A 227,247-nucleotide genomic window follows, 5' to 3' on the forward strand; every position below is an offset into this window, starting at 1 on the left:
AGCGCCCCGACGCCCGCGCGATCGTGCTGACCGGCTATGGCAACATCGCCACCGCCGTCACCGCGGTGAAGATGGGTGCGGTCGATTATCTCTCGAAGCCCGCGGACGCCGACGACGTCGTCGCGGCGCTGCTGTCGACCGGCTCGGACAAGTCCGAATTGCCGGCGAACCCGATGTCGGCCGACCGCGTGCGCTGGGAACACATCCAGCGCATCTACGAGATGTGCAACCGCAACGTCTCGGAGACGGCGCGCAGGCTCAACATGCACCGGCGTACGTTGCAGCGGATTCTGGCCAAGCGCGCGCCGCGGTAATCCTTGGCGTTTTACTCATGGCGCGCAGATGTCGGCCCCGAGGCTAAGACGGTGACGCGGGACAGCCATTTGCCGGAGCAGCCCGCAACGTCGCTTTTGCACGTTGTGACTGGACCGAGACTACGAGCTGAATCTGGCAGCATCGCAGTTCGGCGGAAGCGCGGGCGGTCTATTCATGACCATAGTAGCGCTGGTTGCATTGGTGGCGGCCCCGCTCGTAACTCGCCTCTCGGTCCGCGGGCCCTTTCAGAATGCTACCAACGTCGGCGAGCATTCGGACGTTCTTAAGACACTCTACGTAGGGCTTGTTGGAAAGCCAATCGAGGCCGAGTCCGCCAGCATAGGAAGACTGCGTCGAGGTCACGAACGACGTCAGTCCGGCTAGTGCGGCAAAGGTTAAGAGAGCGGTGCGGAAGGTTTTCATGGCACGTTTCCTTGTGGCTGGTTAGTTGCGGAACAAGCGATACCGTGCCGTACGTCTGAAGTATGTGCGGCCCGTCACGTCCGCTGCCGCTCATGAAAGAACGAAGCATCCACGTCGCTGCTTGATCTTCATGTTGCCGAACAAGAGTTCGGCGCCAACGACCGCTAATGTTTCCAGTCTGAGCGAAATCGTCCCGAAATTTCTCAAATTTTACCGGGTACCTCTTCCAGACATGTGGCCTGGGGAAGACATCCGGACGAAGGCCTACTCCCAAAACTCCGCATGCCCCTGCGGATCGACCAGCCGGTTGATCCGCAATGCCGCCGCCATCGCGAACCGCACCGTCATCTGCTTGCGCGTGGCCGCAGCGAGCTTGTGTTCGGGCGCTTCACACTGCAGGTGCGCGCCATAGGCGTCCGCGATGATCAGGCCGGTATCTTGCGGAAAGATCTCGCAAGGCAGGTCCTGCGTGAAGGCGAAGAACAGCCGGTCGCAATGCGCCCGGTATTCGTGCCATTTCTGATCGGCGCGCAAATCCTCCACCGAGGATTTGATCTCGACGATCCAGATCTCGCCACGCTCGTTCAGCGCGACGAGATCGGCGCGCCGCCCCGAGGGCAGCGGCAATTCGCTGATGCAGGTGAAGCCGAGCGAGCGCAACAACCGCGCCGTGCCGCGCGCGATCGCCAGCGCCGTCTCTGATTGACGGCGGTCCGGTGGCGGCACGATGGCAATGCGGGCGGTGTTGTCCATGGGGGGAGGATAGCCGATTCCGTCATCACTGTCGTCCCGGCGTAGGCCGGGACCCATAGCCACAGGGCGGCGTTAGGCTAAGATTCGTCGTTCGTACTTCTGCCAACCCAATCGATAGATCACGCGGTATGGGTCCCGCCCCCCGTGCGCAATTGCGCACTAGGCCGGGACGACCCTGTGTAGCGCGGAACCTCCCCTCCCCTACGCACTTATCACGCAGCCGCCGCACCTCGGCGGAACCACCGAGGCTGCGCGCGCATGATCGACGATCTCTGGTACAAGAACGCCATCATCTATTGCCTGTCCGTCGGCACCTATATGGACGCCAACGGCGACGGCATCGGCGATTTCAAGGGCCTGTTGCGCCGGCTCGATTATCTGCACGGCCTCGGCATCACCACGATCTGGCTGATGCCGTTCCAGACCTCGCCCGGCCGCGACGACGGCTACGATGTCGCGGATTATTACAGTGTCGATGCCCGCTACGGCACGCTCGGCGATTTCGTCGAGTTCACCCATGGCTGCAAGCAGCGCGGCATTCGCGTCATCATCGATCTCGTCGTGAACCACACCTCCGACCAGCATCCCTGGTTCAAGGCGGCGCGGAGCGACAGGAATTCGCCCTACCGCGACTGGTATGTCTGGTCCGACAAGAAGCCGGCCAACGCCAATCAGGGCATGGTGTTTCCCGGCGTTCAGAAATCGACCTGGACGCGCGACAAGGAAGCCGGCGCCTGGTACTTCCACCGCTTCTACGATTTCCAGCCCGATCTCAACACCTCGAACCCGCACGTGCAGGCCGAGATTTTGAAGATCATGGGCTTCTGGATCCAACTCGGCGTCTCAGGCTTCCGCATGGATGCCGTGCCTTTCGTCATCTCGACCAAAGGCGCCAAGGTGAAAAAGCCGGCCGAGCAGTACGACATGCTGCGGACGTTTCGTGAATTCCTGCAATGGCGGCAGGGCGATGCGATCATCCTCGCCGAGGCCAACGTGCTGCCAAAGACGGACATGGAATATTTCGGCCGCGATGCCGACCGCATGCATATGATGTTCAATTTCCAGGTCAACCAGCATTTGTTCTATGCGCTGGCTTCGTCCGATTCCCGGCCGCTGGGGAAAGCGCTGAAGGCGACCAAGCCGCGGCCGGCCTCGGCGCAATGGGGCCTGTTTCTGCGCAATCACGACGAGCTCGATCTCGGGCGATTGACCAAGGCGCAGCGCGACACCGTGTTCAAAAGCTTCGGTCCTGACAAGGACATGCAGCTCTACGACCGCGGCATTCGCCGTCGGCTGGCACCGATGCTGGGCGGCGACCGCCGGCGGCTCGAGCTCGCCTACAGCCTGATGTGCACACTGCCGGGAACGCCGGTCATCCGCTATGGCGACGAGATCGCGATGGGCGATGATCTTTCGCTGCTGGAACGCAATTGCGCGCGCACGCCGATGCAATGGTCGACGGAGCCGCATGGCGGCTTCACCACCAGCGACAAGCCGGCCTTGCCCGTCATCGACGAAGGACCGTACGGCTATCCGCACGTCAACGTCGCCAAGCAGCGCCGCGATCCCAACTCGATGCTGAACTGGACCGAGCGCATCGTCCGCATGCGCAAGGAGGTGCCGGAGATCGGCTGGGGCGATTTTTCGATCATCGCGACGCGCGATCCCGCCGTGTTCATCATGCGCTACGACTGGCGCAACAATTCCGTGCTGTTCGTGCACAATCTCGACGAGAAGCCGCGCGAGATCGCGTTCTCGGCGGGGCTGCCGGGCGAGGCCGGCGAGCACCTGATCAATCTGCTCGCGGAGGACCACAGCCACGCCGACAAGCGCGGCCAGCACCGCGTCGTGCTGGAGCCTTACGGTTATCGCTGGTACCGCGTCGGCGGATTGGACTATCTGTTGAAGCGGAGCGATATCGACAAGACGGTGCGGGGCAACAAGCATCCGGGGTAGGTGCCACAGCGTCGTCCCGGCGAAGGCTAAGATGGCGGAGTAACCACCACCCCCTCGTTGCCACGCAAATCCAGCACGCCTTCGATCCGCTCCCCCTCGCGATCCAGAAATGTCGACAGCAGAATCTCGCTGCCAAATCTGATCGCGCTGGTAGTGACCACGATCGGCTCAGGGCCGAGATTGAGCACCACGATCACCGCCCTGCCCTCGGCCTCGCGGCGATAGACCAGGAGATCGCCTTGCGCCGCGATCGGATGATAGTCGCCCGCGACCAGCGGCGGACAGCCCTTGCGCAACGCGATCAGGCGCTTGTAGAGCGTCAGGATCGAACGTGAATCGGCTTCGACATCGACGACGTTGTTGAGGATGCGATCCTCCGGCAGCGGCAGCCATGGCCTGACGTCCGAGAAACCGGCGAAGTTGGACGAATCCCACTGCATCGGCGTGCGACAGCCGTCGCGGCCGACACCGATGCCGGGCACGTTCTTCTCGAAGGGGTCCCGCACATCCTCAGGCGCGATCGCGAGCTGATGCATGCCGATCTCGTCGCCGTAATAGAGCGTCGGCGTGCCGCGCAGCGTCAGCAGCAGCATGGCGGCGACGCGGGCCTGCTCCGGCCCGACGCGGCTTGCGACGCGCGGGCGATCGTGATTGCCGAGCACCCAATTCGGCCAGGCGCCCTTCGGCAGCGCCTTCTCGTAATCCTCGACGATCTTCTCGATCGAGCGCGCGCTCCAGAAGGTCTGGAGCAGCGCGAAATTGAACGGCATCTGCGCGCCGGTGAGATCGTTGCCGTAATAGGCCATCAGGCGATGCAGCGGCAGATAGATCTCGCCGATCAGGACGCGGGCATCATAAGCATCCGTGACGCGGCGCATCTCGGCGATAACGTCGTGCACCTCCGGCTGGTCGGTGGAATATTGCGTGAGGATCGTTTCGTTGGGCGGCCGGCCCTCGACATAATGCGGATTTTGCGGGTTGTCGCGGAACTCGGCGTCCTTGATCAGGTGCCAGATCACGTCGACGCGAAAGCCATCGACGCCCTTCTCCAGCCAGAACCGCATCACGTCATAGATCGCCGCGCGGACATCGGGATTGCGCCAGTTGAGGTCCGGCTGCTGGGCGAGGAAGGCGTGATAGTAGTATTGACCGGTCGTCTCGTCGAACTCCCACGCGCTGCCGCCGAACTCGGACAGCCAATTGTTCGGCACGCCGCCACCATCGCCCGGATCGCGCCAGATGTACCAATCGCGTTTCGGATTGTCGCGCGAGGAGCGGCTCTCGACGAACCAGGGGTGCTGGTCCGAGGTGTGGTTCGGCACGAGGTCGAGGATCAGCTTGAGGCCGTTGTCATGCGCGGCGGCAAGAAGCGCATCGAAATCCGCCATCGTGCCGAACAGCGGCTCGATGCCGGTGTAGTCGGAGATGTCGTAGCCGAAATCGGCCATTGGCGAGGGGAAGATTGGCGACAGCCAGATCGCGTCGACGCCGAGCGATTTCACATAAGGCAGCCGCTGCAAAATGCCGGCGAGATCGCCGACCCCGTCGCCGTTTGAATCCTGAAAGGAGCGCGGGTAGACCTGATAGAAGATGCCGTCGCGCCACCAATTGCTGCCGCCCTGAGCCATGCGGGAAATCCATCCAAAACTGCTTCTCGCGCGGGAGAACGCGGAAGGAGCGCCCCGGTTCAAAACAGCAGGCGAATTGGGACGGCCGTGTGACGATGTCCGCCGCTGTTCCCGAGCCCGGGGGCAAATCTTTTGCTTGGCGGCATGGCAAAAATCGGCATTGTGGCGCCATGACAGAGCAAAACGAGACACAAGCCCAGGCAGGCGCGAAGGCGGGCGCGATCATCGTCCCCGTGACGCTGTTCGAGCAGAATTGCACCATCATCTGGGACGAGCCTTCCAAGAAGGCCGTGGTGATCGATCCCGGCGGCGACGTGCCGAAGATCCTGGACGCCATCAAGCAGACCGGCGTCACCGTGGAGAAGATCTGGCTCACTCACGGCCATATCGACCATGTCGGCGGCGCGGCTGAACTGCGCGACGCGCTGAAGGTGCCGATTGAGGGCCCGCACGTCGCGGACAAATTCCTGCTCGACAACGTGGTCGAGAGCGGCGCGCGCTTCGGCATGAGCGGGGTGCGCAATTTCGAGCCGGACCGCTGGCTCGACGAAGGCGACAGCGTGGCGATCGGCGATCTCCAGTTCGAGATCTATCATTGCCCCGGCCACTCGCCCGGCAGCGTGGTGTTCTTCAACAAGGACTTGCGCTTCGCCCATGTCGGCGACGTCCTGTTCGCTGGCTCGGTCGGACGCACCGATCTGCCCGGCGGCAGTCATGCGACCCTGATCGAGTCGATCAAGACCAAGCTGCTTCCGCTCGGCGACGATGTCGGCTTCATCTGCGGCCACGGCGCCGGCTCGAGCATCGGCCAGGAGCGGATGACCAACCCGTTCATCACCGGCGAGATGTGAACGCCTATTCCGCGGCGTCTGCAAACGCTGCGGGCTGGCTCAAGTTGCGGTCGCCCCAGTCGCGGATGGCGGCCACGACGGGCACAAAGCTCTTGCCCTTGCGGGTGAGGCGATACTCGACCTTCGGCGGCACCTCGCCGAAATCCTTGCGATCGATCAGGCCGCTCGCCGTCAGCGCCTTCAACTCGCGGCTCAGCACGCGCGGGGTGATCTCGGCGCTGCCTTCCGTGCCGCGCAACAGGCCGCTGCGGATTTCACCATAGCGGCGCGGGCCGTCCTTGAGGTCCCAGACGATGCGCAGCTTGTACTTGCCGCTGATCATCTTCTGAAAGGCCGCGACCGGACAGTTGCGCGCGGGGACAGTCTTTGTCCTTTCCCTGGCCATGTCGTTTCCTCCATGTGCGAGCTTTTTTGTTTTGACGCGTTTTCTTCACGCGAACCGGTATCCACTTCGCTCGAAAACGCTTTGGCCGAGCATAGGAGCGACGCCGAAAAAGTCCATACTATCAATTTTGTCCATACTTGCAGGATCGCATCCAGCACGCAGATGATGACGCACAACGCCAACAGGGAGCGTCACATGAAGCACTTCATGATCCGATACGAATTCAAGAACGGCACGACGGAGGCCTGGCACCAGGAGGTCGGCCGCTTCATCAAGGCGATCGACGGCGATCCGGAGCTGAAAGGACGGATCGGCTATCGCGTCCTGAAGAACCGCGACAATGGCAGCTATTTCCATCTCGCCAGCGTCAGCGACGAAGCCGCGCAAAAGGCGCTGCAATCGCGCGACTTCTTCAAGGCCTATCAGGAGATGACGCGCAAGGTCGCCGGCGGCGAGGTGACGGCGACTCCGATCGAATGGATCGGCGCGACGGCCTGACTTATTTCATCAATCCCGCGGCGGTGAGCGCGCGCGTGATGATCTGGCCGAGATCGAAGCCGCGGGCCTCCTCGCGCTTCGGCTCGGCCGGCTCTTCGGCGACAGCGGCGCGAATCGAGCGGGCCAGATGCGGCGCGGACGAGCGGGCCGGCGTCGGCTCGGCCTTCTTCGCTGCGTCGGGGATCCAGCCGGTGAGGCCGAAGAATTTGGCGATGTGATAGGACGAGGAGATGCCGGCCTCGATCAGGAACGCGCCTTCCACGCCATAGCGCTGGTCGTTGTCGGCAAGGCCGAGCGGCGTGCCGTGGGCCATATCGGTGATGGCGTAGGACTCGACGAGAGTCTCGCCGTCCTTGTTCCACCAGGCCTGGCGCGGATAGCCGTCGATGTCAGTTTCCGCCATCGGCGCCTCAGGCAGATCGTGCAGGTCGAGCCATTGCTTGACTATCTCGTTGGCATTGCCGGGGTTGACGGTGCGATCGGCGCTGCCGTGCCACACCGAGATCCTGGGCCAGGGCCCGCGATGATCCGAGGCCCGCCGCACCAGATCGCCAAGTTCGCGCGCCGGCCGCTCCGGGGAATGAAACATGCCGTCGAGCGCCTCGCGCAGATTGGTCGCGATGCCGTAGGGAAGTCCCGCGATGACCGCACCGGCCGCGAAGACTTCGGGATAGGTCGCGAGCATCACCGACGTCATGCCGCCGCCGGCCGACAGGCCCGTGATGAAGATGCGGCGGGGATCGATGCGATGCGTCTCGGTCATATGCGCGATCATCTCGCGAATCGAGCACGCCTCGCCGCTGTCCCGCGCCGTGTCTTCCGGATTGAACCAGTTGAAGCAGGTGTTGCTGTTGTTGACGCGCTGCTGCTCGGGCATCAACAGCGCGAAGCCGTAGTGCTCGGCGAGCGTCGACCATCCGGCACCGAGGTCGTAGCTTGCCGCCGTCTGGCCGCAGCCGTGCAGCACGACGACGAGCGCGCGCGGCTTCTGCAGTTGCGGCGGCACGAACGCGAACAGGCGCAGATTGCCGGGATTGTCGCCGAAGCCCGTAACCTCTTGCAATGGACTGGACGCATCGGCGCTCCTGCCAAACTCGGCGAAGCGCAATCCGTCCAGCTTTGGCAGACGTCTCAAGAGATCGACATTTCTGGTTAACGACACGGCAACTCCTGGCAGGCGACGTTCAACGTCCACCCAAACCAAATAGTTGCTGCAGCGCAAAATAAAAAGACCGTGTGCTGTCGATGACGCGCTAAATCGCAGGAAAACCTGCAGAAATCCGCACGTATTAACCGCGATGCCTCAACTTCGTGCAGATGCGCGGCGCATCCACGCCAGGAATGCGGCGCAGATCATGATTAATGTCACGAACAGCGCGAGCGAGACGAGAAATCCTGCGCGCGCTGATTGCACGGCTTCGGCGGCAAAAAACACGGCGCCGATTGCGGCCACTCCGGCCGCATTTCCGATCTGCGCCGTGGTGCCGTAAATGCCGGAGGCAGAACCTGCGGCCACAGGCTTCACCGTCGAGAGCACCGCGCCGGACAGCGGCGCCATCACCAGCCCCTGACCGTAGCCGAAGACGATCATGGTGAGCGCGAGCAGGAGCGCGGACGGCGCATCGACAGAGAACGCGACAAGCGCAAGCGCCGCGAGGCCCGCAATCTGAAGCGCGCAACCTTCGATCAAGACCCTGGTGCCGCGATGGCGCGCCCGTGCACCACTATGGCGCGAGGCCACGACGAAAGCGAGCGCGAGCGGAATGAAGGCCATGCCGGCCGCGAGCGGCGGGATGTTCAGCCCTCGCTGCATGAACAACGTCATGACCAGATAGAACGAGAGATTGGCACAGAAGAAAAAGAATGCCGCGCCAAGGCCGCGCAGGAAAGCGGCGTTTGCCAGCAGCGAGAGATCGATCAGCGGCATGCCGCCGGCGCGTGCGACCGCATGCTCCAGTTTCGGGAATGCCAGGAGAATCACGGCGCCGATCGCCATCACCAGACACAGCCACGGCGCCCAGCCGACATCGTGACCGAGCAGCAGCGGACCGGTCATGCAGAGCAATCCGGCGAACAGGACGACGCTGCCCGCGATATCGAGCCGCGTGCCGGCGCGATGCGGCACCGAGGGCATGATGCGCCAGGCCGCAGCCGCGATGACGAGACCGCACGGCACATTGACGAAGAATACCGAGCGCCAGCCGGTGCCGGCGAGATCGATCGTGACCAGGAGACCGCCGAGCACAAAGCCCGCGGCACCCGCGAGTCCCAGCACGATGCCGTAGATGGCGAAGGCGCGGTTGCGCTGTCCGTCGGTGAACAGGAGATGCAGCGTCGCCAGCACCTGCGGCACCATCAGCGCGGCGGAAGCACCCTGTGTCAGCCGCGCGACGATCAATTCCGCACCGGATTGCGCCAGTCCGCACCACAGCGACGTCAGGGTGAAACCGAGCAGGCCAGCCAGGAACACGTTCCTGGTGCCGTGAATGTCGCCAAGCCGGCCGCCGGTGACGACCAGCGTAGCATAGGCGATCAGGTAGATCGCGATGACGGATTCGATCTGCGCAGGCGATGCCTTCAACTCGACCGCGATGGTCGGAATGGCGACGTTGACCACGAAAGCATCGACGCCGAACATGAACTGGGCGGCCACGACGATCGCCAGCACCCACCAGCGACGCGACGTATCGATCTGCTTTGTGACGGTTTGATGCATCGGCGCGCGACCTTTCGGATGTCGTTGCCGATCATCGCAGGCCTAATGCGGTGCCGCGATTACCTCGAAGGTAGGATGCCCGCGCGTTCCGCCACTGTCTGCGTGCCACGGAGAGGGAGACGACACACGCATGGCTGCATTCCGCCGCGCGGGACATCGCGCGATTGCGTTCGCTGTCTCCAGCACGTAGCTTCGCGCCACAAACAAGCAAAAAATCAAGCCGGAGAGAACGCCATGGCGCGCCTGAAGTTCGGAGCCTTCCTTGCCCCGCATCATCCGATCGGGGAGCATCCGATGCTCCAGTTCCGGCGCGATCTCGACCTGGTCGAGCAGTTGGATAGCCTCGGCTATGACGAGTTCTGGTGCGGCGAGCATCATTCCTCCGGCTGGGAAATGATCGCCTCGCCGGAGATGTTCCTGGCGGCGGCCGGCGAGCGCACCAAGCGGATCAAGCTCGGCACCGGCGTGGTGTCGCTGCCCTATCACCATCCCTACAACGTCGCGCAGCGCATGGTGCAGCTCGACCACATGACCGGCGGCCGCGCCATCTTCGGCTCCGGTCCCGGCGCGCTCGCCTCCGACGCGCATACGCTCGGCATCGATCCGATGACGCAGCGCGACCGCCAGGACGAGGCGATCGGGGTGATCCGCCGCCTCTTCAATGGCGAGCGCGTCACCGCGAAGAGTGACTGGTTCACCATGAACGACGCCGCGCTGCAGCTGCTGCCGTTGCAGGAGGAAATGCCGTTCGTGGTGGCCTCGCAGATCTCGCCCTCCGGCATGACGCTCGCCGGCAAATACGGCATCGGTATCATCTCGCTGGGTTCGATGACGACGCAGGGGCTGATGTCGCTGCAGCAGCAATGGCAGTTCGCCGAGGACGCGGCGAAAAAGCACGGCACCAAAGTCGATCGCGCGAACTGGCGCGTGCTGCTGACCTGGCACATCGCCGAGACCCGCGAGCAGGCGCGCCGCGAGGCCGGCACCGGGCTGATGCGCTGGCACAACGAATATAATGTCGGCACGCTACAGCGGCCGGGCCTGACTGCGTTCGCCTCACCCGACGAGGCCGTGGACAAGACCGCTTTCGTCGACGGCGCGGCCTCCGTCATCGGCACGCCCGACGACCTCGTCAAGATGATCAAGAACGTGATGCAGGTCTCCGGCGGAGTCGGTGCCGTCATCGGCTTCGTGCACGACTGGGCCAACCCGGAGAACACGCGCCGGAGCTGGGACCTTGTCGCGCGCTACGTCGTGCCCGAGATCAACGGCTACATCGACGGCCTGCGCAAGTCGCAAAAATTCGTGATCGAGAACCGCGCGATCTTCGAGCGCGCGGGACAGGCCGTGATGGCCAAGATCATGGAAAACGAGAAGGCCGCCGAGGCGCTGAAGGTGACCGGCGCCGGCCGCGTCGCGATTCCGGCCGTCAATGCGCCGGATTTGCAGAAGGAAGCGGCGAAGCGGTAGCGCAGAGTCCTCGTCACGGATTGTGCTATGTTGGCCGGGTCTCGCCAACCGGAGCAATCGTCATGTCGATGCAGAATGTGGCCGCGCCTGCGCTCGGCTTCACTCCGCCCAAGCGCAACGAGCTGACCCACATCCCCGGCGACGAAGGCTGGCCGATCATCGGCAAGACCTTCCAGGTGCTCGCCGACCCCAAGGGGCATATCGAGGCGAATGGTGCCAAATACGGCCTGGTCTATCGCACGCATTTCTTCGGCGAGACCAATGTCGTGCTGCTTGGCCCCGAGGCCAACGAACTCGTGCTGTTCGACCAGCAAAAGCTGTTCTCCTCGACCCATGGCTGGAACAAGGTGCTCGGCCTGTTGTTTCCGCGCGGATTGATGCTGCTGGATTTCGAGGAGCACCGGCTGCACCGCAAGGCGCTGTCGGTCGCATTCAAGTCCGGACCGATGAAATCGTATCTGAGCGATCTCGACCGCGGCATCGCCGCCCGCGTCGCGCAGTGGAAGGCAAAGCCCGGCGAGATGCAGCTTTATCCGGCGATGAAGCAGCTCACGCTCGATCTCGCCGCCGCGTCTTTTCTCGGCGCCGATATCGGGCCGGAGGTCGACGAGATCAACCGCGCTTTCGTCGACATGGTCGCCGCCGCCGTCGCCCCGATCCGCCGACCGCTGCCCGGCACGCAGATGGCGGCCGGCGTCAGGGGACGCAAGCGCATCGTCGCTTATTTCCGCGAGCAGATTCCGCTGCGACGCGGCAATCACGGCGGTGATGACCTGTTCTCGCAGCTCTGCCGCGCAACCCACGAGGACGGCGCGCTGCTCTCGGAACAGGACATCATCGACCACATGAGCTTTCTGATGATGGCGGCGCACGACACGCTGACCTCGTCACTGACCTCGTTCATCGGCGAGCTCGCGGCAAATCCCGACTGGCAGGACAAGCTTCGCGCGGAGGTCATGGCGCTGGGGCTCGCCCCCGATGCGCCGAGCAGCTTCGACGATCTCGAAAAGATGCCGCTGTCGGAGATGGCGTTCAAGGAAGCGCTGCGGATCAAGCCGCCGGTGCCCTCAATGCCGCGCCGCGCCATGCGCGATTTCACTTTCAAGGGCTTTTCGATTCCGGCCGGCACCGCGATCGGCGTCAATCCGCTCTACACCCACCACATGAAGGACATCTGGCCGGAGCCGGATCGCTTCGATCCGCTGCGCTTCACCGAGGAGGCCCAGCGCAACCGCCACCGCTTCGCCTGGGTCCCGTTCGGCGGCGGCGCGCATATGTGCCTCGGCCTGCACTTCGCCTACATGCAGGCCAAATGCTTCGCGCGGCACTTCTTGCAGAACATCGAGGTATCGCTCGAGCCCGGCTACAAGCCGGACTGGCAGATGTGGCCGATCCCGAAACCGCGCGACGGATTGCGGGTGCGGGTGAAGGCGGTGTGAGCATCGCAGTCGTCATTGCTTCGTCGCTTCGCTCCTCGCAATGACGAAATTATCCGGCCCCCTGATCGAACGCCTTGCGCAGGGCCACGTAGCCCTGCTGCTGCTGGCTCCAGTTGCGGCCGCCGGTCATCGCGCCGTCGATGACGAGGTCATGGCCGTTGATGAAGCTGGATTCGTCGCTGGCCAGGAACACCGCTGCGTGGGCGATGTCATCGGGAAGGCCGGCACGCGGGATCGGCTGCGCGGTCTTGTAGACCTCGCGCATCACCGCCGGCGTCTTCTCCGCCGCGTCGGTCGAAAGCCCGAGCGCCTTGCCGAAAATGCCGGTCGCGATGGCGCCGGGCGAGATCGAGTTGACGCGGACGTTGGATTCGCCGAGCTCCATCGCCACACATTTGGTGAGGTGGATCACCGCCGCCTTGGCCGCACCATAGACCATCGACGACGAGAAGCCGGCGAGACGGCCGGCGATGCTGCCATTGTTGATGATGCTGCCAAAGCCCTGCTTCTTCATGTGGGGCGCGGCGTGCTTCATGCCGAGCATGACGCTGCGCACCAAGGTCGCCATCGCCGCGTCGAAGCGCTCGACCTCGAGGCCTTCGATGCCGCCGGTCTGCGCCGGGCCGCCGGCATTGTTGAACAGGCAGTCGATGCGGCCGAATTTGCCCACCGCGAGCGCGATCAGCGCCTGCATCTGCGCTTCGACCGTCACATCCGTCTGGCGGAAGACGCAATTCGGCCCGAGCTGCTTCGCCAGCGCCTCGCCTTCCGGTATGCGCCGGCCCGCGATCACAATTTTGGCACCTTCGGCAACGAAGACTTCAGCAGTGCGCAACCCGATCCCGCTCGTCGCGCCCGTGATCACCGCGACCTTGCCATCCAACCTGCCCATGGAATGTCCCTGTTTTCTAACCCCTTGACGCCAAATGGCGGACACCGATCTACGACGGCGCCGCGACAGTTGGCGCCGCAGCAGGCACTATTCCTGCCGGCTTCCGACAAGGCAAGCTTTGCTTGGGGCCGGCGACATGCGTAACATTCCTGGCGACCGCTCGATTGTCGAACGCATATCGCCACCGGATCGCGCATGGGGAAGCTGATCGACGAATTCCGCAAGGGCTGGCAGGGCGTGGCACCGCCATCGCTCGGCCTGAGCCTCGCGTTTGCGGTCGCCTGCCTGCTGGTTGCGACGCTGGCGCGCTGGGCTCTCGCCCATGTGCGGCCCGACGTCTATTTCACGCCGTATTTCCCGGCCGTATTCTTTGCGGCCGCGTTCGGCGGCTTCCGCATCGGCATCATCGCGGCGCTGGTCGGCGGCGTGCTCGGCGTCGTCGTGAATTTTGGCGATGCCCTTGCCGATAACGCGCGATTCGCCCTGCTGGCGCTCTATTGGGCGGTCAGCGCCCTCACCATCTGGGGCGTCGAGCATTATCGCTCGCTCCTTGTCGAGCAGCGCCGGATATCCAGACGCCTGATCGAGGAGGAAGACTATCGCAAGCTGCTGGTCGACGAGCTCCAGCACCGGCTGAAGAACAAGCTGTCGACGGTGCATGCGGTGCTGCATCAAGTGTTGCACGATCAGCCGCAAATCTGGGCCCGGATCGATCCGCGACTGCGGTCGCTTGCCGCGACCGACGATTTGATCTCGCGGATCGACAAGGCCGGCTGCGACATTCGCGACCTCCTGATCTCCGAGCTCGGCCCTTATGGCCATGTCCGCTTCACGCTGAACGGCGACCGGCTGTTCCTGCCGCCGAAGCTTGCGGTCACACTGTCCCTGATGTTTCACGAACTCGCCACCAACGCGGGCAAATATGGCGCGTTCTCCGCGCCACGCGGGTTGTTGCAGGTGTCATGGACCGTCAGCGACGACCGTCTGACCGTGACCTGGGATGAAACCGAGGGCCCGAGCGTCGACAAGGTCTCCGAGCCGGGTTTCGGCACCAAGCTGTTGAAGTCCGCGCTGTCGGCCTTCGACGGCAAGACGGAGGTCTCCTATCTCAGGACCGGACTTCATTGCACCATGCAATGCCGCATCCCCAAGGACGGTTAGACACGGCGCAACCGAAAGCCGTTCGCGCGCTTCGTTCGCGGTTTCGCCGGACGCGTTGACGCCCTGTTAATGACGATGGGCTGCGCGCGTCGCATCGCCGCAAAACACCACCGTAATTCTCCGGACCCCTTAACCAAACTTAAGAGAGAACCGCGCAAGATCGCGGCCATTGCAAAGGCGTGCTGAAACAACAAGATTCATGACTTCTATGAACGACAACAAATATTCCGGCGCGGGCGAAGCCGAACTCGGATTTCTCAAGGAAATCGTTAGAATGCTGCCTGCCGGCCTGACCGTGCAGGACGCGCAAGGCGAACTTCTCCTGGTCAACGATGTCGCGGCCGCCCAGCTCGGCATGGACGGCAGCCGCCCCTCGCGCGATCTCGCGCCCCGCCAGGAAGCCTGCCGGCAGGCTCTGAGCTCCGGCCGTGCGGTCGTCGCCGAGGAAGCGCTCCACGACGGAGCCGCACGCCAGGTGCTGCTGACCACCCACCGTCCGGTCCGCTTCGACGGACGCGAGCTGCTGATCTCGGCCTCCTCCGACATCACCGAGCAGAAGAATTTCGAGGACCAGCTGTTCCGCTCGGCCTATTTCGACGAGCTGACCGGCCTGCCCTCGCGGCGCGTGATCGAACATCGCGCCACCAGCCTGCTCGCGCAGGGTCGCGCCGGCGAGCGCTTTGCGCTCGCCTTTCTTGACGTCGACAATTTCAAGCACATCAACGACTATTACGGCCACGCGGTGGGCGATGCCCTGCTGGTCGAGCTGTCGAAGCGCCTTGGACGCGGCTTGCGCGACTCGGACATGCTGTCGCGCATCTCCGGCGACGAGTTCCTGCTGCTGCTGTCACCGATCCAGAGCCAGGAGGAAGTCGCCGAGTTCATGCAGTCGACGCTGGAGCGGCTGACCGCGCCGTTCTTCATCGACAATTCGGAAGTGTTCGCCTCAACCTCCGTCGGCATCAGCCTCTACCCCGATCACGGAAGCAGCTTCGAGACACTGCGTCAGAACGCCGACATCGCGATGTACCGCATCAAGAATGACGGCAAGGGATCGGCGGCCTTCTTCGACTCCAGCATGGAGCGCGAGGCGCTGGCGCGCATGAAGATCGAGCAGTCGCTGCGGCAGGCCATCCTCGAGAAGCGCTTCTGCTGCGCCTTCCAGTCCAAGGTCGACATCCGTACGCAGGAGGTAAAGGGCATCGAGGCCCTGGTGCGGCTGCGTGATGACGAGGGCGTGATCCAGGCGCCGGGCTCGTTCATCAATCTTGCCACCGAACTCGGGCTGATCGACGAGCTGACCCATCTCGTGCTCGCCGAAATCGTCAAGTCGATCGACCTGATCAACGAGACGTTCGGTGCGGAAGCGACCATCAGCATCAACGTCGCGGCCAAGCAGGCCGGCAACCCCGAATTCATGCGCAGCTTTGCCCAGGCGCTCGACGACACCGGCTTTCCGCAGCGCTTCATGATCGAGGTGACGGAAGACGCCTTCGTCGCCAAGAATCATTTCCAGGCCGAGATCCTGCCGATGTTCCGCAAGCTCGGCGTCGCCATCTCGATCGACGATTTCGGCACCGGCTATTCCTCGCTCTCGGCGCTGGCCGACATCACCGCGGACGAGATCAAGATCGACCGCTCCTTCATCACCGATATCCATAAGCGTCCGCGCAACCAAGGCATCCTGCGCGCGATCGAATCCCTGAGCGAAGCGCTCGGCATGACCGTGATCGCCGAAGGCATCGAATCCTACGAGGAGCTCGCCTACCTCCAGGCTGCGACCAAGATCCGTTACGCGCAGGGCTATTATTTTTCCCGGCCGATCTTCCTGGAGGAGCTGAAGCTCGCAACGCCCATCTCCAGCGAAGCACGCGCCAGCGTCACAAACCGCTCGACGCAACAGAACCGGCAGGGCTATTCCCGCGCGAACGGATATCGGCGGTAACCCCGGGCCTGATCGTTACTTTGCAAAGCCTGAGCAACCCGTTCCACGGGTGAGGTCATAATTGCATCTGCCGATTTCCTCGGCAGAAGCGATCCGGCGCGGCCGGGCCGGGACAATGTCACACATGCCCGTCGCGTGGTCTGCCGGAAGGTGGAATTGCAATGTCCGCACGGTTGTGCAAATCGCTATGGCCAAAGAATTCATCAGGAGGGACCACCGTGCGTCGATCGCTCATCTTAGCAACAACCATCCTCGCCCTCGCCGCGGGCACCTCCGCACAGGCCGACGATCTCAAGGTCGCGCTGATCTACGGCAAGACCGGCCCGCTCGAGGCCTATGCCAAGCAGACCGAGACCGGCCTGCAGATGGGTTTTGAATACGCCACGAAGGGCACCATGACGCTCGACGGGCGCAAGATCGTCGTCATCACCAAGGACGACCAGGGCAAGCCGGATCTCTCCAAGGCCGCTCTCGCGGAAGCCTATCAGGACGACAAGGCCGACATCGCGATCGGCACGACCTCGTCGGCCGCGGCACTCGCGATCCTGCCCGTCGCCGAGGAGAACAAGAAGATCCTGATCGTCGAGCCCGCGGTCGCGGACCAGATTACCGGCGAGAAGTGGAATCGCTACATCTTCCGCACCGCGCGCAACTCGTCGCAGGACGCGATTTCGAACGCGGTCGCGATCGGCAAGCAGGGCGTCACCGTCGCGACGCTGGCGCAGGACTACGCCTTCGGCCGCGACGGCGTCGCCGCCTTCAAGGAGGCGCTCGGCAAGACCGGCGCGACGCTCGCCGCCGAAGAATATGCCCCGACCTCCACCACCGACTTCACCGCGGTTGGCCAGCGCCTATTCGACGCGCTGAAGGACAAGCCGGGCCGCAAGGTGATCTGGGTGATCTGGGCCGGCGCCGGCAATCCGTTGGCAAAACTCCAGGACATGGATCCGAAGCGCTACGGCATCGAACTGTCCACCGGCGGCAACATCCTGCCGGCGCTCGCCGCCTACAAGGGCCTGCCCGGCATGGAAGGCGCGACCTATTATTTCTACGCGATCCCGAAGAACCCTGTGAATGATTGGTTCGTCGCCGAGCACCAGAAGCGCTTCAACGCGCCGCCAGACTTCTTCACCGCGGGCGGGTTCGCCGCCGCGATGTCCGTCGTCGCCGCCGTCACCAAGGCGAAGTCGACCGACACCGAGAAGCTGATCACGGCCATGGAAGGCCTGGAGTTCGACACGCCGAAGGGCAAGATGATGTTCCGCAAGGAAGACCATCAGGCGCTCCAGAGCATGTATCACTTCAAGGTCAAGGTCGATCCGAACGTCGCCTGGGCCGTGCTCGAGCCGGTGCGCGAGCTGAAGATCGAGGACATGAACGTTCCGATCAAGAACAAGCGCTAGGTGCTTCTCCACCTCTCCCGCTTGCGGGAGAGGCCGGGAGAGGGCTCTGTCCTTCTGGGGGTTCTCGATTGCGGAGACACCCTCGCAGTAGCCGATGCTCCGCATCGGCGTTCTTTCAAGAACGGCGGCCGTAGGCCGCCTGTGCCTCTCCCGCAAGCGGGGGAGGCAGCGCAGCGTGATCGCGGACAAGTTCTCCTCTCATCATTGCCAGACCCATGACGCTGACTCTCGAAACCCGCGACCTCACCATCCGCTTCGGCGGCCATGTCGCGGTCAACAGCGTCACCTGCAGCTTCCGCCCGGGCGAGCTCACCGCGATCGTCGGCCCGAACGGCGCCGGCAAGACGACTTATTTCAACCTGATCTCCGGCCAGCTCCGCGCATCGAGCGGCAGCATTCTGTTCGATGGCACCGACATCACCCAACATTCCGCGCCGATGCGGACGCGCGCGGGCCTCGGGCGCGCGTTCCAGCTCACAAGCCTCTTTCCGAACCTCTCGGTGGAGGAGAACGTGCGCCTTGCCGTGCAGGCCGCCAACGGCACTCACTACGACATGCTGCGGCCCTGGACGGTCCGCCGCGATCTGATCGCCCGCGCCGATGCTATCCTGGATCAGGTCGCGCTCGGCGGCCGCCGTGGCGTCGCCGCGACCGCACTGTCGCATGGCGATCAGCGCAAGCTCGAGGTCGCGCTGATGATGGCGCTCGAACCGAAGATTTTCATGTTCGACGAGCCGACCGCAGGCATGAGCATCGACGAGGTCCCGGTCGTGCTGAACCTGATCGCGCAGCTCAAGCAGGACAAGAGCAGGATCATTCTCCTGGTCGAGCACAAGATGGACGTCGTCCGATCGCTCGCCGACCGCATCATCGTGCTGCATAACGGGCAGCTCGTGGCCGACGGTCCGCCGGCCGAAGTGATCGCGTCACCGATCGTGCAGGAAGCCTATCTCGGTGTCGCGCCCAAGACATCTGAAGGGAATAAAGTTGCAGGGGGCGCAGCATGACCGATCTGTTGAGGCTCTCCGGCGTGCACACCCATATCGGCCGCTATCACATCCTCCAGGGCATCGACATCGCTGTCGCGCGGGGGCAGACCACGATGCTGCTCGGCCGCAATGGCGCCGGCAAGACCACGACGTTGCGCACCATCATGGGCCTCTGGCAGGCTTCCTCCGGCGAGATCAGCCTCGCCGGCGAGCGCATCGAGAGCCGTGCGACGCCCGACATCGCGCGGCTCGGCGTCGGCTACGTGCCGGAGAGCATGGCAGTGTTTTCCGACCTCACGGTGAAGGAGAACCTGGTGTTGGCGGTGCGCGCCGGGCCGCTCGATGACGCCCAGCTCGACTGGATTTTTGGCTTCTTCCCGGCGCTGCGCCGGTTCTGGCTGTCGCGCGCGGGAAGTCTCTCGGGCGGACAGAAGCAGATGTTGTCGATTGCCCGCGCCATCGTCGAACCGCGCAAGCTCCTGCTGATCGACGAGCCCACCAAGGGACTGGCTCCAGCGATCGTGATGGCGCTGATCGAGTGCCTGAAGGAGATCAAGCGCAAGGGCGCCACGATCCTGATGGTCGAGCAGAATTTCTTTGCCGCCCGCGAGCTCGGCGACAACGTGCTGGTGATGGACAACGGCACCATCGTTCATCGCGGCGAGATGGCGGCCTTGGCCTCCGACGTGCCGCTGCAGGAGCGGCTGCTCGGCCTGAGCCTGGAGACGCATCAATGACCGAGCTCGCCGCAACCGATCCGCTGCCGAAGCCGAAGCGCGACATCGCGCCGATCCTGCTGCCGATCGCCGTCGCCCTCGTGATGATCCCGCTGATCGGCTCCCCCAGCACCTGGCTGACGCTGACGGCCGCGAGCCTCGCGATGGGCATGATGATCTTCATCATGGCCTCCGGGCTCACGCTCGTGTTCGGCTTGATGGACGTGCTCAATTTCGGCCATGGCGCCTTCATCGCGGTCGGGGCCTACGTCGCGACCCTGGTGCTGGCGCCGTTCGCCGCTTCCCTCCAGGCGGATTCGCTGTGGATCAACCTCGCGGTGCTGGCGCCGGCGGCATTGCTGTCGATGGCGGTCTCCGGCGCGCTCGGCCTGATTGTCGAGCGGGTGCTGATCCTGCCCGTCTACGGCCAGCATCTAAAGCAGATCCTGATGACGACGGGCGGCCTGATCGTCGCCGAACAGACGCTGTATGCGGTGTGGGGGCCGCAGATCATCCCGACGCCACTGCCGACGTCGTTGCGCGGCTCCTTCATCCTCGGCGACGTCGCGATCGCGAAATACCGCGTGCTGGCGACGCTGATCGGCCTTGCCGTCTTCATCGCGATCCAGCTCGTGCTCAACCGCACCAAGCTCGGGCTTCTGATCCGCGCCGGCGTCGAGAACCGCGAGATGGTCGAGGCGCTCGGCTATCGCATCCGCCGTCTGTTCCTCGGCGTGTTCATGACGGGGTCGGCGCTGGCCGGCCTCGGCGGCGTGATGTGGGCGCTATATCGCGAGCAGGTCCACGCCTCCATGAGCGACGACCTCACGGTCTTGATCTTCATCGTCGTCATCATCGGCGGCCTCGGCTCGATCGGCGGCTGCTTCATCGGCGCGATCCTGGTCGCGATGATTGCCAATTACGGCGGCTTCCTGGTGCCGAAGCTCGCCCTCGTCTCCAACATCCTGCTGATGGTCGCCATTCTGATGTGGCGGCCGCGCGGCCTCTATGCGGTGACCAGCCGATGATGATCCTGTCAGGCGATCCGCCGAAGAGCCGCGTACTCACGCTCGTTCTCGTCCTCATCATCCTGGCGCTAGTGGCGACGCCGTTCCTGTTCCCCGGGGCGAAAGCGCTGAACGTCGCGGCCAAGATCTGCGTCTTCGCCGCGCTGGTCGCCTCCTACGATTTGCTGCTCGGCTATACCGGCTCGGTGTCGTTCGCACACACCATGTTCTACGGGATCGGCAGCTACGCGATCGCGATCGCGCTGTACGGGATGGGCCCGAACTGGGGTGCGGTTGCAACCGGCATCGTGATCGGCCTGCCGCTTGCCGCACTGCTTGCACTTGCGATCGGACTGTTCTCGCTGCGGGTCGCCGCGATCTTTTTCGCCATGATCACGCTCGCGGTTGCATCCGCCTTCCAGGTGCTGGCCTCGCAGCTGTCCTGGCTGACCGGCGGCGAAGATGGCCGCAGCTTTCAGCTGCCCGAGCTGCTCAGGCCCGGCACGGTGCTGATCTCCAGGAACGTGCTGGGATTCGAAGTCAACGGCCGCATCCTGACCTACTATCTGGTGTTCGCCGTCTCGGCCCTGATGATCCTCGCATTGCTGCGGGTGGTGAATTCGCCGTTCGGGCGCGTGCTGCAGGCTATCCGCGAGAACCGCTTCCGCGCCGAGGCGCTCGGCTTCCGCACCGTCTTCCACCTGAGCTACGCCAACTGCATCGCCGCACTGGTCGCCGCCGGCGCCGGCATTCTCAATGCATTGTGGCTGCGTTATGCCGGCCCCGATACCTCGCTCAGCTTCTCGATCATGCTGGACATTCTCCTGATGGTCGTGATCGGCGGCATGGGCACGATCTACGGCGCGATCATCGGCGCCACCATCTTCATTCTCGCCCAGAACTATCTGCAGGCGCTGATGGGCGTCGCCTCTAAGGCGGCGTCGGAAGCCGGTCTGCCGCTGCTGCCGGGGCTGTTGCATCCGGACCGCTGGCTGCTGTGGCTCGGGCTGCTCTTCATCGCCAGCGTCTACTTCTTTCCGACCGGCGTGGTCGGACGGCTGCGCAATCTCGGCGGCGACAAGAGCGCGGGCAGCTCGCATTAACGCACGATTCATGATGCAGCGCGGCAACTCGCTGGACGCGACTGCGATCACGCAACGAGATTAACGCTCAGGTAACTGGCTTTCCTAAGCTTTACGCCATTTGTGTGGTGTATCCCTGTCCCTTCAGGGAGGGGGAATGCGCCAGGTCTTTGCAAGGATTGCAGCCGGAATGTTCCTAGCCGCGAAGCACGGCTGGGAGGCAGCGATTCGGCGCGGACCGGTGCTGTGGCTCACTTTGTGCGGCGTGTTGCTGGTCGCGGGGATCTTCGCGGTGACCGCCATGGCCGTCGGCGAATTTCGCGAACGTACCCTTGCCAACCGCGAGCGCGAGCTGGAAAATACGGTGCAGCTGATCGCGCGGCACTTCGATCAGCAATTTGAAGATTCCGACGTCGTCGCCGCCGACGTGATCGGGCAGATGAATCTGCCGGAGATCAGTTCGGCCGCGATGTTCCGCGAGCGCATGTCCGGACCTGCGACGAACCAGATGCTGCGGAGCAAGATCAGCTCCGTGTCTTACCTCGGCGACATCGCGATCTACGATGCCGACGGCGAACTGATCAACTGGTCGCGGGCCCAGCCGCTGCCCAAGATCAACGTCTCCTCGCGCGCCTATTTTCAGACCTTCAAATCGAATCCGATGGCCGAACCAGTGATTCTGGAGTCGGTTCGCAGCTTCATCATCGGCAAATGGACCACGGTCGTCGCGCGCCGGCTGAACGGCGTGGACGGCAGCTTCTTCGGCACGATGGTCCGCCGGATCGATCCGGACAGCTATCAGAACTATTTCGCATCCGTTGCGCTTGCGGAGGGCACGGCGATTTCGCTGTTCGACCGCAATGGCAAGATGCTGTCGCGCTATCCGCATGTCGAAGAGCTGATCGGCAGGGACTTCAAGGAGGCGCCGCTGATGCGCAAGATGCTGGCCGAAGGTGGCCGGCACACCCTGCGCGTCAAGGGTCCGATCGACGGCGACGAGCGCCTCGGCTCCGGGGCCTCGCTTTCGCATTTCCCGCTGGTCATCGTCGCGACCAACACCACGAAAGCCGCGCTGGCGGACTGGCGGCAGCAGACCGGTTTCATGGTCACCACCGCCGCGCTTTCGGCCACCGTGATTGCGCTGATCCTGTTCCTGATCGTTCGCCAGATCAACCGGCAGAACCGCGAGGCGCAGCAGCGGCTGGAAGCGGAGCGGGGCCGGCTCGACACCGCCCTGAACAACATGTCGCAGGGGCTGATCCTGTACGACGCCGCCGGCTACATCGTCACCTGCAACCGCCGCTACGCCGACATGTTCGGCCTCTCTCACGATGTCATCAAGCCCGGCTGTCACATCCGCGAGGCGATGTATCATCGCAAGGAGCGCGGCGCGTTCGACGGCGATGTCGAGGCATTTTGCGCCGAAGTCATGAGGATCGTCGCGGAAGGCACGGTCTCCACCAGAAGCCATCACTTGCCGAGTGGCCGCGCCTTTCAGGTCATCAACACTCCGCTCGCGCAGGGCGGATGGGTGGCCACGATCGAAGACATCACCGAGCGCCGCAAGCTGGAGCAGGAACGCGACCGCAACTACATGTTCCTGCGCGAGATCATCGATCACATCCCGTCGCAGATCACGGTGAAGGATGCTCAAACGCGGCGATATCTGCTGGTCAACCGGACCGCCGAAGAGCAATTCGGCCAATCAGGTGATCACATCGTCGGCAAGACTCCGTTCGACATGTACCCGGAAGCTACCGCCAGGGTCGTCACCGACGACGACAGCAAGGCGCTGAAGGCGGCCGAGGGATTGTTCAAGGACGAACATGCCTGGCAGAGCCAGGCCAAGGGGCTACGCTACATCACCTCGACCCGGATCCGAATCCGCGACGAATCCGGCGAGCCGCGTTACCTCATCAACGTCGTCGAGGATGTCACCGAACGGCGGCGCGCCGACGAGAAGATCGCGCATATGGCGCATTACGATGCGCTCACCGACCTGCCGAACCGGACGCTATTCCGCGAGCAGATCGAGCGCGAACTTGAGAAGGTCGGCGGCGGCAGCCAGTTCGCGCTACTCTATATCGACGTCGACGAATTCAAAGGCATCAACGATTCGCTCGGTCATCACGTCGGCGACGAACTGTTGAAGGGAATCGCGGCCCGCATCCGCGGCTGCCTCGGACAGGGCGACCTGATCGCGCGGCTCGGCGGCGACGAATTCGCGGTGATCCAGACCGGGATCGAGTCGTCTGCCGACGTGGTGTCATTCGTGACGCGAATCTTCGAGGCGATCCGCCGACCCTATCATTGCTTCGGTCATCAGCTCTCGACCGACGCCAGCATCGGCATCGCGATGGCGCCGCAGGACGGCACCGATCTCGACCAGCTCATCAAGAATGCCGACCTCGCGATGTACGGCGCCAAGGCCGAGGGACGCCGCACCCACCGCTTCTTCGAGCCGGAGATGGATGCGAGCGCCAAGGCGCGCCTGAGCCTGGAGCAGGATCTGCGCCAGGCCCTGGTGAACGGCGGCTTCGAGATCCACTATCAGCCGTTGGTCGACCTGCGCACCAACGAGGTCACGGGCTGCGAGGCGCTGCTGCGCTGGCGGCATCCGCAGCGCGGCATGGTGTCGCCGGCCGAATTCATCCCGATCGCCGAGGACACCGGCCTGATCAACGAGCTCGGCGACTGGGTGCTGCGCATGGCCTGCAACGAAGCCGCGACCTGGCCGGCGCATGTGCGCGTCGCGGTCAACGTCTCGCCGGTGCAGCTCAAATGCGAGACGCTGGCGCTGCGGATCGCCGGCGCGCTCGCGGATTCCGGACTTGCCCCGTGCCGGCTCGAGCTCGAGATCACCGAGGCCGTGCTGATCCGCGACGACGAGGCGGCGCTCTCGATCCTCCACCAGCTCCGCGCCATCGGCGTGCGCATCGCGCTCGACGATTTCGGCACCGGCTACTCCTCGCTCAGCTATCTGAAGCGCTTTCCGTTCGACAAGATCAAGATCGACCGCTGCTTCGTCGCCGATATCGCCGAGACGAGCGGCGCGCCCGTGATCGTGCAGGCGGTGGTGAACATCGCCGCCGCCAGCAACATGACCACGGTCGCGGAGGGCGTCGAGACCGAGGCGCAGCGCGAGATGCTGCGCGCGCTCGGCTGCACGGAGATGCAGGGTTATCTTTTCAGCAGACCGAAGCCGGCCAGCGAAGTGCGGAAGCTGTTCGGCCCGAGCCATACCTTGCCGGTGGCGGCGGTGGCCTGACATGGCGAAGCCGGGGAAAACGTCAGCCAAGACAGTCGACGTTGCGGATTCCTATGCCGTGCGGCTGATGCAGCATCTGGTGGTGCCGACCTTCGTGATCGACCCCAGGCGCCGCGTCGTGATCTGGAACAGAGCCTGCGAGCGGCTGACCGGCGTCGCCGCCTCCGAGGTGATCGGCACCAATAAGCACTGGCAGGCTTTCTACGAGACCAGGCGCCCTTGCCTCGCCGACCTTGTCGCGCTCGACCGCCCTGAACAGCTTCCGGAGTTCTATTCGGAGTATGGCGCGCGCGGCCATAACGGGCTCGGCTTCAGCGCCGAAAACTGGTGCGTGATGCCGAAGCTCGGCAGCCAGCTCTATCTCGCCATCGACGCCGGCCCGATCCACGACGAAGCCGGCCATCTGATTGCGGTGGTGGAGACGCTGCGCGACCTCACCGACCAGAAGCGCGCCGAGATGGCCCTGAAGGAGCTTGCCACCAAGGACGGGCTGACCGGCCTGTCGAACCGTCGCGCGTTCGACCAGATGCTGATGAGCGAATGGGCCCGCGCCCAGCGGACGCAGAAGCCGATGGCGCTGCTGTTCGTCGACGTCGATCATTTCAAGCTGTTCAACGACCGCCACGGCCATCAGAGCGGCGACGAATGCCTGCGCGCGGTCGCGTCCGTCGTCAGCCGGCATGCCGTGCGCCCGCTCGATCTCGCCAGCCGCTATGGCGGCGAGGAATTCGCGTTGATCCTGCCGGACATGGATTGCGATGCCGCCTGCGTCATCGCCGACGAGATCCGCTGCGCCGTGATGGCTTTGCGGGTCACCCATGGCGCCGTCGGGGCCGGCGACCATGTCACCCTGAGTGTCGGCGTCGCCAGCCACATTCCGGACGAAACCGACGACAGCCCCGACCGGCTGCTGGGTGCGGCGGACGAGGCGCTCTATGCGGCCAAACGGCTCGGCCGCAACCGCGTCATGTGCTCCGAACGGCTGCTCGCCGAGTTCGCCAAGCTCGGGCGGGACGGCGTCCCGGTTCCTGGCAGCGCGGGCCGTAAATCAGCCTAGCCCAAATCAGCCTGGCAGGAGACGGCGGAAGCGGTTGCCCGCCCCCCGCCAATCGGCTAAATGAACCTCGACTAGCACCCGTAGCTCAGCTGGATAGAGCGTTGCCCTCCGAAGGCAAAGGTCACACGTTCGAATCGTGTCGGGTGCGCCAGTCTCTTCTAGTCCACGCTGGAAGCACCCTCACCCGAGTTGCCTTGTTACCGCCCGCGCTGGAGTCAAGGCCTGCTCAGCGCAAGCCCATGCTTATGTCAGCATCGAGATGATGGCCTGAACCTGGTCTGACGCCGACGTCACCAGTCCGTCGTAGGACGTCTGACCGTGTGCGGCCGCCTTCAGGATGCATTCGGCGACGGCCGCCTTCAGGCCGAAGACCGACTGATCGGGCGGCAGGCTGGCCATCACGGCCTCCAGCGCCTGACGCATCGTTCGAATGAGTTCGGAGCTGTATTGCATGGGCTGTCCTCCGCGACCTCATATTAGATCGCATGCCCATGCTTGCCACTCACAAGCCTGAGATTGCTCGGTGAATCACACATCACCTCGCGCTTCTAATCCCTCAATTGTATCATCTTTCCATGAGCGAATCCGACACGGTGGCCGGCGAGGCCTCGCCCGTCCGCAAGATCATCCATATCGACATGGATGCCTTCTACGCGTCCGTGGAACAGCGCGACAATCCGGACCTGCGCGGCAAGCCCGTCGCGGTCGGAGGCTCCGCGGAACGTGGCGTCGTCGCGGCCGCCAGCTATGAGGCCCGCGAGTTCGGCGTTCGCTCCGCCATGCCATCGGTGACGGCGAAGCGGCAATGTCCCGATCTGGTCTTCGTCGAACCGCGCTTCGAGGTCTACAAGGCAATCTCTAGGCAGATCCGCGACATCTTCGCGGAGCATACGCCCACCATCGAGCCGTTGTCGCTCGACGAGGCCTATCTCGACGTGACCGAAAACCTGCAAGGCATCCCGCTGGCGCGCGACATTGCACTCAAGATCCGCGAGAAGATCAAGGCCGAGACGGGCCTCAACGCTTCGGCCGGCATCTCCTACAACAAGTTTCTGGCCAAGCTCGCCTCCGATCATCGCAAGCCCAACGGTCAGTTCGTGATCTCACCGGAGACGGGACCGGCCTTCGTCGAGACGCTGCCCGTTGGAAAATTCCATGGGATAGGCCCGGCCACGGGCGCGAAGATGAACGCGCTCGGCATGTTCACCGGTCTCGATATTCGTCGTCAGACGCTGGAGTTCATGAATGCCAATTTCGGCAAGTCGGGCGCCTATTACTACTGGATCTCGCGCGGTGTCGACGAACGGCCGGTCCGGGCCAACCGGGTCCGCAAGTCCATCGGCGCGGAGACGACGTTCTCAAGCGACCTCACCGAATTCGACGCGCTGGTCCTCGAGCTCAAGCCGCTGGTCGACAAGGTGTGGCGCCATTGCGAGGCGACGGGCAGCCGTGGCCGCACCGTCACCTTGAAGATCAAGTTTGCCGACTTCGAGATCATCACGCGCAGCAGGTCCGCTCTTTCGCCGATTGCAGGCCGGGACGATCTTGAGCGGCTGGCTTGCGGCCTGCTCGAAGTCGAGATGCCGCTGCCTAAGAGCGTCAGGCTGCTGGGGGTCTCGCTGTCGTCCCTCCAGGCCGGGAACGATGCGGAGCCGCCGCAGCTGACTCTCGGCATCTGAACCAAACTGACGGGCTTTCGGCGGACGCAGACAGCCACGTAGAGCGCGCTCGCCACGCGAATCTACGGTGGCGGGTTTTCAGACTCGCCGCCGAAGGTCGATCCGCTGGGCCCGATCAATGCCTCACGTGTTCGAACACCACGATCACGCCGGTCGGCTCGGGCTCGTGCGCCATCAGGCGTGTCAGCTCCGAATCGCCCCAATCGGCGAGGCTGACGACTTCGCCGCTCTGGCGCTCGGTGCCGGGGGGCGCCGTAGGCTCGACGACCTTCAGCCCGGTCTCATCGACGAAGAAAGTGTGCTCGCCGAACATGCTGTTGAGCTGCGGCATGGCGGGATGCTCGTCGGGCAGCACCTGAGCGCCGAGCTGGTTGACGGTCTGCTTCACCTGTTCGGATGTGAGCTTCATGAGCTGCTCCGTTTTTTGTCACGTCGGTTTCATTGAGCTGAGCCAAAGCGAACGTTCCCTGCGCCGATGTTCGCCTGGCCCAATCTCCCGAACAGGTGCTGCGCACAAATGTTCCGGAGAAATGCATTTCGTGATCGCGCGTCGCGTCTGCCGCGCTTGCGGCACCAGATCGCCACAGGATGCACATGATTCGACATCCCGAGAGCCGAATTCCAAGCTGAATTCCAAGAGCTGAATTCCAAGAGCCGAATTCGCTACTCGCTCCTGTTCTCGCCAACCGACAGCGCGCAGATGCGTGACAGATATGTGTAGGACAGTCCGGTCTCCTCGGCCCAGGCGTTGAACTGCGCCTGCACTTTTGCCAGATCTCCCTTCGACTTGACCTCTTCGGCGATGTCGAGACCGGCATCGCGCAGGCACGCCACGACGTCCCTGGACGTCACAAAGCCGTCCCAGCCGACGAACCGCAGCAGCATCTGGCCGGTATTGCCACCCAACCGGCTGCCGCGCTTGCTCAGGAGATCGAGCAGGCCGATCTGGTCCGACGGCGGCCACTTCGTCAGAAACCGGCCGAAGCTGCCGTGCTCTTTTGCGATCTCCTGGACGAAGGCCGCGTTGTCGCGCACCGACATGATCTTGGCACCGTTGCGCACGATGCGCGCGTCGCGCATCAGGCCCTCCCAATAATCCTCGGGCTGGAAGGTGAGCTTGGCCGGCTGGAAACGCAGGAAGGCGTCTTCGAACCCTTCCCATTTCGTCTCGATCACGCTCCAGGCAAAGCCGGCACAAAACACACGCTTCGTCATCTCCGCGAGGATACGGTCGTCGCCGCGTTTGGCGAGGCCCTTCAGGTCGGGCTTTCCGGGCATCAGCTTTTCGAGCGCCTTGGGCCCGCCTTTGCGTTTTTCGGCGCGCGCACGAATGGTCTTGAAGGAGGTCATGGGAAGACGAGCTGTTGGGGACAGGAGTTGTTGAGGATACGCCACGACATCAGAATTCGATGATCCGGTCCAGCCCGGCGACGCTTCGATACTTGCACCCGCGGATGCGCCGCAGCATACTGCCCGCATTGAATTGGCGAGAGATGCGGCTGGTCTGCTTCTTGCGTTCAGATATTTTGCAATCCCTGAGCATTTTGACGTCTCACCCCTGGATTTCCGATGCGCTGCCTGGTCGTGGCCGACCTGCACTATTCGCTGCCTCAGCTCGACTGGCTCGTCAGCGCCGCTCCGCAATTCGACCTCGTGATCTTCGCCGGCGATGCGCTCGACATCGGCTCGATGGTGGATTTTCGCGCGCAGATCGTGGTGGTGAAGAAGTACCTCGCCCTGCTCGCCGCGAAGACCCGCGTGATCCTCTGCTCCGGCAATCACGACCTCGACGAGCGCAATGCGGAAGGCGAAAAGATCTCGCGCTGGATCTCGGAGGTGCGCGAGTTGGGGATTGCCTGCGACGGTGACAGCCTCGTCGTCGGCGAGGCGCTGTTCACGGTGTGCCCATGGTGGGATGGGCCGCTGGTCAAGCAACGCCTCGTCGCGCAGCTCGCCGCCGCCGCGGCCGGCCGGCGGCAGCGCTGGATCTGGATCCATCACGCGCCGCCGGCGAATTCACCGACGAGCTGGGGCGGCAAGCGTTTCTTCGGCGACGTCGAGCTGGTGCAATGGATCATGCAGTACCAGCCCTCGATGGTGATCTCGGGCCATGTGCATCAATCGCCGTTCATTACCGATGGCTCGTGGTTCGACCGGCTCGGCCAGACCTGGGTCTTCAACACCGGTTTGCAACCCGGCCGCCCGCCGACATACATCGTGCTGGACCTCGATGCCGACAGGGCGTTCTGGCTTGCGGCCGGCGAGGCGCAATGGATCGATCTTGGCGCGCCGCTTCAGCGGCCCGCCGCTCCGATCGAGGCGCCGCCCGACTGGCTCACATTCTTGGATCGGATTGCCGATCCGAACCTGGCGAGACCTCGAGCGGCGGCAGGTTGATCATGCTCTGGAGCACCTCGCCGACCATGGCCAGATGCGTGCCATGGCCGGCATATTGCTGCTTGAGATCGGCGAGATAGGTGTTGGCAACATTGAGCCGCTGCGCCAGCATCTTGGCGATCAGAATTGCCACGCCCGCCTCCTGCCTGAGGAACGAGGCGGCGTCCTCGAATTCGTAGACGACGGAATCGGAGCAGGCCCGTACGGTCGCAGTGTGCGGCTGCCCCAGCAGCACAGACATTTCACCCAGCACCGCACCGGGCTCGGTTACCGTGGCGACCACCATCTCGCCCTTGAGCACTTCGAGCTTGCCCTGCATCAGCACATAGAGATGACCGGTGGTGCCGCCTTCGGCGACGATCAGCGTGCCGGCCGCAACCTGCCGCTCCGTCCCACCGGTGCAATAATCCAGAACTGCGCGCATCCGACCAAAGCTCCGTCGCAGGGAGATACTAGGGCACGATCGGCGTCGCGCGCTTGCTCAAATTTGTGGCAAGCCGCGCACCCGCGATAGACGCTTGGCGAGATGGACCGACTGCCAGTCTCCGAGACCGGTGTCCTCGAACCCCGCTTTCTTCGCAAGGCCGCGCATCTCGGCGTTCGCGCGCGCGGTTTCGGCTGCAATCATCTCGTGACCGAGATCGCTCGCGCGCCTCTCCATCGCCGTCATCATCTGGAGGCCGACGCCCTGGCGCTGAAAGCCATCGGCAACAGAGATGGCGAAATCACCATGCCGCGCAGCCGCATCGTAGGCGTATCTGGTTTCGCCGATGATCGTGCCTTGCCCCTCCTGCCTGATCTCGGCGAGCAGGGTGAAATGACCGGGATGGCTGGTCCTGGCGACGCACTCGGCCGCGACCACGGCAATGTCCGCCCGCGCGCCCATGAAGCGCTTGTTGCGCGATGTCGCGGAGAGGCTCGTGAAATAGATCGAGAGGCTCTCGACATCGGACGCGCTGGCGGGCCTGATACGGACCGTGGCGTGGGCTTCGGCTGACTCGACAACGGCATCCAGCAATGACTGTGACATCCGCGAGGCTTTCGGCAGGTTGCATCGAATGCAGACCTAGCCGAGACCGCGCGCTTAACGCTTGGACGGTGCTGCCAATCTTGCGGCCGAAAACGAACAGTTTCGTTGCTCGGTGCCGTGCGTCACACGCGAGAGAGTGAAGGCACCTCCTCGGGCACGATCGCCTGGAGGCCGCCAAAGCGGCGCTCGCGGCCGTGGAAGGAGACCAGAGCCGCGGCGAGATCGCCCGCGTCGAATTCGGGCCACATCCGCTCGGTGAAGTGCAGCTCGGCATAGGCGCCTTCCCAGAGCAGGAAGTCCGACAGCCGCTTCTCACCCGAGGTGCGGATGATGAGATCGACGTCGCGCAAACCAGCTTCTCCGGTGACGAGCTGCGAGAACGCCTCGCGGGTGAGACTCGTCAGCGCCGCTGCCTTTGCCGCCGCGTTGAGAATGGCGTCGCGCGCGGAATAGTCGACGGCAATGCGCAGATGAAGCGTGCTGCCGTGCGCGGTGGCGTCTTCCGCACGCGCAATCGCATTGGCAATGCCGTCGGGCAGACGGTCGCGGCGGCCGATCACGGTGAGGCGCACGCCGTTCTTGACCAGGCTCTGCACCTCGTTGGCGAGGTAAAACCGCAGAAGCGTCATCAGTGCGGCCACCTCGGCCTTCGGCCTCCGCCAATTGTCGGTCGAGAAGGCGTAGAGCGTCAGCGTGCCGATGCCCTGCTTGGACGCGGCTTCGACGATGCGGCGGATCGTCTCGACGCCGGCTTCATGGCCGCGCATGCGCGACAGGCCGCGCCGCGTTGCCCATCTGCCGTTGCCGTCCATGATGATGCCGACGTGAAGCTTCTCGTTGCGGGACACAAGTTCACTTTGCATTGCAAAGTCTCCGGTCAAAAAAGGGGAGGATCAGGTCGAGACGATACCGAGGCGGCCGAGCGGCGCCGCCTCGCGGCCGGCGGCCTTGGCGGCGTCGCGCACCAGGCGTTCGAGCACGGCGAGATAGTCGAGGAAGCGGCGGCGGCCGGCCTTGGTCAGGCGGCAGGTCGTGTGCGGGCGATTGCCCTCGTAGCCCTTGGTCACCTCGACGAGGCCGGCTTCCTGGAGCACGGCGAGATGCCGGCTGAGATTGCCGTCGGTGAGGCCGCAGAGCTGCTTGAGATCGGCGAACGCCAGACCCTTCGGATGCGCCATCAGCGAGGTCAGAAGTCCGAGCCTCGCCTTCTCGTGGATCACGCGGTCCAGTCCTTCATAAGAAAAGGGTGCGCTGTCAATCTTCGACATCATGATCTCCGGATGCGAAATACAGAATGCCCGCCATCACCGACTGCCCGATCACGAAGGGCAGGCCCATGGTCCAGGGCGACAGCGTGTGGGTTTGGCTCGCGAGCACCACCACCGCAAAGCCGGACATGAAATACCAGGCGCCGGCGAGCGCCACGGTGCGCGGCAGCGAGCGGACGGAGGCGAAAATGCCGAGCGACACCAGGATCTGCCACAGACCGGGCAGCAACCACAGCGTTTCGCCCGCGAACTTCCACATCACTACCGCAAGCAGAACACCGGCAACGCCTGCGGGCAGGAACTGCTCGACGGCTTGGTGGATCATCGCATCGGCGAGGCCCGAATGATGGCGGCGCGAACGTGCGCGCATCTCGATACCGATCGTCAGGCCGGAGAGCGCGGCGGCAATGAACCAGCCGAAGAAGAAACCGAGCGGCTCGCCGGTGGGATCATCGAGCAACCAGAATTGCAGGATTGCGGTGAGAAGCGCGACCGCACCGGTCGCCGCCATCGTCGCCGGGCCGTAGCCGCGGAACGCCGTGCCGGCCGCAATCTGGCTGCGGATCGCCACGATGTCAGCCAGCGCCTTGTCGAGATCGCGCATTGGCAACGCCAAAACCTCGTTCCGCCCATGCTTGCCGGGACTATCGATCCCGCTACTTTGTATCGCAAAGTATATCGGATTGCAAAGTAAAGGCAAGTCCCGAACGTCGCCTCTTGACACCGGACCTCGCCGGACAACTGCCGGTTGCGCGACACCTGCTCCCACAGATAAGATGCGCGCGAATGCGCTCCGGGGGGAAAGTATGTGGCTTAAGTCATTCATCGTTGCGTCATTATTGCAGCTGAGCGTTGGCAGCGTTGCGCAAGCGGCCGGGCCATTCGGCAGCGTCAAAATCGGCAACTGGGTTGGCGGCGCGTTCAGCAATGACGAAACGGGAGCCTTTTCGCATTGTGCCGCGACGGCGCCTTATGCCAACGGCGTCATTCTCGTCGTCGGCCAGAATACTGGGGGCTCGTGGATATTGAGCTTTGCGAGTCCCAGCTACCACTTCAAGCAGGGCGAGAACGCCGCGATCGACGTCATCTTTGACGGACAGGAGCAGGCCAGACTGTTCGCCACGGCCAACCAGACGAACATGCTCAGCTCCGTCATGCCTGCCAACGTGGTACGAGCGTTTCAGAAGGCAAGCCTGATGGTCGCGACGAGCGGCCGCACCGTGCTGAATTTCGACCTGACCTCGGCCGGGCCCGTGATTGCGGCATTGGCCAATTGCGTCACCAAGGTGAAGGCCGACGGCCTGAACAAGGCCGGAGACTTTACGAAGGTCGCGGCAAAGCCGCAGGCCGCGCCGGACAAGCAGGCATCACCGCCGGCCAGCAAGTCCGCCAAAGCCAAAAGCGGTACGGGCTTTGTCGTGAGTGCCAGCGGACATGTCGTCACCAATAATCATGTGATCAATGGCTGCGTCGGCGACATCAGGGGCAATCTCACGGGTGAAGCCGGGATGGTTTTGCGCGTGGTGTCGAGCGACGCCAACAACGATCTCGCGTTGCTGCAGGCGCCGTCGACGACCACGTTCAAGGAGTTCGCCCGGATCCGCGACCGCTCGATTCGCTCCGGCGATTCCGTCGTCGCGATCGGCTTTCCTTTCCATGGATTGCTGACTTCGGATTTCACCGTGACGACTGGCATCGTCAGCTCGCTCAGCGGCATGCGCAACGATTCGCGTTTCCTGCAAATCAGTGCGCCGGTGCAGCCCGGCAATAGCGGCGGCCCGCTGTTCGACACCACCGGGCAGATCGTCGGCGTCGTTACGGGAAAGCTGGACGGATTACGGGTCGCCGCTGCGACCGGCAACATCCCCGAGAACATCAACTTCGCGATCAAGACCGGCGCGCTGCGCGACTTCCTCGACAACTCCGTGGTGCCCTACCAGACTGCCGAACCGAAGGGCGAGATCAAGACCACCGACATCGCCGGCAATGCGCGGCCGTATACGATGCTGATCTCGTGCAATGGCACGGAGCAGGCTGAGGCGAAGCGGTAGCGGCAACGCGCACGGCGTCTGCGCGGCCGCGGATGGCGCGAACGCGATCCGGGCTGCCAGTCAAACCGCGAGTTCCTCAATACGGCGCGACGGGACGCGTGCGCCGCGGCTGCCGCGGTTGCGGCACGGACGATTGGCCGTAGGCGACGAGCGGATTGGGCCCGCAGGCCATGAGCCGGCCGGACACACTGGCCTGACATTGTCCATAGGTGCTGTAGGTACAATCGCCGGGATACTCGTAGCCGCCGCCCTGGGCACACCAGGGATAGTCGTGCGCCGCGGCGGGAGTGACGGCGGAGAAGCCGGCAAGGAGTGTCGCGCCGAGGCCCAGCAGAGCCAATTGCGTCTTGCGCATGATCCCAACTCCTATCCTCATAGCGCGAGATACGCGCCATATAACATCAGGTTTCGCCACGCCGTTTTATTCCAGATCGACGGGCGCTGACACGCAAGAAACCTTGATGCGCAAGAAAAAAGCCCTGCCGAACGGGCAGGGCTCCATCACGGACATCACGAGATCGCTACTCGACCTTCAGGCCGGCGAACTCGACGACCTTCTTCCATTTCTCGGTCTCGGCCTTGATCTCCTCGCCGAACGCCTCGGGCGTCTGCGCCCGCGGCTCGCCGCCGAGCTCGACCAGGCGCTTGGCCATGTCCGGCTCCTTTATCAGCGTGTTGATCTCGCTGTTGAGCTTGGCGATGATCTCCTTGGGCGTGTTCTTCGGCGCACCCATGCCGAACAGCGCGCTCGCCTCGTAGCCCTTCACCGTCTCGCCGATCGCCGGCACGTCGGGCAGCTGCGGCGAGCGCTCCGCCGTGGTGACGCCGATGGCGCGGAGCGAGCCGGACCGGATGTGCTGGATGATCGAGGGCATGTTGTCGAAGATCACCTGCACCTGGCCGCCGAGCATGTCGGTGATCGCGGGCGCGGCGCCGCGATAGGGCACGTGCTGCATCTTGCAGCCCGTCAGCGCCATGAACATCTCGCCGGACAGATGCACCGAGGTGCCGTTGCCCGAGGAGGCCATGTTGACCTTGCCGGGATTGGCCTTCACGTATTCGATGAACTCGGCGACGGTCTTGGCCGGCACGTCCTTGTTGACGGTCATCACGTTCGGTACACGCTGGAACGAGGCGACCGGCGCGATGTCGCGCACGAAGTTGAACTTCAGGTTGGTGTAGAGCGAGGCGTTGATGTAGTTGGCCGGATTGACCAGTTGCAGCGTGTAGCCGTCGGGTTCGGCGTTGACGACCGATTCGGTGGCGATATTGTTGCCGGCACCCGGCTTGTTCTCGATCACGAATTGCTGGCCGAACTTCTCCGACAGTCGCTGACCGATCAGCCGCGCAAGGATGTCGGTGGCTCCGCCCGGCGGATAACCGACCACCCATTTCACCGGATGGGTCGGGTAATCGGCGGCAAGGGCCTTCGACAGCGGGCTGGCTGCAAGCGGACTGGCGGCGAGCAGGCTCAGCGCGGTACGGCGAGTGATCATCTCAAGGGTTCTCCCAACGTGTTGTTCTTGAGCCAGATAGCTTGAAAATGGCGTCGGCGCGGTTGTAACAAAGCTTGCCGCAGGCGGAAAGTGCACGGGGCGCATCACGACGAAAGGATAAGGCATGGCGGTCAAGGTCGAAGCCCTCGATCATCTCGTGATCAACGTCGCGGACGTCGCAGTGACCGCCGCGTGGTACGGCAAGATTCTCGGCATGGAAGTCAAGGTGTTCGACCCCGGCGGCGGCAAAGCGCCGCGGACTTCGTTGCAATTCGGTAACCAGAAGATCAACGTCCGGCCGCGCGATGCCAACAAGGTGGAGTGGTTCACCGCGGACCACCAGACCGCCGGCAGCGAGGATCTGTGCTTCCTCACCTCCGCGAGTCCCGACGAGGTGGTGGCGCATTTGAAGGCACATGGCGTCGCGATCGAAGAGGGCCCGGTTCCCAAGCAGGGCGCCCGCGGCACCCTGCGCTCGGTCTATTGCAGGGATCCGGATGGCAGCCTGATCGAGATTTCGTCGTATGAGGACGGAGGCCGGTAAGGCCAAGCCGCCTGCCCCACGCATCGTCATTGCGAGGAGCCCTTGCGACGAAGCAATCCAGACTGCCTCCGGGGAGGGATTCTGGATTGCTTCGCTCCACTCGCAATGACGGCGGAGAGAGCAGGAAGACGCAATAATCAAAACGCAGCCGCCAGCAAGATGCAGGCTGCACGGGAGGACATATGCCGAATTCGCAAGCCGCCGCCGGAATCGTGGGCCCGTTCGACGGGCTCGACGTGCCCTGGCTGCTAAAGATGCGGGCTGAGGTGCGCAGCTCACATCCGTTCCTGATCTGGGCGCCGTTCGACGCGCCTGCGCGGCGCTGGAGCTATGGCGAGTTTCACGAGCGGGTCGGCGCGCTCGCGGCGGGACTGGCCAAGCGCGGCGTCAAGCCGGGCGAATATGTGCTCATTCATCTCGACAATTGCATCGAGGCGCTGCTGGCCTGGTTTGCCTGTGTCGAACTCGGCGCCATCGCGGTGACCACCAACACGCGCTCGGCACCGGCCGAGCTCGACTATTTTGCCGATCATTGCGGCGCGGTTGCCGCGATCACGCAGCCGGCCTATGCCGAGATCGTCGCGCAGAATTGCCGCAACATTCGATGGATGGCGGTGACCTCGCACGATTCGGGCGCGGCGCCCGCGAACCCGGTCTCACGCGGCGACAGCTTTGAGGAGCTGTTCGCCGACAGCGCCGACCGTCCCAGGCGCGCGATCGATCCGCGCGCGCCGTGCAGCGTGCAATACACCTCGGGCACGACATCGCGCCCCAAGGCGGTGCTGTGGACCCACGCCAACGCGCTGTGGGGCGCCAAGATCAACGCCGCGCACGAAGACCTGCACGCAAGCGACGTGCATCAGGCCTATCTGCCGCTGTTCCACACCAACGCGCTGGCCTATTCGATGCTGGCGACGCTATGGGTCGGTGCCACCTGCGTGATCCAGCCGCGCTTTTCCGCCAGCCGGTTCTGGCGCGCCGCGCGCGAGCACGGCTCGACCTGGACCTCGACGATCCCGTTCTGCATGAAGGCGCTGCTCGAGCAGGACATCCCGCGCGATCACAAATTCCGTCTGTGGGGCACCGCGATCAACGAGCCGCCGGCCTTCGCCGCCTTCGGCGTCAAGATCATCGGCTGGTGGGGCATGACCGAGACCATCACCCACGGCATCGTCGGCGACATCGACCAGCCCAACATCCCGATGTCGATCGGCCGCGCCGCGCCGGAATATGAAATCCGCATCACCGACGACGACGGGCGGCCGACCGAAATCGGCGGCACCGGAAATCTCTCGATCAAGGGCATTGTCGGCCTGTCGCTGTTCGCCGAATATCTGCACAACGAGAAGGCGACGCGCGAGAGCTTCGACGAGCACGGCTTCTTTCTCACCGGTGACCGCGTGGTGCGGCTGGAGAACGGCTACATCCGCTTCGCAGACCGCAGCAAGGACATGCTCAAGGTCGGCGGCGAGAACGTCGCCGCGTCCGAGATCGAGCAGGTGGTCGCACTGGTCCCCGGCGTGCGCGAGGCCGCCGTGGTGGCGAAGACGCATCCGATGCTGGACGAGGTGCCGGTCGTCTTCATCATCCCGCAGGGTGGCGTCGCCGGTGCGCGGCCTGATCTGCACGAGGCCGTGATGGCCGCCTGCCGCGCCGGCCTCGCCGACTTCAAGGTGCCGCGTGAGATCCGCTTCGTCGACGACATGCCGCGCTCGACGCTGGAGAAGGTCGCGAAGGCGGAGCTGAGAAAGATGGTGGGGTGAGGGCACATCGTCGTCCCGGCGAAGGCCGGGACCCATACCGCGTGATCTAACAAGGACGGGCAGTGCCTGTACCAAACGACGAGTCGTCGCCAAACCACTCCCTGTGGTTACGGGTCCCGGCCTTCGCCGGGACGACACCGAGCGTGTTGTGCTAGCGCCGCAAGATTCGCGACACCGACTTCAGAACGATCCCAGCGCCACCGGGCGGAAGGCCTGCAACAGCTGCTGGTCAAGCTTGCCGCCCATGCCTTCCATCATCGTAAACGCGCGCGAGTGGGTGAAGGGCATGCGATAGGCGCGCTTCTCCACGAGTGCCGCGTAGATGTCGACGATCGTCGTGACCCGCACGATATCACTGATCTGGTTCGACGAGAGATTGTTGGGATAGCCGGAGCCGTCGAGGAATTCGTGGTGATGCAGCACGACGTCCAGCATCTCCGGCGGGAAGCCGCCTTGGGCTGCGAGCGCGTCATAGCCGCGGCGCGGGTGCTGGCGGACTTCGGCCATTTCCTCATCGGTGAGCTTGCCGGGCTTGTCGAGCAGCGCGGAGGGAACGAAGGCCTTGCCGACGTCGTGCAGCAGCGCGGCACGGGTCAGCCGGCGCTGGTCGTCCTCGCGCATGCCGAGATGCTGGGCGAAGGAGACCGCAAATCCGGTCACGAACAGGCAGTGGCGGTAGCTGCCGACATGGTGGCAGCCCACCGTGGTGAGCCACTCGCGCAGCGAGGAGTGCTTGATCGCCTTCAGGATCTTGCTCTCGGCGGCGATGACGTCGTCGAAGGTCAGGGGCACGCCAAGCGGCAGCTTCTCGAACATCTTCTTCAGCACCGCGTGCGCGGCCTCGACGCCGCGATTGAGCGTCTTGCCGCGATCGGTCGCGTCGTAGACGGCGGTGTCGGGGAACGCCGCACGGATGCGCTGCAGGATGTCCTCGGGCTGAAGCGGCCGCGAGATGGTGTCGGTGGCGCCCAAGGCCCAGGCCTGCATGGTGCCGTGATGCAGGGCGTCGGCAAGCACGAACAGACGAGGCATCGCGCGATAGGCATCGCCGCGCAGCTTGTTGCGCACCCGCTGCACGCTCTCGGGCGAGCGCAGATTGATGTCGACCACGAGGCCGGAGAGATCGCGCGAGGGCTGCTCGGGTATCTCCTGCGTCGTCACTGTCGCGACGTCGCCAACCGCCTTGAGGATGCTGGCGAGCTCGGTGCTCTCGTCGCTCCGGTCGGAGGCGAGTAGAAGCCGGCGTTTGGCGGCGGGTTTGGCTGAGGCGTTCATGGCTTCCCCAAGAGCACGGGCGTGTTTCGGGCCAAAGCCTAAGCCGGATCAGGTTCTCCGGCCCTTAAGAGGCGTGCTCAATGGAACCCTGCGAAATCAGGGACAATTTTACGGAGTTCGCCTCTCCGAGCGGTTCCAATCAAAACCTCGAAAACAACCCCATGCACAGTAGGGATGTGCTTGCAAACGCAGAGCTTTTTTAACGACAAATCCGCCGGGGGCTGCCCCCCGGCGGATCATGTCGGGTCACAATCGCAACCAGCCTTACGCCTTCATCGCGCTCTTCACGGCTTCGGCGGTGATCGGCAGGGCCCGGACGCGAGCGCCCGAGGCGTTGAAGATGGCGTTGCCGATCGCGGGTGCGATCACTGTCACCGCGGGTTCGCCGACACCGGTGGCCTTTTCGCCATTGGCGATCACGGCGATCGCGACCTCGGGCACCTGGCTCATGCGCAAGGGCGTGTAGCTGTCGAAATTGGTCTGTTCGATGCCACCGTCCTTCAGTGTCGCCTTCTCGTACATCGCCAGCGACAGGCCCCACAGCGCCGCGCCCTCGACCTGGGCACGGATGTTGTCGGGATGCACCTGCGTGCCGACGTCGGTGGCGACCGTGAGCTTCTTCACGGTGACCTCGCCCGACGGCGCGACGGCGACATGGGCAACGCAGGCCGTCCAGCTTGCGGTCGCGCGTTCCTGCGACGAGACGCAGGCTACGCCCATGCCCTCACCCTTCGGCAGCTTCCTGCTGCCGTAGCCGGCAAGGCCCATCGCGGCGAGCAACGTGTTGCGCAGCCGCTGCGCGCCGCCGTCGTTCTTGCCGGCGCCGTCGAGCAGCGAGATGCGGAACTGTGCGGGGTCCTTGCCCGCCGCCGCCGCGATCTCGTCGATCATGCTCTCGACCGCCCAGAAGGTCCAACCCGGCGCGACCGAGCGGAGCTGGCCGGACGGCGTCGCGTTGTGCGCCATCTCGTTCTTGATCGCGCGCACATGATGGTTGGGCACGGTGTAGAAGAAGTCGGCCCCGTTCACCGTGAAGGAGTCGAGCGGACCCTTCTTGTCCACCGACGGCGTCAGGAAATCAGGGATTCCCCAGCGCGCCGTTGGCCACGCCGAAACCACGTCGTGGCTGAGCGCGACGAGCTTGCCGTCGCCGTCCACGCCCGCCTTTACTTTTTGATAGGTGAGCGGACGCGAGAAATCCATCGTCATGTCGTTCTCGCGCGTGTAGATCACCTTCACCGGCTTGCCGATGGCCTTCGCCGCCTGCACCGCCGGAATCATCATGTCGGCATCGAGCCTGCGGCCAAAGCCGCCGCCGAGCCACATCTGATGCATGACGACGAATTTTGGATCGATCCCGGCCGCACCCGCCGCGATCGCACCGGAGCGCGTCGCGAACTGGTTGCCGGAATAGATGTGCAGGATTTCGCCCTTGAACTCCGCCGTGGCGTTCATTGGCTCCATCGGCGCATGGATATTGATGCTGGTGGTGTACTCCGCCTCCAGCACCTTGGCCGCCGTGCCGAACGCCGCCGCGGGATCGCCGTCCTTGACGAAGAACTGGCCGGAATCCTCCTGCTTCTGAAGCCGCATGGCCTCGTCGAGCAGCGACTGGCTCGACACTTTCGCGTTCGGACCGCCGTCATAGGCGATCTTGAGCGCCTGCGCCGCCTTCTTGGCATTGGCATAGGTGCTGGCGACCGCGACGACCCAGCCCGAGGTCGTTCCGGTCTTGTCGTCGAGGGTGACGGCCTTGATGAAGCCCGGCACTTTCTTGGCGGCGCTGTCGTCGACCGACTTGACCGTGGCGCCGAAGCGCACCGGCGGCGTCACCACCACGCCATAGGCCATGCCCGGAATCATCACGTCGATGCCGTATTTGGCCGTGCCATTGGTCTTGGCGGGGATGTCGAGTTGCGGCACCGACACGCCGATCATGGTGTATTGATCCGGCGTCTTCAGCTTGATCGCCTTGAGCTCGTCCGGCGTGAAGGACTTGGTCGCCTTGCCGCTCTTGACGACATCGGCGAACGACATCGCCTTCTTCGACTTCGGATGCGAGATCATGGAATCGCGCACCACCAGTTCCGACGCAGGCACGCCCATCGCGGCGGCCGCGCCTTCCGTCAACGCCATCCGTCCGGCGGCGCCGGCGCGGCTCATGGCCTCGAAGTTCATCATGGTCGACCAGCTGCCGCCGGTGATCTGCGCGCCGAGCACGGGATCGTTGAACTTCGGATCATTGGAGGCGAGCTGAACCCGCATGTCGCTCCATTTGGCGCCCAGCTCTTCGGCCACGATCTGCGCCATGGTGGAGGCGATGTGCTGGCCCATGTCGGCCTTGCCGCAGGTGACGGTGACGAGACCATCGGGCGCGATCGCGTACCAGACACTAGGCTCGAAGTTCTGGGGCGCCGCGAGCGCCTCACCGATGCCGGGCACGCCGGCATAACCGAGCACGAGGCCGGTTGCCGCGGTGCCGACAAGGAAGGAGCGGCGGCTGAGATCTGTCGTTTCGGCTGTGACGCTCTTGATGTGCTTATTCATGTGGGCCTCCGCTCGTTGCCGGAGGCGGATGCGGTGCGCATCTCGGTTGCGGCGCGCATGATTGCCTTCTGGATCCGCGAATAGGTCATGCAACGGCAGAGATTGCCGTCCATATGTGCCACGACCTCTTCCTTGGTCGGGTTGGGATTTTTCGCCAGCAGCGACGCCGCCTGCATGATCTGCCCGGACTGGCAGTAGCCGCATTGCGGCACCTGCTCGGCGATCCACGCCTTCTGCAAGGGATGGTCGCCCTTGGCGGCGAGGCCTTCGATGGTGGTGATCTTCTTGCCGGCGACATCGCCGACCATGGTCTGGCACGACCGCACGGCTTCGCCGTTGACGTGCACGGTGCAGGCGCCGCAAAGCCCGGCACCGCAGCCGAACTTGGTGCCGGTCATCTGCAATTGCTCGCGGATCGCCCAGAGGAGCGGCGTGTCGTTCGCCGCATCCACGGACAGACTCCGCCCGTTGATGGTGAGAGTTGGCATAGGCGTCTTCCCCTGCCGGTGCATGAAGCCGCTTACGGCGGCAACTTGTCTTGGCGGACGCCCACCGGGCCGGCGCCAGCCTTGACCGCAAGAATGATCGCGTTCAGGCGCGGAGGCAAATGCAATTTGGAATCGATCGAACAAACGCGGCGCGCGCATCTTGTGCGTTGCGAGAACAGCGATGATGCAGCGACTGGACGCAACAGAGTGCACGCCAAACATGCAGGCCATCGCGTTCAGGCGGTTTCCCCTGAGTAACCTGGCGCGTTAGGATGGGTGAAGAAACGAGATAACAAGAGGCATGCAATGGCTGGGATCGATCGGGACGGCGTCAAAATCTACTACGAGGTTCATGGCGAAGGCCCGCCGCTGCTGCTGACCCACGGCTACTCATCGACCTCGGCGATGTGGCATGGGCAGGTCGATGCGCTCGCGAAGGACCACAAGCTGATCCTGTGGGACATGCGCGGTCACGGCCAGTCCGACTATCCCGACGATCCCGCCGCCTACAGCGAAGCGCTCACGGTCGGCGACATCGCGGCGATTCTCGATGTGGTCGGCACTGAGCGCGCCATCATCGGCGGGCTGTCGCTCGGCGGCTACATGTCGCTTGCCTTCGCTCGCGCGCATCCAAAGCGCGTCCGCGCGCTGCTGATCATCGACACCGGCCCGGGCTTCAAGAAGGACGACGCACGCGAGGCCTGGAATGCGCGGGCGCTCGCCACTGCCGACAAGTTCGACCGCGAAGGGCTCGACGTGCTGAAGGCGGCGACGCGCGAGCGCGCCACCGCGCGCCATCGCAATGCCACGGGATTGGCGCTCGCCGCACGCGGCATGCTGACCCAGCGCGATGCGAAGGTGATCGAGCTGCTGCCGGAGATCAAGGTGCCCAGCCTGATCGTGGTCGGTGCCGACGACACGCCGTTCCTCGCCGCGTCGGACTACATGGCCGCGAAAATTCCCGGCGCGCAAAAGGTCGTGATTCCCGCCGCCGGACATGCCGTCAACATCGACCAGCCGCAGGCTTTTGTTGACGCGGTGCTGCCTTTCCTGAAGAACTTGCCGGAATAGACGATCGGACGGGAACACAGGCAATGAAGCGAGCGATGTTGGCTGCGGGCGCGGTGTTGCTGTCGGTATCCGCGCAAGCCGAGCAGTTCGGCGGGACACCACCCCGCCTGCCCTTCGTCGCGGCCTTGTCGAACAACACGCCGCTCGCCTTCGGCATGGATGCCGGGCAGACCGCGCGGGCGCTGGGGCAACCGCTGCAATATGTGCGCGGGCGTCCCGGCAACGAGATCTATCTCGCGCTTCGCAACATCGGCGGCAGCGGACTGATCCCCTACCGTCACCGCCTGTTCCTGCAGTTCCGTCATGGCCGGTTGGCGGGATGGAAGGAGGACTATGGCGAGAACTGGATGTGGGAATAGGTGGTTCTCCTCATGGTCAGGAGGCGCGAAGCGCCGTCTCGATCCATGCAGGCCCGCCTCTCGCAGCTCGATCTTTCATCCTTCGAGACGCGCGCAAGAGCGCGCTCCTCAGGATGAGGAGAAAGAGTGAATTCGTGACAACCAACAAGGACAACCCGCGTGGGACAAGACATCAAGCTGACGGCCTCCGACAATTTCCAGCTCAGTGCCTATCGCGCTGACCCCGCGGGCACGGCGAAGGGCGCGGTGGTGGTGATCCAGGAAATTTTCGGGGTCAACCATCACATCCGCTCGGTCTGCGATCGCCTCGCCGGGGAAGGCTATGTCGCGATCGCCCCGTCGATCTTCGACCGGACCTCGCCGGGCTTCCAGTCCGGCTACACGCCCGATGAGATCGCGGAGGCGCGCAAGTTCGTCGCCAGTCCGGATTGGGACGCGATGCTGCGCGACACCCAGGCGGCGATCGATGCGGTGAAGAGCGTCGGCCCGGTCGGCATCATCGGCTTTTGCCTGGGCGGCAGCGTCGCCTTCGTCGCGGCGACACGGCTGTCGGGCCTGAAGGCCGCGATCGGCTATTACGGCGGCGCCGTCGTGCGCTTTGCCGACGAGACACCCAAAGTGCCGACGCAGCTGCATTTTGGCGAGAAGGATGCCGGCATTCCCCTGACCGACGTCGAGACCATCAAGGCGAAGCGGCCGGACGTCGAGGTCTTCGTCTATCCGGGCGCGCAGCACGGCTTTCACTGCGACGAGCGGGCGAGTTACGACAAGGCCAGCGCCGACATCGCCTGGCCGCGCAGCATGGAATTTTTCGCAAGGCATTTGAAATCGTAGCGCGCGCGGCTGCTTCGCTGTCATTCCGGGCTCGCGCTTCGCGCGCCCGGGAATGACGAGCAGGAATCGGGTGGCTGCATCCTGCCGCACGGCGATAGAGCTGGCTGATCAAGCCAACCCACGCCGGGAGATCGTGATGCAGCAAGCCAATACGAACATCGTCATCCGCAATCCGTTCGGCACCATGGACGTGCCCGCGCCTGATGATCGCGACGTCATGGATTATGCCGCAATCGCCACGCTTAGCGGCGACGCCGCCGACGTCAACGCGGCGGCGTGGGCAAAAATCGCGGCACAGTCAGACCCGCTCGACGGCATCTGGTTCAGCCGCTGGAATGGCGGCGCAGATCCGACCATTGCCGGCGATACGCCGCAAGCCTGGAAAGAAGGACGCGCTGAGGTGCGGGTCACAGGCGAGCGCATCTTCCTGCGCTTCGACTGGGACCATGGCCGCCGGCACGGGCTGATCGATGCGGCGCGCGACGGCGGGGATCGCCTGGTCGGGAAATATATCAACCTAACCAATCCGGTGATTACACGGCCATGGGTTGGGCTGGCGGTCGACGCCACCAGGATCGACGGATGTTTTCCGAACGGGCGGCTGGATTTCAGGCGGTGAGCTTCGCTCGAAAGCGCTCTAGAACCAGCGCTCGCCGACGAACACGGTGTCGCCGGGGCTCAAGGGGGTGCCAAGCGGCACCACGGCGCGCATGGCGCCGCCGGCTTCAGTGTGTGTGACGGTGACCACGTCGCGCTTGGCGCGGGGCGAGAAGCCGCCGGCAATCGCGACGGCGCTTTCGACCGTCATGTTCGGCACATACGGATACTGGCCGGGCGCGGAGACTTCGCCGAGAATGAAGAACGGGCGATAGGCCTCGATCTCGACGGCAACCGAAGGTTCGCGGATGTAGCCGTTGCGCAGCCGCGCGGCGATCTCGCCGGCAAGGCCCGCCGGGGTACGGCCGCGTGCCGGCACGCCGCCGATCAGCGGCATCGTGATGGAGCCGCCGGCGTCGATCGCGTAGCTGTTGGTGAGACCTTCCTGGCCATAGACCACGACGCGCAGCCTGTCGCCAGCGTCGAGATGGTAGGAGGAATCGTAGCGGACCGGCGCCGCCATCGGTGCGGCATAACCAACCGGCATGGGCGCAGGCGAGGCAAAGGAATTGCTGAGTGCTGCGATGGCACCGCCGCCACTGCCGACGACGACCGGCTGCGGCGCGTTGTACGGCTGGCCATAGGCCATCGAATCGAGATCGGCGCGCGGCTGCACATAGGCGACGGGACCAGCGGTTTGCATGCAGCCGCCAAGGGTCAGCGCGGCGGACGCTGCCAGGGACGCTGCCGAGATCGACAATCGAAACGCGCGTGCAACCGGCACCGGACTTATCCCTCGAAACGAGACAGATCCAGTGATGCACCGGTTATGGTTAATAAAGCGTTGAGGGCCGCGTGGCGCGACAGCAGCGTGAGCAACGGGGCATGTGCGCTCCCTCTCCCGCTTGCGGGAGAGGGTTGGGGAGAGGGTGTCTCCACGATGGGACTGTCCCCCAGAGGATAGAACCCTCACCCGGCGCGCGGGACGATGCTTCGCATCGCCCGGGGACGCGCCGACCTCTCCCGCAAGCGGGAGAGGTGCACCACCTTCGCGGCTGGCTTACGCGCTCACACCGACACCGATCGGGCAGGACACGCCGGTGCCGCCCAGTCCGCAATAACCGGCGGGATTCTTGGCCAGATATTGCTGATGATAGTCCTCGGCAAAGTAGAATTCACCGGCGGGTGCGATCTCGGTGGTGATGGTGCCGAGACCTTTTGCAGCAAGCGCCTTCTGATAGAGCGCCTTCGATTGATCGGCCGCTTTCTTCTGCACGTCTGAATAGGTGTAGATCGCGCTTCGATATTGCGTGCCGACGTCGTTGCCCTGACGCATGCCCTGCGTCGGGTTGTGGCTCTCCCAGAACGTCTTCAACAGCTTCTCGTAGGACACCTTGTTCGGATCGAACACGACCAGCACCACTTCGGTGTGACCGGTGCGGCCCGAGCAGGTCTCTTCATAAGTCGGGTTCGGCGTGTGGCCGCCGGCATAGCCGACGGCAGTTGTGTAAACGCCCTCGCCTAGCTCCCAGAACTTGCGCTCGGCGCCCCAGAAGCAGCCGAGCCCGAACACCGCCTGCTCGAGGCCGGCGGGATAAGGCGGCTGCAACTTCGTGCCGTTGACGAAATGGGTGTTCGCGGTCGGAATGGCTTGCGCACGGCCGGACAGCGCTTCCGTGGCGCTCGGCAATGCGGTGGTCTTGCGCATGAACAGCATGGACGGATCTCCGGGAACGAGCTGTGCCTCGCCTGAGCCAAGGCGATGAGCCAAGCGCTCAGGCGGCGTGCTCGCGATCAGTTGGGAATATAGGTCTTTACGCGCAAAGGGGCAGCCCCGTTACGCCGTCCGCACGCCGGTTCGAGGCGCGCGAATTGAAAGCTCAATCCCGGGAATAGCCGATCAGCGGCTTGCGCGGGCGGAACAGGATCATCAGGAGGATGCCGAGAATGCCGAGGACGGCGAAAACCGGCTGATCCAGCACCAGGCGGATCACCGAGGTCCAGAGCCAGGGCGCCTTGGCCTCGACCCAGGTCCGGAATGCCGTCTGGCTGGCCTGATTGATGTCGTTCCAGAACTGGCCGAAGCGGGTGAACCGAAGGGTCTGGTCGGCGACCCAGCGGGCGCCGTCGTAGACCATGAAGATGAACCCGCCGGCGAGCAGCAGCAGCCCAATCAGTCGGAAAAAGCCGCGGATCATGCCTCACCCTTTATAGTCGTCCGATCGGACGACCCTCGGAACGCCGCCAGCCAATACAAGGGAGACGGTAGAAATTCAACCTCTTCAGGGCGTTACGGCATTCATCCCCACCCCAAGAGGCTGGTTGTCCAGCCCGGGAAAGCGTTGACGGTGCCAAAGACCCTCTCTATAAGGGCGCCAACTGGCGGCGGGCGCAATCCTGCCGCCGCTGTTCTTTGAGCAGTTGCAGGCTCTTTTGGGCTTACAGGCTCTTTGGGGCTTAGAGGCTCCTTGAGCTGAGAGGCTCTTTGGGCCTCAGAGACAGCCGCAAGGCCGTCGCTCTTGTTCCAGGAACAGCCTAGCAACCGAACACCCTAATTCCGAGCGTCGATTACGCGGTCAAGCAAGCCGGCGCTACCCGACCAAGACGCGACCGGTACCCGCAAAGGACATTGAGACCATGGCCAATACCACTTCCGCCAAGAAAGCGACGCGCAAGATCGCCCGCCGCACCGCCGTCAACAAGTCGCGCCGCACCCAGATGCGCGGTGCCGTGCGTAATGTCGAAGAAGCAATCAAGACCGGCGACCGCGCCGCAGCCGTGACGGCGCTGGCGAACGCCGAGCCCGCCTTGATGCGCGCCGCGCAGCGAAACATCATTCATAAGAACAATGCCAGCCGCAAAGTCTCGCGGCTCACCGCGCAGATCGCCAAGCTCGCCAAGTAAGCTCGCTCAGTAAGCTCGCGAGTGATCTAGCAGCATTCGTTCGATCGGACGATCCGGTCGCACATCGCATACGTCAAACAGCCCGGCATCACGCCGGGCTTTTTTGTTGCCTGCCATATCCACGCAAGCAGTCACGCGCCGAGCGACCTTTGATCGGAGGATTGCGGCGTTTGCACCATGATGTCCCGTAGTTCTACCTGCGAATGATTTTGCAACAGCGGAAACTTCCACCGCGGTGCAAAAGACCCTTGCGAGGCGGGCGCAAGTTGAATTCGCGCGTCTGCGAGTTCTGCACACCGTAGTTTCCCCGGATCGCGTCACGCGATGGAGTTACCCTGTGAAACGAGACTCAAAAAACGATGGCTAGCTAACCACTTATCGACATAGTGAGGCCAAGCATTTGGAAAAATCGTCCGCGCGTCGCGCGCGTGACGCTTTTGTAAAAAATTTTTGGCGGTGGCGGAGAATTGTCACATGAAACGTGGCGTCTTCGATTCTGTGCACGAATCCAAAAACTTGCTCTGAAGCCTGTGCACAAGTCCGCGTGGCGTTAACGCAGATCAAGATTTTTGATGCCTCAAGTGTGAATCAATTCCGTTGCGAGTCTTTCCGCATAGTGTATTCCTTAAGACGTCAGCGGCGCCCACGATCTTGAGACCAGCGCGGTATCGGAAACGGGGCGAGCGTGCAAATCGGCGGCGATGTGCACGTAGGCGGCGCTTCAACAAGCGATTGTCGGATCAAAACCCACAGCAATGCGGGAACGGTAGCTCTTTGTCTGAATGTCTCCAAGCGGGATCTTTCTCTCGCGCTTAAGAGACATCTTGAAAGCTGCCCCGACAGGCATGATGGCGAGGCCGAGCGGACTAGTACACGGGCAGGCATCCGATGACGACGCGGGTGTCGTTTGGACACGCAGGACCTTGTCGCGAGCAATCACGGCAGGACGGGGAGGTATCATGTCTTACGAACTCAACGCGGTATTGAAACACATTTCGACTTCCAGCATTTCGACTTCCAGCGATGCCGTTTTAGATTCGTCGGACACCAAGCCTCCCGCGTGTCACGGAGCGCCGAGTACGCGCTGACCTCGCGACCCCTCCATCTCTAGACATTGCTGATCGGACGCGGCGTTTCCGCCGAGCGGTTGAGCCATGCCTGCAGGTGAAATCGCTTGAGGTCCCGCCATTGCAAATAATCCTGGGCAGGTATTGCTGGCAGGAACTCTGCATGGCGCTCACCACGCAACCTTATCTCTCAAGAAAAGTTCTCAAATGATGACAACCCCGGAACAGGATCGCTGGTCACGCGTGAAGAGTCGGCTGCGCTCGAACGTTGGCGAAGACGTCTATACGAGCTGGTTTGCGCGCATGGATCTGGAAGGCGTCCAGGACGAGAGCGTGCGTCTGTCGGTGCCGACCCGCTTCCTGAAGAGCTGGATCCAGGCCCATTATGCCGAGCGCGTGCTGTCGTGCTGGCAGGCCGAGATGCCGGAAGTGCATCGCATCGATCTCACCGTGCGCTCGGCCGTGCGCCCCGTGGTTCAGCAGAAGGAAGCGCCCGCGCCGGTCGAAACGCGCCGCTCGCCTGCGCCGGAGCTGCGCTCGACCGCGACCGCGCCGGTCTCGGCCAATCATGATGCGCTCGGCGGTTCGCCGCTCGATCCGCGCCTGACCTTCGCAAGCTTCGTCGTCGGCCGTTCCAACACGCTGGCGCATGCGGCTGCGCGTCAGGTCGCCGAGGGTCGTCGCGGCGATCCCGTCATGTTCAATCCGCTCTACATCCATGCGGGGGTCGGCCTCGGCAAGACCCATCTCTTGCAGGCGGTGACCTGGGCCGGCAATTCCGGCAACGAGCGCAAGGTGCTTTATCTCACCGCCGAGAAATTCATGTACGGCTTCGTCGCCGCGCTGAAGACGCAGACGGCGCTCGCCTTCAAGGAAGCGTTGCGCGGCATCGACGTGCTCGTGATCGACGATCTCCAGTTCCTGCAGGGCAAGTCGACCCAGGCCGAGTTCTGTCACACGCTGAACGCGCTGATCGATGCCGGCCGCCAAGTCGTGATCGCGGCCGACCGTCCGCCGTCCGATCTCGAAAGCCTCGACGACCGCGTGCGCTCGCGGCTGGCCGGCGGCCTCGTGGTCGAGATGGCCTCGCTCGGCGAGGAGCTGCGACACGGCATTCTCAAGTCGCGCGTCGCCGCGGCCCGCGCCCATCATGCGACCTTCGAGGTGCCGGAGGAGGTGCTGACCTATCTGGCCCGCGCCATCACCCATAACGGCCGGGATCTCGAAGGCGCGATCAACCGCCTGCTCGCGCATTCGAAGCTCAACAACCGGCCGGTGACGCTGGAGATGGCGGAGCACGAGGTGCGCGACCTGATCCGGCCGCAGGAACCGAAGCGGATCAAGATCGAGGACATCCAGCGCGTGGTGGCGCGGCAATATAATGTCAGCCGCTCCGACCTCCTGTCCTCGCGCCGGACCGCCAACGTGGTCCGTCCGCGCCAGGTGGCGATGTATCTCGCCAAGACGCTGACCCTGCGATCGCTGCCGGAGATCGGCCGCCGCTTCGGCGGGCGCGATCACACCACGGTGCTGCACGCCGTTCGCAAGATCGAGGCCCTGGTTTCCAAGGACACGGCGCTGTCGGACGAGGTCGAATCGCTCAAGCGCCAGCTTCAGGAATAAACGCCTAGGTCTTTCCCCTTCCCTCGCGCCGCCCCGGCCATGCCTGGGGCGGCGGTCTTGGTCCAGCTGGGCGCCAGCCCCGTCTTTGCCGGTAAATCGTGGGGAACTGTCGCGCAATCCCTTGAAACGGATGACTTTACGCGCCACCTTGCGCGACCCTGACGGCTTTGGTCATATCGGCTGGATGACCCGGCCTTCCGGGGATTTCGGTGCCGTGGCGCGCGTCCCGCCGCCCGGCTTTTCCAGATTTGTGTTTCCTTGGGGATCGGGCGAGTAGTGCAATGAAGGTTACGGTCGAACGCGCGCAACTCCTGAAGTCGCTGGGCCACGTCCATCGCGTGGTCGAGCGCCGCAACACGATTCCGATCCTCGGCAACGTGCTTGTTAGGGCCGAGAACGCGAAATTGTCGCTGAAGGCGACCGACCTCGACCTCGAGGTCACGGAAACGCTCGCGGCGGAAACCGCGACCGCGGGCTCCACCACCGTGCCGGCGCACATGTTCTACGACATCGTCCGCAAGCTGCCGGACGGTTCGCAGATCGTGCTCGAAGCCGACGGCGACCGCGCCGTGCTGGCGATCCGCGCCGGCCGCTCCCGCTTCACGCTGCAGACCTTGCCGGAGAATGATTTTCCGGATCTCGCGGCCGGCGACATGTCGCATTCGTTCAGCCTCGCCGCCAAGGACGTCAAGCGGCTGATCGACCGCACCCAGTTCGCGATCTCCACCGAGGAGACCCGCTATTATCTCAACGGCATCTATCTGCATGCCGCGGGCTCGGCCAAAGCCGCCACCCTGCGCGGCGTCGCCACCGACGGCCACCGCCTCGCCCAGCTCGACCTGGTCCAGCCCAAGGGCGCCGAGGGCATGCCCGGCGTGATCGTGCCGCGCAAGACGGTCGGCGAGGTGCAGCGCCTGATCGAGGACAACGAGGCCGAGGTCACGATCGAGCTGTCGCAGGCCAAGATCCGTTTCACCATCGGCAATGTGGTGCTGACCTCGAAGCTGATCGACGGCACCTTCCCCGACTACGGCCGCGTGATCCCGCAGGGCAACGACAAGGAGCTCGTCGTCGACAAGAAGGATTTCGAGAACGCGGTCGACCGCGTCTCGACGATTTCCAGCGAGCGCGGCCGAGCCGTGAAACTCTCGCTGTCGCCGGGCAAGCTGGTGCTGTCGGTGACCAATCCGGATTCCGGCAGCGCGACCGAAGAGCTCGAAGTCGAATACGCCTCCGACGCCCTCGATATCGGCTTCAACTCCCGTTATCTGCTCGACATCGCCGCCCAGATCGAAGGCGACGTCGCAACGCTCCGGCTCGCCGACCCGGGCTCACCGACCCTGGTGCAAGACCGCGACGACAAGAGCGCACTCTACGTGCTGATGCCGATGCGGGTGTGAGGGCTACCGGCGCCCCTTCGCATCGACTACATCCGTCATGGCCGGGCTTGTCCCGGCCATCCACGTCTTTGGAGACAAAACGTGGATGCCCGGCAATGACAAAGACAACATGACCCCCTCCCGCATTCATCGCCTGACGCTGACGCATTTTCGTAATTACCGGGCGGCGGGGCTCGAGGCGAAGGCTGACATGGTGGCGCTGGTCGGGCCGAACGGAGCGGGCAAGACCAATTGCATCGAGGCAATCTCGTTCCTGTCGCCGGGACGCGGCTTGCGGCGCGCGACGCTGGACGACGTCGCCGACAACCAGGGCGACGGCTCCTGGGCGGTGTCGGCACAGGTCGAAGGCGCACTGGGCCTTGCCACGCTCGGCACCGGCATCGATCCGCCGCGCGCAGATAGCCCGGTCAGCCGGCGCTGCCGCATCGACCGCGAACCGGTCAGTTCGGCGGCGTCGTTCGGCGACCACATCCGCATGGTGTGGCTGACGCCGGCGATGGACGGGCTGTTCATGGGAGCGGCGTCCGAGCGCCGGCGCTTCTTCGACCGCCTGGTGCTTGCCATCGACAGCGACCATTCCAGCCGCATCTCCGCGCTCGAACGTTCCCTGCGTTCGCGCAACCGCCTGCTCGAGACCCGCAATTACGACGACCATTGGTGTGACGCGATCGAGCGCGAGACCGCCGAGCTTGCGGTCGCCGTCGCCGCAACCCGCGGCCAGACCGCGGCCCGGCTGACCGGCATGCTCAACGCGCGCGCGCAAGCCTCCGCCTTCCCCTCGGCGCAGATCGCGCTCGACGGCTGGATGGAGAACGCGCTGCTGACGGAGACCGCGACGTCGGTCGAGGATCGCTACCGCCAGATCCTGCGCGACAACCGTCCGCGTGACGCCATCGCGGGTCGCACCACGGATGGTCCGCATCTCACCGATCTGCAGGTGATCTACGCGCCGAAAAGCATGCCGGCGCGCGATGCCTCGACCGGCGAGCAGAAGGCGTTGCTGATCGGGCTGGTGCTGGCGCATGCGAGCCTGGTCGCCGAGATGACGGGCATCGTGCCGCTGCTACTGCTCGACGAGGTCGTCGCGCACCTCGATCCTGGCAGGCGCGCCGCGCTGTTCGACGAGCTGCGCAAGCTCGGCGCGCAGGTGTGGCTGACCGGCGCAGACCCCGCCGCCTTCGCCGAGATCGGCGCCGGGGGCGAGATCTTTGACGTCGAAAGCGGACAGGTATCGGCCCGGCGGTAGTCGCAGCCGTTGAACCGGCCCCATTTCCGCCGCGACTAGTTGCCGGAGGCGGCGCCGACGGCGTCGCAGCCGTTTTTGCAATCGCGCAATGACATCACGCGCGAACCCTGGAGAGTGAGATGCGGGCGGCAAGGTCCGGGGCGCGAGCCCCGGCACGATGGCGGGCGTTTGCGTGCGGCCTCGTCTTGCTCGCGACGTGCACGCTCGCGGCAAGCGCCGGCGCCTGGATGCCGCAGCCGCTGTTTTCGGCCGATCTCATGCCCGATCCCGATGCCAGGCTACCCGCACCGACCCGCTACAGCTTTCGAGGAATCCACACCACTCTGATGCGGGGCGTCGAAGCGCCGCTTCGCGTCAAGCTCGAAGCCACCGTGCCCGCCGAGCTCAGCGACGTTCTCGCTTTCTATCGCAGGGAGTTCGGAAAACTCGGCTGGCAGGAGCAGCATGATGGCGCCGTCGTTTCCGCCGATCACGTCCGGCTCGCGTTCGTCTCTCCGCTCGGGCCGGCCATGCTGGAACTCGGCCGCAAGGACAGCAGCACCTTGGTTCATCTCGTGCAGAAGAACTCGGATACTGCAACCCGGGCGAACGTCATGCCCGAACCGGGCCAGGCGAAGCTGGTGTTCAGCAATATCGGCGAGACGGAAGCCGTGCTCGGGATCGACGCGCGGATCATCAAGCGCGCCGGCGGCGCCAACGCCGTATCGCTGGATCTGGCGCCCGGCAAATATTCCTACGAACTGAGCGTACCCGGCCGTCTAGCCTACACCCACATCCTCACTGTCGCAGCCGGCGACGCCTGGGAGCTCACCGTCGGGCGCGACGGCGAGGCATGGTCGCCGCTCCAGCTGTATTGACCAGTTCGGGATCTTTGAACCTGCCCGGTTCCTGCCGCGACTTCTGGTCTGAGGCCCGCCGACGGCGTTGCGGCCGTTGCAATCGCGCGCGCCAAAGCGCCGCGCGGCATCCTGGAGACGTAACGATGGCGATGATCCCGCGCGGGATGCAAGTCCCGGCACGATGGCGGCTGCTTGCATGCGGTCTCTTCCTGATGGCGAGCTGCTCGATCGCGGCCGGCGCAGACGAGGGTGTCGTCGACGTCCACGCGCTGCCGCAGCTCGAAGGTGCGGTGGAAGACATTTCGCGCCCCGATCCCTATCGCGTCGAATATCGCGTGCCGACGCGGCAGGCCGTGACACTGCCCGCCGTCCAAAAGCTCCTGAGCGACAACGGCTGGGTGCCCTATGTGATGCCGCTTGAGGAAAAAAGTAGCCTGCTGAAGTTCAGGAAGGGGCGACAGGGCCTTTCCGTTCATTTCACGCAGGCGCCCGGCCGGCCCGACCAGTCCGTGGTTTACTACACGACCGACCGGATCTACGGCAACGTGCCGTTTCCGGAAGGTGCAAGCGACATCGTGTTCGACGGGACGAGGCCCTATCTCGGCTGCGTCGCACCGACGACGCTCGATGCGACGTCGGATTTCTATGCCAGCCAGATGGCTGCGATCGGCTGGCAGAAGCTCACGCCGGAAACCGCCGCGCGCTGGGCGACCAGCCTGGATGAAACCGTTCCCAACGGCCTGCGCGCGTTCTACGCGCACGCCGATAGCAAGGAGACCGGCTTCTATCAGCAGAAGCCCGTGATGCTGACGCTGACGCGCCGCGACGACGGCCGCACCAATATCGATATCCGGGTCGCGCCCTTCGCGCTGCCCAGCGAGCTCAGGGCCGATAGCGATCTGGCCGGCCTGCCGCGGCCGAGCCCGACCAAGACGGCCAGGGGCCTCGGAGGCGCGAGCGACAACAAGCGCGAAATGTCGGCCGCCGCGATGGCCGAGCTGCCGGCCGTGCTCGCCTTCTATCACCGCGAGCTCGCCGCGCGCGGCTGGCAGGAGGACGGCAGCGCGCCGCTCGCACCCGGTGACGAGGTCGCGATCAAGATCTCTTCGGCGGAGGAAACCGGCGTGCTGCGACTTGGCCGCAAATATGATTTCACCATGGTCAGCCTGACCGCGCAGGTGAAGGACTCCGCGCTTGCCGCCCGTGCCAAGGCGAAGAAAGAGGCGGACGAAAAGTTCCTTGGGGATGCGTTAGGTGCGGCCAAGCAGCTCATCACTGCCGACGAAGCAAGGCGCAAGGTGCAGGCGGCCGCGTTGTCCGACGCGCCGCTGAATGCGCTGGCCGACAGCAAGACGCCGGTGCCGCTGCCCGAAAACGCCGAAGGCGTGAAGTTCGAGGGCGACGACGGCCAGCTCGAATTCTCCTCGACGTCGAGCGTGAAGGCGCTCACCGCGTTCTATCGCGCATCGCTCAAGCCAGCGGGCTGGAAGGAGCAACCTTCCGTCATCAACCAGCCCAACATGGCGGTGATGGAATTCTCCAAGAGCGGCAAGTCGATCTCGATGACCGTGATGCAGATGGGGCCGAAGGTGAACGTTAGCGCCAACGGCTCCGGTCTGGTTATCGCCGCGGCGAAGCCTGTCGAGGCCAAATCGACCCAAGCCAAGGCGGCCCAGGCCAAATCGAAGGAGCCGCTCACGCTCGATCCCGATTCCGCCCTGCCCGTGCCGACGCAGCACAGCTCGACCGGATTAAGCTCCACCAAATTCCCCGGCAGCGACCAGTCGTTCCGGACCGAGCTCGAAGCCAGCATCCCCGCCGAGCTTGGCGAGGTCCTCGCGTTCTATCGCGCGGAGCTGACCAAGCGCGGCTGGCAGGAGAAGACCGACGGCGCAACGGTGACCGCCGAGCGGGCGGAGCTCGCGTTCACCTCGCCGGAGGGACCGGCCGTGCTGAAGCTCGGCCGCGCCAGGGACGAGACCACGGTCAGCCTGATGCAGCGGAATCCGCAGGCCGCGGCCAAGGCCGACATCATGCCGAAGGCGGGACAGGCGAGGCTGATGCTCGGCAATATGGGACCGAAGGAAGCATCGCTGACGATCAACAATCAAACCGTGAAGATCGCGGCCGGCGCCGGCGGTCCGCAATCGCCGAAAGGCCCGATGCTCGATCTGCCGCCGGGCAAGTACCAGTACGCGCTGCGTCTGCCGGGACGCCCTGCTCGCACCGAGACCCTCACCGTTGCCGCCGGCGATGCCTGGGGCCTCCTGGTGGGGCCAAGCGGAGACGTGCTGCCGCTTCAGATGTATTGAGCTGCAAGGCCGTTCCGGGGCGTTCCAAGGCGCCTCGGAGCACCCCTCGTCCCCGCAAAATCCACGCCTTCCACGGCCCTAAACGGCTTCCCGAATCGCGCTTTTTCCAAGCCGCCGAATCGGCCCTCGTAAGCCTTGAAAATCGGCCGAAAAATCCCATTTAATCAAAGACTTGCCAGGAGATACTTTGCGCTAGGCGCAATCCGTCTTTCGTGGCACAAATAGCCCACATATCAGCGCCTTTTGCGCCGCTGATTCGGGCGACATCTCGAAGGCCTCTCATGACAGAACCTGCTCGGCAGACGCCTGCCGAAAACGAACCCTCAAATCCGAGCGATTACGGGGCGGAATCGATCCGCGTGCTCAAGGGTCTCGACGCCGTACGCAAGCGCCCGGGCATGTATATCGGCGACACCGATGACGGCTCAGGCCTGCATCATATGGTCTACGAGGTCGTCGACAACGCGATCGACGAAGCGCTCGCGGGCCATGCCACTCGCGTCGACGTGATCCTCAATTCCGACAATTCCGTCACCGTGCGCGACGACGGCCGCGGCATTCCCGTCGACATCCATAAGGGCGAAGGTATTTCGGCGGCCGAGGTCATCATGACCCAGCTCCATGCCGGCGGTAAGTTCGACCAGAATTCCTACAAGGTTTCCGGCGGCCTGCACGGCGTCGGCGTCTCCGTCGTCAACGCGCTGTCGAGCAAGCTCGGCTTGCGCATCTGGCGCGACAACAAGGAACACTACATCGAATTCGCCCATGGCGATGCGGTCGCGCCGCTCAAGGTGGTCGGCGATGCGCCCGGCAGGCGTGGCACCGAGGTGACGTTCCAGGCCTCGACGGAAACCTTCAAGAACATCGAGTATGATTTCGCCACGCTGGAGCACCGGCTGCGCGAGCTCGCCTTCCTCAACTCCGGCGTCAACATCGCTCTCTCCGACATGCGTCACGCCGTCGAGAAGCGCGAGGAGATGCACTATTCCGGCGGCGTCGAGGAATTCGTCAAATATCTCGACCGCAACAAGAAGGCGATCGTGCCGGCGCCGATCATGGTGCGCGCGGAAGCCAACGGCATCGGCGTCGAGGCCGCGCTGTGGTGGAACGACAGCTACCACGAGAACGTGCTGTGCTTCACCAACAACATCCCGCAGCGCGACGGCGGCACCCATCTCGCCGGTTTCCGCGGCGCGCTGACGCGCCAGGTCAACGGCTATGCCGAGGCCAACGCGAAAAAAGAGAAAATCGCGCTCACCGGCGATGATTGCCGCGAAGGCCTCACCGCTGTGCTGTCGGTGAAGGTGCCGGATCCAAAATTTTCGTCGCAGACCAAGGACAAGCTGGTGTCCTCGGAAGTGCGCCCCGTGGTCGAGAACGTGCTCAACGAGGCGCTGCAAGCCTGGTTCGAGGAGCATCCTTCCGAAGCCAAGATGATCGTCGGCAAGGTGATCCAGGCGGCAGCTGCCCGCGAAGCCGCGCGAAAGGCGCGCGAGCTGACGCGCAAGAGCCCGCTCTCGGTCTCCTCGCTGCCCGGCAAGCTCGCCGACTGCCAGGAAAAGGATCCGGCGAAATCCGAGCTCTTCATCGTCGAGGGTGACTCGGCAGGCGGCAGCGCCAAGCAGGGCCGCAACCGCGAATTCCAGGCCGTGCTGCCGCTGCGCGGCAAGATCCTCAATGTCGAACGCGTGCGTCCCGACAAGATGCTGCACAGCGAGCAGATCGGCACGCTGATCACCGCGCTCGGCACCGGCATCAGCGACGAATTCTCGATCGAGAAGCTGCGCTATCACAAGATCATCGTGATGACGGACGCCGACGTCGACGGCGCCCACATCCGCACGCTGCTGCTGACTTTCTTCTACCGGCAGATGCGCGAGATCATCGACGGCGGCTATCTCTACATCGCCCAGCCGCCGCTCTATAAGGTCAACCGCGGCAAGTCCGAGCAATATCTGAAGGACGAGCGGGCGCTGGAAGATTATCTGATCGATACCGGACTCGACGACTGCGTCTACATTCCCGGCACCGGCGGCGATCGCACCGGCCGCGACCTGCGCTCGCTGGTCGACGACGCCCGTGCCGTTCGCGGCGTCCTGCGCAGCCTGCACACCCGCTACAATCGCAAGGTGATCGAGCAGGCTGCCATCACCGGCGTGCTCAACAAGGCGATCTACGGCGATCGGGAGAAAGCCGCCGCGGCCGCGCAATACATCGCCGCCCGCCTCGACACGCTCGCCGACGAGGTCGAGCGCGGCTGGATCGGTCAATACGTCGAAGGCCATGGTTTCCAGTTCGAGCGCACGGTGCGCGGCGTCAAGGACGTCGCCCTCATCGACGACGCGTTCCTGGGCTCGGTCGAAGCCCGCAAGCTCGACGAGTACACGGTCAAGCTCCAGGACGTTTATGCCCGCCCCGGCAAGCTGCGGCGCAAGGATACCGAGCACATGGTCTACGGCCCGGTCGATCTGTTCGAAGCCGTCACAGATGCCGGCCGCAAGGGCGTCTCGCTGCAGCGCTACAAAGGGCTGGGCGAGATGAATCCGGAGCAGCTCTGGCAGACGACGCTGGACGTCAATGCGCGATCACTGCTCCAGGTGAAGGTCAAGGAGGTCGACGAGGCCGACGACATCTTCACCAAGCTGATGGGCGACGTGGTCGAGCCGCGCCGCGACTTCATCCAGGAACATTCGCTGAGCGCGACGATCGATATCTGAGATCGGATGGCTTTGGACGGTCGTCATGCCCGGGCTTGTCCCGCCTGCGCGGCCGAAGCCGCTTCGGCGAGGCGAAGGCCCGGGCATCTACGTTCTCCGTGCATCTGGCAAAGGCGTGGATGGCCAGGACAAGCCCGGCCATGACGTAGAGACACCTCGGCTGAGCCTCCCCCCGCCCTCGCAACAAGTGCAGAATTGCTCCCGCGCTCAATTCTCGGTAGCTTCCGCCTCGAAAACCCGCCCCCCACTCAATACGACAGCGAGAGAGCCCGTGGCGCCCATCCAGTACATTGTCGAGGGCGGTCACCGGCTCTCGGGCTCGATCGAGCCTTCCGGCAACAAGAATGCGGCCCTGCCGATCATCGCGGCAGCCCTGCTCACCGAGCATCCGGTGACGCTGGAAAACGTGCCGCGGATCCGCGACACCGAGACGCTGGTCGAGCTGATCCGCTCGGTCGGCGCGGCGGCGGAATGGACCGCCCGCAACACGCTTCACATTCACGCCAAGAGCATCCGCGCCGCCGATCTCGATCCGGACTTGTGCGTCCGCATCCGCGCCTCGATCCTGCTCGCGGGCCCCCTGCTCGCCCGCTGCGGCGAAGTGATGCTGCCGCCGCCCGGCGGCGACGTCATCGGCCGCCGCAGGCTCGACACGCATGTGCTCGCGCTCGAGCAATTAGGAGCCAAGGTCACCGCGACCGACCGGCTCGAATTCCGCGCTTCGAAGCTGACCGGCGCCGACGTGTTCCTGGACGAGCCCAGCGTGACCGCGACCGAGAACGCGCTGGTCGCAGCCGTCGCCGCCGAAGGCACCACCTATTTGCGCAACGCCGCGTCCGAGCCGCATGTGCAGGACCTCGCCAACTTCCTGGTCGCACTCGGCGCGGGGATCGAGGGCATCGGCACCAACACTATGATCGTGCATGGTCCGGCGACGTTGGGTGGTGCGACCTACCGGATCCAGCCCGACCATATCGAGGTCGGCTCGCTGATCGGGCTCGCGGCCGTCACGCGGTCGCCGCTTCGCATCGTTCGCGCGGGCGTCGAGCATCTGCGCTCGATCCGCATGGGATTCGAGCGGCTCGGCATCGTCTGCCGCATCGAGGGCGACGATCTCATCGTGCCCTCGAACCAGACGCTGAAGATCCAGGACGATTTTGGCGGCCACGTGCCGAAGCTGGAGGACCAGCCCTGGCCGGCCTTTCCCGCCGATCTGATGTCGATCGCGATCGTCACGGCCACGCAATGCGAGGGCGTGATCCTAATGTTCGAGAAGATGTTCGAATCGCGGATGTTCTTCGTCGACAAGCTGATCGCGATGGGTGCGCGCATCGTGCTGTGCGACCCGCATCGCGCCATCATCGCCGGTCCAAGCCGGCTGCACGGCGCGACGATGACCTCACCCGACATTCGCGCCGGAATGGCCATGCTGCTCGCGGCCGTCTGCGCCGAGGGCACCTCCACGATCAACAACGCCGACCAGATCGAGCGCGGCTACGAGCGCATCGACGAACGGCTGAATGCGCTCGGCGCGAAGATCAGGCGCGTGCCGGAACGGAAGGGCTGAGAGTTTCTTCCCTTCTCCCCTTGTGGGAGAAGGTGGCATAAGCGGCCTTCGGCCGCCGTTTTTAAGAACGCCGAAGCTTCGCATCGGCTATGGCGCCGGATGAGGGGTTGCTTCAGCGAGTCCTGCTGCTTGAGGGCCGTACGCGGAGAGATAACCCTCACCCGTCTCGCCGCTACGCGGCGAGCCTCCCTCTCCCGCAAGGGGAGAGGGAGAAGACCAAGCCATGTTTTCGTCGCCCGGCCGTGCTATTGACCCGCCATGCTCGACACCGTCCAGCCTCGTTCGCAGCCGCAAGCCGGCGCGCCGCTAAATCCTCTCGCCGACGAATTCGTCGAGACGCTGCGGCTGGCCGTGCCGATGACGCTGACGCAACTCGGGCAGATCGCGATGATCACGACCGATCTTGCGCTGATCGGCCGGCTCGGCGAGAGCGCGGTGGCAGCAGCGGCACTGGCGCATACGGTCTATTTCGTCAGCTTCACGTTCGGGCTCGGATTGATGGCGGCGGTATCACCGCTGGTCGCGCAGGCGTTCGGCGCCGGCGATGTCAGGCGTATCCGCCGCTCCTTACGCGTCGGCCTGTGGGTCGCGCTGCTGATCTCGCTGCCGATGATGGCCTCGCCGCTCTATGGCGAGCACATCCTGGTTGCACTCGGTCAGGCGCCGCACTCGGCCGCGCTCGCCCAGCGCTATCTGAATGGGCTGGCCTGGGGCATCGCGCCGGCGCTCGGCTTCATCGCGCTGCGCAGCATGATGAGCGCGGTGAACCGGCCGCAGGCGCCGCTGTGGATCACGCTCGCGGCGATCCCCGTCAATGCCGCGCTGGTCTATGTCCTGATCCACGGCCTGTTCGGCCTGCCGGAGCTCGGCCTGTTCGGCGCGGGGCTTGCGACCACGCTGGTCAATCTCGGCTCGTTCGCCGCCACGCTCGCCATTGCGGGGCTGCGCAAGCCGTTCGCGGACTATCGTCCGCTTGCCCATCTCTGGCGGATCGACTGGCCCCTGATGCGCAAGCTCATCGCGATCGGCGCGCCGATCTCGTTCTCGCTGCTGCTGGAATATGGCCTGTTCTCTTCGGCGGCGCTGCTGATGGGATTGATCTCGACCACGGCGCTCGCGGCGCATCAGATCGCGCTCCAGGTCACCGCCGTGCTGTTCATGGTCCCGCTCGGCATCGGCATGGCGGCCACCGTGCGGGTCGGCCACGCCTTCGGCCGGGGCGACCCGGCTGCGGTGAAGCGCGCAGGTCTCGTCGCAGCCGTGATCGGGATCGCGTTCGTCTCGGCCCTGACCGTCGCGATCATCTTCGGCCGCTATCAGCTCGGCCGACTGTTCTTCGGCAGCGGCGAAGCGAGCATGGCGACCGTCGAGCTGACCGCAACGCTGCTGCTGGTCGGCGCGACCTTCTTCATCGCCGATGCCATCCAGACCATCATGGGCGGCGCGCTGCGCGGCATCAATGACACCAGGATGACGTTGGTATTCGCCGCGATCGGCTATTGGTGCGTGGGCTTTCCCATCGCCTGGTGGCTGGCTTTTCACGCCGATCTCGGCGCGGTCGGTGTCTGGATCGGATTGTCGATCGGATCGTTCGTCTATGCCGGACTTCTGATCTTGCGCTTCCGGATGCTGACGCGCAGACTGACGGAATGAACGGGACCGTCCGCGAAGTCACCCCCGCTGTCGACACCGGCGCGCTGCTGGCCGGTGCGCAATTCATCGACGCCTTTCGCGTGGAGATCGGCACGGCACCGGTGAATGCCCGCGAGGCCTGCACCAGGATGGTGTTGCACGGGCCGCGCTGGGTCGGTGCACTGACACGCCTGCGCAACGTGTTGGTGACGCCGTTCGGCCTGAAGACATCGGGCGAGGGTACGCCGGCGCCGGGCGGTTTGATCGGCCTGTTTCCGGTGCTGAGTGAAACGCCCGAGCAGCTGGTCGCCGGCTTCAATGATTATCATCTCGATTTCCGCATCGTGGTCGATGTGGTCGGCGAAGCGGTGCCGCGCCACGTCACCTTGACCACGCTGGTGCGGACCAACAATCGGCTGGGCCGCGCCTACCTCGCGCTCATCACGCCCTTCCACAAGCTTGTGGCCCGCAGCATGATGGGGCGGCTCGCGGAGCCGGCCCGATGACGCTCTCCGTCGACCTCTTCTACTCCTTTCGCAGTCCGTTCAGCTATCTGGCGCTGCCCAAGACGCTCAAGCTCGTCGAAACCTACGATCTGGCGGTCAATGTGCGGCCGGTCTATCCGCTCGCAGTCCGTGTGCCCGGGTTTTTCAAGAAGGCGAGCCCGAACTTCATTCGCTATGTGGTGCTCGACAGCACGCGCGTGGCGCAGCACGAGGGCATTCCGTTCCGCTTTCCGAGGCCAGATCCGATCGTGCAGGACAAGACGACGTTCGACGTCGCGGCGGAGCAGCCCTACATCCACCGTCTGACCCGGCTTGGTGCCATGGCGCAGCTTGAGGGACGCTCGCTCGCATTCACCGATGCGATCGCCCGCGTGCTGTGGGACGGCTCGGTGGCGGGCTGGAACGAGAGCGATCATCTCGCGCGGGCAGCCGACAAGGCCGGCTTCGATCTCGTCGCGATGGATGCCGCGATCACCGCGGACCCGGATCGCTACGAGCAGGTGATCACGGAGAACGAGAAGGACCACGCCGCCTCCGGCCATTGGGGCGTGCCGACCTTCGTGTTCGACAACGAGCCGTTCTTCGGCCAGGACCGTATCGATTTGCTGGTCTGGCGCATGCAAGGGAAGGGCCTGATGCGGCGCTAGCTCACTCCGCCACGCGCGCGGGCTTGTCGGTCGCGGCCTCGGACCATTCGCCGACGACGCGATCGAGATCGCAGAGATTCTGGTGCATCTGCTCCAGCGAGAAGCCGAGCGCGAAGAAGCGCTCCGCGGTGTCGCTGGGCTGGCCCCGGATCAGGCCGTCCTGGCGCACGGCGGCGACCGCCTCAGCATAATGCTGGAGCGCGACATGCACGGGGTGGATCGGCGGGGCGCCGGTGCCTTCGCGCAAGGCGGCGGCGGCCGAACGCAGGAAGCGTGCGATCACCGTCGAGACTTCCGTCAGCGGCGCGGCAAGCCGTGTCTGCACCTCGGCCGGCAACGGCACCACCGTGGAGCGGCCGATCATCACGACGTCATGGCGCAAGCGCAAGATCGTGCGCAACAACGGGCCGGTGTCCGGCCCGCTCGACAATCGCGCAGAGCGCTCGCGCTCGGCTTCGGCGCCAATGGTATTCATGCCGACCATTGCGGTGCCGATACCGTCCTGAATCCGGTGCAGCGCGTCGTTGTCCCGGCCGCGCGTCAGGCCCGCGAGCAATTCGGTGAAGGCCTCTGCGATCAATTCAAGCAGTTTTGCCGCGCTGGCGCGGATTTGCCGGACCGCGCGCGAGGGCAGCACCAGGAACGAGACCAGCAGCCCCGTCACCGCGCCGACCGCGACTTCGCTGACGCGATCGATCGCCGAGGCCATGGGATCGGCATGATGCATCGAGGGAAGCACGAGCACGATCACGGCCGTCACCGTTGCAGAGCTCAGATTCGGATAGATCGATGCGACAAAGGCAAGCGGCGCCACGGCCAGCACCAGCAGGCCCAGCAGGCCCAGTTCACCGGAATAGGGGATCAGGATCGCGATGGCGCCGCCATAGATCGCGCCGCCGATGGTGCCGAGCATGTAGTCGCGTGTCGCCTTCAGCGAGCGCCCGACGCTCATCTGGGTCACGATGATGGACGTGAGGACGGCCCAGAGCGGCAACAACAGATGCAACGCGGTGGCGAGCGCGTAGGCGCCAGTGGCCGCCACCGTGACCCGGATCGCCAACCCCAATTGGGTCTTTCGCGACCAGACCCGGTCGAACAGCTCTCCTGCGAATGCCATGGTCGCGTATCCCGGTCCAACTCTCGTAAAGCCAGCCAAAAGCATAGCTGATGCCCGCGGCCCCCAGGCCGCTTGAAAGGCCAAATCAGCCCGCCTAACTTGCGCGCCAAAACGAGGAAACACGATGGCTCACGAAACCGCAACGCTCGCCGCCTATGTCGCCAACCTGAAATTCCAGGATATTCCGGCGGAAGTGCTGGATCGGGCGAAAGTGCTGACGCTGGATTTCCTCGGCAGCGCCATCCGGGCCCGCAGCGAAGCGGAATCGACCCCCTCGATCCTGAAGATGCTGGAGGCGCTCGCGCTCGACACCAAGGGCGAATCCACCGTGTTCGGCGATAGCAAGACCTGGACGCCGGCGGTCGCGGCGCTGCTCAACGGCGCGCTCGGCCATTCCCTCGACTTCGACGACACCCATGCGGACTCCTCGCTGCATCCAAGCGCGCCGGTGGTTCCGGCCGCCTTCGCCATCGGCGAGATGGTCGGCGCCTCCGGGCGCGACGTGCTGACCGCGATCGTTGCGGGCTATGAGGTCTGCTGCCGGCTCGGCAACGCACTCGACCCGACCTCGCATTACGCCCGCGGCTTTCATCCAACCGCCACCGCCGGCACCTATGGCGCAGCCGCGGCCGCCGGCAAATTGTTCGGCCTCTCCGAGCAGCAGCTCGTCGCCGCCTTCGGCGTCGCCGGCAGCCAGGCCGCGGGCTCGCTGCAATTCCTCGTCAATGGCGCCTGGAACAAGCGCTACCAGGTCGGCGCCGCCGCGATGAACGGCGTGATCGCCGCGACGCTGGCGCGCAACGATTTCGTCGGTGCGACGGAATCGGTCGAGGGCAAGCACGGCCTGCTCGCCGGCTACACCGACGATGCCCATCCCGACAAGGCAGTCGCCGAGCTCGGCAAGACCTACGAGACCATGAAGATCGGCGTCAAACCGTATCCGAGCTGCCGCTACACCCATGCCGCGATCGACGCGCTGATCGCGATGCGGCGTGAGCACAATCTCACGCCCGATCAGGTCAAGCGCGTCGAGATCGGCCTGCATCGCAACGGCATCACGCTCACCGGCGACGCCGCGACCAAGCGGCACCCGACCTCGATCGTCGGCGGCCAGTTCTCGATGTTCTTCACCGGCGCGCTCGCGCTCGACCAGGGCTCATTTGGCTGGGACGACTACAGCCGCCTGGGCGACGCCGCCATCGACGCGCTCGCCGACAAGTTCGACGTGGTGCAGGACGATCGGCTCGAAGTCGGCCGCACCCACCCCTTTGGCGCCCGCGTGAGTATCACGACGGACGACGGCGTGCATGAGCGGCTCTTTGCCGATCCCTCGGGAGAGCCGACCTCCTTCCCCGACGCGCAGGCGATGCAGCAGAAGTTCTTGACGCTGGCCCGCCCGGTGCTGAATGCGCGCGCGGAGAAATTCGCGGACGCGATCATGACGCTGGAGCGGTTCGACCGCGTGGCGAAGGCGACGGAGCTGGGAAGGTAACTCCTAATCCACCCTCGCGACTTTCCCTTTGTCGCGCGTTGCTGCCACGACATCCCGCACCAGATCAAACACACCATCCGCTTGCGGTGGTGCGTTCGGCGAACGGCCTAACCGCACGATCACCAGACGCTCCGACGGAATCACAATCGTGTATTGCCCGATCGTGCCCTTGGCGAAAAAGGCGTCGCGCGGCCAGCCGTGCTCGACGCGGAATTTCGCGCCAAAGCTGTCGCCCTGGTTGGTCCAGAAGCCGGCGCCGATGCCGACCCAGGCATTGGGCGTCGCCGACGCCGAGTAATTCACCCAGCCCTCGGGCAGGATGCGCCTGCCGCCGGCGACGCCGTCGTTGAGATAGAGCTGGCCGAAGCGTGCCCAGTCGCGCGCGGATGCGAGCATCTCGCTCGACCCCTTGATCGTGCCGGCGCCGTCGAGCTGGAGCGTGACATGGCGCATGCCGAGCGGCGCGAACAATTCGCGGCGCGCGAAGGCAAGCACATCGGCTGGATTGCCGCCGGCAGCGTTGCGGATCAGATGCGCGAGCATGATGGTGTTGCCATCGTGATAGTTCCACACGGTGCCCGGCGCGGTCGCAAGCGGCATGCTCGCGGCATAGGCGGCCATGTCGTCTTCGGTGAATTTCATGCGATTGACCGGCTCGAACGCGGAGCCGAGCGAGGCCTGAAGCGAGCTGCCGAGCGCCAGGCCCGCGGTGTGGCGCAGCAATTGATCGACGGTGATGGCGTGACGCGGATCGTCCGGATTTGCCCAGGCGTCGACCGGTGCGGTCCCGTCGAGTTTCAGTCTGCCCTGACGCACGAGGATCCCGGTGAGAGCCGAGATCACGGACTTCGTCATGGAGAAGCCGAGCAGCGGCGTCTCCGGTCCGATGCCGTCCGCATAGCGCTCCGCGATGATACGGCCCGACTTCATGACGACGATTGCGCGGGTGCGGCGGAATGGCGGCGATGGCGGCTCGGCAAAGGCGCGGTCGAGCGCGGCTGACAGCTCCGGGCTCTGTGGCGACACGACCGCGGGGCCGGCGATCTCGGGCAGCAACGCCGGCTGCCTGTCGTCCGGCGGCAACGTGACGTCGGTGATCCCTCCGCCGTGCTCAAGCGTGCAGCCGAGTCCCTCGCGATAGACGGCGTGGCTGCGGCCGATGCCGAACAGCGTCACCGTGACGTCCTTGCGCATGCGATCTACCTGATAGTCCATCGCCCAGGTGAGCAGACCGGCACCCGGCATCGCATCGGCGGTCTCGGTCAAATTACGCCTGACATCGAGGCCCGAGACAAACGTCTCCGAGCAGAGCACGTCGGCGATGAAGCCGGTGGCGACCTTGGGCACGTCATGGGCGCGAACCGCGCCGAGCGCGAAGCCGACAAGGGCGATGGTGGTGGTGAGAAGGACGATCTTGCGGCAGCGGGTCACGGGCTTGCTCCGGCTTGAGGCGTGTGCCGGAGACGAAGCGGCATTCACGCGATGCCTGCTCGCCGGATTTGGAAAGCGGCCTAGCCGAAACCGCGAGACGCTCGCCGATTCCAAAATAACCTAAATATTTCAGTACACTAAAGCTTAGACGGCATTGACCTTGAGCCGCCGGTACTCCGTCGGCGTCACGCCGGTCACGGCCTTGAAGGCGCGGTTGAACGGGCCGAGCGACTGGAAGCCGGAATCCATCGCGATGGTGATGACGGGGACCTCGGCCTGGGCGGGATCGGCCAGCGCGGCCTTGGCCTCCTCGATCCGGTGGTTGTTCAGGAACACATTGAAATTGCGGTAGCCGAGTCGCTGGTTAATCAGCCGGCGCAGCCGGTATTCGGGAATCTTCAGCCGGCCCGCCAGCACGCCGATGCTGATGTTCTCCTGGCGATAGATCCGTTCGTCCGCCATCAGCCGCATCATGGCGTCGATCAGCTTTTGGTCGGCGGCATCCTCGCCGACAGGCTGGCTCGCCGCGATCGCGGGCGCAGCCTCCGCGGCGGCTGGAAACAGGTCGGCGCCATCGACCCGCATCATCGCATAGGCGATGGCCGCGACGATGCCGGCGAGCACGCCTGTATTGACGGTGTTGGCGACATCGCCGACGTCACTGCCGCCGACAAGGATCTGGAGCAGCGCGTTCAATCCGCCATAGAGCGCGGCGGCACAGACGATGAAGACGCGAACACGGCGGCGGCGCTCGACCAGATCGGCTGACCATGAGCCGATTGTCTGCACGATCGCGAGCGCAATGAAGCCGAGCACAATCAGGTTCACCGCGGTGACGGCGACCCGGACATGTCCGCCAGGTGCGAGCCAGAGACAGCTGACGAAGCTGAAGGCTGCCACCAACGCCCAGGTCAATCCGTGCCACCGGCGCAGGCGAAACTCGTCGTCGAACAGCGCGCGCGTGAACAGCCAGAACACCACGATATTGCCGGTCGACACCGCGATCAGCGGCGCATGCCATGCCGGGACCAGCGATGATGTTCCGACAGAATAGCTCACAGCATGCGCGGCCGAGCCGAGCGCAAAGGCCGCGCCGAGCCGGGCTGCCAGCACCGTGCGGAAATCCGAGAGCAATGACGCTGCCAACACCAGCAGCAGCGCCACAGAAGCGGCGCGGAATGCGAGTTCAAGGGCGGCTGACGTCATCAGATGCTGTGGCCATCGGTATGGGCGAGCCGAACATCGTCCGTCGGATTGATTTTTTCAAGCACCATTCGCACCACAGCTGTCATCGTCCGGCTTGACCGGACGATCCAGGACGCCGAGACGGCAGTGATCGAACCGAGTGGCCGCGGCGTACTGGATCGCCCGCTTTCGCGGGCGATGACGGCGGAGTATGTGGTCCAGGCTTAGCCGCGACGGCCGCACAAAATCCTGCTACGATTTAGCTCGAAAAAACCAAAAGGAGTCCACCATGAGCTGGCAACCCTCGAACGATCCCGTGCTCGGCGATCCCATGTCCTGCGATGCGCTCGATCTCGTCATCGTGCCGCGCACGCGCGATCTCGGCGACGGCTTCGCGGTACGCCGCGCGTTGCCGCACGGCAAGCGGCAGATGGTCGGACCCCTCATCTTCTTCGACCATTTCGGGCCGGTGCAATTCGTCTCAGGCAAGGGCATGGACGTGCGGCCGCACCCGCATATCGGGCTTGCTACCGTCACCTATCTGTTCGACGGCGCGATCATGCATCGCGACAGCGAGGGCAACATCCAGGAGATCCAGCCCGGCGCGATGAATTTGATGACGGCCGGCCGCGGCATCGCGCATTCCGAGCGCACGCCGGATGTCCAACGCGCCTCGGGGCAGAAGATGCTGGGCCTGCAAAGCTGGATCGCGCTGCCGGCAGGATCGGAAGAAATCGCCCCTTCGTTTCAGCACTACGGGGCGGGTGACCTGCCGATGGTCTCCGAGCGCGACTTCACCGCGAAGGTGATCGCGGGCTCGGCCTTCGGCGTCACTTCCCCTGTTTCGATGGTGTCGCCCTGGTTCTACACTGAGGTCATGGCGGCCGCGGGCGCGACCGTGCCGCTCGACCCCGATCACGAGGAGCGCGCCATCTACGTGGTCGACGGCGAGGTCGAGATCGCGAACGAGCGCTACGAGGGGCCGCGGCTCCTGATCTTCCGTCCGGGCGACCGCATCACGGTGAAGGCGCTCAAAGCCACGCGGATGATGTTTCTGGGCGGCGACGCGCTGGAGGGCCCGCGCCACATCTGGTGGAATTTCGTCTCCTCCAGCAAGGAGAGGATCGAGCAGGCCAAGCAGGACTGGAAAACCGGCCGCTTCGCTGCGGTTCCGCAGGAACATGAGTTCATTCCGCTGCCGGAATAGGCTATCCCGGTTTCCGGTCGCGCGATCAGGCGCGGCCGGATGTCCTGTCGCAAGGCCTTGCTCCGAAAGTTCTGCCGATGACCACCATGCTCTCCAGCGACCTGCCGCTGCCCAAGATCGGGCGCGGCAAGGTGCGCGATATCTACGCCGTCGACGACGACCGCCTGCTGCTCGTCACCACCGACCGCATCAGCGCCTTCGACGTCGTGATGGGCGAGACCATTCCGATGAAGGGCGCGGTGCTGACGCAAATCAGCGCGTTCTGGTTCAACGAGCTTGAAGGCGTGGTGCCGCATCACATGATCAGCGCCGACACCGACGAGATCATCGCCGCCGTGCCGGCCTTGAAGCCGCATCGCGCCGAAATTCTCGGCCGCGCCATGCTCTGCCGCCGCACCACGGTATTTCCCATCGAATGCGTGATCCGCGGCTACCTCTCGGGCTCGGCCTGGAAGGAATATACAGCCAGCGGCACACTGGCCGGCGAGAAGCTGAAAGCAGGTCTGGTCGAGAGCGAGAAGCTGGAGCCTTCGATCTTCAGCCCCGCGACCAAGGCCGAGACCGGCCATGATGAGAACATCACCATCGCGAAGATGCGCGAGGTCGTCGGCGACGAGACGGCTTACACGCTCGAGAGCATGACCCGCGCGATCTACACGCTCGGCGAGGAGCTCGCCCGCGAGCAGGGCATCATCATCGCCGACACCAAGTTCGAATTCGGCCGCGACAAGAACGGCCGCATCATCCTGATCGACGAAGTCATGACGCCGGACTCCTCGCGTTTCTGGGCCGTCGACGCCTACAAGCCGGGCCAGCCGCAGGCGAGCTTCGACAAGCAGCCCTTGCGCGACTATCTCGACGTCGAGCGCCGCGCCGGCCGCTGGAATGGCGACGCCCCGCCGCCGCCTTTACCCGCAAGCGTAGTGGACGCGACCAGCAAGCGGTATCTGGAAGCATATCGCCGCGTGACGGGGCAGGATTTGAAGATCTAGCCCCACTCGGCACCTCTCGCTCCGTCATTGCCGGCCGGCTCGATGCCTCCCCTGCGTCGTCCTGGCGAAAGCCAGGGCCCATACCGCGAGGTTTATCGCGTGCGTTCGGTGCAAATCCCGAATGCGCAGACTTCGCCAAACTGCTCCCTGGGGTAATGGGTCCTGGCTTTCGCCAGGACGACGACCAATGGCGGGCGCTTCGGTTTCTTCCATCCGGCTTGCAAGAATCCTGTTGCGCTAGCCTCGCAGTCGTCTACCTCTCGGAGGGAAATATTCACGAGCGAGTGTTACGGCGCGACAGATCCAGCAATTGGCTTCACTCCGTCGGCCGGGCTCACTCCGGCCCTCAAGCGTGCGCTGACTGATATATTGGGCGGGAGCGCCGCCAGCGTCCTGACCGTCACATTCGGACTGTCCTACTCGCTGCTGATCTTCGCGGGGCCGTTGTCGCCCTATCTGTCCTACGGCATCACGGCCACTTTCGTCAGCTCTGCGGTGCTTGCGGCCGTCGTCGGGCTCGGCAGCTCCCTGCCCTTCGCGATTGCAGCCCCTGACAGCTCGACCGCCGCGGTGACGGGTATCCTGGCAGCCTCGGTGGTCGAACGCATCGAGACGGCGCACCTGTCGGCGCCGTTGCTGTCACCAATCCTGATCACGCTCGGCCTGTCGACGATGCTGACGGGATTGGTGCTGTGTGGGCTGGGCCTGACGCGGCTTGGCCGCGCCATCCGCTACGTGCCTTATCCGGTGGTCGGCGGCTTCCTGGGCGCAACCGGACTTCTCATCGTCATGGGTGCGGTCCGGGTGATCACCGACCACCCGCTGCAACTGGCGACACTGTCGCACTTCGCCAACCGCACCATCCTGCTGGAGCTGGGTGCCGCCTGCGCGATGGCGCTGGTGCTGTATCTCACCTGGCACCGCTCGCGCAGCCCGTTCGGACTGCCGATCATCCTGGTCGGCGGCGTGCTCACCGCGCATCTGGCGTTCTGGATCACCGGCGTCTCCTCCGATGAGGCGCACACATTGGGCTGGACCTTTCAGTCCCCACCGCAAGCGGTCTTCGTGCTGCCCTGGCACACCGACGATCTCGCCCGCTATCCCTGGTTTGCCATACCGGACCTGCTCGGCAACCTCGTCGCGGTCATCTTCGTCACCGCCTCCAGCACGCTGTTCAACACCACCGGCATCGAGGTGGCCACGCATCGCGAAGCCAACCTGGAGTGTGAGCTGAACGTCACCGGCGCCGCCAATATCCTGACCGGCATGCTGGGCGGCTACCCCGGCTGCAGCTCGACCAGCCGTTCGATGCTTAATTTCTCCAGCGGCGGCCGCGGGCGCCTGTCCGGCCTCACGGCCGCAGCGCTGTCGCTGCTGGTGCTCGCCGTCGCACCCGAGCTGCTCGGCTTCATCCCCAAATTCGTGCTCGGCGGCCTGTTGCTCTATCTCGGCGCCGACCAGTTGCACAAATGGATCATCGAGTCGCGCAAGCGGCTGTCGAAGCTGGAATATCTCTCGCTGATCGCCATCATCGCGATCATCGTCGCCTGGGGTTTCGTGCCGGGCATCCTGATCGGCGTCATCATCGGCTGCACGACCTTTGCGTTCAGCGCCGCGCGGGTCGAGTCGATCAAATACAGTTTCGACGGCTCGGAGTACCGCTCCTCGCTCGATCGCTCGCGCGACGACCAGGAGGTGCTGCTGGCCCATGGCGGCAAGATCCGCGGCCTCAATCTCCAGAGCTATCTGTTCTTCGGCTCCGCCAACCGGCTCTATCAGCACGTCAAGCAGCTGCTGCAGGAACGCCCCGAATGCCGCTATCTGCTGTTCGACTTCAAGCTCGTCACTGGCGTCGATTCATCGGCCGCCTATAGCTTTGCCCAGATCAAGCGCAGCGCCGGCGAACTCGGCGTCGAGCTGATCCTGGTGCATCTGTCGGCCACAGCCGAGAAGGTGCTGCGCTCCAGCGACTTCGTCGGCGAGGGCGTCACCATCATCCCCGAGCTCGATCGCGCGCTGGAATGGTGCGAGAACGAGCTCATCTCGCAGCATCAGGAGCTGGCGCAGGAAGAAGCCAGCCTGCGCGACTGGTTCACGCGCATGCTCGGCAGCGAGGACGGCGCCGACGAGCTGATCCGCCGCTGCCAGCGCATCGAGGTCGAAGCCGGCGAGGTCATCGTGCAAGCCGGCGACCCCGCCGATTCCATGCATTTCATCCTCGACGGCCGCGTCGGCATCATGATCCCGGCCGACGACGACCGCAGCACGCGCGTGCGCAGCCTCGGCCGTTACACCACGATCGGCGAGATGGGGCTGGTATCACAGACACCGCGCAGCGCCACCATCCAGGCCGAGGTCGACAGCGTGCTCTACGTGCTGAACACGCACCAATTCGACGCCATCAAGACCGAGGATCCCGCACTCAGCCACAAGCTGCTGACCTATTTCGTGTCTGTGATGGCGGAGCGGCTGACCTTTGCGAACCGCACGATCGCGGTGTTGCGACGTTGATTGGCGCGTAGCTTCGTCATTGCGAGGAGCTATTGCGACGAAGCAATCCAGACTGTCTCGGTGGAAAGATTCTGGATTGCTTCGCTTCGCTCGCAATGACGTGGAGGAATGACGGCGACCTAAACCCCCGCCATCATCACGTATTTGATCTCGACATATTCTTCCATGCCGTGATGCGAGCCTTCGCGGCCGAGGCCGCTCTCCTTGACGCCGCCGAAGGGTGCGACTTCGGTGGTGATCAGGCCGGTGTTGACGCCGACCATGCCCGACTCCAGCGCCTCGGCGACACGCCAGACGCGGCCGAGATCGCGGGAGTAGAAGTACGACGCCAAACCGAACGGCGAAGCGTTGCACATCGCGATGACGTCGGCCTCGTCCTTGAAGCGGATCACCGGTGCGAGCGGGCCGAAGGTTTCCTCCTGCGCCACCAGTGAGTCCGGCTTGACGTCGGCAAGCACCGTCGGCTCGAAGAACGAGCGCCCGAGCTCGCTGCGCTTGCCGCCGGTGACGACCTTGGCACCCCGCTTGACGGCGTCCGCAATGTGGCGCTCGACCTTGTCGACCGCTTTCAAATTGATCAACGGGCCCTGCGTGACGCCGGTTTCCGTGCCGTCGCCGATCTTCATCGCCGCGACCTTCTTCGACAGCTTCTGCACGAACTCGTCGTAGATCTTGTCCTGGGCATAGATGCGGTTGGCGCAGACGCAGGTCTGGCCCATGTTGCGGTATTTCGAGACGATCGCGCCTTCGACCGCCGCATCGATATCGGCGTCGTCGAACACCACGAACGGCGCGTTGCCGCCGAGCTCGAGCCCGAGCCGCTTCACTCCGACGGAGGCCTGTCGGTAGAGAATCTTGCCGACCGCGGTCGAGCCGGTGAAGCCGACGAAACGCACGGCCGGATGCTCGCACAGCACCTTGCCGATCGGCGCTGCATCGCCGGTGATGATGTTGAACACGCCCTTGGGCACGCCGGCCTTCTCCGCGAGCGCGGCCAGCGCCAGCGCCGACAGCGGCGTTTCATTGGCGGGCTTCAGCACCACGGTGCACCCGGCCGCAAGCGCCGGCGAAACCTTTCGCGTGATCATCGAGTTCGGGAAATTCCACGGCGTGATCGCGCCGCAGACCCCGATCGGCTGCTTGATCGCGAGCAAGCGCGCATCCGGCCGCTGCGTCGGAATCGTCTCGCCATAGACGCGGCGGGCCTCCTCGGCGAAAAATTCGACATAGGCGCCGCCGATGTCGACTTCGCCGAGGGCTTCGGCGAGCGGCTTGCCTTGCTCGGAGGTGAGGATCAGCGCGAGGTCCTCGCGGTTGGCGATGATCAGCTCGAACCATTTGCGCAAGATATTGGAGCGCTGCTTGGCGGTGTGCTTGGCCCAGCCCGGAAAGGCGCGCTCGGCGGCCTCGACCGCCCTGGTGGCGTCATCGGCCGAAAGCTGCGGAACCTTTGCGAGCTCGACGCCGGTCGCGGGATTGTTGACGGCGAAGACCGGCGCGCCGACCCAGGCGCCATCGATGTAGCAAGCCTCCTTCAGAAGCGACGGGTCCTTCAACCGGTCGCGCAGATTGGACGTGGCGTGCTGAGCACGTGCGGCGGCGGTCGGGGTCATGGCGTTGCTCCTGCGGGGCTTTTGCGGGCTGTTCCGGTTCGGCCGGAATATAGGGAGAAGCGGCGCGCAATGCACCGTCCCGCAACGCACATCTGCTGGGAGCCAGGCTCGGAGCGGCGGACTTACGCCGCGCCGCTCAGATAGGTCTCGCGCCGCCCGATCATGCGCTCGGCGGCGGCCTTGGCGTCGGCCTTCGAGGAGGTCGCGCAGGTCCGATATTCGAGATCAGGGACGTCGGACGCGTTGCGGCGGCCGAACCAGGACTTTGAACCGACCGGCAGTAGCGCCAGCGCCTGCGCCAGATTGTCGACCGCGCCAAATGAATAGAGCGCGCCGGTGCCGGCGATGCGAACCTCATAGATGCCGGGCGAGATCGGCGCCTCGAGATTCTCGCCCCGTCCGGGACGGGGATAGCGCTTCCATTCGCTCCAGGTCGAAATCATCTGAGGTCCCCCTCGCGGCCGGTGGGCGGCCGCTAAATTTGCATCAAGTCTTAACGTTGGCCGTCGCTCGGCCGAGAGCTGAACGCCGCAGCTCACAAAATGTTTCAAGTGCGTCAAAACAGTCGAAACATAGCGCCAGCAGCCATCCACGGTCACAGCTGGTTGCGGCCATCCACCGCAGATTGTGACGGGGTATTGCAGTTCAGCGCCTTGTCGTCGTGCGCGGGGAGCCGACCGTCAAGTCACGACATCGCGACCGCGGCAGGTACGCGGATGCGCTTGCCGCGCGGCGCACGCGGGAGGACAATCGATCGCTTCCAACAATAATCAAACCGGAGGAAACGCGGATGCAAGGCAAAGCTGAGATCGACCAGATTCTGCGCCAGAAGAGCGAGGCCGGGGAAATTCCCGGCGTCGTCGCCATCGCCGCCAGCGGTACCGACGTGCTGTATCAGGGCGCGTTCGGCAAACGCGACCTGTCCAAGCCGGATGCGATGACCGCCGACAGCGTGTTCTGGATCGCATCGATGACGAAGGCGGTGACATCAGCGGGCGCGATGCAGCTCGTCGAGCAGGGCAAGCTGTCGCTGGATGCACCGATCGGCGAGGTGTTGCCCGATCTCGCCAAGCCGCAGGTGCTCGAAGGCTTTGACGCCAAGGGCGAAGCCAAGCTGCGGCCGGCCAAGGGGCCGATCACGCTGCGCCAGCTCATGACCCACACGGCAGGCTTCTGCTACAACATGTGGAACGGCGATCTCGCGGTCTATCTGGACAAGAACGGCATCCCCGCCATCACCACCTGCCAGAACGCGGCATTGAAGACGCCTATCATGACCGACCCCGGCACGCGCTGGGAATACGGCACCAATATCGATTTCGTCGGCAAGGCCGTGGAAGCCGCCAGCGGCAAGCGCCTCGATGCCTATCTGCGCGACAATCTGTTCGCACCGCTTGGCATGAGCGACACTGCCTTCAAGATCACCGACGACATGCGCAAGCGCCTGGTCGGCATGCATGCGCGCGGCGAGGACGGCAAGCTCGCCGCGATCCCGTTCGAGCTCGAGCAGGAGCCGGAATTCCACATGGGTGGGGGCGGCCTTTATTCGACCGCGGCCGACTATATCAGGTTTACCCAGATGATCCTGAACAAGGGCCGCGGCAACGGCAATCAGGTGCTGAAGGCCGAGACCATCGCGACGATGGGGCAGAACCACATCGGCGACCTCGCCATGGGCAAGATGACCACGGCGGCGCCGATGTACACCAATGACGTCGATCTCTATCCGGAGCAGGTGAAGAAGTGGGGCCTCAGCTTCATGATCAACACCGCGAAGACCGCCGAGGGCCGCAGCGCGGGCAGCCTCGCCTGGGCGGGCCTCGCCAACACCTACTACTGGATCGACCCGGCGCGCGACGTCACCGGCGTGATCCTGATGCAGCTGCTGCCGTTCGCCGACGCAAAGTGTCTCGAGGCTTTTGCCGGCTTCGAGCGCGGCGTCTATGCCGGGCTCGATGCCGGCAGTGGGCAGAAGGCGGCGTGAGGCACGCCTGACTCTCACAACGCGTCACGGCCGGGGTTATTGTTCCGGCCGTCCACGCACCTGGCTGGAGGACACGATCTTGGCAGACAAAGCCGACAGTTACGTTTGCGGCGTCTCCGACACGCCGCTGCTCGGCGACACCATCGGGCGCAGCCTCGATCAGGCCGCGCGACGCTGGGGCGATCGCGAGGCGCTGGTCTCGCCCAGCCACGGCGTGAGATGGACATGGAAGGAGTTTGCCGAGCGGGTCGACGCGCTCGCCGCCGGCTTTGTCGCGCTCGGCCTCGAACGCGGCGAACGGATCGGCATCTGGTCGCTGAACCGGCCGGAATGGACGCTGACCCAATTCGCCGCCGCCAAGGCCGGCCTCATCCTGGTGACGATCAATCCCGCCTACCGGCTGAGCGAGCTGGAATTCGCGCTTCACAAGGTCGGATGCAGCGCCATCGTCACCGCGACGGCGTTCAAGAGCAGCAACTACATGGACATGCTCAACACGCTGTTGCCGGAGCTTGCGATCGCCAAGCCCGGGCAATTGCGCGCCGCGCGGCTGCCGGCCTTGCGCATCGTAATCCAGATCGGCGGCCCCGCCTGCCCGGGCACGATCCCGTTCGACGAGGTCGCCGGCATGGGCGGACCCCTGCATCGCGAGCAGCTCGCCGCGCTCGGCGCCTCGCTGCAATTCGACGATGCCGTCAACATCCAGTTCACCAGCGGAACGACGGGATCGCCCAAGGGCGTGACGCTGACCCATCACAACATTCTCAACAACGGCTATTTCGTCGGCCGCGCCATGCGCCTGACCGAACAGGACCGCATCTGCATTCCGGTGCCGCTCTATCATTGCTTCGGCATGGTCATGGGCAACCTCGCCTCCGTCACGCTCGGCGCAACGATGGTCTATCCCGGCGAGGGGTTTGATCCGCTGGCGACGCTACGGACGATCGAGCAGGAAAAATGCACCGCGCTGTACGGTGTGCCGACGATGTTCATCGCCGAACTCGACCACGGCGAATTCTCAAAGTTCGATCTGACATCGCTGCGCACCGGCATCATGGCCGGCGCACCCTGCCCGATCGAGGTGATGAAGCGCGTCAATAGCGAGATGAACATGGGCGAGGTCACGATCGCCTATGGCATGACCGAGACGAGCCCGGTCAGCTTCCAGAGCGCCGTCGACGATCCGCTCGATCGCCGCGTCTCGACGGTCGGACGAATCCATCCGCATGTCGAGGTCAAGGTCGTCGATCTCGACGGCAAGATCGTCAAGCGCGGCGAACGGGGCGAGCTCTGCACCCGCGGCTACAGCGTGATGCTGGGCTATTGGGAGGAAACGGAGAAGACCGCCGATGTGCTCGACGCCAACGGCTGGATGCATACCGGCGACATCGCCGTCATCGACGACCAGGGTTATTGCAACATCGTCGGCCGCATCAAGGACATGGTGATCCGCGGCGGCGAGAACCTCTATCCCCGCGAGATCGAGGAATTTCTGTACCGCCATCCCAAGATCCAGGACGTGCAGATCTTTGGCGTTGCCGATACCCGCTACGGCGAGGAACTCTGCGCCTGGATCCGCGTCAGGTCCGGCGAGACGCTGACGATGGAAGAGGTGCGCGCGTTCTGCGACGGCCAGATCGCCCACAACAAGATCCCGCGTTATGTGGAATTCGTCGACGAGTTTCCGATGACCGTGACCGGAAAGATCCAGAAATTCCTGATGCGCGACCAGGTGGAGCAACGGCTTGGGCTGAAGGCCGCGAAGACTGCGTAGGTTGCCTGTCATTCCCCGCGAAGGCGGGGAATCCAGTACGCCGCGGCTTCTCCGTAGCCCACTGACGGCTCTGGAATACTGGGTCACCCGGTCAAGCCGGGTGACGACAGCGGAGAGTGCCGCTCGCAATGACGGGGAGAGAGACGAGCGTTACAGTGTCAGGCCGCGCTGCCCTGCGAGTTCCTTCAGCGACACCTGCGGACGCGCGCCGATGTGCTGGATCACTTCGGCGGCTGCGAGCGCGCCGAGCTCGCCGCACTGCTTGTGGGGCAGGTTACGCGCCAGGCCGAACAGGAAACCGGCGGCGAAGAGGTCGCCGGCGCCGGTGGTGTCCACGAGTTTCGCGATCGGAGACGCCGGCGCTGCGACTGCATCAGTTGGCGTCACCACCACGCAGCCCTTTTCGCTGCGGGTGACCACGCCGAGATTGACGTCGTTGCGCAACTGCTTGAGCGCGGTGTCGAAATCGGAGGTCTGGTAGAGCGAATGCAGCTCGGACTCGTTGGCGAACACGATATCGACGGTGCCGTTGCGCATCAGCCCCAGGAACTCGTCGCGATAACGATCGACGCAGAAGGAATCCGACAATGTCAGCGCCACCTTGCGCTTGGCATCATGGGCGATCTTGGCCGCCTTGACGAAGGCGTCCTTGGCGTTCTTGGGATCCCAGAGATAGCCCTCGAGGTAGACGATGCCGGCCGCGGCGATCTCGGCCGGGTCGATGTCGGCGGGCGACAGGTCCTGCGCGGCGCCGAGATAGGTGTTCATGGTGCGCTCGCCGTCATCGGTCACCAGGATGTAGGAGCAGCCGGTCGCAGGGCCGTCCTTCGCCGCAGGCGTGTTGAAAGCGACGCCGGCCGCGCGGATGTCGTGGACGTAGAGCTTTCCGATCTGGTCGTCCTTGACCTTGCCAACATAGGCGGCGCGCGCCCCGAGACTGCCGATGCCGACGATGGTGTTGGCAGCCGAACCGCCGGAAACTTCCGTCGCCGGACCCATGTCCTTGTAGATGGCGGCGGCCCGTGCCTCGTCGATCAGGGACATGCTGCCCTTGGTCATGCCGTGCTTGCCCAGAAAGGCTTCGTCGGTCTTGACCAACACGTCGAACAGCGCGTTGCCGATGCCGAGAACGTCATATTTCACGTCAGCCATTCACCTTGATCCTGTTTGGCGGATTGCGATACCCGCGGAAATCCGCTTCCTGTCGGTCTGAAATCTGGTTCGCGGCCTATCACGACCGGCCCTTCGCGGGCAAGCAACGGTATTATGCAGTTCCGATGATCCGCTCCTTCCTGACCGTCTCGACGGGGACACTGGCTTCACGGCTGCTGGGCTTTGCACGCGATTCCCTGATCGCGGCGCTGCTCGGCACCGGCGTCGTGGCGGACGCGTTTCTGGCGGCATTTCAGCTCGTCAATGTGGTGCGGCGCCTGCTCAGCGAGGGCGCCCTGAATGCAGCGTTGATCCCAGCCTGGCTGCGCGTTCGTGACAGCAAAGGCGAGGCGGCTGCGGCGGCGTTCGCGGGACGCGTGCTGGGTACGGTCAGCGCGGGCCTGATCGCAATCTCGATCGCGATTGCACTTTTGATGCCGCTGACCATCATGATCATCGCGCCGGGCTTCGTCGGCGGCGCATCGCTCGATCTCGCTGTCCAGAATGCGCGGCTGATGCTGCCTTATCTCGCCTTCGCGGGACCCGTCACGGTGCTGATGGGCCTGCTCAACGCGCAGGGGCGCTTTGCACTCACCGCCTTCTCGCCGCTGCTGTTCAACATCGCCCTGATCGCCGCGATCGCGGCACTCCTGCTGGGGCATGCCGATGCAACCTTCGCCGCGTGGATGCTGGCGGCCACCGTCGGCATCGCCGGCCTGTTGCAGCTCCTGATGCTGCTGTCGCAGCGAAGCGCGCGTCTGGCGACCCCGCTGCGCGTGAGCTTCGACAAGGACATGCGCGGCTTCTTCGCCAAGGCGATCCCGGGCATGATCGCGAGCTCCGGCCCGCAATGGCTGATGGTTGCCGGCGCGATCATCGCCTCCGCCACGCCTGCCGCGGTCTCCTGGCTCTATTTCGCCAACCGCCTGATCGAGCTGCCGCTTGGTATTGTCGGCGTCGCCATTGGTACGGTGCTGGTGCCGGAGCTGACGCGCGCGGTGAGGAGCGGTGACCGCGACGCGGTTGCCTATGCGGAATCGCGCGCGCTGGAACTCGCCACCGGGCTGGCGCTGCCGGCGACGCTCGGCCTGATCGTGCTGGCCGAGCCGATCGTGCGGCTGCTGTTTGAACACGGCGCCTTTGGCGCGGAGGACAGCGCGGCCACGGCGCATGCACTGGTGTGGCTGGTGCTGGGACTGCCGGCGCATGTGCTGATCAAGGCGCTGTCCCCGGCCTATTTTGCCCGCAGCGACACGATGACGCCGCTGCTGGCGACCGCGAAAGGGTTCGTGGTCGCGGTCGCGCTCGCGATCCTGCTCGGTCACTTCTTCGGCGCGAGCGGGATCGCCGCCAGCATTGCCGCCGGCGCCTGGAGCAGTGCGATTTCGTTGCTCCGGAAAGGCACGCGTGAATTCGGCTTCTCGGTCGATGCCAGCGCCCGCAACCGGCTGCCGCGCATCGTGCTCGCCGCGCTCGCCATGGGCGGCCTGCTGTGGCTGACCGCGGGTCTCTTGCCTGCACAGGCCCATGGGTTCATCCGCTTCATTGCGCTGGGCTCACAGATCGCCGCCGGAATCATCGTCTATGGCTTGCTCCTGCAAATCCTCGGCGTCGCGTCCTGGCGCGAGGCCGCCGGTGCCTTGAAGCGCCCCGCCCAGCCCGATCCTGACGCCTGAGGTCAGCGAAATTCCCTTGACGGGGCAGCGCCGCTGTTGGAAACGACGCCCCGTATCTTGCAGGGAAGCTGCCATGCCATTCGTTGAACGGGTTTTTTCGGGCGTCCAGCCGACGGGCAATCTGCACCTCGGCAATTATCTCGGCGCGATCGTCAACTTCGTGAAGATGCAGGAAACCCACAACTGCATCTATTGCGTCGTCGACATGCACGCGATTACGCAGGGCGTGGACGTCTGGGGTGGACCGGTCGAGCTCGCGCGCAATACCCGCGAGGTGACCGCGGCGTTCATCGCCAGCGGCATCGATCCGAGCAAGCACATCGTGTTCAACCAGAGCCAGGTCTCGGGCCACGCCGAGCTCGCCTGGATCTTCAACTGCGTCGCGCGCATGGGCTGGCTTGGTCGCATGACCCAGTTCAAGGAGAAGGCCGGCAAGGACCGCGAGAACGCGTCCGTCGGTCTGTTCGACTATCCCGTGCTGATGGCGGCCGACATTCTGCTCTACCGCGCCACCCACGTGCCGGTCGGCGAGGACCAGAAGCAGCATCTCGAGCTGTCGCGCGACATTGCGCAGAAGTTCAACAATGACTTCGGCGACTCGATCCGCAACCTCGGCGCCAATGACGGCCTGTTCTTCCCGCTCCCGGAACCCTTGATCACGGGCCCGGCGACGCGCGTGATGAGCTTGCGCGACGGCACCAAGAAGATGTCGAAGTCGGACGCGTCGGATAATTCGCGCATCAATCTGACCGACGACGCCGACACCATCGCGCAGAAGGTGCGCAAGGCCAAGACCGACCCGGAGCCGCTGCCGACCGAAGAGAAGGGTCTGGAAGCGCGCCCCGAGGCCGACAATCTCGTCGGCATCTTCGCCGCGCTCTCCGGCCGCTCCAAGGCTGACGTGCTCAGGGATTTCGGCGGCGGCCAGTTCTCCAGCTTCAAGAACGCGCTGGTGGATTTGTGCGTCACCAAACTCGCGCCGATCGCCGGCGAGATGAAGCGCCTCGTCGCCGACCCCGGCCATATCGACACGATCCTGAACGACGGCGCCGACCGCGCGCGTGCGATCGCCGACGAGACCATGAAGCTCTCGAAGGACATCGTCGGCTTCATTCGCCGGCGCTGAGGCGCGTTCGCGAAACCGCGGCCGACGCCACGGCGCCGGCCGCTTCTGCTCTCCCCAAGCGAGACGGAGTGTGGCAGCATGTCAGCCGTGCACATTCCGGGACATGCATGACCAGCAAGCGACTTTGCTTCGAGCCGGGTCACAAGCCCAAATGCCTCGTCATCGTCGACGACACCGCCGAATGGGATCGCGCGGTCTATTACGCCAGCCGCTGGGCGATCCGGGCCGGCGGCGGCGTGGTGATGCTCCGCATCATCGAGCCCGAACAGCAGAGCCAGGAATGGCTGGGGGTCGCCGACATCATGCGCGCCGAGGCGCAGGAGGCGGCAGAAGCCGCGCTCGACCGTGCCGCCGGCCGCGCCAACGGCATCGCCGCGATCACGCCGGAACGGGTGATCCGCGAGGGCACCGCAATGGAACAGCTGCTGGCGGTGATCGACGAGGACCCCGACATCGCCATGCTGGTGCTCGCCGCGAATCCTGGCGCGGAAGGCCCGGGGCCATTGGTCAACCTGCTCGCGCACGCGCTGGGCACGTTCCCGGTGCCGGTGACGGTCATTTCCGGCGCGCTGAGCGACCAGAGCGTGGATTCGCTGTCCTAGACTGCTGCTCTTTCGCCTCGCCTCGTTGGCCGGGAGAGGGAGAAGCGGGCGCCCTAACCCGCTGATATAACAGATGAACGGCCAGCTTACCCCTTGACCGTGCGTTCGCCGTCGCCATCTGCTAGTGGATAGAGCACGCGCCGGCCTTGAACCGGCGACGTCTGGAGAAAACCATGTTCATTCAAACCGAAGCCACCCCCAATCCCGCCACGCTGAAGTTCATTCCCGGCCGCGTCGTGGTCGACGGCGGACCGATGGAATTTGCGAGCCGCGAATCGGCCGCACGCTCGCCGCTTGCCGAAAAGCTGTTCGAGGTCCCCGGCGTCACCGGCGTGTTCTACGGATCGGACTTCATCACCGTGACCAAGGCGAACGGTGAGTGGCAGCAGCTCAAGCCCGCGATCCTCGGCGCCATCATGGAGCACTACATGTCCGGCGCGCCGCTGCTCGCCGACGGTGCCGCCGCGAGCGATTCCGATCTCGACGACGAGGACGAATTCTTCGACGAGGCCGATGCCGAGACGGTCGACATGATCAAGGATCTGATCGAGACCCGCGTGCGCCCGGCGGTCGCCAATGACGGCGGCGACATCACCTTCCGCGGCTTCAAGGACGGTATCGTCTATCTCAACATGAAGGGCTCCTGCGCCGGCTGCCCGTCGTCGACCGCGACGCTCCAGCACGGCATCCAGAACCTGCTCAAGCACTTCGTCCCCGACGTGGTCGAAGTCCGGCCGATGTGACGCTGTCGCAAGGTGGGCAAAGGCGCATTTGCGCCGTGCCCACCACCGCGAACCGCAGCATAAGTGGTGAGCACGCTACGCTTCGCCCGCCTTACGAAATTTCTCTACGCAGCCTGAGCGATGCTCGCGGCCTCTTCCGCCGCCTTGCGCATGCTTGCCGACATTTCTTCGGTGACCGTGCTCTGCTCCTCGACCGCCGCAGCCGTTGACGACACATACTCGCTGACGCCCTGGATCGCACTCTTGATCGAGTCCAACGCGGCGACGACATCGACCGAGATGCCGTTGAGATTGCCGATCTCCTGTTCGATCCGATCCGCCGCCTGCTTGGCCTGATTGGCGAGATTTTTCACCTCGGATGCAACCACCGCAAAGCCGCGACCGGCTTCGCCGGCGCGCGCGGATTCGATGGTGGCGTTGAGCGCAAGCAGATTGATCTGGCCGGTGATGTTGCCGATGAGTTGTACGATCGTGCTCATCGATTCCGCCGCCCGGGTCAGCCGTTGCGCCTGTTGGTCCGCGGCCTCGACCCGGTCGACCGCGGTCGATGCGGTCTCGCGGGAGCGGGTCATGGCTTCCGCGATCTCGCGCACCGATGCATTCAGTTCCTCGGCTCCGGCGGCGACCGATTCCATCATGCTGCGCACCTTTTCGCTGCGCTTGCGCGCGTTCACCTGCGCGGTGGTATCGGAGGCGTATTTCACGACCTTGAACGGGTTGCCATTGAGATCGCGGATCGGATTGTAGGAGGCCTGGATCCAGACCTGCCGCCCGGCCTTGCCGACACGCTGGTATTCACCCGTCTGGAATTCGCCGGCGTTCAACCTGGTCCAGAAGGCGCGATAGGCTTCGCTGTCATGTTCATCCTGCGGCATGAACAGGCTGTGGTGCCGGCCGACGATCTCAGGGAGCGTATAGCCGAGCGCACCGAGGAAATTCTCGTTGGCGGTCAGCACCTTTCCGTCCATGTCGAACTCGATCACCGCCTGCGACTTGCCGATCGCCTCGATCTGTCCGGCGAAGTTCGCGTTCGTGAGCTTCTGCGCACTGATGTCGCTGGCGAACTTCACCACCTTGAACGGCTTGCCGGCCTCATCGAGGATCGGATTGTAGGAGGCGAGAATCCAGACTTCCTTAGCTCCCTTGCCGAACCGCTTGTATTCGGCGGATTGATACTCGCCGCGCGCCAGCTTCGCCCAGAACTCGCGATAGGCTGGGCTGTCGCTCTCGCCGGCGCCCACGAACATGCTGTGATGGCGGCCCTGGATCTCATCGAGCCGATAGCCCACGACGCTCAGGAAGTTCTCATTGGCGGTGATGATCGTGCCGTCGAGATTGAATTCGATTACGGCTTGCGCACGGCCGATCGCGGAAATCTTGCCGGCATCCTCGAGGCTGCGAATCTTGCGCGCGGTGATGTCGGTGGCGAACTTGACGACCTTCACGGGCTTGCCGGCCTCGTCGACGATCGGATTGTAGGATGCCTGAATCCAGATCTCCCGGCCGCCCTTGCCGAGCCGCTTGTATTCGGCGGATTGGTACTCGCCGCGGCCAAGACGCGCCCAGAATTCGCGATAGGCAACGCTGCCTCGCTCTTCCGGCGTGACGAACAGGCTGTGGTGCTTGCCCTGGATCTCGTCGAGCCGATAGCCCATAGCATCCAGAAAATTTTCGTTCGCTGTAAGGATTGTGCCGTCGAGCTTGAACTCGATCACCGCCTGTGACTTGCCGAGCGCGATGACCTGAGCCAAAGCCTCCCTTGCCGAAGAACCGCTTCGCCAAAAAGACATTAATAGACCTTTCCAAATGACCGGAGCGAGCGTGGCTTGATCTGCCAAAAATGCATCGTCCGAGTCGTCGTTGACTCGCTTTTCCGTCCTGGGAAAATGTCAGCCGATCGCTAACGCTTCCTTAAAGTCAAAATATTTCAATGGCTTAGATAGCCTAGAGGTTGCAAATAGATGCATTCGCTTCCAAAATCGGGCACGAAAGATCGACTGCATTCGCGCTTACGTAGAATTACGGGCGGATGGTGCGCTGATCGAGACATGAAACTTGCTCTGGTTCGATCGGGGTCCAACCGACTAAGCTGATTCGATGCTGATCCTTGCCATCGATACCGCGCTGGAAGCGTGCGCGGTCGCCGTTCTCGACACCGATTCCGGCCAGCTCCTCGCACAGGAGCAGCTTCTGATGAAGCGCGGCCACGCCGAAGCGCTGATGCCGATGATCGCGCGCGTGATGCAGTCAGCCAATCTCGCCTTCACCGCGCTGGACCGCGTCGCGGTCACCATGGGCCCCGGAAGTTTCACCGGCCTGCGTGTCGGCATTTCGGCGGCTCGCGGCCTTGCGCTTGCTGCGAAGCGGCCCGCCGTCGGCCTGACCACCTTGTCGGCCTATGCCGCCGCCGTCGTCGGCCAGAGCGGAGCGGCGCCGGTGATCTCGGCGATCGACGCGCGGCATGATCACGTCTACTTCCAGATCGTGGCTGGTGACGGCAGCCAGCTGGTACGGCCAGCCGTCGCTCCCATCGACGAAGCGATCGCGGCGTCGCAATTCGGCGCGCCGCATCTGGTCGGCAATGCCGCGAAGATCCTCGCCGAGCGCTGGCCGAAAGATGTGCCGCAGCCGGTCGCGGTCGACGCGCAGCCCGCGCCTGACATCGGCTGGGTCGCATGGCTTGGCGCCGCGGCCGATCCCGCGACAAATCCGGCGCGGCCGTTCTACCTGCGAGCGCCCGACGCAAAGCCGTCCACACAACTGCCGCTTGCAGCACAAGCCGCAAGCTCATGATGAGATGGTTCTCGGAATGGTGGCGCGGCGATACGGCCGTCGTCGAGCCGGCTGTCGCGCGCGACGTCGCACGGCTCGCGCAACTCCACGGCGCCTCGTTCGCACGCGGTTGGGGCGAAGGCGAGTTCGAGAGCATGCTCAGCGAGCGCAACACGCTGGTGCATCGGTTGCGCCTCGGCCGCAAGACCGTGGGCTTCGCGGTGTCGCGGATCGGCGCGGACGAAGCGGAGATCCTCTCGATCGCGGTCGACCAGGCCCATCGCGGACGCGGCCTCTCTCGCACGTTGCTGATGACCCATCTCGGCCATCTGGCAGGCCGCGGCGTGCGCACAATATTTCTCGAAGTCGAGGAAAATAACCAGCCGGCGCGGCGGCTCTACGACCGAACCGGATTCATGGTGGTCGGACGCCGCGAACGCTACTATAAGCAGCCGAACGGGGAACAATTGAACGCACTTCTGATGCGACGTGACTTGTCGTAACATTGATGGCAGAAAGCGCCCCGTCAGGCGGACATCACATGACTGGTCTTAAACCTTCCCCCGCTTCCAAGGCATCCGGCATCGAGGCGCGCTGTGCCGCCACCGGCATGCGCATGACCGAGCAGCGCCGTGTCATCGCCCGCGTGCTCGCGGAGGCGGTCGATCATCCCGATGTCGAGGAACTGTATCGCCGTTGCGTCGCCGTCGACGACAAGATCTCGATCTCGACCGTGTATCGCACCGTCAAACTGTTCGAGGATGCGGGCATCATCGAGCGCCATGACTTCCGCGAAGGCCGCGCGCGCTACGAGCAGATGCGCGACAGCCATCACGACCACCTCATCAACCTGCGCGACGGCAAGGTGATAGAGTTCACCTCCGAGGAGATCGAGAAGCTCCAGGCGGAGATCGCCCGCAAGCTCGGTTACAAGCTGGTCGATCATCGGCTCGAACTCTATTGCGTCCCGCTCGACGACGACAAACCCACAAGTTAGTGGCCATCGATCTCGTCATCTTCGATTGCGATGGCGTGCTCGTGGACAGCGAGGTGATCTCCTGTCGCGCGCATGCGGATGTGCTGTCGAGGCACGGCTATCCGATCACATCGGAGCAGGTGCTGGTCCGCTTTCTCGGCGTATCCGAGAAAGACGCACGGCGAATGGTCGAACAGGAGATCGGCCGCAACCTTCCCGACGATCTCGAGAGCCAAGTGAATGCGGCGACGCTGCAATTCTATGCCAGCGATTTGCAGCCGATCACCCATGTGGCCGCAGCGATTGGCGCAATCGATTTGCCCAAATGCGTCGCGTCGAGCGGCACGCCGGAGAAGATCCATCATGGCCTGACCTGCGCCGGTCTCTACGATCTGCTTGCTCCGAACATCTTTTCCGCAAGCCAGGTCGCGCGCGGCAAGCCCGCGCCCGATCTTTTTCTGTTCGCCGCCGCGCAGATGAAAGTCGCGCCGGAGCGGTGCCTCGTGATCGAGGACAGCGTCCCCGGGGTGACCGGCGCGCATGCCGCCGGGATGACCGTGCTCGGCTTTCACGGTGGCAGCCATTGCCCGCCGGGCCATGCTGAAAGGCTCCGGGCCGCCGGGGCCGGATTGACGTTCGACGATATGCGGCAATTACCGGAGCTGGTCCGGCGGGTCGCGGCGGACACCATGGCGGGCTGATTCAGGGCACTTTCTCAGGGCACTTGGCGACCGGGGCGCACGTGCGCCCCGAATCCATAGATTTTGGCGGGATTCCAGGCTCCCGCCGGCGGTCGCCCCGGATTGACAGCCCAAAGACCCCCAATCGCTGGATTTCCGCGGCGCCAGCCTATATCTGAGGGCGGTCCTCCCACCTCAATTCCGGGTTCCATGACGCCGCCGCGCAAGCTGCACATCAAATCATATGGCTGCCAGATGAACGTCTACGATGCCCAGCGCATGGTGGACACGCTGGCCCCGGAAGGATTCGTGGAGACGGCCAGCGCTGATGACGCCGATCTCGTCATCCTCAACACCTGTCATATCCGCGAGAAGGCCTCGGAAAAGGTCTATTCGGAGCTCGGCCGCCTGCGCGTCGCCAAGGACGCCGCCGCGCGCGATGGGCGCACCATGCAGATCGCGGTCGCGGGCTGCGTGGCACAGGCCGAGGGCGAGGAGATCGTGCGCCGTGCACCCGCAGTCGATGTCGTCGTCGGTCCGCAGAGCTATCATCATTTGCCGCAGCTGTTGAAGCGCGCCGGCAATGAGGGCCGCGCCCTCGAGACCGAATTCCCGGCTCAGGACAAGTTCGGCTTCCTCGCCCAGCCCAAGCCCGGCACGATCCGCGCCCGCGGCATTTCCGCTTTCGTCACGGTGCAGGAAGGCTGCGACAAGTTCTGCACCTTCTGCGTCGTGCCTTACACGCGTGGCTCGGAAGTCTCGCGGCCGGTGACAAAGATCGTCGACGACGTGAAGCGGCTCACCGAGAACGGCGTGCGCGAGCTCACGCTGATCGGACAGAACGTCAACGCCTATCACGGCGAGGGACCGGACGGAAAAAGCTGGCCGCTCGGCAGGCTGCTGGAGCACCTCGCGGCGCTCCCGGGCGTCGCGCGGCTGCGTTATTCGACCAGCCATCCGCGCGATGTCGATGACAGCTTGATTGCAGCCCATCGCGATCTCGGCGCGCTGATGCCCTTCGTGCACCTGCCGGTGCAGTCGGGCTCGGACCGGATTCTGGCCGCCATGAACCGGAAACATACCGCCGATGATTATCGGCGTGTCGTCGACCGTTTCCGGTCCGCACGCCAAGACATTGCTTTTTCATCAGATTTTATCGTCGGCTTCCCGGGCGAGAGCGAGCAAGATTTTCTCGCCACCCTCGCGCTCGTCACGCAAATCGGCTACGCTGCGGCATATTCGTTCAAATACTCCGCCCGGCCGGGAACGCCGGCCGCGGACATGCAGGAGACGGTGTCCCCTTCCGAGATGGACCAGCGATTGGAGCGGCTCCAGGAACTGATCGACAGCCAGCAATCGGCCTTCAACAAGGCTGCGATTGGCTCAACGGTCGATGTGCTGTTCGAGCGTCCGGCCCGCAAGGACGGCCAGATCGTCGGCCGCACCGCATTCCTCCAGCCCGCGCATGTGATGGCCTCGCCCGACATCATCGGACAAATCCTGCCGGTCCGGATCGACAGCCTTGAACGCTACAGCTTCCTCGGTGAGCTCGCCATGGCGCACGAGCCCGCTTTATCACCCATCGCCACTGGAGCCTGAACCCTTGCCCAAAAGCGCATCGGATTCGTCTTCTTCCATCGCTCCTAGCCGCAAATTTGACCGCGAGATGCAGGTTCCGCCCGAGACCCAGGTCGTCATCGATTTCGATGACAACCGCGCCGCGTCCGCGCTAGTTGGCCCTTATGGCCAGCATTTGGCACAGATCGAACGGCGGCTCGGCGTCGTCGTCGATTCCAAGGGCAACCACATCACCATCGGCGGCTCGCGCGACGGCTGCGATGCCGCGCGCCGGGTGCTGGAGACGCTCTACGCCCAGGCCGTGAAGGGACAGGATCTCGACCAGGGCGAGGTCGAGGGCGCGATCCGTGCCGTGATCGCGCAGGGCTCGCTGTTCGAGTTCGATGCCAAGTCGGCCAAATCCACCTTCGACAGCATCAATCTGCGCAAGCGCCCGGTGCGTGCGCGCACGGCGGCGCAGGATTCCTACATCCGCGCGCTGAAGCGCCACGAGCTGGTGTTCGGCATCGGCCCCGCCGGCACCGGCAAGACCTGGCTCGCGGTCGCGCATGCCGCGCAGCTGTTCGAGCGCAAGGAAGTCGACAAGATCATCCTGTCGCGCCCAGCGGTGGAAGCCGGCGAGCGGCTCGGCTTTTTGCCCGGCGATCTCCGCGAGAAGGTCGATCCTTATCTTCGCCCGATCTACGACGCGCTCTATGACCTGATGGACCCGCGCATTGTCGAGCGCGCGCTGCAGACCGGCGAGATCGAGATCGCGCCACTCGCCTTCATGCGCGGTCGCACGCTCACCAACGCGGCCATCATCCTGGACGAGGCGCAGAACACCACGTCGATGCAGATGAAGATGTTTTTGACCCGCCTTGGCGAAAACAGTCGCATGATCATCACCGGCGATCCCTCGCAGATCGACTTGCCGAACGGCCAGACCTCGGGCCTCGCCGAGGCGACGCGCCTGCTGAGCGGCGTCGAAGGCATTGCGCAAGTTCATTTCAAGGCCGAAGACGTGATCCGCCACGAGCTCGTGGCGCGGATCGTCTCCGCCTACGAAGGGTCGCCGCAGCGGCCGGCCGCCGGTAAATCCTGACGAGGCAGCAACCGGACCATATGGGCGCGGACACGGCGCCCCTTCGTTCGGAACAAGGACAATGTCACACCCCAACCTTCCCATCACCGAGGTCCTCGTCGTCGCCGATTGCTGGCAGCGGGAGCCCGAATCCGAAGCCGTGATCCAGCGCGCCGTGGCGGCCGCCGCCGAGAATGTCGACGAAGACGTTGCGGAGGCGGAAGTGGCGGTAATGCTGACCGATGATGCCGGCATCCGCACCCTGAACAGCAACTGGCGCGGCATCGACAAGCCGACCAACGTGCTGTCGTTTCCCGCGCTGCAGCCGGAAGGCGACTGGAAGCCAGGCGATGCGCCGCGCATGCTCGGCGACATTGCGATCGCCTACGAGACCATGCGGCGTGAGGCGGACGAGGAACAAAAACCGTTCGATCATCATTTGAGCCATCTCGCCGTGCACGGTTTCCTGCATCTGGTCGGCTACGACCACGAAAACGAAGACGACGCCGAGGAAATGGAAGCGCTCGAACGAGAGATCCTGGCTCATCTCGGCATTCCCGACCCCTATGCCGACCGCCCAGGGACGCATTGAGATGCCGGATTCCGACCCGATTCAGGACAATCCGCGCAACACGGCCAATTTACCGGTCGTGGTGACCTCAGGCGAGGTGATGCGCCCGACCGCCGATGGCTGGCTGCTGCGCGCCATCCGGACGTTGTTCGGCTGGAAGGCGGGTTCGGTGCGCGACGACCTCCAGGTCGTGCTCGACGCCACGACGCCCGACGACACCGGCTTCTCGACGGTGGAGCGCACCATGCTGCGCAACATCCTCGGCCTGCACGAGCGTCGCATCGCCGACGTCATGGTGCATCGCGCCGACATTGTCGCGGTGAAGCGCGACATCCCGCTCGGCGAGTTGATGGACCGTTTCGAGAGCGCCGGCCATTCGCGCCTTGTGGTCTACAACGAGACGCTCGACGATCCCGTCGGCATCGTCCATATCCGCGATCTGCTCGCCTTCATGACCGCGCGTGCGCGCGTGTCGGGGGTCACGAAAACCAAGCGCAAGAAACCGCTGCCGGCCGGGCTCGATCTGCGTACGGTCGATCTCGCGCTGCCGCTCGAAGAAGCGCGCATCATCCGCAAGCTGCTCTACGTGCCGCCGTCGATGCGGGCGATCGACCTGCTGGCGCAGATGCAGGCCACTCGCATCCATCTGGCGCTGGTGGTCGACGAATATGGCGGCAGCGACGGGCTGGTCTCGCTCGAGGACATCGTCGAGCAGATCGTCGGCGAGATCGACGACGAGCATGACAGCGACGAGCCGCCCTCGATCGTGCGGCTGCCCGACAACGCCTTCATCGCGGACGCCCGCGCCAGCCTCGACGACGTCCGCACCGTGATCGGCGAGGACTTCGTCACCGGGGAGGCCGGCGAGGAAGTGGAGACGCTGGGCGGCTATCTCGTCAGCTTCGTCGGGCGCCTGCCGGTGCGCGGCGAGGTGATCTCGGGCCCCGGCCATTACGAGATCGAGGTGCTCGATGCCGATCCGCGCCGGGTCAAGCGGCTGCGGATCTCGACGCGAAAGGAGCGCCCCGCGCCGCGCACCCAGCGCGAGAGCCGGCGCCGCGAGGCTGCGCCGGATGGCAGCCAGCCGACGGCCAGCGACACGCCCACCCCGCCGCCCAGCGACGGGACCGGTCCGCAGTGAGCCCTTTCCAGCGATTTCGCCAGATCGCGCTTGCCATCATCCTGACCTGGGGATGGAAGCGCGCGCTCGTCGCGATGGCTGCTGGTGCGCTCTCGGTGCTGGCGCTGGCGCCGTTCAACGCCTCCCCGGTGCTGTTCATCACTTTCCCGGTGCTGGTCTGGCTGATCGACGGCGCCGGCGCCGGACGATATCGCGGCGTCCCCGCCGCGGCGCTGACCGGTTACTGGTTTGGGCTCGGCTATTTCGTGCCCGGCCTCTACTGGATCGGCTACGCCTTCTTCGTCGATGCCGATGTGTTCGCCTGGCTGACGCCGTTCGCCGTGCTGGGCCTGCCGGCCTATCTGTCCATCTTCACGGCAATGGGCTTTGCGCTCGCCCGCCTGCTCTGGACCAAGAACGCCACGCGCGTGCTTGCGCTCGCGGCAAGTCTCACCATCACCGAATGGCTGCGCGGCCATGCGCTGACCGGCTTCCCCTGGAACGCGTTCGGCTATGCGCTGTCCGAGCCGCTGCCGCTGGCACAAACGGCGTCGCTGATCGGCCTGTGGGGCATGACGTTCCTGACGGTTGCGATCTTCGCGAGCCCCGCGGCGCTGATCGACCGCACGCCCGATCGCCGCCTGGCGTGGCGCGCACCGGCCGCAGCCCTGGCGCTCCTGCTTGTCATGGGTATCTTCGGCGCGATCCGCCTGTCGCTCCATCCGACCACGATAGTCGCCGGCACCAAATTGCGCCTGATGCAGCCGAATCTCCAGCAGGACGCGAAATTCAACTACGCCGCCAAGGCGGAGGTGATGAAGAGATATCTGGCCTTGTCGGACCGCGCCTCCGGGCCACAATCGACCGGCGTGCGCGATGCCACCATCCTGATCTGGCCGGAATCCGCCTTTCCGTTCTTCCTCACTCGCGAAGCCGACGCTATGGCGCAAATCGCGGAGCTTCTGCCCAAGGGCACGGTGCTGATCACGGGCTCGGTCCGCGCGCCCGACCTGCCGCGGGGCACGCCGATCACCCGCGCCTATAATTCGATCTACGTGATCGACCATGACGGCAGCGTGCTCTCTGTGTACGACAAGCTGCATTTGGTGCCGTTCGGCGAATTTCTTCCCTACCAGGGCCTGATGGAGAAGCTCGGTTTCGAGCAACTCACGCGTGTGCGCGGTGGCTTCATTCCCGGCACCGTGCGGCATGCGCTGGCGGTCCCCGGCGCGCCCTCTGCGCTGCCGCTGATCTGCTACGAGGCAATCTTTCCCGGCGAGGTGGCTGGACGCAATGAACGTCCAGGCTGGATCGTGAATCTCACCAATGACGGCTGGTTCGGAATCTCGACCGGCCCCTACCAACACCTCGAACAGGCGCGGATGCGCGCGATCGAGCTCGGATTGCCGCTGGTTCGCTCCGCCAATACCGGCGTTTCCGCAGTGATCGATCCGGTGGGACGCATCGTCGCCAGCCTCGGTCTCGGGATCGAAGGCATTTTGGATGCAAATCTGCCCGCCGCGATCCCGCCGACCATCTATGCGCGCGTGGGCGATGTACCCGCGGCCATGCTTGTCGCGCTCGCCGTGTTTTGGGCGGTCCGCCGACGTGTTGCCAAACGGCATCCCTGATTACGCAGCCGCGGCCGATAACTTTTGACAACCGTAGTCCCACGGTTGACAGACTGCACGCGGCCTCCTCATTCTGCACCGGCTGCAAAAGACAGTGGGCATTGCTAAATTTCTCCGCAATGTTTTCCAATAACAGGGTCTGATTTTGACGTTGCTTACACCTGAGGCATTCCTGATTGCGCCGAAGGTGATGTTTGGAGGGCTGAGGAAATGTCGAAAGCGCCCAACCCTGTTGACAAATATGTCGGCAGTCGCGTGCGGATGCGCCGCATCATGTTGGGCATGAGCCAGGAAAAGCTCGGTGAAGCTTTGGGCCTGACCTTCCAACAAGTTCAGAAATACGAGAAGGGCACAAATCGGGTCGGCGCGAGCCGCATCCAGCAAATTGCCGAAATTCTCCAGGTGCCTGTGTCGTTCCTGTTCGAGGGCGGTCCGAGCGGCGTGGCGGGGCCGGACGGCTTCGCAGAAGGCGCATCGCCATCTTACGTCTCGGATTTCCTCGCGACTTCCGAAGGACTCGCCTTGACCAAGGCGTTCACCCGAATCACCGATTCGAAGATGCGCCGCTCGATCGTCGATCTCGTCGAGCAGATCGCGGCCCGCGAAGGCCCCGACAAGCGCTGACGCGCCATCTCAACCCGATTTGAGGCTGCGTCAAATCTGGCCTATGTCGTCATTTGCGGCCGCGCTTTGATGCGCGTCTTCCTCGATGATGCGATTCAAAGGCACAGATGCGCTCATGACCGGCTCCAATTGGTTCGATTCTCAAACTATTCTCGATGGCATCCGCCGCTGGGTGGAGGTCGAGACGCCAACGGACGCGCCTGAACAGGTCAACAAGCTGGTCTCGATGGTCGCGGAGCAATACCGCGATCTCCCTGTCACGCTTGAGCGCATCGCCGGCGTCGATGGTTGCGGCGATCATCTCGTGGCGCGCTCGACGTGGGGCCAGGACCGGCCGGGCATCCTGGTGCTGAGCCACCTCGATACCGTTCACCCCATGGGATTTATCGAGCGCCTGCCGTTCAAGGTCGAAGGCGACAGCGCGTTCGGTCCCGGCATCTACGACATGAAGGGCGGCGCCTACATCGCCCACCACGCCTTTCGCGCGCTTTGTGCCACGGCCGATCGCTCGCCGCTCGGCATCACCCACCTATTCACCTCCGACGAGGAGATCGGCAGCCCCACCTCTCGCGCACTCATCGAGACCGAAGGGCGCAAGGCGAAGTACGTCCTGGTGACGGAGCCGGCCCGCGATGGCGGCAAGATCGTCACCGGCCGCAAGGGCGTCGGGCGATTCGAAGTGTTCATCAAGGGCGTGCCCGCGCATGCGGGCACGCGGCCCCAGGATGGCCGCAGCGCGATCCGCGAGCTCGCCAATGTCATCCTGGCGCTGGAAGCGATGAACGATCTCGCGCGCGGCGTCACCGTCAATGTGGGCGTGGTGCGCGGCGGCACGCGGCCCAACGTGACGCCGGAAGAAGCCCACGCCGAAGTCGATCTGCGCGTGCTGAGCTTCAAGGACGCGGATGAATTCGTCGGCAAGATCCTCGCCCTGACATCGAGGACGGATGGCGTCACCGTCAAGGTCACGGGCGGACTCAATCGTCCGCCTTACGAGAAGAGCAATGCCGGCGCCTCGCTGTACGAACATGCAAAGACCGTTGCCACGGAGATCGGCTTCGAGCTGCTCGACGTTCACACCGGCGGCGGCTCGGACGGTAATTTCACCGCCGCCCACACCGCGACGCTCGACGGGCTCGGCGTCGACGGCAAGGGCGCGCACACGCATTATGAGCAGCTCTATGTCTCGTCGCTCGAACCGCGCGCGCGGCTGCTCCATCGCCTGTATCAGACGCTACGATGAGTGAGCGCAAATCAGATCCCGATCGCGAGGACAGCGAGCGCGCCTTCTTCGGACGCCGCAAGGGCCACAAGCTCAGGCAGCACCAGGCCGAGTTGATCGATCATCTGCTGCCGCGCCTTGCGCTCGCCATCGACCGCGAAGCACCGGCGGATGCCCGCGAGATCTTCGCCCCCGCAGTCGACGATTTGCGGCTCGAGATCGGCTTCGGCGGCGGCGAGCATCTTGCGGCGGAAGCGCAAAGCTTCGCCACAACCGGCTTCATCGGCTGTGAGCCTTACGTCAACGGCATGGCGAAGATCCTCGCGCAGATCGAGGCCGCCGACATCGGCAACGTCCGCCTGTTCGCAGGTGATGCCGCCGAGCTCCTGGCCTGGCTGCCGAAGGCTTCGCTGTCGCGGATCGACCTGATCCATCCCGATCCCTGGCCGAAACGGCGGCACTGGAAGCGGCGCTTCCTCCAGGACCGGACCATCGCCGCGATGGCGCGCGTGTTGAAAGCCGGCGGCGAATTTCGCTTCGTCTGCGACATCGACGATTACTGCGCCTGGACGCTGTCGCATCTGTCGCGCTCGCAGGACTTTGTCTGGCTCGCGGAGCGCGCCGATGATTTTCGCCTGCCGTGGGACGGATACACGATGACGCGCTACGGCCGAAAGGCCACGCGCGAAGGCCGCAAGGCGGCGTATCTGCGGTTTCGACGGGTTTAGATCGTCTGCCGATTGCGCCAGAAATTCACGACGCGCTCAGCGGTCGTCGGCATCAAGCGCGTGAAGTTCGCGCGCGCCTGCTCGAGATCGGCATCGGCTGGCGTGCGATTCGGGCCGTACCACATCAAGATCAGTGCACGCACTGTCGGCCAGCCGAGATTCAGCACCCGTCCCAGAACCAGAATTGGATCGTAGCGGTCACCTGTGATCAGGCGATCGAGGACCGAGAGGCGGACGCCGGACATCGCCGAGAGCGAAGCGATCGCCTCCTCGTATTTGTGGGCCTTGGCAAAGCCAAGCAGCGCGCTCTCGCCAAGATGGCCTCCGCGATGCAAGGCCAGAACCGTACGTTGCGCTCCCGAGAAATCGCGACGCGGGCCCGGCGGCAGCGTGGCTTCCTCGATGGCCGCCATGGCGCGCTTGATCTCGACCTGGCGCACGGGATTGACCACGCTCGAGAGGCGACGGCGGATGACGTCGAGCGTGCCGTCGAGAAGCTGTTTCAGGTTCTCACCCGAAAGATCGCTACGCTGGCCGATCCTGAGCGTCAGCACGCCATCCTGCGCGGCACGCTTGATCAGCTCCGAATAGCTGCCAGGCGAGAACACCGCGCCAGAATTGCCCGCGGCGCGGCGCACCACGTCACGATCGCCGCGCTCGACCAGCACGTCGGTGACGACAGCCGACAGCGTGGGGCGCTCGCTCATCGCCAGCAGATGGCCCTGGCCCTTCAGTCGCGCGATCTCGACGAGGGCGGCGTCGTCGAGCACGGGCGAATGGCGCAGCACGGGGCCCGCCACCGCGATTTCGTTTTCGCGCGCGAGCTGACTCACGAGATGCCGGGGCGCGTTGTTCAGGCGCGAGAAGCGTTCGGCGAGATCGACGCGCGAGGCGAGCTCGGCATGCGGGACGAGATCGATCAGCAAATTATCGAAGAGATCGATGACATCGGGACGGAGATTCTCGGCGTCCTGAAAAAACAATTGGGAGATGGCGTGCGCGATCTCGCCGCGACGCCGCGGGTCGCCGCGTTTGACGATATCGTCCAGTCCAGGAATGAGCGACGTGGCAACGGTCATGAAAACGCAAACTCGTACGGGGCACGCCGCGGGTGCGCCCTTGGTCCAAGCCGCCCCACAAGCAGGGAATTTAGGCCTCGGAGGTGAAGGAAGCGTTGCGTGGGGCCGCAGGCCGGGCGCAAAAAGCCCGGCCTGCCCTGCATGGGCCTTGTCCGGGAAGACGGAAAGGGCTATATCAGCGCCAATTCATCTTCTCATACGATCCGCGTAGTGAGAGTGGGCCCGAAAGGACCCGCTCTTTTTTATTACCTGAACGCGGCTTGGTGGAAGATGTGCGGCCCGGCGATCTGTCGGGAGAGTTCCGAAGCGAGCTTTGAAATCTTAAACCAAGCCTTAACCATATCGAGCGCCTTGACCTCTGACATGACCGAACCGAACCCTGGTTCCACGGATGCCGAACTGCTGGCCGAGCCGAGGCTCGTAGTCGAGCCGGGCGTGGCGGCACGGGTGTCCGCGGTCGCCGGGCCGGTGCTCGAAGGCATGGGCTACCGCTTGGTGCGGATCCGCATTTCCGGCGAATCCGGCTGCACCGTGCAGGTTATGGCCGAGCGGCCGGACGGCTCGATGCAGATCGAGGATTGCGAGGCGATCTCGCGGGCGCTGTCGCCCGTGCTCGACGTCGCCGATCCGGTCGATCGCGCCTATCGCCTGGAAATCTCCTCACCGGGGATCGACCGCCCGCTGGTGCGCCGCTCCGATTTCGAGCGTTATGCCGGGCATCTGGTGAAGATCGAGATGGCGGTCGCCCATGAAGGGCGGAAGCGGTTCCGCGGCACGATCGGCCCCGTCGAAGGCGACCGCGTGCATCTGCACCGCGACGACATCAAGGCGGGCGACACTGCCGACGTTCTCCTGACGATGGAAGATATCGCCGAGGCACGGCTGGTGCTGACCGACGAGCTGATCGCGGAATCCATGCGCCGCGGCAAGGCCCAGGCACGCGAGATGCGCCGCAATCTCGGCCTGGAGCCGCCGGCGGCACCGCACGCCAGCATCAGTGAAAAAACGACCAAGAACACCAAGCCGGCTAAGAAGCCGGCGCCGGCCCCTACGAAGAAGCCGGCTCCGACCAACACCAAGAAACATCGCCTGGCCGCCGAACGCGCGCGACGGGGCGAGATCGATCCTGACGAAGGAGACTAGCCATGGCAGTCAGCGCCAATCGACTTGAATTGCTTCAGATCGCCGACGCCGTTGCGCGCGAGAAATCGATCGACCGCGGCATCGTCATCGCGGCGATGGAGGATGCCATCGCCAAGGCGGCGCGGGCCCGTTACGGCAGCGAGACCGACGTTCACGCCGAGATCGACCCGAAGAAGGGCGAGCTCCGGTTGTCGCGCCACATGCTGGTGGTCGAGACGGTCGAAAATCATTCCAACCAGATCTCGCTGGTGGATGCGCAGCGCGCCAATCCCGGTGCCCAGGTCGGCGACACCATCGCCGACACCCTGCCGCCGCTGGAATATGGCCGCATCGCCGCGCAATCCGCCAAGCAGGTGATCGTGCAGAAGGTGCGCGAGGCCGAGCGCGACCGGCAATATATGGAATTCAAGGACCGTATCGGTGACATCGTCAACGGCGTCGTCAAGCGCGTCGAATATGGCAGTGTGATCGTCGATCTCGGCCGCGGCGAGGCCATCATCCGTCGCGACGAGATGCTGCCGCGCGAAGTGTTCCGCAACGGCGACCGCGTCCGGGCCTACATCTTCGACGTCCGCCGCGAGACCCGCGGCCCGCAGATCTTCCTCTCCCGCACCCATCCGCAGTTCATGGCAAAGCTGTTCGCGCAGGAAGTGCCCGAGATCTATGACGGCATCGTCGAGATCAAGGCGGTCGCCCGCGATCCCGGCTCGCGCGCAAAAATCGGCGTGATTTCCCGTGATTCCTCGGTCGATCCGGTCGGCGCCTGCGTCGGTATGCGCGGTTCGCGCGTGCAGGCGGTGGTGAACGAATTGCAGGGCGAGAAGATCGACATCATCCCCTGGTCGCCCGACATCGCGACCTTCGTGGTCAACGCGCTGGCGCCGGCCGAAGTCTCCAAGGTCGTCATCGACGAAGACCGCGAACGCATCGAGGTCGTCGTGCCCGACACCAACAACCAGCTCTCGCTGGCGATCGGCCGCCGCGGCCAGAATGTGCGTCTGGCCTCGCAGCTCACCGGCTGGGACATCGACATCCTGACCGAGCAGGAGGAATCGGAGCGCCGCCAGGCCGATTTCGAGAACTCCACCCGCGTCTTCATGGAATCGCTCAATGTCGACGAAGTGGTCGGCCAATTGCTGGCGTCCGAAGGCTTCACCTCGGTCGAGGAACTCGCGATGGTGGACGTCAAGGAACTCGCCGGCATCGAAGGTTTCGACGAGGAGACCGCGCAGGAACTCCAGAACCGCGCCCGTGAATATCTCGAACAGCTGGAAGCCGAACTCGAGGCCAGGCGCAAGGAGCTCGGCGTCGAGGACGCCGTGAAGGACGTGCCCGGCGTCACCTCGAAGATGCTGGTGAAGTTCGGCGAGAACGACATCAAGACGGTCGACGACCTCGCCGGTTGCGCCACGGACGATCTGGTCGGCTGGACCGAGCGCAAGGAGGGCGGCGAGCAGACCAAATATCCGGGCGCGCTCGATGGCCTCGAAATTTCCCGTGACGATGCTGAAGCGATGATCATGCAGGCCCGTGTCAAGGCCGGCTGGATCACCGAGGCCGATCTCGCCAAGCCCGCCGAAGAGGCCGAGGCGACCGAAGATCAGCCGGCTTAAGGCGAAGGAGGATGTCACCCGGATGCTCGCCGATACTGACCCCGAACTTGACCATGGACCGCGGACCGAAAGGTCCGCGACCATGCGGATGTGTGCGGTCAGCCGCGAGGTCCGGCCGATCGACGAGCTGATCCGCTTCGTCGTCTCGCCGCAAGGGCACATAGTTCCCGATCTCAAGCGCAAGCTGCCCGGACGCGGCATGTGGGTCACCGCCTCGCGCGAGGTGGTTGCGGAAGCCGTCCGGCGTCACCATTTTACCAAAGCCTTCAAGCGCGAGCTGCGCATCCCTCCGACGCTTCCCGCCGACATCGAGGCGCTCCTGGTCCGGAGCGTGGTCGAAGCCCTTGGGATTGCCGCCAAGGCGCGCCAGATCGTCGCCGGTTTCGGCAAGGTCGAAAGCGCGCTTCGGGAAGGTACGGTCGAGGTCCTGATCCATGCCAGCGACGGGGCCGCGGACGGAATCCGCAAATTGGACATGCTGGCGCGTCAAAATGAGGGAAATCGCGGCGCCAAGCCGCAGATTCCCGTCGTCACCGCACTAAAATCATCAGAATTGGATTTGGCACTTACCCGGTCAAATGTGATACATGCTGCCCTGCTCGCGGGCCCGGCGAGCAAGTCATTCCTGTCACGTAGCCAGATGCTGGTCCGATACCGGATGGCGGACGCTGACAGGACTGCCGAAAAGCCCGGCCAGGATTTCTGAGAGACAACGACCACCCGATAGCACGGTGCGGCAACGCACAAGACAACAAGATCAGGATTAGGACTGCTTAATGGTTGATACCAAGACCCCTGGCGACAAGAAGCTGAGCGTTCCGAGCAAGACGCTATCGCTCAAGCCGCGCGTCGAAACGGGCACCGTGCGCCAGAGCTTCAGTCATGGCCGTAGCAAGCAGGTCGTGGTCGAGAAGCGTGGCAAGCGCCGTGTCGACGGCAGCCCCGAGCCGCAGGTCGCCGAGGTGGCGAAACCCGCGCCGGCCGCCGCGCCCAAGCCTGCTCCGGCCCGCCCCGCGCCGCCGCGCAACGCCGGCTCCGGCGTGGTGCTGCGTACGCTGACCGAGGACGAACGTTCCGCCCGCGCCAGCGCGCTGGCCGATGCCAAGGTGCGCGAAGTCGAAGAGCGCCGCCATGCCGAGGAAGAGGCCCAGCGCCGCGCGGTCCGCGAAAGCGCCGAGCGTGCCGATCGCGAGGCCGCCGAAGCCCGCCGCAAGGCCGAGGAGGAGCGTCACCGACACGAAGAGGAAGCCAAGCGGAAGGCCGAAACCGAGGCCAAGAAGCGTTTTGGCGAAGGCGAGCAACCGCAATCCGCCGCGCGCCCCGCAACGGCGACCTCGGCCGCTCCTGCAGCGCGCCCCGGAGCGCCTATGGCGCGCCCCGGCACAACCACCACGGCACGCCCGGGAACAACGACCGCGCGGCCCGGAACGACCACGCAGCGGCCGGGAGGCCCGGTGGGCCGCGCCCCCGCTGTCGCAGCCGGACCCGACGAGGACGAGGGTCCGCGCCAGATCCGTCGCGGCCCCGGCGGCGCTGCACGGCCTGTGGTCGCTCCCAAGCCCACACACAAGCCCGGCCCGCAGAAGGAGCGCGGCCGCCTGACGGTCGTCACTGCCTTCAATGCCGACGACGTCCGCGAGCGCTCGATCGCCTCGTTCCGCCGCCGCACCCAGCGTCTGAAGGGCCATGCCGCGAACGAGCCGAAGGAAAAGCTCATTCGCGAGGTGGTCATCCCGGAGGCGATCACCATCCAGGAGCTCGCCAACCGCATGTCGGAGCGCGCGGTGGAAATCATCCGCATGCTGATGAAGCAGGGCGCGATCCACAAGATCACCGACGTGATCGATGCCGACACCGCGCAGCTGATCGCCGAGGAGCTTGGTCATACCGTCAAGCGCGTTGCCGCGTCCGACGTTGAAGAAGGCCTGTTCGACGCCATCGACGATTCCACCGACACCGAGCCGCGCTCGCCGGTGGTGACCGTGATGGGTCACGTCGACCACGGCAAGACCTCGCTGCTCGACGCGCTCCGTCATGCCAACGTGGTCTCCGGCGAAGCCGGCGGCATCACCCAGCATATCGGCGCCTATCAGGTGCTGTCGCCCGAAAGCGGCAAGAAGATCACCTTCATCGACACGCCCGGCCACGCCGCGTTCACCGCGATGCGCGCCCGCGGCGCCAAGGTGACCGACATCGTCGTGCTGGTGGTTGCGGCCGACGACGGCGTGATGCCGCAGACGATCGAAGCCATCAACCACGCCAAGGCGGCGCGGGTGCCGATCATCGTTGCCATCAACAAGATCGACAAGCCCGACGCCAAGCCCGAGCGCGTGCGCACCGAGCTGCTCCAGCACGAGGTGCAGGTCGAATCCTTCGGCGGCGAAGTCGTCGATGTCGAAGTGTCGGCGAAGAACAAGACCAATCTCGACAAGCTGCTCGAGATGATCGCGCTTCAGGCCGACATCCTCGACCTCAAGACCAATTCGGACCGTCCGGCCGAAGGCACCGTGATCGAAGCCAAGCTCGATCGTGGCCGCGGTCCGGTCGCGACCGTTCTGGTCCAGCGCGGCACGCTCCGTGTCGGTGACATCATCGTCGCCGGCGCCGAAATGGGCCGCGTCCGCGCGCTGATCTCGGATCAGGGCGAGACGGTGCAGGAGGCCGGTCCGTCAGTGCCGGTCGAGGTGCTCGGCTTCAACGGTCCGCCGGAAGCCGGCGATCGTCTCGCCGTGGTCGAGAACGAAGCCCGCGCCCGCCAGGTCACCAGCTACCGCGCGCACCAGAAGCGCGAGAACGCGGCGGCCTCGATCTCCGGCATGCGCGGCTCGCTCGAGCAGATGATGTCGCAGTTGAAGACGGCGGGCCGCAAGGAATTCCCGTTGATCATCAAGGCCGACGTGCAGGGCTCGCTGGAAGCGATCCTCGGCTCGCTGGAGAAGCTCGGCACCGACGAAGTCGCCGCGCGCATCCTGCATGCGGGTGTCGGCGGCATCTCGGAATCGGACGTGACGCTCGCGGAAGGCTTCAACGCCGCGATCATCGGCTTCTCGGTTCGTGCGAACAAGGAGGCCGCTGCGGCCGCCAAGCGCAACGGCATCGAGATCCGTTACTACAACATCATCTACGACCTCGTGGACGACGTGAAGAAGGCCATGAGCGGCCTGCTCGCGCCGACCCTGCGGGAAACCATGCTCGGCAATGCCGCGATCCTGGAAATCTTCAACATCTCCAAGGTCGGCAAGGTCGCCGGCTGCCGCGTCACCGACGGCACCGTGGAACGCGGCGCCAACGTGCGTCTGATCCGCGACAACGTCGTCGTGCACGAAGGCAAGCTGTCGACGCTGAAGCGCTTCAAGGACGAAGTGAAGGAAGTCCAGTCCGGTCAGGAATGCGGCATGGCCTTCGAGAACTATCACGACATGCGCGCCGGTGACGTCATCGAGTGTTACCGCGTGGAGACGATCCAGCGCTCCCTGTAAGTCCAAATCTTACCGAAGCGCCTGGATCTTTTTTGAACTGAATTGCGGGAGTGCGATGGCCGGATTTTTTTCCGGCCATCCACCCCTCTTCGTTTCAACAAGACAAATGACAGTGCCAGTGCCCCAAACGCGGGCATGACGAGGTGATTTTCAGACCATGCCCCGCCATCATCAGAAAAAGAGTTCCGCGTCCGGCGGCTCGCAACGTCAGTTGCGGGTCGGCGAGCAGGTTCGCCATGCGATAGCCGAGATTCTGGCGCAAGGCAGCGTGCATGATGCAGACCTCGAAGGTCACATCATCACCGTGCCGGAGGTGCGGATGTCGCCCGACCTGAAGCTCGCGACAGTCTATGTGATGCCGCTCGGTGGCCGCGACACCGAGGTCGTCCTCGCTGCGCTCGAGCGCAACAAGAAATTCCTGCGCGGCGAGGTCGCGCGGCGCGTTAACCTGAAATTTGCACCTGACCTTCGCTTCCGCGTCGACGAACGATTCGACGAAGCGGAACGGATCGAGAAGCTTTTGCGAACACCCGCGGTGCAGAAGGACCTGGAACAGGATCCGGATTCGGATCGGGAAGAAGAACGATGACGATGGACCCGGCTCACGGCACGATCGGCGGCGAAGAGGCCGATCAGCTCGACGTGCAGAAAAATAATTTTGCGGACATGAGTGGCAATTCTCAGCCGCCTCAGGAGCCGCGCCGCGTCAACAACGATCCGCGCGCCAACAAGCAGAAGGGCAACCAGCCGCGCCGCGACCGTCGCGACGTTCACGGCTGGGTCGTGCTCGACAAGCCGATCGGCATGACCTCGACGCAGGCCGTTGCCGTGCTCAAGCGCCTGTTCAACGCCAAGCGCGCCGGCCATGCCGGCACGCTGGATCCGCTGGCCTCCGGCGGCCTGCCGATCGCGCTCGGCGAGGCCACCAAGACCGTTCCCTTCGTCATGGATGGCCGCAAGCGCTACCGATTCACGGTATGCTGGGGCGAGGAGCGCGACACCGACGACATCGAGGGCCGGGCGACCGCAACCTCGGACCAGCGCCCGACCCGGGAGGACATCGAGGCCCTGCTGCCCCGTTTCACGGGGGTGATCCAGCAGATCCCGCCGCGCTATTCCGCGATCAAGGTCCAGGGCGAGCGCGCCTACGACCTCGCCCGCGACGGCGAGATCGTGGAACTGGCCCCCCGCCCGGTCGAGATTCACCGTTTAAGCCTTGTAGATCAACCGGATAGCGACCGGGCCGTGTTCGAGGCCGAGTGCGGCAAGGGCACCTATGTCCGCGCGCTGGCCCGCGATATGGGTAGGATTCTCGGCACTTACGGCCATATCTGCGCGCTGCGGCGGACCCTGGTCGGCCCATTTGGCGAGAACGACATGATTCCGCTGGATCAGTTGGAGGCTTTGTGCGATAGAGCCGCGTCCGGCGAGGGTAGCCTCGCCGACGCGCTTATGCCCGTTGAGACCGCGCTGGACGACATCCCGGCACTGGCCGTCACTCGGGCTGATGCGGCAAGGCTCCATCGGGGCCAAGCCGTTTTGTTGCGCGGACGGGATGCGCCCACTTGTAGCGGCACAGTCTATGTCACGGTGGCAGGCCGGCTTCTCGCGCTTGCCGAAGTCGGCAATGGCGAAATCATCCCCAAGCGTGTGTTCAACCTGACCGGCCTGACTGCCAGCGCCGATCGCAACGAGAGAAATTGACCGATGTCGATTGCCGCAGAACGCAAAGCGGAAGTCATCAAGACGAATGCCAACAAGGCCGGCGATACCGGTTCGCCAGAGGTTCAGGTCGCGATCCTTTCGGAACGCATCGCCAACCTCACGAACCATTTCAAGACCCACGTGAAGGACAACCATTCGCGTCGCGGTCTCTTGAAGCTGGTCTCGACCCGCCGCTCGCTCCTCGACTATGTGAAGAAGAAGGACGAGGCGCGCTACAAGGCGCTGCTCGAGAAGCACAACATTCGTCGTTAAGAGTTCTTGCGCGCGCCAAACGGCGCGCGTTTTCGCGCGTGATTTCGAACGAAAGCGTTTGTTTTTCGTCGAGGCTGCGTGCGCGTCGGATGCGAGCCGTTGACGGCGAGCATCCGGGGCATGATGGGCGAACACCGCGCTTCGGTGTTCGCGTTCGTGCCGACTGACAGTCCAGCAGCAATCCGGCGGCTGGGCACAACGGGCAAGGCGCCCGTATGACCCGAAGGGATGGACGCCATCCGAAATCCAAAAACCATGGCAGGATCGCAGGACGCTGATCGCCCGCTTCGATCAACGTCCCGCAATCTTGCGCATGGTTTTTGTTTTTCGACCCGTCCTTCTTTCGAGAACCCATGAAAGAAGACCTCTATGTTCAATAAGCATTCAGTCGAGATCGACTGGGGTGGACGCCCTCTCAAGCTCGAAACCGGCAAGATCGCCCGCCAGGCCGACGGCGCAGTCGTCGCGACCTACGGCGAGACCGTGGTGCTCGCCACCGTCGTTGCCGCGAAGTCGCCGCGCGAAGGCGTCGACTTCCTGCCGCTGACCGTCGACTACCAGGAGAAGACCTACGCAGCCGGCCGCATTCCTGGCGGCTATTTCAAGCGCGAAGGTCGTCCGACCGAGAAGGAAACGCTGGTTTCCCGCCTGATCGACCGTCCGATTCGTCCGCTGTTCGTCAACGGCTGGCGCAACGAGACCCAGGTGATCGTCACCGTTCTCTCGCACGACATGGAGAACGATCCCGATATCGTCGCGCTGGTGGCCTCGTCGGCTGCGCTGACCCTGTCGGGCGCTCCCTTCAAGGGCCCGATCGGCGCCGCGCGCGTCGGCTTCGCCAATGACGAGTTCATCCTCAACCCGACTCTCGACGAGATGGTCGACACCCAGCTCGACCTCGTCGTCGCCGGCACCGCAGACGCGGTGCTGATGGTGGAATCGGAAGCCAAGGAGCTGAACGAAGAGATCATGCTCGGCGCCGTGATGTTCGGTCACCGCCACTTCCAGCCCGTGATCAACGCGATCATCGAGCTCGCCGAAAAGGCTGCGAAGGAGCCCCGCGAGGTCACCACGATCGACAATTCGGCGCTCGAAAAGGAAATGCTCGGCATGGTCGAGCAGGAACTGCGCGCCGCCTACGCCATTCCGGTCAAGCAGGATCGCTACGCCGCGGTCGGCAAGGTCAAGGAAAAGGTGATCGCTCACTACTTCCCGGAAGGCCAGGAGCCCAAATACGACAAGCTGCGCATCGGCGGCGTGTTCAAGGAGCTCGAAGCCAAGATCGTTCGCTGGAACATTCTCGACACCGGCAAGCGCATCGACGGCCGCGATTCCAAGACCGTGCGCAACATCGTCGCCGAAGTCGGCGTGCTGCCCCGCGCCCACGGCTCGGCGCTGTTCACCCGCGGCGAGACCCAGGCGCTGGTCGTGACCACGCTCGGCACCGGCGAGGACGAGCAGTACATCGACGCGCTGTCGGGAACGTACAAAGAGACGTTCCTGCTGCACTACAACTTCCCTCCCTACTCGGTCGGTGAGACCGGCCGCCTCGGCGGCACCAAGCGCCGCGAGATCGGCCACGGCAAGCTCGCCTGGCGCGCGATCCACCCGGTGCTGCCGCCGCACCACGAATTCCCCTACACCACGCGCGTGGTGTCGGAGATCACCGAATCCAACGGCTCCTCGTCGATGGCATCGGTCTGCGGCGCCTCGCTCGCGCTGATGGACGCCGGCGTGCCGTTGAAGCGGCCGACCGCGGGCATCGCGATGGGCCTGATCCTCGAAGACAAGCGCTTCGCGGTTCTCTCGGACATCCTCGGTGACGAGGACCATCTCGGCGACATGGACTTCAAGGTCGCCGGTACCGAGCAGGGCATCACCTCGCTCCAGATGGACATCAAGATCGAGGGCATCACCGAGGAGATCATGAAGGTCGCGCTCGGCCAGGCCAAGGATGGACGTATCTACATCCTCGGCGAGATGTCGAAGGCGCTCACCAACGCCCGTGCCGAGCTCGGCGAATACGCGCCGCGCATCGAGACCTTCAAGATCGCCACCGACAAGATCCGCGAAGTGATCGGCACCGGCGGCAAGGTGATCCGTGAGATCGTCGAGAAGACCGGCGCCAAGGTCAATATCGAGGACGACGGTACCGTGAAGGTCGCCTCCAACGACGGCGAGGCCATGAAGGCCGCGATCAAGTGGATCAAGTCGATCGCCTCCGATCCGGAAGTCGGCCAGATCTATGACGGCACCGTCGTCAAGGTGATGGAGTTCGGCGCTTTCGTGAACTTCTTCGGCTCCAAGGACGGTCTCGTCCACATCAGCCAGCTCGCCTCGGCGCGCGTGCAGAAGACCTCCGACGTCGTCAAGGAAGGCGACAAGGTCAAGGTCAAGCTGCTCGGCTTCGACGACCGCGGCAAGACCCGCCTGTCGATGAAGGTCGTCGACCAGGAGACCGGCGAAGACCTCGAGGGCAAGGGCGAGAGCCAGCAGCCCGCGCGCGAAGCGGCCGGCGAGTAAATCTCGCTACCTGCCAGAAACACGAAGGGCGGCCTCGCGGCCGCCCTTTTTGTTTGTCGCTTGCCGAGCTTTGGGATCAGGCCGCGATGTCGAACCGGTCAAGGTTCATCACCTTGGTCCAGGCCCTGGCGAAGCCCTTGACGAACTGCTCCTTGGAATCCGACGTGGCATATACCTCGGCGTAGGCGCGAAGCTGCGAGTGCGCGCCGAAGATCAGGTCGACGCGCGTGCCGGTCCACTTCACCGCGTTGGTCTTGCGGTCGCGGGCCTCATAGGTGCCGTCGGTGCCGGCCGGCGTCCACTGCGTGCTCATGTCGAGCAGGTTGACGAAGAAGTCGTTGCTCAGCGTTCCCACCTTCGAGGTGAGGACGCCGTTCTTCGAACCATTCGCATTGGCACCGAGCACGCGCAGACCGCCGAGGAGCACCGTCATCTCCGGGCCGGTAAGCCGGAGCAGCTGCGCACGATCGACCAGAGCCTCCTCGGGCATCATGAACTGCTGCCGCTTGCCGATGAAGTTGCGGAAGCCATCGGCCCGCGGCTCCAGCGGAGCAAACGAAGCGGCGTCGGTCTGCTCCTGCGAGGCATCCATGCGGCCCGGCGTGAAGCCGACCTTGACGTCGACGCCGGCATCCTTCGCCGCCTTCTCGACCGCGGCGGTGCCGCCGAGCACGATGAGGTCCGCCAGCGAGACCTTCTTCGCACCGGATGACGCGTTGAAGTCCTTCTGGATCGCTTCGAGCTTGCCCAAAACCTTCGAGAGCTGAGCCGGCTCGTTCACCTCCCAGTCCTTCTGCGGGGCGAGGCGAATGCGTGCGCCGTTGGCGCCGCCGCGCTTGTCCGAGCCGCGGAACGTCGAGGCCGACGCCCATGCGGTCGAGACCAGCTCCGAGACCGACAGACCCGAGGCCAGGATCTTGGTCTTCAGCGAGGCGATATCCTGCTCGCTGGCCAGCTCGTGATTCACGGCGGGGATCGGGTCCTGCCAGATCAGCGTTTCCTTCGGCACCAGCGGGCCGAGATAGCGCACGACCGGACCCATGTCGCGATGGGTGAGCTTGAACCAGGCACGGGCGAAGGCGTCCGCGAACTGATCGGGATTCTCCAGGAAGCGGCGCGATATCTTCTCATAGGCCGGATCCATACGCAGCGAGAGATCGGTCGTCAGCATCGTCGGCCGGTGCTTCTTCGACTTGTCGAAGGCGTCGGGAATGATGGCATCGGCGTTCTTGGCCGTCCACTGCTGCGCACCGGCCGGGCTCTTCGTCAGCTCCCATTCGAAATTGAACAGGTTCTCGAAAAAGTTGTTGCTCCACTTGGTCGGTGTCGTCGTCCATGTCACCTCGAGTCCGCTGGTGATGGAATCGCCCGAGTGACCCGACGCGTGCTTGCTCTTCCAGCCGAGGCCCTGATCCTCGAGCACGCCCGCTTCCGGCTCCGGTCCGACCAGCGACGGATCGCCCGCACCATGGGTCTTGCCGAAGCTGTGGCCGCCGGCGATCAGCGCGACGGTCTCTTCGTCGTTCATCGCCATGCGGGCGAAGGTCTCGCGAATGTCCTTGGCCGCGGCGACCGGATCCGGCTTGCCGTTCGGGCCTTCCGGATTGACGTAGATCAGGCCCATCTGCACCGCGCCCAGCGGCTCGGCGAGTTGGCGTTCGCCGCTGTAGCGCTCATCGCCCAGCCACGTCCCTTCCGGACCCCAATACAGCTCTTCCGGCTCCCAGACGTCGACGCGGCCGCCGGCAAAGCCGAAGGTCTTGAAGCCCATCGACTCCAGCGCGACGTTGCCGGCCAGCACCATCAGATCGGCCCAGGAGATCTTGCGGCCGTATTTCTGCTTGATCGGCCAGAGCAGACGGCGTGCCTTGTCCAGGTTGGCGTTGTCGGGCCAGCTGTTGAGCGGCGCGAAACGCTGCTGCCCGGCGCCGGCGCCACCGCGACCGTCGGTGGTGCGATAGGTGCCCGCGCTATGCCAGGCCATGCGGATCATGAGGCCGCCGTAGTGACCGAAGTCGGCGGGCCACCATTCCTGCGAGTCTGTCATCAAAGCCGTCAGGTCCTTGATGACCGCATTCAGGTCGAGCGACTTGAATTCCTTGGCGTAGTCGAAGTCCTTGTCCATCGGGTCGGACTTGGGGGAATTCTTGTGCAGCATCTCGATGCTGAGCTGGGTCGGCCACCAATCGCGGTTCGCCGGCACACGTTTTCCACCCGAAAACGGGCACTTTGAAGTGTCGTCCATGAATACCTCCTCTGGTGGCGTCGAACTCGCGCCTTTGACCAGGTAGAAGCACTCTAAGCTTCACGTTCGATCAGGGGAAGTTGACTTTAATGATCGCAGCGATAAGATTTTCTGATGCTAAACCTCACGCTGCGCCAGCTCCGGTATTTCGACGCCCTGGCGCGTCACAGTCATTTCGGCCGCGCGGCTGAGTCCTGTTCAATCTCGCAGCCCGCCCTGTCGATGCAAATCAAGGAGCTGGAGGAGGCGCTCGGCGGCCTGTTGCTGGAGCGCAGCGCCCGGCAGGTGGCGTTGACCCGGTTTGGCGAGGAGCTCGCGCAGCGCGTCCGCGACATCTTGCGCTCGGTCGACGAACTCGGCGATTTCGCCCGCGCCTCGCAGGACCGGTTCTCTGGACGGCTGCGCATCGGCATGATCCCGACGATCGCGCCCTATCTGCTGCCGACGATCACCAAGAATCTGACGCGCATGCATCCAGAACTCGACATCCGCGTGCGCGAGACGATGACGCCGCGGCTGATCCAGGAACTGGTGGAAGGCCGGCTCGATACCGCCATCGTGGCGTTGCCGGTGTCCGAGCCCTCGCTCACCGAGGTCGCCCTGTTCGAGGAAAAATTCCTGCTGGTGCGCCCGAGCGCGGATGAGGGAACGCCGGCACCATCGCGGGAGATGATGCGCGAGATGCGGCTGCTGCTGCTCGAAGAGGGGCACTGCTTCCGCGATCAGGCGCTGTCATTCTGCAACATGCAATCGGCACCGCCGCGCGAGATGCTGGATGCCAATTCGCTGTCGACACTGGTCCAGATGGTCAGCGCCGGCATCGGCGTCACGTTGATCCCGGAGATGGCCGTGTCGGTGGAGACACGATCGGCCTCGGTCTCGCTGGCACGCTTCCGCGACCCGCAGCCGTCGCGCACCATCGGCATGGTCTGGCGCAAGACCAGCCCGCTGGCGCGGCAACTGCTGCAGATCTCCGAGGTGGTGTGCCTGTCGGCGGGCAAGGTTCGCGCGCGTCCATCCGTGCGCAGCAAGCCGACCTGAGGCCTCGATGTCGCATCTCCTCATCCGCTCGGCCCGCGCGGACGAATACGACGAGATCGGCCGTGTCTGGATGGAGAGCTGGGTCTCGACCGGGCTCGGCGAGGCGAGCGAATTCCTGCTCGCAAACCTGCGCGCACGCATCCGGCGCGAGATCGACGACGGCTGGAGCCTGTTCGTCGCCGACGACAACGGCACGATCGCCGCAATGCTGGCGCTGCATTTGCCAAAACTCTATCTCGACATGCTGTTCGTCGCGCCCGCCTATCAGGGCCAATCGCTCGGCCGCAAATTGCTCGGCTTCACGCGCACACAAATGCCCGACGAGATGTATCTGCGCTGCGTCCGCGAGAACGAAAAAGCCTGGCGCTGGTACGAGCGCGAGGGCTTTGTGTTCGAGAAGGAAGAGGTCGAGCCCTCGAACGGGTTCATGATGAAGTATTACCGGTGGCGGCGGCAGGGGCCCGCCGGATAGGCAGTGGTCGCCTGGTGCAGCTTGCGGTTGTCACGGTTCCAATTTAGTGTGGCGTATCCGCCGTCCTCTTGCCCCTAATTTCCCGGAATCGATGTTTCGAATTGCTGTCTCGCTGATCGCGTTGCTGTCCCTGCTCACTGCGGCAGCCGCGCAAACCCCTCCCGCAACCAGCGCGCCTCCCGCTCAGACGGCGGCGCCAGCCAAGAAGGCAGTCAAGAAGGCGGCGCCGAAAGCCAAACCGGCTGCACAACAGCCAGCCGCGGCGGAGAGTGGCCCCTGTCAGATCGGCGTCATTTCCGCCATCGGAGACCAGTTCTCGGTGCAACATGTCGGCCTCACGATGCTCGGCAACGAGTATATGGAGGCGCCGATCGAGACGTGGGGTATCGATGATCTGTTCGTCGCGAGGGTTCGCGCCGCGGCGCCCGGCACGGCTGTCCGAAAGATCGCTTACGCAAGCGGAGCCTTCAAGCCGTACTATCATCCGGAAGCGAAACTGTTCCGCAATGACCGCGACGACCTGACGGCGCTGGTGCGGCAGATCGCCGGAACGTCAAATTGCGAACGTTACGTCGTAGCCACGAAAGCCCGCGTTTCGGTTGATGGCACCAATCAATCAATCGAGGGCCTCGGGGTCTACAAGAATTGGGCGAGCCCTTCCGGGCGCGGCGTCGTGGTTTCCTATTTCCGCATCAACGTTTTTGACGGACGGACTTTCGACATCCATCGGGCGCCTACCCGCGGCTTCGGCGATGTGATTGCTTCGAGTTTCTCCAACAAGAACGACAATATGCAAATCCTCAACAATCTCGAATTTCCCAAGACTCCGGAACAGGTGACCAGCAGTGCATTGTTGCGTGACAGCACACGCAGCCTGCTCACGGCCCAGCTGGACAAGTATCTACCTGCGTATATCAAGGGCGAGTAAGCGCCTTTGCCGAGGGGACGCGACAAAGGCTATCGCTCGTCCGCTTCCTGCGGCTGGGCTGCATTTGACGTTATGGCCCGGCTCGTCGTCCTTGCGGCTGTCGTGTGGTGCTTTTCGACATCTGCTTGGGCGCAGACTAAATCGGGACCACCAGAGACGGAGACGGCAAGACCAGCCGTCAAGCAAGCCAACGGCAAGACAACCACGCGGACGGCCAAGCCTGCTTCCGTGGTCGGCGGCCCCTGCGACTTCGGGGTCGTCGTCACCACCGGCGACGAGTTCACCGTGTTGACGACCGGCCTGACCGTATTTCAGAACAAGAAGACGGTCGTCCCGATCCCGGGCTGGGGACTCAATGATCTGATCTTCGCGCGGACTCGCGCCGCGATCCCTGCCGGCGTATCCGTTCTGAGAATCCCCTACAACCCGGCGAAATTTCCTCGCCGCGATGAGTCCAAGGACACATTGAAGGACAGGTTGTTCCGCGATCTCAATGCGGAGCTGGCCCAATACATGCGCGAGGTCGTGAAAGGAACGAATTGCCGGCACTACATCCAGATCCTCAATTCAATCAGCCCTTTCGGGTCATCCAACTATACGGTCCGCGGCTTCGGCATCCTCAACCATGATGTGGTGCTCGGGCGACGCATCTATCTCTACGCCCTGGCGTTTGTCCGCACCTTCGATGGGCGCGACTTTTCTGTTGTCAGACAGAGTTCTGCGCTGATCAACACGCATCATTCCCTTACGGTGCAGAGGCTTCTGGGCGTGCAAATCGGCGGCCCCTATCGCGAACTACCCGCAGAATCGTTTCCGACCCGCCCTGAAGATGCCGCCGACAATGCCGCACTGCGCGACGGCGTGCGCGCCATGCTGGCGGAAAGCCTCGACAAGACGCTGCCGCTCTTGCTCGGCTTTCAACGAGCGACACGCAACAGCGACGCGCGCTGATCGACACGTCGCTCGCGGCAAAAGTTCGTGGCCCAATTTTAAGAAATCGTGGGCACGTCGCTTGCGCGCCTTTGCCCACTCTACGAGAGCTAATCCTGCGCCTTCAAATCGTCCGGCCGCGGCATCAGGACGGTGTTGTAGCCGGAATCGACATAGTGGATCTCGCCGGTCACGCCGCCGGAGAGATCCGACAGCAGATACAGCGCCGAGCCGCCGAGCTCGTCGAGCGTGACGCCGCGGCGAAGCGGGGAATGCTTCTGCATGTAGGCGAACATCGCGCGCGCCTCGCCGATGCCGGAGCCGGCGAGCGTGCGGATGGGGCCGGCGGAGATCGCGTTGACGCGGATGCCGCGCGGTCCGAAGTCCGAGGCGAGATAGCGCACCGAGGCTTCCAGTGCCGCCTTGGCCACGCCCATCACGTTGTAGTTCGGCATGGCGCGTTCCGAGGCGCCGAAGGTCAGCGTGATCATGCTGCCGCCCTGCGTCATCAGCTCGGCGGCGCGTTTTGCCACTTCCGTGAAGGAGAAGCAGGAGATCACCATGGTGCGCGAAAAATTCTCGCGGCTGGTGTCGGCGTAACGGCCCTTGAGCTCGTTCTTGTCGGCGAAGCCGATCGCGTGGATCACGAAATCCAGCCGGCCCCACTTTTCGCGCAAGGCCGTGAATGTAGCGTCGACGCTCGCGATGTCCTCGACGTCGCAGGGCAGCACCATGTCGACGCCAAGCTGCTCCGCCAGCGGCTTGACGCGCTTGCCCAGGGCCTCGCCCTGGAAGGTGAAGGCAAGCTCGGCGCCATGGGCATGCAGCGTCTTCGCCATGCCCCAGGCGATCGAATGATCATTGGCGATGCCCATGATCAGACCGCGCTTGCCCTTCATCAATTCCGGCATCGTTTCGATCGCTTTCCGCTTTCGTCATGCCCGGGCTTGTCCCGGGCATCCACGCCCTTCGAAGCCGGTGGCCAAGACGTGAGCCAAGACGTGGATGGCCGGGACAAGCCCGGCCATGACGAGAAAATTACCAGCGCGCCCGCAAGGACCTCACGCATCCAGCCGGCTGAACACCAGCGTGGCGTTGGTGCCGCCGAAGCCGAAGGAGTTCGACAGCACGGTGCCGATCTTGACGTTGTCGATGCGCTTGCGCACGATCGGCATGTCGGCGAACACGGGGTCAAGCTCCTGGATGTGGGCGCTCTCGCAGATGAAGCCATTGTTCATCATCAGCAGCGAATAGATCGCTTCCTGCACGCCGGTTGCGCCCAGGGAGTGCCCGGTCAGCGCCTTGGTCGCCGAGATCGGCGGGCACTTCTCGCCACTTCCGAACACCCTGCGGAGCGCGTCGATCTCCGGCGGATCGCCGGCCGGCGTCGATGTCGCGTGCGGATTGATGTAGTCGACCTTGGTCTTCACGGTCGACATCGCCATGCGCATGCAGCGCTCGGCGCCCTCGCCTGATGGTGCGACCATGTCGTAGCCGTCGGACGTCGCGCCATAGCCGACGATCTCGCCGTAAATGCGCGCGCCACGTGCCTTGGCATGCTCGAGCTCTTCAAGCACCAGCACGCCGGCGCCGCCGGCAATCACGAACCCGTCGCGGTTGACGTCGTAGGGACGCGAGGCCGTGGCGGGCGTGTCGTTGTACTTCGAAGACATCGCGCCCATGGCGTCGAACAGCACCGACAGCGACCAGTCCAGCTCCTCGCAGCCGCCGGCGAAGATGACGTCCTGCTTGCCGATCTGGATCGTCTCATAGGCGTTGCCGACGCAATGGTTCGACGTGGCGCAGGCCGACGAGATCGAATAGTTCACGCCCTTGATCTTGAACCAGGTCGCAAGCGTCGCGGAGGCCGTGGAGGACATCGCCTTCGGCACTGCAAACGGCCCGACGCGCTTCGGTCCCTTGGTGCGGGTGATGTCGGCGGCCTCGACGATGGTGCGCGCCGACGGGCCGCCGGAGCCCATGATGATGCCGGTGCGAATGTTGGAGATGTCGTCAGGCGATAGCCCGGAATCCTGGATCGCCTGTTCCATCGCGACGTGATTCCACGCCGCACCCTGACCGAGGAAACGCATGGCACGGCGGTCGACCACCGTCGAAGGATCGAGCGTCGGCGCACCCTGCACCTGCGAACGGAAGCCGAGCTCGGCATATTTCTCAGCCCGCGAAATGCCCGACTTCGCCTCGTGAAGGCTCGCAAGCACTTCCTGGGTGTTGTTTCCGATGGAGGAGACAATGCCCATCCCGGTGACCACAACCCGCCTCATGACAGCCTCGCCTCAATCGTTGTCTTCGTGGTGATGCGCTCAGCCCAAGCTCGTGCCCTGCTTGAACAGGCCGACCTTCAAATCCTTCGCGCGATAGATAATCTGGTCATCGACCGAAAGCCATCCGTCGGCGATACCGAGCACCAGCTTTGAACGCATCACGCGCTTGATATCGATGTTGTACACAACCTTGCGGGCCTCCGGCAGCACCTGGCCGCTGAACTTCAGCTCGTTCAGGCCAAGCGCGCGACCGCGACCTTCACCGCCGCTCCAGCCCAGATAAAAGCCGACCATTTGCCACAGCGCATCGAGCCCGAGGCAGCCGGGCATCACCGGATCGTTCTTGAAGTGGCAGCCGAAGAACCAGAGGTCGGGCTTCACATCGAGCTCGGCGCGCACCACCCCCTTGCCGAATTCACCGCCGGTCTCGCTGATGTCCGTAATGCGGTCGAACATGAGCATCGGCGGCAATGGCAATTGCGCATTGCCAGGGCCGAACATCTCGCCGCGAGCACACGCCAGCAGATCTTCATATTCGTAACCGTTGCGCCTGTTCAGCATGCGGAAGCCTTTGTGTTCTAACCCCGACTGAGCGGCGTTTCCGGCGAAAATGGGCCCCATCCTATTCGAAAAGCAACATCTGTTGCCATTGTCAGACGAGAATACCGAAGGACCCCGGATGGATAGCGAGCGGCTTCAATGCCGGGTCGCGCCAAAATCGGTTAAGCGGAACCGCGGGCTCTCTAACACAGGCCATTTCGGGTAGCAAAGCGCTCTCATGAAGGTAAAATGACGGGCCGCCACGCCGGTTCCTTGCCTGATTAGAACCACTCTAGTTGCGAGAAACTTGCATCTGCATCTATCTCTCCATATATGTTGGAGAACGACAGTGTTCACGCGTGCCCGAAGCTGGAAATGAACGAAAATAACGCGCCCCATCGCGACGACGAGGCCCATGCGGCGGCTCTTATGTCCGGCCGCCAGCCGGCTTTGACCGGTTGCCCGTGGCACGACGTCAACGAAATGCTCCAGTCCGCGGGGCTTCGCCCGACGCGCCAGCGCATGGCGCTCGGCTGGCTCCTGTTCGGCAAGGGTGCACGTCACCTCACGGCTGAAATGCTCTACGAAGAAGCGACGCTGGCCAAGGTGCCGGTCTCGCTGGCGACCGTCTACAACACGCTGAACCAGCTCACCGACGCCGGTCTGCTGCGTCAGGTCAGCGTCGACGGCACCAAGACCTATTTCGACACCAACGTCACGACCCACCATCACTACTATCTCGAGAACAGCCACGAGCTGGTCGACATCGAGGATCCGCATCTGGCGCTGTCCAAGATGCCGGAGGTGCCCGCGGGTTACGAGATCGCCCGGATCGACATGGTCGTACGGTTGCGCAAGAAGCGCTGAGATCTATCCTGAATTGCTGATTTGATCGTCATGGCCGGGCCTGTCCCGGCCATCCACGTTACTCGGTCAGGCGTCAAAATACGCGGATGCCCGGGACGAGCCCGGGCATGACGGTGGAGCAACAGCTCCGCTCCCGCCCAACGTCAGTTCACCTGCTCGTCCGAATAGACGCCCCAGAGACGTTCCTGCTGGATCCAGCCGTCAAAGCCGTTACCGCTGACGCGGCACCAGTTTGCGCTGCACTTTTTCACCTGAGTGACGACACCGGCCTGGAGCCTGGCCGCAACCGCGCTGTCGGGATCGGCGCGATCGTAGATCGGCGCGAGCTCGTCCTTGTGCTTCATCGTGACGACCGCGGTGCGGCGGCCCGACAGCAGCGAGTGATAGACCCAGCCCTCGGCGCCCTCGGAATCGCGGACCCGGCGCCAGTTCTCGAACTCGGCGGTGATTTCGACCGGCAGGCCGGAGCGGGTGTAGACCCAGGCGACGTCATTGTCCTTGGTCGGGCCGGCGCGGACGTTGACGTGATCCGATTTCAGGCTGACGTAGCGCGGCACCGGGAGGCCCGAGGCCGTCTGGGGTGTGCTGTCCTTTGCCGAATGCCCGGGACTGACCGAAGCGCTCAACCAAGTGCAAACGAGCGCCATCACCGAACAAAAACGCCCCAACGCCATCAACCCGTCTCCTGTCGAAGGTCCGGCCGAGCCGGGCCCTCACCCCAAAATTCCAAAACCAGGCCGCTGTCGCCCCTGACCCGCCCCACGCGGGTGTTCCCGAGCCCTTTGCCCGTGGTTCTTGTCTTGGCCCGGCCTTCTGCTAGAGAGGACGGACGTCTGAACAACCGGTTTGTCCCGATTTTCCGGCCGGAAATGTCGGGAGAGCTTGAAGGAAACGCCGGGGACGACACGGCAAAGGCAGTGTCGAACAACCGGGTTAATGAGGCCTCAACGGCCGGCCTTTGGCGACAGAGGCGGCTCGCAACGCCTCATGAGGGCAGGACATGTCGGTGAAGAAAAAGCCCCTCGTCGTCGTGACGCGCAAACTTCCGGACTCGATCGAGACCCGGATGCGCGAGCTGTTCGACGCGCGGATCAACCTCGACGACGCGCCGATGTCGGCCGAGCAGATCGCGGAAGCCGCCCGTACCGCCGACGTACTGGTCCCGACCGTGACCGATCACATCTCCGCCGATATCGTCAACCAGCCCGACTGCAGGTTGAAACTGATCGCGAATTTCGGCAACGGCGTCGACAACATCGATGTCGAGGCCGCGCATGCCCGCGGCATCACCGTCACCAACACGCCCAAAGTTTTGACCGAAGACACCGCCGACATGACCATGGCTCTGATCCTCGCCGTGCCCAGGCGGATGATCGAAGGCGCCTCGATCCTGACGGAGGGAAAACCCTGGCCGGGCTGGTCGCCGACCTGGATGCTTGGCCATCGCATCGGCGGAAAGCGCCTCGGCATCATCGGCATGGGCCGCATCGGCCAGGCGGTCGCACGCCGCGCCCGCGCCTTCGGCTTGCAGATCCACTACCACAACCGCCGGCCGGTGGCGCCGAAGATCGCCGAAGAGCTGGGCGCGACCTATTGGGAAAGCCTCGACCAGATGCTGGCGCGGATGGACATCATCTCGGTGAACTGTCCGCACACGCCGGCGACCTACCATCTGCTGTCGGCGCGCCGGCTGAAGCTCATTCGCAAGGATGCCTACATCGTCAACACCGCGCGCGGCGGGGTCACCGACGAGGACACGCTGATCAAGCTGATCGAAGGCGGCGAGATCGGCGGCGCCGGCCTCGACGTGTACGAGCACGAGCCCGCGGTGAACCCGAAGCTGGTGCGGCTCGCCAAGGCCGGCAAGGTGACGTTGCTGCCACATATGGGCTCGGCCACGATCGAGGGCCGCGTCGAGATGGGCGAGAAGGTGATCATCAACATCCGCACCTTCCTCGACGCGCACAAGCCGCCGGATCGCGTGCTGCCGAGCATGCTGTGAGTTCAACTTACTGCGCGATAAGCTCTCCTGCCTCCTCCTGAGGAGACCGCGTAGCGATCGTCTCGAAGGATGGCCGCAGGCGAGATCCGGGCCTTCATGGTTCGAGACGCGCGTTCCGCGCTCCTCACCATGAGGGTCTGCTACCCCCGGGCGTTGCGCTTGCGCCAGTCGGCAACGAAATCGATGAAGGCCCGCAGTGCCGGCGGCGTCTGGCGCCGGCTTGGATAATACAGGAACGGGCCCGGAAACGGCTCGCACCAGTCTTCAAGCAGCCTGACCAGCGCGCCCGACTTCAGGGCTTCGCCGACATATCCATCGAGCGTCGCCCAGACACCGGCGCCGTCGAGCGCAGCGCGCATGGAAAGGCCCATGTTGGTCGAGATCAGCTTTGCCGGCGGATCGACCTTCACCAGCTGACCGGCCTTCTCGAACTCCAGATCATGCATGACACCGCTGGAGTAGCGGGCGCGGATGCAATCGTGGTCGAGCAGATCCTTCGGATGCTCAGGCTTGCCGCGGCGCGCGAGGTAATCGGGCGAAGCGACCACGACATAGCTCTGCGGGCCGCTGAGCGAGATCGCCACCATGTCCTGCGCCAGATGCTCGCCATAGCGCACGCCGGCATCGAAGCCCGCGCTGACGATGTCGACGAACCCGCTCTCGGAGACGACGTCGAGGTCGACCTGGGGATAGGCCTTGAGGAACGGCCCGATCATCGGCGCCAGCACGAGATCGACCGCGGGCGGCGGTGCGTTGATGCGTAGCCGGCCCGAGGCCACCTCGCGCAGGCCGCGGACTTGATCGAGGGCGTCGCCGACATCGCGCAGCGCCGGCGCCACGCGCGACAGTAGCAGCTCGCCCGCCTCGGTCAGGGCGACGCTGCGGGTGGTGCGGTTCATCAGGCGGACGCCGAGGCGCTCTTCGAGGTCCCGCAATCGTTGGCTAAGGCTCGACACCGACACGCGAATTTCGACCGCCGCGCGCCGGAAATTGCGGGTGCGGGCGACCGCCACGAAGACGTCGAGATCACGCAGGTCGGGCTCAGCCATTGTTCGCTAATGTGAACAAGCCATTCTCGATTGTCCAGCTTATCGGCGCAATCGATCAGGCGCATATCAGGCCTCGTCACGCGGCGCAGTCAGCGCCTTTTCGAGGAGAGCCATCATGGAACAGCGCAAACTCGGTTCAACCGGCCCCACCGTCTCCGCTCTCGGTCTCGGCTGCATGGGCATGTCCGAAGTCTACGGCCCCGCCGATCGGGGCGAGAGCATCGCCACGATCCACGCCGCGTTGGATGCCGGCATCACCCTGGTCGACACCGGCGATTTCTACGCCATGGGCCACAATGAAATGCTGCTGCGCGAAGCGCTCAAGGACGTGCCGCGCGAGAAGGTGCAGATCAGCGTCAAATTCGGTGCGCTGCGCGGTCCGGCCGGCGAATTCACCGGCATGGACACGAGGCCGGCTGCAGCGAGGAACTTCCTGGCCTATTCGCTGCAGCGGCTCGGCACCGACTACATCGACGTCTACCGCCCGGCGCGGCTCGATCCCAACATTCCGATCGAGGAGACTATCGGCGGCATCGCCGATCTCGTGAAGGCCGGCTACATCAAACATATCGGCCTGTCCGAGGTCGGCTCCGACACCATCCGCCGCGCGCATGCCGTGCACCCGATCGCCGATCTCCAGATCGAATATTCGCTGATCGAGCGCGGCATCGAGCGCGACATCCTGACGACCTGCCGCGAGCTCGGCATCGGCATCACGGCTTACGGCGTGTTGGCACGCGGCCTGATCAGCGGCCATTGGTCGAAGGACTCCGGCAAGACAGGCAAGGACTACCGGCTGATGACGCCGCGCTTCCAGGGATCGAATCTCGATGCCAATCTCGCACTGGTGGAGCAGCTGCGCGCCGTCGCCACCGAGATTGGCGCGACGCCGGCACAGGTCGCGATCGCCTGGGTGGCGGCGCAAGGCCAAGAGCACGGTCAAGAGATCGTGCCGCTGGTCGGCGCCCGCACCCGCAACCGCCTCAGCGAGGCACTTGGTGCGGCCAAGGTCACGCTGACGCCAGCTCATCTCGCGCTGTTGGCAAAGGCCTTCCCGCCCGATGTCGCCGCCGGTACGCGCTACGCGGCCGAGCAGATGGCGCATCTCGACAGCGAGAAGCCGGCCACGGCGTAGCGGCTGCGATCAGGTGCGATGGGCGCTGAGGTCAGTAATCACAGGCCCATCGCCATTGAGCGGATTGGCTGGATCGCGCGCGTAACGCAGCGTCTCGAAGCGCATCGCGCGCGCATCGATCATCAGCAGGCGGCCGACCAGGCCGTCGCCAAAGCCGACGATCTCGCGGATCGCCTCCAGCGCCATCATCGAGCCCATCACGCCCGCGAGCGCGCCCATGACGCCGGCTTCCGCGCAGGCCGGCACGGTCCCGGGCGGCGGCGCCTCCGGGAACAGGCAGCGATAGGTCGGATTGAATTCGCCCTGCTCGTTCTTCTCATGCGCGCGGATGGTGGTGAGCGAGCCATCGAAGGTGCCGAGCGCCGCCGTGATCAGCGGCCTCTTGGCGAAGAAGCAGGCGTCCGAGGCCAGATAGCGGGTCGAGAAATTGTCGGAGCCGTCGAGCACCAGGTCATAGTCGCCGATCAGCGCCAGCGCATTGTCGGCATTGAGCCAGGTGGCGTGACCGACGAAGCGGACATGCGGATTAAGCGCAGAAATCCGTTCGGCCGCGCTCTCGACCTTGTGCCGGCCGATATCGGGCGTGGTGTGAATGACCTGGCGCTGGAGGTTCGACAGCGATACCACATCGTCATCGACCACGCCGAGCGTACCGACGCCGGCGGCCGCAAGGTACATCAAGGCGGGCGCACCGAGCCCGCCAGCGCCGATCACCAGCACGGAGGCCCGCTTCAGCGCTGCCTGGCCGGGACCACCGACATCGCGCAGCACGATATGGCGGGCATAGCGTTCGAGTTCGTCCGAGCTCAGCATCGTTGTCCTTCGTTCTCTCAACACTCATGGTGAGGAGCGCGGAACGCGCGTCTCGAACCATGCAGGCCCCATATCGCCCGGAGCCATCCTTCGAGATGCGGCCTTGAGGCCGCTCCTCAGGATGAGGGCCTGAGTCCGTGGCCTCTATCGCCCGGCTGAACCACCCCGAGATTGTTCGCGACCAACGAGATGTGCTTCAATGGCATTGCGTTCAATGGGCTGGCTGGATTTGTCATGAGATCGATGCTTGCGGCAACACTGATGTTTGCGGCTGCGACAGGCGCACACGCCCAGATGACGACACCGCAGATCCCCGGCACCAAGCCGAAGCCGGTCCAGACCGTTCCGATCCGGCCTCCTGCTTTGCAGACGCCGGCTGCGACGGCCGATGCCATGGCGCAGGCGGAGCGGCTATCGCTGCAGTCCGACCTTGCCTGGGTCGGCCAATATAACGGCGCCATCACCGGCGACGTCAGCGCGCGCCTGGTCGAGGCGATCAAGGAGTATCAGAAGGCCAAAGGCGGCAAGCCGACCGGCGTGCTCAATCCGCAGGAACGCGCCGCGCTCACCGAGACCGCGCGCCGCAAACAGGAGAGCGTCGGCTGGAAGATTGTAACGGAGATGACCAGCGGCGCGCGGCTTGGCATTCCCTCAAAACTGGTGCCGCAGCAGGCGACCGATGCCAACGGCTCGAAATGGACCTCTCCCACCGGAACGGTGCAGGTGCTGCTCAGCCGCCGCAAGGAGGCGAACCCGACCACAGCCAAGCTTGCCGAAGCGGAGAAGAAAGAGCCGGGTCGCAAGGTCGACTACACCGTGGTGAAGCCCGACTTCTTCGTGCTGTCGGGTCTGCAGGGTCTGAAGAAATTTTACATGCGCGGCACCTCCAGGGGTGATGAAGTTCGCATCATGACGATCCTCTACGACCAGGCGACCGAGAACACCGTCGAGCCGGTCGTGATCGCGATGTCGAGCGCGTTCACTGCATTCCCGTCGGGGCCACAGGCCGGGCCGCCGCCACGCAAGACGGTCGAATATGGCACCGGCCTCGTCGTCAGCGACGATGGCGCGATCGTCACCGACCGCCTCGTCACCGATTCCTGTCTCGCGATCACGGTCGCCGGCTATGGCAGCGCCGACCGTCTCGCCGAAGACCGGGAACACGACCTCGCGCTGCTCCACATCTACGGCGCCCGCGGCCTGAAGCCGTTCAGCCTCGGCAGTGGCGCGGCGAAGACGAGCGTTGATGTCGTCGGCATCGCTGACCCGCAGAGCCAGGGCGGCGCGGTCGGTGTGTCGAGCCTCAAGGCCGCGCTGGCATCCGTCGGTGGCAGTGATTCAGCGCTGTCACCACCGCCCGCGGTCGGATTTTCCGGCAGCGCCGCCATCGACGGCGACGGCAAGTTCGCCGGCATCGCACTGTTGAAGCCGGCGATGGTTGCGGGCGCCGCGACGTCGGTACCGGCGTCGCAGGCGGTGATGGTCTCCGCGGAGACGGTGCGCGATTTCCTGAAGACAAACGGTGTCACCGCGAACGGCACCTCGACGGATGCGAAAGCCGCCGTCGTGCGCGTGATCTGCGTGCGGAAGTAAGCTCGCCGAAGGCGCGCAACCTCTCCACGAGCGGAAGAGCTGACCGAGCTCGCGACCCAGCACGCCATTAGCTCAGCCTGAATCTGATCCCGGCCTTCGCGAGGCCACCCGAGATCCCGACCGGCGTGCCGTCCGCACGCCAGCAAGCGGCGCCACTCATGGTGCCGTCGTCGTGGAAGGCGATACCGTTCATGCCGCCGGCGACTGTCGCGACAGGCTGCACCTTGTGACCGAGGCTCTCGAGCTTCGCGCGCACGCTCTCCGGTACGTTCTGTTCGACTTCGAGCGCATTGCCCTCCGTCCAGACCCGCGGCGCCTCGACCGCTTCCTGCAAGCTCATGCTGTGGTCGATCAGATTGACCAGCGCCTGCATTGCGCTCGGGAAGATACGCTTGCCGCCGGGTAGGCCCAGCGCATAGCGCAGCTTTCCGTCACGGAGCGCCATCATCGGCGACATCGAGGTCGTCACCCGCTTGCCCGGCGCCAGCGACAGGGCGTGGCCTGGACGCGGATCAAACAGGTTCATGTAGTTGTTGGCGATGGCGCCGAGGCCCGGGATCATGATCTTGGCGCCGAACAGATTGTTGATGGTCTGCGTGGTCGCAACCACGTTGCCGAACGCATCAGCCGCCGTCATGTGCGTGGTGTGAGCGCCTTCAAGCTGCGACACGCCGGCGCCCCAGCTCTGCGCCCGTGCCGGATCGATCGCAGCGCGGCGCTCCTCGGCATAGGCCTTCGAAGTCAGCCGCTCCACGGGGACGCCGACATAATCAGGATCGCCGCTGGCAGCGGCGCGATCGGCGAATGCGATCTTCAGGACCTCCGCGAGATAGTGGATCGTTTCCGGTGTGCCGAAGCCGAGGCTGCCGATGTCGTAACCCTCCAGGATGTTCAGCATCTGCGCGATATGCACGCCCGAGGCCGCGGGCGGCGGCGGGCCAAAGATGGTCCAGCCTCGGTAATCGGCGCGGATCGGCTGCCGTTCGACGGTCTTGTAGCTGGTGAGGTCGTTGCGCCGGATGAAGCCGCCGGCGTTTTCCATGTAATCGACCAGGATGTCGCCAAGCGGCCCCTCATAGAGCGCCTTTTCACCGTGGTCGGCGATATGCCGCAACGTCTCGGCATATTCGGCCTGTACCACGCGCTCGCCGACCTTCAACGGCTCTCCATCAGGCAAGTAAATCGCCGCGATCGGCTTGTCCTTGCGCATTTCGGCGGCGCTCTCGCTGATGCATTCGTGCAGATAGGGTGTCGCCGCGTAGCCGCGCGCGGCGTGCTTGATCGCGGGCTGCATGACATCGGCGAGGCTCATGGTGCCGAAGCGGCGCAGCGTCTCGCACCAGGCTTTCAGCGAACCCGGTGTGGCGACCGCCTTTGGGCCGTTGAGATTCTCATTGCCGACGGTGTCGAACACGTCATGCGCGGAGCCCGGCGTCGGGGTGTAGCTGGTGTCAAGCACCGCCGCGGGCACGGTGCTCTGCCCGTCGATGAAACGGTGGCTGCCGTCGGCGAGCCGGATGTGCGCCATGCCACCGCCGATGATGCCCACCATCATCGGCTCGACCACGGTCAGCGTGAACAGGGTCGCTATCGCGGCGTCGACGGCGTTGCCGCCGGCGGCCAGCATCTCCGCGCCGGCGCTCGAGGCCAGTGGATGGTTGCTGACCACCATGCCGCGGCTCGATACCGCAGGCATCTTATGGCATTCGAAGTTCGTCGCCGTCCGGTCGCGCCAGTTTCCGCCCATGCCTCTTGTCCTTCTTACTCACGGTATCAAGCACAGCACACGTACGAGTACGGGTCCAGTAATGGTACGGATTCGCTGGCATTCCCGCTTCCGCCATCATCGTCCCTGCTGATTCGGACCTCCGCGATCCCCTTTGGATCGGGCCGGCACGTCCTGAGCGAGAAGAGCTCAGCATCGAGATCGATGCACGTTCGCGTGGCGTTTCCCTGGCCCAAGCACTCCAAAGGATTGATCTTCAATGCACACGATCGCACTGGCCACCCAAAAGGGTGGCAGCGGCAAGAGCACGCTCGCCATCGGCCTCGCGCTGGCAGCCAAGCAGGCCGGCTTCACCGTTCGCCTGATCGAAACCGACCCGCAGGGCACACTGTCCAATTGGCAGCGCCGCCGCACCACCGATGATCTCGTCGTCGAGCCGATCTATCACGCCGCCGACATCGAGCCGCGCCTGAAGATGCTGGCCGACAGCGGCCTCCAGATCGCGATCGTCGATACCGCCGCCGGCCTCAGCGCCGCGACCACCGCCGCGATCCGCCATTCCGACCTCTGCCTGATCCCGGCCCGCCCGAGCGTCGCCGACATCGAAGCCACCGTCTCCACGCTCAGCGTCGCGCGCGCCTGGAAGCGCCCCTACAGCTTCGTGCTGAACCAAACGCCGATCCGCGGCCAGCGTATCGATAATGCCGCCAACACCCTCGCCGAGGAAGCCGCGCTCGATCTGGCCGAGGTGCTCGCGCGTCCCCTGATCGTGATGCGCAACGACCACCAGGACTCGCTCGCAAGCGGCCTCGCGGTGAACGAATTCGCCCCGAACGGCAAGTCGACCGAGGAGATCCGCGGCCTCTGGCATTGGATCGAGACCCGGCTCGAGCTCGCCGCCACCACCAATGTCTTGATCGACCAGGTCATCGCGGCCGCGGACGGAATGTTGCACGTCGCCGCCGAGCTTGCAGCCGACGAGACCACGATACTGGCGTCCTGAGCGGGGCAATCGCTCAGACGGCAGCCGGCCCTTCACCATCCGGAAGGGGCCTTAGCGACGAAGCAATCCGGCCACCAGCCCGGCCGGATTGCTTCGCTTCGCGTTTTTGGGAAACTCTATCGCCGCCATCATTGCGAGGAGCCCTTGCGACGAAGCAATCCAGGCTGTTTCGTCGGCAAGATTCTGGATTGCTTCGCTGCGCTCGCAATGACGGTCGTGGTGGGCTCGTCACTCTCGCAGAAGCTTACGGCCTCTCGGTTACGAGCCTGATTTTCACTTCTGACATTTCGGACACCAGAACGTCGACCGGCCGTTCTGCGTAAAACGCTTCACGGTGCCGCCGCATCGCGGCGTCGTGCATTTCTCGCCCTCGCGGTCATAGACCTTGAACGAGTGCTGGAAATAGCCGAGCTCGCCCGAGGTCTGGCGATGATCGCGCAAGCTGGAGCCGCCGGCCTTGATGGCGTCGTTCAGCACGGTATGGATCGCGCCGACCAGTCGCTTCGCATGGTCGGTGGTCTCGCCCTTCTTGGTCGACAGCGTCGCGGCGATCCGGCGCGGCGACAGATGCGAGCGATGCAGGGCTTCGCAGACATAGATATTGCCGAGCCCGGCGACCACGCGCTGATCGAGCAGCGCGGCTTTCAGGCTCGTGGTCTTGCCAGCGCAGGACCGCGCCAGCATCGCTGCGTCGAATTCGTTGCCGAGCGGCTCGGGGCCGAGCCCGCGCAACAGCGGCTCGTCGTCGAGGGCACTGCGCGCGATCACTTTCATGTAACCGAAGCGGCGCGGATCGTTGAAGATGATGTCGGCCCCGGAGGACATCCGAAACAGCACGTGATCGTGCGTGGAGTCCTTCGCTCGCGGATAGTGAAACTCGCCGGGCGCTACCTCGTTGTCCGGCTTGATGACGCGAAACGAGCCCGACATGCCCAGATGCATCAACAGCACGTCGCCGGAGGCGAGATCGGCCAGGAGATATTTTGCACGGCGGCCGAGCCCCGTGACGACCTGCCCCTTCAGTCGGGCCACGAAGTCGGGCTGGAAGGGAAAGCGCAAATCGGGCCTGCGGGCCTCCGCGACCAGGATTTTCGCACCCTCCATGACAGGCTGAAGGCCGCGGCGGACGGTCTCGACTTCGGGCAATTCGGGCATGGTCAGGCATTCACCTTATGAGGGCGGTGTGATAGCGCCATTGCGGCGGGCGCGCTATGGTCCGCCTCGTGGAGTAGAGTAATGGATCGGCCGGGCGAAACCACGCATTTTGGCTTCAGGGACGTTCCCCTGGGCGACAAGCAGACGCTGGTGAACGATGTGTTTCACAGCGTGGCGTCGCGCTATGATTTGATGAACGATTTGATGTCCGGTGGCCTGCACCGGGTCTGGAAGGACATCATGATCACCGCGCTCGACCCACCCAGAGGCGACCGGCCGTTCGCGCTGCTCGACGTTGCCGGCGGCACCGGCGACATCTCGTTCCGCGCCGCCAAGGCCGCAGGCGCGGGCTTCCATGCCACCGTCTGCGACATCAATTCCGGGATGCTGGAGGTCGGCCGCGAGCGCGCCGCAAAGCGGCATCTCGAGACCCAGGTCGATTTTGTCGAGGGCAATGCCGAAGCGCTCGCTTTCGCCGACCGCAGCTTCGACGCATATACGATCGCTTTCGGCATTCGCAACGTGCCGCGGATCGACCTTGCGCTGGCCGAAGCCTATCGCGTGCTCAAGCCAGGCAGCCGCTTCCTCTGTCTGGAATTCTCCACCGTCGAGATGCCCGGGCTCGATCGCCTTTATGACCTGTTCTCGTTCAAGGTGATCCCGCCGCTCGGCCGCATGATCACGGGTGACGCCGAGTCCTACCAATATCTGGTCGAGTCGATCCGCAAGTTTCCAAGACCCAACGCCTTCGCCGACATGATCCGCAACGCCGGCTTCGCCCGCGTGAACTGGCAGATGTTGTCCGGCGGCATCGTCGCACTGCATTCGGGCTGGCGTTTGTGATCTCTGCCATAACCCATAGTGCGCGCCTGATGCGCGCCGCGTTCGTATTCGCGCGCGAGGGCGTGTTCGGCGCCGTCGATCCGAGTCTGGTACCGCCGCACGGACAGCTCGCGCTGAAACTTGCGCGTATCATCGAGCGGCGCGGTCCGAAGCAGGGCCCGCGGCTGTCGCGCGCGCTGACCCGGATGGGCCCGGCCTATCTCAAGCTCGGACAATTTCTGGCGACCCGTCCCGACGTCGTCGGCGTCATCATGGCGCGCGACCTCGAAAGCCTGCAGGACCGCTTGCCGCCGTTCTCGCAAGCCGAAGCGGAGGCTGCGATCGCGACTTCGCTGGAACGGCCGCTGACCGATGTGTTCGTGAGCCTCAGTGCGCCGGTCGCAGCGGCCTCGATCGCGCAGGTGCATCGCGGCGAAGTCCTGCGCGACGGCATCCGCAAGGCGGTCGCCGTGAAAGTGCTGCGCCCCAACGTGGCCGCTCGCTTCCGCCGCGACCTCTCCGACTTCTTCTTCGTCGCATACAAGGCCGAATCCTATTCGTCCGAGGCGCGGCGCCTGCGCCTGATCGAAGTCATCAACACCATGTCGCGCTCGGTCGCGATGGAGATGGACCTGCGCCTCGAGGCCGCGGCGCTGTCGGAGATGGCGGAGAACACGCGCGACGATCCTGATTTCCGGGTGCCGACCGTGGACTGGGACCGTACCACGCACAACGTGCTGACGATGGAGTGGATCGACGGCATCGCGCTGAACGATCACAGGCGCCTGGCCGAGTCGCAGGTCGACCTGCCCGATCTCGGCCGCAAGGTGATTCAGAGCTTCCTGCGCCACGCGTTGCGCGACGGCTTCTTCCACGCCGACATGCACCCAGGCAATCTGTTCCTGGATGACGCGGGCCGCCTCGTCGCGGTTGATTTCGGCATCATGGGCCGGCTCGGCATGAAGGAGCGGCGCTTCCTCGCCGAAATCCTGCTCGGCTTCATCACCCGCGACTATCGTCGTGTCGCGGAAGTGCATTTCGAGGCAGGCTATGTGCCTGCGCATCACTCGGTCGAGAACTTCGCGCAAGCGATCCGTGCCATCGGCGAGCCCATTCACAACCGCACGGCGGAAGAGATCTCGATGGCGCGGCTGCTGACGCTGCTGCTCGAGGTCACCGGCCTGTTCGACATGACCACGCGGCCCGAGCTGATCCTGCTCCAGAAGACCATGGTGGTGGTCGAGGGCGTGGCACGCGGCTTCGATCCCAAGCTCGACATCTGGAAGGTCGCCGACCCCGTGGTGCGGGAATGGATCGAGCGCAATCTCGGTCCGATCGGCCGGGTCCAGGGCGCGATCTCCGGCGCCGGCGACCTCGCGCGCATCCTGATGCGTCTGCCTGATATCGCCGCGCGCTCGGTTGCGGTGCTCGAACAGCTGGAGACCATGACACGGGAGGGCATCCGGCTGTCGCCGGAGAGCATCGCGGCGATGGGCCGCAGCGAGGGCCGCAAGAACCGTTGGCGCACCGTGGCGCTCTGGATCATCGCCGCGACCTTCATCGGCATCCTGATCGCCGTCCGGAATCTTTGATTGCAGTGCAATCATGCGAATGATAGCATCGCTATCATTTCGCGCCGGAGAGTGCCATGGCAAGTCTGACCATCCGCAAGCTCGACGAGAACGTCAAAACCTTCCTCCGCCTGCGCTCGGCCAAGAACCGCAGGTCGGTCGAGGAAGAGGTCCGGGTCATCCTCGGGGAGCTGATCGAGGGCCGCGAGGAGCCCCTGACGCCATTCACGGCGCCGCCCGCAGCCTCGGCCACGCCGCTGCCCCAACGCACCGGCGCCGCTCCAGAAGCCAGCGTCACCCTGATCATCGGCGGCGGGATCGCGGCCTACAAATCGCTCGACCTGATCCGAAGGCTCAAGGAGCGGCGGATCGAGGTGCGTTGCGTGCTGACCAAGGCGGCGCAGCAATTCATCACGCCGCTGGCCGTGAGCGCGCTCTCGCATGAGCGCGTCTACACCGACCTGTTCGATCCCCAGAGCGAGTTCGACGCCGGCCATATCCGCCTCGCGCGCGAGTGCGACCTGATCGTGGTGGCGCCCGCGACCGCGGATTTGATGGCCAAGATCGCCAACGGTCATGCCGACGATCTCGCCAGCGCCATCCTGCTCGCGACCAACCGCAAGGTCCTGCTCGCGCCGGCGATGAACCCGCTGATGTGGAACAACGCGGCGACGCGGCGCAACGTCGCGCAGCTTCAACGCGACGGCGTGATGCTGATCGGGCCGAATTCCGGCGAGATGGCGGAAGCAGGTGAAGCCGGTATCGGCCGCATGTCCGAGGCGATCGAAATTGCGGCCGCCGCCGAGCGCCTGCTGCGGCCGCCAGTGCCGCGCCCCCTCGCCGGCAAGCGCGTGCTGATCACGGCTGGTCCGACCCACGAGCCGATCGATCCGGTGCGCTACATCGCCAACCGGTCCTCCGGCAAACAGGGCTTTGCGATCGCTGCCGCCGCACAAGCCGCAGGCGCCGAAGTGATCCTGGTCAGCGGCCCGGTCGATCTCAACGATCCCCAGGGCGTGACGGTCAAGCATGTGGAATCGGCACGGCAGATGCTGGAGCAGGTGCAGGCCGCGCTGCCCGCTGACATCGCGATCTTCGCCGCCGCCGTAGCCGACTGGCGGGTCGTCAATGAAGGCGAGCAGAAGCTGAAGAAGACTTCGGCCGGCATGCCGCCGCTCCAGCTGGTCGAGAACCCCGATATCCTGGCGACGATCTCGAAACTGACCGACAAGCGGCCGCCGCTGGTGATCGGCTTTGCCGCCGAGACCGAGCACCTCATCGACAACGCCAAGTCGAAGCTTGCTCGCAAGGGCTGCGACTGGATTGTCGCCAACGACGTCTCCCCCGCAACCGGGGTGATGGGCGGGGACCGCAACACCGTGCACCTCATCAGTCGCAGGAACAGTGAAAAGAACGATGAGAAGGATGGCGAGATTGCAGTTGATTCCTGGCCGGTGATGACCAAGGAACAGGTCGCCATTGAACTGGTCGCGCATATCGCAAAAAGCGTGACCGGCAAATTCCGGGAGCCCGCATCTTGAGCACCAAAGTCACCGTCGAACTGCAACGCCTGCCCCATGCGGAGGGGCTGCCGCTGCCGGCCTATCAGACCAATGATGCCGCCGGTCTCGACCTGATGGCGGCGGTAGCCGAGAACGAGCCCCTGACGCTCGCGCCCGGCCAATACACGCTGGTGCCGACGGGACTCGCGATCGCGTTGCCGCCCGGGTACGAGGCGCAGGTGCGGCCGCGTTCGGGCCTTGCCGCCAAGCACGGCGTCACCGTGCTGAACTCGCCGGGAACGATCGACGCGGACTATCGCGGCGAGATCAAGGTGATCCTGATCAATCACTGCCAGACCGCCTTCGTGGTCAAGCGCGGCGAGCGCATCGCGCAGATGGTGATCGCGCCAATGGTGCAGGCTACGCTCATTCCCGTGGCGACATTGTCGGCGACCGACCGCGGCGCCGGCGGATTCGGCTCGACCGGCCGCTAGGCGCGGCACATCCGGCCGAATCACCCGAGGAACTACGTGAATTGGAACACCGCGCCCCGCATTTTTTTGGGACCGCCTTTGCGTTCACGATCTGGACTCTTACCGGTGGAGTCACGGTGAGGGTATTGTCGTTTGATTCGCGCGCGACGGGGGTCGCCGCGCGCAAATTCGTGCGATCTTGGGGCAACTATGTCAGGCGTGATCGTGTCGATGCGTCGGACGCTGCTGTCGTGCACATCGCTCGTGCGCAACGGCTTGTTGGGAAGCGCTCTCGCAGCGCTGCTGCCGGCTGCGCCGGCTGAGGCCGCCGACCTCGTCGACACACTCTCAACGTTGCTGGATTTCAACCGGCAGGAGCTCGCGGTGCTGGCCACCGCGCTGGCCTTGCTCGGCTTCTCGGTGGTGGCCGCGATCCTCCTGATGCGCACGCGCGTTCGCACGGCGAAGAACGAGGCGCGGCTGCGCGCACGGATCGGGGAACTCCAGCTCCAGGCCGACCGATTCGGCGCATTGCTGTTTGCCGAGCCGCAGATCCTGATCTCCTGGCCGGCCGGCGACAATCGCGCGCAGATCTCCGGTGACACCTCCATGGTGCTGCCGCGCGACTCCTCTCCACAGCGCGTGCTGGCGTTTGGAACCTGGTTGCCGCCGGAACCGGCGCTCCGGATGGACCACGCCGTCGACGCGCTGCGCGACCGCGGCGACGGGTTCCAGCTGACGCTCACCACCGCGCATGGCCACACGCTGGAGGCCATCGGCCGCGCCATCGGCGGCCAGGCCATCGTCAGGATTCGCGAACTCTCAGGGCTCCGCCGCGATCTGGCCGAGACCAATCTGCGTTACAAAGCCCTCTCCGACGAGACGGAGATGCTGCGCGGCTTCGCGACCGCCGCACCCTGGCCGATCTGGGCCAAGGGCGAGAACGGCGCGCTGGCTTACGCCAACCCCGCCTATGTCCGTGCGACCGAGGCGGCCAGCATCACCGACGCCCAGGAGCGCAAGCTCGAGCTGCTCGACAGCGCCGACCGGAGCGCGATGGAGCGGGGGCTGAAGGAAGCGGCCAATTTCACCTCGCGCCTGCCGATCGTGATCGGCGGCGAGCGGCGCATCTATGACGTGCGCGCCGTCAATGTCGGCGGCGGCAATGTCGGCGTTGCCATCGATGCCAGCGAGGCGGATGGGTTGAGCTCAGCGCTGGTGCGGATGGCGGAAGCGCATCGCCGCACGCTCGACCAGCTCTCCTCCGGCGTCGCCGTGTTCGACGGCCAGCGCCGGCTCGCCTTCTACAATGATTCCTACCGCCAGCTGTGGGACCTCGACCGTACCTTTCTCGACGCCAACCCCGATGATTCCAGCGTGCTCGACAAGCTCCGCGCCGCGCGCAAATTGCCGGAACAGCCGGACTTCCGCGCCTGGAAGGCCAAGCTGCACGAGGCCTATCGCGCGGTCGAGGCTGCCAAGGACACCTGGTACCTGCCCGACGGCCGCGCGCTCTCCGTCGTTACCACGCCGAACCCCGAAGGCGGCGTCACCTATCTGTTCGACGACGTCACCGAGAGCCTCGAGCTCGCCCGCCGCTTCGACGGCATGATCCGGGTCCAGCGCGAAACGCTGGACAGCCTGGCCGAGGGCGTCGCGGTGTTCGGCAGCAACGGCAAGGCGCAGCTGTTCAACCCGGCCTTCGTCCGGATGTGGAAGCTGTCCGTTGACGCCATGCGCGACGAGCCGCACATCCAGACGGTCGAGGGCTGGTGCCATCAGCTATTCGACGACGCGGTCGTCTGGCGACAGATCCGCGAGGCCGTCACCTCGATCGAGAGCCGCGCCGACATTCCGCTGAAGCTGGAGCGCAAGGACGGCAGCGTGCTCGACGGCATGATCCGGCCCCTGCACGACGGCGCCACGATGCTGACCTTCCAGGACATCACCGACACCGAGAACGTCGAGCGCGCGCTGCGTGAGCGCAACGAGGCGCTGGAGGCGGCCGACCAGATGAAGGTGGATTTCGTCCACCACGTCTCCTACGAGCTGCGCTCGCCGCTCACCACCATCATCGGCTTCGCGCATTTCCTCAGCGATCCCTCGACCGGGCCGCTGACGCCGAAACAGGCCGAATATCTCGACTACGTCACCAAATCGACCAATGCGCTGCTGGCGCTGACCAACAACATTCTGGATCTCGCCACCATCGACGCCGGTGCCATGAAGCTGGAACTCGGCCCGGTCGACGTCAGCAAGACCATCGAGCTCGCCGCCGAAGGTCTCCAGGACCGGCTCGCCACCGACCGCATCCGCCTCAAGGTCGAGATCGCGCCCGATGTCGGCAACTTCACCGGCGACGAGAAGCGCGTGGTGCAGGTGCTCTATAACCTCCTCGCCAACGCCGTCGGGTTTTCTCCACCGGATTCCACCGTCGGCATCAGCGCCCGCCGCACCGAACGCAGTGTGGTCTTCACCGTGACAGATTCCGGGCCTGGAATACCTGCCGACATGAAGGACAAGGTGTTCAACTGGTTCGAAAGCCGCTCACAAGGCTCGCGTCACCGCGGCGCCGGGCTCGGCCTGTCGCTGGTGCGCTCCTTCGTCGAGCTGCATGGCGGCAATATCCGGGTCGATTCGATCGTGGGCAGGGGCACGGTCGTGATCTGTGACTTCCCGACCGACCAGGCGGCGCATCGCGACGCCGCCGAATGACTGCGCCAACCACATTCTCCGTCGCGCTCCACAACGAGACGGCCACCGCGCAACTGATGGCCGACCTCGCGCTGCTGGTCGGCCCCGGCGATGTCATCACGCTCACCGGCGATCTCGGGGCCGGCAAGACCGCGGCGGCGCGTGCCATGATCCGCTACCTCGCCGGCGACGATGCACTGGAAGTGCCGAGCCCGACCTTCACGCTGGTGCAGGGCTACGAGCTGCCGCCATTCCCGGTGATGCATGCCGACCTCTACCGCGTCGAGGACGAGAGCGAGCTCGAAGAGATAGGGCTGGCGCCGCTGCCGGAAGCAACCCTCGTCCTGATCGAATGGCCGGAGCGCGCACCGTCGGCGATGCCTCAAGACCGCATCGACATCGCGCTGACGCACCGGCCGGCATTGGGCTCGAATGCACGCGCCGCCGACATCACCGGCCATGGCAATGCTGCCGCCACCGTCGCGCGGCTGCAGGCGCTGCGCGAATTCCTCGATGCATCCGGCTACATGGAGACAACGCGCAAGCGCATGGCGGGCGACGCCTCGACCCGCTCCTATGCGCGGCTGCTCCGCGACGACGAAATCGTCATCCTCATGAATTCTCCGCAGCGCCCGGATGGTGCTGCCATGTACAACGGAAAATCCTACAGCGCCGCGGTGCATCTCGCCGAAAACATCAAACCCTTCGTCGCCATCGACGAGGGCCTGCGCGCGCAACGAATCTCCGCGCCCGCAATCCATCATTCCGACCTCGACCATGGATTCCTGATCAGCGAAGACTTCGGCAGCGAAGGCGTGATCGAGGGCGATCCGCCGCGCCCGATCGTCGAACGCTACGAAGCCGCGGCCGATTTACTGGCCGCGCTGCACGGCAAGACGCTGCCGGAAACGCTGCCGCTCGGCGGGCAGACCTACGCCATTCCCGTCTTCGATACCGAAGCGCTGCTGATCGAAATCGGCTTGATGCCGGAATGGTACCTGCCCGATCGCAATGCGCCGCTCGACGACGAGAAGCGCGCCGCATTTTTCGCGATGTGGCGCGAGCTGCTGAAGAAACCGCAGGCCTCGCCGAAGACCTGGATCATCCGCGACTATCACTCGCCGAACCTGATCTGGCTCGGGAATCGCACCGGCATCGAACGCGTCGGCGTGATCGATTTCCAGGACACCGTGCTGGGGCCGCAATCGTACGACGTGGTGTCGCTGCTCCAGGATGCCCGCATCGACGTGCCCGAGGCGATCGAACTGACGCTGCTGTCGCGCTACATCAAGGCTCGCCGCGCGAGCGACGCGAGCTTCGACGCGGCCGGCTTCGCCGAGCTCTACGCCATCATGTCGGCGCAGCGGAACACGCGTCTGCTCGGCACCTTCGCCCGCCTCAACCGCCGCGACGGCAAACCGCATTATCTGCGTCACCAGCCGCGGATCTGGACCTATCTCCAGCGCTCCCTGGCGCATCCCGCGCTCGCCCCTCTGCGCGACTGGTATGTCGCCAACGTCCCGCCGCCCCAAGGCCCGGCCCAAGACTGAAAGGCCAGTAGGGGCTGAAACGACTGATTCGGGGCCCGATTTACCGGCTGTTAGCCAAGATGCCGGTAATCTCGCGGCGGAGCAGCCGGATGATTACGGGCTGGAGCAGGGCAGATGGCGGTGAAGACGGACGAGCGCGGCAACAGCCGGGTTGTTTTCGAGCGCGGGATCGCGGCCCAGATGATGGGTATCGACGGCACCTGGCGGCGCGACTGCACCATGGAGGACGTCTCCGACAGCGGCGCCAAATTGACCATCGACGGCTCGGTCGAAGGCTTGCATCTGAAGGAGTTTTTTCTGCTGCTGTCGTCCACCGGACTTGCGTACCGACGCTGCGAGCTCGCCTGGGTCAATGGCGACCAGATCGGCGTCAACTTTCTCAAGCTCGGCGACAAGAAGAAAAAGGCGCGTTCCACATCCATCGGGGCGTAACGGCAACACCCGTCGTACAAGCGTCATGGCAGGTGGTTAAGGCGGTTAAGACGCGGTGCGGTCAGTCGAACCTCGTGTTAGGATTGCTGCGAACGCGAAATCAGTAGGTCTGAGAAAGCGAAGGATGTCCGTCAAACCGACCAAAGCCATGGTGCTCGCCGCAGGGTTCGGCCTGCGCATGCGTCCGTTGACGGACAAGATGCCGAAACCGATGGTTCCGGTGGCCGGCCAGCCGCTGCTCGACCATGTGCTCGACAAGCTCGGCCAGGCCGGCGTGAGCGAGGCGGTGGTCAACGTGCACTACCTGCCGGACCAGATCATCGATCACACCGCATCCCGTCAGCATCCGCGCGTGACCATCTCGGACGAGCGCGACCAGGTGCTCGGCACCGGCGGCGGCGTGGTCAAGGCACTGCCGCTGCTCGGGGACGCACCGTTCTTTCACGTCAATTCCGACACGCTATGGATCGACGGCGTGCGCTCCAACCTGACGCGGCTCGCCGAAAACTTCGATCCCGCGCGGATGGACATTTTGCTGCTGATGGCGCCGACGGCGACCAGCATCGGCTATAGCGGCCGCGGCGATTACGGCATGCTGGCCGACGGCGCCCTGCGCAAGCGCAAGGAAAAAGAGGTCGTTCCGTTCGTCTATGCCGGCGCAGCGATCCTGTCGCCGTCGATCTTCGCCGATGCCCCCACGGGCGAGTTCTCGCTGACCAAGATGTTCGACCGTGCCAACGAGCAGGAGCGGCTGTTCGGCCTTCGCCTCGACGGCGTCTGGATGCATGTCGGCACGCCCGATGCCGTGCACGCGGCGGAAGAGGCGTTTCTGGAGAGCGTGGCGTAGGGCTGCGCTATTGTCCCGGACGCGGTGCCAGGGCGGGCAAAGCGAAGCGTGCCCACCATCTAAGCTGAAACTCGCGGAAACATGGTGGGCGCGGCGCGTCGCGCCTTTGCCCACCCTACCGCACCTGTATTGGTCCGGCGAACAGCGGGGACTATCTCCCTTCCGCCCATATCCATTTGAGTCCGCCTCCCTATATTGGCGCCTGATTCCCGAATCAGGCAGCTCATGCGCGTTTTCAGCGTTCCAGTCTCAGTTCCGTTTCTGCGCACCGTCGTCGCAAGCCTGCTTGACGGTCGGCTGGTCGACGGCTTTGAGGCGCGCAAGGAGCCGGCACGGCTGGCGGATGCCACGCTGTACCTGCCGACACGACGCGCCATGCGCGTCGTCCGCGAGATTTTCCTCGACGAGATGAAGGCGGACGCCGTCGTGCTGCCGCGCATCGTCGCGCTCGGCGACATCGACGAGGATGAACTCGCTTTCGCCGATGAGGGCGAACAGTTTTCCGACGCAACGCCGCTCGATATTCCGCCGCGGCTCGGCGAGCTCGAACGGCGGCTGACACTGGCGCACCTCGTCGCGGCCTGGGCCAAGGGCCCGGTGCTGTCTCCGCTCGTCGTCGGCGGCCCCGCCTCGACGCTGGCACTGGCGTCCGATCTCGCGCGGCTGATCGACGACATGGTCACGCGCGGCGTCGACTGGAGCGCGCTCGACGGCCTCGTGCCCGATATGCTCGATCGGTATTGGCAGCACTCGCTTGAATTTTTGCGCATCGCGCGCATCGCCTGGCCCGGTCATCTCGCCGAGATCAACCGGATCGAGCCCGCTGCCCGCCGCGACCTTCTGATCGATGCCGAAGCCAAGCGGCTGACCGCGCATCCCCATGGCCCCGTGATCGCGGCCGGCTCGACCGGCTCGATGCCGGCCACGGCAAGATTTCTCCACGCAGTCGCCTCGCTGCCGCATGGCGCCGTGGTGCTGCCCGGCCTCGACACCGATCTCGACGACGATGCCTGGCGCAGCATCGGCGGCGTCCGCGACTCGCTCGGCAAGTTCGCGGAGCATCCGGTCTCGAACCATCCGCAATACGCCATGCACGCGCTGCTGGATCGCTTTGGCATCAAGCGCAGCGACGTCGATATCCTCAAGCCTCCGGCGGAAGGCGGCCGCGATCTGCTGGCGTCGGAATCGATGCGGCCGTCGGCCAAGACCGAGATCTGGCACGACCGGCTGAAGCAGCCGGATGTGGCCTTAAAGATCACCGGGGGCATGAAGAACCTCGCGGTTGTCGAAGCTCCCAATCCTGAAATGGAAGCGCTCGCGATCGCCATTGCGATGCGCGAGGCGAGGCATCTCGACAAGTCCGCAGCGTTGGTTACGCCCGATCGCGCGCTGGCGCGGCGCGTGATGGCCGCGCTGAGCCGATGGGATCTCGCATTCGATGATTCCGGCGGCGACGTCCTGATGGAAACCTCCGCCGGCGTCTTTGCGCGACTGACAGCGGAGGCGGCGACCAAGGGATTGGAGCCGCCGACGCTGCTGGCGATGCTGAAGCATCCGCTGTGCCGGCTCGGCCGGGCGCCCGGCGCATGGAAGGCGGCGATCGAAGGCCTGGAGCTCGCTTTGTTGCGCGGAACGCGGCCGCCTGCGGGCACCGCCGGCCTACTGCGCGAGTTCAATCGATTCCGCGAGGAGCTGGCAAAGCTGTGGCGCAGCGAGGTCTCCGCACTGCACAAGGCCGAGCCGCGTGCACGTCTCAAGGCGGAAGACCTCGATCGTATTCAGGCGCTGATCGATAGCTTGCGACAAGCCTTGGCGCCGATCGAGAGTCTTGCTTCATCAAAGCCGTACGACTTCGCCGAACTCGCGCATCGGCATCGCGAGATCATGATCGAGCTATCGCGCGACGAGCAGGGCATCCCGCTGGCGTTCGAGGAGCGCGAAGGCCTGGCGCTCGCGAGCGCCTTCGACGATCTCCTGCGCAGCGGCACCACCAGCGGATTGATGGTCACGCTGCCCGACTACGCAGACGTGTTCCAGACCGCATTCAGCGATCGCGCGGTGCGGCGGCGGGACAGGCCGGGCGCGCGGCTTCAGATCTACGGCCCGCTGGAATCGCGCCTGATGCAGGCCGACCGCATCATCGTCGGCGGGCTGATCGAGGGGGTCTGGCCACCGGCGCCGCGCATCGATCCGTGGCTGAGCCGGCCGATGCGGCACGAGCTGGGCCTCGATCTGCCGGAACGCCGGATCGGCCTCTCTGCGCATGATTTTGCGCAGTTGCTCGGCGGCGACGAGGTCATCCTCACCCACTCCGCCAAGGCTGGCGGCGCGCCGGCGGTCGCCTCGCGCTTCCTGCATCGGCTAGAGGCCGTCGCGGGCGATGCGCACTGGAAGGCCGCGATTCGCGCGGGCGAGAAATACGTGCAGTTCGCAGCCGCGCTGGACCAGCCCGACGAGGTGAGGCCGATCAAGCAGCCCGAGCCGCGACCGCCGCGCGCGACCCGCCCGCTCAGGATGTCTGTGACCGGGATCGAGGACTGGCTGCGCGATCCCTATACGATCTACGCAAAACACATTTTGCGGCTCGACGCGCTCGATCCCGTCGACATGCCGCTGTCGGCCGCCGACCGCGGCTCGGCGATCCACGATGCGCTCGGGGAGTTCACGGAACGCTACGCCACGAATCTGCCCGACGATCCCGCGCGGGTGCTGCGCGCGATCGGCGAAAAATACTTCGCGCCGCTGATGGAGCGACCCGAGGCGCGGGCGCTGTGGTGGCCGCGCTTCCAGCGCATCGCGCGCTGGTTCGGCGAATGGGAAACGGCGCGGCGCGACGCGATCGAGGCGATCGCCGCGGAAACTCGCGGCGAGATTTCGATCCCGCTCGACCATGGGCGCAGCTTCCGTCTCTCCGCCCGCGCCGACCGCATCGAGCGGCGCCGGGGCGGTGGCTACGCCATCCTCGACTACAAGACCGGCCAGCCACCGACCGGCAAGCAGGTCCGCATGGGCCTGTCGCCGCAGCTCACGCTGGAAGCCGCAATCCTGCGTGAGGGCGGTTTTCCCGACATCGACGCCGGCGCGTCCGTGAGCCAGCTCGTCTATGTTCGCCTGAGCGGCAATAATCCGCCGGGCGAAGAACGCATTCTCGAACTCAAGTTCAAGCAGGGCGACGAGCCGCAGCCGCCTGATACGGCCGCCGCCGAAGCACGGGCCAAGCTCGAGGCGCTGATCCGCGCCTTCGAGGACGAGAACCAGCCCTACACCTCGTTGAACCTGCCGATGTGGACGAATCGCTACGGCGCCTATGACGATCTCGCCCGGATCAAGGAATGGTCCGCGGCCGGCGGATTGGGGATCGAGGAATGGTGAAGGCACCGCGCCCCATCCCGGATGAAGTGCGCGCCAGGCAAGCGCGCGCATCGGATCCGACCGCCTCGGCTTTCGTGTCGGCCAATGCCGGCTCGGGCAAGACCCATGTACTGGTGCAGCGGGTGATCCGCCTGCTGCTCGCGGGCGTGCCGCCGGAAAAAATTCTCTGCATCACCTTCACCAAGGCGGCCGCCGCCAACATGGCCGAGCGCGTGTTCACCACGCTCGGGCATTGGGTGACACTCGACGACACCGCACTCGATGCAGCGATTCGCGCGGTCGGCATCCCGCACCCCACTGCAAAATTGCGGCGCGACGCACGAAAGCTGTTCGCCTGTGCGTTGGAGACGCCGGGCGGGCTGAAGGTGCAGACCATCCACGCGCTGTGCACCCGCCTGCTCCAGCAGTTTCCGTTCGAGGCCAACGTGCCGGCGCGCTTCGCCGTGATCGACGAGCGCGACCAGACCGACATGATGGAACGCGCCAATCTGAAGGTGCTGCTGGAGGCCGCGCGCGACCCTGACAGCGTCACCGGCCGCGCGCTGCTGACCGCGATGGCGAGCGCCGCCGATGTCACCTTCAAGGAAGTGGTGCGCGAGGCTTGCCTGAGCCGCGATCACTTCATGGCCTGGACCGATGAAGCCGGCAGCGCGGAGCTGGCTGCTGCGCAGATGTCGGCCGCGCTGGGCGTGGACGCGAGCGATCGGATCGAGGACGTCGAGACCGAGATTGTCGACGGTCCATTCCTGCCGCGATCGCGCTGGGATGACATCGCTTTTGCACTGGAGGACGGCAGCAAGTCCGACAACGACCAGGCCTGCCGGCTTCGCGAGGCAAAGGTGTTTTCCGGCGGCGCGCAGGTCGATGCCTATCTCAGCGTTTTCCTGACCGACGAAAAGCTGCCGCGCAAGGCGGTGCTGACCAAGAAGTTCTGCGATCACAACCCGTCCGTCGCCCGCCTGTTCGAGAACGAGGCGCAGCGCGTCAGTGGGTTGGTCGAGAAGCGCCGTGCGGTGACCATGCGGGACCGCACCGCCGCCCTGCTGCATATCGCGACGGCGGCTGCCGCAAACTACCGCCGCGAGAAGCAGGAGCGCGGTCTGCTTGACTATGACGATCTCATCGACAAGACGCTGGCGATGCTCGACCGCGTTTCCTCCGGCTGGGTGCATTACAAGCTCGACCGCGGCGTCGATCACGTGCTGATCGACGAAGCCCAGGACACCAGTCCGCGGCAATGGGACATCGTCGCGCACATCATCTCGGAGTTCACCGCCGGCGAGGGCGCGCGCGAGGGCCTGAACCGCACCGTCTTCGCTGTCGGCGACGAGAAGCAGTCGATTTTCTCGTTTCAGGGGGCTCAGCCCCGAGAATTCGACGCGCGCCGGCGCGAGCTGCACCGCAAGTTCACGGCCGCCGGACTGAAATTCGATCCGGTCGCCTTCACCTATTCCTTCCGCTCCGGCGCCGCGATCCTGCATTCGGTCGACCACGTCTTCCGCGAGCCCGCGATCTACAAGAGCATCCATTCGGTCGAGACCGGTCATCCCCTGCACAATGCACTCGGCGATGCCGGTCCCAGCGTGATCGAGCTGTGGGACCTTGCGGAGGCCGACGACAGGCAGGAGATCGAGGGCTGGCGCGCGCCGTTCGACGGCGTCGCCGCCACCAGCCCCGAGGTGAAGCTCGCGCGCCGCATCCAGACCGAGATCAAGCGGCTGGTCGAGAGCGGCACGCTGACCGGGCACGAAGGCGAGCGGCGTCCGCTCCGCTATGGCGACATGCTGATCCTGGTGCGGCGGCGCGGCAATGCCTTCGACGCGGTGATCCAGGCGCTGAAGCACGCCAATGTTCCGGTCGCCGGCGCCGACCGGCTCAAGCTCACCGAGCACATCGGAATCATCGACCTGATGAATCTCGCGGACGCGCTGTTGCTGCCGCAGGACGATCTCGCGCTCGCGGTGGCGCTGAAGAGCCCGCTGTTCGGGCTCGGTGACGACGATCTGTTCCAGCTGGCCTGGGATCGCAAGGGATCGCTGCGCCGCGCGCTTGGCGAGCATGCCGCGACAAGCGAAAAATTTACCGCGGCGTTGCGACGCCTCGAAGCCTGCGAAACCCGAGCCCGCGAGGAGACGCCGTTCGCCTTTTACGCCTGGCTGCTCGGGGGCGACGGCGGACGCGCGCGCATGCTGCGCCGGCTCGGCCATGAGGCCAATGACGCGCTCGACGAATTCCTGGAACTGGCGCTGAATTACGAGCGCAAGGCGCCGGCCTCGCTGCAGGGTTTCATGGCCTGGCTGCGCTCGGCCGATACCGAGGTGAAGCGCGACATGGAGATCTCGCGCGACGAGGTGCGGGTGATGACCGTGCACGGCGCCAAGGGCCTGGAGGCCTCGGTCGTGTTCATGGTCGACACCACATCGTCGCCTGCGGATTCGCAGCGGCTGCGGCTGATCCAGGTCCCGCGCGGCAATGGCGGCGAGGTGGTGGTCTGGGCCGGACGCAAGGCGGACGATCCCAAGCCCGTCGCCGACGCCCGCAAGGCGATGCTCGAGGAGACCGAGGACGAATATCGCCGCCTGCTCTACGTTGCGATGACGCGCGCCGCCGACCGGCTCATCGTCGGCGGCTGCATGCCCGGCAACATGAAGACGGTCCGCAAGCTGAGCTGGTACGATCTGGTCGACACCGGGCTCGCCGGCTCGGGCCTGGCGAAAGAGACGATCGAGACGCCGCTGGGAAAGGTGACGCGCTTCTCCCGACCGGAGGATGTCGTGGCGCTGGGCATGCCCGCGGTCTCGTTGGACCAGGCGACCGCGCTCCCGGGCTGGCTGCGGACACGGGCACCACGCGAGACCATCGACGACGATCCGGTGCGCCCCTCCGGCCAGCCGTCCGGGGACGGCCGCGCGGTGCTGTCGGGCGAATCACTGCAGTCCCGCGCGCTCGCGCTGCAACGCGGCACGCTGGTGCATCGGCTGCTGCAATCGCTCCCCCACATCGCCACTGAGCGCCGGCGCGAGGCCGCGCTCGGCTTCCTGGCGCGCAATGCCGCAGACTGGGCGGAGGCCGACCGGACCGCGCTGGCCGACAAGGTGCTCGCCTTGATCGCCGAGCCGCGGTTTGCGCCGGTGTTTGCCGCCGGCAGCCGGGCGGAGGTCGCGATCGTCGGCAGACTGGAGCGGCAGGGCCGCTCCCCAGCGCTGGTGTCCGGCCAGATCGACCGGCTGGTCGTTCGGCCGGATGAGGTCCTGATCGTCGATTTCAAGACCAATCAGGCGGCTCCCAAGAGCGCCGCCGCGGCGCCCGCCGCCTATGTCCGGCAGCTTGCGCTGTACCGGGCGGTGCTTTCGAAGCTTTATCCCCAAAAGCCGGTCCGCGCCGTCCTGCTCTGGACCGAGTCCCTTGAATATATGGAGATTTCGGCTCCCGCGCTGGACGCGGCGCTGGCATCTCTTCATCTCGGTGTGAGCGTCCTTGACCCGGCAAGGAGCCATTCATAGGTTGACGCCATGATCTCGGGCGCGATTCCCGTCGCGCCCTTCTCTCAGGTACGAGGTACTCCCATGGCCGTTGGTAAGGTTTCTGACACCGATTTCGAAGCCGAAGTGCTCAAGGCAAACGGCCCCGTTGTCGTCGATTTCTGGGCCGAATGGTGCGGCCCCTGCCGCATGATCGCACCCGCGCTCGACGAGATCGCCGGCGCGATGGGCGACAAGGTCAAGATCGTGAAGCTCAACGTCGACGAGAGCCCGAAGACGGCGTCGAAATACGGCGTGATGTCGATTCCGACCCTGATGATCTTCAAGGGCGGCGAGATGGCCTCCCGCCAGGTCGGCGCGGCGCCGAAGGCAAAGCTGCAGCAGTGGATCACCTCCGCGGTCTGATCCGCGCCTGCACGAAATTATTTTTGGAAACGGCCGGCGAAAGCCGGCCGTTTTGCGTTGATGGGACAGTTCCAGCGTAAGACGAGTCCTGCCTGTGCCTTCCCCTGCAAGACGCGCGCGAAAATCGACATCTCTCGTGGCGATGGAGGCGCGCTCGGTCGATGCGATCCCGCGCGGCAAGGAGTGGCAATACGAGCCGAAATGGGATGGCTTCCGCTGCCTGCTGTCGCGCAACGGCGGCAGCATTGACCTGCGCTCGAAATCCGGCGAAGACCTCGCGCGCTATTTCCCCGAGATCGTCGCCGCAGCGCTGAAGCTGAAGGCGGATCGCTTCACGCTCGACGGCGAGATCGTCGTGCCGCATGGCAAGGGGTTTTCCTTCGACGCGCTGCTGCAACGCATTCACCCTGCGGCGAGCCGTGTGAAGAAGCTCTCGGAGGAAACGCCAGCGCTGTATCTCGGCTTCGATCTGCTTGCGACGACCAGGGAGAAACAGCTTGCCGAGCAGCCGCTGAGCGAACGACGGCCGGCGCTGGAAGCGTTTGCCAAAGCCAATCTGAAAGGCAGCATCTTCCGCCTCTCACCGGCGACGACGAGCTACGCCATTGCGAAAAAGTGGCTGGCGCAATCCGGTGGCGGCTCGGACGGCGTCATCGCCAAGCGCGTCGACCTGCCCTACCAGGCGGGAAATCGCGACGGCATGCAGAAGATCAAGAAATTCCGCAGCGCCGATTGCGTGGTCGGCGGCTTCCGCTATGCCACCAACAAGATCGCCGGCCGCAAGGTGGTCGGGTCGCTGCTGCTCGGACTCTATGACGACGGAGGTCTCCTGCACCATGTCGGTTTCACCTCGGCAATCAAGGCGACGGAAAAGCCTGACCTGACCGATCGGTTAGAGGCGCTGATCGGCGAGCCGGGCTTCACCGGCAACGCGCCGGGCGGGCCGAGCCGCTGGTCCACCGAGCGGTCTGCGAAGTGGTGTCCGCTCAAGCCGAAGCTCGTGATCGAGGTCTGCTATGATCATTTCAGCGGCGACCGCTTTCGCCACGGTACCTCGATCCTGCGCTGGCGCCCCGACAAGGCCCCGCGGCAATGCAGCTTCGAGCAGCTGAAGCAGAAGGTGGTGGACCCGATAAAGCTGTTGAAACAGCTGTAGCCGGTAGCCCAGATGGAGCGACAACTATCCGAGCCATCCCGTCGCCAACGCGTTCGCCAACTCCGGCTGGCCGTTGCGGCGAGCGAGCGCGGCCATCATCTCGTGATCGTAGACGACATGGCGGAACGTGACCTGCCAGGCGCCATCGGTTAGCTCGAGAATCGCATAGCGCGCGTGTGGTGTGCCGGCCTCGACGACATGCGGGAAAGGATGCTTGTCACGAAAACCTGGGCCGCCGACGCTGCCAGGATTGACGATCAGCCTTCCGTCCCGAAGTCGTACGGCACGGGCGAGATGGGTGTGGGCGCACAGGATCAGCGATTGCGCGATACCTTGCGCAAACTCTTCGATGCGATCGAGCGGCGACAGCGCCACCGCGCCGTCGGGATGCACGGTATCGAGCCAATAGACTTCGTCATTGTCGGGCGTCGCGTGGCAGAGGAACACCTGCTCGCGAAACACGCGCGTCATCGGCTGCGCGCGCAGCCAGTCGAGTTGCGCGGCATTGACCGCTACATGGGCCGGGCGATCCCACGAGCCCATCTTCTCCGGAGGACGGTCGAGCAGATAGCGGTCGTGATTGCCGAGCACGTGCACGGCGTCGAGCTTCATCAGGATCTCGATGGTGCGGCGCGCATCGAGCGGGCCGCTCAGCATATCGCCGAGATTGACGATGTCGGAGACGCCCTGCGCGCGGATGTCGGCGAGCACAGCTTCCAGCGCGAGGTAGTTTCCGTGGACGTCGGCAATCGCGGCAAAACGCATGGGTCTTCCTGTAGCCCGGATGGAACGAAGACTATACAGGAGGCGTGCCGTTGATGGCGAGCACGTGGCCGGCGAGATAGAGCGAGCCGGTGATCAGGATGCGCGGCGGCACTTCGTAGGCGAGCTTCGCCAGGGCGCGCAGTGCGGCCTCGACGCCGGGCGCGGGCTCGACGCGCATGCCGAGGCTGCGGGCGGCATCCGTGAGGCGGTCGACCGGCATGGCGTTGTCGGTGTCGGGAATCCGCACCGCGATGATGTGGCGGGTCAGACCGGCGAAATTGGCGAGAAAACTCTGCGCGTCCTTGTTGGCCATCATGCCGGCGATCACGACCAGCGGCCGCGACACCCGCTCTTCGAGATCGCCGAGTGCGGCCGCCGCGACGCGGCCGCCTTCCGCATTGTGGCCGCCGTCGAGCCAGATCTCCGATCCCTGCGGCCCCCAAGCGAGCAGCTCTCCAGACGCAATGCGCTGCATCCGCGCCGGCCATTCCGCACCGACGATCCCGGCCTCGAACGCCGCCTGGTTGACCTTGAAGGCGTTGGTGGCCCGCAACGTCGCGATGGCGAGGCCGGCATTGTCGAACTGGTGGCGCCCGAACAGGCGCGGCGCGGTGAGATCCATCAAGCCGCGCTCATCGGAATAAACCAGCCGCCCGTTTTCGACGTTGACGTGCCAGCTCTCGCCCGCGGCAAACAATGGGGCGCGCATGCGCTTGGCCTGCGCCTCGATCACGGCCATCGCCTCAGCCGACTGCTCCGCGCAAACCACAGGCACGCCGCGCTTGATGATCGCGGCCTTTTCGCCCGCGATCGACGTCAAGGTGTCGCCCAGAAAATCCATGTGGTCCATGCTGACAGGCGTGATCACGCAGGCCGCCGGCGCGTCAACCACGTTGGTGGAATCGAGCCGGCCGCCAAGGCCGACCTCCAGCAGAACCACATCGGCGGGGTTCTGCGCGAACAGGTGAAATGCAGCCGCCGTCTTGAGCTCGAACACGGTGGCCGGCTCACCGGCATTGACACGCTCGACCTGTTCCAGCGCCGCGCGCAATTCGTCGTCGCTGACCAGCACACCGCCACCGACGCGGCCGAGCCGGAAACATTCGTTGATGCGAACGAGATAGGGCGACGTGTAGGCGTGGACGCGCAGGCCGGCGGCCTCCAGCGTCGCGCGCAGATAAGCGAGCGTCGAGCCCTTGCCGTTGGTACCGGCGATGTGGATCACCGGCGGCAGCTTGCGCTCGGGATGACCGAGCCGGTCGAGCAGGCGGTGCATCCGCTCCAGCCCGAGATCGATGCGTTTCTGGTGCAGGGCCGACAGCCGCCCGATCAATTCGTCGAGCGGCGGCTTTGCGCGGTCGGAGGAAGCGTTCACGCGTGCGGCGCGGCCGGCGCCGTTTCGGGAGCCGATACGATCTGCGCCGGACTGACGACCGGCTGCACCGGCTTTGACGCGGTCTCAAGCGCCGGCGCCCTGGTCAACAGTCGGCAGAGCCGCGCCAGGGTCGGACGCAATTCGTGGCGGTGCACGACCATGTCGATCATGCCGTGCTCCTTGAGGTATTCGGCGCGCTGAAAACCCTCGGGGAGCTTTTCGCGAATGGTCTGCTCGATCACGCGCGCGCCGGCAAAACCGATCAGCGCGCCCGGTTCGGCGATCTGCACGTCGCCGAGCATCGCATAGGATGCGGTGACCCCGCCGGTGGTCGGATTGGTCAGCACGACGATGTAAGGCTGTTTTGCTTCACGCAGCATCTGCACCGCGACCGTGGTGCGCGGCATCTGCATCAGCGACAGGATGCCTTCCTGCATGCGCGCGCCACCACTGGCGGCGAACACGATGAAGGGCGACTTCTTCTCGACCGCGAGCTCGAGCCCGCGCACGATGGCTTCGCCCGCGGCCATGCCGAGCGAGCCGCCCATGAAGTCGAAATCCTGCACGGCGACGACGACGGCGGCACCTTCGAGCTTGCCGTAGCCGACCTTGATCGCGTCGTTCAGATTGGTCCGCGCGCGGGCATCCTTGATGCGATCGACGTACTTCTTCTCGTCACGGAACTTGAGCGGATCGGGCGTGACGTCAGGCAGCGCGACGTCGTACCAGGTCTCATTGTCGAAAACCGACTTCAGACGCGCCACCGCGTTCATGCGCATATGGTAGTTCGAGCCGGGAATGACGAACTGGTTGGCTTCGACGTCCTTGTAGAACACGAGCTGTCCGGAATCCGGGCACTTGATCCACAGATTCTCCGGCGTCTCCCGCCGCAGCATGTTGCGGATCTTCGGCCGGACCACGTTGGTAAGCCAGTTCATGGTTTGCTCCGATGTGCGATCCCGCCTGGGGACCACCTGAAGGGATATATGGCGGCCGGGACCCGGCCCGGCAAGCCGCCGTATCGTCCGCCTTGCTCGTCGGACTTGCTCGTCGGATTTGGCAGCGGAATTATGGCCTATTCCGCCGCCTGTTGCGCGCCTTTGACGCCCTGGGCCAGTGCCGCCGTCAGCTCGGCGACGGCGTTGACGGTTTTGCCGGTGGCGCGCCCGTCCGCATCGAGGCTGTTCTTGAGGGCGTCGACCAGTGCGGTGCCGACCACGGCGCCATTGGCATGCGAGGCAATCGCGCGGGCGGTCTCCGGTGTACGGATGCCAAAGCCGACGCAAACCGGCAGTTTTGTGTGCCGCTTGATACGGGCAACTGCCTCGCCGACGGCCGTGGAGTCCGCGGCCGCAGCGCCGGTGATGCCGGTGATAGAGACATAGTAGACGAAGCCTGACGTGTTGGCGAGCACCGCCGGCAGACGCTTGTCGTCGGTCGTTGGCGTTGCAAGCCGAATGAAGTTGAGGCCGGCCTTCATCGCGGGCAGGCAGAGCTCGTCGTCCTCTTCCGGCGGCAGGTCAACGATGATGAGGCCGTCGATGCCGGCACTCTTCGCATCGGCCAGGAATTTGTCGACGCCATAGATGTAGATCGGGTTGTAGTAGCCCATCAGCACGATGGGTGTGGTGTTGTCGTCCTTGCGGAAGCCGCGCACGAGATCGAGCGTCTTCTTCAGCGTCATGCCGGCCTTGAGCGCGCGCAGGCCTGCCGCCTGGATCGACGGACCGTCGGCCATCGGATCGGTGAAAGGCATGCCGAGCTCGATCACATCGGCGCCCGCTTTCGGTAGCGCCTTGATGATCTCGAGCGAGGTCGCCGGATCGGGATCGCCGGCCATCACGAAAGTGACAAAGGCCGCGCGGCCGCCTTTCTTCAGCTCGGCGAAACGGGTGTCGATACGCGTGGTCACTTGCTCTTGCCCCTCAGGATCTCGCCGACCTGCGGGACGTCCTTGTCGCCGCGGCCGGAGAGGTTGACGACCATCAGGTGATCTTTTGTCCGCTTCGGCGCGAGCTCCATCACCTTGGCGATGGCATGTGCCGGCTCGAGCGCGGGGATGATGCCTTCAAGCTTTGACAGCAACTGGAACGCTGCGAGCGCCTCGTCGTCGGTCGCGGACAGATAGTTCACGCGGCCGATCTCGTGCAGCCAGGAGTGCTCGGGGCCGATGCCGGGATAGTCGAGGCCGGCGGAGATCGAATGCGCGTCCTGGATCTGGCCGTCCGCATCCATCAGCAGATAAGTGCGGTTGCCGTGCAGCACGCCGGGACGGCCGCCCGCGATCGATGCCGCATGCAGTTGCGTCAGCCCGTGGCCCGCAGCTTCGACGCCGAAGATCTCGACGGTGGAATCGTCGAGGAACGGATGGAACAGGCCCATGGCGTTGGAGCCGCCGCCGATGCAGGCGACCAGCGAATCCGGCAGCCGGCCTTCAATCTCCTGCATCTGCAGTTTGGTCTCGTTGCCGATGATCGACTGGAAGTCGCGCACCAGCGTCGGATAGGGATGCGGACCCGCGACCGTCCCGATGCAGTAGAAGGTGTTGTGCACATTGGTGACCCAGTCGCGCAGCGCCTCGTTCATGGCGTCCTTCAGCGTGCGCGTGCCCGACTGCACTGGAATGACCGTTGCGCCCAGCATCTCCATGCGGATGACGTTGGGCTGCTGCCGCTCGACGTCGACGGCGCCCATATAGACGATGCATTCGAGGCCGAAGCGCGCGCACAGCGTCGCGGTGGCGACACCGTGCTGGCCGGCGCCGGTCTCGGCGATGATGCGCTTCTTGCCCATGCGCCGCGCCAGCATGATCTGGCCGAGCACGTTGTTCACCTTGTGCGAGCCGGTGTGGTTGAGCTCTTCGCGCTTGAGGTAGATTTTCGCGCCGCCGAGATGCTCGGTCAGACGCTCGGCGAAATAGAGCGGCGAGGGCCGGCCGACATAATTCTTGAGATAGCCGTTCATCTCGGTCTGGAAGGCCGGGTCGGCCTTGGCCTCGGTGTAGGCTTTCTCCAGATCGAGGATCAGCGGCATCAGGGTTTCGGCAACGAAGCGTCCGCCGAAAATGCCGAAATGGCCGCGCTCGTCGGGGCCGCTGCGATAGGAATTGGGTTTTACAACATTCATCGGACGCTCAACTCTTGACTTGCATCTTGGCTTGCGCGCGCGGCGCGAATGAAGGCCTTGATCATCTCGGGGTCTTTCACGCCTGGGGCGCTCTCGACACCGGAGGAGACGTCGACGCCACCGGCCCGGGTGACGCGAACGGCTTCGGCGACGTTGTCGGCGCTGAGGCCGCCCGAGACCATATACGGCACCGCGAGCTCCAGGTTTCCGAGCAGATGCCAATCAAACGGTGCACCGAGGCCGCCCGGCCGCGTTGCGTCCTTCGGTGCGCGCGCATCGAACAGGATGCGTTCGGCAACCTCTGCGTAACCGGGCAGCACGGCGAGATCGGCTGATGTTGCGACCGGCACGACCTTCATCACCGGACGACCGAACCGTTGCCTGATGTCGCGCAGCCGGGCCACGCTCTCCGTGCCATGAAGCTGGAACATGTCCGGCGACAGCGCGTCCATGATGTTGTCGAGCGTGGCATCGTCGGCATCGACGGTGAGCGCGACCTTGAGCGCGCGCCGCTTCACCTGCCGGCCGAGCTCCCGGCCGGCTTCCAGCGACAAATGTCGCGGCGACGGCGGGAAGAACACAAAACCCACCATGTCGGCACCCGCCTCGAGCGCCGTTTCGAGCGTCTCGGGCGTGGACAGGCCGCAGATTTTGACGAGCAAGGACATGTTCTCGACGGATATGGGCTCAAAGCGAAGGGAGGCCACGGGTCCGCGGCCGGGAAACGGGCTTTCGGTTGCGGCCGCTTCTACAACGTCGCGCGCTGCTTGTCTCGCCCGGCGGGCCCGTAAAGCCCCAGCCCGGAGGGAACGGGGAGGCGCTGGGACTCAGGCCTTGCTGCGGCAGACTGGGCCCGCAGATCGGCCAGCTCGCCTCGCGCGGCCCGGGCATCCGCGTCATGCCGGCGCGCAGCACGCCGCCAGTGCCGCTGGCCTAACCAGACGGCACAACCACCCGCGACCACCCCGAGCGCAGCCACCACGATCAGGAGCAGGAACAGCGGCAGCGTGACCGAGAATGACGGGTCGTTGGCAACGAAGGGATCGAACGAGACCGTGACGAAATGCCGGTTGGCCACGGCAAAGACCATCAGGATCAGGCCCAGCGGAATCACGACCAGCGCGGTTAGGAATTTTCGCATCTCGGCTCGCTCGCCTTGAATCAAGCTTGCGGCCGCATCGCTGGCGACCGCGGGAAACCCTGAGGTGGACCTCAGTCTGGCGCGCCTGGATCCGGATGGTCGCGATTCAGCCGTTCGCGCATTTCCTTGCCGGTCTTGAAGAACGGAACGCTCTTCTGATCGACAGGCACATGGGCGCCGGTGCGCGGATTGCGCCCTGCGCGTGCAGGGCGATGCTTGACCGAGAAGGCACCGAAGCCGCGCAACTCGACGCGATCACCGCGCGCGAGAGCCGCTACGATCTCTTCGAGAATCGCATTCACAATGTTCTCGACATCCCGCTGGTACAGATGCGGGTTGTGCTCGGCGATACGCTGAACAAGTTCGGATTTGATCATCGAGAGATAGGACCCGGGAGCGTGCGGACGACCATTTCCGTGAAAATACCGTGATCTGTCAAGACGCTAAATGAAGGTTGAGCGTCGTGAAAATACGTGACAAATGCCGAAAAAGCAGGCTGGCCCTGCACGCGCCGAACGGGAAAAACCTCTGGGGCTCGCCCGGTTCCGGTCAGTTCGACGCCGCCGGTTGCCACAAAGCCAGCATCCCATCCATTCCGAGCCGATCGACCGCCTGCACGACGCCGGTTTGCGCGATTTGATGCGCAATCGAGCTTAAACCCAGTGCTTCCAGCGTCACCGCGGCCGCCGTCTTGAGGAACGGCAGATCGCTGAAGCGCGGCTGCAGCTTGTAATCGCGCACGGAGAGCCCCTTCTTGACGCCTTTCTGCTCGACCAGCCAGGTCACCGCGGTCTTCTCGTCGCCGATCTGATCGATCAGCTTGAGATCGATGGCCTGGCGTCCGGTGAAGACACGGCCATCAACCACTTTCTCGAGCTGCGTGTCATCCATGCCACGCCGTTCCTTCACCAATCCCTTGAACCAGGCATAGGAATCCTTCACCAGCGCATCGAGCGCCGCCCGTGCCTCGGGGCTGGTCGGCTCGAAACCGTTGGGCGCGGCCTTCAGCGGCGTGGATTTTACCTCCTCCACCTTGACGCCGACGGTCTTCAACAGCTCCGAGACGTTCGGGAATTGGAACAGCACGCCGATCGAGCCGACCAGCGAGCTCTGCTGGGCGATGATGTGATCGCTCGCGATCGCGGTGATGTAGCCGCCGGAGGCGGCGAGGCCTTCGACGACCACGACGAGCGGCTTCTTTGCCTTCAACCGTACCAGCGAATCATAGAGCTGCTCGGAGCCGGCGGTGGTGCCGCCCGGCGAATTGACGTGAACGATGACGGCGGCAGCCTGCGAATTCTCCAGCCGTTCCAGCGCCTGCGTGCGATCGGAATCGCTGCGGATCAGGCCGTCGATCTGGACCCGCGCGATCGAGCCGGCGGACGCGAACGTGCCGCGCGCACCCGGCGTCGCGACCAGCGCGAAACCTGCGATCGCCGCGACCGCGATCAGCGCGGCCAATACGCGCCAGAACGTCAGCTTGCGGCGGATCCTGCGGCGATCGACGATGATGTCCGAATCGAGCGACATCTGAATATCTCCAAATGAAAGGCCAAGCGCGTTGTGCCGTCGCAGCGTCAGCATTGGCTTATCTGGATACATCAATTGCGGCGCAATTAGAAGAAAACAAGGCCGGCTGCCGCGTAGGCCGATTGGAGGCGGTAGCCCGGAGGAGCGAATCGCAATCTAGGAGAATCCCGCTGGCCGCACGAATCCCGGATTTCGCGTCGCTCCATCCAGGCTACGGCCTCAACAACAAAAAAAGCCCCGGCTTGCGCCGGGGCTTTGATGCAGCGAAACCTGCGTTTCGCTTACTTGGTGTCGCGGTTCTTGAGCGCGGTGCCGAGGATGTCGCCGAGCGTCGCCCCCGAATCGGAGGAGCCGTACTGCGCGATGGCTTCCTTCTCTTCGGCGACTTCGAGCGCCTTGATCGACACCTGGACCTTGCGGGCCTTCTTGTCGAACTGGATCACGCGGGCATCGACCTTCTCGCCGACGGCGAAGCGTTCGGCGCGCTGATCGTTGCGGTCACGGGCGAGCTCCGAGCGCTTCACGAAAGTGGTGAAGTCGGTACCGGTGATCTTCACCTCGATGCCGCTCTCCTTCACTTCGATCACTTCGCAGGTCACGACCGCGCCCTTCTTGACATCGCCCGGCTCGGCGAAGGGGTCGCCTTCGAGCTGCTTGATGCCGAGCGAAATACGCTCCTTCTCGACGTCCACATCGAGCACCACGGCCTTCACCATGTCGCCCTTCTTGTAGTTGTCGATCACCTGCTCGCCCGGCTGCTTCCAGTCGAGGTCGGAGAGATGGACCATGCCGTCGACGTCGCCCTCGAGGCCCAGGAACAGACCGAACTCGGTCTTGTTCTTGACTTCGCCCTCGACCGTCGAACCGGTCGGGTGACCTTCGACGAAGACCTCCCACGGGTTGCGCATGGTCTGCTTGAGGCCGAGCGAGATGCGGCGCTTGACGGAATCCACTTCCAGCACCTGCACTTCGACTTCCTGCGAGGTCGAAACGATCTTGCCGGGGTGCATGTTCTTCTTGGTCCACGACATCTCGGAGACGTGGATCAGGCCTTCGATGCCCGGCTCGAGCTCGACGAACGCGCCGTAGTCGGTGATGTTGGTGACGCGACCGGTGAAGCGGGCACCCAGCGGGTACTTGGCTTCGATGCCCTGCCACGGATCGTCCAACAGCTGCTTCATGCCCAGCGAGATGCGGTGCGTCTCGTGGTTGATCTTGATGATCTTGACCTTCACGGTCTGGCCGATCGAGAGCACTTCGGTCGGATGGTTGACGCGGCGCCACGCGATATCGGTGACGTGCAGCAGACCGTCGATGCCGCCGAGATCAACGAACGCACCGTAATCGGTGATGTTCTTGACCACGCCGTCGATGACCTGACCCTCTTCGAGGTTCTGCACCAGCTCCTGGCGCTGCTCGGCGCGAGTCTCTTCGAGAACCGTGCGGCGCGACACGACGATGTTGCCGCGGCGACGGTCCATCTTGAGGATCTGGAACGGCTGCGAGTTGTTCATCAGCGGCGCAACGTCGCGGATCGGACGGATGTCGACCTGCGAACGCGGCAGGAAGGCCACGGCACCGTCGAGGTCGACAGTGAAGCCGCCCTTGACCTGGTTGAAGATGACGCCGTTGACCTTCTCGTTGTTCTGGAAGGCCTTCTCGAGCTTGCCCCAGCTCTCTTCGCGGCGCGCCTTGTCGCGCGACAGCACGGCTTCGCCGAGGGCGTTCTCGATCCGGTCGAGGAACACTTCCACCTCGTCGCCGACCTTGAGCTCGCTGTCGCGGCCGGGGCCGGAAAATTCGCGCAGGGCAACGCGGCCCTCGGTCTTCAGGCCGACGTCGATGACGGCCATGTCCTTTTCGATTGCAACAACCTTGCCCTTGATGACTGAGCTTTCCTGCAGGTTGCCGCCTGCGAAGGACTCGTCGAGCATCGCGGCGAAATCGTCGCGCGACGGGCTATAGGTATCAGCAGAAGTCGAAGCCATTTGTTCTCCAGTTGCGGATGTCATGCCGGCCGTTGGGTTCTTGGGCGCACCGTACGCGCAGTGTCGGAAGGTCCGCAGAACCTTCGAGCGACCGCTCGCTGCTCCGACCTGGAGGGCGGAACAGCGGAAGCGGGCCGGCTGAGGCCCGCGCATTCGATACGTGGAAATCTTTTGTCCGGAACCTGGATCGCGTCGGCCCCAAGCAGGGACCGAGAGTATCGACCTCAAAGAGCGGGAGCGGGCGCTTCCTCCAATGACGGCAGCGGCTTAACCCCGCGACCGGCCCGCTCGGACGGCCTCGATAATGTCGATGGCGGCCCGGACGCCGCCTTCTATATCCAGTTGGGAGTTATCTAGCAAGTAAGCATCCGCGGCCGGCTTCAGGGGCGCGATCGCCCGGTTCTTGTCGCGTTCGTCACGCTGGATGATGTCGGCGAGCACGGCCGCCTCGTCAGCCTCCTCGCCCCGCGCCTTGGCCTCCATGGTCCGGCGGCGGGCGCGGACCTTGGGGTCGGCCACGACGAAGATCTTCACGTCGGCATGGGGGCAGATCACCGTTCCAATATCCCGACCGTCGAGCACGGCGCCGGGCGGATCGGCGGCGAATTGCCGCTGAAAGCTGACCAGGGCCTCGCGCACCCTTGGGATCGCCGAGACGATGGAGGCGCCCTCGCCGGCCTTCTGGGTCTTCAGGGCGGGATTGCCGAACCTTTCGGGATCGAGTTCCAGCGCCGCAGCGACCGCCGCCGCCTCGTCCCGGAGATCATGCCCGGACTGCATCAGGGAATAGGCCACCGCGCGATAGATCACGCCGGTATCAAGATGACGGTAGCCGTAATGGTGGGCGAGGCGCTTGCCGAGCGTGCCCTTGCCCGACGCCGCGGGCCCGTCGATGGCGATGATCATGAAAACTCGGCCCCAAGCGAACGCATCATCGGGATGAAATCCGGGAAACTGGTGGCGATGAAGGCGGTGTCATCGACGGTCACCGGCTGGTCCGACGCGCAGCCCATCACCAGCGCGGACATCGCGATGCGATGGTCCATGTGGGTGGCCACAACGCCGCCGCCGGGAACGTGGCCGCGGCCTTCGACGATCAAATCGTCGCCGGAGACCTCGACCTTGACGCCGTTGACGCGGAGCATGGCGGCGGTGGCTTCGAGACGGTCGGATTCCTTGACGCGGAGCTCCTGGAGGCCGCGCATGATGGTCGTGCCCTCGGCGAAGGCGGCCGCCACCGCCAGCACCAGATATTCGTCGATCATCGACGGTGCGCGCTCCGGCGGCACTTCGACACCGCGCAATTTCGAGGCGCGTACGCGCAGCTTTGCCATCGGCTCGCCGGCGTCGCCGCGAACTTCACTTTCCTCGATCGAGGCACCCATTTCGCGCAGCGTGGTGAAAAGACCGGTGCGCAGCGGATTGGTCATGACATCGGACAGGACGAGGTCGGAACCTTCGACGATCAGCGCAGCAACGATGGGGAACGCCGCCGATGAGGGATCGGCGGGCACGACGACATTGGCGCCATGCAGCTCAGGCTGCCCCACGAGCGTGATACGGCGGCCGTGCTGACCTTCCTGCACCGAGGTGATCTCGGCGCCGAAATGCTTGAGCATCAGCTCGGTGTGGTCGCGACTCGCCTCGGTCTCGATGACGGTCGTGGTGCCCGGCGCGGCCAGACCCGCGAGCAGCACGGCGGATTTGATCTGGGCCGAGGCGACCGGGGTCTTGTAGGTGATCGGCAGCGGATCGCGCGCACCCTGGACGGTCAGCGGCAGGCGGCCGCCCTCGCCGCCGGAGACGACCTTCGCACCCATCTTTTCCAGCGGGTCCAGAATCCGGCGCATGGGCCGGGTGCGCAGCGAGGCATCGCCGTCGAAAATCGCAGAGATCGGGCAGCCGGCGACGGCGCCCATAACGAGCCGGCAGCCGGTGCCGGAGTTGCCGAAATCCAGCGGCACTTTGGGCTCCGCGAAGCCCGCGACACCCACACCGTTCACCTTCCAGGCGAAATCGGCTGTGCGCTCGACCCTGGCGCCAAGCGCCTGCATGGATTTGGCGGTGTTGAGGACGTCCTCGCCCTCCAGGAGGCCCGAAATCCGCGTCTCTCCGACCGCGAGCGCGCCGAGGATGAGGGCACGGTGGGAGATCGACTTGTCTCCGGGCACCCGTACTTTCCCGGTCAGGGGACCGCTGGCGCGCGACTGGAGCGGCGTCGGCTTGTCGGAATCGGTCAAGTTAGTGTCCTTGGATAGGCCCGGAACGTCCCTGCGGGACTCGCGGGGCAGGTATCACATGGTCTCCCCGCCGTCACGGGCATGTCGTTCTCCCGCAATGCGCTATTGACAGCGGGCCGCCAACTAGCCAAGTGAAGCACCGCTTTTCAGACATTTCCAGGATTCCTCTGCCGTGGCCAAGTCCGAACTCGGAACTAAACGTATTTGCCCGACCACGGGCAAAAAGTTCTATGACCTCAACAAGAATCCGGTGATCTCGCCCTATACCGGGGAAGTCGTGCCGATCGCGCCCATCGCGCCGGCGCGCGCGCCCCGCGGCGCCGAAGCCCGCCACGCAGCCGCTGCCGCAGACGCCACGCCGGAGCCGGCGGAGGTCGAGGAGGTCTCGCTCGAGGAGGCCGATGCGGAGGAGAACACCGGCAAGGTCAAGGCCGTCGTGCCCGAATCCGAGGACGACATCGAAGTCGATGAGACCATCGAGGACGATGACGACGACGATTCGACCTTTATCGCCGACGACGAAGAAGGCGATGAGGACGTGACCGACATCATTGGTGATGTCGGCGGTGACGAAGAGACTTGAGATAATTCCAGAACTGTGGTTCTGGGTCTTTCCCGACGCGTCGCCCAAGGCGCGTCGGACGGTTAAGGGGCCATAGCTCAGCTGGGAGAGCGCTTGCATGGCATGCAAGAGGTCGGCGGTTCGATCCCGCCTGGCTCCACCACGCTTCGCCCTTCAGGCTACGCGTGGCGCAGCCGCGCACAGCCCGAAGGGCGAAGCGTGGTGTCCGGCGAAGCCCCAAGGGCGAAGACGGACTGGTGAGATTCCGACACAGCGGCTGCCCAGGCGATAATCGTCAATGTGGTACGTCTACATCCTCCGCAGCATCGAATTTCCTGAGCAGGAATACGTTGGGGCTACGGAAGATCTGAAGCGCCGGATTCCAGAGCGCGATGCTGGCAAATCCACCCACACCGCCAAGTTCAAGCCTTGGAAGCTGATCTGGTACTGCGCTTTCCCTGACAAGTACAAAGCGCTCGCTTTTGAAGCGTACCTGAAGTCTCACTCCGGCCGGGCCTTCACAAAGAAGCGGCTGTCCTAAGCACGCACTTCTAACCCCTACTCCCCAATCACCGCATTCAACCGATCGCGCAGCGCCACGATCTCGTCCTTCATCGCGACCAGTTCCGAGACCGAGCAGTCCGTCGCCGCCAGGATCGATTGCGGCACGGCGCGCGCCTTGTCCTTCAGCGCTTGGCCCTGCGGCGTCAATGCGATCAGCACCTGACGTTCGTCCTCGCTCGAGCGCGTGCGCTTGACGAGATGGGCCGCCTCGAGCCGCTTGAGCAGCGGCGTCAGCGTGCCCGAATCCAGGTGCAGCTTTTCGCCGATGCTCTTCACCGGCACGTCGTCGCGCTCCCACAGCACCAGCATCACCAGATATTGCGGATAGGTCAGGCCGAGCCGGTCCAGCAGCGGCTTGTAGACGCGGTTGAAGGCATGCGCGGCCGAATAGACCGCGAAGCAGATCTGGTTATCGAGGCGAAGCGGCGCGTCCGCTGCCGAATGTTTCCGGGGCATCGAGAATCTCACGAGACTTGCTCCATTCTGGGGCCGGCCGGCGGCATATTCAATTGCGAACAATTAAATGTGAGGCGCCGTAATTTAAATTGCGCACAATCTAATTGTTTGCGATAAGGATCGCACCCCACCCGAGAAACACAGGGAGACGAAAATGTCAGTGAACGTCCTCTACAAGACCAGCGCAAAGGCCACCGGCGGCCGCGACGGCCATGCCGCGACCCTCGACGGCGCGCTCGACGTCAAGCTCACCACGCCGAAGGAACTCGGCGGCGGCGGCGGCGCCGGCAACAATCCCGAGCAGCTGTTTGCGGCGGGCTATGCCGCCTGCTTCATCGGCGCGATGAAGTTCGTGTCCTCGCAGGGCGGCCCCAAGGTTCCGGCCGACGCCTCCGTGACCTCGACGGTCGGCATCGGCCCGCGCGCGGCCGGCGGCTTCGGTCTCGACATCGACCTCGCGGTCTCGCTGCCGGGCCTCGCCCGCGCGGAAGCCGAGGCGCTGGTCGAGAAGGCGCACCAGGTGTGCCCGTATTCCAACGCGACGCGCGGCAATGTCGACGTTCGCCTGACGGTCGTCTGATCGGGTAGCTGAAGCGGCTGGCCCGGGATCCCCCTCGGGCCGGCCGCTTCCCATGATTTGCCATCCCACGGGATTGCGGCGAGCGGCCTGCATGACGCCCTACGCGGGAAGCCATTGCCGGCCCGGACGAACCTCGTTAGGCCTGTGATCAATATCGACACGGGGACGCGAAGGCATGACTGAAGCCGCCAGTTCTGGAGCTGCCACGGGCGCAATGAGCGGCCTGCGCGTCATCGATCTCACGCGCGTGCTCGGCGGTCCCTATTGCACCCAGATCCTCGCCGACCATGGCGCCGACGTGATCAAGGTCGAGCCGCCCGCCGGCGACGAGGTGCGCGACTGGGGCCCTCCCTTCCACGAAGAAGACGCGGCCTATTTCATCGGCATCAACCGCAACAAGCGCTCGATCGGCCTCGACCTCGCCTCCGAGGGCGGCCGGGCCGTGCTGCTCAAGATGCTGGAGAGCGCCGACGTCCTGATCGAGAACTTCAAGCCGGGCACGCTGGAGAAATGGGGCATCGGCAACGAGGTGTTGCGGGAAAAATTTCCGCGGCTCGTGCATTGCCGGATCTGCGGCTTCGGCGCCGACGGCCCGCGCGGCGGCAATCCCGGCTATGACGCCATCATCCAGGCCATGACCGGCATGATCGCGGCGACCGGCTCGCCCGAGAGCGGACCGATGCGCATCGGCGTGCCGCTGGTCGACATCGGCACCGGCCTCTACGCGGCGATCGGCATCCTGATGGCGCTGTCGGAGCGGCAGCGCTCGGGCCAGGGCCAGTTCCTGGAGACCACGCTGTACGAGACCGGTCTTGCCATCATGCATCCGCACACCGCGAATTATTTCATGCATGGCAAGCCGCCGGCGCTCACCGGCAACGAGCATCCCAACCTCGTGCCCTATGCGATCTTCCCGACCAAGACCGACAACATCTTCATCGGCGTCGGCAATGACGGCACCTTCCGCAAGCTCGCCAAGGAGATCGGCAAGCCCGAGCTCGGCACCGATCCGCGCTTTGCGCGCAACAAGGACCGCATCGCCAATCGCGAGGCACTGCGGGCCGAGCTCGCCGCGGTGTTCTGCCAGCACGAGGCCGAGCCGCTGTGCAATCGCCTGCTCGCCGCGGGCCTGCCCGCAGGCCCCGTGCAGAAGATCGACCAGGCGTTGACCAACCCGCACACGATCGCGCGCGGCGATATCATCGAGAAGGATTGGTACAAGGGCGTGGCATCCCCGATCCGGCTCGATCGCAGCAAGCCGAGCCTGCGGCGCCTGCCGCCGAAATTCAGCCAGCACGCGGCCGAGGTGCTGGGCGAATTCGGCTACTCCAGGTCCGAGATCGACGCGATGGTCGAGCAGGGCACGGTCTGCGGACCCGAGCGCAAGCGCTAGCGCCTCGCCTTCCACATCGGACGGCAATGCCGCACTGCGGTGCGGGCGCTCTGTGCATCGCGAACGGAGGACGCTGCGCGCGCGGCATTCGCCTATTTGACAGCTTCCCTTTTCCAGCGCTTGCCGCTTTCGTTTCGGCCGCTTACACAGTCATGTGAACGTCATATGGCGCTGCTAGCGCAAGCGATCATTTTTGACGGCCCAAGGGAGGTTTACTTGATGGCTCTTCGACACTTTGGAGCGGCTGCCGCTATTGCATTCACGGTTGGACTATCGGCCTCACCGGCCTTGGCCGTGACCGAAATCCAGTGGTGGCACGCGATGACCGGCGCCAACAACGACGTCATCGTCAAGCTCGCCACCGACTTCAACGCGTCGCAGAGCGACTACAAGGTGATCCCGACCTACAAGGGCAACTATCCCGATACGATGAACGCCGGCATCGCGGCGTTCCGCGCCGGCAACGCCCCGCACATCATGCAGGTGTTCGAAGTCGGCACCGCGACCATGATGGCCGCGACCGGCGCCGTGAAGCCCGTCTACAAGCTGATGGCCGACGCCGGCGAGAAATTCGACCCCAAGATCTACCTGCCCGCCATCACCGGCTATTATTCGACGTCGAAGGGCGAGATGCTGTCCTTCCCCTTCAACTCGTCCTCGACCGTGATGTGGGTCAACCTCGACGAGCTGAAGAAGGCGAATGTCGAGATCCCGAAGACCTGGCCCGAAACGTTCGAGGCCGCCAAGAAGCTGAAGGCTGCCGGTCACGACACCTGCGGCTTCTCCGGCTCCTGGATCACCTGGGTCAATCTCGAGCAGCTCTCCGCTTGGCACAACGTGCCGCTCGCCAGCAAGGCCAACGGCCTCGACGGCTTCGACACCGTGCTCGAGTTCAACGGACCGCTTCAGGTCAAGCATCTCGAAACCCTGGTCGAGCTGCAGAAGACCAAGACCTATGACTACGCCGGCCGCACCAACACCGGTGAAGGTCGCTTCACCTCCGGCGAGTGCCCGATCTACCTGACATCGTCGGCGTTCTTCGGCAACGTCAAGGCGCAGGCCAAGTTCGCCTTCACCGCCGTGCCGATGCCGTATTATCCCGACGTCAAGGGCGCGCCGCAGAACTCGATCATCGGCGGCGCTTCGCTGTGGGTGATGGGCGGCAAGTCGGCCGAGGAATACAAGGGCGTCGCAAAGTTCCTGACCTTCCTCTCGGACACCGATCGCCAGGTCTATATCCACAAGGCCTCGGGCTACCTGCCGATCACCAAGGCGGCCTATGCCAAGGCGAAGGAAGAGGGCTTCTACAAGGATCAGCCCTATCTCGAGACCCCGCTGCTCGAGCTGACCAACAAGGAGCCGACCGAGAACTCCCGCGGCCTGCGCCTCGGCAACATGGTGCAGCTGCGTGACGTCTGGTCGGAAGAGATCGAGCAGGCGCTGGCCGGCAAGAAGACCGCCAAGCAGGCGCTCGATGCCGCCGTCGAGCGCGGCAACACGATGCTGCGGCAGTTCGAAAAGACCGCCGTCAAGTGAGGCAATGAGCGGCAGGCCGCGACCCGGCCTGCCGCTCTGCTGGCATCATGCAAAAGCAAGCCATTTTCCAGTCAAGGCTGTTACCGTACGCGCTGGTTGCGCCGCAGCTCGCGATCGTCCTGATTTTCTTCTATTGGCCGGCCCTGCAGGCGGTGATCCAGTCCTTCCTGCTCCAGGATGCGTTCGGGCTGTCGACCACCTTTGTCTGGTTCGAGAATTACGTCGAGCTGTTCAAGGACGCTGCCTATTTCGAGGCGATCGTCCGAACCTTCTTGTTCTCGTTCGCCATCGCCGTCTCGTCGCTGTCCTTCGCGCTGCTGCTCGCCGTGATGGCGGACAAGCCGCTGCGAGGTTCGATGCTCTACCGCACGCTCCTGATCTGGCCCTATGCGGTGGCGCCGCCCGTGGTCGGCGTGCTCTGGATCTTCATGCTGCATCCCTCGCTCGGCGTGCTCTCGCGCTATCTTCGCAACATGGGCATCGACTGGAATCCGCTGCTCGACGGCGACCAGGCCGCGGCGTTGATCATCCTCGCCGCCGCGTGGAAGCAGATCTCCTATAATTTCCTGTTCTTCCTCGCCGGCCTGCAGGCGATCCCGAAGAGCGTGTTCGAGGCCGCCGCGATCGACGGCGCCCGTCCGATGCGGCGGTTCTGGACCGTGACCTTCCCGCTGCTGTCGCCGACCATCTTCTTCCTGCTGGTGGTCAACATCGTCTACGCCTTCTTCGACACGTTCGGCATCATCGACACCATGACCCGCGGCGGTCCCGGAACGTCGACGGTCACGCTGGTCTACAAGGTCTATTCCGACGGCTTGCTCGGCGGCAATCTCGGCAGCTCGGCGGCGCAGTCGGTGATCCTGATGGTCATGGTCATCGTGCTGACCGGAATCCAGTTCCGCTTCGTCGAACGCAAGGTGACCTACTGATGGTCGAGGAAGAGGGCTTCCGGCGCTACGTCGCCCACATCATCCTCTGGATCGGGATCGCGGTCGTCGCCTTCCCGGTCTACATCGCGTTCGTCGCCTCGACCCAGGACAACGCGCTGATCGCCAACGGGCAGATGTCGCTGCTGCCGGGCGGTCATTTCTTCGAGGTCTACTACCAGACCATTTTCGTCGGCACGAGCGGATCGACCCGCGAGCCCGTCGGCAACATGATGCTGAACTCGCTGGTGATGGCGCTGCTGATCGCGGTCGGCAAGATCGCGATCTCGATCATCTCGGCCTACGCGATCGTCTATTTCCGCTTTCCGTTCCGGATGCCGATCTTCTGGATCATCTTCATCACCCTGATGCTGCCGGTCGAGGTCCGCATCTATCCGACCTACAAGATCGTCGCAGATCTGCACATGCTCGACAGCTATGCGGGCCTCTCACTGCCGCTGATCGCCTCGGCCACCGCGACGCTGCTGTTCCGTCAGTTCTTCATGACCGTGCCGGACGAGCTGCTGGAGGCCTCCCGCATCGACGGCGCCGGCCCCTTGCGCTTCTTCTGGGACACGTTGCTGCCGCTGTCGCGCACCAACATGGCGGCGCTGTTCGTGATCCTCTTCATCCTCGGCTGGAATCAATATCTCTGGCCGCTGCTGATCACCACCCGCGACGACATGCAGACCATCCAGGTCGGCATCCGCAAGATGATCACCACCACCGACGCGCTAACCGAATGGCCGATCGTGATGGCGACCGCCGTGCTCGCGATGCTGCCGCCGGTGTTCGTCGTCGTCGTGATGCAGAAATTGTTCGTGCGCGGACTCGTGGAGACGGAAAAGTAGATCCCATGGCTAACGTCACCCTGCGCAACGTCCGCAAAACCTATCCCGGCGGCTTCGAGGCCATCAAGGGCGTCAACGTCGACGTCGGCGACGGCCAGTTCTGCGTGCTGGTCGGTCCCTCCGGCTGCGGCAAGTCGACATTGCTGCGCATGGTCGCAGGGCTCGAAACCGTCACCGGCGGCGAGATCGACATCGGCGGCCGCATCGTCAACCAGATCGAGCCTGCCGATCGCGACATCGCGATGGTGTTCCAGAACTACGCTCTCTATCCGCATATGAGCGTCTTCAACAACATGGCTTACGGCCTGCGCAACCGCGGCATGAAGGAGGCCGAGGTCAAGACCCGCGTCGATGAAGCCGCGCGCGTGCTCGAGCTCACCTCGATGCTGGAGCGCAAGCCGCGCCAGCTCTCCGGCGGCCAGCGCCAGCGCGTCGCCATGGGCCGCGCCATCGTGCGCCAGCCGAAAGTGTTTCTGTTCGACGAGCCGCTGTCCAACCTCGACGCAAAACTCCGCATCGCGATGCGGGTCGAGATCCGCAAATTGCAGCGCCGGCTCAACACCACGTCGATCTACGTCACCCACGACCAGCTCGAGGCGATGACGCTCGCCGACATTCTTGTGGTGATGAATGGCGGCCAGGTCGAGCAGGTCGGCAATCCCTTGGCGATCTACGAGAAGCCGGCGACGACTTTCGTCGCCTCCTTCATCGGGGCACCGCCGATGAATCTGATGTCGATCCGCGCCGACGAGATCAAGTCGCAGCTCGGCAGCACCGACGCCGGCATCCTCGGCATTCGCCCGGAAGATTTCGTGATCACCGACCAGACCCCGGCCGGCGGCGTCGCGCTCCCGCTCACCGTTGAAGCGATCGAGCGCGTCGGCGCCGAAACCTTCGTCTACGGCACGCGGGCTCAGGACGAGCAGCGCATCGCCGCCAACCCCGGCGAGCTGCCGCCGGGCGAGGTCATCGTCCGCATTCCCGGCTCCGAGGCGCCCCCGATCGGCGCGAAGATCCGCGTCGCGGCGATGCGCCAAAAGCTGCATCTGTTCAGCGGCGACGGCCGGACGCGGATCGAGGCCTGACCGGGTTCCGCGGAGCCGTCGATTAAGAAAACGCGAAAACAACCCCATGCACAGTAGAAGGGGTTTGTTTTCGTTGAGAAAAATCGCGCCGCGATTTCATCGCGCCGGGCTTGTCGCAGGCGTTTCGCGCCATGACGACAAGTCGGCCTTTGTGCATGGCAGAGCGGGTCAGCTGCCCATCCACAGCCCCCGCTACGTCCTTGAACCTACACGCGGATATGCCCATATTGCTGATCAAGGGGTGCCTTGACGGGCCCTGATGCACCAAAGTCGCTTCGAGAGGACTTTGTAAACTATGTCTCGTGTTCCCACGCTTTCCAGTCCGTTCCTTCTGGGCTTCGACGAGATCGAGCGCGTGCTCGATCGAGTCGTCAAAGGTGCCGACGGTTACCCTCCCTACAATATCGAGAGGTGCGACCGGTCGGAGGGCCAGCCCGAGCGGTTGCGAATCACGCTGGCGGTCGCCGGATTCACCCGTGACCAACTCGATGTAACCATTGAGGAAAACCAGCTCGTCATTCGCGGACGGCAGCAGGACGACAAGTCCCGGCAATACATCCATCGCGGCATCGCCGCGCGCCACTTCCAGCGCACTTTCGTGCTGGCGGAGGGGATGCTGGTGCTGGGTGCGGATCTGAAGAACGGATTGCTGGCGATCGATCTTGCCCGGCCGGAACCGGAGAGGATCGTTAAGACAATCGCTATCAATGAGCACGAATAATGGAACGAGTAGCGGACTCGACCGCTTAGTTTCTGTGAAGGAGTCGAGACCATGAGTGAAGGTCACGTTGCGTTCGAATACGAAGCCAAGAACGTCTCGCCAGAGACGCTGGCAACCCTCGGCGAAGGCCATATCGCCTATGTGAAGCAGATCCGCTCCGAGGATGTGCCGGGCCTGTTTCCCGAAGCGCCGAAGATCGCGCCGGGCCTCAAACTCTTCGCGCTCCACGCCGCCGACGGCACGCCGATCATGCTGACCGACAGCCGCGAAGCCGCGATCGCAAATGCCTGGAGCAACGAGCTGCAAGCGGTGAGCGTGCACTGAGCACGCGCACGTCGCACGAACAGAGTTTCAAGCGGGCATGCCTTCGCAGGAAGGTGTGCCCGTTTTTATTTCGGCTGATGAAGTTTCCACGTCGTCATTGCGAGCGCAGCGAAGCAATCCAGAATCTTTCCGCGAAGGCAGCCTGGATTGCTTCGTCGCAAGAGCTCCTCGCAATGACGGAGTCGAGAGCGCGCGGCCCCGCCGTCACTTCACAAAGCCAAGTCCTTCGCGCGCCGTATCCACGGCCCATTTGTCGCTCAGTGGCAGCGCGAGCACGCTGTTGAAATCCGCGCGCGCATGTTTGGCGTCGGACATCATCATGTAGAGGAGAGCGCGGTTGACCAGGACGAGCTGACTTTTCGGATCGAGCCTGATCGCCTCGTTGTAGTCGGCGAGCGCGCGATCGTGCTGTCCCATGTCCCGAAACAGACCGGCGCGACTGCTGTAGGCTTCCGAATTCCCCGGTCGCAATCGGATCACTTCGTCGAAATCGGCAAGGGCGCGTTTGTCGTCGCCCTTCCCGTGCAGGACGACGCCGCGAACGAGATAGGCCTTTTCGAAAGACGGCCTAATCCTCGTAACGTCATCCAGCTCCCGGATGGTACTGTCGGCATCGCCCTTCTTCAGGAACACCATGGCCCGGCAATAGTGGCCGCCGGCACTTCCGGGCTCGAGGCGGACGGCGCCGTCGCAGTCGTCCAGAGCTGCATCGATCTCGCCCTTGTTGAGGCGGACGGTGCTTCGCAACTCGTAGGGCCAGGCGGCGGCCGGATTGCGCTGCATCGCCTCGCTGTAATCGGCGACGGCGTGATCGGTGTCGCCCTTCGCTGCATACACCTCCCCTCGCATGACGAGCGCACGGTAAGCCTGCTTGGGGCTGCGTTCGATGGCCTCGGTGAAGCCTGCGATCGCGCGATCGAAATCGCCCCTGTTGAAATACGCCTCGGCGCGCGAGGTGTAGGACGCCCCATAATTTGGGTCGAGGCGAATGGCCTCGTTGTAGTCGATCATGGCGTGCTCGCGATCGCCTTTGGCAGAATAGGCGCGACCGCGGCAGTGATAGGCCCGCCCGAAATTCGGATCGATCCGGATCGCGGCGCTGCAATCCTCGAAGGCGCGATTCCAGTCGTGCTTGATGTAGTAGGCTTCGCCGCGCAGCTCGTAAGCGACCGCATTGGTTGCGTCGGCTGCGATGATCTCGGTCTTCTCCGCGATGACGCGGTCGTTGGACGCCTCGTCGGCGCGGGCCACGGCGGTGGCGACAATGGTGATGGAGCAAAGCAGACCAAAAACTCGGCCGATCGAACCGCAAATCATCTCGCAAAATCCCCGCGCCGATGCCATGCCGGTCGCGGGTGGACATGATGACGAAACATCAGCGCCCGGCTACGAAATAAGTCGCAGACGGCACGGCGCGGGTTCGAACGAGCGAGAGGGTTACGCCGCAGTCGCCGGCAGCAGGGCCAGCACCGAATAGATCGCTGGGGCATCGCGCGAGCCGCGCATTCTTTTTGGCGATGACATGACCGCTGGGAGAATCGCCTCGGACACGACCGGATTAGCTTCTTTCCACATACTGCGGGTTACCAGTCGGAAGGCGATGGCGGGATGCTCAAATCCGGAGCGTGCTCAATTTCAGATTTGCCTGATAATCGATATCACCATGCAAAATAGCATCACGGCTCCCCACCCAAGCGCGACCCAGTAGAAACACACGCAGGCGCCGAAAACTGTCTCGTTGCTTGTGCGGGTTACATAGCCGTTGCGGCTCCAAACTTTTCCCTTAGTACTCGCGAGCCGCAATTGCCAAATCACGCTGGCCAACCATCCAAACATGCCGACGAGTACGAGGAATGTAATCACGGGCCAGCCCGCTTGCGAAATTTACCGAGGCACGCCCGCCGCAGCATGTGCAAAAGGAGTGAGCAGGGTCTCGAATTGGCTCTAACCTATTAGGCCGCGGTCGCCGGCGGCAGCGCCAGCACTGAATAGATCGCCTGGGCATCGCGCGAGGCGCGGAGCTTTTTGGCGATGTCCTGGTCGCGGAGGAGACGGGCGATGCGGGCCAGTGCCTTGAGGTGATCGGCGCCGGCGCCTTCGGGGGCGAGCAGCAGGAAGACGAGATCGACCGGCTGGCCGTCCATCGATTCGAAATCGATTGGACGATCGAGACGCGCGAACAGGCCGAAGATCTTTTCCAGCTTGGGCAGCTTGCCGTGGGGAATGGCGACGCCGTAGCCGACCGCGGTGGTGCCGAGCTTTTCGCGCTGCAGGAGCACCTCGAAAACGGAACGCTCGTTCTGCCCGGTCAGCTCGGCGGCCCTGGCCGCGAGTTCCTGAAGCGCCTGCTTCTTGCTGTTGACCTTCAATGCCGGGAGAATCGCCTCGGGCGCGACCAGATCGGTAATCGGCATGGAAGTCTTCCGAGGTGAATGAAAATGTCGGGTTCCGAATTGGCCAGCCTGGACAAAGAACCTGGGCGGGCCGACGTCGAGAAGTTGAAGCAGGAAGCGGACTTAGCTCGCCCCTGATGTGGGGGGCTTCTACTCCAACGCAATCCCGGTGCCAACTCCCGCGTGCAGCTTTGCCCCGGTCATTGTTAAGGCGGAAAGGGGCACCCGGCGCGGGGGCCCCAGGGCGTCGCCCGCGGCCTCAGGCCTTGCCGTCCGCCTTGGCCCCCGGGGGATCGATCCAGCCGACATTGCCGTCGGCCCGGCGGTAAATGATGTTCACTCGGCCCGAGGAGCCGTGCTGAAACACTAGGCAGGGCGCCCCGCTGAGGTCGAGTTCCATGACCGCTTCGCTCACGGACAGCGGCTTCAGCGAGGTGGTGGCCTCGGCAATGATGACGGGGCTGTAGCCGGTGATCTCGTCCTCGTCCTCGCCTTCGCCCGGGGCCTCCAGCACGTAGCTGGTGGCATCCATGGCGGCCAGCGCCGCGGAGGCGACATGGGCCTTGCGGGCGGAGCGGTCCTTGAGCCGGCTCTTGTAGCGCTTGAGCCGCTTCTCGATCATCACCAGCGCCTGGTCGGCACTGGCATAGGCGTCCGGTGCGTTCGAATCGGCCTCGAGCGTGATTCCCGAATCGAGATGCAGCGCACAGTCGGTGCGGAAGCCGAAGCCGTCCTTGCTCAGCGTGATGTGGCCGGAATAATTGCCGTCGAAATATTTGCGCAGGACCTCTTCAGTCCGGTCGGTGACGCGGCCGCGCAAGGCCTCGCCGACGTTGACGCTCTTTCCCGAGATGCGGAGAGTCATGTGAACCTCGCTTGGTTCGTGCCTGGCCTGGATTTGGGCCCGATAGCAGATCGAGAGTAGCGCGATTTGGCGCCGGCGCAATCAGGCCGGTTCGGGATTGCGGGAGCGATCGGCCATGGCAGTGGAGAGGACGTTACCAAGAGCGCTCTGCTTGTCGCGACGGCGTTGCACCGAGGAAGGAATGCGCATGGCTTCGCGGTACTTCGCGACCGTGCGGCGGGCGATATCAATGCCCGAGCCGCGCAAGCGTTCCACGATGGTGTCGTCGGACAGGATCGCGGACGGCGCCTCCGCATCGATCAGCAGCTTGATGTGGTGACGCACGGCTTCGGCCGAATGCGCCTCGCCGCCATCGGCCGAGGCGATCGAGGCCGTGAAGAAATATTTCAGCTCGAACGTGCCGCGATTGGTCGCCATGTATTTGTTGGCGGTGACGCGCGACACCGTGGATTCATGCATCTGGATGGCGTCGGCGACGGCCTTCAGATTCAGTGGTCGCAGATGCGCCACGCCATGGGTGAAGAAGCCGTCCTGCTGGCGCACGATCTCGGTTGCGACTTTCAGGATGGTGCGGGCGCGCTGGTCGAGCGCGCGCACCAGCCACGTCGCGTTCTGAAGCGCGTCGGTGAAATACGATTTGTCGCCGTCCTTGCCGATCTTCTTCGAGAGCTGCGAATAGTAGGTCTGGTTGACCAGCACGCGCGGCAAGGTGTCGCTGTTGAGCTCGACATGCCAGCCGCCGTCGGGACCCGGGCGGACATAGACATCGGGCACCATGGTCTGGAGCCGGGCGGTACCGAACTTCATGCCGGGCTTGGGATTGAGCCGGCGGATCTCGCCGATCATGTCGGCGATGTCCTCATCGTCGACGCCGCAGAGCTTGCGCAAGGCCGCGACGTCGCGCTTGGCGAGGAGATCGAGGTGCTCGACCAGGGCCTGCATCGCGGGATCGTACCGGTCGAGCTCGCGGAGCTGGATCGCCAGGCATTCGCTCAAACTGCGCGCGCAGACGCCGGGCGGATCGAATTTTTGCAGGACGGCAAGAACGTTCTCGACGTCCTGTTGCGATGCGCCGAGCCGTTCGGCGGCCTGGCCGAGATCCGGGGGCAGATAGCCGGCCTCGTCGACGAGGTCGATCAGATACTGGCCGATCATGCGCTGCGCGGCCCCGGTGAAGGCAACCGAGAGCTGCTCGGCGAGATGGTCGCCGAGCGTCATCTCCGCGGCGACGAAGGCTTCGAGGTTGTAGTCCTCGTCACCGGAGGCGCCGCCGCCCCATTCGGTATAGGTGGTCGGCGCCGCATCCTGGGCGGTGCGGGCGGCCGCCTCGGCCGGTTCCTCGGAGAAGACGTTGTCCAGCCCGGTGTCCATGGTCTGCTCGATCTCGGCGCGGGTGCCGAGATCCTTGCTCATCCACTCTTCCTGGCCGGGCTCGAACGCTTCGCCCGGGCCGCCGCCGGGCTCGTCGTTATGGCCGCCGTCGCTGTCATTGAACTGGCCGGTCTCGGCCGGGCCCTCGCCCGCGGGCGGCTCGTCATTGGCCCGCTCCAGCAGCGGGTTACGCTCGAGTTCCTCTTCGACGAAGGTCGTGAGATCGAGGTTGGACAATTGCAGCAGCTTGATCGCCTGCATCAACTGCGGCGTCATGACCAGCGACTGCGATTGCCGGAACTCTAATCTCTGCGAAAGCGCCATGAAGCAAGAACCGATCCCAAAAAGTTGGTCCGATTTTTGCTTATCCTAGTCCAAGCCCGATGTACACGTCTTGACGAATTGGAAAAACGGGCTAGAGGCGGAATTCCTCGCCAAGGTAAAGGCGGCGCACGTCCGGATCGGCCACGATCTCATCCGGGCTCCCCTCGGTCAGGATCTCACCGGCATAGACGATGTAGGCGCGATCGGTGAGGCCGAGCGTCTCACGCACATTGTGGTCGGTGATCAGCACGCCGATGCCGCGGTTGGTGAGATGGCGGACGAGGTCCTGGATGTCGCCGACCGCGATCGGATCGATGCCGGCAAAGGGCTCGTCGAGCAGCATGTAGTTCGGACGCGTCGCCAGCGCCCGTGCGATCTCGACGCGGCGCCGCTCACCGCCGGACAGCGCGATCGACGGCGATTTCCGCAGGCGCGTGATGTTGAATTCGTCGAGCAGCGAGTCGAGCTGCTGCTCGCGCTTCTTGCGCGAGGGCTCGACCACTTCGAGCACGGCGCGGATGTTCTGCTCGACGGTGAGACCGCGGAAGATCGAGGCTTCCTGCGGCAGATAGCCGATGCCGAGCCGCGCACGCTGATACATCGGCAGCTTGGTGACGTCGTGGCCGTCGAGCTCGATCGCACCGCGATCGGCCTTGATCAGGCCGGTGATCATGTAGAACACGGTGGTCTTGCCGGCGCCGTTGGGGCCGAGCAGGCCGACCGCTTCGCCGCGGCGCACATAGATGCTGACGCCGCGCACGACCTGGCGGCTGCCAAAACTCTTTTCCACGCTATGCACAGCCAGGAAGCCCGGCCTCTTCAAGAGCTGCGGCCCGCCGGAACCATTGGGCCTGCCGGCAGCCCTCACGGGGTGAACCGCCTGGGCCCGGGGCTGATCGGCTTGGAACTGATCGGGCGCATGCATCGGTTGGTTACGGACGATCGGCGGCGCGTCCCTGACCGGGCTGGCCACGAGACCGCCGACGCTGTCACCGAGCGCGGTGATGTCCTGGCGCGCAAATCCTGGCCGGCCGCGTTTGGCGGGGCGCCGACGGAACATGCTGAAGAGATCGACCATCCCCGCCTTCTAGCCTTTCGCGACGATTCTGCGCGACGATCCTGCGCGGTCTTCGCGCGATCTGCCGCGCCGGCCTCAGGATTCGCCGACGCAGCATGAATGAAGGGATGTCTCATGCCCAGTGAAACACGCCCGAAAAGCGGCGAACCCCGCTTCGAAAGCCCTTTGCGCTAGATACAGTCTCGACGGGCAAGCTTCAACCTCGGATCGGCAGTGCTCGACCCAAGCATCTGAAATCACTCTTCAAATTTCCTTTGCCTGATTTGGACTTAACTGGGCTTATTTGGGCTTATTTGCACCAGGCAATTGCAGAGGTCCCGCGCCGGGCTTGCCCGCGCCTCCGGATCCGCAATCATTGCCGCCGCCCTGCGGCAGCAGCGCCTGCACCCGGCCGCTGTCGGATTCCACACGCGACACGCCCGTGGTCATGTCGACCGCCAGCCGGTCGCCGCGCAGCACGTTCTTGCACTGCGTCAAGACGACGCCGCCAAGCATGGTGATGAGGTTGGTGCGGGTGTCGAACACGGCGGTCTCGCCCGTCACCACTTGGTCCTTCTGGGTGACGACGACATTGCCGCGCGCCTCCAGCCGCTTGATCGAGGAGTTCCCGCCCGGCCCCGGCGTCGCCGACTGCATCGGCGCCCCCTTTGCCGCCTTTGCCGCAGGCTGTGGCGTGGCGGGCTTGTCGCCGCCCGAATCGTAAAACACCACCAGCGTCTTCGAGGTCATGGTGGTGTCGCCCTGGATGACCTTCACATTGCCGGAGAAGGTCGCTTCCTTTTTCTTGTCGCGCATCTCGAGCGAGGCGGCTTCGATCTGGATCGGCTGATCGCGGTTCTGCGAGAAGCCCTGCATCGCGTTGGGCACGCCTTGCATCGTGCTCTGCGCGCTTGCCACACCCGTTGCAATCAGTGCGATGCCGACGGCGAGCGCGGCCGCACCGGGGATGACGCGCCGCTTGTCGTCGTTGCGCGGGAAAAACCTGATCATGAAAATCACTTTGAATTGGCGGACTTGTTCTGGGGCGTACGTGACTTCGCCGCCGGCGCGGGTTCGGCCGGCGCAGGCTGAGCGGCGGCGGGATCGTCCAGCTTGTCGAGGTGCATCACCACATTGCCTTCGAAGCGGATGACGTCGCCGCCCTCCGTGATCCGCAGCCGATCGGCGGTCAGCGTTCCATTGGTCAGCTTGACGTCGACATGCTCATCCGAGGAAACCGTACCCTTGCCCATGTCGACGAAGGCCGAGTTCAGCCGCGCCTCGTAGCCGGTCGAGGTGCGCAGGAAGATGTCCTTGTGCAGGTCGAGCTGTTGCTGCTTGTTGTCGAACCGTCCGGTGCGGGCATCGAGGAACAGGGTCGATTGGTCTTCCATCAGCACCTTCGCGCGCAGATCATGGAGATCGACATGATCGGGATCGGTGATGTCCTGGGTCGCGGTCTTGGCCCAGAGCTCATAGGGCCGCTGGTCCGGGGTGAAGCCGGACATATGCGGCGATTCCATCGTGATCTTGGTGCCTGTCACCACGAGATTTCCGGAGTCGAGCTTCACGGGGATCTGGAACGGGTTGAAGATGGTCGAGATGAGGACGAGCAGACCCATCGTCGCAGCCACCGTCGCCGGCACCGCGACGCGCAGAATCCGCACCAGGCGGCTGTGGCGCGCCGCGCTGGCGAACTTCGCCGCAAGCGCGGCATCGTAGGTGACATTATGGGCCGAATTCACCTGGGCTCCTGAGGTGTCGCCCGCCTTGTCCGGCTGGCGGGCGCCCCATTGTAGCCGGCAACGCCAAAATATGCAGCCAGCGACAGGCTGTTACGAAAGTGTCTGAAACGGGGCGACCGCCCCACCCGGCCGCTACGCGAAACGCTAGGAATGCGCGAAAATGTCCTCTTCGGCCCAGCCCTGGAGATCGAGCAAGGCGCGGGTCGGCAGGAAGTCGAAACAGGCTTTGGCCAGCGCCGTGCGGCCTTCCCGCGCCAGCATGGCATCGAGCCGCTCGCGCAAGCCGTGCAGATGCAGCACGTCGGAGGCGGCGTAGGCGAGCTGCGGCTCGGTCAGGCTGTCGGAACCCCAATCGCTCGATTGCTGCTGCTTGGAGAGATCGACATTGAGCACCTCGCGCACGAGGTCCTTGAGGCCATGGCGGTCGGTATAGGTGCGGATCAGGCGGGAGGCGATCTTGGTGCAGTAGATCGGCCCGGTCATGACACCAAACGTCTGATACAGCACCGCGACGTCGAACCGCGCAAAGTGGAAGATTTTCGTGTTCGCGGGATTGGCCAGCAGCGCCTTCAGGTTCGGCGCGTCGGTATGACCTTTGGGGATCTGCACCACGTCCGCGCTGCCGTCGCCGGGCGAGAGCTGCACCACGCAGAGCCGGTCGCGATGCGGATTCAGGCCCATCGTTTCGGTATCGATCGCCACCGCTCCGGTGTAGCGGGACAGATCGGGCAGGTCGCCGCGGTGCAGGCGTACGGTCATGGCGTTTCAAACCTCAATCGAATCGGTGCGTTTTTGCAGGCTAATCCCCGGGACAGATGCTGGCGAGGGCCGGCCGCGATGTATCCGCTGCCAGCCGCCGGCGCAAGCATCTGGCGCGGCTAGTAGTTCAGGCGCACGAGCACGTCGTTGACGCCGAACGGGCTGGCGGGCGCATCGCAAGCCCCTTGTCGCGCGAAGACGCAGGCCGGCTTGTCATCGCTCATCATTGCGCAACTTCGTGGCGAGAAATCCGCCGGCAATTCGCTGGCCAGGCTCGTCGGGCCGATGATGCGGTTGAACCCGGCCTGGTGCGTCTTCACCACAGCCGGAAGTCGCCCCTTGGCCAAGGGGTCGTCCCGATAAAAGGAATAGATCGGCCGGCGGGCCGCGAGCTGCCCGCGTCCGGGCACAAAGGGATAGTTGATCGCGTACAGGGCCAGACCGCAAAATTCAGGATCGGCCTCGAGCTCCGCCATCAGCTGGGCCACGCCGATGCCGCGCATCCAGTTGTCACGCATGATCAGCGTTGCGCCCGACAGACCGAGCGAGAGCAGCAGCCAGCCGCCACATACGACGGCAAGTGAGCGCCACGGGTTTTGCCGGCGCATCATCTGGACCCAATCGGCGGAGCCAAGCCCCGCCGCGATGATCAGCAGGGCGATCGACAGGAAAATGAAGCGGTATTCCTTGTGCACGATCATGCTGTGAAACGCGACGTTGACGACGGCCGCGACGATCAAAAGGGGGGCATGTCGCCAGCCGCGCCAGAGCGCCAGCAGCATCAGCAGTGTCGCTCCCGACCACAGAATTGAAGCCTGCAGAACGTAGGCGGCCGCGGGCGCGTCACCGAATTCCGAAGCGCGGTCATGCAGGAGGTTTTGCTGAATATTCCGGACGAGCCACGCAAACGGCGCTGAGCCGTGGGCCAGGTCGAGGACGCCGGACAGCACCAGGACCACGCATCCGCCCGCGACCAGGGCGATCGCGTTTCGCAGGTCGCGCCAGCACGCCGCCAACGCAAGCACCGCGCAAGCCGGCACATATTGAAAGCGCCAGACACAGGCGAGAGCAAGCAATGCGCCCGCGGTGAAGAGCCGGTTGCGCGCGAGCTCGCCCGTCAGCAGATAGGCCGCCGGCAGGATCACGGCCGTCGCCAGCGGTTCGCTCAGCGTGTGGGGCGCGTAGTAGACCAGCTCGAACCAGACCGCGGCGGCAAACGCCGCAACGATGGCATGCGACCTGGAGATGCGTTCGCCGAAATGCCAGGCCGTGACGACGATCGACAGCGAGGCAAGCCCGACCACCAGGCGAGGGACGACGAAGGCACCCCACCCGCCCGGCGCAAGCCAGTCGCCGAGAGCGACCGGCCCTGCGAACAAGGTCGGCAGAAACCAGCTCCGGATGCCGTCGCGCCATTCCCAGGTGACGACACCCTGGTGGCCAAGCAGGCGCCAGGCCGGCTCCAGATATTGATACAGCTCGTCGACGTGAACGATGTTCGGCCAAAAGGCGAGCGGCAGCCGGACTGCCGCAGCCAGTAACAGCAATGCGCACAAGGCGCCGTACCGCGTCGCGAAGCTTTCGGCTTTGGCGGCGGGCGCGATCGCGGGCAGAGCTGCGGCGCTGGTCGTCATTGTGTTTTGGCTTCGCCAGCCAAACTGGATTGGGGCCTGACGTAAACGGTCACGTAAGCGCCGGTGTATTGCTCGCGCCAGCCTCGCCGCTCCACCAGGAACTGCCGCAGCTGTTCGTGCGCCTTGACCCACAGCACGGCCTCGATCCGATATTTATCGAGCACCATGTCCCACGCGGTCTCGTCGATTTCCCAGCTCACCAGCTTGAAATAGTCGTGCAGCAAATCGTCCGGATAGGCGGTCGCGGCGCGGCCATCGACGAACGGGCGAACGGTGCCGTGCGTCGTGAAAATCAGGTAACCGCCGATATTCCAATGGTTCAGGACCCGCGCATCGGCGAAATTGTTTTGCAGATAGCCGGCATCTTCGCTCGACAGCATCGTCGGAAGTGCGAGCGCCGGCGCGACGCGCAAGTAAGCCAGCGGCAGGGTGCCGAGACCGACGATGCCGGCAGCCAGCAACGCTCCACGCACGTCAACGGCGGTGAGACGCCGAGGCAGCAAGCGGCTGAGGTGAAGCGCCATCGGCACAGTCGAGAAGATGAAGAAGAACGCGATGTACCTGAACTGACACAGTCCCAGAATCAGGAACAGCCAGGACATCAATCTCGGTTCGAGCGGGACTGGCCTGGAGTTTCTGTAGCGAAGCTCGAGCGCGACGAAGGCCAGCATGTACAGGATGCCCGGAATGCTGCCGGGTATTTCAATGTTGTCGTAGTAGGACCGCCATTCGGTAATATTACCCTGGACGAAGTGCCCCATCGTCGCGGCGGCACCGGCATAGATATTCCAGCCGAGCGGATTGACGAATGTCGCAGCGAGGCACCCGATCCCGGCGAGAGCAAGGACCCTGAGATCGGCCCAGGACGCTCTGAGCAAGGCGGCGCCGCAGAAGACGCCAATCACGAAAAACCCGAGCAGAAAACCGCCGTGCAGATTGGCCCAAAACGCCATCAACACGGGAAGCACGAACCATCGCGTACGTCGCAGGCATTCGCGATAGAAGACGACGCAGAACAGCATCGTGCATGTATTCGGCGCGACCGCGAGATACATGTTCGGCGCAACTTCGTAGGCGGGATAAAGCAGGCAGGCCAGGAAGACCGCCACGCAAACCGCAATCGCCGACGCACCGTAGCCGAGAGAGATCGCAGTCAGGATGCCGGCAATCGCTGCACCACAGGCGACCGTCGACAGGACGAGGCCGCCGAAGCCCGCGTATTGAAGCGTCGCACTGGCAAGCGCGTCCCAGAGCCAGGACAGATTGAGCCATGGCTTGTCGCCGTGGGTGAACGACCAGGGGTCGTGGAGCGGGATGGCGTTGCGTTCCCGGATGAGATTTCCGGCCGCGAGATGCCAGCCCAGATCGTAGTGACCGAGCAGAAGCGGCGCGTTCAAGACGTAGAACAGGCAAATGAACGAGATCAGGAACAGATAAATTCCCGATCTCAGGAAGAACGGGCTGATCGCGTTCGCAACCTTGTCGAATGTCGGCTCGTGCCAGACCTGGTGCTGATCCACCGTTTCCCTCACGACAAAGCGAGCCCGATGGCTCCGTGCTCGCCGACGGCCGGATGCGAGCCTGCCTGCTGACTTAGGGCCAGTTTGTCTAAAGTCGGGTAAATTCGGACGGTGCAATCGATGGGGTTTTGCGGAATGAAAATCGGCCCGACCGCCGGCTTCGAAAGCCTCCAAGCGGCTGTTCCGACTTGAAAATTTTAACGCCCAAGAGGCAGAGCCCGTGCGTGCCTTAACCGGTCCCGCCGTCATTATTCGTCAGCGTAGCTCCTGTTCCACATTCAGGTGAACCAACGCTGGGCCTTCGATGACCAAAGTTGCATGTATCACCTATTGGTCGAAAATCTCGTAAGTCAGGTCAAGGCGCATTCAAAGGCATTGATTGGAGAGGGCATAGCCGAAGCCGCATACCCCCTCGTTTTCCCTTCGCCCTCGCCGTCCGGCCCTTCCACCACAGCCGCCGGTCTACCGTCTCGCTGAGCTTCATGTGCTCGCAGTGGTATTGTGTTCCATATTTTCGATGCGCCGAACGGAGATCTTCAATGAAGCTCAAACTTGCCGCCGCGATGCTCGCCGCAAGCCTCCCGCTCGCATCGATGGCTTTCGCCCAAGGCATCGCGCCAGCCGAACTTGCGGTGATCGATGGCTGCCTGAAGACCGCGGAGAAAACCGGCGGTTTCGGCGGCGCGTGCGTCGGGCTCGTCGCCGACCCCTGCATCAAAGCGGCAGAGGGCGCGAATGACGATGTCGCCAAATGGAAAGCCTGCGCGGCGCGCGAACTCGCCATTTGGACGCAGAAAACAAGTGAGGCGCTAAAGAAGGTTCAGGCCGGCGGGTTCGCCGACGTAATCAAGGCGGTCAATGAGTCGCAGAAAACTTTCGCCGCGTCGCGTGATGGCTTCTGCGCGGTCTTCGACAAGGTCGATCCCGGCATGTACCGGGGCAGCGCGAGCTACTGCCGCCTGCGCGAGACCGCGAACCGCTCGCTGAGCCTGATCAAGCTCGGCGCTGCGGTCAACGAGCACTGAGACCTCTTAGGCGCTTGGGGTCATCAGCTTTGCCGACCTTTTCCCACATAGCGACGACGGCTTCGGCCGCGAGCGCGGTGGACGTCGTTCATAGCTCGGTGCGTAGCACTTACCTGAGCGACTGAGGCCAGCCTCCTCCAGATCGCCTGCGATCCGAGCCGACCCGACGAGCGATGTAGGCCATTCGGTACGCGATGAGCGCCGTGCCTCGGTTTTGTGTACCGGTCAGCAGCTCAATTCCCTGCAAAAGCGATTTCGATCGCTTGAGTAGGAGATGGTGCCCAGGAAAGGACTCGAACCTTCACGGCCGTTAAGCCACTGGCACCTGAAGCCAGCGCGTCTACCAATTCCACCACCTGGGCATGCCGGTTAGGCACGGAGGCGGTTACTACGGTTCGGTGACGCGGTTGTCAATTCATGCTTGAACCCCGCTTCGGGATGCGGATTGCGCATCGCAAACCGGCCCGATACAAGCCGGACGAGACGCACTCTTCCCGCAGGAATGACCCAGGAATGGATCCCATGGCATCGAATCTGGACACGCTCGTCACGGTTTTCGGCGGATCGGGGTTTTTGGGCCGGAATGTGGTCCGTGCACTGTGCCGGCGCGACTACCGGGTCCGGGTCGCGGTGCGGCGGCCGGAGCTGGCCGGGTACCTCCAGCCCTCCGGCAAGGTCGGGCAGGTCCACACCGTGCAGGCGAACGTGCGCTATCCGGCCTCGATCGAGGCGGCACTGCGTGATTCGCATGTCGTGATCAATCTGGTCGGCATCCTCGCCGAGGGCGGCGCGCAGAGTTTTGACGCCGTCCAGGCCAAGGGCGCCGAGACCATTGCCAAGGCGGCGGCCGCCGCCGGGGCACAATTGATCCATGTCTCGGCGATCGGCGCCGACGCGGAATCGCCCTCGCGTTATGCCAGAGCCAAGGCGGCCGGCGAAGCCGCGGTCCTGGCCGCGGTGCCGTCGGCGACGATCTTCCGCCCCTCCGTGATGTTCGGCCCCGAGGACCAGTTCACCAATCGCTTCGCCGCACTGGCGCGGATGTCGCCGGTGCTGCCGCTGATCGGCGCCGACACCAAGATGCAGCCGGTCTATGTCGGCGACGTCGCCACCGCGGTCGCGGATGCCGTCGACGGCAAGGCCAAGGCGGGCGCAACCTACGAGCTCGGCGGCCCGGAAGTGCTGACCATGCGCGAGATCATCGAGGCCATTCTCGAGATTGCCGATCGCAAGCCGATGCTGATGCCGCTGCCGTTTGGCCTCGCCCGCTTCAAGGCCAACTTCCTGCAATTCGCGCCGGGCGCGCTGAAGCTGACGCCGGACCAGGTCACGCTGCTCGCGCGCGACAATGTCGTGTCTGACGCGGCGAAGGCCGCCGGGCTAACGCTGGAAGGCCTCGGCATCACGCCCGACTCGCTTGAAGCGATCGCCCCGCAATATCTCTGGCGCTTCCGCGCCGCCGGGCAATTCCAGCGCAAGAGCGCGTAGCCATCCCCCCGTCATGGCCGGGCATGACGAACTTCAGCGTCCGCACTGCAATTGTTCGACGTTCGGGTCTACCGCCCCAGCGCCAGCGCGATCAGGCCGAGCGTACCGACGATCACGCGCCACCAGGCGAACACCACGAAGCCGTGGCGGGTGACGTATTCCAGGAACGTCTTCACCACGATGATCGCGGTGACGAACGACACCACGAAGCCGATGGCGACGATGCCCATGTGGTCCATCGTCATCTCGGAGCGGTTCTTGTAGAAATCGTAGGCGAACGCGCCGATCATGGTGGGAATGGCGAGGAAGAACGAGAACTCCGCCGCCGCGCGCTTGTCGGCCCCGAGGAACATCGCCGCGACGATGCTGGCACCGGAGCGCGACACGCCCGGGATCATCGCGATGCACTGCGCGATGCCGATGTAGAGATACATCAGCAGCGGAAACCGGGTGGCGTCGTGCTCGCGCGCCTTGAGATCGAGCTTGTCGACCCAGAGCAGGATGGCGCCGCCGACGATCAGCGAAAAGCACACCACCCACGGATTGAACAGCATGCTCTTGATGTACTTGCCGGCGACGAGACCGACGACGACAGCGGGCAGGAACGCGACCAGCACGCCGATCACGAAGCGGCGTGCATAGGCGTCGCCCGTGAACATGCCGATCGCGACGTCCCACAATTTCTTGAAGTACAACACGACGATCGCGAGGATCGCGCCGAGCTGGATCAGGACCGTAAACGAGTCCCAGAACGCGCCCTCGCCGAGATGGAAGAAGCGCTCCGCGAGCAGCAAATGGCCGGTCGAGGACACGGGAAGGAACTCGGTCACACCCTCGATGATGCCGAGGATCACTGCCCGTATTGCATCTGACATATTTACGGTCCATTTCGGCTGGAAAAGCGGGGCTCTTCTCGCCCATCCGCTCCCTTGCTGCAATCGCAAAATGCGGCGGCGCGCCCTTGCTTCGCGGTTTTGAATGACTAGTGTGGCGCCGCACAAACATTGATGGATTCTTAAGCACCATCACATAGTCAAAGGCTTCATGTTTACGCTGTTTCATCATCCGTTCTGCCCGCATTCGCGGTTCATCCGCCTGATCGCGGGAGAATACGGGCTTGAGCTGAAGCTGATCGAAGAGCGCAGCTGGGAGCGGCGCGAAGCGTTTCTGCTGCTCAATGCGGCGGGCACGACGCCCGTTCTGGTGGACGACGAGCAGCCGCCGATCCCGGGCGCGGCGATCGTCGCCGAATATGTCGACGAGGCCTATGGCTCCGAGATGGGACTGAAGCGCCTGATGCCGGACACGATCGGCGAGCGCGTCGAGGTCCGCCGGCTGATGGCCTGGTTCAACGAAAAGTTCTTCGAGGAAGTCTCCCACCCGCTCGTCACGGAGCGCATCTACAAGCGCTTCATGAGCGAGGACAACGGTGGCGGCCCGCCCTCGGCCGACGTGATGCGCGCCGCCAAGGCCAACGTGCGCTATCATCTGGCCTATATCGGCTGGCTGGCGCAGACGCGTAATTTCCTCGCCGGCGACCGGCTCAGCTACGCGGATCTCGCCGCCGCGGCGCACCTCTCGGCGATCGACTATCTGGGCGACGTGCCATGGAGCGAGGACGACGCGGCAAAGGCGTGGTACGCACGGGTGAAATCCCGCCCGTCGTTCCGTCCGCTCTTGAGCGAATGGCTGGCCGGAGTGCCGGCGTCGCGGACCTACGTGGACCTCGACTTCTGAACTCCGATCCGACCGAACTGAAGACGGCGCTGGCAAACGAGGCCCGCGCGCTCGGCTTCGACTGCATCGGCATCACAGAGCCCGGCACGATCGAGAGCGCCGGACAACATTTTCTCGAATTCATCGCATCCGGCGGCCATGGCGACATGGACTGGCTCGCCGCGCAGCCGGAGCGCCGGGTCGATCCGCGCGGGCTGTGGCAGGACGTGCGTAGCGTCATCATGCTCGGCGTCAATTACGGCCCCGATCAGGATCCGCTCGCGATCCTGCAACAGCGCACGCGCGCGGCGATCTCGGTCTATGCGCAAGGCGACGACTATCACGACCTCATCAAGAAGCGCCTGAAGGCACTGGCGCGATGGCTGGTCGCGACCGCAACTCGTGAGGTGACGCCTTGCGAAGTGAAAGTGTTCGTCGACACCGCGGCCGTGATGGAGAAACCCTTGGCGCAAGCCGCGCGTCTGGGCTGGCAGGGCAAGCATACCAATCTGGTCTCGCGCGAATTCGGCTCATGGCTGTTTCTCGGCGCGATCTACACCACGCTGGAACTGCCGCGCGACGACGCCGAGATCGATCATTGCGGCTCGTGCCGGGCGTGCCTCGACATCTGCCCGACCGCGGCCTTCCCTGCGCCCTACAAGCTCGATGCGCGGCGATGCATCTCCTATCTCACCATCGAGAACAAGGGACCGATCCCGCGCGAATTTCGTAAAAGCATCGGCAACCGCATCTATGGCTGCGACGATTGCCTCGCCGCCTGTCCCTGGAACAAGTTCGCGCAGGAGGGCCGTGAGGCCAAGCTCGCCGCACGTGACGCTTTGCGCGCGCCAGGTCTCGCCGAGCTCGCGCGGCTCGACGACGCGTCGTTCCGTGCGCTGTTCACGAAGTCTCCGGTGAAGCGCATCGGCCGCGACCGCTTTTTGCGCAACGTGCTGATCGCGATCGGCAACTCCGGCGATGCGGCACTGGCGGACGAGGCGCGGCGATTGCTGGGCGATGAGAGCACGCTGGTGCGCGGGGCTGCGGTGTGGGCGCTGGGGCAGTTGATGCCACGGGATGAGTTCGAGGCGATCAGGACGAATGCGATTGCTGGCGAGAGCGACGAAAGCGTGCGTGAGGAGTGGCGCACCGCCCCCTAATCCTCCGCTGTCATGCTCCGCGAAAGCGGGGCATCCAGTACGCCGCAGCCCATCGATTCAATCACTGCCAGCTCGGAGTACTGGATCGCCCGGTCAAGCCGGGCGATGACACCTGTTGTTGTGGCGAGCAGGCACGCTCTCGCCACCCTTGATTTCCCCACACGTTCCTTCAAGCTCGCGCATCATGACAAACATGCCTTTCTTCACCCGCGACGGCGACACATTCCACCCGACGGAAGTCGCCAACGGCCCGTGGGATCCGAAATCGCTGCACGGACGCGTCATCGTCGGCCTTCTCGGCTTCGCCATCGAGGAGCGCCATTCCGGCCCCGAATTCGTGCCGGCGCGGCTGACCGTGGATATGTTTCGGCTGCCGACCATCGACAAGCCGATCGAGGTGACGACACGGCTGGTGCGCGACGGGATGCGCATCCGCGTCGTGGAAGCGGAGTTCTTTTCCGGCGGCGTCGGCATGGCGCGCGCCTCGTGCCAGCTGTTGCGTCGAACGCAGAATCCGGACGGCAATGTCTGGTCGCCGCCGAACTGGGACGCGCCGAAGCCGGCCGACATTCCCAAGCCGACCGATCCCAGGCTCGGCATGAACGGCAAATGGACCACGCGACCGATCGTCGGCCAGATGGGCTCGCTCGGGCCACGAAAGCTCTGGATGAGCGAGGTGCGCGAGCTGGTCGCGGGCGTGCCGATGACGCCGTTCGTCCATGTCGCCACCGGCGCCGACTTCGCCAGTCCGTTCGCGAACGCCGGTGACAAGGGGCTCGGCTACATCAACAGCGACGTCACAATCTATCTGCACCGCCCGCCGGTGACGAGCTGGATCGGCTTCGAGGTGGTGAACCACCAGGCCACCGACGGTGTCGCGATCGGCGAATGCTGGCTCTATGACGAGCAGGGCCCGATCGGCACCGCCACGGTCGCCGCGCTGGCGCAGCGCAAGCCGATGGTAAATCCGTCGAAGCGGTAGGTGCGCAAGAACGACGGCTAGGCGAGATGCCGCTTCATCTCAGGCCGCGCCTTGAGCTCCGCGCCTTGCCTAGCGACGATCTTCGCAATCCGTTCCGGCGCAAACTTCAGATCGACAAACGCCGGCGCCGTGTTGGCGACCTCGTGATAGCTGACGATCCTACCGTCGCGAAGCGTCATGATCGCCACGCCCTCGAACATCGCCCGCGCGCCATTCGTCTCCGGCAAGGTGGAGCGGTAGCTGAACGTGTAGCGCGTATAGAGCGTGGTGCCGTTCGACACCGGGTCGTGCATGTCCCAGCGGAAGTCGGTCGCCGTGCGATAGAACCAGTCGTCGATCATCGCGGCGATCTTCTCGCGGCCGGCGAAGGCGCCGTAGAACACGTCGTGATAGACGCCGTCCTCGGTGAAGAGATCAGCGAACGCTTTTCCGTTGCGTTGTTCGACGGCGTCGCAGAACGCGCGCAGCATGGCGGTGGTGGTCATCGGCGATTCTCCCCTCCCATTCTCAGTCATGTCCCGGCTTGACCGGGGCATCCAGTACGCCGCGGCTTCTCGGCTTGAGCACGAGCGCCTCTGGAATACTGGATCGCCCGATCAAGTCGGGCGATGACACCGAGTGCTAGGTGGCGATTTCACCCGATCTCGGCCACGGCGGCAAGAATGCGGGCGATGTCCTGCGGGCGCGAGAGGCGGTGATCGCCGTCCTGGATCATGGTCAGCACGACGTCGTCGGCCGGCAGGCGATGGGTCAGCGCGAACGCGTGCTGCCAGGGCACGTCAGGATCCTGCGCACCTTGCAGGATGCGGACGGGACAGCCGAGATCGATGGCGCTGCCGAGCACGAGGTGGTTGCGCCCCTCCTCGATCAGATTTCGCGTGATCGGATGGGGCGAGCCGTCGCCATAATCCGATGGTCTCAGCCAGACGCCTTTGGTCTCGATTTCTTTCTTCACCGCGGCCGGAAAATTCTTCCACATCAGCTCCTCGGTGAAGTCCGGCGCCGGCGCGATCAGCACCAGGCCCGCCAGCGAGGCCTTGCCAGAACGCTTTTTGATCTCGCGCGCGAGCAGCAGCGCCATCCAGCCGCCCATCGACGAGCCGATCAGGACTTGCGGGCCGTCGCAGAATCGCTCGAACACCGCGACGCTTTCCTCGAGCCAGCGCCCGATGGTTCCGTCGGCGAAATCGCCGCCGGATTCGCCGTGGCCGGAATAATCGAAACGGACCACGGCGCGGCCGTGGTCCCGGGCCCATTCGTCCAGCGCCACGGCCTTGCTGCCCCGCATGTCCGATTTGAACCCGCCGAGCCAGACCAGTCCCGGTCCTTGACCAGGTTCTGGACCAGATTCTTGACCAGATTTTTGGGCCGCGCGGCGGCGCACCGCGATCCGGCGTGCGGAGGGGCCTTCGCCCACATCGATGAAGTCGAGCACGGCATCGGGAATTGGGTGATTCATGGAACGTTTACTCTGGCTGTGCGGTTTGAGCTGTCCGGACGTGCTCCGCAGCGCAGCTGGACGTCGTCATTGGCCCTTTGGGACGCTTGCGGAACAGAAGCAAGGTGTCTATGTCCCTCTGCGTGCCCCGCCGTGGCCAAAATGCCTCGCATTTGAGGCTTTTTCGACCGCCGCACGAGCGATTGCTTGCCGGCAACCGTATCTTCCTGCAAAATAGCCGCCTCTTTTCATAACTTTGGAGAACCACCCATTCGCCGTCCAAATAAAGCCCCGCCCACTGCCGCCAAAGACGGGCCGCGCATCAATGACGATATTCGCAATGCGCAGATCCAGCTGATCGATCAGACCGGTGACAACAAGGGCACCATCGAGACCGTTGCGGCTATCCGCTTGGCCCAGGAAGCCGGCATGGATCTGGTCGAGATCTCGCCGAACGTCAGCCCTCCCGTCTGCAAGATCATGGACTACGGGAAGTACAAGTACGCCGCGCAGAAAAAAGCCACTGAAGCCCGCAAGCGGCAGAAGATCGTCGAGATCAAGGAGATCAAGCTCCGCCCGATGATCGACGACCACGATTACGAAGTGAAGATGCGCGCCATGCAGCGGTTCTTCGAAGAAGGCGACAAGGTCAAGATCACCCTGCGCTATCGCGGCCGCGAAATGGCGCACCAGGAGATCGGCACCAAGCTGCTCGACAAGATCAAGACCGACGTCGCCGAGCTCGCCAAGGTGGAGCAGGACGCGCGGTTCGAGGGCCGTCAGGTCGTCATGGTTCTGGCGCCGCGCTGACGCCGGTTCTTTAGGCTGAAGAATTCAACGGTCCGTCCGGATCTCCGGCGGGCCGTTTTGTTTTTTGTCGGATATTCGAGCCGCGAGCACCGCTGCGACCTCTCCGGCTTGCGGGAGAGGGAGCGCACCTCCATCGCGGAGATGGCTCGCTCGAATTACGTCCTTGTCGCCTGCCAGATGCCGCTGCAGCGGTCGCCGGAGATGATGCCGTGCCAGGAGCCGGTCCCGGCCGCGCCGGCGAGCCGGCCGCCGCCGCTGGCATGGGACGCCCCGACCGAAACCTCGACCGCGACGCCACCGCTGCGATTGACCTTGCCGGAGACCCGGCCACCGCCGGCGGACGACACCCGACTGCCGGCGACGGTGAAGGGAACGCTGTAGCCGGAGCTGCAATTGCCGCGGGTGGTGGCGAAGGTGACGTTCCAGACGCCGTCATAGCCGCGGATGCGAGCATCGGCAGTCGACGGAAACGCAGCCATGGCGAGCACAGCCAACAGCGCCAGGCGGCGCGGACGAGCGACATCCGTCAAAGACGGAAGCGATTGGGAAAAATAGGGCATTTTAATCCTGCTCCGGGCGACACGGCTCGGACATGAGGTTAGCAATTCCGGATAGTCGGCGGCTAGGTTCCACCGGTTCATCGTTGCCAATTCGCCCGTCCTCTGTCATAAGCCCAGCCTTCATTGCCCGGCTGATTAAGGGCTGCCGTGGCGGTGTCCGTGCGGGTTTCGCGCTTGTTCGTAAAACCTGAGCACAATCAACGCTCTAACGAGCATTTTGACGGCCAGCCGCCTTCGCGGGCGGATTTCTATGGCCATTAGGAGAGCCAAATGCCCAAGCTGAAGACCAAATCGGGCGCTAAAAAGCGCTTCAAGGTGACTGCCACCGGCAAAGTGATGTTCGCTCATCGCAGCAAGCGTCACGGCATGATCAAGCGGACGAAGAAGCAGATCCGGCAGCTGCGCGGCACCGCCGTGCTGTTCAAGACCGACGGCGACAACGTCAAGAAGTACTTCTTGCCGAACGCCTGATCGCGTCCACGATCATTGCCACCCGCGCCGCAGCTTTCGCGGCGATCCGAACATCAAGTCATCTTTCGAAGGATATTTGTCATGGCTCGCGTCAAACGCGGTGTGACCGCCCACGCCAAGCACAAGAAAGTCTACAAGGCCGCCAAGGGTTTCCGCGGCCGCCGCAAGAACACGATCCGCACCGCCAAGCCGGCGGTCGAGAAGGCTCTCGTGTATGCCTTCCGTGATCGCAAGCGCAAGAAGCGGACGTTCCGCGCGCTCTGGATCCAGCGCATCAACGCTGCCGTGCGTCCGTTCGGCCTGACCTACAGCCGCTTTATCGACGGCATGGCCAAGTCCGGGATCACCGTGGACCGCAAGGTGCTGTCGGATCTCGCGATCAACGAGCCCGCGTCGTTCCAGGCGATCGCCGAGAAGGCCAAAGCCGCTCTGGCGGCCTGAGCACGCCCGCGCTAACGGCCGGCTCCGCCGGCTTTCAGCGCGCGTTGCGAGTAGCGCTGGGCGATCTCCGCCCGGCAGAATGCTGTGAACGACAGATACATGGTGCCGGATTTATTCCGGTACTTCCGGTCGCACACGCGCATCTCGCGTTGGTAAGCCCGTTTCCGCGCAATGTTGAGGCCGGGCATGAAGTCCGCCTCGCATTTCTTCTCGACGGCGGCGCCGAGCTGGACATCGCCGCTCGCGGTCAATTGGCAATCCTGAAACACCTTCATCGCACTTTCGCAGCCCTTCTGGGCACCGATGGTGTCGACGACCTCGTCCAGCGTCATGGATTTCTCCATGCAGACCATGGCGCGCGCCGGGGTGCTCGCGACCAAGAGAACGACGGCGAGAGCAGCCAGACCGGATCTTGAGAGCATCGCGAAAGCCTCCTCGTATCCCCCTTGGTGCCAGCCTCCCGCGCGAGGTTCAACCCAGCCGCTCGTCAGCCCGAATGACCGGCTTTTCGCTTGACGTTACGGCCTTCGGGCGGCGACAACCCAGCCGAATTTGGCAGCAGGGATTTGACCGTGTCCGACCTCGCAACGCTCGAAACATCCATCCTCGACCAGATCGCCGCCGCCGGCGACGAGGCCGCCCTCGAAGCGGTGCGTGTCGCGGCCCTCGGCAAGAAGGGCTCGATCTCGGCGCTGCTTGCCACGCTCGGAAAAATGTCGCCGGACGAGCGCAAGACCCAGGGCGCTGCGATCAACCAGGCCAAGGACAAGGTCACCGAAGCGCTCGCCGCGCGGCGCGACGTCTTGAAATCGGCGGCGCTCGACGCGCGGCTTGCGTCGGAAACCATCGACGTCACCCTGCCGTTGCGCGATGCGCCGGCCGAGGCCGGCCGCATCCATCCGCTGAGCCAAGTCTGGGACGAGCTGACCACGATCTTTGCCGACATGGGATTCTCGGTCGCCGAAGGCCCGGATATCGAGACCGACGATTACAACTTCACCAAGCTGAATTTTCCGGAAGGCCATCCCGCGCGCGAGATGCACGACACCTTCTTCTTCCATCCGAAGGAGGACGGCTCCCGCATGCTGTTGCGCACCCACACCTCGCCGGTGCAGGTGCGCACCATGCTGAGCCAGAAGCCGCCGATCCGCGTGATCTGCCCGGGCCGCACCTATCGCATCGATTCCGATGCGACCCACACGCCGCAATTCCACCAGGTCGAAGGCCTCGTCATCGACAAGCACTCCCATCTCGGCCACCTCAAATGGATCCTGCACGAGTTCTGCAAGGCGTTCTTCGAGGTCGATCACATCAACATGCGCTTCCGGCCCTCGTTCTTCCCGTTCACCGAACCGTCGCTGGAAGTCGACATCCAGTGCCGCCGCGACAAGGGCGAGATCCGCTTCGGCGAGGGCGAGGACTGGCTCGAGATTCTCGGCTGCGGCATGGTGCATCCGAACGTGCTGCGCGCCTGCGGCATCGATCCCGACGAGTACCAGGGCTTCGCCTGGGGTATGGGCATCGACCGCATCGCCATGCTGAAATACGGCATCGCCGATTTGCGCCAGCTGTTCGACAGCGACGTCCGCTGGCTGTCCCATTACGGCTTCAAGCCGCTCGAAGTACCGACGCTCGCGGGAGGGCTGAGCTCGTGAAATTCACCCTCTCCTGGCTGAAGGAACATCTCGACACCGACGAGCCCTTGGACAAGCTCGCCGAGAAGCTCACCATGATCGGGCTCGAGGTCGAGAACATCGAGGACAAGGCGAAGGCGCTGAAGCCCTTCACCATCGCGAAGGTGATATCCGCCGAGCAGCATCCGAATGCGGATCGGCTGCGCGTGTGCATGGTCGACACCGGCGACGGTGGAGCGCCCGTGCAGGTGGTGTGCGGCGCGCCGAATGCGCGGACGGGTCTCGTCAGCGTGTTTTCGCCGCCCGGCACCTACATTCCCGGCAAGGACATCACGCTCGGGGTCGGCACCATCCGCGGCGTTGAGAGCCGCGGCATGCTGTGCTCGGCGGCTGAATTGCAGATTTCCAACGACCATGACGGCATCATGGAATTGCCCGCGGATGCGCCGATCGGCGCTGCTTACGCCGCATGGGCCGGCCTCGGCGATCCCGTGGTCGAGATCAATCTGACGCCGAACCGGCAGGACTGCACCGGCGTGCATGGTATCGCGCGCGATCTTGCCGCCGCCGACATGGGCAAATTCAAAGATCCCACCATCAAGCCGATCAAGGGCGAATTCCCGTGCCCGGTGAAGGTCACGGTCGAGGACGCGACGCTGTGCCCGGGTTTTGCGCTTCGTCTCGTGCGTGGCGTGAAGAACGGACCGTCGCCGGAATGGCTGCAGAAGCGGCTGACCGCGATCGGCCTGCGTCCGATCAACGCGCTGGTCGACATCACCAACTTCTTGACTTACGACCGCGCACGACCGCTGCACGTGTTCGACGCGAAGAAAGTGAAGGGCAATCTCGTGGTGCGCCGCGCCCGTGACGGCGAGACGCTGCTCGCGCTCGACGGCCGCAGCTACAATCTCGATCCCGCGATTTGCGTGATCGCGGACGAGCACGGCGTCGAATCGCTCGCCGGCATCATGGGCGGCGAGGCCTCGGGCTGCGACGAGACCACCACCGACGTGCTGATCGAATCGGCGCTGTGGAACGAGATCAACATCGCCCAGACCGGCCGCAAGCTCGGCATCAATTCGGACGCGCGTTATCGTTTCGAGCGCGGTGTAGATCCGGCCTTCATGGTGCCGGGGCTGGAGCTCGCGACGAAACTGGTGATGGAGATGTGCGGCGGCACGCCGTCCGAGAACGTCGTTGTCGGCAAGACCTTCGGCGACGACCGCGTGATCGATTTCCCGGTCACCGAGGTCAAGCGGCTCTCGGGCATCGAAGTGCCGATGCCGGAGATGAAGCGCATCCTGACCCATCTCGGCTTCATGATGGCGGGCCCGGGCCCGGTCGTGAAGGTCGCGGTGCCGTCGTGGCGCACCGACGTGCACGGCAAGGCCGACATCGTCGAGGAAGTCGTCCGCATCCACGGCGTCGACAAGGTGCCGATGACGCCGTTCGAGCGCGGCGAGGACGCACGCAAACCCGTGCTGACCCCGCTCCAGCTCCGCACCCGCCGCGCCAGGCGCGCGCTGGCGAGCCGCGGCATCATCGAAGCGGTGACCTGGTCCTTCATCACCAAGTCCGCCGCAAAGCTGTTCGGCGGCGGCCAGCGCGAACTCGAGGTCGCCAACCCGATCGCATCGGATTTGTCCGACATGCGCCCGACCCTTTTGGCGGGCCTGATCGCGGCGGCGCAGGCCAATGCCGATCGCGGCTTTGGCGATGTCGCGCTGTTCGAGGTCGGGCAGGTGTTCAAGGGCGATCGCCCGCAGGATCAGTTCATGGCGGCAAGCGGCGTCCGCCGCGGCTTTGCGTCGTCGCAAGGTCTGGGACGACACTGGTCGGGTTCGGCGCAGGCTGACTTGTTCGACGCCAAGGCCGATGCGCTCGCGGTGCTCGCCGCCGCAGGGGCACCGATGCAGGCCCTTCAGATCGTCGCGGGCGGCCCGTCCTGGCTGCATCCCGGGCGATCCGGTACGATCCAGATCGGGCCGCAGAACGTGCTGGGTTATTTCGGGGAGATGCATCCGCGCGCACTCGAGGCGCTCGGTGCCGGCGGCCCGCTGATGGTATTCGAGGTGATCCTCGACCGCATCCCCGAGGCGAAGAAGAAGCCGACCCGTGCCAAGCCCGTGATCGAGCTGTCGGCATTCCAGCCGGTCTCACGCGATTTCGCCTTCATCGTCGATCGCACCGTGAAGAGCGGCGATATCGTGCGCGCGGCTCAGGGCGTCGACAAGAAGCTGATCACCGCCGTGAACGTGTTCGACGTCTACGAAGGCAAGGGCATCGACGATGGCAAAAAGTCGATCGCCATCGCGGTAACGATCCAGCCGCGCGAAAAGACCCTGACCGACCAGGAGATCGAGGCCGTCGCCGCGAAGATCGTGGCGGAGGTGACGAAGAAGACCGGCGGCACTTTGAGAGCATGATCATGCTCGAGAAATCTAGAGCATGAGTCTCACTGACTTTCTTCCAAAGGACGTCAGCCTCACCGTTGCGATGGCGCTCTGCGCCGTCGCTTTCGTTTCAGGCACCGCGCGCGGCTTCTCGGGCTTCGGCTCGGCCCTGATCTTCATGCCGCTGGCGAGCAGCATCGCGGCGCCGCGTCTGGTTGCCGCACTGCTCCTCGTGATCGACTTCGTCGCGGCCGCGCCGCTGCTGCCCGACGCCTGGCGCAAGGCCGACCGCAAGGCCACCGCCGTGATCGTGCTGGGCGCGCTGGTCGGCGTCCCCGTCGGCACCTATTTCCTCAGCGTGCTCGAACCCGTCACGACGAGATGGATCATCTCCTGCTTCGTCGCCGCGCTGCTGCTTCTGTTGCTGTCGGGCTGGCGCTATCGCGGCAAGGACCACGCTTGGCTTTCGGTCGGCATCGGCAGCCTCTCCGGCTTCTGCAGCGGCCTCGCCCAGACCGGAGGCCCGCCGATCGTCGGCTACTGGCTCGGCCGTCCCATCGCCCCGATCGTCGCGCGCGCCAACATCCTGCTGTTTTTCGGCGCGTCGGACTTCTTCTCGATGATCAGTTACGCGACCACCGGCCTGATCAGCCGCGAATCGCTCGTGCTCTCGCTCATCGTCGGGCCGGTCTATGCGATCGGCGTCGCCTTTGGCGCGTCGCTGTTCGGCCGCGCCAGCGAGAAAGTGTTTCGCGCGATTTGCTACGCGCTGATCGCGGTGGCCGTGATTGCGGGACTGCCGGCGCTCGATGGAATTTTGCGGTAAGCAATCCATTGTCGTCCTGGCGAAAGCCAGGACCCATTACTCCGGTCAGCGTTTGTAGCGCGAGCAGGTGACCAAGAATCTCCGCCAAACCAATCCCTAGGGTAATGGGTCCTGGATCTACGCTTCGCTTCGCTGCGCTTGTCCAGGACGACGACTAATCAATTCCTCTGCGACTGCGGCGCCCGCCGCTTCTTCGTCGACTGCGTCGGGACATCGACCGGCTCGTCCTTGAGCGCGCCGATCTTGCGCAAGGCCGCGTCCGCGGCCCGCTCGCCGCTTTCCCAGGCGCCGTCGACGGTGCCCCACAGCGTCTCGTGCGTGGCTTCGCCGGCGAGGAACATGTTGCCGATCGGCTCGGCAAGGATTCTTCGCGAGAGCTGACCGCCGGGCGAGGCCGCCGACATCGCACCCATCACGAACGGCGAGGCGTTCCAGCGCGTCACGCTGGCTTTCTGCACGGCGGCGGCGACCTCGCTGCCGAACAGCTTCGTGATCCATTCCCTGGCGAAGGCCGTCATCGCCTTCTCGCCTTGCTGGGTGAGATCGCGGCCGAACGAGCCACCGACGTCGATCGAACATAGCGAGGAACCGCCGATATTGGCGAACATCAGCGCCGTGCGCGTCGAATTGCTCTGCTCGATCAGGATGTCGTCGCGCGACAGGCCGAGCGGATTGCCCGGTAGCTGCAGCACGATGTGATCGTAGCTGCCGAGCGTGAGCTTCGAGGCGGCATCGAGCGTGCGCTTTGGAATGTCAGGCCCAAACTTGATCGCGCCCGAAATCAGCACATTGGTCGAGACCGTGATGATGGCGGCGCGTGCGGCGATCCTGCCGGCCTGTGTCTCCACGCTGACGTCGCGATTGCTCCAGACGATCCGACTCGCCGGCGTCGACAGCGCGACCGGCGCCTGCTCACCGAGTTTGGTGATCAGGGTCCCAAGGCCCTGGCGGCAGGCGATCGCGGCGTTGCGATCCTGTGCCCGCGCCTTGTCGATCGCAGACAACTCCTTCAGGTCCTTGCCGGCGAAGCTCGCGCCCAGCATGAACTCGGCCGCGCCGGCCCAATCGCCGAGGTCCTTCGGCAGCACCGAGGCGCAGGCGGTATCAAGCTTGCCGCGCGCGGCCTCGTCGATGGCGCGGTTGGCGCGCACCAGCGCCGCCAGGAATTCCTCGGTCTCGCCGGCGCGTGCGTTGCGGCGACCGATGCGCATCTTCTGGCCTGACGGCGCCGGCAGAACGTCGAGCCCGGCGCTGCGCGCCAGCCGGATCATCGGATTGGTGTCGGGATTGTGCATCCAGCGCGCGCCGCGATCGAACGGCGTGTCGAAGGTGGTCGTATCCGTGATGCAGCGGCCGCCGATCTGCGATGCAGCTTCCACCACCACGACCTTGCGATTGGCCGCCATGATGCGCCGCGCCGCGGCAATTCCGGCCGCACCCGCACCGATCACGACGATGTCAGCCTCGCGCGGCAGGGTCGCGGCGGTTGCGCGCAGGACCGGCATCGCGGCAAGGCCCGCCGATGCCGATAGGAACCTGCGGCGCGTGATTGTCATGGCATGGTTTCCGGAGACTTGCAGCAAACGGGAACAGCTAGCGAACCTTGCCGTATCTGATGTTGCGCGGCAACCATCATGGTGAATCAATCGTGCTTGATGTCACAGAGCGATGAACCGAATTGCAACACGTTCAGACCATGGTAGAGAAGAGAAAAAGACGGCCGGAAAAGGCCGTGGGGGAGTTTTGAAATGGGGACGGTCCTTGATTCAGTCGGCAAGCTGATTGCCGCGTACCTCTCGAAGGAGGTGCCGGGCTATGAGCCGTTCACGCCGAGCGACCCCGAGCATCTGCGCGGCGTCATCGAGCCGGGTGACGTGCTGCTGGTCGAGGGCAACAACCGCATCTCGGGCATCATCAAATATCTGACGCAGTCGACCTGGTCCCACGGCGCCCTCTATGTCGGCCCGATCGAGGGCGCGGAAGAGCCCGACGGCGAGCCGCACGTGCTGATCGAGGCCAATATCGGCGAAGGCGTCACCTCCGCGCCGCTATCGAAATATTTCCCCTATCACACCCGCGTCTGCCGCCCGGTCGGGCTGTCCTATGAGGACCGCACCACGGTCTGCCGCTATGCGATCAACCGCATCGGCTTCGGCTACGACACCAAGAACATCGTCGACCTGATGCGCTTTCTGTTTCCGCTGCCGATCCCGCAGCGCTGGCGGCGCCGCATGATCTCGATCGGCTCGGGCGATCCCACCAAGATCATCTGCTCGGCGCTAATCGCGCAGGCGTTCGACGCCGTGCGCTATCCGATCCTGCCGAAGATCACCAAGGCCGGCAGCCGTGCTGCTCGCCGCGAGATCCTGCACATCCGCGATTCCTCGCTCTACATGCCCCGCGACTTCGACATCTCGCCCTATTTCGAAGTCGTCAAACCCACCATCGTGCACGGCTTCGACTACACCGCCTTGCACTGGGCCGACAAGCAGAAGCCGCTCGAGGAGGTAGCCGGCACCTTCGGTGTGTTTCCAGAAACGTTCAGTGCGCCGCCGCTCGTTCCTGAAGCGTTTGACGAAGAGGCGCCGGTTTCGGCTGAAGAAGTGATGCGTGAGGCGGCTGCGGAGATGAGCGTTGCCTTCTCCGAGCATTTTGTGCTGCTGAACGATCTCGCAAAGTACCGCGCGCAGGGACACGCGTTGGAGATGGCGGCTTAGCCGTCCCTCCAACATCGTCATTGCGAGCGCAGCGAAGCGCTCCTCGCAATGACGGCGACCTACCGCTCCGCCCGCCCAATCACCGCCATCAGCTCTGCGATCTTCTCGCGCTGATCGGCCTTGTCGCCGCTCGCGATCGCATGCTCGACGCAATGGGCGACGTGATCTTTCAAAACCTCTTCCTCTACCCGGCGCAGCGCGGCGCGCACCGCCGAGATCTGCGTGACGATGTCGATGCAATAGCGGTCTTCCTCGACCATTTTCGAGAGGCCGCGAACCTGCCCCTCGATCCGGCCGAGACGTTTTCCGACGGATGCCTTGATGTCCTTGCGCATGCGGACTATATACCCCCCCAGGGTATAACTTGCAAGGCCGGAGCGTGGCAATGAACGACGCCGAACACGAGCACCATCACAAGCCGGAAACACATTCCGGATGCGGCTGTTCCAGTAAAGTTGCCTCGGTCGACAAGCCCGCCGCTGCCTCCTGCTGCGGCGCGCGCGGCGATCACGCGCATGACCACGGCGCCGCGGCAAAAGTCCGCGATCCCGTCTGCGGCATGACCGTCGATCCCGCGACGTCCAAGCACCGGTTCGACCATCAGGGCGCGACCTTCCATTTCTGCTCGGCCGGCTGCCGCACCAAATTCGCCGAGGATCCCGCAAAGTACCTCGCCAAGGACAAGACGCCCGAGCCCGAGATGCCGGCGGGCACGATCTACACCTGCCCGATGCATCCGCAGATCCGCCAGGCCGGGCCCGGAAGCTGTCCGATCTGCGGCATGGCGCTGGAGCCGGAAGTGGCGAGCCTGGAGACCGGCCCCAATCCCGAGCTTGCCGACATGACGCGGCGGTTCTGGATCGGCGGCGCGCTGGCTTTGCCGGCAGTGGTGCTGGAGATGGGCGGCCATCTCGCGGGCCCGCACAACTGGATCGATGCGACGCTGTCGAACTGGATCCAGCTCGTCTTCGCCACGCCTGTGGTGCTGTGGGCCGGCTGGCCGTTCTTCCTCCGCGGCTGGCAGTCGCTGCTGACGCGCAACCTCAACATGTTCACGCTGATCGCGATGGGCACGGGCGTTGCCTATGTCTACAGCCTGATCGGCACCATCGCGCCGCAGATTTTTCCGGCCACCTTCCGCGGCCATGAAGGCGCGGTCGCGGTTTATTTTGAGGCCGCGGCGGTCATCACCGTGCTGGTGCTGCTAGGGCAGGTGCTGGAGCTGCGCGCACGCGACGCGACCTCGGGTGCGATCAAGGCGCTGCTGCAGCTCGCCCCGAAGACCGCGCGCCGCGTCGATGCTGACGGCAGCGAGCACGAGGTCGAGATCGACGCACTTCATGCCGGTGACCGCCTGCGCGTGCGTCCGGGCGAGAAAGTGCCGGTCGACGGCGTCATTCTGGAAGGCCGTTCCTCGCTCGACGAGTCGCTCGTCACAGGCGAATCCATGCCGGTCACCAAGGAGACCGGCGCGAAGGTGATCGCCGGCACGCTCAACCAGTCCGGCAGCTTCATCATGCGCGCCGACAAGGTAGGCCGTGAGACGCTGCTGTCGCAGATCGTGCAGATGGTCGCGGACGCGCAGCGCTCGCGCGCGCCGATCCAGCGTCTCGCCGACCAGGTCGCGGGCTGGTTCGTGCCGATGGTGATTGCGGTCGCGGTCGCTGCCTTCGCGGCCTGGGCCTGGTTCGGGCCGGAGCCGCGGCTGGCCTTCGGCCTCGTCGCCGCCGTCAGCGTGCTGATCATCGCCTGCCCCTGCGCGCTTGGCCTGGCGACCCCGATGTCGATCATGGTCGGCGTCGGCCGCGGCGCGCAAGCAGGCGTCCTGATCAAGAACGCCGAGGCGCTGGAGCGGATGGAGAAGATCGACACGCTGGTGGTCGACAAGACCGGCACGCTGACCGAGGGCAAGCCGAAGGTGGTCGCGATCGTGCCGGCGGCCGGCTTTGCGGAAGACGACGTCCTCCGCATGGCCGCCAGCGTCGAGCGCGCCAGCGAGCATCCTCTGGCCGACGCGATCATGCGCGCGGCGAAGGAGAAGCAGCTCGCGCTGGGCCAGGTCGAGCAATTCGATTCGCCGACCGGCAAAGGCGCGACCGGCAAGGTCGATGGCAAAACCATCGTGCTCGGCAATGCCCGATATCTGACGTCGATCGGCGTCGACACCAAAACCCTCGATGGCGAGGCCGAACGGCTGCGCGGCGATGGCGCGACCGTGATCAACATGGCCGTCGACGGCCGGCTTGCCGGCCTGTTCGCGATCGCCGATCCGGTCAAGGCTTCGACCCCGGAGGCGCTGAAGGCACTGGCGGCCGAGGGCATCAAGGTCATCATGCTGACCGGCGACAACCGCACCACGGCGGAAGCCGTGGCGCGCAGGCTCGGCATCGCCGATGTCGAGGCCGAGGTGCTGCCGGACCAGAAGAGCGCGGTGGTGACGAAGCTGCAGAAGGCCGGCCGCAGCGTCGCGATGGCCGGTGACGGCGTCAACGACGCGCCGGCGCTGGCCGCTGCCGAAGTCGGCATCGCCATGGGCACCGGCACTGATGTGGCGATGGAGAGCGCTGGCGTCACGCTGCTGAAGGGCGATCTCACCGGCATCGTGCGGGCGCGAAAACTGTCGCAGGCGACGATGAGCAACATCCGGCAAAACCTGTTCTTCGCCTTCATCTACAACGCCGCAGGCATTCCGATCGCGGCCGGCATCCTCTATCCAACTTTCGGCGTGCTGCTGTCGCCGATCATCGCCGCGGCCGCGATGGCGCTGTCCTCGGTCAGCGTGGTCGGGAACGCGCTGCGACTGCGGGCAACGCGGCTGTGAGCGTCGCGGAATCCGTGTAAAATGGCATCGAGCTTGGGAGGGAGCATCTTGATGCAGCGAATTACGATCACGATCGAAGACGATCTGCTGGCAGAGATCGACGCTGCGGCGGAAGCGCGCGGCTACCAGAACCGCTCCGAGATCATCCGCGATCTCGCGCGCGCCGGCTTGCAACAGAGCAGCGAGGACACCGCACAGGCCGGGCCCTGCGTCGCCGGTCTCGTCTATGTCTACGACCACGCCGCCCGCGATCTCTCAAAACGCCTGGTGCAGGAATTCCATGGTCACCACGACCTCGCGCTGGCGACGCTGCACGTCCATCTCGACGACAACAATTGCATGGAGATGACGGCACTGCGCGGCGACGCCTCCGAGGTCAGACATTTCGCCGACCACATCATCGCCGAACGCGGCGTGCGTTATGGCCGTGTGGTGATGATTCCGACGGGGGACGGTAAGCAGGCGAAGGCGCGGAAGCAGGCGCACCGGCATGAGTAGATTTGCCGAATAGACGGTGCGTTCCCCTCTCCCCTTGTGGGAGAGAAGGGAAGAGCATTCCGCTTGCGGATTTAAGCTGCCTTCGCATTCCCACCCGGCAACCCGGCCCGCGCGATGCCGCCATACAGCGTTTCGTTCGGCATCTCCTCGCGCAGGATCCTGCGCACCGTGATCAGTTTCTCCAAATCGATGCCGGTCGGAAAACCCTTGCTCTCGCACAGGAACACGAGATCCTCGAACACGACATTGCCGGTCGCACCGGGCGCGAAGGGGCAGCCGCCGAGGCCGCCGAGCGAGCCGTCGAGGATTCGCGCGCCTTCGTCGAGCGCGGCGGCCGCGTTCGCGATGCCCATGCCGCGGGTGTCGTGGAGATGGATGCAGATCGGCTTTGACCCTGCAAGCTTCACGGCGGCGCGCGTCAGCTCCGCCACCTGCTTCGGCCCGGCATAACCGACGGTGTCGGCGATGCCGACGAAATCGACACCAGCCTCCAGGCATTTGTCGACCAGCCGCAGCACCTCCGCAGGGTCAACCGCCCCGGTGATCGAGCAGCCCAGCGCCATCGAGATCGCCGCGTTGACGAGCGGCTTGTGGCTGGTGGCATCGCGCATCTCGCACAGGCGTTTCAGATTGGCGATCGCGGACTCGCGCGAGCGGTGCGCATTGGCCTGGCTGTGCTCTTCCGTTGCCGAGACCACCGAGGCGATCTCGCCGACGCCGGATTCCAGCGCCTCGTTGACGCCGCGCTCGTTGAGCGCAAGCGCGATGCCATGCGCGCCGGGCAATGAAGCGACGGTCGCGACGACATTACGAACATCGACGAATTGCGGAAACGTCTTTGCCGGCAGGAACGAGCCGACCTCGAAATGCCGCACGCCGGCGGCATATTCCTCGCGCACCCAGCGCTGCTTGGCGTCGGTCGACGGAATTTTCTTCACGAGCTGGAGCCCGTCGCGCAGGCCGACTTCGCGCAGGCTGACGCGCTCTGCGGGGTAAATCCCCTGAATCCGGCTCATCCGCGCCTCCCTGTTGTTTTTGACGTGACGTCTTCGCTTTCGGTGTCGATCTCGGCGCGAACGGCCGCAGTGTCGGCGCCGAGCGGCGCGACCTTCAGGCCTTCGCCGATATGGCTGCCGTTCCATTCGATCGGCAGCGCCGGCACCCGGAACGGCTTGCCGTCGGCGGTGACATTGTTGACGAGCCCACCCGGCCGCAGCACATGTGGGTCGGTGAAGAGATCCTCGGGACGGTTGATCGGCGAGAAGCAGATGTTGAGCGCATCGAGCCTCTGCGACAGTTTTGTCACGTCCCATTGCCTGATGATCCCGGCGGCGCGCGGAATGATCCGCCCGCGCGCCAGGATGCGATCGGTCGTGGTGCGCAAGGCGGGATCATCGAGGAATTCAGTCAGGCCGAACTCGCGGCAAAAGCTCTGCCAATGGCCTTCAGTGACGACGCCGATGAAGATGCGCTCGCCGCCGGCGGTCTCGAAGATGTCGTAGATCGGCCAGGCATGCTCGCGCTCCGGCATCGAGCGCGGCTTGTTGCCGGTCATCTCGTATTCGACCATGTGCTGGGCAACCAGGAACAGGCAGTTCTCGAACAGGCCGATGCGAATGTCGGCGCCATCGCGTTTTCCACCGCGCTTCTGATAGAGCGCCGCGAGGATCGCGATCACGCCGAACATGCCGCCCATGATGTCGTTGGCGGACGAGCCGACGCGCTGCGGCTTTTCGCTGGTGCCGGTCATGGCGGCAAGGCCCGCCATCATCTGCACGACCTCGTCGAGCGCGGGGCGGTGCTCGTAGGGACCCGAGAGAAAACCCTTGTGGCCGGCGATGATCAGCTCTGGATGCCGGCGGCGCAGTTCGTCGGCGCCAAGCCCCTGCTTCTCAAGCTGGCCGTCGCGAAAATTCTCAAGGAACACGTCGGCCGTCGCCAGCAGCCGGTGCATGGTGTCGCGATCCTCAGGCTTCTCGAAATCCAGCACCACGCTGCGCTTGCCGCGGTTGAACAACGGGAAGAAGGCGGTGCCCATGCCCCCCAGGCTTCGGGTCTTGTCGCCCGCGGGCGGCTCGACCTTGATCACGTCGGCTCCGAGTTGTGCCAGGATCATGCCGCAGGTCGGGCCCATGACCATGTGGGTCATCTCGACGACGCGGACGCCTGCAAGCGGCAATCCGGCCGCCGATTCTTCCATCGCCATATAAGCCTGTTCCTTTGCGCGGCTGGTTCCGCGTGCTGTCTGAAGCAACCGTCTTGCCGAATTCATCGTGGCTTCGTTGATGCGAGCGGTCAATCCGGCCATAAGCGGCGCCGCCGATCTCCCTTGCCGAAGTGGCCCGGGGTGTCTACCTCTCGCGGGTGATGTCGTGAGAGGAACTCCCATGCTGGATGCCGCCGTCAAGGCGCTGTCGCAAATGATTTCGCCGCCGATGCGCTCGATCCTGTGGCGGTCGATCGGCGTCGCACTGGTGCTGATCATCGTGCTGGCGATCGGCTTGCAGCGGCTCCTGAGCTGGTTTGCGACCTATGGCGAGGCCTGGCTGGAAGGCCTGCTCGGTCCGGGCTGGCACTCATCGCTCGAGGTGTTGTCCTGGATCATTTCGATCGCCGCGGGCCTCGGCGTCGTGTTCGGGGCTGTGTTCCTGATGCCCGCGATTACCTCGGTGGTGGCGAGCCTGTTCGTGGACGACGTCGCCGACATCGTCGAGCGCGAGCACTATCCGGCCGAGCGGCCGGGCGTCGCGCTGCCGTTCAGCCAGGCGATCTACGAGGGCGTCAAGACCGCGCTGCTGACGATCCTGGTCTACCTGATCGCCTTGCCGCTGGTGCTTTTCGCGGGCGCCGGTTTCCTGGTCTTCTTCCTCGCCACCGCCTGGCTGCTCGGCCGCGAATATTTCGAGCTCGCGGCGATGCGGTTTCGCTCGCCGGAAGAAGCCAAGGCGATGCGGCGCGACAATGCCGCAACCATCTTCACCGCGGGCCTGTTCATCGCAGCCTTCGTCTCAATCCCGATCGTGAACCTGGCGACGCCGATCTTCGCCATGGCCTTCATGGTCCACATGCACAAGCGGCTCTCAGGCCCGCGGCCAGAGCTGATCGAGCCGGCGCGACAGATGCGGTAGAGCACAGGTCGGACGAGCAAACCTGGCGGCGCGATCATACGACGCGCCCTGGTCGGAACGTTCCGGTCCGCCGCATCTTGATTTTGCCCTTTGCCTCCGTATAGGTTCGCGGCATGATTTTCACGTCCACATTCCTCCCGCTGATCTGAGCGACCAAGTCGTTTCGGCGCACCGCGCCAATCAGATCACAACGGCTGCGCTGACGCGATGGCCGAACGGAGAATGTGCAATGCCCAAAACCGAGCGCATCGGCGTGACCTCTTGTCAGGTCCGGGACTTCATCGACGACGGTTTCATCAAGATCGAGAACGCCTTCAGCACGCAGCTTGCGGAGCAATGCAGGGAGGAATTGTGGGCGGATATTGGTCTGTCGCCACATGAGCCCGAAAGCTGGACCCGGCCGGTCATTCGCGTGGGATCGAAGTCTTCGCCACCATTCATTGAAGCCGCCAACACGCCGATCCTGCACGAAGCCTATGACCAACTCGCGGGTGACCGTCGCTGGATCGTGCCCAAAGCGCTCGGGACTTTTCCGATCCGCTTTCCCTCACCGGAATCCCCGGGTGATGATGGCTGGCATGTAGACATGAGTTTTGGCTTCAGCAATCCGGACTTCATGCAGTGGCGCGTTAATGTGAGGAGCAGCGGACGCGCATTGCTGATGCTCTTCCTGTTCTCGGACGTAGGTCCTGATGATGCGCCAACGAAGATACGGAAAGGTTCGCACACCACCATCGCCCGGGAGCTGCTGCCCCATGGCGATGCAGGGGCGACGCTGGGGCAGATCTCTGCCAACGGTTACGCTTCTACGGAAGATTTCGAGGTTGAACTGGCACTTGGTGCGGCAGGTACCGTTTATCTGTGCCATCCATTCCTGGTTCACGCCGCGCAACCTCACCGGGGGAAGCGCCCGCGTTTCATGGCACAGCCACCGCTGCTGCCAACAGGCGAGTTCGACGCGGCGTTGCCACCCTCGCCGGTTCAGATCGCCATCCGTCAGGCTTGTGGGCTAACGACGCCATGATCAGACAGCATCGAGGACCACCGACCTTGGTTACGTCTGGATCCCGAACCTATGTCAGCGACAGCCCGCATTTGCGCAACAGCATCCTGGCGAAGCCGAACGGCGCCGGCGTGAACGGGCCGGGCGGCGCACGGGTGACCAGCGCGACGACGCCGAGCGCGGCCATCGCCACCCAGAAGCACAGCCAGAAGCCGTCGATATAGGCGAGCACATTGGCCTCGCGCTGAACCAAGCCCGCGAGCGTACCGACCGCGCGTGCCTGGGCCGAGCCCGCACCATGGGCCGCAAAATGGTCGGCGAGCTGTTTCAGCATGCGGACCACGTCGACGTCACCGACGCCGAGATTCTGGCCGAGATAGAAGGAATGGATCTGCTCGCGGACGCGCAGCCACGTCCCCATCAACGCCACGCCGATCTCGGTGCCACCGAGCCGCATGATCTGGATATAGGCGGCAAACGAGGTGGCACGGCTCGGATCGGAATTGGACAGCAGTGTGATGATCAGCGGCAGCAAGGTCAGCGACTGCCCGATGGCCTGGAGCAGCACGATGCCGGCGAAATCCTCGCGCGCCCATTCATGGCTGAGCTGCGTGCCCCAGAGATTGGCGGCGGCGAAGCAGGCAAATCCCACGACCACCACCGTCCGCGTATCGAAATGCCGCAGCAGCCAGATCGAAAGCGGCACCAGCACGAACATCGGCAACGCGCCGTAGGTAAGCAGCAGCAAGCCACTCTGCTCCGGCCTGAGCAGGGCGATGGTGGCGAGGAAATTCGGCACCAGCGACGCGTTGGAGAGGCTGGTCAGCGTGTAGAGCAGAATCAGGACCAGCCCCAGGCCGATATTGCGCGAGAACAGCACGTTGATATGCGCCCATGGCTGTCGCACCAGGGCCTCGTTGACGAGGAAGCCCGCGACCAGCACCGCGCCGGCAATGATCAACGCCATCACCGTTCCCGACCGCAACCAGTCCAGCCGGTTGCCCTGGTCGAGCCCGGCGTAGATCATCGAGACGCCGGCGCCGAGCAGCAGCATGCCGCCCCAATCGGCCTCGCGCAGCAAAGCGCGATTCACCGGCTCGTTCGGCGTGCCCCAATAAACCATCAGGCCCATCAGGGGCGCGATCACGACGCTCTGCCAGTACAGCCATTGCCAGCCGAGATGGTCGACATAGAAGCCGACCAGCGAGCTCGAGGTGTCCAGCGCGAAGCCGACGCGGATCGAATAGATCGAGATCGCCGGGAGCCACCAGCGGATCGGCAAATTGCGGAACACGATCATCAGCGTCGCAGGCACGAAGGTGCCCAGCAAGAGGCCATGCACGACGCTGAGCGCGAGCAATGTCGGATAATCGTGCACGAACGGGATGATCAGCGAGACCGCGGCATAGACGAGGCTGGGGATGCCCAGCACGCGGCGCAGACCGAATACTGTGGCAAGCCAGGCCACCGCGGGCGCGATGAAGATCTGCGAGCCGATGCCCGCCGTGGAGAGCCATGCGCCTTCGTCGAACGAAAGCGAGAACGCGCCGCGCAGGTCCGGCAAGCCAATCGTGGTCAGGCGGCTGTCGAAATTGGCGAGGAACGAGCCGAGCAGCACTGCCGCCACCGCAAACAGCGGCTGCGGGGCGACGCCGCCGCGCGAGAGCGGTCCGCGGCTGGAATCGTCATTTTCCGCCATTACCGGCCTTGGTGTCGATGCTGGTGACGACCGACATGCCTGGCACCAGCCGCGCCAGCAGCGGCTGGTTGTCGTCGAACTGGATGCGCACGGGAATGCGCTGCACGACCTTGGTGAAGTTGCCTGTTGCGTTGTCCGGCGGCAGCAGCGCGACCTGCGCGCCGGTTGCGGGCGCAATGCGCTCCACCCGGCCGCGCAGCTTCTCACGCGGGAAACTGTCGACGGTGATCTCGACCGGCTGGCCCGGTGCGACGTGGGTAAGCTGGGTCTCCTTGTAGTTCGCGATCACGTAGACCTTCGGCAACGGCACGACGTTGATAAGGTTGGTGCCGATGTTGACGTAGTCGCCGGGTTGGACCTGCCGCTCGCCGACGACGCCGTCGAACGGCGCCGATATCTTGGTGTAGCCGAGCTTGAGCTTCGCACTTGCCAGTGTTGCCTTGGTCGCTTCGAGATCGGCGGCACGCTGTTTCCTGGTGCCTTGCAGGACTTCGAGCTGGTGCTGCTGGGCCGCGATCACCGCGCGGCTCGCGCGCACGTCGGCCTGCGCCTTGGCGTAGCCTGCGACCGCCTGCTCGAACCGCTGCCGCGTACCGGATTCGGTCTGCGACAGGGACTGCTGACGCTCCTGCTCCTGCCGCGCCTCGACCTCCACGGCTTCGGCCGAGAGCCGCGCGGCTTGCGCCTGCGCGATCGTCGCATATTGCAGCTCGATCTGGTTGGCCAGATTGTCGAGCACGGCTTGCGCGGCGGCGACCGCCGCTTCGGATTGCGCGACTTGCGCCTGATAGTCGGCAGGATCGATCTGGATCAGGAGATCGCCGGCCTTGACGCGCTGGAAGTCGGTGACCCCGACGCTCAGCACTTCGCCGGAGACGCGACTGGCGAGCCGCGTCAGCTCGGCGCGCACATAGGCGTCGTTGGTGGTCTGGACCACCGAATTGCCGACCCATTCGTCGAAGCGCTGCGTTGCCAGCGCGACGAAGCCGAGCGCGACGATCACCGCGAACAGCGGAATCGCGAGCCGGCTCCACAGCGAACTCGCCGGCCGCTGCGTTGGCTTCGGTGGCGGCGCCGGTGTGGCAGCAGGTGGCGACGACGGGATTTGTTCCTGCTGACTCACGATAGACTCCAAACCACTTTTCCGAACGCCAGTCAGACCGTCTTTTCCGGCCACCTACAGAGATCGTTGATCAGGCATACCTCGCAGCGCGGCTTGCGCGCGAGGCAAGTATAGCGGCCATGCAGGATCAGCCAATGATGGGCATGCAGCATGAACTCGGCGGGGATTACCTTTTCGAGACCGAGCTCGACCTCCAGTGGCGTCTTGCCAGGCGCGAGGCCGGTCCGGTTGCCGACGCGGAAGACATGCGTGTCGACCGCCATGGTGTGCTCGCCGAAGGCCATGTTGAGCACGACATTGGCGGTCTTGCGCCCGGCACCCGGCAACGACTCGATGCCGGCGCGCGTACGCGGCACCTCGCCGCCGAACTCGCTGAGCAGCTTCGCCGACAGCCCGATCACGTTCTTCGCCTTGGTGCGGTAGAGGCCGATGGTCTTGATGTACTCGCGCAGGCGTTCCTCGCCGAGGTCGAGCATCTTCTGCGGCGTGTCGGCGATCGCAAACAACGCACGCGTCGCCTTGTTGACCCCAGCATCGGTCGCCTGCGCCGACAGCACCACGGCGACCAGCAGCGTGAACGGATTGACGTGCTCGAGCTCGCCTTTCGGCTCCGGGTTGGCCTTGCGGAAACGGCTGAAGGCCTCGTGGACCTCGGGCGGCGTCCAGGGCTTCAGGGCCTTAAGCGATTTCTTCGCGGGTCCGTTCGGTTTGGCCGCGACCGGCTTTGCCTTTTTCTTCGGCACGGACGTTTTACGCGGGACCGGCTTGCGGGTGATTTTCGCCATGATCGGGATATACTGAGGGACGATGACCACAGGCAACGAAATTGAGCGCGAACGATCCGGAAGCGAGGCCGAACCTCAGATCTTTTCCGCGCGCCTGACGCCGCACCGCTCGCTGAACCGCACCGGCTTCCTCGCCGTGATGCTGTTCCTGAGCGCCGTCAGCTTCGTCACCGGCCTCGTCTTCCTGATGATGGGCGCTTGGCCGGTGTTCGGCTTCTTCGGCCTCGATGTGCTGGTGATCTGGTGGGCCTTCAAAGCCAATTTCCGCGCGGCGCGGGCCAGCGAGGAGATCGTGGTCACACCATCTGAATTGCGCGTGCGGCGCGTCAGCCAGCACGGCCAGGTGGTCGAGTGGACCTTCAACCCGCTCTGGGTCCGTCTCGACATGGAAATCGACGAGGATTTTGGCATCGAGCACCTCTATCTGATCTCGCGAGGTCACCAGATCCAGATCGCCCGCTTCCTGGGACCGGACGAAAAGGCAAGTTTTTACAAAGGCTTGGTTGAGGCGTTAAATGCCGCCCGGCGGGGTCCGACCTACAATCCGATCGCCTGATTTGCGGATCGGAAATCGGGTGGTTTCGCACCCCGCCCTCTCCTACATTTCCAATCATGATGACACTCGCGATACATGACCAGCGCCTGGCCGGGCCGGGCACCCAGAACGCCGCGATGCGCGACTATGATTCCGTGCGCCGGGCGATCGCCTTCATCTCCGAAAACTGGCGCGCACAGCCGACCATCGAGGCGATGGCGGATGCGGCCGGCGTCACGCCGGACGAGCTGCACCATCTGTTCCGCCGCTGGGCCTCGATCACGCCGAAGGCTTTTATGCAGGCGCTCACGCTCGATCACGCCAAGGGCTTGCTCAGGGACTCCGCGAGCATCCTCGACGCCGCGCTTGATTCCGGTCTGTCGGGTCCGGGCCGGCTGCACGATCTCTTCGTCACCCATGAGGCGATGTCGCCGGGCGAATGGAAGAACGGCGGCGCGGGGCTCATCCTGCGCTACGGCTTCCATCACTCGCCGTTCGGCACCGCGATCGTGATCGCGACCGATCGCGGATTGTCGGGACTCGCCTTCGCCGATCCCGGTGAGGAACAGGTGGCGCTCGCCGACATGACGCGGCGATGGCGCAATGCAACCTATGTCGAGGATCACGAAGGCACCGCGCCCTTGGCGCAGCGCATCTTCGACACAAAACTGTGGCGGCCGGACCAGCCGCTGCGCGTGGTGATGATCGGCACCGATTTCGAGGTCCGGGTGTGGGAGACGTTGCTGAAGATCCCGATGGGCCGCGCGGTGTCCTATTCGGACATCGCCTGCAACATCAACAGCCCGAAAGCCTCACGCGCCGTCGGCGCTGCCGTCGGCAAGAACCCGGTGTCGTTCGTCGTGCCCTGTCATCGCGCGCTCGGCAAGAGCGGCACGCTCACCGGCTATCACTGGGGCATCACCCGTAAGCAGGCGATGCTGGGCTGGGAGGCCGGGCAGCTGGGGATGCAGTAGATTCACATTGTCGCCCCGGCGAAGGCCGGGACCCATACCGCGTAGTCTATCGTTGGAGGGTGGTGCTAGTCCCACGCGAAGACACGATAACAGCAAGTCTTCGCAAAACCTCTCGCTGTGGTTATGGGTCCCGGCCTTCGCCGGGACGACACTGAGTCTTGACGTTACGATGCCAGATCCAACTTCGAGGCCACCGTCGAATCCGCATTGAGGCGGTAGATGATCGGCACGCCGGTGGCGAGCTCGCGCTTCAAAATCCCTTCGGGCGAGAGCTTTTCCAGCACCATGATCAGCGCGCGCAGGGAGTTGCCGTGAGCCGCAACCAAAGTGCGCTTGCCGTTGAGCACGCCGGGCAGGATCTCCTGCACGTAATACGGCAGCGCGCGCGCGAGCGTGTCCTTCAGGCTTTCGCCGCCGGGCGGCGGCACGTCGTAGGAGCGGCGCCAGATCAACACCTGGTCCTCGCCCCATTTCTTGCGGGCGTCGTCCTTGTTGAGGCCCGAGAGATCGCCATAGTCGCGCTCGTTCAGCGCGAGGTTCTTCGTCGTCGGCAGGCCCTTCTGATCGAGCTCGCCGAGAATGAGATCGAGCGTGTGCTGTGCGCGCGTCAACACCGAGGTGTAGGCAAGGTCGAACACGAGGCCCTGCGCCTTCAGCTTGCGGCCGGCTTCCGAGGCTTCCTTCACGCCGAGTTCGGTGAGGTCAGGATCCTTCCAGCCCGTGAACAGGTTCTTCAGATTCCATTCGCTCTGGCCGTGCCGCACCAGCACGAGAAGACGTTCGCTCATTGACTGCTTTCCGTTTCGTTCGTTGTTCAAGCATGATCTTGTCGGAAAATCGCTTCACACTTTTCCGGATCATGCTTCACATGTCAGACAGGCCGAGCACGTCGGCCATGGAGTAGTGCCCCGGCTTCTTGCCATGCGCCCAGAGCGCGGCCTTCAGCGCGCCGTGGGCGAACAGCATGCGATCCTCCGCGTGATGCGACAGCGTCAGGCGCTCGAACGGGCCGAGGAAGCTCACGCTGTGATCGCCGGCCGCGGTGCCGCCGCGCAACGACGCAAAGCCGATATCGCCGGGCTTGCGCGCGCCGGTGATGCCGTCGCGGCCGCGATCTGCATGCTCGTCGAGCGCGATGCCGCGGCCGCTAGCTGCCGCCTGGCCCAACATCAGTGCCGTGCCCGAGGGCGCGTCGATCTTCATGCGGTGATGGGTTTCGACGATTTCGATATCGAAGCTCTCGTCGAGCGCCTTGGCGACGCGCTTGACCACGGCGGCGAGCAGATTGACACCCAGGCTCATATTGCCGGACTGCACCACGACGGCGCGGTTGGTGACGCTCTTGATCACGGCGTTGTCGGAGCCCGACAGGCCCGTCGTTCCGACCACGTGCACGAGGCCTCGCTCGGCGGCGATCGCGACATTGGCCAAGGTCGCCGCGGGCACGGTGAAATCCAGAATGCCGTCGGCGTCCTTTGACAACGCCCAGAGATCGCCGGAGAGTTTGATGCCGTTGGCCGGCAGGCCTGCGAGCACGCCGGCATCCTTGCCGAGCAGCTCCGAGCCCGGTGCCTCCAGCGCGCCGGCCAGCACCGCGCCTTTGCTTTCGGCAATCGCCCGCGTCAGCGCCCGGCCCATCCGGCCGCCGGCTCCAGCAACAATCAAGCGCATGTCGGACATGGTGCGATCCTCTCACGGTCGTTGTAGCGGGGGGAGGCAGTTCCGGCAACCGAGGGGCAAACGCCACCGTCATGCCCGGGATTGTCCCGGGCATCCACGAACGGCCACGCATATGAGACCGAAGACGTGAATGGCCGGGTCAGGCCCGGCCATGACGGAGCTGAGCGCGCCTCAGCCGTCTGACGGCTGCGGGCCGTCATAGCCCTCGATGATGATGAGGTCGGCGACGGAGTGCGGCTGGCGCACCTTGATGTTGGCTTGGTATTCCGGCGAGTTGTAGCAGGCGATCGCGGTCTCGTAATCCGGGAATTCGATCACGACGTTGCGGGTGCGGCTGGCGCCTTCGACGGTGGTGAACTTGCCGGCGCGGACGACGAAGCGGCCACCCCATTTCTTGAAGATCGGACCATTGGCGACGGCATAGGGCTTGTAGCCCTCGTCGCTGCTCACATCGACGCGCCCGATCCAGTAGCCTTTTGCCATTGTTCTTCTCCCTGTGTTGTTGATTAGCCGAGCGCTTGCGCGATCTCGGCCTGGATGGCCTCGGCAATCGCCTTGGGGTCCGTGGCTTCCACCACCGGCCGACCGACGACGAGGTGGTCCGCGCCGGCCGCAATCGCGCGGCCCGGCGTCATGATGCGTTTCTGGTCGCCGCTCGCCGCGCCGGCCGGCCGGATGCCGGGGGTGACGAGGCTCATCTGGTGGCCGACGATCTTGCGCAAGGCTCCGACTTCTTCGGGCGACGATACCAGCCCGTCGATGCCGAGCACCTGCGCCTGCTGCGCGCGCGCTTCGACGAGCTCGGAGACGCCGAGCCGGAAGCCTGCCGCGTGCAGATCGTCCTCGTTGTAGGACGTCAGAACAGTGACGGCGAGGATCTTCAGGTTCGAGCTGCCGCGACCTTCGACGGCACCCTTCATGGTCTGCGGATAAGCGTGCACGGTGAGGAAGGTCGCGCCGAGTTTGGTGATGCTGTCGACGCCTTGCGCCACGGTGTTGCCGATGTCGTGCAGCTTGAGATCGAGAAAGACCTTCTTGCCCTTGTCGACGAGCTTGCCGACCAGCGGCAAGCCGCCGGCATAAGCCAGCCGATAGCCGATCTTGTAGAAGGTGACGCTGTCGCCGAGCCGGTTGACCATCGCTTCCGCGGCATCAACGCTGGGAAGATCGAGCGCGACGATCAGGCGGTCTTTCGGGGCAATCTCGGCTGGCGTCATGTCACCTCACATCATGCGTTGGGAAATGTCGATCAACTGCCGCACCAGTTCCTTCAACGCGGCGATATCGCCCTCGTGCTTCAGCCTGTCCATATCGTCATAGGCCTGGTCGGCAAAGGCGAGCGTGAGCTGGCTGGCAATCACATTGGCGTGGCAGGAGGTCAGGATCAGCCGCAGCGCCTGCAGCGCGCGAGCCGCGCCAAGCCGGCTCTGCGAGGCGCCGGCGAGTGCGAAGACACGGTTGCGGAACACCTCGCCACGGGGCTCGTGCAGCTCATGCACGCGGCTGACCCAGTCGATCGCGTTCTTCAGCAGCGGCGGCACCGAGGCGTTGTATTCGGGCGAGACGATCAGCACGCCGTGATGCGCGCCGATCATGCGCTTGAGATTGATCGCGTGCTTGGGCACACCCGACTTGGCCTGCAGATCGCCGTCATAGATCGGCAGCGGAAAATCGGCGAGCGAGATGCGGGTGACGTCGACGCCGGCCTGGTCGAATGCATAGGCGGCGACCGCTGCCAGCTTCGCATTATGCGAGCCGGTCCGCAGTGAGCCGGGAATGATCAGGATTTTCGGTGCGGACATCCGCTTCCATGCGTTCGGCGAAACGAGCCCGCCACGCAAACAGGAATGCCGGCGGAATTAGTCCTTGCGATACACCCAGACGCGGGCCGGCGGAAGGTTCATCCAGATCCGTTCCGAGGCCTCTGTGGACACGCCGGGCAGCGATTTCGGAATCGGCGGCACCACCGCATAGGTGAACTGGACGAAGGGCGCACCGGGCGCCAGCGCCGTGAAGGCGTCGCGAATGAGCCGCAGCCGCGTCAGCATCGGTTTTGTGACCAGCGGGAGGCCAGAGACGACCGCGGAGGCCGGCGCGCTCAGCACGTTCCAGAGCGTGTCGCGCAGGCGATAGGCATCACCCTGCACCACCTTGGCCTGCGGATAGCGGTCGCGCAGCAGGGCGCAGAAGCCTGGATTGTATTCGACTAGGACGAGGCGCTTCTGGTCGACGCCGCGCTCGACCAGGGCCGAGGTGATGGCGCCGGTGCCGGGCCCGAGCTCGACCACCGGTGCGTCCGAATTGACGTCGACGTAGTGGGCCATGGTCCGGGCCAGCAGCTTGCCCGACGGCATCACCGCGCCCATGTGGAGGGGCTTTTCGATCCATGACCGGAGAAAACGCACCTCGTCATCGAGACGGGGCTTCTTCAACGCACGCGCGGACGATGGCAATGGCATGTCGGGACCGGCCGGGACCGCGTGACCGCGGCGTGTCAGAAAATGGTCATAAAGACGTATAGGCCGAAGGCGGCACGGTCAAGACGCGTCAACTCGCGCGATTACCGAAGAAATCCTTGACCTTGGTGAAGAAACCCTCGGATTCCGGCTGGGTGTTGCCGGAGGAGAGTTTTTCGAACTCGGCCAGCAATTCCTGCTGCTTCTTGGTGAGATTTTGCGGCGTCTCGACCACGACCTGAACATACATGTCGCCCATCTGGCGCGAGCGCAGCACCGGCATGCCTTTTGATGCGATGCGGAATCGGCGGCTGGACTGGGTCCCCGCGGGGACCTTCACCTTGGTCTTGCCCTTCTCGATGGTCGGCACCTCGAATTCGCCGCCAAGCGCCGCCGTCACCATCGAGATCGGCACACGACAATGCAGATCGGCGCCGTCGCGTTGGAAGAACTGGTGCTGGGCCAGCGACAGGAAGATGTAGAGGTCGCCGGGCGGGCCGCCGCGGACCCCGGCCTCGCCCTCTCCGGCGAGCCTGATCCTGGTGCCATCCTCGACTCCAGGGGGAATGTTGACCGACAGATTCCGCTCGCGGGTGACACGCCCCTGACCCGAGCAGGACGGGCAGGCGTCTTCGATCATCTGGCCGCGCCCCTGGCAGCCCGGACAGGTGCGCTCCAGCGTGAAGAAGCCCTGCGACTGCCGTACGCGTCCGGCGCCGCCGCAGGTCGAGCAGGTCTTCGGCTTGGTGCCGGCCTTGGCTCCGATGCCCGAGCAGGCTTCGCAGGTGACCGAGACCGGGATCTCGATCTGCGCGGTCTTGCCGCCAAAAGCTTCCTCGAGCGTGATTTCCATGTTGTAGCGCAGGTCGGCGCCGCGCTCGCGGCCGCCACGGCCGCCGCGCTGTCCAGCCATGCCGAACAAATCTTCGAAAATGTCGGAAAAGGAGGAGGCGAAGCCCGCGCCGAAACCGGGGCCGCCACCGCCGCCGCCCTGCTCGAAGGCGGCATGACCGAAACGGTCATAGGCGGCGCGCTTGTCCTTGTCTTTCAGGACCTCGTAGGCTTCGTTGATTTCCTTGAATTTGACTTCGCTGGTGTCGTCCCCGGGATTGCGGTCGGGGTGAAACTTCATCGCCAGCTTGCGGAACGACGATTTCAGGACGGAATCGTCGGCATCGCGTTCGACTTCGAGGGTTTCGTAGTAGCAGCGCTTGGTGGACGTGGACATGATGAGCTCAGTCTATCCGATCGCGATTCAAGTCGGAGCGAAGCAACGTCGCCATGCAACGATATAGGCAGCCTTCCGCCTCGCGGCAGAGGATTGCACGGCAGCATTCAGAATAACGGCTGGGAATTGATCGATCGTAACGGGGCCGATTTTAGCAAGGCCTTGCCCCGTCGAGCCCGACACGATGGCCTCCCCCGCGAGGGAGGAGGCCGTTGGCGCGTGTGGGGTCCAAGCCGTCCGCATCATCACCCTCGCGGGGTTCAGGCGGACTTCTTGTTGTTCTTGTCGTCGTCGACTTCGGTGAACTCCGCGTCGACGACGTCGTCCTTGGCCGCATCCTTCTTGGCGTCGGCCTCGGCCTGCTGCTTGTACATGGCCTCGCCGAGCTTCATCGACGCCTGGGCCAGCGTTTGGGTCTTGGCCTTGATGGCTTCGGCATCGTCGCCCTTCAGCGCTTCCTTGAGGTCGCTGACCGCATCCTCGATCGCGCGGCGCTCGGTCTCCGCGACCTTCGAACCGTGCTCGGCCAGTGCCTTCTCGGTCGAATGCACCAGTCCATCCGCGTCGTTCTTGGCAGTCACGGCCTCGCGGCGCTTCTTGTCCGCCTCGGCATTGGCCTCGGCGTCCTTGACCATCTTCTCGATGTCGGCTTCCGACAGACCGCCGGAGGCCTGGATGCGGATCTGCTGCTCCTTGGACGTGGCCTTGTCCTTGGCCGAGACGTTGACGATGCCGTTGGCGTCGATGTCGAAGGTCACCTCGATCTGCGGCATGCCGCGCGGGGCCGGCGGAATGCCCATCAGGTCGAACTGACCGAGCATCTTGTTGTCGGCCGCCATTTCACGCTCGCCCTGGAAGACGCGGATGGTGACCGCGTTCTGGCTGTCCTCGGCGGTCGAGAACACCTGGCTCTTCTTGGTCGGGATCGTGGTGTTGCGGTCGATGATGCGGGTGAACACGCCGCCCAGCGTCTCGATGCCCAGCGACAGCGGGGTCACGTCGAGCAGCAGCACGTCCTTGACGTCGCCCTGAAGCACGCCGGCCTGGATCGCGGCGCCGATCGCCACGACTTCGTCCGGGTTGACGCCCTTGTGCGGCTCCTTGCCGAACAGCTGCTTCACGACTTCCTGGACCTTCGGCATGCGCGACATGCCGCCGACCAGCACCACTTCGCCGATCTCGGCGGCGGTGAGGCCGGCATCCTTCAGCGCCTTGCGGCAGGGCTCGACGGTCTTCTGGACGAGGTCATCGACCAGCGCCTCGAACTTGGCGCGGGTGAGCTTCATCGTCAGATGCTTCGGGCCGGTCTGGTCCGCGGTGATGAAGGGGAGGTTGATTTCGGTCTGCGTCGTCGACGACAGCTCGATCTTGGCCTTTTCAGCAGCTTCCTTCAGGCGCTGCAACGCGAGCTTGTCGTTGCGCAGGTTGATGCCCTGCTCCTTCTGGAATTCGTCGGCCAGATAGCCGACCAGGCGCATGTCGAAGTCTTCGCCGCCGAGGAAGGTGTCGCCGTTGGTCGACTTCACCTCGAACACGCCGTCGCCGATTTCGAGAATCGAGATATCGAACGTGCCGCCCCCGAGATCGTACACGGCGATCGTGCCGGTCTTGGTCTTGTCGAGGCCATAGGCGAGCGCGGCCGCGGTCGGCTCGTTGATGATGCGCAGCACTTCAAGGCCCGCGATCTTGCCGGCGTCCTTGGTCGCCTGGCGCTGGGCGTCGTTGAAGTAGGCGGGCACGGTGATGACGGCCTGGTCGACCTTCTGGCCCAGATGGGCTTCGGCGGTCTCCTTCATCTTCTGCAAGATGAACGCCGAGACCTGCGAGGGCGAGTAGGTCTGGCCGTCGGCCTCGACCCAGGCGTCGCCGTTGGAAGCCTTCACGATTTTGTACGGAACGAGCTTCTTGTCCTTCTCGACCATCGGGTCGTCGTAGCGGCGGCCGATCAGGCGCTTCACTGCGAAGAACGTACGCTCTGGATTGGTGACGGCCTGGCGCTTGGCAGGCTGGCCGACGAGGCGCTCACCGTCGTCCGTCACGGCGACGATCGAAGGCGTCGTGCGCATGCCTTCGGAATTCTCGATGACTTTGGCGTTCTTGCCATCCATTACGGCGACGCACGAATTCGTGGTGCCGAGGTCGATCCCGATGACCTTTCCCATGGTCCTGTATCCTTGTTTTTGCGGCAGGTTGGCTGGGCCCAGAAGGCACCCGAACCGAAACCCCCTAAGATCAAACATTCGCGATATTGCGATGGTTGACGCTCATATAGGAGGGGGGGAGGGGCCCGCAAGGACCGAACGCAAGTTTCGGCCGTGAAAACATTGGGTTTTGGAAGATCATATCCGGGCTGAACCCGCCTTGCGGGTGAGGAATTATTAACAGGTCCCGCGATCGGCCGGCATCCGCTACCGCGTTCCGCCCTGCCCTGTTGCGGCAAGACCAAACCCGCTAAAAGGCGGGCGGCCGAGCGGGCTCGTCATCTGGCTGCGTCGCGCGACAAAGCGGCCCGGTGGCCGACCATCGAACGGCCTCAATGTGAACCAATCAGAGTGCCCATGAAGCTGATCCGCCCCCTTGCTGCGCTCGCCCTCCTCGTTGCCTCTGCGCTTCCGGCTCTGGCTGCCGACGCCGTTTTCCCACCGGGCTTGCACCTCGGCATGGTGCCATTGGTCGGTCTCAACACGGCCAAGACCTTTCCCGGCTTCGAGAGCGAGGACGGCAACGTCAAGGTGCTGATCACAGAACTGCCGCCGGCGGCCTATGGCGAGGTCGTGAGCGCCTTCAACTCCAATCCAGCCGGAGCCAACGGCGTCAAGCAGGACAAGATCGAGACGCCCGCGGGTCTTGCCTATTTCACGACCGAGAGCGGCAAGGCCGGCGAGACCCCGGTGCGGCGCTATTCGATGATCGTGCCGGGGGCCGGCTTCTCCGGCTATGTCGCGGTGCAGATTCCAGAGAATGCGATCAAGATCTACACCGACGAGGCGGTGCGGCAGATGTTTGCGAGCGTCGTCACCCGCAAGCAGGTCTCGGCCGAAGAGCAGATCGCGCTGATGCCGTTCAAGATCACCGATCTCGCCGACTTCAAGGACGTCCGCACGCTGGCGCCGGGCTCGAGCATCATCCTGGCCGACGGCGACGAGAGCTCCGGCTATGAATCGAAGCCATTCATCATCCTCGGCGTGATTGGCGCCACCCCGCAAGCCGCCGACGACCGCGCCCGCTTCGCCCAGGAGGCGGCGCTCCAGATTCCCGGCGTGCGCGAGTCGCGCGTCACCATGTCCGAGCCGATCCGCATCAGCGGCCAGCAGGGTTTCGAGACCCGGATCGACGGCGTCAGCGGCAAGGACAAGACGCCGGTGACCGTGGTGCAGTGGATCCGCTTCAGCAGCGGCGGCGCCTCGCTGCGCATCATCGCCAGCGCCCCGCGCGAGCAATGGCCGGCCGCCTTCACCCGCTTCCGCGCGGTCCGCGACGGCATCCAGCCGAAGGGCTAGCCCGACACTCATCGTCGTCCCGGCGAAGATATCCGGTCAGCAGCCCAACGACTCACCAAAGCCGGCTGCATTTTCGGGCTTCTGTTCGTATACGAACGGAACTAGGCTCCCCTTCCGTTGAGTTCATCCTGGAGGGAGGCGAATGATGCTGGATCGGCGACAAGTTTTGGCGGCGCTCGGGACGAGCGCGCTCGTGGCGCTCGCGCCAACCGCGATTCTGGCGGCCACATCGATCAAGCCGGACGATGCATCCGCGCTGCTCGTGATCGACGTGCAGAATTGCTTCCTGCCCGGCGGCAGCCTTGCCGTGAAGGAAGGCGAGCAGGTGGTGCCGGTCATCAACAAGATCTCGAAAGCGTTTTCGAACGTGGTGATGACGCAAGACTGGCACACCCAAGGCCATGTTTCCTTCGCATCAGTCCACGCCGGCAAGAAGCCGTTCGAGACCGTCGATCTTCCCTACGGCAAGCAGGTGCTGTGGCCCGACCATTGCGTGCAGGGCACCGACGGCGCCGCGCTGTCGAAAGACCTTGCGATCCCGCACGCCGAGCTCATCATCCGCAAGGGTTTTCACAAGGACGTCGACAGCTATTCGGCCTTCCTCGAAGCCGATGGCAAGACCTCGACCGGCCTTGCCGGCTATCTGAAGGGGCGCAAGATCAAGCGCGTCTTCGTCGCGGGGCTGGCGACGGATTTCTGCGTGGCCTGGACCGCGCTCGACGCGCGCAAGGCGGGCTTCGAGGTCTATGTGGTGGAAGACGCCTGCCGCGGCATCGACAATCAGGGTTCGCTCGCAAAGGCCTGGGCCGATATGGCCAAGGCCGGCGTGAAGCGGATTCAGTCCGCGGATATCGCGGCGAGCGCGTAAGAGGCGCGACCGAACTGCAAGACCTCATCCTGAGGAGCGCGCTTCTTAGCGCGCCTCCTCAGCATGAGGATCGATCAGTTCGCCGCGCCGTTCGGCTCGTTGCTGTTGGCGGGCGCAGCCTTGGCGCCGCCCTTGGCGACACCGACCAAGGCAGGACGCAGCACGCGCTCGCCGATGGTGTAGCCGGCCTGCATGACCTGCACGACGGTGCCCGCGGGCACCGATGCATCGGGCACCTCGAACATCGCCTGCTGGAAGTTCGGGTCGAACTTCTGGCCCAGGGGGTCGAACTTCTTCACGCCGTGTTTTTCCAGCGCGCTGAGCAGAGAGCGCTCGGTCAGTTCGACGCCCTCGATCAGCGAGGCGAGGCCTGCATCGGCCGCCGCACGGGCCTCGGCCGGAACGGCATCGAGCGCGCGCTGGAGGTTGTCGGCGATGTCGAGCACGTCGCGGGCAAAGCCCGTGACGCCGTAGAGCTTGGAGTCAGCGACCTCCTTGGCAGTGCGCTTGCGCAGATTCTCCATCTCGGCCAGCGTCCGCAGCATGCGGTCGCGCGCCTCGGCGACTTCCTTCTGCAGAAGCTCGACCGAGCCCGGCTCGGGATCGTCGGGCATGATGTAGGGTTTTGACACCACGGGCTCGCCGGCCGCAGCACTCGTGTCTTCGGGTTGCCGGTCTCGATCGGTCATCGGCTCTCTTTTCGCATTCATCTCAGGGGGTTTCTGGCCCGGATATCGTGCTTCGGGCGCCGAAAATCAAGCGCCCGTGATCGGGGGAGACGCCGGTCAGCCCCCCAGGAGCCGGCTGACGATGCGGGCAGCGTAGTCCACGGTCGGGATCACGCGGGCATAATTCAGCCGCGTCGGCCCGATCACGCCCAAAACGCCGACGATATGGCCGGCAGCGTCCCGATAGGGCGAGATGATGGTGGACGAGCCCGACAGCGAGAACAGCTTGTTCTCACTGCCGATGAAGATCCGCACGCCTTCCGCAGTCTCGGCCCGCCCGAGCAGGTCGATGACCCCGCGCTTGGTCTCGAGATCGTCGAACAGCAGGCGAACGCGCTCGAGATCCTCCAGCGCATGCAAATCCTCGAGCAGATTGGCGTGACCGCGGACGATGAGCTGCCGATCCTCGTTCTCGCCGCCCGACCAGCTGGCAATCCCGGCCGAGATCACCTTATGCGTCAGCTGATCGAGCTCGGTGCGCGCCTCTCCGAGCGCGGTCTCGAGCTCCAGCCGCGCCTCGGCCAGGGTCCGGCCCCGGATCCGCGCATTGAGGAAGTTGCCGGCTTCGGTCAACGCCGAGGATGGAACTCCCGGCGGCAGCGTCAAAACGCGGTTTTCGACCTGCCCGTCCTCGCCGACCAGGATCACCAATGCCTTTTCCGGTTCCAAGCGGACGAATTCGATATGTTTCAGCCGCGCATTGGATTTCGGCGTCAGCACGACCGCGGCAGCGCGGGTCAGGCCGGAGAGCCGCGTCAATGCCTCCTCGAGCGCAGCCTCCACCGATTGCGCGTGGCCCACGGAGGTCAACTGGCTCTGGATCGCCTGCCGTTCACTGTCATTGAGGTCGCCGACCTGCATCAGGGCATCGACGAAGAAGCGCAGGCCGAGTTCCGTCGGCAGCCGGCCGGCGGAGGTGTGCGGGGCGTAGATCAAGCCGAGCTGTTCCAGGTCGGCCATGACGTTGCGGACGGAAGCGGGCGACAGCGGCATGGCGATCAGGCGAGAAATATTGCGCGAGCCCACCGGCTCCCCGGTCGCGAGGTAGCTTTCGACGATTTGACGAAAGATGTCGCGGGAACGCTCGTTGAGCTGGGCGAGGCCCGCGCGCGGCGCGATCAGATGGATCGGATCGTGATGGGCCACAGACCGTAACTCCTCTCAGATACAGGTAATTTGTCTATCCTTGGGGCTTCTGACAAGCGTGGCGTTCGCGGATTGAAAATCGGGGGTGAATAAGGCCTCGATCTTCCCCCTTGCCGCCCACCCTCACCCCCCCTACAAGCACCGCCAACAGCCCTTTTCCGAGAGTTTTGGAGGATTTCCCATGCGGCCAAGCCGCCGTGCGCCCGACGAATTGCGCCCCGTGACGCTGGAGCGCGGCGTGGTCAAATATGCGGAAGGCTCGTGCCTGGTGAAATTCGGCGACACCCACGTGCTGGTCACCGCCACGCTGGAAGACCGCCTGCCGCCATGGCTCAAGGGCCAGGGCCGTGGCTGGGTCACCGCCGAATACGGCATGCTGCCGCGCGCGACCTCGGAACGCACGCGCCGCGAGGCCTCCGCAGGAAAGCAGAGCGGCCGCACCGTCGAAATTCAGCGCCTGATCGGCCGCTCGCTTCGGACCATCATCAATCTCGAAGCGCTCGGTGAGCGCCAGATCACGGTCGACTGCGACGTGCTCCAGGCCGACGGCGGCACCCGCACAGCCTCGATCACCGGCGCCTGGGTCGCCCTCGCCGATTGCATCACCTGGATGAAGGCGCGCAACATGGTCAAAGCCAATGTGTTGCGCGACAACGTCGCCGCGATCTCCTGCGGCATCTACAAGGGCACGCCCGTGCTCGACCTCGACTATGCCGAGGACTCCGAAGCCGATACCGACGCCAATTTCGTCATGACGGGCGATGGCCGCATCATCGAAGTCCAGGGCACCGCGGAACGCGAGCCGTTCACGGAAGCCGAGTTCCTGGCGCTGATGGCGCTGGCGCGCAAGGGCGTGGCGCGTCTCGTGGACTTGCAGAAACTGGCGGTAGCGTAGTCAATAGGCCGATGCATCGCCGAATCACCGGAAAGCTCGTCATCGCGACCCATAATCCCGGCAAGCTCGCCGAGATGAAGGAGCTGCTCGCGCCTTACGGCATCGAGGCGGTGTCGGCCGGCGAATTAGGCCTTCCGGAGCCGGAAGAGACCGGAAAGGATTTCCGCAGCAACGCCGCGATCAAGGCGATCGCGGCAGCGCGGGCGACGAAGCTGCCGTCCTTCGCCGATGATTCCGGCATCGTGGTCGACGCGCTCGACGGCGCGCCCGGCATCTACTCGGCGCGCTGGGCCGGGCCGAACAAGGATTTTGCCGCGGCGATGGCGCAGATCGAACGGCTGTTGCAGGAGCGCGGCGCGACCACGCCCGCCAAGCGCAAGGCGCATTTCGTTTCCGCGCTCTGCGTCGCATGGCCCGACGATCATCTCGAAGAGGTCGAGGCGCGCGTCGACGGCACGCTGGTGTGGCCGCCGCGCGGCACCGCCGGCTTCGGCTACGACCCGATGTTTTTGCCCGACGGCCATAGCCGCACCTTCGGCGAGATGGAGAGCATCGAGAAGCACGGCCTGCCGCCGCTCGGTCTCGGCCTGTCACACCGTGCCCGCGCCTTCGTGAAACTGGCGGAGATCTGCCTTGAGCCGCGCTAGAGCGTTTTCGAGCGAAGTGGATACCGGTTCGCGCCAGGAAAACGCGTCAAAACAAGAATCCGAAGCCTTCGGCGTCTACGTGCACTGGCCGTTCTGCCTGTCGAAGTGCCCCTATTGCGACTTCAACAGCCATGTCCGCCACGCCGCGATCGACGAGGCGCGCTTTGCGTCGGCTTTCGCGCGCGAGATCGCTGCGACCGCCGAGCGCGCGCCCGGCCGCGAAGTCACCTCGATCTTTCTCGGCGGCGGCACACCCTCGCTCATGCAGCCTGCAACCGTCGGCGCTGTGCTCGATGCCATCGGCAAGCACTGGATTGTGGCGAAAGACGTTGAAGTCACGCTGGAGGCAAACCCGACCAGTGTCGAGGCTACGCGCTTCGCGGGCTATCGCGCCGCCGGCGTCAATCGCGTCTCGCTCGGCGTGCAGGCGCTCGACGATGCCTCGCTGAAGGCGCTGGGTCGCATGCACAGCGCGCGCGAGGCCCTCGACGCGGTCGCCATCGCGCGCCGCTCGTTCGATCGTTATTCGTTCGACCTGATCTACGCCCGTCCCGACCAGACGCCGGCGATGTGGGCCGATGAATTGCGTCTCGCAATCGAGGAGGCGGCCGAGCATCTGTCGCTCTATCAATTGACGATCGAAGAGGGCACGCCGTTCTTCGGCCTGCATCAGGCCGGCAAGCTGAAGACGCCGGATGAAGCAGTCGCCCGCGCGCTCTACGACGTCACGCAGGAGACCTGCGACAAGCTCGGCCTGCCCGCCTACGAGATTTCAAATCACGCGCGGCGCGGCGCCGAGTGCCGGCACAATCTGGTCTACTGGCGCGGCGAGGAATACGCAGGCATCGGCCCCGGCGCCCACGGTCGGCTCGACATCGACGGTATCAGGCACGCGACCGCCACCGAGAAGCGTCCCGAAGCCTGGCTGATGCGGGTCGAGACCAATGGCCACGGCGTCGTCACCGACGATCTCCTCAACAGCGAGGAGCGCGCCGACGAATTTTTGCTGATGGGGTTGCGCCTCGTCGAGGGCATCGACCCCGAGCGCTACCGCGCGCTGTCAGGCCGCTCGCTCGATCCGAAGCGCATCACGCTGCTGCGCGAAGAAGGCGCGATCACGGTGGATGCAACCGGCCGCCTGCGCGTGACCAGCAGCGGTTTTCCGGTGCTGGACGCGGTGGTCGCCGATCTCGCGGCGTAAGGTCTCTCCATCGTCGTTCTGGCGAAAGCCAGGACGACGTCGAGGAAACAGCTACGCTCCAAAACTCTTCGGCGAGCCCGCCACCGCAACGCCGCCGCCGGTCGTGACCTTCATCACCGCAAGGCCCCGCTCGTTGGTGCCGTCGGCGCGGAAGCGGAACAGGCCGTCGATGCCGGCGAATCCGGAAGGATTGGTGAGCACGTCGGACGAGAAGCGCGTGGTGCCTTGCGTGCGCGCCAGCGCGGCGACGAGGGCGACGGCATCATAGGCGAGCGTGGCCGTACGGATCGGCTCGGCGCCGTATTTGGTGCGATAGCGGCCGGAGAAGGCGCGGAAGCCGGCCGGATCGGGCGCGGCGTAGAGGCCGCCCTGCAAGCTTGAGCTGGCATAGACGCGCGGACTGTCCCACAGGCCGGTGCCGAGCAGCTGGATATTGCGCAGATTCGCACCCGCCGCGCTCATTGCATCGGCGACCGAGACGACGGCGTCGCCATCATCGGCGATGAACAGCGCATCGGCGCTGCCGAGCTGCTGCGCCACGGTCCGGGCCGGCGTGGCGCGATCGGCGCCGTATTTCTCGAACGCGACGATGCGCCCTCCGCGGCGCGGCACCGCCGCCTTCACCGCGGCCTCGACCACGTTGCCATAAGCATTGTCGGGCACTAGCACGGCGACCGAGCGCTTTCCGATGCTGGCGGAATATTCGACGATGCGGTTGACGTCGGACTCCGGCAGGAAGCTCAGGAGATAGACACCGCGGCCGGCGATGCTGGAATCGGTCGAGAACGCCATCACCGGGATGCCGCGCGTGCGCGCGATCTGCGCCACTGCAGGTACCGATTGCGCGAACAGCGGACCCAGGATGATCTCGGCGCCTTCGTCGACCGCCTGCTGCGCACTGGCCTGCGCGCCCTGCGGGCTGCCATTGTCGTCCTTGATCAGGAGCTGGATGTTGGGATTCTGGAACTCGGCCAGCGCCATCTCGGCGGCATTGCGCATCGACTGCGCGGCGAGGCCGGCATTGCCCGATGCCGAGAGCGGCAGGATCACGGCAACCTTCACCCCGCCGGTGCCGGCCGTCGTCGCCTGCTGCGGCTGGCCGGCCGGCTGGGCCGGAGGCGGGGAGGAGCTGCTGAACGGATTGGAGAACTGGCTCAGGCTCTGCTGCACGCCGGCGCAGGCCGACAGCAGCGGCGCGCCGAGCAACAGGCCGAGCGCGCTTCGCCGGGTCGCCCCTGATATCAGGGGCCCCTGAACGGGAGACTCCTCCGGAGAGGAATATCTGGGATCACGCGGGCCCGTCATGACAGTTTCTCTTCTGACCGACCGTCGCCAGCCGCTCACGATATTCTCCACGACACCAGTCGTGAATTCAGGCATATTGTCGGCAAATAGTTAACTCAAACAAAAGGATAATGCCCGCTTAACGCGGCTTCCTCTCAAGTTCTGGCTAGCTGTCCGCCGTCCGTCACCAAGCATCAAGGCGGCGTTTCCGCCGCGAATATGGCGCTGACGCTTCATTCCCTGGGGAATGTGATGCCGAATGGATCACATTCCAGTCCTTGCCTCGCCCCTTGCCCAGGCACGATCTTTTTCCGGGGACCGGTTCCCAGCCCCGGGGATCATGCCTAAGTTCGTCTGATTATGCGCGCAAAGCCGTCCCCGATAAATACACCTGAGACTACGGAGCCCGCCTCGCGCGGTTTCTCCATCGACGCCCATCGGCTTGTCGCGCCGAAGGCCGCGCCTGGCCTGCACCTGGTCGCGACCCCCATCGGCAATCTCGGCGACATCACGCTGCGAGCACTGCAGACCCTCGCCGGGGTCGATGTCATCGCCTGCGAGGACACCCGGATCACGCGGCGTTTGACCGAGCGCTACGACATCTCCGCGCAGCTCAAGCAGTATCACGAGCATAACGCGGAAGCGGCCCGTCCAAAAATCCTGGAGCGGCTTTCGCAGGGCGGCTCGATCGCGCTGGTGTCGGACGCCGGCACGCCGCTGATCTCGGACCCCGGCTACAAGCTGGTGCGCGAGGTCTGCGCCGCCGGCCACGCCGTCTACGCGCTGCCCGGCCCGTCCTCGGTGCTGGCGGCGCTGTCGGTCGCAGCGCTGCCAACCGACCGCTTCTTCTTCGAAGGCTTTCTGCCTTCCAAATCAGCCGCGCGGAAGTCGCGCCTGGCCGAGCTTGCGCGCATCGATGCGACGCTGGTGATGTTCGATTCCGGCAACCGCGTGCAGGACACGCTCGCCGAGCTCGCCGAGATCATGGGGACCCGTGAAGCCGCGATCTGCCGCGAGCTGACGAAACTGCACGAGCAGATTTCGCGCGCGACGCTGCGTGAGCTGGCGCTTGGTGCCGACACGCTGGAGACGCGCGGCGAATTCGTGCTGGTGATCGCTCCGCCTGCGGCCGATGCCGAGATGCTGACATCGGACGCGCTCGACGACCTCCTGCGCGAGCAGCTCGCTGCGAACAGCGTCAAGGATGCGGTCGCGCATGCGGTCGCGCTCTCGGGCCGGCCGCGCCGCGAGGTCTATGCCCGCGCGCTC

At 64.5% G+C, this 227,247-nt stretch carries 207 protein-coding genes and 3 tRNA genes (2 of these 210 only partly in view); 122 read left to right on the plus strand and 88 right to left on the minus strand.

The features are described 5' to 3' along the window. A protein-coding gene (locus tag IVB45_RS36050) for an ActR/PrrA/RegA family redox response regulator transcription factor (protein ID WP_007598178.1) crosses the window boundary here: on the plus strand, positions 1-314 show its 3' portion. It extends 241 nt beyond the left edge of the window; only the last 314 of its 555 coding nucleotides appear in the window; the start codon falls outside the window, past its left edge; the stop codon is at positions 312-314. A 169-nt stretch (positions 315-483) separates the two neighbouring features. Here IVB45_RS36050 and IVB45_RS36055 read toward each other — a convergent pair whose 3' ends face one another. Together IVB45_RS36055 and IVB45_RS36060 are read right to left on the minus strand one after the other, a co-directional pair. Then, entirely contained in the window at positions 484-738 is a 255-nt protein-coding gene (locus IVB45_RS36055; RefSeq protein WP_027566055.1) for a hypothetical protein, read from the minus strand. 264 nt (positions 739-1,002) lie between these two features. Further along, positions 1,003-1,491, minus strand: a complete 489-nt coding sequence (locus IVB45_RS36060) for an MmcB family DNA repair protein (RefSeq protein WP_247357492.1) — start codon at positions 1,489-1,491, stop codon at positions 1,003-1,005. Positions 1,492-1,749: 258 nt separating this feature from the next. On the opposite strand from IVB45_RS36060, the gene IVB45_RS36065 reads away from it, so the two are divergent. Beyond that, on the plus strand, positions 1,750-3,447 hold the full coding sequence (locus IVB45_RS36065) for an alpha-amylase family protein (protein ID WP_247357491.1): 1,698 nt from the start codon (positions 1,750-1,752) through the stop codon (positions 3,445-3,447). 26 nt (positions 3,448-3,473) lie between these two features. Here the strand turns inward: IVB45_RS36065 and IVB45_RS36070 are convergent, their stop codons facing one another. Further along, entirely contained in the window at positions 3,474-5,075 is a 1,602-nt protein-coding gene (locus IVB45_RS36070; protein ID WP_247357490.1) for an alpha-amylase family glycosyl hydrolase, read from the minus strand. 170 nt (positions 5,076-5,245) lie between these two features. Between IVB45_RS36070 and IVB45_RS36075 the strand changes: the two genes are divergently transcribed. Further along, on the plus strand, positions 5,246-5,926 hold the full coding sequence (locus IVB45_RS36075; RefSeq protein ID WP_247357489.1) for an MBL fold metallo-hydrolase: 681 nt from the start codon (positions 5,246-5,248) through the stop codon (positions 5,924-5,926). A gap of 4 nt (positions 5,927-5,930) precedes the next feature. On the opposite strand, the gene IVB45_RS36080 is transcribed toward IVB45_RS36075, so the two are convergent. Then, on the minus strand, positions 5,931-6,311 hold the full coding sequence (locus tag IVB45_RS36080; RefSeq protein WP_247285180.1) for a helix-turn-helix domain-containing protein: 381 nt from the start codon (positions 6,309-6,311) through the stop codon (positions 5,931-5,933). 195 nt (positions 6,312-6,506) lie between these two features. On the opposite strand from IVB45_RS36080, the gene IVB45_RS36085 reads away from it, so the two are divergent. Then, positions 6,507-6,809 (plus strand): hypothetical protein, encoded by a 303-nt coding sequence (locus IVB45_RS36085; RefSeq protein WP_245286135.1) that lies wholly within the window; start codon positions 6,507-6,509, stop codon positions 6,807-6,809. Position 6,810: 1 nt separating this feature from the next. On the opposite strand, the gene IVB45_RS36090 is transcribed toward IVB45_RS36085, so the two are convergent. Then, positions 6,811-7,971, minus strand: a complete 1,161-nt coding sequence (locus IVB45_RS36090) for a PHB depolymerase family esterase (protein ID WP_247357488.1) — start codon at positions 7,969-7,971, stop codon at positions 6,811-6,813. 141 nt (positions 7,972-8,112) lie between these two features. Next, positions 8,113-9,525 carry an MFS transporter gene (locus IVB45_RS36095; RefSeq protein ID WP_247357487.1) on the minus strand — a complete coding sequence of 471 codons (1,413 nt, stop codon included), beginning with the start codon at positions 9,523-9,525 and terminating at the stop codon, positions 8,113-8,115. Between the two features lie 234 nt (positions 9,526-9,759). Between IVB45_RS36095 and IVB45_RS36100 the strand changes: the two genes are divergently transcribed. Together IVB45_RS36100 and IVB45_RS36105 are read left to right on the plus strand one after the other, a co-directional pair. Then, entirely contained in the window at positions 9,760-10,995 is a 1,236-nt protein-coding gene (locus tag IVB45_RS36100) for an LLM class flavin-dependent oxidoreductase (RefSeq protein ID WP_247357486.1), read from the plus strand. Positions 10,996-11,057: 62 nt separating this feature from the next. After that, positions 11,058-12,434 (plus strand): cytochrome P450, encoded by a 1,377-nt coding sequence (locus IVB45_RS36105; protein ID WP_247357485.1) that lies wholly within the window; start codon positions 11,058-11,060, stop codon positions 12,432-12,434. A 49-nt stretch (positions 12,435-12,483) separates the two neighbouring features. On the opposite strand, the gene IVB45_RS36110 is transcribed toward IVB45_RS36105, so the two are convergent. Then, positions 12,484-13,326, minus strand: coding sequence for a glucose 1-dehydrogenase (locus tag IVB45_RS36110; RefSeq protein WP_247357484.1), 843 nt, complete (start codon positions 13,324-13,326; stop codon positions 12,484-12,486). 195 nt (positions 13,327-13,521) lie between these two features. On the opposite strand from IVB45_RS36110, the gene IVB45_RS36115 reads away from it, so the two are divergent. The 10 genes from IVB45_RS36115 to IVB45_RS36160 all read left to right on the plus strand — a co-directional run bounded on the left by IVB45_RS36115 (position 13,522) and on the right by IVB45_RS36160 (position 26,105). Then, positions 13,522-14,487 carry a sensor histidine kinase gene (locus tag IVB45_RS36115; RefSeq protein WP_247357483.1) on the plus strand — a complete coding sequence of 322 codons (966 nt, stop codon included), beginning with the start codon at positions 13,522-13,524 and terminating at the stop codon, positions 14,485-14,487. A 208-nt stretch (positions 14,488-14,695) separates the two neighbouring features. Then, positions 14,696-16,432, plus strand: coding sequence for an EAL domain-containing protein (locus IVB45_RS36120; protein WP_247357482.1), 1,737 nt, complete (start codon positions 14,696-14,698; stop codon positions 16,430-16,432). 218 nt (positions 16,433-16,650) lie between these two features. Further along, positions 16,651-17,835 carry a substrate-binding domain-containing protein gene (locus IVB45_RS36125; RefSeq protein ID WP_247357481.1) on the plus strand — a complete coding sequence of 395 codons (1,185 nt, stop codon included), beginning with the start codon at positions 16,651-16,653 and terminating at the stop codon, positions 17,833-17,835. 215 nt (positions 17,836-18,050) lie between these two features. Then, positions 18,051-18,842: an ABC transporter ATP-binding protein gene (locus IVB45_RS36130; RefSeq protein WP_027566070.1), complete on the plus strand. Its 792-nt coding sequence runs from the start codon at positions 18,051-18,053 to the stop codon at positions 18,840-18,842. Next, positions 18,839-19,561, plus strand: a complete 723-nt coding sequence (locus IVB45_RS36135; protein ID WP_247357480.1) for an ABC transporter ATP-binding protein — start codon at positions 18,839-18,841, stop codon at positions 19,559-19,561. The genes IVB45_RS36130 and IVB45_RS36135 overlap by 4 nt, the downstream gene beginning before the upstream one ends. Beyond that, positions 19,558-20,568: a branched-chain amino acid ABC transporter permease gene (locus IVB45_RS36140; protein WP_027566072.1), complete on the plus strand. Its 1,011-nt coding sequence runs from the start codon at positions 19,558-19,560 to the stop codon at positions 20,566-20,568. Before IVB45_RS36135 ends, IVB45_RS36140 begins: the two co-directional genes overlap by 4 nt. Continuing rightward, complete coding sequence (locus IVB45_RS36145; protein WP_247357479.1) at positions 20,565-21,650, plus strand: branched-chain amino acid ABC transporter permease; 1,086 nt, start codon at positions 20,565-20,567, stop codon at positions 21,648-21,650. Before IVB45_RS36140 ends, IVB45_RS36145 begins: the two co-directional genes overlap by 4 nt. 136 nt (positions 21,651-21,786) lie before the next feature. Beyond that, the gene (locus IVB45_RS36150; RefSeq protein ID WP_247357478.1) at positions 21,787-24,897 is read left to right on the plus strand and encodes an EAL domain-containing protein; all 3,111 of its coding nucleotides are present in this window, start codon (positions 21,787-21,789) and stop codon (positions 24,895-24,897) included. A 1-nt stretch (position 24,898) separates the two neighbouring features. Then, positions 24,899-25,954, plus strand: coding sequence for a diguanylate cyclase (locus tag IVB45_RS36155; RefSeq protein WP_247357477.1), 1,056 nt, complete (start codon positions 24,899-24,901; stop codon positions 25,952-25,954). A gap of 74 nt (positions 25,955-26,028) precedes the next feature. Next, positions 26,029-26,105, plus strand: a tRNA-Arg gene (locus tag IVB45_RS36160). A 92-nt stretch (positions 26,106-26,197) separates the two neighbouring features. Here IVB45_RS36160 and IVB45_RS36165 read toward each other — a convergent pair. After that, positions 26,198-26,407 (minus strand): hypothetical protein, encoded by a 210-nt coding sequence (locus IVB45_RS36165; RefSeq protein WP_247357476.1) that lies wholly within the window; start codon positions 26,405-26,407, stop codon positions 26,198-26,200. A 122-nt stretch (positions 26,408-26,529) separates the two neighbouring features. On the opposite strand from IVB45_RS36165, the gene dinB reads away from it, so the two are divergent. After that, positions 26,530-27,633, plus strand: coding sequence for a DNA polymerase IV (gene dinB, locus IVB45_RS36170; RefSeq protein WP_247357475.1), 1,104 nt, complete (start codon positions 26,530-26,532; stop codon positions 27,631-27,633). 115 nt (positions 27,634-27,748) lie between these two features. Here dinB and IVB45_RS36175 read toward each other — a convergent pair whose 3' ends face one another. Then, positions 27,749-28,042 carry a hypothetical protein gene (locus IVB45_RS36175; protein ID WP_007598221.1) on the minus strand — a complete coding sequence of 98 codons (294 nt, stop codon included), beginning with the start codon at positions 28,040-28,042 and terminating at the stop codon, positions 27,749-27,751. A 254-nt stretch (positions 28,043-28,296) separates the two neighbouring features. After that, a complete protein-coding gene (locus IVB45_RS36180) occupies positions 28,297-28,983 on the minus strand; it encodes a DNA-3-methyladenine glycosylase I (protein ID WP_027566079.1) in 687 nt (228 codons plus the stop codon). Positions 28,984-29,202: 219 nt separating this feature from the next. Here IVB45_RS36180 and IVB45_RS36185 point away from each other — a divergent pair, with 219 nt between their 5' ends. Then, the gene (locus IVB45_RS36185) at positions 29,203-30,030 is read left to right on the plus strand and encodes a metallophosphoesterase family protein (protein ID WP_247357474.1); all 828 of its coding nucleotides are present in this window, start codon (positions 29,203-29,205) and stop codon (positions 30,028-30,030) included. Here IVB45_RS36185 and IVB45_RS36190 read toward each other — a convergent pair. From IVB45_RS36190 to IVB45_RS36210, 5 genes are all read right to left on the minus strand, one after another. Next, entirely contained in the window at positions 29,969-30,454 is a 486-nt protein-coding gene (locus tag IVB45_RS36190) for a cyclic nucleotide-binding domain-containing protein (protein ID WP_247357473.1), read from the minus strand. The two genes, IVB45_RS36185 and IVB45_RS36190, sit on opposite strands and share 62 nt — an antisense overlap. A gap of 57 nt (positions 30,455-30,511) precedes the next feature. Beyond that, on the minus strand, positions 30,512-31,060 hold the full coding sequence (locus tag IVB45_RS36195) for a GNAT family N-acetyltransferase (RefSeq protein WP_247357472.1): 549 nt from the start codon (positions 31,058-31,060) through the stop codon (positions 30,512-30,514). Positions 31,061-31,182: 122 nt separating this feature from the next. Then, entirely contained in the window at positions 31,183-31,923 is a 741-nt protein-coding gene (locus IVB45_RS36200; RefSeq protein WP_247357471.1) for a di-trans,poly-cis-decaprenylcistransferase, read from the minus strand. A gap of 30 nt (positions 31,924-31,953) precedes the next feature. Beyond that, complete coding sequence (locus IVB45_RS36205; protein WP_007616058.1) at positions 31,954-32,328, minus strand: transcriptional regulator; 375 nt, start codon at positions 32,326-32,328, stop codon at positions 31,954-31,956. Beyond that, entirely contained in the window at positions 32,315-32,932 is a 618-nt protein-coding gene (locus tag IVB45_RS36210; RefSeq protein WP_027566084.1) for a hypothetical protein, read from the minus strand. The genes IVB45_RS36205 and IVB45_RS36210 overlap by 14 nt, the downstream gene beginning before the upstream one ends. A 202-nt stretch (positions 32,933-33,134) precedes the next feature. Between IVB45_RS36210 and IVB45_RS36215 the strand changes: the two genes are divergently transcribed. Next, on the plus strand, positions 33,135-34,379 hold the full coding sequence (locus tag IVB45_RS36215) for a serine protease (protein ID WP_247357470.1): 1,245 nt from the start codon (positions 33,135-33,137) through the stop codon (positions 34,377-34,379). Positions 34,380-34,455: 76 nt separating this feature from the next. Here IVB45_RS36215 and IVB45_RS36220 read toward each other — a convergent pair whose 3' ends face one another. Both IVB45_RS36220 and IVB45_RS36225 read right to left on the minus strand, forming a co-directional pair. Continuing rightward, the gene (locus IVB45_RS36220; protein WP_027566086.1) at positions 34,456-34,734 is read right to left on the minus strand and encodes a DUF3551 domain-containing protein; all 279 of its coding nucleotides are present in this window, start codon (positions 34,732-34,734) and stop codon (positions 34,456-34,458) included. Positions 34,735-34,900: 166 nt separating this feature from the next. Beyond that, a complete protein-coding gene (locus IVB45_RS36225; protein ID WP_027566087.1) occupies positions 34,901-35,875 on the minus strand; it encodes a tripartite tricarboxylate transporter substrate binding protein in 975 nt (324 codons plus the stop codon). A 124-nt stretch (positions 35,876-35,999) separates the two neighbouring features. On the opposite strand from IVB45_RS36225, the gene IVB45_RS36230 reads away from it, so the two are divergent. Then, entirely contained in the window at positions 36,000-36,419 is a 420-nt protein-coding gene (locus tag IVB45_RS36230) for a VOC family protein (protein ID WP_247357469.1), read from the plus strand. Positions 36,420-36,601: 182 nt separating this feature from the next. Further along, positions 36,602-38,182: an ATP-dependent acyl-CoA ligase gene (locus IVB45_RS36235; RefSeq protein WP_247357468.1), complete on the plus strand. Its 1,581-nt coding sequence runs from the start codon at positions 36,602-36,604 to the stop codon at positions 38,180-38,182. Between the two features lie 180 nt (positions 38,183-38,362). Here the strand turns inward: IVB45_RS36235 and IVB45_RS36240 are convergent, their stop codons facing one another. From IVB45_RS36240 to IVB45_RS36250, 3 genes are all read right to left on the minus strand, one after another. Beyond that, positions 38,363-39,457, minus strand: a complete 1,095-nt coding sequence (locus IVB45_RS36240) for an HD domain-containing phosphohydrolase (protein ID WP_027566090.1) — start codon at positions 39,455-39,457, stop codon at positions 38,363-38,365. 264 nt (positions 39,458-39,721) lie between these two features. After that, positions 39,722-42,004, minus strand: a complete 2,283-nt coding sequence (locus IVB45_RS36245; RefSeq protein WP_247357467.1) for a molybdopterin cofactor-binding domain-containing protein — start codon at positions 42,002-42,004, stop codon at positions 39,722-39,724. Then, positions 42,001-42,492, minus strand: coding sequence for a (2Fe-2S)-binding protein (locus IVB45_RS36250; RefSeq protein WP_007616069.1), 492 nt, complete (start codon positions 42,490-42,492; stop codon positions 42,001-42,003). Before IVB45_RS36250 ends, IVB45_RS36245 begins: the two co-directional genes overlap by 4 nt. A 306-nt stretch (positions 42,493-42,798) precedes the next feature. On the opposite strand from IVB45_RS36250, the gene IVB45_RS36255 reads away from it, so the two are divergent. The 4 genes from IVB45_RS36255 (at position 42,799) to IVB45_RS36270 (ending at position 45,375) form a co-directional block, all read left to right on the plus strand. Beyond that, positions 42,799-43,563 carry an alpha/beta fold hydrolase gene (locus IVB45_RS36255; RefSeq protein WP_247357466.1) on the plus strand — a complete coding sequence of 255 codons (765 nt, stop codon included), beginning with the start codon at positions 42,799-42,801 and terminating at the stop codon, positions 43,561-43,563. Positions 43,564-43,586: 23 nt separating this feature from the next. Further along, entirely contained in the window at positions 43,587-43,922 is a 336-nt protein-coding gene (locus IVB45_RS36260; RefSeq protein ID WP_247357465.1) for a hypothetical protein, read from the plus strand. A gap of 159 nt (positions 43,923-44,081) precedes the next feature. Then, positions 44,082-44,756: a dienelactone hydrolase family protein gene (locus IVB45_RS36265; RefSeq protein WP_247357464.1), complete on the plus strand. Its 675-nt coding sequence runs from the start codon at positions 44,082-44,084 to the stop codon at positions 44,754-44,756. A gap of 136 nt (positions 44,757-44,892) precedes the next feature. Continuing rightward, positions 44,893-45,375, plus strand: a complete 483-nt coding sequence (locus tag IVB45_RS36270; protein WP_247357463.1) for a hypothetical protein — start codon at positions 44,893-44,895, stop codon at positions 45,373-45,375. Between the two features lie 18 nt (positions 45,376-45,393). On the opposite strand, the gene IVB45_RS36275 is transcribed toward IVB45_RS36270, so the two are convergent. The 3 genes from IVB45_RS36275 to IVB45_RS36285 form a co-directional block, all read right to left on the minus strand. Beyond that, the gene (locus IVB45_RS36275) at positions 45,394-46,137 is read right to left on the minus strand and encodes a polysaccharide biosynthesis/export family protein (protein WP_027566096.1); all 744 of its coding nucleotides are present in this window, start codon (positions 46,135-46,137) and stop codon (positions 45,394-45,396) included. A gap of 276 nt (positions 46,138-46,413) precedes the next feature. Then, positions 46,414-47,070 carry a peptide-methionine (S)-S-oxide reductase MsrA gene (msrA, locus tag IVB45_RS36280; protein WP_247357462.1) on the minus strand — a complete coding sequence of 219 codons (657 nt, stop codon included), beginning with the start codon at positions 47,068-47,070 and terminating at the stop codon, positions 46,414-46,416. Between the two features lie 163 nt (positions 47,071-47,233). Continuing rightward, positions 47,234-47,551 carry a hypothetical protein gene (locus IVB45_RS36285; RefSeq protein ID WP_007616084.1) on the minus strand — a complete coding sequence of 106 codons (318 nt, stop codon included), beginning with the start codon at positions 47,549-47,551 and terminating at the stop codon, positions 47,234-47,236. A 439-nt stretch (positions 47,552-47,990) separates the two neighbouring features. Between IVB45_RS36285 and rpsT the strand changes: the two genes are divergently transcribed. The 11 genes from rpsT (at position 47,991) to IVB45_RS36340 (ending at position 63,813) form a co-directional block, all read left to right on the plus strand. Continuing rightward, positions 47,991-48,257, plus strand: a complete 267-nt coding sequence (gene rpsT / locus IVB45_RS36290) for a 30S ribosomal protein S20 (protein ID WP_007598259.1) — start codon at positions 47,991-47,993, stop codon at positions 48,255-48,257. 1,277 nt (positions 48,258-49,534) lie between these two features. After that, positions 49,535-50,947 (plus strand): chromosomal replication initiator protein DnaA, encoded by a 1,413-nt coding sequence (gene dnaA / locus IVB45_RS36295; protein ID WP_026233035.1) that lies wholly within the window; start codon positions 49,535-49,537, stop codon positions 50,945-50,947. Positions 50,948-51,228: 281 nt separating this feature from the next. Beyond that, positions 51,229-52,347 (plus strand): DNA polymerase III subunit beta, encoded by a 1,119-nt coding sequence (gene dnaN / locus IVB45_RS36300; RefSeq protein ID WP_007598262.1) that lies wholly within the window; start codon positions 51,229-51,231, stop codon positions 52,345-52,347. 109 nt (positions 52,348-52,456) lie between these two features. Next, positions 52,457-53,593, plus strand: coding sequence for a DNA replication/repair protein RecF (gene recF, locus IVB45_RS36305; RefSeq protein ID WP_247357461.1), 1,137 nt, complete (start codon positions 52,457-52,459; stop codon positions 53,591-53,593). 119 nt (positions 53,594-53,712) lie between these two features. Further along, complete coding sequence (locus IVB45_RS36310) at positions 53,713-54,450, plus strand: hypothetical protein (protein ID WP_247357460.1); 738 nt, start codon at positions 53,713-53,715, stop codon at positions 54,448-54,450. 125 nt (positions 54,451-54,575) lie between these two features. Then, positions 54,576-56,744: a hypothetical protein gene (locus IVB45_RS36315; protein ID WP_247357459.1), complete on the plus strand. Its 2,169-nt coding sequence runs from the start codon at positions 54,576-54,578 to the stop codon at positions 56,742-56,744. A 281-nt stretch (positions 56,745-57,025) separates the two neighbouring features. Next, positions 57,026-59,461 (plus strand): DNA topoisomerase (ATP-hydrolyzing) subunit B, encoded by a 2,436-nt coding sequence (gyrB, locus tag IVB45_RS36320; protein ID WP_027566101.1) that lies wholly within the window; start codon positions 57,026-57,028, stop codon positions 59,459-59,461. 271 nt (positions 59,462-59,732) lie between these two features. Beyond that, positions 59,733-61,028: a UDP-N-acetylglucosamine 1-carboxyvinyltransferase gene (gene murA / locus IVB45_RS36325; RefSeq protein WP_247357458.1), complete on the plus strand. Its 1,296-nt coding sequence runs from the start codon at positions 59,733-59,735 to the stop codon at positions 61,026-61,028. 258 nt (positions 61,029-61,286) lie between these two features. After that, the gene (locus IVB45_RS36330) at positions 61,287-62,681 is read left to right on the plus strand and encodes an MATE family efflux transporter (RefSeq protein WP_247357457.1); all 1,395 of its coding nucleotides are present in this window, start codon (positions 61,287-61,289) and stop codon (positions 62,679-62,681) included. Next, positions 62,678-63,166: a DUF2867 domain-containing protein gene (locus IVB45_RS36335; RefSeq protein ID WP_247357456.1), complete on the plus strand. Its 489-nt coding sequence runs from the start codon at positions 62,678-62,680 to the stop codon at positions 63,164-63,166. The genes IVB45_RS36330 and IVB45_RS36335 overlap by 4 nt, the downstream gene beginning before the upstream one ends. Then, positions 63,163-63,813, plus strand: coding sequence for a 2-hydroxychromene-2-carboxylate isomerase (locus tag IVB45_RS36340; protein ID WP_247357455.1), 651 nt, complete (start codon positions 63,163-63,165; stop codon positions 63,811-63,813). Before IVB45_RS36335 ends, IVB45_RS36340 begins: the two co-directional genes overlap by 4 nt. A gap of 1 nt (position 63,814) precedes the next feature. On the opposite strand, the gene IVB45_RS36345 is transcribed toward IVB45_RS36340, so the two are convergent. Continuing rightward, a complete protein-coding gene (locus IVB45_RS36345; RefSeq protein WP_247357454.1) occupies positions 63,815-64,930 on the minus strand; it encodes an FUSC family protein in 1,116 nt (371 codons plus the stop codon). 124 nt (positions 64,931-65,054) lie between these two features. On the opposite strand from IVB45_RS36345, the gene IVB45_RS36350 reads away from it, so the two are divergent. Then, positions 65,055-66,422, plus strand: coding sequence for an MmgE/PrpD family protein (locus tag IVB45_RS36350; RefSeq protein WP_247357453.1), 1,368 nt, complete (start codon positions 65,055-65,057; stop codon positions 66,420-66,422). 3 nt (positions 66,423-66,425) lie between these two features. Here IVB45_RS36350 and IVB45_RS36355 read toward each other — a convergent pair whose 3' ends face one another. Both IVB45_RS36355 and IVB45_RS36360 read right to left on the minus strand, forming a co-directional pair. Next, entirely contained in the window at positions 66,426-67,853 is a 1,428-nt protein-coding gene (locus IVB45_RS36355; protein WP_247357452.1) for a serine hydrolase, read from the minus strand. 144 nt (positions 67,854-67,997) lie between these two features. After that, the gene (locus tag IVB45_RS36360; protein WP_247357451.1) at positions 67,998-69,059 is read right to left on the minus strand and encodes a helix-turn-helix domain-containing protein; all 1,062 of its coding nucleotides are present in this window, start codon (positions 69,057-69,059) and stop codon (positions 67,998-68,000) included. A 268-nt stretch (positions 69,060-69,327) separates the two neighbouring features. Here IVB45_RS36360 and IVB45_RS36365 point away from each other — a divergent pair, with 268 nt between their 5' ends. From IVB45_RS36365 to IVB45_RS36375, 3 genes are all read left to right on the plus strand, one after another. After that, a complete protein-coding gene (locus IVB45_RS36365) occupies positions 69,328-70,245 on the plus strand; it encodes a pirin family protein (protein ID WP_247357450.1) in 918 nt (305 codons plus the stop codon). 77 nt (positions 70,246-70,322) lie between these two features. Beyond that, positions 70,323-71,237 carry a phosphoribosylaminoimidazolesuccinocarboxamide synthase gene (locus IVB45_RS36370; RefSeq protein WP_247357449.1) on the plus strand — a complete coding sequence of 305 codons (915 nt, stop codon included), beginning with the start codon at positions 70,323-70,325 and terminating at the stop codon, positions 71,235-71,237. A gap of 309 nt (positions 71,238-71,546) precedes the next feature. Next, a complete protein-coding gene (locus IVB45_RS36375) occupies positions 71,547-73,748 on the plus strand; it encodes a SulP family inorganic anion transporter (RefSeq protein WP_247358104.1) in 2,202 nt (733 codons plus the stop codon). A gap of 119 nt (positions 73,749-73,867) precedes the next feature. Here the strand turns inward: IVB45_RS36375 and IVB45_RS36380 are convergent, their stop codons facing one another. Both IVB45_RS36380 and IVB45_RS36385 read right to left on the minus strand, forming a co-directional pair. Next, a complete protein-coding gene (locus tag IVB45_RS36380; RefSeq protein WP_247357448.1) occupies positions 73,868-75,361 on the minus strand; it encodes an NAD-dependent succinate-semialdehyde dehydrogenase in 1,494 nt (497 codons plus the stop codon). Positions 75,362-75,483: 122 nt separating this feature from the next. Then, complete coding sequence (locus tag IVB45_RS36385; RefSeq protein WP_027566114.1) at positions 75,484-75,804, minus strand: hypothetical protein; 321 nt, start codon at positions 75,802-75,804, stop codon at positions 75,484-75,486. Positions 75,805-76,151: 347 nt separating this feature from the next. Here IVB45_RS36385 and IVB45_RS36390 point away from each other — a divergent pair, with 347 nt between their 5' ends. Both IVB45_RS36390 and IVB45_RS36395 read left to right on the plus strand, forming a co-directional pair. Beyond that, positions 76,152-77,345: a serine hydrolase domain-containing protein gene (locus IVB45_RS36390; RefSeq protein ID WP_247357447.1), complete on the plus strand. Its 1,194-nt coding sequence runs from the start codon at positions 76,152-76,154 to the stop codon at positions 77,343-77,345. A gap of 79 nt (positions 77,346-77,424) precedes the next feature. Beyond that, complete coding sequence (locus IVB45_RS36395) at positions 77,425-79,119, plus strand: AMP-binding protein (RefSeq protein WP_247357446.1); 1,695 nt, start codon at positions 77,425-77,427, stop codon at positions 79,117-79,119. A gap of 150 nt (positions 79,120-79,269) precedes the next feature. Here IVB45_RS36395 and IVB45_RS36400 read toward each other — a convergent pair whose 3' ends face one another. Next, positions 79,270-80,271 (minus strand): adenosine kinase, encoded by a 1,002-nt coding sequence (locus tag IVB45_RS36400; RefSeq protein WP_247357445.1) that lies wholly within the window; start codon positions 80,269-80,271, stop codon positions 79,270-79,272. A 125-nt stretch (positions 80,272-80,396) separates the two neighbouring features. Between IVB45_RS36400 and murJ the strand changes: the two genes are divergently transcribed. The 4 genes from murJ to IVB45_RS36420 all read left to right on the plus strand — a co-directional run bounded on the left by murJ (position 80,397) and on the right by IVB45_RS36420 (position 84,418). Next, positions 80,397-81,947: a murein biosynthesis integral membrane protein MurJ gene (murJ, locus tag IVB45_RS36405; protein WP_247357444.1), complete on the plus strand. Its 1,551-nt coding sequence runs from the start codon at positions 80,397-80,399 to the stop codon at positions 81,945-81,947. A gap of 73 nt (positions 81,948-82,020) precedes the next feature. After that, positions 82,021-83,073 (plus strand): tryptophan--tRNA ligase, encoded by a 1,053-nt coding sequence (gene trpS, locus IVB45_RS36410; protein ID WP_247285135.1) that lies wholly within the window; start codon positions 82,021-82,023, stop codon positions 83,071-83,073. Between the two features lie 107 nt (positions 83,074-83,180). Next, positions 83,181-83,675 (plus strand): universal stress protein, encoded by a 495-nt coding sequence (locus IVB45_RS36415; RefSeq protein WP_247357443.1) that lies wholly within the window; start codon positions 83,181-83,183, stop codon positions 83,673-83,675. Positions 83,676-83,848: 173 nt separating this feature from the next. Next, positions 83,849-84,418: a NifU family protein gene (locus tag IVB45_RS36420; protein WP_247357442.1), complete on the plus strand. Its 570-nt coding sequence runs from the start codon at positions 83,849-83,851 to the stop codon at positions 84,416-84,418. 104 nt (positions 84,419-84,522) lie between these two features. On the opposite strand, the gene IVB45_RS36425 is transcribed toward IVB45_RS36420, so the two are convergent. Then, positions 84,523-86,208, minus strand: coding sequence for a PAS domain-containing protein (locus IVB45_RS36425; protein ID WP_247357441.1), 1,686 nt, complete (start codon positions 86,206-86,208; stop codon positions 84,523-84,525). Between the two features lie 307 nt (positions 86,209-86,515). Between IVB45_RS36425 and tsaB the strand changes: the two genes are divergently transcribed. The 12 genes from tsaB to IVB45_RS36485 all read left to right on the plus strand — a co-directional run bounded on the left by tsaB (position 86,516) and on the right by IVB45_RS36485 (position 97,383). Continuing rightward, a complete protein-coding gene (gene tsaB / locus IVB45_RS36430; protein ID WP_247285131.1) occupies positions 86,516-87,211 on the plus strand; it encodes a tRNA (adenosine(37)-N6)-threonylcarbamoyltransferase complex dimerization subunit type 1 TsaB in 696 nt (231 codons plus the stop codon). Then, positions 87,208-87,693 carry a ribosomal protein S18-alanine N-acetyltransferase gene (gene rimI, locus IVB45_RS36435; RefSeq protein ID WP_247357440.1) on the plus strand — a complete coding sequence of 162 codons (486 nt, stop codon included), beginning with the start codon at positions 87,208-87,210 and terminating at the stop codon, positions 87,691-87,693. Before tsaB ends, rimI begins: the two co-directional genes overlap by 4 nt. A 38-nt stretch (positions 87,694-87,731) precedes the next feature. Then, a complete protein-coding gene (locus tag IVB45_RS36440; RefSeq protein WP_007598312.1) occupies positions 87,732-88,187 on the plus strand; it encodes a Fur family transcriptional regulator in 456 nt (151 codons plus the stop codon). Then, on the plus strand, positions 88,187-88,867 hold the full coding sequence (locus tag IVB45_RS36445) for an HAD family hydrolase (RefSeq protein ID WP_247357439.1): 681 nt from the start codon (positions 88,187-88,189) through the stop codon (positions 88,865-88,867). Before IVB45_RS36440 ends, IVB45_RS36445 begins: the two co-directional genes overlap by 1 nt. Positions 88,868-89,056: 189 nt before the next feature. Continuing rightward, positions 89,057-90,445 carry a tRNA (N6-isopentenyl adenosine(37)-C2)-methylthiotransferase MiaB gene (gene miaB, locus IVB45_RS36450; protein WP_247357438.1) on the plus strand — a complete coding sequence of 463 codons (1,389 nt, stop codon included), beginning with the start codon at positions 89,057-89,059 and terminating at the stop codon, positions 90,443-90,445. 4 nt (positions 90,446-90,449) lie between these two features. After that, positions 90,450-91,508: a PhoH family protein gene (locus tag IVB45_RS36455; protein ID WP_247357437.1), complete on the plus strand. Its 1,059-nt coding sequence runs from the start codon at positions 90,450-90,452 to the stop codon at positions 91,506-91,508. Between the two features lie 61 nt (positions 91,509-91,569). After that, positions 91,570-92,079 (plus strand): rRNA maturation RNase YbeY, encoded by a 510-nt coding sequence (ybeY, locus tag IVB45_RS36460; RefSeq protein ID WP_018455806.1) that lies wholly within the window; start codon positions 91,570-91,572, stop codon positions 92,077-92,079. A 1-nt stretch (position 92,080) separates the two neighbouring features. Then, positions 92,081-93,199: a hemolysin family protein gene (locus IVB45_RS36465; protein WP_027514682.1), complete on the plus strand. Its 1,119-nt coding sequence runs from the start codon at positions 92,081-92,083 to the stop codon at positions 93,197-93,199. Then, positions 93,196-94,809 carry an apolipoprotein N-acyltransferase gene (gene lnt / locus IVB45_RS36470; RefSeq protein ID WP_247357436.1) on the plus strand — a complete coding sequence of 538 codons (1,614 nt, stop codon included), beginning with the start codon at positions 93,196-93,198 and terminating at the stop codon, positions 94,807-94,809. Before IVB45_RS36465 ends, lnt begins: the two co-directional genes overlap by 4 nt. A 210-nt stretch (positions 94,810-95,019) precedes the next feature. After that, the gene (locus IVB45_RS36475; RefSeq protein WP_007598327.1) at positions 95,020-95,433 is read left to right on the plus strand and encodes a helix-turn-helix transcriptional regulator; all 414 of its coding nucleotides are present in this window, start codon (positions 95,020-95,022) and stop codon (positions 95,431-95,433) included. 85 nt (positions 95,434-95,518) lie between these two features. Then, positions 95,519-96,676 carry a M20 family metallopeptidase gene (locus IVB45_RS36480; RefSeq protein ID WP_247285125.1) on the plus strand — a complete coding sequence of 386 codons (1,158 nt, stop codon included), beginning with the start codon at positions 95,519-95,521 and terminating at the stop codon, positions 96,674-96,676. Continuing rightward, positions 96,673-97,383: a tRNA (guanine(46)-N(7))-methyltransferase TrmB gene (locus tag IVB45_RS36485; protein ID WP_247357435.1), complete on the plus strand. Its 711-nt coding sequence runs from the start codon at positions 96,673-96,675 to the stop codon at positions 97,381-97,383. The genes IVB45_RS36480 and IVB45_RS36485 overlap by 4 nt, the downstream gene beginning before the upstream one ends. Here IVB45_RS36485 and IVB45_RS36490 read toward each other — a convergent pair. Next, positions 97,380-98,462: a DUF2336 domain-containing protein gene (locus IVB45_RS36490; RefSeq protein WP_247357434.1), complete on the minus strand. Its 1,083-nt coding sequence runs from the start codon at positions 98,460-98,462 to the stop codon at positions 97,380-97,382. The genes IVB45_RS36485 and IVB45_RS36490 overlap by 4 nt on opposite strands. Positions 98,463-98,825: 363 nt before the next feature. Between IVB45_RS36490 and rimP the strand changes: the two genes are divergently transcribed. The 4 genes from rimP to infB all read left to right on the plus strand — a co-directional run bounded on the left by rimP (position 98,826) and on the right by infB (position 104,697). Further along, positions 98,826-99,605, plus strand: a complete 780-nt coding sequence (gene rimP / locus IVB45_RS36495) for a ribosome maturation factor RimP (protein WP_247285466.1) — start codon at positions 98,826-98,828, stop codon at positions 99,603-99,605. Between the two features lie 2 nt (positions 99,606-99,607). Then, positions 99,608-101,218, plus strand: coding sequence for a transcription termination factor NusA (nusA, locus tag IVB45_RS36500; protein ID WP_007603900.1), 1,611 nt, complete (start codon positions 99,608-99,610; stop codon positions 101,216-101,218). 22 nt (positions 101,219-101,240) lie between these two features. Continuing rightward, entirely contained in the window at positions 101,241-101,924 is a 684-nt protein-coding gene (locus tag IVB45_RS36505) for an RNA-binding protein (protein WP_247357433.1), read from the plus strand. A 70-nt stretch (positions 101,925-101,994) separates the two neighbouring features. Beyond that, on the plus strand, positions 101,995-104,697 hold the full coding sequence (gene infB, locus IVB45_RS36510) for a translation initiation factor IF-2 (RefSeq protein ID WP_247285121.1): 2,703 nt from the start codon (positions 101,995-101,997) through the stop codon (positions 104,695-104,697). Positions 104,698-104,791: 94 nt separating this feature from the next. Here the strand turns inward: infB and IVB45_RS36515 are convergent, their stop codons facing one another. Further along, positions 104,792-104,992: a hypothetical protein gene (locus IVB45_RS36515; RefSeq protein WP_247807631.1), complete on the minus strand. Its 201-nt coding sequence runs from the start codon at positions 104,990-104,992 to the stop codon at positions 104,792-104,794. On the opposite strand from IVB45_RS36515, the gene rbfA reads away from it, so the two are divergent. The 4 genes from rbfA to pnp all read left to right on the plus strand — a co-directional run bounded on the left by rbfA (position 104,909) and on the right by pnp (position 109,197). After that, complete coding sequence (gene rbfA / locus IVB45_RS36520; protein ID WP_247807630.1) at positions 104,909-105,286, plus strand: 30S ribosome-binding factor RbfA; 378 nt, start codon at positions 104,909-104,911, stop codon at positions 105,284-105,286. The genes IVB45_RS36515 and rbfA overlap by 84 nt on opposite strands. Beyond that, positions 105,283-106,401, plus strand: coding sequence for a tRNA pseudouridine(55) synthase TruB (truB, locus tag IVB45_RS36525; RefSeq protein WP_247285119.1), 1,119 nt, complete (start codon positions 105,283-105,285; stop codon positions 106,399-106,401). Before rbfA ends, truB begins: the two co-directional genes overlap by 4 nt. 3 nt (positions 106,402-106,404) lie before the next feature. After that, positions 106,405-106,674, plus strand: a complete 270-nt coding sequence (gene rpsO / locus IVB45_RS36530) for a 30S ribosomal protein S15 (protein ID WP_007598346.1) — start codon at positions 106,405-106,407, stop codon at positions 106,672-106,674. 369 nt (positions 106,675-107,043) lie between these two features. Then, the gene (pnp, locus tag IVB45_RS36535) at positions 107,044-109,197 is read left to right on the plus strand and encodes a polyribonucleotide nucleotidyltransferase (RefSeq protein WP_247357432.1); all 2,154 of its coding nucleotides are present in this window, start codon (positions 107,044-107,046) and stop codon (positions 109,195-109,197) included. 76 nt (positions 109,198-109,273) lie between these two features. Here pnp and katG read toward each other — a convergent pair whose 3' ends face one another. Continuing rightward, entirely contained in the window at positions 109,274-111,442 is a 2,169-nt protein-coding gene (katG, locus tag IVB45_RS36540) for a catalase/peroxidase HPI (RefSeq protein WP_247357431.1), read from the minus strand. 114 nt (positions 111,443-111,556) lie between these two features. On the opposite strand from katG, the gene IVB45_RS36545 reads away from it, so the two are divergent. The 4 genes from IVB45_RS36545 (at position 111,557) to IVB45_RS36560 (ending at position 114,834) form a co-directional block, all read left to right on the plus strand. Next, positions 111,557-112,483 carry a hydrogen peroxide-inducible genes activator gene (locus tag IVB45_RS36545; protein ID WP_018455793.1) on the plus strand — a complete coding sequence of 309 codons (927 nt, stop codon included), beginning with the start codon at positions 111,557-111,559 and terminating at the stop codon, positions 112,481-112,483. 7 nt (positions 112,484-112,490) lie between these two features. Continuing rightward, on the plus strand, positions 112,491-112,955 hold the full coding sequence (locus tag IVB45_RS36550; protein WP_247357430.1) for a GNAT family N-acetyltransferase: 465 nt from the start codon (positions 112,491-112,493) through the stop codon (positions 112,953-112,955). A gap of 46 nt (positions 112,956-113,001) precedes the next feature. After that, entirely contained in the window at positions 113,002-113,883 is an 882-nt protein-coding gene (locus IVB45_RS36555) for a hypothetical protein (RefSeq protein WP_247357429.1), read from the plus strand. A 72-nt stretch (positions 113,884-113,955) separates the two neighbouring features. Continuing rightward, on the plus strand, positions 113,956-114,834 hold the full coding sequence (locus IVB45_RS36560) for a hypothetical protein (protein ID WP_247357428.1): 879 nt from the start codon (positions 113,956-113,958) through the stop codon (positions 114,832-114,834). Between the two features lie 89 nt (positions 114,835-114,923). On the opposite strand, the gene fabI is transcribed toward IVB45_RS36560, so the two are convergent. The 3 genes from fabI to fabA form a co-directional block, all read right to left on the minus strand. Next, a complete protein-coding gene (gene fabI / locus IVB45_RS36565) occupies positions 114,924-115,724 on the minus strand; it encodes an enoyl-ACP reductase FabI (protein WP_247357427.1) in 801 nt (266 codons plus the stop codon). Between the two features lie 150 nt (positions 115,725-115,874). Then, complete coding sequence (gene fabB / locus IVB45_RS36570) at positions 115,875-117,098, minus strand: beta-ketoacyl-ACP synthase I (RefSeq protein WP_027566140.1); 1,224 nt, start codon at positions 117,096-117,098, stop codon at positions 115,875-115,877. Between the two features lie 39 nt (positions 117,099-117,137). Continuing rightward, positions 117,138-117,659, minus strand: a complete 522-nt coding sequence (fabA, locus tag IVB45_RS36575; protein WP_007603915.1) for a bifunctional 3-hydroxydecanoyl-ACP dehydratase/trans-2-decenoyl-ACP isomerase — start codon at positions 117,657-117,659, stop codon at positions 117,138-117,140. A 354-nt stretch (positions 117,660-118,013) separates the two neighbouring features. Here fabA and irrA point away from each other — a divergent pair, with 354 nt between their 5' ends. Next, on the plus strand, positions 118,014-118,505 hold the full coding sequence (gene irrA / locus IVB45_RS36580; protein WP_007598357.1) for an iron response transcriptional regulator IrrA: 492 nt from the start codon (positions 118,014-118,016) through the stop codon (positions 118,503-118,505). A 143-nt stretch (positions 118,506-118,648) separates the two neighbouring features. Here irrA and IVB45_RS36585 read toward each other — a convergent pair whose 3' ends face one another. Continuing rightward, entirely contained in the window at positions 118,649-119,179 is a 531-nt protein-coding gene (locus IVB45_RS36585; RefSeq protein ID WP_007603917.1) for an SH3 domain-containing protein, read from the minus strand. 326 nt (positions 119,180-119,505) lie between these two features. On the opposite strand from IVB45_RS36585, the gene IVB45_RS36590 reads away from it, so the two are divergent. Beyond that, positions 119,506-120,507 carry a D-glycerate dehydrogenase gene (locus IVB45_RS36590; RefSeq protein ID WP_027514698.1) on the plus strand — a complete coding sequence of 334 codons (1,002 nt, stop codon included), beginning with the start codon at positions 119,506-119,508 and terminating at the stop codon, positions 120,505-120,507. 140 nt (positions 120,508-120,647) lie between these two features. Here IVB45_RS36590 and IVB45_RS36595 read toward each other — a convergent pair whose 3' ends face one another. Continuing rightward, a complete protein-coding gene (locus tag IVB45_RS36595; RefSeq protein ID WP_027566141.1) occupies positions 120,648-121,556 on the minus strand; it encodes a LysR family transcriptional regulator in 909 nt (302 codons plus the stop codon). A 115-nt stretch (positions 121,557-121,671) separates the two neighbouring features. Here IVB45_RS36595 and IVB45_RS36600 point away from each other — a divergent pair, with 115 nt between their 5' ends. After that, positions 121,672-122,691: an aldo/keto reductase gene (locus IVB45_RS36600; RefSeq protein WP_247357426.1), complete on the plus strand. Its 1,020-nt coding sequence runs from the start codon at positions 121,672-121,674 to the stop codon at positions 122,689-122,691. A gap of 9 nt (positions 122,692-122,700) precedes the next feature. Here the strand turns inward: IVB45_RS36600 and moeB are convergent, their stop codons facing one another. After that, positions 122,701-123,504: a molybdopterin-synthase adenylyltransferase MoeB gene (moeB, locus tag IVB45_RS36605; protein WP_247357425.1), complete on the minus strand. Its 804-nt coding sequence runs from the start codon at positions 123,502-123,504 to the stop codon at positions 122,701-122,703. Between the two features lie 234 nt (positions 123,505-123,738). On the opposite strand from moeB, the gene IVB45_RS36610 reads away from it, so the two are divergent. Continuing rightward, complete coding sequence (locus tag IVB45_RS36610) at positions 123,739-125,097, plus strand: serine protease (RefSeq protein WP_247357424.1); 1,359 nt, start codon at positions 123,739-123,741, stop codon at positions 125,095-125,097. Between the two features lie 67 nt (positions 125,098-125,164). Here the strand turns inward: IVB45_RS36610 and ggt are convergent, their stop codons facing one another. Then, complete coding sequence (gene ggt, locus IVB45_RS36615; protein WP_247357423.1) at positions 125,165-126,844, minus strand: gamma-glutamyltransferase; 1,680 nt, start codon at positions 126,842-126,844, stop codon at positions 125,165-125,167. Between the two features lie 238 nt (positions 126,845-127,082). Here ggt and IVB45_RS36620 point away from each other — a divergent pair, with 238 nt between their 5' ends. Next, entirely contained in the window at positions 127,083-127,826 is a 744-nt protein-coding gene (locus tag IVB45_RS36620) for a ParA family protein (RefSeq protein ID WP_247357422.1), read from the plus strand. A 273-nt stretch (positions 127,827-128,099) separates the two neighbouring features. Here the strand turns inward: IVB45_RS36620 and mutM are convergent, their stop codons facing one another. Then, the gene (gene mutM / locus IVB45_RS36625; RefSeq protein WP_247357421.1) at positions 128,100-128,981 is read right to left on the minus strand and encodes a bifunctional DNA-formamidopyrimidine glycosylase/DNA-(apurinic or apyrimidinic site) lyase; all 882 of its coding nucleotides are present in this window, start codon (positions 128,979-128,981) and stop codon (positions 128,100-128,102) included. An 81-nt stretch (positions 128,982-129,062) separates the two neighbouring features. Between mutM and ubiE the strand changes: the two genes are divergently transcribed. From ubiE to IVB45_RS36685, 12 genes are all read left to right on the plus strand, one after another. Next, positions 129,063-129,824, plus strand: a complete 762-nt coding sequence (gene ubiE, locus IVB45_RS36630; protein WP_027566148.1) for a bifunctional demethylmenaquinone methyltransferase/2-methoxy-6-polyprenyl-1,4-benzoquinol methylase UbiE — start codon at positions 129,063-129,065, stop codon at positions 129,822-129,824. Beyond that, a complete protein-coding gene (gene ubiB / locus IVB45_RS36635) occupies positions 129,821-131,395 on the plus strand; it encodes a 2-polyprenylphenol 6-hydroxylase (protein ID WP_247357420.1) in 1,575 nt (524 codons plus the stop codon). Before ubiE ends, ubiB begins: the two co-directional genes overlap by 4 nt. Positions 131,396-131,451: 56 nt before the next feature. Further along, positions 131,452-132,915, plus strand: coding sequence for a bifunctional phosphopantothenoylcysteine decarboxylase/phosphopantothenate--cysteine ligase CoaBC (gene coaBC / locus IVB45_RS36640; RefSeq protein ID WP_247357419.1), 1,464 nt, complete (start codon positions 131,452-131,454; stop codon positions 132,913-132,915). Beyond that, the gene (dut, locus tag IVB45_RS36645; RefSeq protein ID WP_247357418.1) at positions 132,912-133,370 is read left to right on the plus strand and encodes a dUTP diphosphatase; all 459 of its coding nucleotides are present in this window, start codon (positions 132,912-132,914) and stop codon (positions 133,368-133,370) included. Before coaBC ends, dut begins: the two co-directional genes overlap by 4 nt. A 189-nt stretch (positions 133,371-133,559) precedes the next feature. Continuing rightward, a complete protein-coding gene (locus IVB45_RS36650) occupies positions 133,560-136,064 on the plus strand; it encodes a PAS domain-containing sensor histidine kinase (protein WP_247357417.1) in 2,505 nt (834 codons plus the stop codon). Beyond that, complete coding sequence (gene tsaE, locus IVB45_RS36655; RefSeq protein ID WP_247357416.1) at positions 136,061-137,593, plus strand: tRNA (adenosine(37)-N6)-threonylcarbamoyltransferase complex ATPase subunit type 1 TsaE; 1,533 nt, start codon at positions 136,061-136,063, stop codon at positions 137,591-137,593. Before IVB45_RS36650 ends, tsaE begins: the two co-directional genes overlap by 4 nt. Before the next feature lie 114 nt (positions 137,594-137,707). After that, complete coding sequence (locus IVB45_RS36660; RefSeq protein ID WP_247285101.1) at positions 137,708-138,025, plus strand: PilZ domain-containing protein; 318 nt, start codon at positions 137,708-137,710, stop codon at positions 138,023-138,025. Between the two features lie 124 nt (positions 138,026-138,149). Then, positions 138,150-138,872, plus strand: coding sequence for a nucleotidyltransferase family protein (locus IVB45_RS36665; protein ID WP_027566154.1), 723 nt, complete (start codon positions 138,150-138,152; stop codon positions 138,870-138,872). 225 nt (positions 138,873-139,097) lie between these two features. Further along, positions 139,098-142,244 (plus strand): double-strand break repair protein AddB, encoded by a 3,147-nt coding sequence (gene addB, locus IVB45_RS36670; protein WP_247357415.1) that lies wholly within the window; start codon positions 139,098-139,100, stop codon positions 142,242-142,244. Then, complete coding sequence (addA, locus tag IVB45_RS36675) at positions 142,238-145,747, plus strand: double-strand break repair helicase AddA (RefSeq protein WP_247357414.1); 3,510 nt, start codon at positions 142,238-142,240, stop codon at positions 145,745-145,747. Before addB ends, addA begins: the two co-directional genes overlap by 7 nt. 63 nt (positions 145,748-145,810) lie before the next feature. Then, positions 145,811-146,131 (plus strand): thioredoxin, encoded by a 321-nt coding sequence (gene trxA / locus IVB45_RS36680; RefSeq protein ID WP_007598398.1) that lies wholly within the window; start codon positions 145,811-145,813, stop codon positions 146,129-146,131. Positions 146,132-146,273: 142 nt separating this feature from the next. Continuing rightward, the gene (locus tag IVB45_RS36685; RefSeq protein ID WP_247358103.1) at positions 146,274-147,287 is read left to right on the plus strand and encodes an ATP-dependent DNA ligase; all 1,014 of its coding nucleotides are present in this window, start codon (positions 146,274-146,276) and stop codon (positions 147,285-147,287) included. A 24-nt stretch (positions 147,288-147,311) separates the two neighbouring features. On the opposite strand, the gene IVB45_RS36690 is transcribed toward IVB45_RS36685, so the two are convergent. From IVB45_RS36690 to aroA, 12 genes are all read right to left on the minus strand, one after another. Continuing rightward, positions 147,312-148,052: a metallophosphoesterase family protein gene (locus tag IVB45_RS36690; protein ID WP_247357413.1), complete on the minus strand. Its 741-nt coding sequence runs from the start codon at positions 148,050-148,052 to the stop codon at positions 147,312-147,314. A gap of 31 nt (positions 148,053-148,083) precedes the next feature. Continuing rightward, complete coding sequence (locus tag IVB45_RS36695; protein WP_247357412.1) at positions 148,084-149,427, minus strand: folylpolyglutamate synthase/dihydrofolate synthase family protein; 1,344 nt, start codon at positions 149,425-149,427, stop codon at positions 148,084-148,086. Continuing rightward, positions 149,424-150,365 carry an acetyl-CoA carboxylase, carboxyltransferase subunit beta gene (gene accD / locus IVB45_RS36700; protein ID WP_247285096.1) on the minus strand — a complete coding sequence of 314 codons (942 nt, stop codon included), beginning with the start codon at positions 150,363-150,365 and terminating at the stop codon, positions 149,424-149,426. The genes IVB45_RS36695 and accD overlap by 4 nt, the downstream gene beginning before the upstream one ends. A gap of 137 nt (positions 150,366-150,502) precedes the next feature. Continuing rightward, complete coding sequence (trpA, locus tag IVB45_RS36705) at positions 150,503-151,339, minus strand: tryptophan synthase subunit alpha (RefSeq protein ID WP_247357411.1); 837 nt, start codon at positions 151,337-151,339, stop codon at positions 150,503-150,505. Further along, positions 151,336-152,553 (minus strand): tryptophan synthase subunit beta, encoded by a 1,218-nt coding sequence (gene trpB / locus IVB45_RS36710; RefSeq protein WP_247357410.1) that lies wholly within the window; start codon positions 152,551-152,553, stop codon positions 151,336-151,338. Before trpB ends, trpA begins: the two co-directional genes overlap by 4 nt. Then, positions 152,550-153,221, minus strand: coding sequence for a phosphoribosylanthranilate isomerase (locus tag IVB45_RS36715; RefSeq protein ID WP_027566164.1), 672 nt, complete (start codon positions 153,219-153,221; stop codon positions 152,550-152,552). Before IVB45_RS36715 ends, trpB begins: the two co-directional genes overlap by 4 nt. 80 nt (positions 153,222-153,301) lie before the next feature. Beyond that, on the minus strand, positions 153,302-153,694 hold the full coding sequence (locus IVB45_RS36720; protein ID WP_247357409.1) for a lipopolysaccharide assembly protein LapA domain-containing protein: 393 nt from the start codon (positions 153,692-153,694) through the stop codon (positions 153,302-153,304). Positions 153,695-153,765: 71 nt separating this feature from the next. Next, entirely contained in the window at positions 153,766-154,071 is a 306-nt protein-coding gene (locus tag IVB45_RS36725; RefSeq protein ID WP_007598410.1) for an integration host factor subunit beta, read from the minus strand. A 172-nt stretch (positions 154,072-154,243) separates the two neighbouring features. Continuing rightward, a complete protein-coding gene (gene sppA / locus IVB45_RS36730) occupies positions 154,244-155,224 on the minus strand; it encodes a signal peptide peptidase SppA (RefSeq protein ID WP_247357408.1) in 981 nt (326 codons plus the stop codon). A gap of 281 nt (positions 155,225-155,505) precedes the next feature. Continuing rightward, positions 155,506-157,212: a 30S ribosomal protein S1 gene (gene rpsA / locus IVB45_RS36735; RefSeq protein WP_027566167.1), complete on the minus strand. Its 1,707-nt coding sequence runs from the start codon at positions 157,210-157,212 to the stop codon at positions 155,506-155,508. A 267-nt stretch (positions 157,213-157,479) separates the two neighbouring features. Next, positions 157,480-158,118 (minus strand): (d)CMP kinase, encoded by a 639-nt coding sequence (cmk, locus tag IVB45_RS36740; RefSeq protein WP_247357407.1) that lies wholly within the window; start codon positions 158,116-158,118, stop codon positions 157,480-157,482. Beyond that, positions 158,115-159,452, minus strand: coding sequence for a 3-phosphoshikimate 1-carboxyvinyltransferase (aroA, locus tag IVB45_RS36745; protein WP_247357406.1), 1,338 nt, complete (start codon positions 159,450-159,452; stop codon positions 158,115-158,117). Before aroA ends, cmk begins: the two co-directional genes overlap by 4 nt. 172 nt (positions 159,453-159,624) lie before the next feature. Between aroA and IVB45_RS36750 the strand changes: the two genes are divergently transcribed. The 3 genes from IVB45_RS36750 (at position 159,625) to IVB45_RS36760 (ending at position 160,555) form a co-directional block, all read left to right on the plus strand. After that, complete coding sequence (locus tag IVB45_RS36750; RefSeq protein WP_007598417.1) at positions 159,625-160,035, plus strand: TIGR02300 family protein; 411 nt, start codon at positions 159,625-159,627, stop codon at positions 160,033-160,035. Positions 160,036-160,101: 66 nt separating this feature from the next. Further along, positions 160,102-160,177: transfer RNA gene (locus tag IVB45_RS36755), tRNA-Ala, on the plus strand. A gap of 135 nt (positions 160,178-160,312) precedes the next feature. After that, positions 160,313-160,555 (plus strand): GIY-YIG nuclease family protein, encoded by a 243-nt coding sequence (locus IVB45_RS36760; protein WP_247357405.1) that lies wholly within the window; start codon positions 160,313-160,315, stop codon positions 160,553-160,555. A 17-nt stretch (positions 160,556-160,572) separates the two neighbouring features. Here IVB45_RS36760 and IVB45_RS36765 read toward each other — a convergent pair whose 3' ends face one another. Beyond that, a complete protein-coding gene (locus IVB45_RS36765) occupies positions 160,573-161,034 on the minus strand; it encodes a MarR family transcriptional regulator (protein WP_247285089.1) in 462 nt (153 codons plus the stop codon). A gap of 154 nt (positions 161,035-161,188) precedes the next feature. On the opposite strand from IVB45_RS36765, the gene IVB45_RS36770 reads away from it, so the two are divergent. The 8 genes from IVB45_RS36770 to IVB45_RS36805 all read left to right on the plus strand — a co-directional run bounded on the left by IVB45_RS36770 (position 161,189) and on the right by IVB45_RS36805 (position 168,450). After that, the gene (locus tag IVB45_RS36770; protein WP_007598424.1) at positions 161,189-161,614 is read left to right on the plus strand and encodes an organic hydroperoxide resistance protein; all 426 of its coding nucleotides are present in this window, start codon (positions 161,189-161,191) and stop codon (positions 161,612-161,614) included. Positions 161,615-161,789: 175 nt separating this feature from the next. After that, a complete protein-coding gene (locus IVB45_RS36775; protein WP_247357404.1) occupies positions 161,790-163,007 on the plus strand; it encodes a CaiB/BaiF CoA-transferase family protein in 1,218 nt (405 codons plus the stop codon). Between the two features lie 219 nt (positions 163,008-163,226). After that, positions 163,227-164,543, plus strand: coding sequence for a sn-glycerol-3-phosphate ABC transporter substrate-binding protein UgpB (ugpB, locus tag IVB45_RS36780; RefSeq protein ID WP_247357403.1), 1,317 nt, complete (start codon positions 163,227-163,229; stop codon positions 164,541-164,543). A 47-nt stretch (positions 164,544-164,590) separates the two neighbouring features. After that, positions 164,591-165,472, plus strand: coding sequence for a sn-glycerol-3-phosphate ABC transporter permease UgpA (gene ugpA, locus IVB45_RS36785; protein ID WP_027566174.1), 882 nt, complete (start codon positions 164,591-164,593; stop codon positions 165,470-165,472). Beyond that, entirely contained in the window at positions 165,472-166,320 is an 849-nt protein-coding gene (ugpE, locus tag IVB45_RS36790) for a sn-glycerol-3-phosphate ABC transporter permease UgpE (protein ID WP_007603954.1), read from the plus strand. The genes ugpA and ugpE overlap by 1 nt, the downstream gene beginning before the upstream one ends. Positions 166,321-166,325: 5 nt before the next feature. Beyond that, a complete protein-coding gene (locus IVB45_RS36795) occupies positions 166,326-167,405 on the plus strand; it encodes a sn-glycerol-3-phosphate import ATP-binding protein UgpC (RefSeq protein ID WP_027566175.1) in 1,080 nt (359 codons plus the stop codon). Between the two features lie 295 nt (positions 167,406-167,700). After that, positions 167,701-168,126: an Hsp20 family protein gene (locus IVB45_RS36800; RefSeq protein ID WP_027566176.1), complete on the plus strand. Its 426-nt coding sequence runs from the start codon at positions 167,701-167,703 to the stop codon at positions 168,124-168,126. A gap of 51 nt (positions 168,127-168,177) precedes the next feature. Further along, the gene (locus tag IVB45_RS36805; protein ID WP_007598581.1) at positions 168,178-168,450 is read left to right on the plus strand and encodes a DUF1150 domain-containing protein; all 273 of its coding nucleotides are present in this window, start codon (positions 168,178-168,180) and stop codon (positions 168,448-168,450) included. A gap of 204 nt (positions 168,451-168,654) precedes the next feature. Here IVB45_RS36805 and IVB45_RS36810 read toward each other — a convergent pair whose 3' ends face one another. From IVB45_RS36810 to IVB45_RS36855, 10 genes are all read right to left on the minus strand, one after another. After that, the gene (locus IVB45_RS36810; RefSeq protein WP_247357402.1) at positions 168,655-169,767 is read right to left on the minus strand and encodes a tetratricopeptide repeat protein; all 1,113 of its coding nucleotides are present in this window, start codon (positions 169,765-169,767) and stop codon (positions 168,655-168,657) included. A gap of 635 nt (positions 169,768-170,402) precedes the next feature. Then, complete coding sequence (ptsN, locus tag IVB45_RS36815; RefSeq protein WP_007598573.1) at positions 170,403-170,864, minus strand: PTS IIA-like nitrogen regulatory protein PtsN; 462 nt, start codon at positions 170,862-170,864, stop codon at positions 170,403-170,405. A gap of 238 nt (positions 170,865-171,102) precedes the next feature. Further along, positions 171,103-171,708, minus strand: a complete 606-nt coding sequence (gene raiA, locus IVB45_RS36820; protein WP_027566178.1) for a ribosome-associated translation inhibitor RaiA — start codon at positions 171,706-171,708, stop codon at positions 171,103-171,105. 81 nt (positions 171,709-171,789) lie between these two features. Then, positions 171,790-173,403 carry an RNA polymerase factor sigma-54 gene (gene rpoN, locus IVB45_RS36825; protein ID WP_247285086.1) on the minus strand — a complete coding sequence of 538 codons (1,614 nt, stop codon included), beginning with the start codon at positions 173,401-173,403 and terminating at the stop codon, positions 171,790-171,792. A 91-nt stretch (positions 173,404-173,494) separates the two neighbouring features. Continuing rightward, on the minus strand, positions 173,495-174,481 hold the full coding sequence (gene lptB / locus IVB45_RS36830; protein ID WP_247357401.1) for an LPS export ABC transporter ATP-binding protein: 987 nt from the start codon (positions 174,479-174,481) through the stop codon (positions 173,495-173,497). Positions 174,482-174,760: 279 nt separating this feature from the next. Continuing rightward, positions 174,761-175,471, minus strand: a complete 711-nt coding sequence (locus IVB45_RS36835) for an LptA/OstA family protein (protein WP_247357400.1) — start codon at positions 175,469-175,471, stop codon at positions 174,761-174,763. A gap of 5 nt (positions 175,472-175,476) precedes the next feature. Then, complete coding sequence (gene lptC, locus IVB45_RS36840; RefSeq protein ID WP_247357399.1) at positions 175,477-176,205, minus strand: LPS export ABC transporter periplasmic protein LptC; 729 nt, start codon at positions 176,203-176,205, stop codon at positions 175,477-175,479. Positions 176,206-176,349: 144 nt separating this feature from the next. Further along, on the minus strand, positions 176,350-176,964 hold the full coding sequence (locus IVB45_RS36845; RefSeq protein WP_007598566.1) for a ribonuclease D: 615 nt from the start codon (positions 176,962-176,964) through the stop codon (positions 176,350-176,352). A 119-nt stretch (positions 176,965-177,083) separates the two neighbouring features. Further along, entirely contained in the window at positions 177,084-178,598 is a 1,515-nt protein-coding gene (locus IVB45_RS36850) for a 4-amino-4-deoxy-L-arabinose transferase (protein ID WP_247358102.1), read from the minus strand. Further along, positions 178,595-180,118 carry a hypothetical protein gene (locus IVB45_RS36855; RefSeq protein ID WP_247358101.1) on the minus strand — a complete coding sequence of 508 codons (1,524 nt, stop codon included), beginning with the start codon at positions 180,116-180,118 and terminating at the stop codon, positions 178,595-178,597. The genes IVB45_RS36850 and IVB45_RS36855 overlap by 4 nt, the downstream gene beginning before the upstream one ends. Positions 180,119-180,681: 563 nt before the next feature. On the opposite strand from IVB45_RS36855, the gene IVB45_RS36860 reads away from it, so the two are divergent. Further along, positions 180,682-181,143, plus strand: coding sequence for a lysozyme inhibitor LprI family protein (locus IVB45_RS36860; RefSeq protein ID WP_247357398.1), 462 nt, complete (start codon positions 180,682-180,684; stop codon positions 181,141-181,143). A gap of 275 nt (positions 181,144-181,418) precedes the next feature. Here the strand turns inward: IVB45_RS36860 and IVB45_RS36865 are convergent. Then, positions 181,419-181,505 (minus strand) — tRNA-Leu (locus IVB45_RS36865). 160 nt (positions 181,506-181,665) lie between these two features. On the opposite strand from IVB45_RS36865, the gene IVB45_RS36870 reads away from it, so the two are divergent. After that, entirely contained in the window at positions 181,666-182,631 is a 966-nt protein-coding gene (locus tag IVB45_RS36870) for a complex I NDUFA9 subunit family protein (protein WP_247285080.1), read from the plus strand. Between the two features lie 68 nt (positions 182,632-182,699). Here the strand turns inward: IVB45_RS36870 and IVB45_RS36875 are convergent, their stop codons facing one another. After that, positions 182,700-183,506, minus strand: a complete 807-nt coding sequence (locus IVB45_RS36875; RefSeq protein ID WP_027566187.1) for an undecaprenyl-diphosphate phosphatase — start codon at positions 183,504-183,506, stop codon at positions 182,700-182,702. Positions 183,507-183,675: 169 nt separating this feature from the next. Between IVB45_RS36875 and IVB45_RS36880 the strand changes: the two genes are divergently transcribed. The 3 genes from IVB45_RS36880 (at position 183,676) to IVB45_RS36890 (ending at position 186,489) form a co-directional block, all read left to right on the plus strand. Beyond that, entirely contained in the window at positions 183,676-184,368 is a 693-nt protein-coding gene (locus IVB45_RS36880) for a glutathione S-transferase family protein (protein ID WP_007598553.1), read from the plus strand. Then, positions 184,317-185,507, plus strand: coding sequence for a tRNA epoxyqueuosine(34) reductase QueG (gene queG / locus IVB45_RS36885; protein WP_247357397.1), 1,191 nt, complete (start codon positions 184,317-184,319; stop codon positions 185,505-185,507). The genes IVB45_RS36880 and queG overlap by 52 nt, the downstream gene beginning before the upstream one ends. A gap of 184 nt (positions 185,508-185,691) precedes the next feature. Continuing rightward, positions 185,692-186,489, plus strand: coding sequence for an acyl-CoA thioesterase domain-containing protein (locus IVB45_RS36890; RefSeq protein ID WP_247357396.1), 798 nt, complete (start codon positions 185,692-185,694; stop codon positions 186,487-186,489). A gap of 17 nt (positions 186,490-186,506) precedes the next feature. On the opposite strand, the gene IVB45_RS36895 is transcribed toward IVB45_RS36890, so the two are convergent. Next, positions 186,507-186,974 carry a nuclear transport factor 2 family protein gene (locus IVB45_RS36895; protein WP_247357395.1) on the minus strand — a complete coding sequence of 156 codons (468 nt, stop codon included), beginning with the start codon at positions 186,972-186,974 and terminating at the stop codon, positions 186,507-186,509. 149 nt (positions 186,975-187,123) lie between these two features. Next, complete coding sequence (locus IVB45_RS36900; protein WP_247357394.1) at positions 187,124-187,948, minus strand: alpha/beta hydrolase; 825 nt, start codon at positions 187,946-187,948, stop codon at positions 187,124-187,126. 249 nt (positions 187,949-188,197) lie between these two features. On the opposite strand from IVB45_RS36900, the gene infC reads away from it, so the two are divergent. After that, the gene (gene infC / locus IVB45_RS36905; protein WP_155809540.1) at positions 188,198-188,737 is read left to right on the plus strand and encodes a translation initiation factor IF-3; all 540 of its coding nucleotides are present in this window, start codon (positions 188,198-188,200) and stop codon (positions 188,735-188,737) included. 155 nt (positions 188,738-188,892) lie between these two features. Here infC and IVB45_RS36910 read toward each other — a convergent pair whose 3' ends face one another. Then, complete coding sequence (locus tag IVB45_RS36910) at positions 188,893-189,297, minus strand: hypothetical protein (RefSeq protein ID WP_027566193.1); 405 nt, start codon at positions 189,295-189,297, stop codon at positions 188,893-188,895. Between the two features lie 270 nt (positions 189,298-189,567). Between IVB45_RS36910 and rpmI the strand changes: the two genes are divergently transcribed. Then, positions 189,568-189,768 (plus strand): 50S ribosomal protein L35, encoded by a 201-nt coding sequence (gene rpmI, locus IVB45_RS36915; RefSeq protein WP_007598540.1) that lies wholly within the window; start codon positions 189,568-189,570, stop codon positions 189,766-189,768. An 81-nt stretch (positions 189,769-189,849) separates the two neighbouring features. Then, positions 189,850-190,209, plus strand: coding sequence for a 50S ribosomal protein L20 (gene rplT, locus IVB45_RS36920; protein ID WP_007598538.1), 360 nt, complete (start codon positions 189,850-189,852; stop codon positions 190,207-190,209). An 11-nt stretch (positions 190,210-190,220) separates the two neighbouring features. On the opposite strand, the gene IVB45_RS36925 is transcribed toward rplT, so the two are convergent. After that, positions 190,221-190,631 carry a hypothetical protein gene (locus tag IVB45_RS36925; RefSeq protein ID WP_247357393.1) on the minus strand — a complete coding sequence of 137 codons (411 nt, stop codon included), beginning with the start codon at positions 190,629-190,631 and terminating at the stop codon, positions 190,221-190,223. Positions 190,632-190,781: 150 nt separating this feature from the next. Here IVB45_RS36925 and pheS point away from each other — a divergent pair, with 150 nt between their 5' ends. Genes pheS through IVB45_RS36940 form a run of 3 tightly spaced genes read left to right on the plus strand, consistent with a single transcriptional unit; the run spans position 190,782 to position 195,062 of the window. Then, the gene (gene pheS, locus IVB45_RS36930) at positions 190,782-191,864 is read left to right on the plus strand and encodes a phenylalanine--tRNA ligase subunit alpha (RefSeq protein WP_106944075.1); all 1,083 of its coding nucleotides are present in this window, start codon (positions 190,782-190,784) and stop codon (positions 191,862-191,864) included. Next, positions 191,861-194,269, plus strand: coding sequence for a phenylalanine--tRNA ligase subunit beta (gene pheT, locus IVB45_RS36935; protein WP_247357392.1), 2,409 nt, complete (start codon positions 191,861-191,863; stop codon positions 194,267-194,269). Before pheS ends, pheT begins: the two co-directional genes overlap by 4 nt. Positions 194,270-194,291: 22 nt before the next feature. After that, on the plus strand, positions 194,292-195,062 hold the full coding sequence (locus IVB45_RS36940) for a sulfite exporter TauE/SafE family protein (RefSeq protein ID WP_247357391.1): 771 nt from the start codon (positions 194,292-194,294) through the stop codon (positions 195,060-195,062). A gap of 158 nt (positions 195,063-195,220) precedes the next feature. Here the strand turns inward: IVB45_RS36940 and IVB45_RS36945 are convergent, their stop codons facing one another. Further along, entirely contained in the window at positions 195,221-196,618 is a 1,398-nt protein-coding gene (locus IVB45_RS36945; protein WP_247357390.1) for an FAD-dependent oxidoreductase, read from the minus strand. 192 nt (positions 196,619-196,810) lie between these two features. Here IVB45_RS36945 and IVB45_RS36950 point away from each other — a divergent pair, with 192 nt between their 5' ends. Further along, the gene (locus IVB45_RS36950; protein WP_247357389.1) at positions 196,811-197,779 is read left to right on the plus strand and encodes a YiiX/YebB-like N1pC/P60 family cysteine hydrolase; all 969 of its coding nucleotides are present in this window, start codon (positions 196,811-196,813) and stop codon (positions 197,777-197,779) included. A gap of 59 nt (positions 197,780-197,838) precedes the next feature. Here the strand turns inward: IVB45_RS36950 and IVB45_RS36955 are convergent, their stop codons facing one another. Continuing rightward, positions 197,839-198,114: a metal-sensitive transcriptional regulator gene (locus tag IVB45_RS36955; protein ID WP_007598521.1), complete on the minus strand. Its 276-nt coding sequence runs from the start codon at positions 198,112-198,114 to the stop codon at positions 197,839-197,841. Positions 198,115-198,164: 50 nt separating this feature from the next. Between IVB45_RS36955 and IVB45_RS36960 the strand changes: the two genes are divergently transcribed. Beyond that, positions 198,165-200,600, plus strand: coding sequence for a heavy metal translocating P-type ATPase (locus IVB45_RS36960; RefSeq protein WP_247357388.1), 2,436 nt, complete (start codon positions 198,165-198,167; stop codon positions 200,598-200,600). Between the two features lie 51 nt (positions 200,601-200,651). Next, positions 200,652-201,098 (plus strand): nickel-responsive transcriptional regulator NikR, encoded by a 447-nt coding sequence (gene nikR / locus IVB45_RS36965; protein ID WP_247285069.1) that lies wholly within the window; start codon positions 200,652-200,654, stop codon positions 201,096-201,098. 71 nt (positions 201,099-201,169) lie between these two features. Here the strand turns inward: nikR and IVB45_RS36970 are convergent, their stop codons facing one another. Together IVB45_RS36970 and IVB45_RS36975 are read right to left on the minus strand one after the other, a co-directional pair. Beyond that, on the minus strand, positions 201,170-202,114 hold the full coding sequence (locus IVB45_RS36970; RefSeq protein ID WP_247357387.1) for a hydroxymethylglutaryl-CoA lyase: 945 nt from the start codon (positions 202,112-202,114) through the stop codon (positions 201,170-201,172). Next, entirely contained in the window at positions 202,111-203,304 is a 1,194-nt protein-coding gene (locus IVB45_RS36975) for a CoA transferase (protein ID WP_027566203.1), read from the minus strand. Before IVB45_RS36975 ends, IVB45_RS36970 begins: the two co-directional genes overlap by 4 nt. Positions 203,305-203,485: 181 nt before the next feature. Between IVB45_RS36975 and IVB45_RS36980 the strand changes: the two genes are divergently transcribed. Continuing rightward, positions 203,486-204,226: a sulfate transporter family protein gene (locus tag IVB45_RS36980; RefSeq protein ID WP_027566204.1), complete on the plus strand. Its 741-nt coding sequence runs from the start codon at positions 203,486-203,488 to the stop codon at positions 204,224-204,226. A gap of 229 nt (positions 204,227-204,455) precedes the next feature. Then, the gene (locus IVB45_RS36985) at positions 204,456-205,250 is read left to right on the plus strand and encodes a phytanoyl-CoA dioxygenase family protein (protein ID WP_247357386.1); all 795 of its coding nucleotides are present in this window, start codon (positions 204,456-204,458) and stop codon (positions 205,248-205,250) included. A gap of 49 nt (positions 205,251-205,299) precedes the next feature. Here IVB45_RS36985 and IVB45_RS36990 read toward each other — a convergent pair whose 3' ends face one another. Genes IVB45_RS36990 through nth form a run of 3 tightly spaced genes read right to left on the minus strand, consistent with a single transcriptional unit; the run spans position 205,300 to position 208,836 of the window. Continuing rightward, positions 205,300-206,928, minus strand: a complete 1,629-nt coding sequence (locus IVB45_RS36990) for an MFS transporter (RefSeq protein WP_247357385.1) — start codon at positions 206,926-206,928, stop codon at positions 205,300-205,302. Further along, the gene (locus tag IVB45_RS36995; protein WP_247357384.1) at positions 206,915-208,051 is read right to left on the minus strand and encodes an HlyD family secretion protein; all 1,137 of its coding nucleotides are present in this window, start codon (positions 208,049-208,051) and stop codon (positions 206,915-206,917) included. Before IVB45_RS36995 ends, IVB45_RS36990 begins: the two co-directional genes overlap by 14 nt. Before the next feature lie 32 nt (positions 208,052-208,083). Next, positions 208,084-208,836, minus strand: coding sequence for an endonuclease III (nth, locus tag IVB45_RS37000; RefSeq protein WP_247357383.1), 753 nt, complete (start codon positions 208,834-208,836; stop codon positions 208,084-208,086). Between the two features lie 22 nt (positions 208,837-208,858). On the opposite strand from nth, the gene IVB45_RS37005 reads away from it, so the two are divergent. Next, entirely contained in the window at positions 208,859-209,392 is a 534-nt protein-coding gene (locus tag IVB45_RS37005; RefSeq protein WP_247285061.1) for a DUF2244 domain-containing protein, read from the plus strand. Between the two features lie 56 nt (positions 209,393-209,448). Continuing rightward, the gene (locus IVB45_RS37010; protein ID WP_027566209.1) at positions 209,449-210,345 is read left to right on the plus strand and encodes a bifunctional helix-turn-helix domain-containing protein/methylated-DNA--[protein]-cysteine S-methyltransferase; all 897 of its coding nucleotides are present in this window, start codon (positions 209,449-209,451) and stop codon (positions 210,343-210,345) included. A 164-nt stretch (positions 210,346-210,509) separates the two neighbouring features. On the opposite strand, the gene IVB45_RS37015 is transcribed toward IVB45_RS37010, so the two are convergent. The 8 genes from IVB45_RS37015 to dnaK all read right to left on the minus strand — a co-directional run bounded on the left by IVB45_RS37015 (position 210,510) and on the right by dnaK (position 217,871). Then, positions 210,510-211,133 (minus strand): 2,3-bisphosphoglycerate-dependent phosphoglycerate mutase, encoded by a 624-nt coding sequence (locus IVB45_RS37015; RefSeq protein ID WP_247357382.1) that lies wholly within the window; start codon positions 211,131-211,133, stop codon positions 210,510-210,512. Positions 211,134-211,209: 76 nt separating this feature from the next. Continuing rightward, a complete protein-coding gene (gene dapB, locus IVB45_RS37020) occupies positions 211,210-212,025 on the minus strand; it encodes a 4-hydroxy-tetrahydrodipicolinate reductase (protein ID WP_247357381.1) in 816 nt (271 codons plus the stop codon). A 171-nt stretch (positions 212,026-212,196) separates the two neighbouring features. Then, the gene (locus IVB45_RS37025; protein WP_027566211.1) at positions 212,197-212,508 is read right to left on the minus strand and encodes a DUF1330 domain-containing protein; all 312 of its coding nucleotides are present in this window, start codon (positions 212,506-212,508) and stop codon (positions 212,197-212,199) included. A gap of 23 nt (positions 212,509-212,531) precedes the next feature. Continuing rightward, positions 212,532-213,242, minus strand: a complete 711-nt coding sequence (gene pyrF, locus IVB45_RS37030; protein ID WP_247357380.1) for an orotidine-5'-phosphate decarboxylase — start codon at positions 213,240-213,242, stop codon at positions 212,532-212,534. Positions 213,243-213,248: 6 nt separating this feature from the next. Continuing rightward, positions 213,249-213,827, minus strand: coding sequence for an NAD(P)H-dependent oxidoreductase (locus tag IVB45_RS37035; RefSeq protein ID WP_007604013.1), 579 nt, complete (start codon positions 213,825-213,827; stop codon positions 213,249-213,251). Positions 213,828-213,884: 57 nt separating this feature from the next. Beyond that, positions 213,885-214,484: an rRNA adenine N-6-methyltransferase family protein gene (locus tag IVB45_RS37040; RefSeq protein WP_007598495.1), complete on the minus strand. Its 600-nt coding sequence runs from the start codon at positions 214,482-214,484 to the stop codon at positions 213,885-213,887. A gap of 88 nt (positions 214,485-214,572) precedes the next feature. After that, positions 214,573-215,709, minus strand: coding sequence for a molecular chaperone DnaJ (gene dnaJ, locus IVB45_RS37045; protein WP_027566214.1), 1,137 nt, complete (start codon positions 215,707-215,709; stop codon positions 214,573-214,575). 260 nt (positions 215,710-215,969) lie between these two features. Beyond that, the gene (dnaK, locus tag IVB45_RS37050; protein WP_027566215.1) at positions 215,970-217,871 is read right to left on the minus strand and encodes a molecular chaperone DnaK; all 1,902 of its coding nucleotides are present in this window, start codon (positions 217,869-217,871) and stop codon (positions 215,970-215,972) included. Between the two features lie 396 nt (positions 217,872-218,267). Between dnaK and IVB45_RS37055 the strand changes: the two genes are divergently transcribed. Beyond that, the gene (locus tag IVB45_RS37055) at positions 218,268-219,209 is read left to right on the plus strand and encodes a hypothetical protein (RefSeq protein WP_247357379.1); all 942 of its coding nucleotides are present in this window, start codon (positions 218,268-218,270) and stop codon (positions 219,207-219,209) included. Between the two features lie 145 nt (positions 219,210-219,354). Further along, positions 219,355-220,077: a bifunctional nicotinamidase/pyrazinamidase gene (pncA, locus tag IVB45_RS37060; protein WP_027566217.1), complete on the plus strand. Its 723-nt coding sequence runs from the start codon at positions 219,355-219,357 to the stop codon at positions 220,075-220,077. A gap of 74 nt (positions 220,078-220,151) precedes the next feature. Here pncA and grpE read toward each other — a convergent pair whose 3' ends face one another. Both grpE and hrcA read right to left on the minus strand, forming a co-directional pair. Next, the gene (gene grpE, locus IVB45_RS37065) at positions 220,152-220,766 is read right to left on the minus strand and encodes a nucleotide exchange factor GrpE (RefSeq protein ID WP_007598484.1); all 615 of its coding nucleotides are present in this window, start codon (positions 220,764-220,766) and stop codon (positions 220,152-220,154) included. Positions 220,767-220,862: 96 nt separating this feature from the next. Next, on the minus strand, positions 220,863-221,951 hold the full coding sequence (gene hrcA / locus IVB45_RS37070; RefSeq protein WP_007598483.1) for a heat-inducible transcriptional repressor HrcA: 1,089 nt from the start codon (positions 221,949-221,951) through the stop codon (positions 220,863-220,865). Positions 221,952-222,132: 181 nt separating this feature from the next. On the opposite strand from hrcA, the gene rph reads away from it, so the two are divergent. The 3 genes from rph to hemW are packed head-to-tail and all read left to right on the plus strand — an operon-like array spanning position 222,133 to position 224,694. Next, positions 222,133-222,846 (plus strand): ribonuclease PH, encoded by a 714-nt coding sequence (gene rph / locus IVB45_RS37075; protein WP_027514789.1) that lies wholly within the window; start codon positions 222,133-222,135, stop codon positions 222,844-222,846. A gap of 11 nt (positions 222,847-222,857) precedes the next feature. Continuing rightward, entirely contained in the window at positions 222,858-223,493 is a 636-nt protein-coding gene (gene rdgB, locus IVB45_RS37080) for an RdgB/HAM1 family non-canonical purine NTP pyrophosphatase (RefSeq protein ID WP_247357378.1), read from the plus strand. A 16-nt stretch (positions 223,494-223,509) separates the two neighbouring features. Then, the gene (hemW, locus tag IVB45_RS37085) at positions 223,510-224,694 is read left to right on the plus strand and encodes a radical SAM family heme chaperone HemW (RefSeq protein ID WP_247358100.1); all 1,185 of its coding nucleotides are present in this window, start codon (positions 223,510-223,512) and stop codon (positions 224,692-224,694) included. Between the two features lie 51 nt (positions 224,695-224,745). Here hemW and IVB45_RS37090 read toward each other — a convergent pair whose 3' ends face one another. Continuing rightward, a complete protein-coding gene (locus IVB45_RS37090) occupies positions 224,746-225,999 on the minus strand; it encodes a penicillin-binding protein activator (RefSeq protein WP_247357377.1) in 1,254 nt (417 codons plus the stop codon). Between the two features lie 339 nt (positions 226,000-226,338). Between IVB45_RS37090 and rsmI the strand changes: the two genes are divergently transcribed. Beyond that, on the plus strand, positions 226,339-227,247 hold the 5' portion of the coding sequence (gene rsmI, locus IVB45_RS37095; protein ID WP_247357376.1) for a 16S rRNA (cytidine(1402)-2'-O)-methyltransferase. 42 nt of this gene lie beyond the right edge of the window; the window shows 909 of its 951 coding nt (coding positions 1-909); the start codon lies at positions 226,339-226,341; its stop codon lies beyond the right edge, outside the window.

This window comes from Bradyrhizobium sp. 4, assembly GCF_023100905.1.
Taxonomy (GTDB): Bacteria; Pseudomonadota; Alphaproteobacteria; order Rhizobiales; family Xanthobacteraceae; genus Bradyrhizobium.

What these genes read in the sequence shown, in the direction of transcription:
- IVB45_RS36055 (WP_027566055.1), bottom strand. Translation starts at nt 738, where the DNA reads ATGAAAACCTTCCGCACCGCTCTCTTAACCTTTGCCGCACTAGCCGGA.
- IVB45_RS36060 (WP_247357492.1), bottom strand. Translation starts at nt 1,491, where the DNA reads ATGGACAACACCGCCCGCATTGCCATCGTGCCGCCACCGGACCGCCGT.
- IVB45_RS36065 (WP_247357491.1), top strand. Translation starts at nt 1,750, where the DNA reads ATGATCGACGATCTCTGGTACAAGAACGCCATCATCTATTGCCTGTCC.
- IVB45_RS36070 (WP_247357490.1), bottom strand. Translation starts at nt 5,075, where the DNA reads ATGGCTCAGGGCGGCAGCAATTGGTGGCGCGACGGCATCTTCTATCAG.
- IVB45_RS36075 (WP_247357489.1), top strand. Translation starts at nt 5,246, where the DNA reads ATGACAGAGCAAAACGAGACACAAGCCCAGGCAGGCGCGAAGGCGGGC.
- IVB45_RS36080 (WP_247285180.1), bottom strand. Translation starts at nt 6,311, where the DNA reads ATGGCCAGGGAAAGGACAAAGACTGTCCCCGCGCGCAACTGTCCGGTC.
- IVB45_RS36085 (WP_245286135.1), top strand. Translation starts at nt 6,507, where the DNA reads ATGAAGCACTTCATGATCCGATACGAATTCAAGAACGGCACGACGGAG.
- IVB45_RS36095 (WP_247357487.1), bottom strand. Translation starts at nt 9,525, where the DNA reads ATGCATCAAACCGTCACAAAGCAGATCGATACGTCGCGTCGCTGGTGG.
- IVB45_RS36100 (WP_247357486.1), top strand. Translation starts at nt 9,760, where the DNA reads ATGGCGCGCCTGAAGTTCGGAGCCTTCCTTGCCCCGCATCATCCGATC.
- IVB45_RS36105 (WP_247357485.1), top strand. Translation starts at nt 11,058, where the DNA reads ATGTCGATGCAGAATGTGGCCGCGCCTGCGCTCGGCTTCACTCCGCCC.
- IVB45_RS36110 (WP_247357484.1), bottom strand. Translation starts at nt 13,326, where the DNA reads ATGGGCAGGTTGGATGGCAAGGTCGCGGTGATCACGGGCGCGACGAGC.
- IVB45_RS36115 (WP_247357483.1), top strand. Translation starts at nt 13,522, where the DNA reads ATGGGGAAGCTGATCGACGAATTCCGCAAGGGCTGGCAGGGCGTGGCA.
- IVB45_RS36120 (WP_247357482.1), top strand. Translation starts at nt 14,696, where the DNA reads ATGAACGACAACAAATATTCCGGCGCGGGCGAAGCCGAACTCGGATTT.
- IVB45_RS36130 (WP_027566070.1), top strand. Translation starts at nt 18,051, where the DNA reads ATGACGCTGACTCTCGAAACCCGCGACCTCACCATCCGCTTCGGCGGC.
- IVB45_RS36135 (WP_247357480.1), top strand. Translation starts at nt 18,839, where the DNA reads ATGACCGATCTGTTGAGGCTCTCCGGCGTGCACACCCATATCGGCCGC.
- IVB45_RS36140 (WP_027566072.1), top strand. Translation starts at nt 19,558, where the DNA reads ATGACCGAGCTCGCCGCAACCGATCCGCTGCCGAAGCCGAAGCGCGAC.
- IVB45_RS36145 (WP_247357479.1), top strand. Translation starts at nt 20,565, where the DNA reads ATGATGATCCTGTCAGGCGATCCGCCGAAGAGCCGCGTACTCACGCTC.
- IVB45_RS36150 (WP_247357478.1), top strand. Translation starts at nt 21,787, where the DNA reads ATGCGCCAGGTCTTTGCAAGGATTGCAGCCGGAATGTTCCTAGCCGCG.
- IVB45_RS36155 (WP_247357477.1), top strand. Translation starts at nt 24,899, where the DNA reads ATGGCGAAGCCGGGGAAAACGTCAGCCAAGACAGTCGACGTTGCGGAT.
- IVB45_RS36165 (WP_247357476.1), bottom strand. Translation starts at nt 26,407, where the DNA reads ATGCAATACAGCTCCGAACTCATTCGAACGATGCGTCAGGCGCTGGAG.
- dinB (WP_247357475.1), top strand. Translation starts at nt 26,530, where the DNA reads ATGAGCGAATCCGACACGGTGGCCGGCGAGGCCTCGCCCGTCCGCAAG.
- IVB45_RS36175 (WP_007598221.1), bottom strand. Translation starts at nt 28,042, where the DNA reads ATGAAGCTCACATCCGAACAGGTGAAGCAGACCGTCAACCAGCTCGGC.
- IVB45_RS36180 (WP_027566079.1), bottom strand. Translation starts at nt 28,983, where the DNA reads ATGACCTCCTTCAAGACCATTCGTGCGCGCGCCGAAAAACGCAAAGGC.
- IVB45_RS36185 (WP_247357474.1), top strand. Translation starts at nt 29,203, where the DNA reads ATGCGCTGCCTGGTCGTGGCCGACCTGCACTATTCGCTGCCTCAGCTC.
- IVB45_RS36190 (WP_247357473.1), bottom strand. Translation starts at nt 30,454, where the DNA reads ATGCGCGCAGTTCTGGATTATTGCACCGGTGGGACGGAGCGGCAGGTT.
- IVB45_RS36195 (WP_247357472.1), bottom strand. Translation starts at nt 31,060, where the DNA reads ATGTCACAGTCATTGCTGGATGCCGTTGTCGAGTCAGCCGAAGCCCAC.
- IVB45_RS36200 (WP_247357471.1), bottom strand. Translation starts at nt 31,923, where the DNA reads ATGCAAAGTGAACTTGTGTCCCGCAACGAGAAGCTTCACGTCGGCATC.
- IVB45_RS36205 (WP_007616058.1), bottom strand. Translation starts at nt 32,328, where the DNA reads ATGTCGAAGATTGACAGCGCACCCTTTTCTTATGAAGGACTGGACCGC.
- IVB45_RS36210 (WP_027566084.1), bottom strand. Translation starts at nt 32,932, where the DNA reads ATGCGCGATCTCGACAAGGCGCTGGCTGACATCGTGGCGATCCGCAGC.
- IVB45_RS36215 (WP_247357470.1), top strand. Translation starts at nt 33,135, where the DNA reads ATGTGGCTTAAGTCATTCATCGTTGCGTCATTATTGCAGCTGAGCGTT.
- IVB45_RS36220 (WP_027566086.1), bottom strand. Translation starts at nt 34,734, where the DNA reads ATGCGCAAGACGCAATTGGCTCTGCTGGGCCTCGGCGCGACACTCCTT.
- IVB45_RS36225 (WP_027566087.1), bottom strand. Translation starts at nt 35,875, where the DNA reads ATGATCACTCGCCGTACCGCGCTGAGCCTGCTCGCCGCCAGTCCGCTT.
- IVB45_RS36230 (WP_247357469.1), top strand. Translation starts at nt 36,000, where the DNA reads ATGGCGGTCAAGGTCGAAGCCCTCGATCATCTCGTGATCAACGTCGCG.
- IVB45_RS36235 (WP_247357468.1), top strand. Translation starts at nt 36,602, where the DNA reads ATGCCGAATTCGCAAGCCGCCGCCGGAATCGTGGGCCCGTTCGACGGG.
- IVB45_RS36240 (WP_027566090.1), bottom strand. Translation starts at nt 39,457, where the DNA reads ATGAACGCCTCAGCCAAACCCGCCGCCAAACGCCGGCTTCTACTCGCC.
- IVB45_RS36245 (WP_247357467.1), bottom strand. Translation starts at nt 42,004, where the DNA reads ATGAATAAGCACATCAAGAGCGTCACAGCCGAAACGACAGATCTCAGC.
- IVB45_RS36250 (WP_007616069.1), bottom strand. Translation starts at nt 42,492, where the DNA reads ATGCCAACTCTCACCATCAACGGGCGGAGTCTGTCCGTGGATGCGGCG.
- IVB45_RS36255 (WP_247357466.1), top strand. Translation starts at nt 42,799, where the DNA reads ATGGCTGGGATCGATCGGGACGGCGTCAAAATCTACTACGAGGTTCAT.
- IVB45_RS36260 (WP_247357465.1), top strand. Translation starts at nt 43,587, where the DNA reads ATGAAGCGAGCGATGTTGGCTGCGGGCGCGGTGTTGCTGTCGGTATCC.
- IVB45_RS36270 (WP_247357463.1), top strand. Translation starts at nt 44,893, where the DNA reads ATGCAGCAAGCCAATACGAACATCGTCATCCGCAATCCGTTCGGCACC.
- msrA (WP_247357462.1), bottom strand. Translation starts at nt 47,070, where the DNA reads ATGCTGTTCATGCGCAAGACCACCGCATTGCCGAGCGCCACGGAAGCG.
- IVB45_RS36285 (WP_007616084.1), bottom strand. Translation starts at nt 47,551, where the DNA reads ATGATCCGCGGCTTTTTCCGACTGATTGGGCTGCTGCTGCTCGCCGGC.
- rpsT (WP_007598259.1), top strand. Translation starts at nt 47,991, where the DNA reads ATGGCCAATACCACTTCCGCCAAGAAAGCGACGCGCAAGATCGCCCGC.
- dnaA (WP_026233035.1), top strand. Translation starts at nt 49,535, where the DNA reads ATGACAACCCCGGAACAGGATCGCTGGTCACGCGTGAAGAGTCGGCTG.
- dnaN (WP_007598262.1), top strand. Translation starts at nt 51,229, where the DNA reads ATGAAGGTTACGGTCGAACGCGCGCAACTCCTGAAGTCGCTGGGCCAC.
- recF (WP_247357461.1), top strand. Translation starts at nt 52,457, where the DNA reads ATGACCCCCTCCCGCATTCATCGCCTGACGCTGACGCATTTTCGTAAT.
- IVB45_RS36310 (WP_247357460.1), top strand. Translation starts at nt 53,713, where the DNA reads ATGCGGGCGGCAAGGTCCGGGGCGCGAGCCCCGGCACGATGGCGGGCG.
- IVB45_RS36315 (WP_247357459.1), top strand. Translation starts at nt 54,576, where the DNA reads ATGGCGATGATCCCGCGCGGGATGCAAGTCCCGGCACGATGGCGGCTG.
- gyrB (WP_027566101.1), top strand. Translation starts at nt 57,026, where the DNA reads ATGACAGAACCTGCTCGGCAGACGCCTGCCGAAAACGAACCCTCAAAT.
- IVB45_RS36330 (WP_247357457.1), top strand. Translation starts at nt 61,287, where the DNA reads ATGCTCGACACCGTCCAGCCTCGTTCGCAGCCGCAAGCCGGCGCGCCG.
- IVB45_RS36335 (WP_247357456.1), top strand. Translation starts at nt 62,678, where the DNA reads ATGAACGGGACCGTCCGCGAAGTCACCCCCGCTGTCGACACCGGCGCG.
- IVB45_RS36340 (WP_247357455.1), top strand. Translation starts at nt 63,163, where the DNA reads ATGACGCTCTCCGTCGACCTCTTCTACTCCTTTCGCAGTCCGTTCAGC.
- IVB45_RS36345 (WP_247357454.1), bottom strand. Translation starts at nt 64,930, where the DNA reads ATGGCATTCGCAGGAGAGCTGTTCGACCGGGTCTGGTCGCGAAAGACC.
- IVB45_RS36350 (WP_247357453.1), top strand. Translation starts at nt 65,055, where the DNA reads ATGGCTCACGAAACCGCAACGCTCGCCGCCTATGTCGCCAACCTGAAA.
- IVB45_RS36360 (WP_247357451.1), bottom strand. Translation starts at nt 69,059, where the DNA reads ATGACGTCAGCCGCCCTTGAACTCGCATTCCGCGCCGCTTCTGTGGCG.
- IVB45_RS36365 (WP_247357450.1), top strand. Translation starts at nt 69,328, where the DNA reads ATGAGCTGGCAACCCTCGAACGATCCCGTGCTCGGCGATCCCATGTCC.
- IVB45_RS36370 (WP_247357449.1), top strand. Translation starts at nt 70,323, where the DNA reads ATGACCACCATGCTCTCCAGCGACCTGCCGCTGCCCAAGATCGGGCGC.
- IVB45_RS36380 (WP_247357448.1), bottom strand. Translation starts at nt 75,361, where the DNA reads ATGACCCCGACCGCCGCCGCACGTGCTCAGCACGCCACGTCCAATCTG.
- IVB45_RS36385 (WP_027566114.1), bottom strand. Translation starts at nt 75,804, where the DNA reads ATGATTTCGACCTGGAGCGAATGGAAGCGCTATCCCCGTCCCGGACGG.
- IVB45_RS36390 (WP_247357447.1), top strand. Translation starts at nt 76,152, where the DNA reads ATGCAAGGCAAAGCTGAGATCGACCAGATTCTGCGCCAGAAGAGCGAG.
- IVB45_RS36400 (WP_247357445.1), bottom strand. Translation starts at nt 80,271, where the DNA reads ATGGCTGACGTGAAATATGACGTTCTCGGCATCGGCAACGCGCTGTTC.
- murJ (WP_247357444.1), top strand. Translation starts at nt 80,397, where the DNA reads ATGATCCGCTCCTTCCTGACCGTCTCGACGGGGACACTGGCTTCACGG.
- trpS (WP_247285135.1), top strand. Translation starts at nt 82,021, where the DNA reads ATGCCATTCGTTGAACGGGTTTTTTCGGGCGTCCAGCCGACGGGCAAT.
- IVB45_RS36415 (WP_247357443.1), top strand. Translation starts at nt 83,181, where the DNA reads ATGACCAGCAAGCGACTTTGCTTCGAGCCGGGTCACAAGCCCAAATGC.
- IVB45_RS36420 (WP_247357442.1), top strand. Translation starts at nt 83,849, where the DNA reads ATGTTCATTCAAACCGAAGCCACCCCCAATCCCGCCACGCTGAAGTTC.
- IVB45_RS36425 (WP_247357441.1), bottom strand. Translation starts at nt 86,208, where the DNA reads ATGTCTTTTTGGCGAAGCGGTTCTTCGGCAAGGGAGGCTTTGGCTCAG.
- tsaB (WP_247285131.1), top strand. Translation starts at nt 86,516, where the DNA reads ATGCTGATCCTTGCCATCGATACCGCGCTGGAAGCGTGCGCGGTCGCC.
- rimI (WP_247357440.1), top strand. Translation starts at nt 87,208, where the DNA reads ATGATGAGATGGTTCTCGGAATGGTGGCGCGGCGATACGGCCGTCGTC.
- IVB45_RS36440 (WP_007598312.1), top strand. Translation starts at nt 87,732, where the DNA reads ATGACTGGTCTTAAACCTTCCCCCGCTTCCAAGGCATCCGGCATCGAG.
- miaB (WP_247357438.1), top strand. Translation starts at nt 89,057, where the DNA reads ATGACGCCGCCGCGCAAGCTGCACATCAAATCATATGGCTGCCAGATG.
- ybeY (WP_018455806.1), top strand. Translation starts at nt 91,570, where the DNA reads ATGTCACACCCCAACCTTCCCATCACCGAGGTCCTCGTCGTCGCCGAT.
- IVB45_RS36465 (WP_027514682.1), top strand. Translation starts at nt 92,081, where the DNA reads ATGCCGGATTCCGACCCGATTCAGGACAATCCGCGCAACACGGCCAAT.
- IVB45_RS36475 (WP_007598327.1), top strand. Translation starts at nt 95,020, where the DNA reads ATGTCGAAAGCGCCCAACCCTGTTGACAAATATGTCGGCAGTCGCGTG.
- IVB45_RS36480 (WP_247285125.1), top strand. Translation starts at nt 95,519, where the DNA reads ATGATGCGATTCAAAGGCACAGATGCGCTCATGACCGGCTCCAATTGG.
- IVB45_RS36485 (WP_247357435.1), top strand. Translation starts at nt 96,673, where the DNA reads ATGAGTGAGCGCAAATCAGATCCCGATCGCGAGGACAGCGAGCGCGCC.
- IVB45_RS36490 (WP_247357434.1), bottom strand. Translation starts at nt 98,462, where the DNA reads ATGACCGTTGCCACGTCGCTCATTCCTGGACTGGACGATATCGTCAAA.
- rimP (WP_247285466.1), top strand. Translation starts at nt 98,826, where the DNA reads ATGACCGAACCGAACCCTGGTTCCACGGATGCCGAACTGCTGGCCGAG.
- nusA (WP_007603900.1), top strand. Translation starts at nt 99,608, where the DNA reads ATGGCAGTCAGCGCCAATCGACTTGAATTGCTTCAGATCGCCGACGCC.
- IVB45_RS36505 (WP_247357433.1), top strand. Translation starts at nt 101,241, where the DNA reads ATGCTCGCCGATACTGACCCCGAACTTGACCATGGACCGCGGACCGAA.
- infB (WP_247285121.1), top strand. Translation starts at nt 101,995, where the DNA reads ATGGTTGATACCAAGACCCCTGGCGACAAGAAGCTGAGCGTTCCGAGC.
- truB (WP_247285119.1), top strand. Translation starts at nt 105,283, where the DNA reads ATGACGATGGACCCGGCTCACGGCACGATCGGCGGCGAAGAGGCCGAT.
- rpsO (WP_007598346.1), top strand. Translation starts at nt 106,405, where the DNA reads ATGTCGATTGCCGCAGAACGCAAAGCGGAAGTCATCAAGACGAATGCC.
- pnp (WP_247357432.1), top strand. Translation starts at nt 107,044, where the DNA reads ATGTTCAATAAGCATTCAGTCGAGATCGACTGGGGTGGACGCCCTCTC.
- katG (WP_247357431.1), bottom strand. Translation starts at nt 111,442, where the DNA reads ATGGACGACACTTCAAAGTGCCCGTTTTCGGGTGGAAAACGTGTGCCG.
- IVB45_RS36545 (WP_018455793.1), top strand. Translation starts at nt 111,557, where the DNA reads ATGCTAAACCTCACGCTGCGCCAGCTCCGGTATTTCGACGCCCTGGCG.
- IVB45_RS36550 (WP_247357430.1), top strand. Translation starts at nt 112,491, where the DNA reads ATGTCGCATCTCCTCATCCGCTCGGCCCGCGCGGACGAATACGACGAG.
- IVB45_RS36560 (WP_247357428.1), top strand. Translation starts at nt 113,956, where the DNA reads ATGGCCCGGCTCGTCGTCCTTGCGGCTGTCGTGTGGTGCTTTTCGACA.
- fabI (WP_247357427.1), bottom strand. Translation starts at nt 115,724, where the DNA reads ATGCCGGAATTGATGAAGGGCAAGCGCGGTCTGATCATGGGCATCGCC.
- fabB (WP_027566140.1), bottom strand. Translation starts at nt 117,098, where the DNA reads ATGAGGCGGGTTGTGGTCACCGGGATGGGCATTGTCTCCTCCATCGGA.
- fabA (WP_007603915.1), bottom strand. Translation starts at nt 117,659, where the DNA reads ATGCTGAACAGGCGCAACGGTTACGAATATGAAGATCTGCTGGCGTGT.
- irrA (WP_007598357.1), top strand. Translation starts at nt 118,014, where the DNA reads ATGAACGAAAATAACGCGCCCCATCGCGACGACGAGGCCCATGCGGCG.
- IVB45_RS36585 (WP_007603917.1), bottom strand. Translation starts at nt 119,179, where the DNA reads ATGGCGTTGGGGCGTTTTTGTTCGGTGATGGCGCTCGTTTGCACTTGG.
- IVB45_RS36590 (WP_027514698.1), top strand. Translation starts at nt 119,506, where the DNA reads ATGTCGGTGAAGAAAAAGCCCCTCGTCGTCGTGACGCGCAAACTTCCG.
- IVB45_RS36595 (WP_027566141.1), bottom strand. Translation starts at nt 121,556, where the DNA reads ATGGCTGAGCCCGACCTGCGTGATCTCGACGTCTTCGTGGCGGTCGCC.
- IVB45_RS36600 (WP_247357426.1), top strand. Translation starts at nt 121,672, where the DNA reads ATGGAACAGCGCAAACTCGGTTCAACCGGCCCCACCGTCTCCGCTCTC.
- moeB (WP_247357425.1), bottom strand. Translation starts at nt 123,504, where the DNA reads ATGCTGAGCTCGGACGAACTCGAACGCTATGCCCGCCATATCGTGCTG.
- IVB45_RS36610 (WP_247357424.1), top strand. Translation starts at nt 123,739, where the DNA reads ATGAGATCGATGCTTGCGGCAACACTGATGTTTGCGGCTGCGACAGGC.
- ggt (WP_247357423.1), bottom strand. Translation starts at nt 126,844, where the DNA reads ATGGGCGGAAACTGGCGCGACCGGACGGCGACGAACTTCGAATGCCAT.
- IVB45_RS36620 (WP_247357422.1), top strand. Translation starts at nt 127,083, where the DNA reads ATGCACACGATCGCACTGGCCACCCAAAAGGGTGGCAGCGGCAAGAGC.
- mutM (WP_247357421.1), bottom strand. Translation starts at nt 128,981, where the DNA reads ATGCCCGAATTGCCCGAAGTCGAGACCGTCCGCCGCGGCCTTCAGCCT.
- ubiE (WP_027566148.1), top strand. Translation starts at nt 129,063, where the DNA reads ATGGATCGGCCGGGCGAAACCACGCATTTTGGCTTCAGGGACGTTCCC.
- coaBC (WP_247357419.1), top strand. Translation starts at nt 131,452, where the DNA reads ATGGCAAGTCTGACCATCCGCAAGCTCGACGAGAACGTCAAAACCTTC.
- IVB45_RS36650 (WP_247357417.1), top strand. Translation starts at nt 133,560, where the DNA reads ATGTCAGGCGTGATCGTGTCGATGCGTCGGACGCTGCTGTCGTGCACA.
- tsaE (WP_247357416.1), top strand. Translation starts at nt 136,061, where the DNA reads ATGACTGCGCCAACCACATTCTCCGTCGCGCTCCACAACGAGACGGCC.
- IVB45_RS36660 (WP_247285101.1), top strand. Translation starts at nt 137,708, where the DNA reads ATGGCGGTGAAGACGGACGAGCGCGGCAACAGCCGGGTTGTTTTCGAG.
- IVB45_RS36665 (WP_027566154.1), top strand. Translation starts at nt 138,150, where the DNA reads ATGTCCGTCAAACCGACCAAAGCCATGGTGCTCGCCGCAGGGTTCGGC.
- addB (WP_247357415.1), top strand. Translation starts at nt 139,098, where the DNA reads ATGCGCGTTTTCAGCGTTCCAGTCTCAGTTCCGTTTCTGCGCACCGTC.
- addA (WP_247357414.1), top strand. Translation starts at nt 142,238, where the DNA reads ATGGTGAAGGCACCGCGCCCCATCCCGGATGAAGTGCGCGCCAGGCAA.
- trxA (WP_007598398.1), top strand. Translation starts at nt 145,811, where the DNA reads ATGGCCGTTGGTAAGGTTTCTGACACCGATTTCGAAGCCGAAGTGCTC.
- IVB45_RS36685 (WP_247358103.1), top strand. Translation starts at nt 146,274, where the DNA reads ATGGAGGCGCGCTCGGTCGATGCGATCCCGCGCGGCAAGGAGTGGCAA.
- IVB45_RS36690 (WP_247357413.1), bottom strand. Translation starts at nt 148,052, where the DNA reads ATGCGTTTTGCCGCGATTGCCGACGTCCACGGAAACTACCTCGCGCTG.
- accD (WP_247285096.1), bottom strand. Translation starts at nt 150,365, where the DNA reads ATGAACTGGCTTACCAACGTGGTCCGGCCGAAGATCCGCAACATGCTG.
- trpB (WP_247357410.1), bottom strand. Translation starts at nt 152,553, where the DNA reads ATGAATGTTGTAAAACCCAATTCCTATCGCAGCGGCCCCGACGAGCGC.
- IVB45_RS36715 (WP_027566164.1), bottom strand. Translation starts at nt 153,221, where the DNA reads ATGTCCTTGCTCGTCAAAATCTGCGGCCTGTCCACGCCCGAGACGCTC.
- IVB45_RS36720 (WP_247357409.1), bottom strand. Translation starts at nt 153,694, where the DNA reads ATGCGAAAATTCCTAACCGCGCTGGTCGTGATTCCGCTGGGCCTGATC.
- IVB45_RS36725 (WP_007598410.1), bottom strand. Translation starts at nt 154,071, where the DNA reads ATGATCAAATCCGAACTTGTTCAGCGTATCGCCGAGCACAACCCGCAT.
- sppA (WP_247357408.1), bottom strand. Translation starts at nt 155,224, where the DNA reads ATGTCGCTCGATTCGGACATCATCGTCGATCGCCGCAGGATCCGCCGC.
- rpsA (WP_027566167.1), bottom strand. Translation starts at nt 157,212, where the DNA reads ATGGCTTCGACTTCTGCTGATACCTATAGCCCGTCGCGCGACGATTTC.
- cmk (WP_247357407.1), bottom strand. Translation starts at nt 158,118, where the DNA reads ATGATCATCGCCATCGACGGGCCCGCGGCGTCGGGCAAGGGCACGCTC.
- IVB45_RS36760 (WP_247357405.1), top strand. Translation starts at nt 160,313, where the DNA reads ATGTGGTACGTCTACATCCTCCGCAGCATCGAATTTCCTGAGCAGGAA.
- IVB45_RS36765 (WP_247285089.1), bottom strand. Translation starts at nt 161,034, where the DNA reads ATGCCCCGGAAACATTCGGCAGCGGACGCGCCGCTTCGCCTCGATAAC.
- IVB45_RS36770 (WP_007598424.1), top strand. Translation starts at nt 161,189, where the DNA reads ATGTCAGTGAACGTCCTCTACAAGACCAGCGCAAAGGCCACCGGCGGC.
- IVB45_RS36775 (WP_247357404.1), top strand. Translation starts at nt 161,790, where the DNA reads ATGACTGAAGCCGCCAGTTCTGGAGCTGCCACGGGCGCAATGAGCGGC.
- ugpB (WP_247357403.1), top strand. Translation starts at nt 163,227, where the DNA reads ATGGCTCTTCGACACTTTGGAGCGGCTGCCGCTATTGCATTCACGGTT.
- ugpA (WP_027566174.1), top strand. Translation starts at nt 164,591, where the DNA reads ATGCAAAAGCAAGCCATTTTCCAGTCAAGGCTGTTACCGTACGCGCTG.
- ugpE (WP_007603954.1), top strand. Translation starts at nt 165,472, where the DNA reads ATGGTCGAGGAAGAGGGCTTCCGGCGCTACGTCGCCCACATCATCCTC.
- IVB45_RS36795 (WP_027566175.1), top strand. Translation starts at nt 166,326, where the DNA reads ATGGCTAACGTCACCCTGCGCAACGTCCGCAAAACCTATCCCGGCGGC.
- IVB45_RS36800 (WP_027566176.1), top strand. Translation starts at nt 167,701, where the DNA reads ATGTCTCGTGTTCCCACGCTTTCCAGTCCGTTCCTTCTGGGCTTCGAC.
- IVB45_RS36805 (WP_007598581.1), top strand. Translation starts at nt 168,178, where the DNA reads ATGAGTGAAGGTCACGTTGCGTTCGAATACGAAGCCAAGAACGTCTCG.
- IVB45_RS36810 (WP_247357402.1), bottom strand. Translation starts at nt 169,767, where the DNA reads ATGATTTGCGGTTCGATCGGCCGAGTTTTTGGTCTGCTTTGCTCCATC.
- ptsN (WP_007598573.1), bottom strand. Translation starts at nt 170,864, where the DNA reads ATGCCGATTACCGATCTGGTCGCGCCCGAGGCGATTCTCCCGGCATTG.
- raiA (WP_027566178.1), bottom strand. Translation starts at nt 171,708, where the DNA reads ATGACTCTCCGCATCTCGGGAAAGAGCGTCAACGTCGGCGAGGCCTTG.
- rpoN (WP_247285086.1), bottom strand. Translation starts at nt 173,403, where the DNA reads ATGGCGCTTTCGCAGAGATTAGAGTTCCGGCAATCGCAGTCGCTGGTC.
- lptB (WP_247357401.1), bottom strand. Translation starts at nt 174,481, where the DNA reads ATGGTCGATCTCTTCAGCATGTTCCGTCGGCGCCCCGCCAAACGCGGC.
- IVB45_RS36835 (WP_247357400.1), bottom strand. Translation starts at nt 175,471, where the DNA reads ATGATCAGGTTTTTCCCGCGCAACGACGACAAGCGGCGCGTCATCCCC.
- IVB45_RS36845 (WP_007598566.1), bottom strand. Translation starts at nt 176,964, where the DNA reads ATGACCGTACGCCTGCACCGCGGCGACCTGCCCGATCTGTCCCGCTAC.
- IVB45_RS36850 (WP_247358102.1), bottom strand. Translation starts at nt 178,598, where the DNA reads ATGACGACCAGCGCCGCAGCTCTGCCCGCGATCGCGCCCGCCGCCAAA.
- IVB45_RS36860 (WP_247357398.1), top strand. Translation starts at nt 180,682, where the DNA reads ATGCTCGCCGCAAGCCTCCCGCTCGCATCGATGGCTTTCGCCCAAGGC.
- IVB45_RS36870 (WP_247285080.1), top strand. Translation starts at nt 181,666, where the DNA reads ATGGCATCGAATCTGGACACGCTCGTCACGGTTTTCGGCGGATCGGGG.
- IVB45_RS36875 (WP_027566187.1), bottom strand. Translation starts at nt 183,506, where the DNA reads ATGTCAGATGCAATACGGGCAGTGATCCTCGGCATCATCGAGGGTGTG.
- IVB45_RS36880 (WP_007598553.1), top strand. Translation starts at nt 183,676, where the DNA reads ATGTTTACGCTGTTTCATCATCCGTTCTGCCCGCATTCGCGGTTCATC.
- queG (WP_247357397.1), top strand. Translation starts at nt 184,317, where the DNA reads ATGGCTGGCCGGAGTGCCGGCGTCGCGGACCTACGTGGACCTCGACTT.
- IVB45_RS36890 (WP_247357396.1), top strand. Translation starts at nt 185,692, where the DNA reads ATGACAAACATGCCTTTCTTCACCCGCGACGGCGACACATTCCACCCG.
- IVB45_RS36895 (WP_247357395.1), bottom strand. Translation starts at nt 186,974, where the DNA reads ATGACCACCACCGCCATGCTGCGCGCGTTCTGCGACGCCGTCGAACAA.
- IVB45_RS36900 (WP_247357394.1), bottom strand. Translation starts at nt 187,948, where the DNA reads ATGAATCACCCAATTCCCGATGCCGTGCTCGACTTCATCGATGTGGGC.
- IVB45_RS36910 (WP_027566193.1), bottom strand. Translation starts at nt 189,297, where the DNA reads ATGCCCTATTTTTCCCAATCGCTTCCGTCTTTGACGGATGTCGCTCGT.
- rpmI (WP_007598540.1), top strand. Translation starts at nt 189,568, where the DNA reads ATGCCCAAGCTGAAGACCAAATCGGGCGCTAAAAAGCGCTTCAAGGTG.
- rplT (WP_007598538.1), top strand. Translation starts at nt 189,850, where the DNA reads ATGGCTCGCGTCAAACGCGGTGTGACCGCCCACGCCAAGCACAAGAAA.
- IVB45_RS36925 (WP_247357393.1), bottom strand. Translation starts at nt 190,631, where the DNA reads ATGCTCTCAAGATCCGGTCTGGCTGCTCTCGCCGTCGTTCTCTTGGTC.
- IVB45_RS36940 (WP_247357391.1), top strand. Translation starts at nt 194,292, where the DNA reads ATGAGTCTCACTGACTTTCTTCCAAAGGACGTCAGCCTCACCGTTGCG.
- IVB45_RS36945 (WP_247357390.1), bottom strand. Translation starts at nt 196,618, where the DNA reads ATGACAATCACGCGCCGCAGGTTCCTATCGGCATCGGCGGGCCTTGCC.
- IVB45_RS36950 (WP_247357389.1), top strand. Translation starts at nt 196,811, where the DNA reads ATGGGGACGGTCCTTGATTCAGTCGGCAAGCTGATTGCCGCGTACCTC.
- IVB45_RS36955 (WP_007598521.1), bottom strand. Translation starts at nt 198,114, where the DNA reads ATGCGCAAGGACATCAAGGCATCCGTCGGAAAACGTCTCGGCCGGATC.
- IVB45_RS36960 (WP_247357388.1), top strand. Translation starts at nt 198,165, where the DNA reads ATGAACGACGCCGAACACGAGCACCATCACAAGCCGGAAACACATTCC.
- nikR (WP_247285069.1), top strand. Translation starts at nt 200,652, where the DNA reads ATGCAGCGAATTACGATCACGATCGAAGACGATCTGCTGGCAGAGATC.
- IVB45_RS36970 (WP_247357387.1), bottom strand. Translation starts at nt 202,114, where the DNA reads ATGAGCCGGATTCAGGGGATTTACCCCGCAGAGCGCGTCAGCCTGCGC.
- IVB45_RS36975 (WP_027566203.1), bottom strand. Translation starts at nt 203,304, where the DNA reads ATGGCGATGGAAGAATCGGCGGCCGGATTGCCGCTTGCAGGCGTCCGC.
- IVB45_RS36980 (WP_027566204.1), top strand. Translation starts at nt 203,486, where the DNA reads ATGCTGGATGCCGCCGTCAAGGCGCTGTCGCAAATGATTTCGCCGCCG.
- IVB45_RS36985 (WP_247357386.1), top strand. Translation starts at nt 204,456, where the DNA reads ATGCCCAAAACCGAGCGCATCGGCGTGACCTCTTGTCAGGTCCGGGAC.
- IVB45_RS36990 (WP_247357385.1), bottom strand. Translation starts at nt 206,928, where the DNA reads ATGGCGGAAAATGACGATTCCAGCCGCGGACCGCTCTCGCGCGGCGGC.
- nth (WP_247357383.1), bottom strand. Translation starts at nt 208,836, where the DNA reads ATGGCGAAAATCACCCGCAAGCCGGTCCCGCGTAAAACGTCCGTGCCG.
- IVB45_RS37005 (WP_247285061.1), top strand. Translation starts at nt 208,859, where the DNA reads ATGACCACAGGCAACGAAATTGAGCGCGAACGATCCGGAAGCGAGGCC.
- IVB45_RS37010 (WP_027566209.1), top strand. Translation starts at nt 209,449, where the DNA reads ATGATGACACTCGCGATACATGACCAGCGCCTGGCCGGGCCGGGCACC.
- IVB45_RS37015 (WP_247357382.1), bottom strand. Translation starts at nt 211,133, where the DNA reads ATGAGCGAACGTCTTCTCGTGCTGGTGCGGCACGGCCAGAGCGAATGG.
- dapB (WP_247357381.1), bottom strand. Translation starts at nt 212,025, where the DNA reads ATGTCCGACATGCGCTTGATTGTTGCTGGAGCCGGCGGCCGGATGGGC.
- IVB45_RS37025 (WP_027566211.1), bottom strand. Translation starts at nt 212,508, where the DNA reads ATGGCAAAAGGCTACTGGATCGGGCGCGTCGATGTGAGCAGCGACGAG.
- pyrF (WP_247357380.1), bottom strand. Translation starts at nt 213,242, where the DNA reads ATGACGCCAGCCGAGATTGCCCCGAAAGACCGCCTGATCGTCGCGCTC.
- IVB45_RS37035 (WP_007604013.1), bottom strand. Translation starts at nt 213,827, where the DNA reads ATGTCCGCACCGAAAATCCTGATCATTCCCGGCTCACTGCGGACCGGC.
- IVB45_RS37040 (WP_007598495.1), bottom strand. Translation starts at nt 214,484, where the DNA reads ATGCCATTGCCATCGTCCGCGCGTGCGTTGAAGAAGCCCCGTCTCGAT.
- dnaJ (WP_027566214.1), bottom strand. Translation starts at nt 215,709, where the DNA reads ATGTCCACGTCCACCAAGCGCTGCTACTACGAAACCCTCGAAGTCGAA.
- dnaK (WP_027566215.1), bottom strand. Translation starts at nt 217,871, where the DNA reads ATGGGAAAGGTCATCGGGATCGACCTCGGCACCACGAATTCGTGCGTC.
- IVB45_RS37055 (WP_247357379.1), top strand. Translation starts at nt 218,268, where the DNA reads ATGAAGCTGATCCGCCCCCTTGCTGCGCTCGCCCTCCTCGTTGCCTCT.
- pncA (WP_027566217.1), top strand. Translation starts at nt 219,355, where the DNA reads ATGCTGGATCGGCGACAAGTTTTGGCGGCGCTCGGGACGAGCGCGCTC.
- grpE (WP_007598484.1), bottom strand. Translation starts at nt 220,766, where the DNA reads ATGACCGATCGAGACCGGCAACCCGAAGACACGAGTGCTGCGGCCGGC.
- rph (WP_027514789.1), top strand. Translation starts at nt 222,133, where the DNA reads ATGCGGCCAAGCCGCCGTGCGCCCGACGAATTGCGCCCCGTGACGCTG.
- rdgB (WP_247357378.1), top strand. Translation starts at nt 222,858, where the DNA reads ATGCATCGCCGAATCACCGGAAAGCTCGTCATCGCGACCCATAATCCC.
- IVB45_RS37090 (WP_247357377.1), bottom strand. Translation starts at nt 225,999, where the DNA reads ATGACGGGCCCGCGTGATCCCAGATATTCCTCTCCGGAGGAGTCTCCC.